Source organism: Methylobacillus arboreus, from assembly GCF_020532725.1.
In the GTDB taxonomy this organism is placed as follows: Bacteria; Pseudomonadota; Gammaproteobacteria; order Burkholderiales; family Methylophilaceae; genus Methylobacillus; species Methylobacillus arboreus.
In genome coordinates this window covers 55,871-286,556 of the sequence record NZ_JAJAVC010000006.1, presented here as the reverse complement: position 1 = coordinate 286,556, position 230,686 = coordinate 55,871, and the positions used below count along the sequence as shown (strand labels likewise).

General features: G+C 54.8%; 219 protein-coding genes, 1 tRNA gene and 1 other RNA gene (2 of these 221 cut by a window edge). 130 read left to right on the top strand and 91 right to left on the bottom strand.

The genetic code is table 11. The annotated features are described in order from the left end of the window. The 5 genes from LG198_RS07460 to ruvA all read left to right on the top strand — a co-directional run. Positions 1-365 carry the final stretch of a DMT family transporter gene (locus LG198_RS07460; protein WP_230342546.1) on the top strand. It extends 550 nt beyond the left edge of the window, so only the last 365 of its 915 coding nucleotides appear in the window; its start codon lies off the left edge, out of view; its stop codon occupies positions 363-365. A 211-nt stretch (positions 366-576) separates the two neighbouring features. Further along, positions 577-2,244 (top strand): sulfatase family protein, encoded by a 1,668-nt coding sequence (locus tag LG198_RS07455; RefSeq protein WP_230342545.1) that lies wholly within the window; start codon positions 577-579, stop codon positions 2,242-2,244. Positions 2,245-2,397: 153 nt separating this feature from the next. Continuing rightward, positions 2,398-3,123 (top strand): YebC/PmpR family DNA-binding transcriptional regulator, encoded by a 726-nt coding sequence (locus LG198_RS07450; protein ID WP_230342544.1) that lies wholly within the window; start codon positions 2,398-2,400, stop codon positions 3,121-3,123. Beyond that, positions 3,123-3,665 carry a crossover junction endodeoxyribonuclease RuvC gene (ruvC, locus tag LG198_RS07445; protein ID WP_230342543.1) on the top strand — a complete coding sequence of 181 codons (543 nt, stop codon included), beginning with the start codon at positions 3,123-3,125 and terminating at the stop codon, positions 3,663-3,665. The genes LG198_RS07450 and ruvC overlap by 1 nt, the downstream gene beginning before the upstream one ends. Next, positions 3,662-4,249 (top strand): Holliday junction branch migration protein RuvA, encoded by a 588-nt coding sequence (ruvA, locus tag LG198_RS07440; protein ID WP_230342542.1) that lies wholly within the window; start codon positions 3,662-3,664, stop codon positions 4,247-4,249. Before ruvC ends, ruvA begins: the two co-directional genes overlap by 4 nt. Before the next feature lie 14 nt (positions 4,250-4,263). Here the strand turns inward: ruvA and LG198_RS07435 are convergent, their stop codons facing one another. From LG198_RS07435 to LG198_RS07405, 7 genes are all read right to left on the bottom strand, one after another. Further along, on the bottom strand, positions 4,264-5,766 hold the full coding sequence (locus LG198_RS07435) for an alkaline phosphatase (RefSeq protein ID WP_230342541.1): 1,503 nt from the start codon (positions 5,764-5,766) through the stop codon (positions 4,264-4,266). Positions 5,767-5,843: 77 nt separating this feature from the next. Further along, positions 5,844-7,151, bottom strand: a complete 1,308-nt coding sequence (locus LG198_RS07430; protein WP_230342540.1) for an LLM class flavin-dependent oxidoreductase — start codon at positions 7,149-7,151, stop codon at positions 5,844-5,846. Positions 7,152-7,153: 2 nt separating this feature from the next. Then, a complete protein-coding gene (locus tag LG198_RS07425; protein WP_230342539.1) occupies positions 7,154-9,439 on the bottom strand; it encodes a TonB-dependent receptor in 2,286 nt (761 codons plus the stop codon). Between the two features lie 84 nt (positions 9,440-9,523). Beyond that, on the bottom strand, positions 9,524-10,342 hold the full coding sequence (locus LG198_RS07420; protein WP_230342538.1) for a carbohydrate ABC transporter permease: 819 nt from the start codon (positions 10,340-10,342) through the stop codon (positions 9,524-9,526). Then, on the bottom strand, positions 10,342-11,259 hold the full coding sequence (locus tag LG198_RS07415; protein ID WP_230343022.1) for a carbohydrate ABC transporter permease: 918 nt from the start codon (positions 11,257-11,259) through the stop codon (positions 10,342-10,344). The genes LG198_RS07420 and LG198_RS07415 overlap by 1 nt, the downstream gene beginning before the upstream one ends. A 2-nt stretch (positions 11,260-11,261) precedes the next feature. After that, on the bottom strand, positions 11,262-12,527 hold the full coding sequence (locus tag LG198_RS07410) for an ABC transporter substrate-binding protein (protein ID WP_230342537.1): 1,266 nt from the start codon (positions 12,525-12,527) through the stop codon (positions 11,262-11,264). After that, positions 12,527-13,666, bottom strand: a complete 1,140-nt coding sequence (locus LG198_RS07405; RefSeq protein WP_230342536.1) for an ABC transporter ATP-binding protein — start codon at positions 13,664-13,666, stop codon at positions 12,527-12,529. The genes LG198_RS07410 and LG198_RS07405 overlap by 1 nt, the downstream gene beginning before the upstream one ends. Positions 13,667-13,880: 214 nt before the next feature. On the opposite strand from LG198_RS07405, the gene LG198_RS07400 reads away from it, so the two are divergent. From LG198_RS07400 to rplS, 16 genes are all read left to right on the top strand, one after another. Beyond that, positions 13,881-14,906 carry a LacI family DNA-binding transcriptional regulator gene (locus tag LG198_RS07400; protein WP_230342535.1) on the top strand — a complete coding sequence of 342 codons (1,026 nt, stop codon included), beginning with the start codon at positions 13,881-13,883 and terminating at the stop codon, positions 14,904-14,906. A gap of 26 nt (positions 14,907-14,932) precedes the next feature. Next, the gene (gene mgrA / locus LG198_RS07395) at positions 14,933-15,973 is read left to right on the top strand and encodes an L-glyceraldehyde 3-phosphate reductase (RefSeq protein WP_230342534.1); all 1,041 of its coding nucleotides are present in this window, start codon (positions 14,933-14,935) and stop codon (positions 15,971-15,973) included. A 116-nt stretch (positions 15,974-16,089) separates the two neighbouring features. Beyond that, entirely contained in the window at positions 16,090-17,127 is a 1,038-nt protein-coding gene (ruvB, locus tag LG198_RS07390; protein ID WP_230342533.1) for a Holliday junction branch migration DNA helicase RuvB, read from the top strand. Continuing rightward, complete coding sequence (gene ybgC / locus LG198_RS07385) at positions 17,124-17,558, top strand: tol-pal system-associated acyl-CoA thioesterase (RefSeq protein WP_230342532.1); 435 nt, start codon at positions 17,124-17,126, stop codon at positions 17,556-17,558. The genes ruvB and ybgC overlap by 4 nt, the downstream gene beginning before the upstream one ends. Further along, positions 17,555-18,229, top strand: coding sequence for a protein TolQ (gene tolQ, locus LG198_RS07380; RefSeq protein WP_230342531.1), 675 nt, complete (start codon positions 17,555-17,557; stop codon positions 18,227-18,229). Before ybgC ends, tolQ begins: the two co-directional genes overlap by 4 nt. A gap of 10 nt (positions 18,230-18,239) precedes the next feature. Further along, complete coding sequence (locus tag LG198_RS07375; protein ID WP_230342530.1) at positions 18,240-18,626, top strand: biopolymer transporter ExbD; 387 nt, start codon at positions 18,240-18,242, stop codon at positions 18,624-18,626. 3 nt (positions 18,627-18,629) lie between these two features. Beyond that, positions 18,630-19,463 carry an energy transducer TonB gene (locus tag LG198_RS07370; RefSeq protein ID WP_230342529.1) on the top strand — a complete coding sequence of 278 codons (834 nt, stop codon included), beginning with the start codon at positions 18,630-18,632 and terminating at the stop codon, positions 19,461-19,463. A 120-nt stretch (positions 19,464-19,583) separates the two neighbouring features. After that, complete coding sequence (gene tolB, locus LG198_RS07365) at positions 19,584-20,873, top strand: Tol-Pal system beta propeller repeat protein TolB (protein ID WP_230342528.1); 1,290 nt, start codon at positions 19,584-19,586, stop codon at positions 20,871-20,873. A 139-nt stretch (positions 20,874-21,012) separates the two neighbouring features. Further along, positions 21,013-21,552 carry a peptidoglycan-associated lipoprotein Pal gene (pal, locus tag LG198_RS07360; protein ID WP_230342527.1) on the top strand — a complete coding sequence of 180 codons (540 nt, stop codon included), beginning with the start codon at positions 21,013-21,015 and terminating at the stop codon, positions 21,550-21,552. Positions 21,553-21,558: 6 nt separating this feature from the next. Beyond that, positions 21,559-22,374 carry a YbgF trimerization domain-containing protein gene (locus LG198_RS07355; protein WP_230342526.1) on the top strand — a complete coding sequence of 272 codons (816 nt, stop codon included), beginning with the start codon at positions 21,559-21,561 and terminating at the stop codon, positions 22,372-22,374. A 7-nt stretch (positions 22,375-22,381) separates the two neighbouring features. Next, positions 22,382-23,020, top strand: coding sequence for a 7-carboxy-7-deazaguanine synthase QueE (queE, locus tag LG198_RS07350; protein ID WP_328485085.1), 639 nt, complete (start codon positions 22,382-22,384; stop codon positions 23,018-23,020). Positions 23,021-23,111: 91 nt separating this feature from the next. Continuing rightward, positions 23,112-23,801, top strand: coding sequence for a 7-cyano-7-deazaguanine synthase QueC (gene queC, locus LG198_RS07345; RefSeq protein ID WP_230342524.1), 690 nt, complete (start codon positions 23,112-23,114; stop codon positions 23,799-23,801). A 71-nt stretch (positions 23,802-23,872) separates the two neighbouring features. Then, a complete protein-coding gene (rpsP, locus tag LG198_RS07340; RefSeq protein ID WP_226757799.1) occupies positions 23,873-24,121 on the top strand; it encodes a 30S ribosomal protein S16 in 249 nt (82 codons plus the stop codon). Positions 24,122-24,174: 53 nt separating this feature from the next. Further along, the gene (rimM, locus tag LG198_RS07335; RefSeq protein ID WP_230343021.1) at positions 24,175-24,669 is read left to right on the top strand and encodes a ribosome maturation factor RimM; all 495 of its coding nucleotides are present in this window, start codon (positions 24,175-24,177) and stop codon (positions 24,667-24,669) included. A gap of 47 nt (positions 24,670-24,716) precedes the next feature. Then, entirely contained in the window at positions 24,717-25,475 is a 759-nt protein-coding gene (trmD, locus tag LG198_RS07330) for a tRNA (guanosine(37)-N1)-methyltransferase TrmD (RefSeq protein ID WP_230343020.1), read from the top strand. 13 nt (positions 25,476-25,488) lie between these two features. Continuing rightward, positions 25,489-25,887: a 50S ribosomal protein L19 gene (gene rplS / locus LG198_RS07325; RefSeq protein ID WP_230342523.1), complete on the top strand. Its 399-nt coding sequence runs from the start codon at positions 25,489-25,491 to the stop codon at positions 25,885-25,887. Between the two features lie 111 nt (positions 25,888-25,998). Here rplS and LG198_RS07320 read toward each other — a convergent pair whose 3' ends face one another. Both LG198_RS07320 and LG198_RS07315 read right to left on the bottom strand, forming a co-directional pair. Next, complete coding sequence (locus LG198_RS07320) at positions 25,999-27,171, bottom strand: MFS transporter (protein WP_230342522.1); 1,173 nt, start codon at positions 27,169-27,171, stop codon at positions 25,999-26,001. Next, positions 27,168-27,335: an NADPH-dependent FMN reductase family protein gene (locus LG198_RS07315; protein WP_230342521.1), complete on the bottom strand. Its 168-nt coding sequence runs from the start codon at positions 27,333-27,335 to the stop codon at positions 27,168-27,170. The genes LG198_RS07320 and LG198_RS07315 overlap by 4 nt, the downstream gene beginning before the upstream one ends. Positions 27,336-27,468: 133 nt before the next feature. On the opposite strand from LG198_RS07315, the gene LG198_RS07310 reads away from it, so the two are divergent. The 4 genes from LG198_RS07310 (at position 27,469) to xerD (ending at position 32,042) form a co-directional block, all read left to right on the top strand. Further along, complete coding sequence (locus tag LG198_RS07310; protein WP_230342520.1) at positions 27,469-27,852, top strand: ArsR/SmtB family transcription factor; 384 nt, start codon at positions 27,469-27,471, stop codon at positions 27,850-27,852. Positions 27,853-28,079: 227 nt separating this feature from the next. Further along, the gene (gene pepN / locus LG198_RS07305; protein ID WP_230342519.1) at positions 28,080-30,683 is read left to right on the top strand and encodes an aminopeptidase N; all 2,604 of its coding nucleotides are present in this window, start codon (positions 28,080-28,082) and stop codon (positions 30,681-30,683) included. Beyond that, entirely contained in the window at positions 30,671-31,162 is a 492-nt protein-coding gene (locus tag LG198_RS07300; protein WP_230342518.1) for a methylated-DNA--[protein]-cysteine S-methyltransferase, read from the top strand. The genes pepN and LG198_RS07300 overlap by 13 nt, the downstream gene beginning before the upstream one ends. Next, positions 31,149-32,042, top strand: coding sequence for a site-specific tyrosine recombinase XerD (xerD, locus tag LG198_RS07295; protein WP_230342517.1), 894 nt, complete (start codon positions 31,149-31,151; stop codon positions 32,040-32,042). The genes LG198_RS07300 and xerD overlap by 14 nt, the downstream gene beginning before the upstream one ends. A gap of 10 nt (positions 32,043-32,052) precedes the next feature. Here xerD and LG198_RS07290 read toward each other — a convergent pair whose 3' ends face one another. Continuing rightward, the gene (locus tag LG198_RS07290) at positions 32,053-32,583 is read right to left on the bottom strand and encodes a helix-turn-helix domain-containing protein (protein ID WP_230342516.1); all 531 of its coding nucleotides are present in this window, start codon (positions 32,581-32,583) and stop codon (positions 32,053-32,055) included. A gap of 340 nt (positions 32,584-32,923) precedes the next feature. On the opposite strand from LG198_RS07290, the gene LG198_RS07285 reads away from it, so the two are divergent. Then, entirely contained in the window at positions 32,924-34,003 is a 1,080-nt protein-coding gene (locus LG198_RS07285) for a DUF3047 domain-containing protein (protein ID WP_230342515.1), read from the top strand. Between the two features lies 1 nt (position 34,004). Here LG198_RS07285 and LG198_RS07280 read toward each other — a convergent pair whose 3' ends face one another. Next, positions 34,005-34,358 (bottom strand): dihydroneopterin aldolase, encoded by a 354-nt coding sequence (locus LG198_RS07280; RefSeq protein WP_230342514.1) that lies wholly within the window; start codon positions 34,356-34,358, stop codon positions 34,005-34,007. Positions 34,359-34,427: 69 nt separating this feature from the next. Here LG198_RS07280 and plsY point away from each other — a divergent pair, with 69 nt between their 5' ends. Next, on the top strand, positions 34,428-35,018 hold the full coding sequence (gene plsY, locus LG198_RS07275) for a glycerol-3-phosphate 1-O-acyltransferase PlsY (RefSeq protein ID WP_230342513.1): 591 nt from the start codon (positions 34,428-34,430) through the stop codon (positions 35,016-35,018). A gap of 5 nt (positions 35,019-35,023) precedes the next feature. On the opposite strand, the gene tsaD is transcribed toward plsY, so the two are convergent. Continuing rightward, positions 35,024-36,043 (bottom strand): tRNA (adenosine(37)-N6)-threonylcarbamoyltransferase complex transferase subunit TsaD, encoded by a 1,020-nt coding sequence (gene tsaD / locus LG198_RS07270; protein WP_230342512.1) that lies wholly within the window; start codon positions 36,041-36,043, stop codon positions 35,024-35,026. An 86-nt stretch (positions 36,044-36,129) separates the two neighbouring features. Here tsaD and rpsU point away from each other — a divergent pair, with 86 nt between their 5' ends. The 5 genes from rpsU (at position 36,130) to LG198_RS07245 (ending at position 40,729) form a co-directional block, all read left to right on the top strand. Beyond that, entirely contained in the window at positions 36,130-36,342 is a 213-nt protein-coding gene (gene rpsU / locus LG198_RS07265) for a 30S ribosomal protein S21 (RefSeq protein ID WP_025870166.1), read from the top strand. A gap of 18 nt (positions 36,343-36,360) precedes the next feature. After that, positions 36,361-36,807 (top strand): GatB/YqeY domain-containing protein, encoded by a 447-nt coding sequence (locus LG198_RS07260; RefSeq protein ID WP_230342511.1) that lies wholly within the window; start codon positions 36,361-36,363, stop codon positions 36,805-36,807. Positions 36,808-36,882: 75 nt separating this feature from the next. Continuing rightward, positions 36,883-38,613 carry a DNA primase gene (dnaG, locus tag LG198_RS07255; RefSeq protein ID WP_230342510.1) on the top strand — a complete coding sequence of 577 codons (1,731 nt, stop codon included), beginning with the start codon at positions 36,883-36,885 and terminating at the stop codon, positions 38,611-38,613. Between the two features lie 100 nt (positions 38,614-38,713). Further along, complete coding sequence (gene rpoD / locus LG198_RS07250; protein WP_230342509.1) at positions 38,714-40,636, top strand: RNA polymerase sigma factor RpoD; 1,923 nt, start codon at positions 38,714-38,716, stop codon at positions 40,634-40,636. A gap of 14 nt (positions 40,637-40,650) precedes the next feature. Then, positions 40,651-40,729, top strand: a tRNA-Ile gene (locus tag LG198_RS07245). Positions 40,730-40,791: 62 nt separating this feature from the next. Here LG198_RS07245 and LG198_RS07240 read toward each other — a convergent pair. From LG198_RS07240 to nhaR, 3 genes are all read right to left on the bottom strand, one after another. Further along, positions 40,792-42,780, bottom strand: coding sequence for an alpha/beta hydrolase family protein (locus tag LG198_RS07240; RefSeq protein WP_230342508.1), 1,989 nt, complete (start codon positions 42,778-42,780; stop codon positions 40,792-40,794). A gap of 102 nt (positions 42,781-42,882) precedes the next feature. Then, complete coding sequence (locus tag LG198_RS07235; protein ID WP_230342507.1) at positions 42,883-43,368, bottom strand: GlcG/HbpS family heme-binding protein; 486 nt, start codon at positions 43,366-43,368, stop codon at positions 42,883-42,885. Positions 43,369-43,530: 162 nt separating this feature from the next. Beyond that, positions 43,531-44,466: a transcriptional activator NhaR gene (gene nhaR, locus LG198_RS07230; protein WP_230342506.1), complete on the bottom strand. Its 936-nt coding sequence runs from the start codon at positions 44,464-44,466 to the stop codon at positions 43,531-43,533. A 154-nt stretch (positions 44,467-44,620) separates the two neighbouring features. Here nhaR and LG198_RS07225 point away from each other — a divergent pair, with 154 nt between their 5' ends. After that, a complete protein-coding gene (locus tag LG198_RS07225; protein ID WP_230342489.1) occupies positions 44,621-44,968 on the top strand; it encodes a hypothetical protein in 348 nt (115 codons plus the stop codon). A gap of 65 nt (positions 44,969-45,033) precedes the next feature. On the opposite strand, the gene trhO is transcribed toward LG198_RS07225, so the two are convergent. Next, positions 45,034-46,005, bottom strand: coding sequence for an oxygen-dependent tRNA uridine(34) hydroxylase TrhO (gene trhO / locus LG198_RS07220; RefSeq protein WP_230342505.1), 972 nt, complete (start codon positions 46,003-46,005; stop codon positions 45,034-45,036). Between the two features lie 237 nt (positions 46,006-46,242). Between trhO and LG198_RS07215 the strand changes: the two genes are divergently transcribed. Both LG198_RS07215 and LG198_RS07210 read left to right on the top strand, forming a co-directional pair. After that, positions 46,243-48,408, top strand: a complete 2,166-nt coding sequence (locus tag LG198_RS07215; protein WP_230342504.1) for a TonB-dependent receptor — start codon at positions 46,243-46,245, stop codon at positions 48,406-48,408. Positions 48,409-48,499: 91 nt separating this feature from the next. Next, positions 48,500-49,183, top strand: a complete 684-nt coding sequence (locus LG198_RS07210) for a Fe2+-dependent dioxygenase (RefSeq protein WP_230342503.1) — start codon at positions 48,500-48,502, stop codon at positions 49,181-49,183. Position 49,184: 1 nt separating this feature from the next. On the opposite strand, the gene LG198_RS07205 is transcribed toward LG198_RS07210, so the two are convergent. Both LG198_RS07205 and pip read right to left on the bottom strand, forming a co-directional pair. Beyond that, positions 49,185-50,471: a YhjD/YihY/BrkB family envelope integrity protein gene (locus tag LG198_RS07205; RefSeq protein WP_230342502.1), complete on the bottom strand. Its 1,287-nt coding sequence runs from the start codon at positions 50,469-50,471 to the stop codon at positions 49,185-49,187. 28 nt (positions 50,472-50,499) lie between these two features. Then, positions 50,500-51,450 carry a prolyl aminopeptidase gene (gene pip, locus LG198_RS07200; RefSeq protein ID WP_230342501.1) on the bottom strand — a complete coding sequence of 317 codons (951 nt, stop codon included), beginning with the start codon at positions 51,448-51,450 and terminating at the stop codon, positions 50,500-50,502. A 272-nt stretch (positions 51,451-51,722) separates the two neighbouring features. Here pip and LG198_RS07195 point away from each other — a divergent pair, with 272 nt between their 5' ends. The 4 genes from LG198_RS07195 (at position 51,723) to LG198_RS07180 (ending at position 56,897) form a co-directional block, all read left to right on the top strand. Further along, a complete protein-coding gene (locus tag LG198_RS07195; RefSeq protein WP_328485072.1) occupies positions 51,723-53,600 on the top strand; it encodes a methanol/ethanol family PQQ-dependent dehydrogenase in 1,878 nt (625 codons plus the stop codon). A 136-nt stretch (positions 53,601-53,736) separates the two neighbouring features. Further along, on the top strand, positions 53,737-54,654 hold the full coding sequence (locus LG198_RS07190) for a substrate-binding domain-containing protein (RefSeq protein ID WP_230342500.1): 918 nt from the start codon (positions 53,737-53,739) through the stop codon (positions 54,652-54,654). 114 nt (positions 54,655-54,768) lie between these two features. Further along, entirely contained in the window at positions 54,769-55,302 is a 534-nt protein-coding gene (locus LG198_RS07185; protein ID WP_230342499.1) for a c-type cytochrome, read from the top strand. Between the two features lie 257 nt (positions 55,303-55,559). Further along, positions 55,560-56,897, top strand: coding sequence for an NAD(P)/FAD-dependent oxidoreductase (locus LG198_RS07180; RefSeq protein WP_230342498.1), 1,338 nt, complete (start codon positions 55,560-55,562; stop codon positions 56,895-56,897). 73 nt (positions 56,898-56,970) lie between these two features. On the opposite strand, the gene lplT is transcribed toward LG198_RS07180, so the two are convergent. From lplT to LG198_RS07150, 6 genes are all read right to left on the bottom strand, one after another. After that, entirely contained in the window at positions 56,971-58,155 is a 1,185-nt protein-coding gene (gene lplT, locus LG198_RS07175) for a lysophospholipid transporter LplT (RefSeq protein ID WP_230342497.1), read from the bottom strand. 91 nt (positions 58,156-58,246) lie between these two features. Further along, positions 58,247-59,644, bottom strand: a complete 1,398-nt coding sequence (locus tag LG198_RS07170) for a PhoH family protein (protein ID WP_230342496.1) — start codon at positions 59,642-59,644, stop codon at positions 58,247-58,249. 11 nt (positions 59,645-59,655) lie between these two features. Further along, positions 59,656-60,111: a peroxiredoxin gene (locus LG198_RS07165; protein WP_230342495.1), complete on the bottom strand. Its 456-nt coding sequence runs from the start codon at positions 60,109-60,111 to the stop codon at positions 59,656-59,658. 86 nt (positions 60,112-60,197) lie between these two features. Further along, on the bottom strand, positions 60,198-61,667 hold the full coding sequence (locus tag LG198_RS07160; RefSeq protein ID WP_230342494.1) for a sensor histidine kinase: 1,470 nt from the start codon (positions 61,665-61,667) through the stop codon (positions 60,198-60,200). Next, entirely contained in the window at positions 61,664-62,458 is a 795-nt protein-coding gene (locus LG198_RS07155; protein ID WP_230342493.1) for an energy transducer TonB family protein, read from the bottom strand. The genes LG198_RS07160 and LG198_RS07155 overlap by 4 nt, the downstream gene beginning before the upstream one ends. A 129-nt stretch (positions 62,459-62,587) precedes the next feature. Then, the gene (locus LG198_RS07150) at positions 62,588-63,514 is read right to left on the bottom strand and encodes a quinoprotein relay system zinc metallohydrolase 2 (protein ID WP_230342492.1); all 927 of its coding nucleotides are present in this window, start codon (positions 63,512-63,514) and stop codon (positions 62,588-62,590) included. A 160-nt stretch (positions 63,515-63,674) separates the two neighbouring features. Here LG198_RS07150 and LG198_RS07145 point away from each other — a divergent pair, with 160 nt between their 5' ends. Together LG198_RS07145 and LG198_RS07140 are read left to right on the top strand one after the other, a co-directional pair. Next, the gene (locus tag LG198_RS07145) at positions 63,675-64,628 is read left to right on the top strand and encodes a beta-propeller fold lactonase family protein (protein ID WP_230342491.1); all 954 of its coding nucleotides are present in this window, start codon (positions 63,675-63,677) and stop codon (positions 64,626-64,628) included. Between the two features lie 75 nt (positions 64,629-64,703). After that, a complete protein-coding gene (locus LG198_RS07140; RefSeq protein ID WP_230342490.1) occupies positions 64,704-65,300 on the top strand; it encodes a cytochrome b in 597 nt (198 codons plus the stop codon). Positions 65,301-65,411: 111 nt separating this feature from the next. Here LG198_RS07140 and LG198_RS07135 read toward each other — a convergent pair whose 3' ends face one another. The 4 genes from LG198_RS07135 to LG198_RS14375 form a co-directional block, all read right to left on the bottom strand. After that, a complete protein-coding gene (locus tag LG198_RS07135) occupies positions 65,412-65,759 on the bottom strand; it encodes a hypothetical protein (RefSeq protein WP_230342489.1) in 348 nt (115 codons plus the stop codon). 210 nt (positions 65,760-65,969) lie between these two features. Continuing rightward, on the bottom strand, positions 65,970-68,087 hold the full coding sequence (locus LG198_RS07130) for a TonB-dependent receptor family protein (protein ID WP_230342488.1): 2,118 nt from the start codon (positions 68,085-68,087) through the stop codon (positions 65,970-65,972). A gap of 84 nt (positions 68,088-68,171) precedes the next feature. Continuing rightward, the gene (locus LG198_RS07125; RefSeq protein WP_230342487.1) at positions 68,172-69,149 is read right to left on the bottom strand and encodes a PfkB family carbohydrate kinase; all 978 of its coding nucleotides are present in this window, start codon (positions 69,147-69,149) and stop codon (positions 68,172-68,174) included. Between the two features lie 7 nt (positions 69,150-69,156). After that, complete coding sequence (locus LG198_RS14375; RefSeq protein WP_230342486.1) at positions 69,157-69,933, bottom strand: GntR family transcriptional regulator; 777 nt, start codon at positions 69,931-69,933, stop codon at positions 69,157-69,159. A gap of 162 nt (positions 69,934-70,095) precedes the next feature. On the opposite strand from LG198_RS14375, the gene LG198_RS07115 reads away from it, so the two are divergent. Continuing rightward, a complete protein-coding gene (locus tag LG198_RS07115) occupies positions 70,096-70,989 on the top strand; it encodes a hypothetical protein (protein WP_230342485.1) in 894 nt (297 codons plus the stop codon). A gap of 44 nt (positions 70,990-71,033) precedes the next feature. Here the strand turns inward: LG198_RS07115 and moeA are convergent, their stop codons facing one another. The 4 genes from moeA to moaA form a co-directional block, all read right to left on the bottom strand. After that, a complete protein-coding gene (gene moeA, locus LG198_RS07110) occupies positions 71,034-72,296 on the bottom strand; it encodes a molybdopterin molybdotransferase MoeA (protein WP_230342484.1) in 1,263 nt (420 codons plus the stop codon). Continuing rightward, positions 72,293-72,838, bottom strand: a complete 546-nt coding sequence (gene mobB / locus LG198_RS07105; RefSeq protein ID WP_230342483.1) for a molybdopterin-guanine dinucleotide biosynthesis protein B — start codon at positions 72,836-72,838, stop codon at positions 72,293-72,295. The genes moeA and mobB overlap by 4 nt, the downstream gene beginning before the upstream one ends. Beyond that, on the bottom strand, positions 72,835-73,419 hold the full coding sequence (gene mobA / locus LG198_RS07100; protein WP_230342482.1) for a molybdenum cofactor guanylyltransferase MobA: 585 nt from the start codon (positions 73,417-73,419) through the stop codon (positions 72,835-72,837). The genes mobB and mobA overlap by 4 nt, the downstream gene beginning before the upstream one ends. A 130-nt stretch (positions 73,420-73,549) precedes the next feature. Beyond that, complete coding sequence (gene moaA / locus LG198_RS07095; RefSeq protein WP_230342481.1) at positions 73,550-74,557, bottom strand: GTP 3',8-cyclase MoaA; 1,008 nt, start codon at positions 74,555-74,557, stop codon at positions 73,550-73,552. Positions 74,558-74,680: 123 nt separating this feature from the next. Here moaA and LG198_RS07090 point away from each other — a divergent pair, with 123 nt between their 5' ends. Further along, positions 74,681-75,028 carry a winged helix-turn-helix domain-containing protein gene (locus LG198_RS07090; protein ID WP_230342480.1) on the top strand — a complete coding sequence of 116 codons (348 nt, stop codon included), beginning with the start codon at positions 74,681-74,683 and terminating at the stop codon, positions 75,026-75,028. Here the strand turns inward: LG198_RS07090 and LG198_RS07085 are convergent. The 4 genes from LG198_RS07085 to trxA form a co-directional block, all read right to left on the bottom strand. Next, a complete protein-coding gene (locus LG198_RS07085) occupies positions 75,014-76,711 on the bottom strand; it encodes an ArnT family glycosyltransferase (protein WP_230342479.1) in 1,698 nt (565 codons plus the stop codon). The genes LG198_RS07090 and LG198_RS07085 overlap by 15 nt on opposite strands. A gap of 117 nt (positions 76,712-76,828) precedes the next feature. Next, a complete protein-coding gene (locus LG198_RS07080; protein ID WP_230342478.1) occupies positions 76,829-77,071 on the bottom strand; it encodes a type B 50S ribosomal protein L31 in 243 nt (80 codons plus the stop codon). A gap of 125 nt (positions 77,072-77,196) precedes the next feature. Further along, positions 77,197-78,456 carry a transcription termination factor Rho gene (gene rho, locus LG198_RS07075; RefSeq protein ID WP_230342477.1) on the bottom strand — a complete coding sequence of 420 codons (1,260 nt, stop codon included), beginning with the start codon at positions 78,454-78,456 and terminating at the stop codon, positions 77,197-77,199. 126 nt (positions 78,457-78,582) lie between these two features. Then, positions 78,583-78,909, bottom strand: a complete 327-nt coding sequence (gene trxA / locus LG198_RS07070) for a thioredoxin TrxA (protein WP_226757751.1) — start codon at positions 78,907-78,909, stop codon at positions 78,583-78,585. A 212-nt stretch (positions 78,910-79,121) separates the two neighbouring features. Between trxA and LG198_RS07065 the strand changes: the two genes are divergently transcribed. Continuing rightward, positions 79,122-80,381 (top strand): sensor domain-containing phosphodiesterase, encoded by a 1,260-nt coding sequence (locus LG198_RS07065; RefSeq protein ID WP_230342476.1) that lies wholly within the window; start codon positions 79,122-79,124, stop codon positions 80,379-80,381. A 34-nt stretch (positions 80,382-80,415) separates the two neighbouring features. On the opposite strand, the gene LG198_RS07060 is transcribed toward LG198_RS07065, so the two are convergent. From LG198_RS07060 to LG198_RS07035, 6 genes are all read right to left on the bottom strand, one after another. Continuing rightward, complete coding sequence (locus LG198_RS07060) at positions 80,416-81,951, bottom strand: hypothetical protein (protein ID WP_230342475.1); 1,536 nt, start codon at positions 81,949-81,951, stop codon at positions 80,416-80,418. Between the two features lie 134 nt (positions 81,952-82,085). After that, a complete protein-coding gene (locus tag LG198_RS07055) occupies positions 82,086-82,397 on the bottom strand; it encodes a DUF3579 domain-containing protein (RefSeq protein ID WP_230342474.1) in 312 nt (103 codons plus the stop codon). A gap of 101 nt (positions 82,398-82,498) precedes the next feature. Next, the gene (locus LG198_RS07050) at positions 82,499-83,068 is read right to left on the bottom strand and encodes a BON domain-containing protein (RefSeq protein ID WP_230342473.1); all 570 of its coding nucleotides are present in this window, start codon (positions 83,066-83,068) and stop codon (positions 82,499-82,501) included. A 1-nt stretch (position 83,069) separates the two neighbouring features. Then, entirely contained in the window at positions 83,070-83,663 is a 594-nt protein-coding gene (locus LG198_RS07045; RefSeq protein WP_230342472.1) for an SIS domain-containing protein, read from the bottom strand. A gap of 30 nt (positions 83,664-83,693) precedes the next feature. Continuing rightward, the gene (locus tag LG198_RS07040) at positions 83,694-84,035 is read right to left on the bottom strand and encodes a YraN family protein (RefSeq protein WP_230342471.1); all 342 of its coding nucleotides are present in this window, start codon (positions 84,033-84,035) and stop codon (positions 83,694-83,696) included. Beyond that, entirely contained in the window at positions 84,032-85,615 is a 1,584-nt protein-coding gene (locus tag LG198_RS07035) for a penicillin-binding protein activator (protein WP_230342470.1), read from the bottom strand. Before LG198_RS07035 ends, LG198_RS07040 begins: the two co-directional genes overlap by 4 nt. 51 nt (positions 85,616-85,666) lie before the next feature. Between LG198_RS07035 and rsmI the strand changes: the two genes are divergently transcribed. The 24 genes from rsmI to LG198_RS06915 all read left to right on the top strand — a co-directional run bounded on the left by rsmI (position 85,667) and on the right by LG198_RS06915 (position 111,302). Beyond that, positions 85,667-86,515 carry a 16S rRNA (cytidine(1402)-2'-O)-methyltransferase gene (rsmI, locus tag LG198_RS07030; RefSeq protein WP_230342469.1) on the top strand — a complete coding sequence of 283 codons (849 nt, stop codon included), beginning with the start codon at positions 85,667-85,669 and terminating at the stop codon, positions 86,513-86,515. A 30-nt stretch (positions 86,516-86,545) separates the two neighbouring features. After that, the gene (gene pyrC, locus LG198_RS07025) at positions 86,546-87,580 is read left to right on the top strand and encodes a dihydroorotase (protein ID WP_230342468.1); all 1,035 of its coding nucleotides are present in this window, start codon (positions 86,546-86,548) and stop codon (positions 87,578-87,580) included. An 85-nt stretch (positions 87,581-87,665) separates the two neighbouring features. Beyond that, positions 87,666-87,970, top strand: an RNA gene (rnpB, locus tag LG198_RS07020) — RNase P RNA component class A. A 405-nt stretch (positions 87,971-88,375) separates the two neighbouring features. Continuing rightward, positions 88,376-88,822: a division/cell wall cluster transcriptional repressor MraZ gene (gene mraZ, locus LG198_RS07015; protein ID WP_230342467.1), complete on the top strand. Its 447-nt coding sequence runs from the start codon at positions 88,376-88,378 to the stop codon at positions 88,820-88,822. Further along, a complete protein-coding gene (gene rsmH, locus LG198_RS07010) occupies positions 88,819-89,784 on the top strand; it encodes a 16S rRNA (cytosine(1402)-N(4))-methyltransferase RsmH (RefSeq protein WP_230342466.1) in 966 nt (321 codons plus the stop codon). Before mraZ ends, rsmH begins: the two co-directional genes overlap by 4 nt. Next, a complete protein-coding gene (gene ftsL, locus LG198_RS07005) occupies positions 89,784-90,044 on the top strand; it encodes a cell division protein FtsL (protein WP_230343018.1) in 261 nt (86 codons plus the stop codon). The genes rsmH and ftsL overlap by 1 nt, the downstream gene beginning before the upstream one ends. Then, positions 90,041-91,792 carry a peptidoglycan D,D-transpeptidase FtsI family protein gene (locus tag LG198_RS07000; RefSeq protein WP_230342465.1) on the top strand — a complete coding sequence of 584 codons (1,752 nt, stop codon included), beginning with the start codon at positions 90,041-90,043 and terminating at the stop codon, positions 91,790-91,792. The genes ftsL and LG198_RS07000 overlap by 4 nt, the downstream gene beginning before the upstream one ends. Next, entirely contained in the window at positions 91,789-93,213 is a 1,425-nt protein-coding gene (locus LG198_RS06995; RefSeq protein ID WP_230342464.1) for a UDP-N-acetylmuramoyl-L-alanyl-D-glutamate--2,6-diaminopimelate ligase, read from the top strand. The genes LG198_RS07000 and LG198_RS06995 overlap by 4 nt, the downstream gene beginning before the upstream one ends. Beyond that, positions 93,210-94,574 carry a UDP-N-acetylmuramoyl-tripeptide--D-alanyl-D-alanine ligase gene (locus tag LG198_RS06990; RefSeq protein ID WP_230342463.1) on the top strand — a complete coding sequence of 455 codons (1,365 nt, stop codon included), beginning with the start codon at positions 93,210-93,212 and terminating at the stop codon, positions 94,572-94,574. The genes LG198_RS06995 and LG198_RS06990 overlap by 4 nt, the downstream gene beginning before the upstream one ends. Further along, positions 94,564-95,649: a phospho-N-acetylmuramoyl-pentapeptide-transferase gene (mraY, locus tag LG198_RS06985; RefSeq protein ID WP_230342462.1), complete on the top strand. Its 1,086-nt coding sequence runs from the start codon at positions 94,564-94,566 to the stop codon at positions 95,647-95,649. Before LG198_RS06990 ends, mraY begins: the two co-directional genes overlap by 11 nt. 23 nt (positions 95,650-95,672) lie before the next feature. Then, positions 95,673-97,034 (top strand): UDP-N-acetylmuramoyl-L-alanine--D-glutamate ligase, encoded by a 1,362-nt coding sequence (gene murD / locus LG198_RS06980; RefSeq protein WP_230342461.1) that lies wholly within the window; start codon positions 95,673-95,675, stop codon positions 97,032-97,034. Beyond that, positions 97,031-98,209 carry a putative lipid II flippase FtsW gene (gene ftsW, locus LG198_RS06975; RefSeq protein WP_407659165.1) on the top strand — a complete coding sequence of 393 codons (1,179 nt, stop codon included), beginning with the start codon at positions 97,031-97,033 and terminating at the stop codon, positions 98,207-98,209. The genes murD and ftsW overlap by 4 nt, the downstream gene beginning before the upstream one ends. After that, the gene (murG, locus tag LG198_RS06970; protein WP_230342460.1) at positions 98,206-99,312 is read left to right on the top strand and encodes an undecaprenyldiphospho-muramoylpentapeptide beta-N-acetylglucosaminyltransferase; all 1,107 of its coding nucleotides are present in this window, start codon (positions 98,206-98,208) and stop codon (positions 99,310-99,312) included. The genes ftsW and murG overlap by 4 nt, the downstream gene beginning before the upstream one ends. After that, positions 99,309-100,703, top strand: a complete 1,395-nt coding sequence (gene murC / locus LG198_RS06965; protein ID WP_230342459.1) for a UDP-N-acetylmuramate--L-alanine ligase — start codon at positions 99,309-99,311, stop codon at positions 100,701-100,703. The genes murG and murC overlap by 4 nt, the downstream gene beginning before the upstream one ends. Before the next feature lie 11 nt (positions 100,704-100,714). Next, positions 100,715-101,593 carry a UDP-N-acetylmuramate dehydrogenase gene (gene murB, locus LG198_RS06960; RefSeq protein ID WP_230343016.1) on the top strand — a complete coding sequence of 293 codons (879 nt, stop codon included), beginning with the start codon at positions 100,715-100,717 and terminating at the stop codon, positions 101,591-101,593. Beyond that, complete coding sequence (locus tag LG198_RS06955; RefSeq protein ID WP_230342458.1) at positions 101,586-102,494, top strand: D-alanine--D-alanine ligase; 909 nt, start codon at positions 101,586-101,588, stop codon at positions 102,492-102,494. The genes murB and LG198_RS06955 overlap by 8 nt, the downstream gene beginning before the upstream one ends. Beyond that, positions 102,484-103,215, top strand: coding sequence for a cell division protein FtsQ/DivIB (locus LG198_RS06950; protein WP_230342457.1), 732 nt, complete (start codon positions 102,484-102,486; stop codon positions 103,213-103,215). The genes LG198_RS06955 and LG198_RS06950 overlap by 11 nt, the downstream gene beginning before the upstream one ends. Positions 103,216-103,243: 28 nt before the next feature. Then, the gene (gene ftsA / locus LG198_RS06945) at positions 103,244-104,482 is read left to right on the top strand and encodes a cell division protein FtsA (protein WP_230342456.1); all 1,239 of its coding nucleotides are present in this window, start codon (positions 103,244-103,246) and stop codon (positions 104,480-104,482) included. 69 nt (positions 104,483-104,551) lie between these two features. Then, positions 104,552-105,715 carry a cell division protein FtsZ gene (gene ftsZ, locus LG198_RS06940; protein WP_230342455.1) on the top strand — a complete coding sequence of 388 codons (1,164 nt, stop codon included), beginning with the start codon at positions 104,552-104,554 and terminating at the stop codon, positions 105,713-105,715. A 131-nt stretch (positions 105,716-105,846) separates the two neighbouring features. Then, complete coding sequence (gene lpxC, locus LG198_RS06935; RefSeq protein ID WP_230342454.1) at positions 105,847-106,776, top strand: UDP-3-O-acyl-N-acetylglucosamine deacetylase; 930 nt, start codon at positions 105,847-105,849, stop codon at positions 106,774-106,776. A 2-nt stretch (positions 106,777-106,778) separates the two neighbouring features. Then, complete coding sequence (locus LG198_RS06930; RefSeq protein WP_230342453.1) at positions 106,779-106,961, top strand: hypothetical protein; 183 nt, start codon at positions 106,779-106,781, stop codon at positions 106,959-106,961. 77 nt (positions 106,962-107,038) lie between these two features. After that, the gene (locus tag LG198_RS06925) at positions 107,039-109,054 is read left to right on the top strand and encodes a lytic transglycosylase domain-containing protein (protein WP_230342452.1); all 2,016 of its coding nucleotides are present in this window, start codon (positions 107,039-107,041) and stop codon (positions 109,052-109,054) included. 38 nt (positions 109,055-109,092) lie between these two features. Beyond that, entirely contained in the window at positions 109,093-110,058 is a 966-nt protein-coding gene (locus LG198_RS06920; protein WP_230342451.1) for a complex I NDUFA9 subunit family protein, read from the top strand. Between the two features lie 5 nt (positions 110,059-110,063). Continuing rightward, on the top strand, positions 110,064-111,302 hold the full coding sequence (locus LG198_RS06915; RefSeq protein ID WP_230342450.1) for a multifunctional CCA addition/repair protein: 1,239 nt from the start codon (positions 110,064-110,066) through the stop codon (positions 111,300-111,302). Between the two features lie 85 nt (positions 111,303-111,387). Here the strand turns inward: LG198_RS06915 and slmA are convergent, their stop codons facing one another. The 3 genes from slmA to argB are packed head-to-tail and all read right to left on the bottom strand — an operon-like array spanning position 111,388 to position 113,593. Beyond that, on the bottom strand, positions 111,388-111,966 hold the full coding sequence (gene slmA / locus LG198_RS06910; RefSeq protein WP_230342449.1) for a nucleoid occlusion factor SlmA: 579 nt from the start codon (positions 111,964-111,966) through the stop codon (positions 111,388-111,390). Positions 111,967-111,981: 15 nt separating this feature from the next. Beyond that, positions 111,982-112,686: a pyrimidine 5'-nucleotidase gene (locus LG198_RS06905; RefSeq protein WP_230342448.1), complete on the bottom strand. Its 705-nt coding sequence runs from the start codon at positions 112,684-112,686 to the stop codon at positions 111,982-111,984. A 22-nt stretch (positions 112,687-112,708) separates the two neighbouring features. Then, positions 112,709-113,593: an acetylglutamate kinase gene (gene argB / locus LG198_RS06900; protein ID WP_230342447.1), complete on the bottom strand. Its 885-nt coding sequence runs from the start codon at positions 113,591-113,593 to the stop codon at positions 112,709-112,711. Between the two features lie 184 nt (positions 113,594-113,777). On the opposite strand from argB, the gene LG198_RS06895 reads away from it, so the two are divergent. Next, entirely contained in the window at positions 113,778-115,451 is a 1,674-nt protein-coding gene (locus tag LG198_RS06895) for a formate--tetrahydrofolate ligase (RefSeq protein ID WP_230342446.1), read from the top strand. A 103-nt stretch (positions 115,452-115,554) separates the two neighbouring features. Here the strand turns inward: LG198_RS06895 and LG198_RS06890 are convergent, their stop codons facing one another. The 3 genes from LG198_RS06890 to LG198_RS06880 form a co-directional block, all read right to left on the bottom strand. Next, a complete protein-coding gene (locus LG198_RS06890) occupies positions 115,555-116,259 on the bottom strand; it encodes a PEP-CTERM sorting domain-containing protein (RefSeq protein WP_230342445.1) in 705 nt (234 codons plus the stop codon). A 187-nt stretch (positions 116,260-116,446) separates the two neighbouring features. Then, on the bottom strand, positions 116,447-118,012 hold the full coding sequence (gene argA, locus LG198_RS06885; RefSeq protein WP_230342444.1) for an amino-acid N-acetyltransferase: 1,566 nt from the start codon (positions 118,010-118,012) through the stop codon (positions 116,447-116,449). Between the two features lie 73 nt (positions 118,013-118,085). Continuing rightward, complete coding sequence (locus LG198_RS06880; protein ID WP_230342443.1) at positions 118,086-118,823, bottom strand: 16S rRNA (uracil(1498)-N(3))-methyltransferase; 738 nt, start codon at positions 118,821-118,823, stop codon at positions 118,086-118,088. Between the two features lie 54 nt (positions 118,824-118,877). Here LG198_RS06880 and LG198_RS06875 point away from each other — a divergent pair, with 54 nt between their 5' ends. The 12 genes from LG198_RS06875 to LG198_RS06820 all read left to right on the top strand — a co-directional run bounded on the left by LG198_RS06875 (position 118,878) and on the right by LG198_RS06820 (position 130,888). Beyond that, a complete protein-coding gene (locus LG198_RS06875; RefSeq protein WP_230342442.1) occupies positions 118,878-119,444 on the top strand; it encodes a thioredoxin family protein in 567 nt (188 codons plus the stop codon). A gap of 234 nt (positions 119,445-119,678) precedes the next feature. Then, a complete protein-coding gene (gene tkt, locus LG198_RS06870; protein ID WP_230342441.1) occupies positions 119,679-121,670 on the top strand; it encodes a transketolase in 1,992 nt (663 codons plus the stop codon). 83 nt (positions 121,671-121,753) lie between these two features. After that, a complete protein-coding gene (gene gap / locus LG198_RS06865; protein WP_230342440.1) occupies positions 121,754-122,755 on the top strand; it encodes a type I glyceraldehyde-3-phosphate dehydrogenase in 1,002 nt (333 codons plus the stop codon). A 12-nt stretch (positions 122,756-122,767) separates the two neighbouring features. Further along, positions 122,768-123,949: a phosphoglycerate kinase gene (locus LG198_RS06860; RefSeq protein WP_230342439.1), complete on the top strand. Its 1,182-nt coding sequence runs from the start codon at positions 122,768-122,770 to the stop codon at positions 123,947-123,949. 185 nt (positions 123,950-124,134) lie between these two features. Further along, positions 124,135-124,770, top strand: coding sequence for a flavin reductase family protein (locus tag LG198_RS06855; protein WP_230342438.1), 636 nt, complete (start codon positions 124,135-124,137; stop codon positions 124,768-124,770). A gap of 110 nt (positions 124,771-124,880) precedes the next feature. After that, entirely contained in the window at positions 124,881-126,344 is a 1,464-nt protein-coding gene (gene pyk / locus LG198_RS06850) for a pyruvate kinase (protein WP_230342437.1), read from the top strand. Beyond that, positions 126,335-127,387, top strand: coding sequence for a class II fructose-bisphosphate aldolase (fba, locus tag LG198_RS06845; protein ID WP_230342436.1), 1,053 nt, complete (start codon positions 126,335-126,337; stop codon positions 127,385-127,387). The genes pyk and fba overlap by 10 nt, the downstream gene beginning before the upstream one ends. 68 nt (positions 127,388-127,455) lie before the next feature. Then, positions 127,456-127,875 carry a phosphate-starvation-inducible protein PsiE gene (locus LG198_RS06840; protein ID WP_230342435.1) on the top strand — a complete coding sequence of 140 codons (420 nt, stop codon included), beginning with the start codon at positions 127,456-127,458 and terminating at the stop codon, positions 127,873-127,875. Positions 127,876-127,897: 22 nt separating this feature from the next. After that, entirely contained in the window at positions 127,898-128,791 is an 894-nt protein-coding gene (locus tag LG198_RS06835; RefSeq protein ID WP_230342434.1) for a phosphoribosylaminoimidazolesuccinocarboxamide synthase, read from the top strand. Positions 128,792-128,866: 75 nt separating this feature from the next. After that, on the top strand, positions 128,867-129,109 hold the full coding sequence (locus tag LG198_RS06830; RefSeq protein ID WP_328485339.1) for a YkvA family protein: 243 nt from the start codon (positions 128,867-128,869) through the stop codon (positions 129,107-129,109). A 64-nt stretch (positions 129,110-129,173) separates the two neighbouring features. Beyond that, entirely contained in the window at positions 129,174-129,701 is a 528-nt protein-coding gene (gene ppa, locus LG198_RS06825) for an inorganic diphosphatase (protein ID WP_230342433.1), read from the top strand. A gap of 266 nt (positions 129,702-129,967) precedes the next feature. Continuing rightward, the gene (locus LG198_RS06820; RefSeq protein ID WP_230342432.1) at positions 129,968-130,888 is read left to right on the top strand and encodes a sensor domain-containing diguanylate cyclase; all 921 of its coding nucleotides are present in this window, start codon (positions 129,968-129,970) and stop codon (positions 130,886-130,888) included. Here LG198_RS06820 and LG198_RS06815 read toward each other — a convergent pair whose 3' ends face one another. The 4 genes from LG198_RS06815 to LG198_RS06800 are packed head-to-tail and all read right to left on the bottom strand — an operon-like array spanning position 130,889 to position 133,745. After that, positions 130,889-131,695 carry an ABC transporter permease gene (locus LG198_RS06815; protein ID WP_230342431.1) on the bottom strand — a complete coding sequence of 269 codons (807 nt, stop codon included), beginning with the start codon at positions 131,693-131,695 and terminating at the stop codon, positions 130,889-130,891. It lies immediately after the preceding gene. Further along, complete coding sequence (locus tag LG198_RS06810; protein WP_230342430.1) at positions 131,695-132,435, bottom strand: ABC transporter ATP-binding protein; 741 nt, start codon at positions 132,433-132,435, stop codon at positions 131,695-131,697. Before LG198_RS06810 ends, LG198_RS06815 begins: the two co-directional genes overlap by 1 nt. Then, positions 132,432-133,223: a sulfite exporter TauE/SafE family protein gene (locus tag LG198_RS06805; protein ID WP_230342429.1), complete on the bottom strand. Its 792-nt coding sequence runs from the start codon at positions 133,221-133,223 to the stop codon at positions 132,432-132,434. Before LG198_RS06805 ends, LG198_RS06810 begins: the two co-directional genes overlap by 4 nt. A gap of 51 nt (positions 133,224-133,274) precedes the next feature. Then, positions 133,275-133,745 (bottom strand): DciA family protein, encoded by a 471-nt coding sequence (locus LG198_RS06800; RefSeq protein WP_230342428.1) that lies wholly within the window; start codon positions 133,743-133,745, stop codon positions 133,275-133,277. On the opposite strand from LG198_RS06800, the gene LG198_RS06795 reads away from it, so the two are divergent. From LG198_RS06795 to LG198_RS06785, 3 genes are all read left to right on the top strand, one after another. Beyond that, entirely contained in the window at positions 133,744-134,595 is an 852-nt protein-coding gene (locus LG198_RS06795; RefSeq protein ID WP_328485041.1) for a M23 family metallopeptidase, read from the top strand. The genes LG198_RS06800 and LG198_RS06795 overlap by 2 nt on opposite strands. A 124-nt stretch (positions 134,596-134,719) precedes the next feature. Beyond that, the gene (gene secA / locus LG198_RS06790) at positions 134,720-137,446 is read left to right on the top strand and encodes a preprotein translocase subunit SecA (protein WP_230342426.1); all 2,727 of its coding nucleotides are present in this window, start codon (positions 134,720-134,722) and stop codon (positions 137,444-137,446) included. Beyond that, positions 137,425-137,631, top strand: a complete 207-nt coding sequence (locus tag LG198_RS06785; protein ID WP_230342425.1) for a DUF1289 domain-containing protein — start codon at positions 137,425-137,427, stop codon at positions 137,629-137,631. Before secA ends, LG198_RS06785 begins: the two co-directional genes overlap by 22 nt. Before the next feature lie 48 nt (positions 137,632-137,679). Here LG198_RS06785 and LG198_RS06780 read toward each other — a convergent pair whose 3' ends face one another. Together LG198_RS06780 and LG198_RS06775 are read right to left on the bottom strand one after the other, a co-directional pair. Next, positions 137,680-138,024, bottom strand: a complete 345-nt coding sequence (locus LG198_RS06780) for a DoxX family protein (RefSeq protein WP_230342424.1) — start codon at positions 138,022-138,024, stop codon at positions 137,680-137,682. Further along, positions 138,017-138,631 (bottom strand): TetR/AcrR family transcriptional regulator, encoded by a 615-nt coding sequence (locus LG198_RS06775; protein ID WP_230342423.1) that lies wholly within the window; start codon positions 138,629-138,631, stop codon positions 138,017-138,019. Before LG198_RS06775 ends, LG198_RS06780 begins: the two co-directional genes overlap by 8 nt. 367 nt (positions 138,632-138,998) lie before the next feature. Here LG198_RS06775 and argJ point away from each other — a divergent pair, with 367 nt between their 5' ends. Genes argJ through LG198_RS06755 form a run of 4 tightly spaced genes read left to right on the top strand, consistent with a single transcriptional unit; the run spans position 138,999 to position 142,465 of the window. Then, positions 138,999-140,231: a bifunctional glutamate N-acetyltransferase/amino-acid acetyltransferase ArgJ gene (gene argJ / locus LG198_RS06770; protein WP_230342422.1), complete on the top strand. Its 1,233-nt coding sequence runs from the start codon at positions 138,999-139,001 to the stop codon at positions 140,229-140,231. 7 nt (positions 140,232-140,238) lie between these two features. Further along, the gene (locus tag LG198_RS06765) at positions 140,239-141,114 is read left to right on the top strand and encodes an ATP-binding protein (protein ID WP_230342421.1); all 876 of its coding nucleotides are present in this window, start codon (positions 140,239-140,241) and stop codon (positions 141,112-141,114) included. Beyond that, positions 141,111-142,046 carry a Nudix family hydrolase gene (locus tag LG198_RS06760; protein ID WP_230342420.1) on the top strand — a complete coding sequence of 312 codons (936 nt, stop codon included), beginning with the start codon at positions 141,111-141,113 and terminating at the stop codon, positions 142,044-142,046. The genes LG198_RS06765 and LG198_RS06760 overlap by 4 nt, the downstream gene beginning before the upstream one ends. After that, positions 142,043-142,465, top strand: coding sequence for a hypothetical protein (locus LG198_RS06755; protein WP_230342419.1), 423 nt, complete (start codon positions 142,043-142,045; stop codon positions 142,463-142,465). Before LG198_RS06760 ends, LG198_RS06755 begins: the two co-directional genes overlap by 4 nt. A 27-nt stretch (positions 142,466-142,492) precedes the next feature. On the opposite strand, the gene LG198_RS06750 is transcribed toward LG198_RS06755, so the two are convergent. The 4 genes from LG198_RS06750 to LG198_RS06735 are packed head-to-tail and all read right to left on the bottom strand — an operon-like array spanning position 142,493 to position 144,963. Continuing rightward, the gene (locus LG198_RS06750; protein WP_230343014.1) at positions 142,493-142,654 is read right to left on the bottom strand and encodes a DNA gyrase inhibitor YacG; all 162 of its coding nucleotides are present in this window, start codon (positions 142,652-142,654) and stop codon (positions 142,493-142,495) included. Between the two features lie 8 nt (positions 142,655-142,662). Further along, on the bottom strand, positions 142,663-143,421 hold the full coding sequence (zapD, locus tag LG198_RS06745; RefSeq protein ID WP_230342418.1) for a cell division protein ZapD: 759 nt from the start codon (positions 143,419-143,421) through the stop codon (positions 142,663-142,665). 57 nt (positions 143,422-143,478) lie between these two features. Continuing rightward, entirely contained in the window at positions 143,479-144,087 is a 609-nt protein-coding gene (gene coaE, locus LG198_RS06740; protein ID WP_230342417.1) for a dephospho-CoA kinase, read from the bottom strand. A 3-nt stretch (positions 144,088-144,090) separates the two neighbouring features. Then, the gene (locus LG198_RS06735) at positions 144,091-144,963 is read right to left on the bottom strand and encodes a prepilin peptidase (RefSeq protein ID WP_230342416.1); all 873 of its coding nucleotides are present in this window, start codon (positions 144,961-144,963) and stop codon (positions 144,091-144,093) included. 158 nt (positions 144,964-145,121) lie between these two features. Here LG198_RS06735 and LG198_RS06730 point away from each other — a divergent pair, with 158 nt between their 5' ends. The 4 genes from LG198_RS06730 to LG198_RS06715 all read left to right on the top strand — a co-directional run bounded on the left by LG198_RS06730 (position 145,122) and on the right by LG198_RS06715 (position 150,282). Next, positions 145,122-145,442 (top strand): hypothetical protein, encoded by a 321-nt coding sequence (locus LG198_RS06730; protein WP_230342415.1) that lies wholly within the window; start codon positions 145,122-145,124, stop codon positions 145,440-145,442. A 103-nt stretch (positions 145,443-145,545) separates the two neighbouring features. After that, on the top strand, positions 145,546-147,204 hold the full coding sequence (locus tag LG198_RS06725; RefSeq protein WP_230342414.1) for an ATP-binding cassette domain-containing protein: 1,659 nt from the start codon (positions 145,546-145,548) through the stop codon (positions 147,202-147,204). After that, on the top strand, positions 147,194-148,501 hold the full coding sequence (locus LG198_RS06720; protein ID WP_230342413.1) for an HlyD family secretion protein: 1,308 nt from the start codon (positions 147,194-147,196) through the stop codon (positions 148,499-148,501). Before LG198_RS06725 ends, LG198_RS06720 begins: the two co-directional genes overlap by 11 nt. 11 nt (positions 148,502-148,512) lie before the next feature. Continuing rightward, a complete protein-coding gene (locus tag LG198_RS06715; RefSeq protein WP_230342412.1) occupies positions 148,513-150,282 on the top strand; it encodes a TolC family protein in 1,770 nt (589 codons plus the stop codon). A gap of 15 nt (positions 150,283-150,297) precedes the next feature. Here LG198_RS06715 and ispB read toward each other — a convergent pair whose 3' ends face one another. Next, on the bottom strand, positions 150,298-151,266 hold the full coding sequence (ispB, locus tag LG198_RS06710) for an octaprenyl diphosphate synthase (RefSeq protein ID WP_328485034.1): 969 nt from the start codon (positions 151,264-151,266) through the stop codon (positions 150,298-150,300). Positions 151,267-151,445: 179 nt separating this feature from the next. On the opposite strand from ispB, the gene rplU reads away from it, so the two are divergent. From rplU to LG198_RS06680, 6 genes are all read left to right on the top strand, one after another. After that, entirely contained in the window at positions 151,446-151,760 is a 315-nt protein-coding gene (gene rplU / locus LG198_RS06705) for a 50S ribosomal protein L21 (protein WP_230342410.1), read from the top strand. 12 nt (positions 151,761-151,772) lie between these two features. Then, the gene (rpmA, locus tag LG198_RS06700) at positions 151,773-152,030 is read left to right on the top strand and encodes a 50S ribosomal protein L27 (RefSeq protein WP_230342409.1); all 258 of its coding nucleotides are present in this window, start codon (positions 151,773-151,775) and stop codon (positions 152,028-152,030) included. A 104-nt stretch (positions 152,031-152,134) separates the two neighbouring features. Further along, positions 152,135-153,187 carry an Obg family GTPase CgtA gene (gene cgtA, locus LG198_RS06695; protein ID WP_230342408.1) on the top strand — a complete coding sequence of 351 codons (1,053 nt, stop codon included), beginning with the start codon at positions 152,135-152,137 and terminating at the stop codon, positions 153,185-153,187. Beyond that, a complete protein-coding gene (gene proB, locus LG198_RS06690; protein ID WP_230342407.1) occupies positions 153,184-154,302 on the top strand; it encodes a glutamate 5-kinase in 1,119 nt (372 codons plus the stop codon). The genes cgtA and proB overlap by 4 nt, the downstream gene beginning before the upstream one ends. 9 nt (positions 154,303-154,311) lie before the next feature. Next, positions 154,312-154,806: a 5-(carboxyamino)imidazole ribonucleotide mutase gene (purE, locus tag LG198_RS06685; RefSeq protein WP_230342406.1), complete on the top strand. Its 495-nt coding sequence runs from the start codon at positions 154,312-154,314 to the stop codon at positions 154,804-154,806. 149 nt (positions 154,807-154,955) lie between these two features. Beyond that, positions 154,956-156,098, top strand: a complete 1,143-nt coding sequence (locus LG198_RS06680; RefSeq protein ID WP_328485030.1) for a 5-(carboxyamino)imidazole ribonucleotide synthase — start codon at positions 154,956-154,958, stop codon at positions 156,096-156,098. 63 nt (positions 156,099-156,161) lie between these two features. On the opposite strand, the gene LG198_RS06675 is transcribed toward LG198_RS06680, so the two are convergent. Continuing rightward, a complete protein-coding gene (locus tag LG198_RS06675) occupies positions 156,162-156,686 on the bottom strand; it encodes a FlgO family outer membrane protein (RefSeq protein WP_230342405.1) in 525 nt (174 codons plus the stop codon). 40 nt (positions 156,687-156,726) lie between these two features. Beyond that, a complete protein-coding gene (locus tag LG198_RS06670; protein ID WP_230342404.1) occupies positions 156,727-157,227 on the bottom strand; it encodes a hypothetical protein in 501 nt (166 codons plus the stop codon). A gap of 313 nt (positions 157,228-157,540) precedes the next feature. Here LG198_RS06670 and LG198_RS06665 point away from each other — a divergent pair, with 313 nt between their 5' ends. Then, entirely contained in the window at positions 157,541-157,780 is a 240-nt protein-coding gene (locus LG198_RS06665; protein WP_268866816.1) for a helix-turn-helix domain-containing protein, read from the top strand. An 86-nt stretch (positions 157,781-157,866) separates the two neighbouring features. Here LG198_RS06665 and rpsT read toward each other — a convergent pair whose 3' ends face one another. Continuing rightward, positions 157,867-158,130, bottom strand: a complete 264-nt coding sequence (rpsT, locus tag LG198_RS06660; protein WP_230342402.1) for a 30S ribosomal protein S20 — start codon at positions 158,128-158,130, stop codon at positions 157,867-157,869. Positions 158,131-158,298: 168 nt separating this feature from the next. Here rpsT and murJ point away from each other — a divergent pair, with 168 nt between their 5' ends. From murJ to lspA, 4 genes are read left to right on the top strand one after another with little or no spacing between them, the layout of a single operon-like run. Then, entirely contained in the window at positions 158,299-159,840 is a 1,542-nt protein-coding gene (gene murJ, locus LG198_RS06655; RefSeq protein ID WP_230342401.1) for a murein biosynthesis integral membrane protein MurJ, read from the top strand. A 13-nt stretch (positions 159,841-159,853) separates the two neighbouring features. Then, a complete protein-coding gene (locus tag LG198_RS06650; protein ID WP_230342400.1) occupies positions 159,854-160,789 on the top strand; it encodes a bifunctional riboflavin kinase/FAD synthetase in 936 nt (311 codons plus the stop codon). A gap of 34 nt (positions 160,790-160,823) precedes the next feature. Beyond that, positions 160,824-163,628, top strand: coding sequence for an isoleucine--tRNA ligase (gene ileS / locus LG198_RS06645; RefSeq protein ID WP_230342399.1), 2,805 nt, complete (start codon positions 160,824-160,826; stop codon positions 163,626-163,628). Next, the gene (lspA, locus tag LG198_RS06640) at positions 163,621-164,079 is read left to right on the top strand and encodes a signal peptidase II (RefSeq protein ID WP_230342398.1); all 459 of its coding nucleotides are present in this window, start codon (positions 163,621-163,623) and stop codon (positions 164,077-164,079) included. Before ileS ends, lspA begins: the two co-directional genes overlap by 8 nt. An 88-nt stretch (positions 164,080-164,167) precedes the next feature. Here the strand turns inward: lspA and LG198_RS06635 are convergent, their stop codons facing one another. The 10 genes from LG198_RS06635 to LG198_RS06590 form a co-directional block, all read right to left on the bottom strand. Beyond that, entirely contained in the window at positions 164,168-165,226 is a 1,059-nt protein-coding gene (locus tag LG198_RS06635; RefSeq protein WP_230342397.1) for an NAD(P)-dependent alcohol dehydrogenase, read from the bottom strand. Positions 165,227-165,390: 164 nt separating this feature from the next. Beyond that, positions 165,391-165,765 (bottom strand): DoxX family protein, encoded by a 375-nt coding sequence (locus LG198_RS06630; protein ID WP_230342396.1) that lies wholly within the window; start codon positions 165,763-165,765, stop codon positions 165,391-165,393. 146 nt (positions 165,766-165,911) lie between these two features. Then, on the bottom strand, positions 165,912-167,381 hold the full coding sequence (locus LG198_RS06625) for a catalase (RefSeq protein WP_230342395.1): 1,470 nt from the start codon (positions 167,379-167,381) through the stop codon (positions 165,912-165,914). Positions 167,382-167,636: 255 nt separating this feature from the next. Beyond that, positions 167,637-168,449, bottom strand: coding sequence for a posphoenolpyruvate synthetase regulatory kinase/phosphorylase PpsR (gene ppsR, locus LG198_RS06620; protein ID WP_230342394.1), 813 nt, complete (start codon positions 168,447-168,449; stop codon positions 167,637-167,639). Positions 168,450-168,482: 33 nt separating this feature from the next. Then, complete coding sequence (gene ppsA / locus LG198_RS06615; protein WP_230342393.1) at positions 168,483-170,852, bottom strand: phosphoenolpyruvate synthase; 2,370 nt, start codon at positions 170,850-170,852, stop codon at positions 168,483-168,485. A gap of 304 nt (positions 170,853-171,156) precedes the next feature. Continuing rightward, positions 171,157-171,705, bottom strand: a complete 549-nt coding sequence (locus LG198_RS06610) for a response regulator transcription factor (RefSeq protein ID WP_230342392.1) — start codon at positions 171,703-171,705, stop codon at positions 171,157-171,159. Further along, positions 171,702-173,006, bottom strand: a complete 1,305-nt coding sequence (locus LG198_RS06605) for an ATP-binding protein (RefSeq protein WP_230342391.1) — start codon at positions 173,004-173,006, stop codon at positions 171,702-171,704. The genes LG198_RS06610 and LG198_RS06605 overlap by 4 nt, the downstream gene beginning before the upstream one ends. A 212-nt stretch (positions 173,007-173,218) precedes the next feature. Further along, positions 173,219-174,379, bottom strand: a complete 1,161-nt coding sequence (locus LG198_RS06600) for a PepSY-associated TM helix domain-containing protein (RefSeq protein ID WP_230342390.1) — start codon at positions 174,377-174,379, stop codon at positions 173,219-173,221. A 31-nt stretch (positions 174,380-174,410) separates the two neighbouring features. Continuing rightward, positions 174,411-176,462: a TonB-dependent receptor gene (locus tag LG198_RS06595; protein ID WP_230342389.1), complete on the bottom strand. Its 2,052-nt coding sequence runs from the start codon at positions 176,460-176,462 to the stop codon at positions 174,411-174,413. Between the two features lie 54 nt (positions 176,463-176,516). Next, positions 176,517-176,912 carry a DUF2946 domain-containing protein gene (locus LG198_RS06590; protein WP_268866815.1) on the bottom strand — a complete coding sequence of 132 codons (396 nt, stop codon included), beginning with the start codon at positions 176,910-176,912 and terminating at the stop codon, positions 176,517-176,519. A 92-nt stretch (positions 176,913-177,004) separates the two neighbouring features. Between LG198_RS06590 and LG198_RS06585 the strand changes: the two genes are divergently transcribed. From LG198_RS06585 to LG198_RS06575, 4 genes are all read left to right on the top strand, one after another. Continuing rightward, the gene (locus LG198_RS06585) at positions 177,005-177,577 is read left to right on the top strand and encodes a hypothetical protein (RefSeq protein WP_230342387.1); all 573 of its coding nucleotides are present in this window, start codon (positions 177,005-177,007) and stop codon (positions 177,575-177,577) included. Positions 177,578-177,645: 68 nt separating this feature from the next. Next, entirely contained in the window at positions 177,646-177,774 is a 129-nt protein-coding gene (locus LG198_RS14315) for a hypothetical protein (protein WP_268866814.1), read from the top strand. Between the two features lie 117 nt (positions 177,775-177,891). Further along, positions 177,892-180,477: an ATP-dependent chaperone ClpB gene (gene clpB / locus LG198_RS06580; RefSeq protein WP_230342386.1), complete on the top strand. Its 2,586-nt coding sequence runs from the start codon at positions 177,892-177,894 to the stop codon at positions 180,475-180,477. 159 nt (positions 180,478-180,636) lie between these two features. Then, positions 180,637-181,134 (top strand): hypothetical protein, encoded by a 498-nt coding sequence (locus tag LG198_RS06575; RefSeq protein WP_230342385.1) that lies wholly within the window; start codon positions 180,637-180,639, stop codon positions 181,132-181,134. 171 nt (positions 181,135-181,305) lie between these two features. On the opposite strand, the gene LG198_RS06570 is transcribed toward LG198_RS06575, so the two are convergent. Then, entirely contained in the window at positions 181,306-182,859 is a 1,554-nt protein-coding gene (locus LG198_RS06570) for an AI-2E family transporter (RefSeq protein WP_230342384.1), read from the bottom strand. Positions 182,860-183,102: 243 nt separating this feature from the next. Beyond that, positions 183,103-183,921, bottom strand: a complete 819-nt coding sequence (locus LG198_RS06565) for a PEP-CTERM sorting domain-containing protein (protein WP_230342383.1) — start codon at positions 183,919-183,921, stop codon at positions 183,103-183,105. 183 nt (positions 183,922-184,104) lie between these two features. Here LG198_RS06565 and LG198_RS06560 point away from each other — a divergent pair, with 183 nt between their 5' ends. Then, a complete protein-coding gene (locus LG198_RS06560) occupies positions 184,105-184,524 on the top strand; it encodes a secondary thiamine-phosphate synthase enzyme YjbQ (protein ID WP_230342382.1) in 420 nt (139 codons plus the stop codon). Between the two features lie 29 nt (positions 184,525-184,553). Here the strand turns inward: LG198_RS06560 and LG198_RS06555 are convergent, their stop codons facing one another. Next, the gene (locus LG198_RS06555; RefSeq protein ID WP_230342381.1) at positions 184,554-185,831 is read right to left on the bottom strand and encodes a murein hydrolase activator EnvC family protein; all 1,278 of its coding nucleotides are present in this window, start codon (positions 185,829-185,831) and stop codon (positions 184,554-184,556) included. A 3-nt stretch (positions 185,832-185,834) separates the two neighbouring features. Beyond that, on the bottom strand, positions 185,835-187,388 hold the full coding sequence (gene gpmI / locus LG198_RS06550) for a 2,3-bisphosphoglycerate-independent phosphoglycerate mutase (RefSeq protein WP_230342380.1): 1,554 nt from the start codon (positions 187,386-187,388) through the stop codon (positions 185,835-185,837). 229 nt (positions 187,389-187,617) lie between these two features. Here gpmI and LG198_RS06545 point away from each other — a divergent pair, with 229 nt between their 5' ends. The 5 genes from LG198_RS06545 to LG198_RS06525 all read left to right on the top strand — a co-directional run bounded on the left by LG198_RS06545 (position 187,618) and on the right by LG198_RS06525 (position 190,351). Then, positions 187,618-188,025 carry a rhodanese-like domain-containing protein gene (locus LG198_RS06545; protein WP_230342379.1) on the top strand — a complete coding sequence of 136 codons (408 nt, stop codon included), beginning with the start codon at positions 187,618-187,620 and terminating at the stop codon, positions 188,023-188,025. Between the two features lie 3 nt (positions 188,026-188,028). Continuing rightward, entirely contained in the window at positions 188,029-188,286 is a 258-nt protein-coding gene (grxC, locus tag LG198_RS06540; protein ID WP_230342378.1) for a glutaredoxin 3, read from the top strand. A gap of 128 nt (positions 188,287-188,414) precedes the next feature. Beyond that, positions 188,415-188,888 (top strand): protein-export chaperone SecB, encoded by a 474-nt coding sequence (gene secB / locus LG198_RS06535; protein WP_230342377.1) that lies wholly within the window; start codon positions 188,415-188,417, stop codon positions 188,886-188,888. Then, complete coding sequence (locus LG198_RS06530; RefSeq protein WP_230342376.1) at positions 188,869-189,321, top strand: SH3 domain-containing protein; 453 nt, start codon at positions 188,869-188,871, stop codon at positions 189,319-189,321. Before secB ends, LG198_RS06530 begins: the two co-directional genes overlap by 20 nt. A gap of 40 nt (positions 189,322-189,361) precedes the next feature. Next, positions 189,362-190,351, top strand: coding sequence for an NAD(P)H-dependent glycerol-3-phosphate dehydrogenase (locus tag LG198_RS06525; RefSeq protein ID WP_230342375.1), 990 nt, complete (start codon positions 189,362-189,364; stop codon positions 190,349-190,351). A 52-nt stretch (positions 190,352-190,403) separates the two neighbouring features. Here the strand turns inward: LG198_RS06525 and trmL are convergent, their stop codons facing one another. Further along, positions 190,404-190,868 carry a tRNA (uridine(34)/cytosine(34)/5-carboxymethylaminomethyluridine(34)-2'-O)-methyltransferase TrmL gene (gene trmL / locus LG198_RS06520; protein ID WP_230342374.1) on the bottom strand — a complete coding sequence of 155 codons (465 nt, stop codon included), beginning with the start codon at positions 190,866-190,868 and terminating at the stop codon, positions 190,404-190,406. 15 nt (positions 190,869-190,883) lie between these two features. Next, entirely contained in the window at positions 190,884-191,555 is a 672-nt protein-coding gene (locus LG198_RS06515; protein ID WP_230342373.1) for a ComF family protein, read from the bottom strand. A gap of 232 nt (positions 191,556-191,787) precedes the next feature. Between LG198_RS06515 and LG198_RS06510 the strand changes: the two genes are divergently transcribed. Together LG198_RS06510 and LG198_RS06505 are read left to right on the top strand one after the other, a co-directional pair. Continuing rightward, entirely contained in the window at positions 191,788-192,129 is a 342-nt protein-coding gene (locus LG198_RS06510; protein WP_230342372.1) for a hypothetical protein, read from the top strand. A gap of 193 nt (positions 192,130-192,322) precedes the next feature. Next, positions 192,323-200,854 carry a GH36-type glycosyl hydrolase domain-containing protein gene (locus LG198_RS06505; RefSeq protein WP_230342371.1) on the top strand — a complete coding sequence of 2,844 codons (8,532 nt, stop codon included), beginning with the start codon at positions 192,323-192,325 and terminating at the stop codon, positions 200,852-200,854. A 573-nt stretch (positions 200,855-201,427) separates the two neighbouring features. Here the strand turns inward: LG198_RS06505 and LG198_RS14310 are convergent. Continuing rightward, positions 201,428-201,553 carry a hypothetical protein gene (locus LG198_RS14310; RefSeq protein WP_268866812.1) on the bottom strand — a complete coding sequence of 42 codons (126 nt, stop codon included), beginning with the start codon at positions 201,551-201,553 and terminating at the stop codon, positions 201,428-201,430. 178 nt (positions 201,554-201,731) lie between these two features. Next, positions 201,732-202,457 (bottom strand): Crp/Fnr family transcriptional regulator, encoded by a 726-nt coding sequence (locus tag LG198_RS06500; RefSeq protein WP_230342370.1) that lies wholly within the window; start codon positions 202,455-202,457, stop codon positions 201,732-201,734. Positions 202,458-203,230: 773 nt separating this feature from the next. Between LG198_RS06500 and LG198_RS06495 the strand changes: the two genes are divergently transcribed. The 7 genes from LG198_RS06495 (at position 203,231) to bioD (ending at position 208,927) form a co-directional block, all read left to right on the top strand. Beyond that, complete coding sequence (locus LG198_RS06495) at positions 203,231-203,470, top strand: hypothetical protein (protein ID WP_230342369.1); 240 nt, start codon at positions 203,231-203,233, stop codon at positions 203,468-203,470. Between the two features lie 464 nt (positions 203,471-203,934). Continuing rightward, complete coding sequence (locus LG198_RS06490; RefSeq protein WP_230342368.1) at positions 203,935-204,321, top strand: hypothetical protein; 387 nt, start codon at positions 203,935-203,937, stop codon at positions 204,319-204,321. 14 nt (positions 204,322-204,335) lie between these two features. Continuing rightward, a complete protein-coding gene (gene bioB, locus LG198_RS06485) occupies positions 204,336-205,343 on the top strand; it encodes a biotin synthase BioB (protein ID WP_230342367.1) in 1,008 nt (335 codons plus the stop codon). Between the two features lie 8 nt (positions 205,344-205,351). Next, on the top strand, positions 205,352-206,551 hold the full coding sequence (gene bioF, locus LG198_RS06480) for an 8-amino-7-oxononanoate synthase (RefSeq protein ID WP_230342366.1): 1,200 nt from the start codon (positions 205,352-205,354) through the stop codon (positions 206,549-206,551). Then, a complete protein-coding gene (gene bioH, locus LG198_RS06475; protein ID WP_230342365.1) occupies positions 206,548-207,348 on the top strand; it encodes a pimeloyl-ACP methyl ester esterase BioH in 801 nt (266 codons plus the stop codon). The genes bioF and bioH overlap by 4 nt, the downstream gene beginning before the upstream one ends. Then, positions 207,345-208,211, top strand: a complete 867-nt coding sequence (gene bioC, locus LG198_RS06470; RefSeq protein ID WP_230342364.1) for a malonyl-ACP O-methyltransferase BioC — start codon at positions 207,345-207,347, stop codon at positions 208,209-208,211. Before bioH ends, bioC begins: the two co-directional genes overlap by 4 nt. Positions 208,212-208,213: 2 nt before the next feature. Further along, entirely contained in the window at positions 208,214-208,927 is a 714-nt protein-coding gene (gene bioD / locus LG198_RS06465) for a dethiobiotin synthase (protein ID WP_328485335.1), read from the top strand. Between the two features lie 119 nt (positions 208,928-209,046). Here bioD and cynS read toward each other — a convergent pair whose 3' ends face one another. From cynS to leuS, 6 genes are all read right to left on the bottom strand, one after another. Beyond that, positions 209,047-209,490, bottom strand: a complete 444-nt coding sequence (gene cynS, locus LG198_RS06460) for a cyanase (RefSeq protein ID WP_230342362.1) — start codon at positions 209,488-209,490, stop codon at positions 209,047-209,049. A gap of 158 nt (positions 209,491-209,648) precedes the next feature. Beyond that, the gene (nadD, locus tag LG198_RS06455; RefSeq protein WP_230342361.1) at positions 209,649-210,332 is read right to left on the bottom strand and encodes a nicotinate-nucleotide adenylyltransferase; all 684 of its coding nucleotides are present in this window, start codon (positions 210,330-210,332) and stop codon (positions 209,649-209,651) included. A gap of 21 nt (positions 210,333-210,353) precedes the next feature. Next, a complete protein-coding gene (locus LG198_RS06450) occupies positions 210,354-211,613 on the bottom strand; it encodes a glutamate-5-semialdehyde dehydrogenase (protein WP_230342360.1) in 1,260 nt (419 codons plus the stop codon). A 7-nt stretch (positions 211,614-211,620) separates the two neighbouring features. Next, positions 211,621-212,634, bottom strand: a complete 1,014-nt coding sequence (gene holA / locus LG198_RS06445) for a DNA polymerase III subunit delta (protein WP_230342359.1) — start codon at positions 212,632-212,634, stop codon at positions 211,621-211,623. Beyond that, positions 212,631-213,170, bottom strand: coding sequence for an LPS-assembly lipoprotein LptE (locus tag LG198_RS06440; protein WP_230342358.1), 540 nt, complete (start codon positions 213,168-213,170; stop codon positions 212,631-212,633). Before LG198_RS06440 ends, holA begins: the two co-directional genes overlap by 4 nt. A 3-nt stretch (positions 213,171-213,173) precedes the next feature. Then, a complete protein-coding gene (gene leuS / locus LG198_RS06435) occupies positions 213,174-215,627 on the bottom strand; it encodes a leucine--tRNA ligase (RefSeq protein ID WP_230342357.1) in 2,454 nt (817 codons plus the stop codon). 374 nt (positions 215,628-216,001) lie between these two features. Here leuS and LG198_RS06430 point away from each other — a divergent pair, with 374 nt between their 5' ends. Further along, positions 216,002-216,466, top strand: coding sequence for a chemotaxis protein CheW (locus LG198_RS06430; protein ID WP_230342356.1), 465 nt, complete (start codon positions 216,002-216,004; stop codon positions 216,464-216,466). Positions 216,467-216,506: 40 nt separating this feature from the next. Next, positions 216,507-218,225: a methyl-accepting chemotaxis protein gene (locus tag LG198_RS06425; RefSeq protein ID WP_230342355.1), complete on the top strand. Its 1,719-nt coding sequence runs from the start codon at positions 216,507-216,509 to the stop codon at positions 218,223-218,225. Between the two features lie 57 nt (positions 218,226-218,282). Here LG198_RS06425 and adk read toward each other — a convergent pair whose 3' ends face one another. The 5 genes from adk to LG198_RS06400 are packed head-to-tail and all read right to left on the bottom strand — an operon-like array spanning position 218,283 to position 224,478. Continuing rightward, positions 218,283-218,939, bottom strand: a complete 657-nt coding sequence (gene adk / locus LG198_RS06420; protein ID WP_230342354.1) for an adenylate kinase — start codon at positions 218,937-218,939, stop codon at positions 218,283-218,285. 41 nt (positions 218,940-218,980) lie between these two features. After that, positions 218,981-219,748 (bottom strand): 16S rRNA (adenine(1518)-N(6)/adenine(1519)-N(6))-dimethyltransferase RsmA, encoded by a 768-nt coding sequence (gene rsmA, locus LG198_RS06415; protein ID WP_230342353.1) that lies wholly within the window; start codon positions 219,746-219,748, stop codon positions 218,981-218,983. Further along, on the bottom strand, positions 219,745-220,743 hold the full coding sequence (gene pdxA / locus LG198_RS06410; RefSeq protein ID WP_230342352.1) for a 4-hydroxythreonine-4-phosphate dehydrogenase PdxA: 999 nt from the start codon (positions 220,741-220,743) through the stop codon (positions 219,745-219,747). The genes rsmA and pdxA overlap by 4 nt, the downstream gene beginning before the upstream one ends. An 8-nt stretch (positions 220,744-220,751) precedes the next feature. Continuing rightward, positions 220,752-222,065, bottom strand: a complete 1,314-nt coding sequence (locus LG198_RS06405; protein WP_230342351.1) for a peptidylprolyl isomerase — start codon at positions 222,063-222,065, stop codon at positions 220,752-220,754. Between the two features lie 7 nt (positions 222,066-222,072). After that, a complete protein-coding gene (locus tag LG198_RS06400; RefSeq protein ID WP_230342350.1) occupies positions 222,073-224,478 on the bottom strand; it encodes an LPS-assembly protein LptD in 2,406 nt (801 codons plus the stop codon). A 159-nt stretch (positions 224,479-224,637) separates the two neighbouring features. Here LG198_RS06400 and LG198_RS06395 point away from each other — a divergent pair, with 159 nt between their 5' ends. From LG198_RS06395 to LG198_RS06370, 6 genes are all read left to right on the top strand, one after another. Beyond that, a complete protein-coding gene (locus LG198_RS06395; RefSeq protein WP_230342349.1) occupies positions 224,638-225,633 on the top strand; it encodes an aminoglycoside phosphotransferase family protein in 996 nt (331 codons plus the stop codon). Further along, complete coding sequence (murU, locus tag LG198_RS06390; protein WP_230342348.1) at positions 225,633-226,313, top strand: N-acetylmuramate alpha-1-phosphate uridylyltransferase MurU; 681 nt, start codon at positions 225,633-225,635, stop codon at positions 226,311-226,313. Before LG198_RS06395 ends, murU begins: the two co-directional genes overlap by 1 nt. A 30-nt stretch (positions 226,314-226,343) precedes the next feature. Then, positions 226,344-227,651: an aminopeptidase P N-terminal domain-containing protein gene (locus LG198_RS06385; RefSeq protein WP_230343012.1), complete on the top strand. Its 1,308-nt coding sequence runs from the start codon at positions 226,344-226,346 to the stop codon at positions 227,649-227,651. Further along, complete coding sequence (locus tag LG198_RS06380; protein WP_230342347.1) at positions 227,648-228,826, top strand: FAD-dependent oxidoreductase; 1,179 nt, start codon at positions 227,648-227,650, stop codon at positions 228,824-228,826. Before LG198_RS06385 ends, LG198_RS06380 begins: the two co-directional genes overlap by 4 nt. Positions 228,827-229,100: 274 nt before the next feature. After that, on the top strand, positions 229,101-230,273 hold the full coding sequence (locus LG198_RS06375; RefSeq protein ID WP_230342346.1) for an FAD-dependent monooxygenase: 1,173 nt from the start codon (positions 229,101-229,103) through the stop codon (positions 230,271-230,273). 20 nt (positions 230,274-230,293) lie between these two features. After that, a protein-coding gene (locus LG198_RS06370) for a DsbC family protein (protein WP_230342345.1) crosses the window boundary here: on the top strand, positions 230,294-230,686 show its 5' portion. 333 nt of this gene lie beyond the right edge of the window; 393 of the gene's 726 nt are visible here — the first part of the coding sequence; the start codon lies at positions 230,294-230,296; its stop codon lies beyond the right edge, outside the window.

The following is a 230,686-nucleotide window of genomic DNA, read 5'->3' as shown; positions in this document are numbered from 1 at the left end:
TCACCGCCTGGCAGATGCTGTTCGGCTCGCTGCCGCTGGTGGTGGTGGCTTTCATCGTGCCGGCGCCGCCTATCGACTGGAGCATCAACTTCATCGGCGCCGTGCTGTTCAATGCGGTGCTGTGCAATGCGCTGGCCTGGCTGCTCTGGCTTTATGCATTGCAACACCTGCCCGCCGGGATTGCCAGCATGACATCCCTGCTGGCGCCGGTGATCGGGGTGCTGGCTGCCTGGCTGCAACTGGGAGAAGACCCAAGCCGCGGAGAGATCATCGGCATGCTGCTGATTGGCGTGGCCTTGCTGATCATTTCCCTGCACAGCATGCGGCGCAAGGAAGAAGTCGACCCAGCCATGGGGCAGGACTGAATCCGGGCAATGAATTGATTTATCATTGACACTGTTGTCCGTCCGCCAATACTCCCACCATGGAGCAGGCGCAGGAGAGCAGTTTTCAACCATGACCGGTTGACGCTTACGGATTTGCGAGCCCGGCACGCCTGCTTTTAGAGCAGTGAATACCGCCAGCGCCAGCCTCATCCAGTCCGCACGTTACGGTATAGAGTCATAAGGAATTACCGTGAAAAGGAAAAAATTCATCGCCGCGATAGCGTTGGCTTGGTCACAATCTGTCGTGCCGGCGGCCTCGTTTGCCGCCTTGCCTGCAACACCGGCCAACGGCAAGCAGCCCAATGTGGTGTACATCCTGCTGGATGACCAACGCTATGATGCATTCGGGTTTATGAATCCGTCGATTCGCACGCCGAACATGGACAGCATCGCCAAGGAGGGAACGCATTTCAAGAATGCGTTCGTCACCACCTCGTTATGCTCGCCGAGCCGCGCCAGCATCTTGACCGGCATGTACGCCCATAACCACCGCGTTTCGGATAACAACCCGATGGATATTTCCCATCTGAACTATTTCCCGGAACGGCTGCGTGACAAAGGGTATCAGACCGGTTTCTTTGGCAAATGGCACTTCGGCGGCGCCGACCAGACTGCCACCAAGGGCTTTGCCGGTTTTGACCGCTGGGTCGGGCTGCTAGGGCAGGGCAGCTATTACCCGATTGATAACTATGGCAAGCCGGTCATGCTCAATGTCGACGGAAAACTGGTGCCGCAAAAGGGCTACATTACTGACGAACTGACCGACTATGCGGTGAGTTGGCTGAACCAACTCGACAAGGACAAGCCCTTCATGATGTATCTGTCGCATAAAGGCGTGCATTCCGAGTTCCTGCCGGCCAAGCGTCACCGCGGCAGCATGCAGGATGTCAAGTTCCCGCTGCCCGATACCTATGCAGACACGCCGGAAAACTATGCCGGCAAACCGATGTGGGTGAAAAACCAGCGCAATAGCTGGCATGGCGTCGATTATCCCTACAACACGGATCTGGATATCCAGAAATACCAGCGCGACTATTATGAAACGCTGCGTGCCGTCGATGACAGCGTGGGGCGGGTGCGCGAGTGGCTGAAACAGCAAGGGTTGGACAAGAACACCATCATCATGGTGATGGGGGACAACGGCTTCATGTTCGGTGAGCATGGCCTGATCGACAAGCGCACAGCCTATGAAGAATCGATCCGCGTACCGCTGATTGCGTCAGGCCCCGGATTCGCCAAGGGAAAAGTGGTGGAGGAAATCGTCAGGAACATCGACATCGCCCCGACGATTCTCGATGCGGCAGGCGTGCAGGCGCCGCAGCACTATGACGGCCAGAGTTTCTGGAAGCTTGGCCTTGATGGCAGCGGTGCGCCGAAGCGGAAAGACTACTTCGTCTATGAGTACTTCTGGGAATACAGCTTCCCGCAAACGCCCACCACGTTTGCCATCCGCACGCCGGAATACAAATACATCCAGTATTACGGCGTGTGGGACAAGGAAGAGTTGTACGACATGAAGAATGACCCGCAGGAAAAGCACAACTTGATCGACTCCAATGATGAAAAAATCATCACGGCCAAGATCGCGCTGCGCAAGCAGCTTTATGAAGATCTGAGCGATCAGCAGGGGAAAAATGTCATTCCTTACAACCAGCGGCTAAACCAAGGCCAGGTCTATCGCTACGAAGGCACTGGCGAGCAGCTGGCGCCGTTCCCGCGCGAGTGGCTGAAAGGCTATAACCACGGAGAGATTTTCTCCGGCTTCATCCCCGACCAGCCTGACAAGGATGCCAAAGTGAAAGGCTCGGCTGAAGCGCTGAGGGAGGGCGAGAGAAAGTTGCAGGAATTGTTGAAATAAACAGCGCTTGGCTCATGGTGCCTTGCGGTTAACTACTGCCGACAATCCCAGATGGGCACCATGGATACTATCCCGGCGATGGTGAGCCGGCTAGCCCTCTATGGTAAAATCCGCAAGGTTTTTTGCACAATTCGCAATCAAAGGATTTTACAAATGGCAGGGCACTCAAAATGGGCCAATATTCAGCATCGCAAAGGCCGTCAGGATGCTAAACGTGGCAAGATTTTCACCAAGCTGATCAAGGAAATCACTGTCTCCGCACGTATCGGCGGCGGGGATATTAACTTCAATCCGCGCCTGCGCGCTGCCGTGGCTGAGGCCAAGGAACAGAATATGCCCGCGGACAACATCACCCGTGCGATCAAGCGTGGCACCGGCGAGCTTGAAGGCGTCAATTACGAGGAAATCCGCTATGAAGGTTACGGTATCGGCGGCGCAGCCATCATTATCGACTGCCTCACGGACAACAAACAGCGCGCGGTAGCGGATGTACGCCATGCGCTGAGCAAGAATGGCGGCAACCTGGGCACCGATGGCTCGGTGTCGTTCATGTTCAAGCACTGTGGCGTCTTGGTGTTCGAGCCGGGCACCAGTGAAGACCAGGTCATGGAAGCCGCGCTTGATGCGGGCGCGGAAGATGTTGTCACGGATGAGGATGGCAGCGTAGAGGTCATTACATCCCCTGGCGACTTCACAGCCGTCAAGGAAGCGCTGGAGGCGGCCGGCCTGAAAGCCGTGCTGGCTGAAGTCACCATGAGGGCGGAAAATGAAACCGTGTTCACCGGTGACGATGCGGCTAAGATGCAAAAACTGCTGGATGCGCTGGAAGATTTGGATGACGTGCAGGAAGTCTATACTAACGCCGTGATCGAGGAGTAATGACGCTGCGCATACTCGGCATCGATCCCGGCCTGAGGCTCACCGGCTTCGGTGTGATCGAGAAAACGGGTGAAAAAATCGCCTATGTGGCGAGCGGCACCATCAAGACCACCACTGGCAAGGGCAGCGAGATCGAAGACTTGCCGACACGGCTCAAAACTATTCTGGATGGATTGGCGGAAGTGATTGCTACCTACCAGCCCCAGCAATCGGCCATTGAAAAAGTATTCGTCAACGTCAATCCGCAATCCACCCTGCTTTTAGGCCAGGCGCGCGGGGCCGCGATCAGCGCTCTGGTGCTGAATAACCTGCCGGTCGCCGAGTATACGGCGCTACAGGTCAAGCAGTCCGTGGTCGGCAACGGGCATGCGGCCAAGGACCAGGTACAGGAGATGGTCAAGCGTCTGCTCAACCTGCCTGGCCTGCCCAGGCCGGATTCGGCAGATGCATTGGCCTGCGCGATTTGCCATGCGCACGGCGGACAGGGCTTGGGTAAACTGGCAACAGCGGGATTCAGGGTAAAGGGCGGCAGGTTGATATGATTGCAAGATTGAGCGGTATCCTCATCGAGAAAACACCGCCTCAGGTGGTGATCGACTGTAACGGCGTGGGCTATGAATGCGAAGTGCCGATGAGTACCTTCTACAATTTGCCAGCTACTGGTGAGAAAGTCGTCCTGCTTACCCAGTTTATCGTGCGCGAGGACGCGCAATTGCTTTATGGCTTCGGTAGTGAGCAGGAGCGTACAACGTTTCGTCAGCTCTTGAAAGTAAACGGAATAGGCGCGAAGTCAGCGCTTGCTATCCTGAGTGGTCTTTCCGTGGATGACCTTGCGCAGGCAGTTGCCCTGCAGGAGCCCGGCCTGCTGACCAAGGTGCCGGGCATAGGCAAGAAAACCGCTGAGCGGCTGTTGCTGGAACTCAAGGACAAATTCTCCATTGATGGAATAACAGCAGGTGCAGGTGTTGCCGGGCAGGCCAAGTCGGCCAGCGGTGATGTACTGAATGCACTGCTGGCGCTTGGTTATAACGAGCGCGAAGCGCTGGCCGCAGTCAAGCAATTGCCAGCCGATATTGCGGTTGCCGAGGGTATCAAGCTTTCCCTCAAGTCGCTTGCAAAAAACTAACAGCCTATAAAAACCTAAAAGCCGAATGCATCTTTCATCACATGGAAGATGTAGTGCTGCTCCTGAATACCCTGGAACAGGTGGGCATTCGGGCCGCCTGCAAAGATTTCCACTTCTTCCGCCCCGTGGGTTTCGCCGCCCAGCGGCACGGTGACCTCCTGGTGAAAGTCGGGATGCGCGGTGTCGATATTGCTCAGGTCCTCGATACGCCCGCCGCGGGGAGCATGGCCTTCTGACGTGGCCGCGTAACCTTTGCCGTTGGCGTAGGTGAGTGTGGTGTATGGGTTACCATCGGCCGCCTTGCTCAATTTACCATCTACCTTCACTTTGCCCAGGATAGGATTGCCGCGCTCCGGATAGCCCCCGATCGTCATGGTATGGCTGTGGTCGGCCGTCACGATCACTAGGGTGTCATCGAGATTGACCTTTTCCAGGGTTTTCTTCACGGCGTCCGATAACGCGATGGTCTCGGTCAGGGCACGGTAGGCATTGTTGGCATGGTGTCCATGGTCGATGCGGCCCGCCTCGACCAGGAGAAAATAACCTTCTGGGTTTTTCTTCAGGATGTCGATGGCCTTTTCCGTCATGGCGGCTAGCGATGGTTCCTTGCCGGGGTCGTTGGGCCTGTCATGCTCGTATTGCATATGGGAGCGCTCGAACAGGCCGAGCAGGCGCTTGGTGCTGGCGGGGTCGATCGCATCGAATTGCGCCTGGTTCCAGACGAAAGCCGCGCCAAACTTGTCCGCATATTCCTGCACCAGGTTGCGGCCATCGCGGCGCTCGCCTTTTTGTCCGGCATTTTCAGGATCATCAACAGTATCAGGCAGAAAACGGCTGCGCCCGCCACCCAGCACGACTTCGATACCGTCGCCGATGCCGCCGGGACCGAAGTTGTCGACCAGTTGCAAGGCGATATCCTTCACCCTGGAACCGGCAGGGATGTTGTTGTCGGACTCCCAGTCGCGTGCGGAAGTGTGGGCATAGGTAGCGGCCGGGGTGGCATGGGTGATGCGCGCGGTGGAAATGACGCCTGTGGAGCGGCCGTGTTGCTCGGCAAGCTCTAGAATGCTCTTGAGCCTGGCAGCGTCGACCTTGTTGCCATCCTTTTCTTCATGCCGCACCCGCTGGTCGACGGAGATCACGCCGCCGTTGGTTTTGACGCCGGTGACGATGGCGGTGATGGTGGAGGCGGAGTCAGAGGTTTGCTGGTTGGCAGAATAAGTCTTGGACAAAGCCAGGTATGGCAGTTTCTCGAAAGCCAGCTTGTTGCGCTCGCCATCACGGCCCTGCAGTTGGCCTTCGAGGATACGCGCGGCCGTCACGGTGGAAACCCCCATGCCGTCGCCCACGAACAGGATTACGTTCCTGGCCTTGCGCGTGTTGGGTTGCAGCTTCTTGGCTGCTGCCAGGGCTTCCTGGCCATCCTGGTACCAGGTGTTGGCGTCTTCTGCCGTTGCCTGCCCATGCAGCAGCATGATGACCGCAAACGCGGAAATCTTGAATAGTGTCTGTTTCATTTGTTCAATATGCTTTCCCATATAAAAATGCCTGGTGAATATTCACCAGGCATTGAGTGGCTAACTATCGGCAGATGTTACGCAGTCTTGCTGTACCGGTTGACCGGTTTTTGCAATCCCAGGTGTTCGCGCAGCGTGCTGCCCTGGTATTGCGTGCGGAAAATGCCGCGGCGCTGCAGTTCCGGTACTACCAGTTCGGTGAAGTCGCGCAGGCCTCCCGGCAGCCAGGGCGCCATGACGTTGAAGCCGTCGGCACCGCCTTGCTCGAACCATTCCTGTATTTTATCCGCAACGGTTGCCGCTGTGCCGATCACTGTGAGGTGGCCGCGCGCGCCGGCGATCCTGAGATACAGTTGGCGAATGGTCAGGTTTTCCCCCTGCGCCAGCTCGGTCAGCAATTTCTGCCGGCTTTGCTGGCCGTTGTCGGTCAGCGGCAGTTCCGGCAGCGGGCCATCCACCGGATAGGCGGAAAGGTCGAAGTTGCCTATCATGCGTCCCAGCAATGCCAGGCCGGATTCGGGGTCCACCAGCTCCTGCAGCTTGTTGAACTTGGCCTCAGCTTCTGCCTGTGTCTTGCCAATAATACTGAAGATGCCGGGCATGATCTTGAGGCTGTCCGGCTGCCTGCCGTATTTTGCCAGCCGTTCCTTGAGGTCGCGGTAGAAATCCTGCGCCGATGACAGCGTGGGGTGGGCAGTGAATACCACTTCCGCCGTTTCTGCGGCCAGCTCGCGCCCTGCCTGGGAACCGCCTGCCTGTACGATCACCGGCCGCCCTTGCGGGCTGCGCGCCACATTGAGCGGCCCGGCGACATTGAAGTGCTTGCCGTGGTGGTCAAGCGCATGCAGCTTGCTGCGGTCAAACCAGATGCCTTTCTCCTTGTCGTTGAGAAAGGCGCCTTCTTCCCAGCTATCCCACAAACCGGTCACCACGTCATAAAACTCCCGTGCCCTGGCATAGCGCTCGGCATGAGAAACATGCTGTGGCAGGCCGAAATTGGCTGATTCGGACGCATTGTCCGAGGTCACCAGGTTCCAGCCGCTACGCCCGCGCGAAATCTGGTCGAGAGAAGCGAATTTGCGCGCGATATGGTAAGGCTCGTTATAGGTGGTGGTCGCCGTGCCGATCAGGCCGATGCGCTTGGTCACCGCTGCCAGCGCGCTGAGCAACGTCAGCGGCTCCAGCCCCGCAGGGCCGGCAGCCGCGGTGAGCGCATCGGCAAAGAACACGGCGTCGAAGTTTGCCGCTTCAGCCAACTCCGCTGCTTCCTTGTAGACGGCAAACGGATCGTCATCCAGCACATTGTCCGGGTAGCGCCATCCGGCCACATGGTGGCCATTGCGGATGAGAAACGCGCCCAGGCTGAGTTGACGGGGTTGGCTCATGGCTAGAAGTCCTTCCTCACTTGGACGCCGAAGTAGCGGGCGTCGTCACGGGGGACGAAGCGCTGAATACCAAAGACGTTGCTAGACAAGTTGGTGGCATATGAACGGTCCAGCAGGTTGCGGCCGACTAGGGCAAAGCGCCAACCATCCTGGGTGGAGAGTGCAACACTGGCATTCCAGATGCCGTAGGCTTCCTGTATTGTGTTGTCTGTCTGTGGCATCAGCAGGAATTGTTGCTTGCTTTGCCAGATGTAGTCAGTGCCAAGGTCAACCACATAGCCGTTGTTGAGAGGAATGGCATAGTTGGCACGAACGACGGATTTCCACTTGGGTGCATACGGTAGAGGCTTGCCATTGACTAGGCAATCAGTAGCGCCTGGAGGGCAATTGATATTGTCTATCCGTGAATCAACATAGGCCAGCGATCCAGACAGGCTCAGCCGGGAAGTGACTTTGGCATTGGCATCCAACTCCACACCACGAGTGGAGACCTCACCCGCATTGATGAGCCGGTATACGAGGTTGGTACCTACATAGTCTGGGATATTGGCCTGGTAGTTTTTATACTTGGTATAAAAAGCCGCGGCATTGAAGATGAGGCGATTGTTTAGCCATGCAGATTTCAGGCCGACCTCGAAAGAGTTGGAGGTTTCGGGCGCCAATGCCTCGGTATCATTGTTGCCGTCGAACATATTGAAAAAGACGTTGTAGGCCGGACCTTTGTAGCCGCGGGAATACGTGGCGTAGGTCATCACATCCTCGCTCAAGTCATACTGCGCACCCAGCCGTCCAGAGTATTCGCTTGCGCTGGTGTCCCCTTTCCTGAGTGGCTGATTGGGTCTGACACCTCCTGTGAATGTGGGAAGAATGCTGTTACGTACATGATCGAAAGAAAGTTCGTCATGCGTATAACGCAGACCGGCAATGCCGCGGAACTCGGGAGTGAAGTTCAAAGTGCTCTCGCCAAATAGCGAGATACTGTCACTGTCCACGCTATAGTCGGAACGTCCGAAGAAGTTTGTGCCGGTATCGGTCGTACCGCTGCGCTGATAGACTTCATCGGTCTTGCTCTTGAGGTAATAGATACCTGCCACATATTCGAGGAAGCCTTCCTTGGGTGATGCAATGCGGACTTCCTGTGAGAACTGCTTGGAATCCACCGTGCCTCTATCGTATGTTGCTGGAAAATCGCTGGTGATTCTGCTGGGGTCGTAATTGTTGCCTATCTGCGATGTGGAAGTGTTCTGTGTGTTGTCCCAGGTGCGGAACGCAGTAATTGACGTCAGGGTGTAATCATTGATTCGCCAGTCAACTTGTGCGGAAATCCCCTGGTTAGTATCGGTGACTTCGTTCCTGCCATCGCTGCGGATTGTGCGGTTGCCCTTGCTTGGCACGACAGGGCTGATGGCCTGGATGAAGGCGCCGTTGCTGGATTGGTAAGGGACTGAACTAACACCATTCGTGCCATGGGTGTAGTCGGCAATCAGGGTGATGTCGAGGTCTTCGGTCGGTGTCAGCAGGAACTTGGCACGGGCGCCTTCACGTTCATAACCGTTGAGACGGCCGCCGAGCACGTTCTTCACATTGCCGTCATAGTCGGCCCAGAGACCGTTGATGGACGCGTAGAGCAGGTCAGGCACCAATGTGCCGGAAAGGCCGAAGCGGATACGTTTTTCCCCGCCTTCATAGTAGGAAGCGTCTACATAAGCGTGCGTGTCGGCGCTGGGCTCCTTGGAGACGATATTGATGACGCCAGCAGAAGCGTTTTTGCCGAATAGCGTGCCTTGCGGGCCGCGCAATACTTCAATGCGCTCCACGTCAAGCAGATCCAGTGTCGCTTGGCCTGGGCGGGCATACACGACGCCATCGATCACGGTCGAGACGGTAGGTTCGATGCCGGGTGAGGTGGAGATGGTGCCCACGCCGCGGATGAAGATGGAGGAATCCTTGTTGCCGCCCTGCTGGCGGAAGGTCAGGCTGGGTACTTCGTTGGCAATGGTCTGGATGCTGTTGAGGTTGGATTGCTCGAGTTTGCGTCCATCCAATACTGAGACCGCGACCGGAATGGATTGTAGGCTGGCTTCACGGCGGGTGGCGGTGACAGTGATGGTGCCAAGCGCAGGCTGGGCTTCCTGCTCGGCGGTAGCTGGCGTGTTTTCAGTTTGGGCTTCAGCATCGCCTTCGGCAGCGATTACGGCAGACATGCCACCGGAAAGCAGCGCAGATGCCAGCGCCAAGCCAATACCCCGGCGCCGGAACTGTTGCAGATGAGTGTGGTTTGGTTTCATACAAATTCCCCTAATCTATTTGTAAAGTTGGTGCAGTAAAGTTTGGTACCCGTTGCCGGGAAACCCTGAAGGTTGAGAAACAGTTCATCCCTTGATGCCTCCTGTCGTCAGTCCGCTGATGACCCGCTCCTGGAACACAATGATGAGGATGGCGAGCGGTACGATGGCGACCACCAGTGCGGCAGAAATGACCGGCCACGGAAAGGTGAATTCGCCCTGGTAGAGCATGATGCCCACGGGCAGGGTGCGGCTGCCAGGCGCGGCATTCAGCGTCAATGCCAGCAGGAACTCGTCCCAGGAATTGACGAAAGCGAGAATGCTGGCGGTAAACACGCCCGGAGCGGACAGTGGCAGGACGATGCGGTAGAGTGCCTGCAGCCTGGTGCAGCCATCGAGCATGGCGGCGTTTTCGATGTCCTTGGGTACTTGCTGGAAAAAGCTTGCCAGCACCAGTGTGCACACCGGCAGGCTTTGCACGGCATAAGGCAGGATCAGCGCGCCGTAGGTGTTGATCAGACCCAGGCCGCGCATGATCTCGAACAATGGCACCAGCAGGGTGGCGGGCGGGAACATCGCCACGGCGACGAGCAAGGTGAGAATCAGCCCGCGGTGGCGCAGGTGCAGCCGGGTCAATGCATAGGCGGCGCCGGTGGCGGCAAACAGCGTGAGCAGGGTGGAAAGCAGGGCGACAGCGAAGCTGTTGCCAAGGAACAGCAGCAAGGGCTGGTCGCTGAATGCATGGATGTAATTGCTCAGGCCGGGATTCTGCGGCAGCCAGGTGATCGGCGTCTGGGCAAGCTCAATATCGCTCTTGAACGAAGTCAGCAATATCCACAAGGCCGGGAAGAAGCCATTGATCAACAACACGGCAGCAGCAATCCAGCGCAAGGGCAGCTTCAGCATCACAGCGTCCCCTTGTATAGCTTGCGCAGGTAGATCGAGCTCACGGCCATGGAAAGAACGAATAGCAGCACTGCAAGGGCGGAACCATAACCGACATCCATGTATTCGATGGCGGTGGTGTTGATCAGGATGGAAAGCGTTTCCGTGTACCGCGCCGGGCCGCCTTGCGTCATGGCATACGGGATATCGAAGGATTGCAATGCGCTGATGGTGCGGAAGATCAGCGCAACCATCAGCGCGGGAACCAGCAATGGTAATGTGACGTGGTGGAAAATTTGCCAGCGGCTGGCACCTTCCAGTTCGGCTGCTTCGTACAGGCTGCGCGGGATGGTTTGCAGGCCTGCGAGCAGGATCAGCGCAACAAAGGAGGATGTCTTCCAGATGGTGGCAATGCAGATGGCGAGGAAACCCCATTGCGGGATCAGCAGGAAAGAGATGGGCGCAAACCCGGCACGGCGCAACAGGTCATTGACCACGCCGTATTCGGTATTGAAGAACCAGGCGAAGATCATGCCGGAGAATGCCAGCGGCAATGCCCAGGGCAGCAGGAGCGCCAGCCGCACCGGCCAGCGCCATTTCCACTGGCGGTCGGCGAGCAGCGCCAGCACCAGGCCGACCAGCAATGCACCGGGAACGGTGACGATGCACAAGGCCAGCGTGAAGCGGACGGCGCGCCAGACATCCGGGTCGCGTAGGGCATCGGCATAATTGGCCAGGCCGATGAAAACTGGGCCGCTCTCGCTGAACAGGCTGATGGAGTACAAGCTGTCATGGATGACCTTGGCGACTGGATAAACGACAATCAGTCCCAGCAGCAGAGTCGCGGGCAGCAATAGCCAGAACGCCAGCGATGCTTCACTGATATCCCCCAGCCTGTTGCGCAGGCCGTCCTGTTGCCGACTGAAAAGTGTGCGCACGCTCAACGCAATATCCTTTCCAGCCGGCGGCTGATGTCTTCCAGGCCTTCTTCGGCTGTCAGCGAGCCCGCCAGCACGGCGGAAGTCGATATGCGCAGCACGTCCGATACCTGGGCGTAGCGCGGGGTCAGCGGACGTGACTTGGCGCCCATCAGGGCAGGTTTGGCATTGTTGAGCCAGGGAATGATGGCCTGGACATCCGCGTCGTCATAAAGCGAAAGGTAAGGCGGCAGCAGCGCGCCTTGCAGGGTGATGTAGCGCACGCTTTCAGGCGATGCCAAGAAGCGCAGGAAGTCGGCTGTCTGCGCCTTGTTGCGCGAATAGTTGGAGAGCGCCCACTGCCAGCCGCCCAGGCAGGTGGCATGTTCCCCGTCTTGCATCGCTGGCATGCGGATGATGCCGACCTTGTCCTTGACGCGAGAGTCCGCGTCGTTCTGGAACACGCCCCAGGCGAACCCCCAGTTGATCGCGAAAATGGCATTGCCGGCCTTGAATGTATTGACGGTGTCGCCGGTCTTGACCTCGGCAACGTGGCGGCGGATCACGTTCTTCTCGATCAGGCCTTTCCACAGTTGCAGGCTGCGCAATGCCGCGGGTTTATCCAGCGCCAGCTTGCCGTTGGCATCCAGGATATCTTTGCCCTGGCTCCAGTAAGGCAGCAAAAAGCTGCACACCGTGCCTTCAATCGGCGCGCCCTGGATAGAAAGTCCTTGCAGGAGAGGCTTTTTCTCTTGCTTGAGGATGGTCTGCGCGGCAGTTTCCAGCTCCTGCCAGGTTTGCGGTGGGGCGATGCCGTATTGCGACAGCAGATCCTTGCGGTAGTACATGAACATGGCGTCGGTTACCGCAGGCAAGGTGTAGAGCTTGTCCTTGACCAGGTTGGTCTGGCGGTAGACCGGCAGGCCGTCGGCCAGCAATTTTTCCCTTTCTTCGCCGAAATAGGGGTCGAGAGGCGCAATCCAGCCCGCAGTGGCAAACTGGTATGGATGGACGATATCCAGCATCAAGGCATCAAAGCTCGGGTCGTGCGCATTGAGCAGTACGGAAAGGTATTTGCGTTGCAGCTCGGAAGTGGAGGCCCCGCTGCCGATTTCTATGCGGATGCCGGGATGGCTGGCCTCATAGCGGTCAGCCAATGTGCGGAATAAATCCGGGCGCTGCGCTGCGCCGCCGATGAAGACGCGCAGCACGGTTTCTGCCTGCGCCGGGATTGCCGTCAGCAGGAGCAGGCACAGGCCAATGATGCGCAATGGGGGGGTGATGCTCATCACGCTACCTGCTCCGCACTGCTGGCTTGGCTGGTGGTAAGGCGAATGCCGCTATTGCTGTCAAACCAGTGGAGGTTGGCATAGGCGACATGGACTTGCAGATTTTGCCCGTTCGATATGGACTGGTTGCCTGGAAAGCGGGCCTGCACGGTGTATTGCTCAAGATTCGCCGTAGGCTGTTCCAGGCGCAATGTGGCAATGGTCTCGGAACCCAGCGGTTCGACTAGCTCAACCGCAGCGTTCAGGAGCAGGCCTGGCTGGCCATTGAGGGTAGAGTCGTTGATGCGCAAGTGTTCCGGCCGGATGCCGAGCGTAATTTCCTTTTCCGAAGTGTTTTCCAGAGGATGGGTAGGCAATGCCTGCCCTGCGATGAACGCTGTGGCGTTTCCGGCTGACCACTGCAAAGGCAGTGTGAGCAGGTTCATTGGCGGCGCACCCATGAAGCCTGCGACAAATGTCGTGGCCGGGAATTGGTAGATTTCCGCAGGCGTGCCCAGCTGCTCTATACGGCCATGGTTGATGACGGCGATGCGGTCGGCCAGTGTCATCGCCTCCACCTGGTCATGCGTGACGTAGATCATGGTTTTGCCCAGGCGCTGGTGCAGGCGCTTGATCTCCATGCGCATCTCGGTGCGCAGCTTGGCATCCAGATTGGATAGTGGCTCGTCAAACAGGAAAAGTTGGGCTTCGCGTACGAGCGCACGGCCGATGGCGACGCGCTGGCGCTGGCCGCCGGAAAGGGCAGCAGGCTTGCGTTGCAACAAGCCTGTCAGCTGCAGCAGATCGGCGGCGGCATGTACCTTTTGCTGGATTTCATGCTTTTGGGTGCCGCGGATGCTGAGGCCGAAGGCCAGATTGTCATAAACGGTCTTGTGCGGATATAGTGCGTAGTCCTGGAACACAAGGGCCATGTTGCGTTCGCGCGGAGGCAGGCGGTTGATGCTGCGGCCGTCGAGGATTACTTGGCCTTCGTCGGCTTCTTCCAGGCCGGCCAGGATGCGCAGCAGCGTGGACTTGCCGCAACCCGAAGGACCGACCAGGACGATGAACTCGCCCGAAGCGATATCGAGGTCGATTTCCTTAAGGATGACCGTCTGGGCAAAGCGTTTGCCCAATCGCTGCAGGCTAAGCTTGGCCATATCTTCCCGACTGCGGCGTAAAGGTGTGCGCGGTGTTCAAGAAGAGCTTGCCTCTCCCCATAAACGAATGTTTTGAATTTTGAATAAACACTGATAATCTCGCTGATGTTACCGGTAACATTGAGAAAAGTTTGGGCAAGTCTTTGTATGCTGTCAAAGAATTAAATAAAAAATAAATAGTTAAAAATGTTATATAGAAAAGAGATAAACAAGCATGTCGGGTAAGCGCAAGGGCCTGGGAAGGGCAACGGTTCATGACGTTGCCAAGCTGGCGGGTGTGTCTTCAATTACGGTCTCGCGTTATTTCAAGCAGCCGGAAATCGTGTCCCAGGCATTGCGTGACCGCATTGCCGAGGCAGTCAAGGCCTTGGATTACCTCCCCAATCATGCCGCGGGTGGCCTGGCTTCTACCCGGGGGCGCATCGTGGCGATGGTGATCCCCAATATTTCCGGCCCCATTTTTGCCAATACCATCCAGAGTTTCAGCGATGAATTGAACCGGCATGGATACCAACTGCTGCTTGCTTCCAGCTATTTCTCCGTGGAAAAGGAAGAGGATGCCGTGCGCGCGTTCCTCGGCTGGTCTCCCGCAGCCCTGGTACTGACCAGCCAGTACCATTCCGAGGGCACGGAGCGGCTGATTGCAAAGGCCACCATGCCTGTGGTGGAAACCTGGGATTACGTGCCCGAACGCAAGCCTGTGCAGGTTGGTTTCTCTCATATTGATGTCGGGCGGCAATCGGTAGAGTATTTACATGGCAAGGGTTATAAACGGATCGCATTTGTGCAGAACAGCCTGATCGGCGACTTGAGCGCACTGGACCGGCGCGATGGTTATATCGCCCGCATGACCGAACATGGCCTGGAACCCTGGGTATTTGTGCCTACCCAGGCAGACCCGTTCGAGGCAGGCCGGCAGGCGGTCAATTCCTTGTTGTTGCGCAAGCAACCCGCCGAGGCGATCATCTTTGCCAACGACAACCTGGCAGCGGGCGGCATGCTCGCAGGGGCGCGTGCCGGTATGCGTTTTCCGGAGGATTGCGCCATCTTCGGTTTCGGCAATTATGCTTTTTCCGAGATGCTGCTGCCCAGCCTGACCACCATACGTCCGCCTGCCAGGGAGATCGGCGAGGTGGCGGCCTTGCGGATATTGCAGGCATTGGGAGAAGCGGCTGCTGAAGGTCCGCTTAAACACCTCAACCTGCTCGACTGTGAATTGATTGCGCGAGAGAGCGCTTGAATTTTGATGAATTGAAGGAGTGAGTAATGACTTACCAGGCCAATGCCAGCCGTTATGACCAGATGCAATACCGCCGCTGTGGCAACAGCGGGCTCAAGCTACCGCTGTTGTCGCTGGGCTTGTGGCATAACTTTGGCGACAACACCAATATTGCCGTGCAGCGCGATATGCTGTGCACCGCTTTCGACCTCGGCATTACCCATTTCGACCTCGCCAACAACTACGGCCCGCCGTATGGCAGCGCGGAAGCCAATTTTGGGCAGATATTCAAGCAGGACTTCCGGCCCTACCGCGACGAACTCATCATTTCCACCAAGGCGGGCTGGGACATGTGGCCTGGCCCTTATGGCCAGGGCGGCGGTTCGCGCAAATACTTGCTTGCTAGCCTCGACCAGAGTTTGCAGCGTATGGGTCTGGACTATGTGGATATTTTCTACTCCCACCGCTTCGATGCGGAAACGCCTCTCGAGGAAACCATGGGCGCCCTGGCCAGTGCAGTGCAGCAAGGCAAAGCGCTATATGTGGGCATATCGTCGTATTCTCCAGCCAAAACACTGGAAGCTTCCCGGCTGTTACGGGAATGGAAAGTGCCTTGCCTGATCCATCAGCCTTCCTACAATCTGTTGAACCGCTGGATAGAGAAAGACCTGCTTGCCACCCTGCAGCAGGAAGGCATGGGCTGTATCACTTTTACAGCCCTGGCGCAGGGGCTGCTTTCAGACAAGTACCTCAACGGTATCCCGCAGGATGCACGTATCAATCGCCCCGGTGGTAATTCCATCCAAGCTAGCCACCTGAGCGAGGAAAACCTCAACCACATCCGCGGACTCAACCAGATCGCCTTGCAGCGCGGCCAATCCCTCGCGCAGATGGCGCTGGCCTGGGTGTTGCGCGACGAACGGGTGACTTCCACCTTGATCGGTGCCAGCAATAGCCGGCAAATCCACGAGAATGTCGCCGCATTGCAGAATCTTGCATTTTCACAGGAAGAGCTTGCAGCCATAGACTCGCTTGCCCAGGAAGGCGGCATTGATTTATGGGCGGGTTCCTCCAGCGAATGGAAATAGTCATGATGTAATGTTTTAAGGCAAGGTGGAGAACAATCACTGGCTTTTCTGTATCATGCGCATATATCGCTGGCTGGTTGCAGCTGCGGAGTTAAGCAAAGCTAAAATTCCACCTGATGATAGAAACTGACCGTTTAATCGCCCCCTCTCCCCAAAGCCCGCAGGAAGAAGCGCTGGAGCGTGCCTTGCGTCCCAAGGTGCTGGATGAGTATGTGGGGCAGGAAAAGGCCCGCTCGCAGCTGGAGATTTTCATCAATGCTGCGCGCGGCCGCTCGGAGGCGCTCGACCATGTGTTGTTGTTCGGGCCGCCCGGCCTGGGCAAGACCACGCTTGCGCACATCATCGCCAAGGAAATGGGCGTCAATATGCGCCAGACCTCGGGGCCGGTGCTGGAACGTGCGGGCGACCTTGCCGCTCTGCTCACCAACCTCGAGCCCAACGATGTGCTGTTCATCGACGAGATTCACAGGCTGTCTCCCGTAGTCGAGGAAATCCTCTATCCGGCAATGGAAGACTACCGCCTCGACATCATGATAGGCGAAGGCCCGGCGGCACGCTCCGTGCGCCTGGACCTGCCGCCATTCACCCTGGTCGGGGCTACCACCCGCGCCGGTATGCTGACTAATCCATTGCGGGACCGTTTTGGCATAGTGTCGCGCCTGGAGTTTTACACTTCTGAAGAGCTGTCACGCATTGTTTATCGTTCAGCCGGCTTGCTTGAAGTTTCCATGCAACAGGAAGGCGCCCTGGAAATCGCGCGCCGCTCGCGTGGCACGCCGCGTATCGCCAACCGCTTGCTGCGCCGTGTAAGGGATTATGCGCAAGTGAAGTCGGATGGGGTGGTGACCCCTGAAATCGCGGACGCCGCCCTGAAGATGCTGGATGTGGACAAGCTGGGCTTCGACGTCATGGACCGCAAGCTGTTGCTGGCTGTGCTCGAGAAGTTCGACGGCGGTCCGGTCGGCCTGGATAACCTTGCAGCGGCGATCGGCGAGGAGCGCGACACCATCGAAGACGTGCTTGAGCCCTACCTGATCCAGCAGGGCTACCTCATGCGCACCCCGCGCGGACGTATCGCCACCCAGCAGGCTTACCAGCATTTCGGTCTGGCAGTGCCAGGAAAACTCGGTACAGGAGAGCTCTGGCAGCAATGAGTGCAAGCAGGGAGTTCCGTTGGCCGATACGTGTTTACTATGAGGATACAGACAGTGGCGGCGTGGTCTACCACGCCAACTACCTTAAGTTCATGGAGCGTGCGCGTACCGAATTCCTGCGCAGCCTGGGTTTCGGCCAGGCGGAACTAAGAGGTGATCTCGGAGTCTTGTTTGTCGTGCGCAGCCTTGCGTTACAATACCGCCGTCCCGCACGTTTTGACGATGCGCTTGAAGTCGTCACGCGTCTCAAGGAGTTCGGACGCAGTCTTATGAAATTCGAGCAGAAGATATATCGCGGCGATGAACTCCTGATCGACGCCACGGTGGATATTGTCTGTATCGATGCCGAGCAGTTCAGGCCGGTGACCATTCCGGCAGTTGTGCGAAATATGATCGATCCTGTGAGATCAAACCCTACGGAGCTTGAATGAACCCTACTGAAGACATGTCGTTTATATCGCTGATCAGCGGTGCCAGCGTGCCGGTACAGATCGTGATGGTCTTGCTGCTGCTCACTTCGCTGGTTTCATGGTGGTACATCTTCATTAAGTTTTTCTCCATTCGCAGCGCCGACCGTGAAGCCGAGGAGTTCGAGCGCGTGTTCTGGAAAGGAGGCGACCTCAACCAGCTCTACGAGAGCGTCACTTCCGGCCGCCGCAATGTGCAAGGGCTGGCCAGCATTTTCGAGGCTGGCTTCAAGGAATATGCGCGCCTCAAGCGCCAATCCAGCCTGGATGCCGGCGATGTTACCGAAGGCGCACGCCGCGCCATGCGCGCAGCCTATAACCGCGAGATGGACGAACTGGACTCTCATCTGCCTTTCCTTGCCTCGGTGGGTTCCGTGAGTCCTTACGTTGGTTTGTTCGGTACTGTGTGGGGCATCATGAATGCCTTCCGCGGGCTTGCCAACATGGCGCAGGCTACCCTTTCCCATGTGGCGCCTGGGATTGCCGAGGCGCTGGTGGCAACCGCTATCGGCCTGTTTGCTGCAATTCCTGCCGTGATTGCCTATAACCGTTTCACTGCCTCGGCAGATCGACTTGCCGTGCGCTACGAAAGCTTTATCGAAGAATTTACCAATATCCTGCAACGCAAGGCATAAGGAGGTCGTGATGAGCCGCCGCAAATCCCGCCGCCTGATGAACCAGATCAACGTCGTCCCCTATATTGACGTTACGCTGGTGTTATTAGTGATTTTCATGGTGACAGCGCCTATGACCAACCCCGGGGTTGTCGAGTTGCCCCAGGTCGGGCAGACGCTCAAGCAGGCAGCTGCGCCTATCGTGATTACGGTCAAGGCGGATGGCCGGGCTGAGCTCGAAAGCAAGGTCATGGAGCGCGACCAGTTGCTGTTCGAGGTTAAGAACCAGGTTGAAAAGACGCCCGACCGTGCCATCGTGATTGCTGCGGATAAAAACGTGCAATACGACAAGGTGGTGACCTTGATGGATAGCCTCAAGCAATACAAGGTCGGTCTTCTGCTCAAGCCAGCCAACTGATTAATGAAATCACGTAAAGCCAACCCTTATAAAGCGCGCGCCGCTGCACTTGCCCTGCTGGTGCATTTGCTGCTGGCGGTTGTGTTTCTGGTGTCATTCGACTGGAAAACCCAGCAGCCAGTCATGGTGGCACAGGTGGAGCTATGGGAAAATCTGCCTGCAGATAAGCCGGTGGCCAAGCCGCCACAGCCTGAACCTGTTCCGGAGCCGCCCAAACCCGAGTCAAAGCCGGAACCGCAACCCGAGCCCAAACCTGAACCCAAGCCAGAGCCCGCACCGGAACCGGAGCCCCAGGCTGAAATACAGGTAAAGAAAGAACCTGAAAAGCCCAAGCCGGAAAAGAAACCTGAACCGAAAAAACCCGAGAAAAAACCTGAACCCAAGAAGCCCGAACCTAAAAAGCCGGAGCCCAAGAAAGAGGACAAGGTCAAGCTGGATGAGTTGAAAAAGTTACAGCAGGAGCTGCTTGAAGAAAACTCGCAGCCTGCGCCTGCGCCTGCGCAAAAGCAGGGGCCAGCCCAGGCCGGTGCCAATGCAGCCGACCAGAGCGAGATTGATAAATATATCGGCCAGATTCAGGCCAAGATCAAGCGCAACGTCAACCGCCAGCTTTGTGGCACTGGCAAGCCGGAACTTGAGGTTGGCATCAGCTTGATGCCAACAGGCGAGGTCATTGGGGTGCCCCGCATATTGAAGAGCAGCGGGCTGCCTGCCTGCGATGAAGCAATTGAGCGGGCGATCTTGCAGGCCCAGCCGTTGCCTGTACCATCGCAGCCCGAGCTGTTTTCACGCTTCCGCGATCTCAGGCTCAAGTTCCGCCCTAACGAAGATAACTAAAGCTGATAGAGGTTAACTACCAATAAGCAGCAAGCGCCCATAGCAAGTGTATGGGCGAATTGATAGAATGTGCGCTTAACCGTCGGGGAACTTTGCATTATTTTACTGCCCTAAACAACGATGAACAAATTACGCTTATTACTCAGTCTCTTAGTTTTATTCCTGCCACTCGGTGCCCATGCTGCCCTGACCGTTGAAATTGTCGGCGGCGCTGCCCAGCAAATCCCGATTGCTGTCGTGCCTTTCGCCCAGCAGACGCCAGTCCCCGGCCAGCAGGACACCATTGCCAATGTGATCGGTGCCGATCTGCGGCGAAGCGGCTTGTTCCGTGTGCTGGAAACTCGCGGGGTTGCCAACCAGCCTGGTGGGGACATCAATCAGGTCAACTATGCTGATTGGGCCGCAATCCAGGCGCAGGCGCTGACCATCGGCAATGTGGAGGCCTTGCCTGACAACCGCCTCAAGGTCTCTTTCCGCTTGCTTGATGTTTATAAGCAAAACCAGCTGGTTGGCATGGAATACAACATTACGCCAGCGCAGTTACGCATGACAGCCCATAAAATTGCGGACGTGATATACCAGAAGCTCACTGGCGAGCAGGGCGTGTTTGCTACCCGCATCGCTTATGTCAGCAAGTCTGGCGGCCGTTATGCACTGCAAGTAGCGGATTCCGACGGTTACAACCCGCAGACCGTGGTTTCTTCTGCCGAACCCATCATTTCGCCAGTCTGGTCGCCGGACGGCACCAAGCTGGCGTATGTGTCGTTTGAAAAGAAAAAGCCGATTGTCTATGTGCAATCCCTGATATCCGGGCAGCGCACCGTATTGGCTAACTTCAAGGGCAATAACAGTGCGCCTTCCTGGTCGCCTGACGGCAAACGGCTTGCTATTGTGCTGACCTATGCAGCCAATTCGCAGATCTACGCTATTAATGCGGATGGCACTGGCTTGCAGCAATTGACCCGCACCAGTGCAATCGATACCGAGCCTACCTGGTCGCCCGATGGCCGCTATATCTATTTCACTTCCGATCGTGGCGGCAGTCCACAAATCTACCGCATGCCAACCACTGGCGGTGAAGCAAGTCGCATGACGTTTGAAGGGGGATATGTTGTAAGTCCGCGTATTTCTCCGGATGGCAAGTCTCTTGCTTATATCCGCCGTGACGAAGGCAAGTTCAAGGTCGCCTTGCAGGATTTACAGTCTGGCCAAGTGCAAATTCTCAGTGATGGTGCCAAGGATGAATCTCCCAGCTTTGCTCCGAATGGCCGCATGATATTGCATGCTACCCGTATTGGCGCGCGCGGAGCCTTGGCTGCGGTTTCTGCCGATGGCAAGGTGAAGCAACGCCTGAGCGAAAGCGGCGGCGATGTGCGCGAGCCTGCCTGGGGACCTATCGTCAATCAGTAAATGATTTTGGTAATAACAAGCAAGTTATTGTAAAAACGGCCGTTATGACTTATCGCCGGGCGTTTTTGTAACAACAGGCAAGTTTGTAGTGCTGTAACAGTTGATGGTGTGTCTTACATAATCTAAAGGAGAGAACAAAGTGAACAAAAATATAGTGATGAGCGTTCTGCTGGTTGCAATGTTGGCAGCCTGCTCCAGCAAAGCAGTCAAGGAAACCCCACAAGCGGCTGTTGAGGACAAGAGTCCGGTAACGACTCAAAGCACCACCAGCAGTGATTCAGCCACCAGTGGTGTTTCCGATTCTTCCCTGGCTAGCAATCCGCTGAAGGATCCCAACAACATCCTGTCCAAGCGTAATGTGTACTTCGACTTTGACAGCGATGCGATCAAGTCAGAATATCGTCCATTGATCGAAGCGCATGCGCAATACCTGTCCTCGCACAGCGATGCCAAGGTGTTCCTGCAAGGCAATACCGATGATCGTGGTACGCGCGAGTACAACCTGTCGCTGGGTCAACGCCGTGCTGTTGCCGTCAAAAAGGTGCTGAACCTCCTCGGCGTGCAGGATGCGCAGATTGAGACCGTGAGCTTCGGCAAGGAAAAGGCAAATGCTGCTTGTGCTGATGAGACTTGCTGGCAGCAGGATCGCCGTGTAGATATTCTGTACCAAGGCGAGTAATTCATCATGCAGCGTTCACTGGTTCTGGTTCTAGCAGGATTTCTCTCACTGCCTTATTTGGCGCAAGCTGCACTGTTCGGCGATGATGAAGCAAGAAAAAAGATCGCTGATCTGCAGCAGCAGGTGCAGAGCCAGAATCAGGAAACGCAAGCCGCATTGGATGAGTTGAAAAAAAGCCAGCAGGCCTTGGAAACCAGAAGCCAGGGCATGCTGGACTTAATGGGCCAGATTGACAGGCTCAATCAGGAAATAAGCCGCCTCAAGGGCGAGCTTGAAGTTGTTAATCACAATGTTGAAAATACCCAGCAACGTCAGCGTGATTTGTATGCTGACACTGATGGCCGCTTGCGCAAGCTGGAAGAAGGCGGCGTACCTGCATCAGCCAATGGCTCTGAGGGTGAAGGAGCAGCTGATGCTGCAGGCAATGGCGACAACCCTGAGGCGCGTGATTTGGAGGCTGCCAAGGCACTCGCCGCATCAGGCAAGTTCAAGGAAGCATTTGATGCTTATAGCAAGTTTCTGCAGGCGCACCCTGGCTCTCCGCTAGTGCCGGATGCCTTGCTAGGCCTGGGCAGTGCCCAGTTCTCGTTGAAGAACTATAAAGCCTCTATCAATACCCAGCAAAAACTGGTTTCGCAGTACGGCAATAGCGATAAGGTGCCGGATGCCTTGTTCAGCATTGCCAATAGCCAGATCCAGCTTTCCGAGGTGGACAATGCCAAGAAGACCTTGCACAGCCTGCTGGATAAATTCCCCAATCACGAGCTGGCCCCGAGTGCCAAACGGCGCCTGAACGTGCTGGACTCCATCAAGTCCAGATAGCTTTCCCGTGTTGCGCATCCACGAAATATTCCACTCCCTGCAAGGGGAGTCGTCACGTGTTGGCATGCCTACCGTTTTTGTGCGGCTGACCGGCTGCCCGATGCGCTGCGTCTATTGTGATACCGAATACGCCTTCAAGGGCGGCAGCAATATGTCCCTCGACGATATCATGGCGCAGGTTGAGAGCTATGGCGCCAAGTATGTCTGCGTCACAGGCGGCGAGCCGCTGGCGCAAAAGAAGGAATGCCTCAAGCTGCTCAAGCGCTTGTGCGACGAGGGTTACGAAGTTTCACTTGAAACTGGCGGCGCTATTGCCACCGATGGCGTGGATGAGCGCGTCGCCGTGATCCTGGATATCAAGACGCCTGGTTCGGGCGAGCTGGCCAAGAATAAATGGGAAAACCTGCAACGGCTCAAGCCCAATGACGAAATCAAGTTTGTGCTCTGCAGCCGCGAGGATTATGACTGGGCCAAGCAGTTGCTAGCCGAGCATGCCCTCAATGAGAAATGCCAGGTGATATTCTCTCCGGTGTTCAGCCAGGTCACGCCTACCGATCTTGCCGACTGGGTGCTTGCCGATAGGCTGCCTGTGCGCATGCAGGTGCAACTGCACAAGATTCTCTGGGGCGAGACCCCAGGCAAGTAAGAGCGCCTAGCCAAGACCGCTTCGCTGAGTTTTGTTAGCCGCTCTGAATTAGCCGCCCAGCGCTGGTGGAAAGTCCTTCTAGGAAAAAATCATGAGTAAGAAAGCCGTAGTGCTATTATCAGGCGGGCTGGATTCCGCCACCGTGCTCGCCATTGCGCGTAGCGAGGGCTATGAGTCCTATTGTCTGAGTTTGGATTATCACCAGCGCCATCGTGCCGAGTTGCACGCTGCCGAGAATGTCGCCAAGCTGCTTGGCGCTGCCGCGCACCGTACCGCGCAGCTCGATCTTTCCATGTTCGGCGGGTCGGCCCTCACGGACAACGCAATCGATGTCCCACAGGAGCCTACAGAGGGCATACCAGTCACTTATGTGCCTGCACGCAATACCATCATGCTTTCCCTGGCACTGGCCTGGGCAGAGGTGCTGGAGTCGCGGGATATCTTTATTGGCGTCAATGCGCTGGATTACTCGGGCTATCCTGATTGCCGCGGCGAATATGTGGAGGCTTTCCAGCGCATGGCCAACCTGGCGACCAAGAGCGCTGTTGAAGGCAAGACCATCACCGTCCATGCGCCCTTGATTGATATGACCAAAGCCGAGATTGTCACCCAGGGCACAGCGCTGGGCGTGGACTACGCCAGCACGGTTTCCTGCTACCAGGCTGACGACCACGGCCATGCCTGCGGCGTTTGCGATTCATGCCGTTTGCGCAGGCAGGGCTTTATTGCTGCAGGCCTCGCGGACCCGACACGTTATGCGGATTCGGCAAGAAATACATAATTGTCTTGCCAAGACCATAAAAAATAACGTAAAATCCGCGCCTTTCTGTCTAGTCTAAAGAGAACAAGATTATGGTGATTATTCGTCTCGCCCGCGGTGGCGCGAAGAAAGCTCCTTTTTACAGCGTTGTTGTGGCAGATTCCCGCAACCGCCGTGATGGCCGTTTCATTGAGCGTGTAGGTTTCTACAACCCTTTGGCTAAAGAAGGTCAAGAAGGCTTGCGCCTGAACGGCGAGCGTATCGCTCACTGGCGCAGCAATGGCGCGCAGCTGTCAGACAGCGTTGCCCGTCTGGTCAAGCAAGCTGCCAAAGCGGCTTAATGCCTTGCCGTTGTAAAACGGCGGGTAGCTGATTTGTGAGTGAATTAGTCATTATGGGGCGCGTTGTCGCCCCTTATGGCGTTTATGGCTGGCTGAAAATCCAGCCAGATACAGAGTACCTGGATAGCCTGTTCGATTACGACAGCTGGTGGCTGGGGCGGGGAGACCCGCAAGATGCCACGCAGTGGCGTGAACTTGAGGTTGAAAAGGCAAAAGTCCATAATGCGCTGCTTTTAGTCAAATTGGCGGGTGTGGATGACCGGGATGCGGCTTTTGCCTGCAAGGGCATGCAAGTGGCAGTGCCGCGTGATGCATTGCCTCCTGCCGGTGAAGATGAGTATTACTGGTCGGACCTGATCGGGCTGGAAGTGAAAAACCAGCAGGCAGTTGACCTGGGTAGGATTGTGGATGTGTTTGCCACCGGCGCCAACGACGTGATTGTGGTCAAAGGCGAGCGCGAGCGCTTGATTCCATTTATTGGCCAAGTGGTGCTGGAGGTTGATATGGCAGCCAAAACCATGCTGGTCGATTGGGATGCCGAGTTTTGAGCGAGGCCGAGATGGCGCTCGAAAAGGCAGCACAGGAAAAGCGCACCATGCAGTTTGATGTGGTGACCTTGTTCCCGGAAATGTTCGATGCGCTGACCCGGTTTGGCATTACTTCGCGAGCGCAGGAACGCGGGATTTACGAATTGGCTTTGTGGAATCCGCGGGATTTCACCAGCGATAATTATCGTACGGTAGACGACAGGCCCTATGGCGGCGGCCCAGGCATGGTGATGCTGGCAGAGCCGCTGGCAAGCGCAGTCCAGGCTGCCAAGGTAAGGCAGCAGCAGGCGGGTGTGGCAGGCAGCAAGGTGATTCACCTTTCGCCGCAAGGTGTGCCGCTCAAGCATGAGCATGTCATGCAGTTGAGCGAGGATCCGGGCCTGATATTGCTGGCAAGCCGTTATGAAGGCGTGGATGAGCGCTTGCTCAACAGTGTGGTGGATGAAGAATATTCGATAGGCGACTATGTGCTGTCCGGCGGTGAAATTCCCGCGATGGTATTGATAGACGCGATCGTCAGGCAATTGCCGGGCAGTCTCGGCGATGCAGGGTCGGCAGAGGAAGATTCATTTGTCGATGGCTTGCTCGATTGCCCGCATTACACACGCCCCGAGGAGTATGCGGGGCAGAAGGTGCCGGAAGTGTTGCTCTCCGGCAACCATGCAAAGATCAAGCGCTGGCGATTGAAACAATCGCTGGCGCGAACCCGGGCCAGGCGCCCGGATTTATTGGCCGCAAGGTCGTTGACGAAAGAGGAATCTCGGCTGCTCATGGAAATAGAGCAGGAACAAGATTCCCATAACTAAAAGGAAGCACAAAATGGCTGATATTATCAAGTTGTTAGAAGAGGAAGAGATTGCCCGTCTTGGCAAGACCATTCCTAGCTTTGCCCCTGGTGACACCGTAGTGGTTGGTGTGAACGTGGTTGAAGGTACACGTAAGCGTGTGCAGGCTTACGAAGGCGTTGTCATTGCCATCCGTAACCGTGGTTTGAACTCTTCTTTCATCGTGCGCAAGATTTCTTCCGGCGAAGGTGTGGAGCGTACATTCCAGACTTACTCCCCGCTGATTGCCAGCATCGAAGTCAAGCGCCGTGGTGACGTACGCCGCAGCAAGCTCTACTACCTGCGTGAGCGTTCCGGCAAGTCCGCACGTATCAAGGAAAAGCTGCAACTGCGCACCAAAGACACCAACAAGGCAGCAAGCAGCGCAGAATAAACTGCTTGCCTGTGATAGAAAAGCCCCGCATCGTCGGGGCTTTTTGTTATTTCACCATGTATAAAACAGCGCGAATGGCGGAGTTCCATATGTTTTTCCTCCATCGACGGTTCAATCGCCTGCTTGCTGCGCGGCCCAGATGCCTCCGACCAGCGCAGTGACCATCAACACCAGCGCGAACAATGTCGCGCCCGTCGCCAATCCCACGGCGTCCATCACATAGCCCGTCGCTACCGGCAGCAAGCCGGCCGGGATGTAGCCGCCGATGTTGAGGACTGCGTTGGCTTGCGCGCGATGGCTGTCGGGGACGTGCAGGCCGATCAGGGTCAAGCCGCCCAGTTGACCCAGCCCCTGGCCGGCGCCGGCGAGCAGTGCGGACGCGACCAACGCCGGCACCAGCGAGGCATGGATGGCCAACGCCAACCCGACCATCGACAGCACCGTCGCCGCAGTGCTGGCGGCGAAGATGCGCGGTATCGGCCACTGGCGCACCGCGAACTGCACACCGGTAGCGGTCAGGAACATCGCACATGCCATTCCACCGGCCAGCAGCGGGCTGCGTACGTCGAGCAAATGCGACAGCAGCGAAGGCCCCAGCGCCAGTACGAAAGACGTGGCGGTGATGCCGGGGCCGAAGGTGGCAATGCCGCAGCCGACCTGCCGACGATTGGCCTGCGGCACCGTGGGCAGGCGCAGCCGTGCGGGGCCGGACGCGACCGGACGGCGCAGCGGCAGCCACCACACGATGCCCAGCGCACTGAGCAGTACCAGCGCCTCGATGCCGAAGATCGGCAGCACCGGCTGCGCCAGGCCTTGTGCAAGCCCCCCGGCCAGCAAAGGCCCAAGCCCGGCACCCAGCACCATCGCCGCCGAAGCCAGGAGCGCCGCCCGTCGCTTGTGTTCCGAGCCGCCCACATCGACCACCGCCGCCATGCCCACCGAGACGATCACGCCCACCGCGATACCAGCCAAGAGCCGGCCTATCGCCAGCATCACGATCGAAGTGGCCGAGGCGAACAGCAAGCACGCCACCAAGGCAGCCAACAGCCCTGGGATGAGGACGAGCTTGCGTCCGTAGCGATCAGATAGCTGGCCGGCGATCAGCAGCGTCCCCAGTAAACCCGCGATGTAGAGCGCGAAGATGACTGTCAGCGTGCCCGATGAGAAGCCGAGCTGCTGCTGCCAATGCACATACAGCGGCGTCGGCGAGTTGGACAGCATGAACACGGCCGTCACCACCCAGGCGGCGGCCCAGAGGCCGGAGGGCGCAGGCGCGGCTTTCATCGGGAAACCCTCTCGGCATGCACGTCGATGGCTGTGTCAGGGTAGCGGCCATACAGGGCGTGTAGCGAGATGGCAGGTTCTTGCCGCAATGCGGCGATCCATGCGGCATTGATGTGGGATTGCGACAGGTCTGGATAAGCAACGATGACCAAAGAGTTTGGCATAACAGGCTCCTATACGAGTTTTATCGTACTATACTTCAGTTCGATAAAACTCGTATAGTGTCCCGGCCTGACTCTGGATAGGAGTATGGAAGAACCTATTCGATAAATTTCGGACAGTTGCTACAATCGGCCCATGAGTGCCGTCAGAAAAACCGAATCGACTGGGCTTGACGGTGAACCTGCCGACCTGCCCGAACCGCTACCAGAACCGGATATCGCAGACCTGCGCCTTGAAGCCATCTTGGGCGCGCTGGCCGATTCTCTGCGCCTGACTATCGTACGCAAGCTGATGCTGGAAGCGCAGGCCTACGATCATCCATGCGGCTGGTTCGGATTAGACCGGCCCAAGTCGTCCCTGACCCACCACTTCAAGGCGCTGCGCGAGGCGGGGATAATCCGCCAGCGGCAGTACGGCCTGGAGCGTCGAAGCCGGCTGCGGCGCGGGGACCTCGAGGCACGCTTCCCAGGCCTGCTTGCCCTGGTTGCCAGTTGGCAACCGCCGTCCGACAAGAAATAGCGGTAGCCATCCCTTCTTACAGGCGCAGGTAAACCAAACCTTGTTGGGCAAGCGTATCAGAGACTTGAGAACACTCATTTCATAGTTCGTGCCGGCTGAATGGTAAAGCCAACCCCGGGTTTGTTCCTCTGTATATTCGTATTGCCCGCTGCGAACGCAGCCTCAGGCTGCGCAATCTCTTTTATACTGTTGAGAACATCAACATCACAATAAAGAAACGCCAGCCCATGTTTCCAGATACTGCAGTTGCGCCACAAACGATTTATCTAAAGGATTACGCACCGGCTCCTTATCAGGCCGCCCGTGTCGATCTTGCTTTTGAGTTATTCGAGGACAGGACTATTGTCAGGTCAGAGGTTTTGTACATCAAAAACCCTGCCGGCATTTCAAATCGCCTCGTATTAAACGGACAAGACCAGACCGTACTTTTGGTCGAGTTGAACGGCGCGCCGTTCGATGGCTATAGCCTAGAAGACGGCAGGATGATCATAGACAACGCTGGTGATGAGTTCACTCTTGCCATCACATCCGAGATTCATCCCGAAGCCAATACCGCGCTGGAAGGCCTGTATAAATCCCAGGGCACATTCTGCACACAGTGCGAGGCCGAAGGCTTCCGGCGGATTACCTACTTCCAGGACCGTCCTGATGTGCTGAGCATCTTCTCCGTGCGCATCGAGGCGGATAAAAACCAATATCCTGTGCTGCTTTCCAATGGCAACTTGGTTGATTCAGGCGACCTGGAGCATGGCCGTCACTTCACCGCATGGCATGATCCATTCCCTAAGCCATGCTATCTCTTCGCGCTAGTTGCCGGTGATCTTGTCCAGATTGCGGACACGTTCCGAACCAAATCCGGCCGCAATGTAGACCTGCATATCTACGTCAGGAGCGGGGATGAGGGGCAGTGCACGCATGCCATGGAATCACTGAAGAAGGCCATGAAATGGGATGAGGACAAATACGGCCGCGAATATGAGCTCGACTTGTTCAATATCGTGGCGGTCAGCGATTTCAACATGGGGGCGATGGAAAATACATCGCTCAACATCTTCAATACTAAGCTGGTGCTCGCCCATCAGGAAACCGCCACCGATACCGACTTCATCAGCGTCGAGGCCGTGATTGCGCATGAATATTTCCACAACTGGACGGGCAACCGCGTGACCTGCCGCGACTGGTTCCAGCTATCGTTGAAAGAAGGCCTGACCGTGTTCCGCGACCAGGAATTCAGCGCGGACATGAACTCGCGCGCCGTGCAGCGCATCGATGACGTCGACCAGTTGCGCAGGCTGCAATTCCCCGAGGATGCCAGTCCGCTGGCCCATTCCGTGCAGCCCGACCACTTTATCGAGATCAGCAATTTCTACACCATGACCGTGTATGAAAAGGGTTCGGAGCTTATCCGCATGCAGCATACCCTGCTGGGGGCAGAGTCATACCGCAAGGCGACCGACCTCTACTTCGAGCGTTATGACGGGCATGCCGTTACCATCAACGACTTCGTGCAGTGCATGGCCGATGCTTCTGGGCGCGACATGTCCCAGTTCTTCCTCTGGTACAAGCAGGCGGGCACGCCGGTTTTGAAAGCAGCTGGCCGCTATGACCATGAGGCCCATCAGTACACGCTGACATTAACGCAATCCCAGCCGGACACGCCGGGCCAAACTGGTAAAAAGCCGTTGCATGTCCCTGTTGCCGTGGGTTTGCTGAATGAAGCGGGTGAGGAAACGCATGCGACCCGTATTCTTGAAATGACCGAGCGCGAGCAAAGCTTTACTTTCGATAATGTCCTTTCCCGTCCGGTGCCTTCCATCCTGCGCGGCTTCTCCGCGCCGGTGAAACTGACCACGGACTTGAGCGACGATGACCTGCGCCTGCTGCAACTCAGGGATACCGACGGATTCAACAAGTGGGAGGCGGGGCAAAACATTGCGCTGCGCACCATCCAGCGCGTGATGGCCGATCCCGGAGCTGATATTGTACAATTCATCGATGATTTCGGCATCCTGCTCGAGCAAGGCTTGGGCGAAGATGCCGACAAGGCCTTGGTGGCACGTGCCTTATCCCTGCCTTCCATTGCTGTCATTGCACAAGCACAGGACGTTGTTGACCCCGCCGCCATTGATCTCGCCCGTACTGCCATTCTCAAGGCCGTCAAGCGCACCCATAAGGATTTGCTGGCCCGGCTTTACGAACACAACCGCAGCACAGGCGAATTCTCCATCTCGCCTGCCGCCATGGGGCGCCGCGCGTTGCGAAATACGCTGCTGGAATTGCTGACGGTGACCAACGGCACCGGGTGTGCCGCCAGGGCCAAGGCGCATTATGACCATGCGGACAACATGACGGACCGCGTTGCCGCGCTATCCAGCTTGGCCGACAGCACCCAGCCGCAACGCGACGAAGTCTTTTCAGACTTCCATCACCGCTTCAAGGATTACCAGCTCGTCGTCGATAAATGGTTCTCGCTGCAGGCCATCGCCAACCGGGAAGGCATATTCGAGGACTTTGCCAAGCTGCGCCAGCATCCGGAATTCAATATCAAGAACCCCAACCGCGTGCGTGCACTTTACTCGGCATTCGTAGTGAATAACCCGGTGAAATTCCACGACCTAAGCGGGCAAGGTTACGCGATCGTCAGGGACGCCGTCATCGAACTAAACGCGATCAATCCGCAAATCGCCGCGCGCCAGGTCACCCCATTCCGTGAATGGAGGCGCTACACGCCCGCCCTCCAGGCGCAGATGAAGGCTGCACTGCAAACCATTATAGATAGCCCCAACCTTTCCAGCGATGTGTTCGAGGTCGTGAGCAAGTGCCTGAAATAAGCGACAAGGCAGGGTTTGATGCAGTTATCACCGCGCCGTTTGGCGCAGTGGGAATTACCGTGGCAAATGATTACGTCACCGGCATCAAGCTAATCCCTGGACCGGTGGCACCTTATTGTGCCGAGCAGCCGTTTGTCCAGCATGTCGTGCTCAAGGTGCGGCAATATCTTGAAGATGCCGCCAATCCGCTGGATATTCCCTACCTATTGCAGGGCACGCTATTCCAGAAGCGTGTCTGGCAGGCCATGGCGCAGATTCCGCTGGGGCAGGCCTGGACCTACGGCGAACTTGCTGAACATGTCGGTTCCGGCCCCAGGGCAGTCGCCAATGTCTGTGGCGCCAACAATTTGCCGCTGCTGATTCCCTGCCACCGCATCGTCGCCAAGGCTGGGATTGGTGGATTCATGCAGGGAGAAAAGCAGGGCCTGGAAATTAAGCGCTGGCTGTTGCGGCACGAGCAGGTTGATGGCTATCGCTGAAGCGCTGCTTGACGAATTTCTCGACCACTTGTGGCTGGAGGACGGGCTGGCGAAAAACACCTTGTCCAGCTACCGGCAGGATCTGGTTGCCTTTGCTGCTTGGCTGCAAGAAGACAGGAAAAAAGCCATGTTGGAGGCCGGGTCGGAAGATATCCAGGGATTCATTGCCCTGCGCTTTCCCCTGAGCAAGCCGCGCAGCATCAGCCGCCTCATTGCCAGTTTGCGCCGCTTCTACCGTTACGCCCTGCGCGAAGCAAAAATCAGTGTTGACCCCAGCCTGCATATCGAATCGCCCAAGCTGCCGCGCTCATTGCCGAAGAGCCTGAGCGAGGATGACGTGGAGCGCTTGATCGAAGCACCTGACATCAAGACCAGCCTTGGCCTGCGTGACCGCGCCATGCTGGAAACCCTTTATGCCACCGGTTTACGGGTCTCCGAACTCGTCGGCATGCAGGTCACGGAACTGAGCCTGAACGATGGCGTGGTGCGCATCACCGGCAAGGGCAGCAAGACGCGCCTGGTGCCTTTGGGCGAGCAGTCTGTGGACTGGCTGGCGCGTTATCTGCAGGAAGGGCGGCCCGCCATCCTGCAACAACGCCTGAGCGACCACCTGTTCGTCACCCAGCGCGGCCAGGGTATGACGCGCCAGGCATTCTGGTATCTCATCAAGCGCTATGCATTGCAGGCGGGCATTCAAACTTCGCTGTCACCGCATGTGCTGCGCCATGCCTTTGCCACCCACTTGTTGAACCATGGCGCTGACCTGCGCGTGGTGCAGATGCTGCTCGGTCATGCCGATATTTCCACCACGCAGATTTACACCCATGTCGCCCGCGAGCGCCTGAAGCAGCTGCACGGAGTACATCATCCGCGAGGCTGAGGCTTCGTACTTAGGTCATGACCTCAAATCGCTTGATTGCGCGAAATACAAAGCTTGGCTGGACGCCAAAGCTTTGATGGAAGCAGTTGCTGAAATGCGCCGAGTCGGTGAAGCCGTTATTGAGCGCAATATGGGTCATATTGTCGGCATGGTGAAACTCCCCGGCGGCTGTCATCAACCTCTTCCACCGCCTGAACCGCCTGTAAGGGTTCCCGGTCTCCGTTTTGAATAAATGCAGGAATCTCGAGGGCGATAGATCTACTGCGACAGCAAGATGCTCATTTGAAAAGTTGCGATCAGGTTCATTGCGCATTATGTCGATCGCGGCCCGTATCCGCGGGTCGATAGCGGGCGTGCCGGGCACTTCTCCCAATAACCGGCTCAACCGGGCATTGATTTCATCCTTGGTCGGGTCATCCTCGTAGATGCTGCGGAAGCAATTGACCAGGTTTGCATCGTGAAAAGTCGTGGCGGAGCGCATCCGGTAGGGAAAGCGTTGCCGCATCAACAGAAACTCGGGGCTGTCCATTTCTACAAACATTTTGCCGTGTATGCCTTGGCCAAAATCAATTTCATGGTTAACGCCGGGAGGGATGATGACACAGCTGCATTCAACGGCAGCTCCATTGTTGATTCTGATTTGGAATGGCTTGTATATGCCAACATGGATTGCCGCAGCACCGTATAAATGTTGGCCGAGTGGGGGCGAGGGGCCGAAATACAGCACTTTGCCTGGCCATAGAAACAACCTGAGATGGGTAGGGTAAGCAGTCAGCATAGCCGGTTCTTACAAGACTCGATAGCTCGGAATGCCTAGAATATCAACCTATTGAAAACCTGAATAGCTTCAATTGCTTGCATATTTTAAAGTGGAGACGGAAATGGGTACGGATGAATTCAAGGACGGGTTTGAGCTTATTTTGAAGCAGCTTCCTGCGGGCGTGCTGCAGGACTTTCATTTTTTTGATTTGTCATCCCGCGACGTGCCTTGGCTGGATAGCGGAATCGACATACAGGAAGGCGACCGGTTCAGCAGCTTTGCGATTGGCAGGACAACATTGAGCGGAACCCAGATATGGATTGGTCCGCATTACCAGCTGTGGTTTCGCGTCGGGGAGGACGGCGAGGTGTTCCGCGGTACGCGTGATACGCATTCTTGGCAGGCAACATGTTCTGGACGGCTGTATCTTGCGAGTTATTTCCCTGGTGAATGGGCGGACGTGCATGGCAGTCTGGCAACGCCGAATGAAGCGTATGGGCTTGTCGAAGGAGGCTTTAGCCTGTTGTTGATACGTTGGAACGTAGAGCCTCGACAAGGGCTGGAACACCTGAGGCAATTGGGTGATGTTGAGGGATTATTGCAAGGAGAGCTTGATCGGCTTGCGAATGGGGTCGAAGTGCCCGAAGGATGGAAATATTTATGGTTCATCGGCCCTGCGGAAATTTATCGCAAACACAAACATACCCATGGCGAAACGATGTGCTGCAATACGGAGAATGATGTCGGCTTGCTGCAACAGGATGTGGATGTGCCATTGGTTCCTGATGCTCAACTGAGATGGGCCTGGAAGGTCGACCTTTTACCATCCGAAGTAGCCGAGGACACATTGCTGACTCACGATTACATGAGCATTGCCGTGGAGTTTGATAATGGGCAGGATATTACTTATTACTGGAGCGCCGGCCTGCCGGTGGGTGCCGGTTATCGTTGTCCCATTCCGAGCTGGACGGCGCGGGAAACCCATGTCGTGATTCGGTCAGGTGGGCAGGAACTGGGTAAATGGCTGAATGAACAACGCAACCTTTACGAGGATTATGCCAAGTATATAGGCGGCGCCATGCCGGGGCGGATTGTGCGTGTATGGCTGATTGCCTTGAGCCTGTTCCAGCATCGTCCGGGAAAGTGTGAGTATCAGGATATTGAATTGTTGGCTGAAGGCCGCGTTGTTCCAATAAAGTAGGCTACTTGTGTCCCCGTTCAATCACTACCCCCAGCGCCTTCAGCCCCGGCAATATGCCGGGCTTTGCTACGCGCAATTTGACCCAGGGCGCGCCGAATTCCTGCATGATGAGCTGGCAGATGTGTTCCGCCAATGCCTCGACTAGCTTGAACGAGCGTTCTGCCAGCGTTTCGCGGATACGGGAAACCACTACGCCGTAGTCTATGGTGTCGCTGATGGCGTCGGTTTGGCAGGAGCTGTTGTCCGGCATGGCGATTTCAATATCGAGGATGATGGTTTGCGCTGTGAGGCGCTCCCAGTCTGGCACGCCGAGGTGGGTTTGAACCTTGACTTCGCTGAGAAAAATAATGTCCATAGGGGCTGGAATCCTGCGTTAAGCCTGTCGGGCTGGTAGAATACGGCATTCAATTTTAATCCAATCCACATGAATACCGCAGTTTTCGTCATTCTTGCCTATCTTCTCGGTTCTGTCTCGTTTGGCATTCTGGTCAGCAAGGCCTTCGATTTGCCTGACCCCCGCACTGTCGGCTCGGGTAATCCGGGCGCCACCAATGTGTTGCGTAGCGGCAAGAAGGCAGCGGCATTGCTGACCCTGCTGGGTGATGCGGCCAAGGGATGGCTGCCGGTGTGGCTTGCCAAGGCGTATGGCCTTGAGGTTGAGGCGGTGTGCTGGATTGCGCTTGCCGTGTTCCTCGGGCACTTGTATCCGGTGTTTTATAAATTCAAGGGTGGCAAGGGCGTAGCAACGGCTCTGGGCGTTTTGCTGGCGTTCTCTCCTCTGCTGGCAGGGCTAGCCTTGTTGAGCTGGATTGCCGTATTTGCCTTGACGCGTTTTTCTTCGCTTGCCGCATTGACGGCTGCTGCCCTGGCGCCTGGTTTTGCCTGGCTGCTGCTACCGCAAGTGGGCTACATCATTGTGGTGTTTGTGCTGTCGATGCTGCTGATCTGGCGTCACCGCAGCAATATCCGCAAATTGCTGGATGGAACTGAGGCAGGTTTCGGCAAGAAGCCTTGACCAATTCAAGGCCGGCTTAGTTCTGCCAAGTCCCAACGCGGTCTTACCGTAAAGCTGTGGTCGCTTTGCTTGGCATGTTGCATGCGCATGGCGCCGGCAAAGGCGATCATCGCGCCATTGTCGGTGCAGAATTCCAGCCTGGGGTAATGTACATTGTATTGCCTGCGTTTGGCTGCGGTATTGAGCCGTTCGCGCAGCCGGGCATTGGCGCCCACGCCGCCTGAGACAATCAATTGCGTTAAGCCGGTTTTGCGCAATGCTGCCATACATTTCTTGGTGAGTACTTCCGTCACGGCCTCCTGGAATTCATAGGCAATATTGGCACGTGCAGTGTCGTCCAGTTTGTCGCCATATTGGTTGACCAATGTGAGTACAGCGGTCTTGAGGCCGCTGAAGCTGAAATTGAGGTCTCCGCTGTTGAGCATGGGCCGCGGCAGCTGGCAGGCGCCGGGCTCTCCCTGGCTTGCAAGTTTTGAAACCGCCGGGCCGCCTGGATAGCTCAGGCCGAGCAACTTGGCGGTCTTGTCGAAAGCTTCGCCGGCTGCGTCATCCAGGGTGTCGCCTAACAATTCGTAGTCGCCGATGGCGGAGACCCGCATCAATTGGGTATGCCCTCCGGATACCAGCAGGGCGACAAAAGGGAATTCCGGCGGATCAGCCTCAAGCAATGGAGCCAGTAGGTGGCCTTCAAGATGGTGTACGCCTATGGTGGGCAGGTTGAGGCTGAATGCTAGGGATTCGGCAATGCTGGTGCCGACCAGCAAGGCGCCGGAAAGGCCAGGGCCCTGGGTATAGGCAATGCCGTCAATGTCGCTCAATGATTTGCCTGCCGCGTCCAGCACATGGCGGGTCAATGGCAATGTGCGGCGGATGTGGTCGCGCGAGGCGAGTTCTGGCACTACGCCGCCGTATTCGGCATGCATGTCGATCTGCGAATGCAGGGCATGGGCAAGCAGGCCTTGTTCTGTGTCGTACAAGGCCAGGCCAGTTTCATCGCAGGAAGATTCAATGCCGAGAATTAACATAAGTTTGCGGATAATGTTGATAAAACAATCATGAGGCGCTAGAATAGCAAACTTTTTCACCCTTTCTCAAAGGTAAAGTGATTTAAATGTCTAGCGTACGTGTAAAAGAAAATGAGCCGTTTGATGTGGCTCTGCGCCGTTTCAAGCGCATGATTGAAAAGACTGGCCTTCTGACCGACTTGCGCGCTCGCGAGTTCTATGAGAAGCCAACCTGGGAGCGCAAGCGTAAGGCTGCTGCTGCCGTTAAGCGTCACTATCGCCGTATTCGCAGCCAGACTCTGCCTACCAAGCTTTACTAAGCATCAGGTAATTCCGCTGTGACGATCAAGGCGCAACTTGCCGAAGATATGAAAGCCGCAATGCGTGCCAAGGATAGCGCGCGTCTTGGGGCTATTCGCCTTTTGCAGGCTGCCATCAAGCAACGCGAGGTGGATGAGCGCATTGAGCTGGACGATGGCCAGGTGATTGAGGCTATCGAGAAGATGCTCAAGCAGCGCCGTGATTCCATTTCTCAATATGAAGCGGCTAATCGCCAAGATCTTGCCGATGTGGAGAAGTTTGAAGTCACGGTATTGCAAACTTACCTGCCTGCTGCATTAACTGAAGATGAAGTAAGTGCCATCCTTGACAGCGTGATTGCCGAGACTGGGGCAGCCAGCATCAAGGATATGAGCAAGGTAATGGCGGCAGTCAAGCCGAAAGTGGTGGGGCGTGCCGACATGGGCAAGATTTCGGGATTGATCAAATCCAGGCTTGCCGCTTGAGGTGAATTGCTCGATTGATGTTGAAAAAGGAGCTTCAGGCTCCTTTTTTGCTTTTTTCAGCTATTATTTTCACTCATGATCCCTGATTCTTTCATTCAAGAGCTGCTTAACCGCGTCGACATCGTCGATGTGATTGACCGCAGCGTTCCCTTGAAGAAAGCAGGAGCCAATTATTCTGCCTGTTGCCCGTTCCATAACGAGAAATCACCCTCCTTTACCGTGAGCCCGACCAAGCAGTTCTACCATTGCTTTGGTTGTGGCGCGCATGGTTCTGCGTTGGGCTTTATCATGGAATATCAAGGCATCAGCTTTGTGGAAGCGGTACATGAGCTGGCCAAATCGGTTGGCATGATTGTGCCGCAGGAAACCCGGCCGGAAGATGCGGTCAGGGCCAAGGTGATTCCGGGCTTGCAGGAAGTCATGCAGCAGGCGGCAAATTACTATAAGGCAGAGTTGAAGAAGTCGCCGCGCGCGATTGATTATCTCAAGGGGCGTGGACTGAGCGGCCAGGTTGCTGCCCGCTTTCAGGTTGGCTATGCGCCGCCTGGCTGGCAGAACCTGGAGGCGGTGTTCGCGGATTATCGCCATGAAGTGCTGCAAACGGCGGGGTTGGTGATTGATAATGAGCAAGGGCGGCGTTATGACCGCTTCCGCGACCGCATTATGTTCCCGATTCATGACCAGAAGGGCCAGGTGATCGGCTTTGGTGGCCGGGTGCTGGAAAGTGCTGATGTTGGCGCCAAATACTTGAATTCGCCGGAAACGCCCTTATTTCAGAAAGGCCATGAGCTGTATGGCCTGTTCCTCGCGCGGCGGGCTATTCGCGAAGCGGGAAGGGCATTGGTAGTTGAAGGCTACATGGATGTGGTGGCGTTGGCGCAGTACGGCATTGAATATGCCGTGGCGGCGCTGGGTACTGCAACAACGCCTTCGCATATCACCAAGCTGATGCGCCAGACCGAGGATATTGTATTTTGCTTTGATGGGGATAATGCCGGGCGGGGCGCAGCCTGGCGTGCGGCAATGAACGCATTGCCCGCGCTTAAGGATGGCTTGCGGCTCAGCTTCTTGTTTCTGCCCACCGAGCACGACCCGGACAGTTATGTGCGTGAGTTTGGCAAGGAGGCTTTTGAGGGTTTGATGACGCAAGCCTTGCCTTTGTCGCAATACCTGGTGCAGGAGTTGAGTGCCAATAACCGCTTGCAGTCGCAGGAAGACAAGGTGCAGTTCCTGAATGAGGCGGAACCGATCCTGAAGCAGATTCAGGCGCCCAGGCTTGCATTGCTTTTGCGTAAACGTATTGCGGAGCTGGCGGATATTTCTGGCGATGAAATGCGCCGCATGATTAAGCTGCCGGAAACTAATCGCGCCAAGTCGCGGTCTGCTCCCAAGCAGGCACGCACTACGATGTCTTTGCAGCGCAGGTTTGCAATCATGGCGATCATGCAGCCGCATTTGGTGCAGGAGCAGGATCAATCATGGCTGACGGATAACAGTGCTGAAGATGAAATGGTGCGGCAAGTGGTGAGGCTGGCTTTATCCGGCCCAACTGCCAAGCCGGCGGCAATATTGCATACGCTTGAATCTTTGATTGATGTCCGATTGCTGCATGATTTGCAACGCGAATTGCACTTGCTGGATGAAAGCCTGGATCTTGCCCTGGAGTTTGAGGGCGTGCGCAAGCAATTGAAAGATGCCTATCTGCAAAAGCAGAAAACTTCTGCCGTGGACAGGCTCAAGGAGAAAAGTTTGAGTCAGCTTACAGAGGAAGAGCGGGAGCTACTGAAATCAATTGGTACTCGCTGAATTAACAGTGGCAGACTGAAAAAACTGCTAAAAATTGTAGATATTTTTAAGGTATAATCTAGGGTTTTCCGTAATCAACCGCGGGTCGATGAGGTCAAGCATGGCTAAAGAGCAACAGAACGAAAACGTAAACGACAAAGCTGATATTACGCTGAATGACGCGGATATACGTCGCACACGGTTGAAATCACTTATTGTGCTGGGTAAGGAGCGCGGCTACCTTACTTACGCCGAAATTAACGATCACTTGCCTGATGATGTCCAGGATTCCGAGCAGATAGACGGCATCATTGGCATGATCAACGACATGGGCATCCAGGTGTATGAAGAAGCGCCGGATGCTGAAGCTCTGCTGATGTCCGATGCGCCTGCGCCGGTTGCGGATGAAGATGCTGTGGAAGAGGCTGAGCAGGCACTGTCCACTGTCGATTCCGAATTTGGCCGTACCACCGATCCTGTCCGTATGTACATGCGTGAAATGGGCACTGTGGACCTGCTGACACGTGAAGGCGAAATTGAAATCGCCAAGCGTATCGAAGATGGACTCAAGCACATGGTACAGGCAATTGCAGCCTGTCCAAGCACCATTGCCGAACTATTGGCCATGGTGGATCTGGTTGAAAAGGATGAGTTGAGCGTTGACGACCTGGTAGATGGCCTCATTGATACTGATGATGGCCTGCAAGCGGAAATCGTAGCAGAAGAAGCCAGCGTTGCCGACGAAGAGGCTGATGAAGAGGCTGGCGAGGACGAGGAAGACGATGATGGCGCCAAGGCCGCTGCCATTTCAGCAGAGGCGCTTGCCAAGCTGCGTGAAGAAGTGCTCACTCGGTTTGCTGTCATTCGCAGTGCCCACGAGAAAATGTCTGTCATCCTGACCGGCAAAGGTTCCCAGGACAAGGAATACCTCAAGCTGCAGGCTATCATCATTGATGAATTGATGGCATTCCGCTTCTCCGCCAAACAGGTTGAGGCTCTCTGTGATCGCGTACGTAGCATGGTGGATGAAATTCGTCGCCATGAGCGCAAGATCATGGATTTTTGTGTCGAAAAAGCTGGTATGCCGAGGACACATTTCATCAAGAGCTTCCCAGGCAACGAAGGCAATCTGGAATGGCTGAGTGCCGAGCTTGCAGTCAACAAGCCTTATGTTGAGCGTCTGGAGCGCTTCAGGCATTCCATTGATGATCAGCAACAACAGTTGCTTGATATCCAAGAGCGGGTTGGTATTCCAATCAAGGAACTCAAGGAAATCAACAAGCAGATGTCCACTGGCGAAGCGCGTGCACGTCGCGCCAAGCGTGAAATGATTGAGGCCAACTTGCGTCTCGTGATTTCGATTGCCAAGAAATACACCAATCGCGGCCTGCAATTCCTGGACCTGATCCAAGAAGGCAATATCGGCTTGATGAAGGCCGTGGACAAATTCGAATACCGTCGCGGCTACAAGTTCTCAACTTATGCGACATGGTGGATTCGCCAGGCTATTACGCGTTCGATCGCGGACCAGGCACGTACTATCCGTATCCCTGTGCACATGATCGAGACCATCAACAAGATGAACCGTATCAGCCGTCAGATTCTGCAGGAAACCGGTCTGGAACCAGATCCAGCGACCCTTGCGGAAAAGATGGAAATGCCGGAAGACAAAATCCGCAAAATCCTCAAGATTTCCAAGGAGCCTATCTCCATGGAAACCCCGATTGGCGACGACGATGACTCCCATCTGGGCGACTTCATCGAAGATGTGGCGACTCTGGCGCCTGTGGATGCTGCTGTATACGCAAGCTTGCGTGATGCAACCAAAGAAGTGTTAGAATCGCTGACCGCAAGGGAAGCCAAGGTGCTACGTATGCGCTTCGGTATTGAAATGAATACTGACCATACGCTGGAAGAAGTAGGTAAGCAATTCGATGTAACGCGTGAGCGTATTCGTCAAATTGAGGCCAAGGCGTTGCGTAAACTGCGCCACCCAACTCGCTCTGAACGTCTGCGCAGTTTCCTGGAAACTGGCAACGACTAAGCGAAAAGCTTTAAGGGCCTCTAGCTCATGCATGGTTAGAGCAGCGGACTCATAATCCGTTGGTGCCCGGTTCGACTCCGGGGAGGCCCACCATAGAATCAAGGGGTTACGTTAATTCGTAACCCCTTTGTTATTCCTACGATAAAAAATGATATTTAGTTCAAATTTTCTTTTAAAAATTCTTCAATTTTTTTAAGAGTAGCAATTCTATCGTCACTTCTACTTAGGCAGTGATCAGCTTCTTTCAAAAACATGGTTTTGTGAGGTTTTTTGAGTTTACTTAATGCCTTTTTCATTCTTTCTGAATGTTCAATTGGTACGGTGTAATCTTTATGCCCATGAATAAGTAAGATTGGGGAGTTAATTTTATCGGCATTAAGAACTGGGGAGGTTTGATTAAAAATCTGAGGATTTGTGCCTATGCGAGGGCGATTAATGTCAGAGAATAAATAATGCCAGTTATCATCATTAAGTAAATGTAAGTCTGTAACTGGGGCAATAGCAACTGCACAACGGTAAAGGTTAGGTTCTTTCACAAGTCCCATCAGCGCAGAATATCCCCCATAACTTGCCCCAACCAGAGCAATTTGGTCCGGTGTGGTTAGATTTTTCTCAATGAGCCAATGGGTACCGTCTGTTACATCATTTTGCATTGCTAGTCCCCATTGTTGCAGGCCTGCGACTTCAAATGCTGCGCCAAATCCTGTTGAGCCACGAAATTGAGGTTGTAGTACACCATATCCGCGACTAGCAATGAACTGAACCATGTAGTCAAAGCCTTCTTCGTCGTGAGCGGTTGGGCCTCCATGGGGCAATACTACAAAAGGGATTGGGGTATTTTGGTTAGTATGGCCCGGGGGCAAGGTAAGTAGGGCGGGGATGGTCAATCCATCTCTAGCTTGATAAGTTATTCGCGTACTACTGGCGATTTGAGAAGGGTCTAGCTTAGAGTATGTTTCTGCGATTGGACTAATAATGATTTTTTCTGTATTTCTATCTAAGAGCCAGTAAGACAATGGCTCATTACCCTTCTCTACGGTGAATAGCACGCGTTTTCCATCATCACTAATATCTACGATTTCATTGATTGATCCAGGCATCGCTTGATTGATTAATTTGATTTCTTTTGCAAAAATATTATCAAAATAGATATTAGAGTTTTTATTTGTATAGCTTACTAGTCTCTCTTTATAAATAGCAAAAGAGAGGTCACTATTCTCAGAGTAAGCCAAGGTTTTAACATATTTGTTTTTTATGTAATCTAACTCATATAGACCAGTGCCTCCCATGTGATTGGAAGCTACATAAATTATATTCGGGTCAGTTTCGCTAAATGCTACAAGATCTAGGAATCTTCCTGAATTAACTTCATATGGTTGGATTTCGTTCCAATTATCATCAGGTAGGCGCTTGACTAAATACGAGTAAGTTTTCTCGTTTAGTGATCTACCTGCGCGAATGTTGCCTTTAGAGTCAGCTTTCCAGTCAATGATATTACTTCGAGCTTGATGAGTTGTAGTCAGACGACCGGTGTTAATATTTACTCTTACTACCTCGGGATATTTGAGTTGATTTTCTGTGATGCCTATATTTGCTCTGCTGCTAGTTACATTAATACGGTCCGCGTTTCGAGATCCGGAAGGGAGGGAGATCAAAATATTATCCGGATCATTGGGTAACAGGCTGACAATATTGTTCTGAATTTGTGGGATGTAATATTGAAATTTTTCTGGATTGATTAGATTGAGAGGGTTTTTTCCATCGGCATCGATTGCGAGCAATCTAGTATCGACTGAAGGGTGGAAGGGGTCGCGTAATGAAAAGAAACGTAAGGATGCAATTAGACGACTGTTGGATTTCCAGAAAAACCAGTCAGGTTCCATCTGGGAAGTGGGGAGGTAAATTGGCTTGGTTTTTCCATCAAGATACCATATTACTAGACTTCGTTTACCTTTAACGGAGAGTATTACTGCTAGTTTTTGTCCGTCAGGGGAAAGTCTGGCATTTGCGGTTTCAGGAATTGCACCGTAAATTTCTGCAGGAGCTGGAGTAGCAAGGAGAGAGTTATTTGCTGTTGAGATTGTTGCGTTAAGAGTTAATAAAAGACTGCTTGCTGCCAATAGGTAATGTTTGATAGATACCATATTGTTGTTGGCGTAATGCCTCTCCCCTTCAAAGATCGCAAGCAGGAGTAGGTGTGTAGATAGACTACTCCTGCAAGTGTTTTATGCTTATTTTTGGAATAATTATTTTGCGCCTATAGCTGCTAGGCCAGCTGCCGCTGCTTGTTCGTCTTGTTGGGAAGTGGCACCGCTTACGCCGATGGCGCCAACGATTTTTCCGTCAAGGATAATGGGCAAACCACCTTGCAATGGCAGAACATTGGGCAGGTTGAGTAGAGCTACGCGACCACCGGCTACTACATCCTCCAGTGCTTTGGTTGGACGTTTGAAATTGTTAGCGGTACGAGCTTTGCCGATGGCGGTTTCCACGCTGGAAATCTGAGTGCCGTCAATTTTCTCAAAATAGGATAGGCTGCCGCTACTATCTACTACTGCGACTACTACTGCCAAGTTATTTTTCTTTGCGTCTGCAATGGCAGCCGTGGCTGCTTTTTTAGCTTGCTCGCTGGTAATGGGGGCGCCATAGCCAATGATGTCGGCAGCCAGGCCAAAGCTGGAGTAAGAGGCAAAAATTGCAGCTGCGATAGCCGAGCGGAGAATATTGGTCATGGTTGGATCCTCTTTTATCAAAAGCCTTGAAGTTGCAATTGATATGCCAAATGGAAAAGAGAATCTAATTAAATGTTTTTATAGGTTTTTTATATGGCAGTGTTTGAGTTGGGTGTTCAATAAAAGCCACTTTTTAATGGAAATCCAACAGACTGTTGGCTTTTAAACATTATCTTGAGTGTCATTTTTGCCAAGCGTTTGGGACTGATTAAACAGGAAAAGTTTATCTGCAGATTCATTAACCGCAACGACAGCTGGGTGTTCTGCGCGCTTGGGAACGGAGATGGCGTAGAAGTGCTGGGTGAATTCATCAGTTTCGGCGATTTTGATGACGTCGTACTCTTGTTCAATCTCATGAGCGATAACGGATGATACAGTGAAGAAGCCTATGCCGGCCGTGCCAAAAGCCTTCATCAGGGCGCTATCGTCGAATTCACCTACTATATTAGGCGTAATGTGCTGTTCGTTGAGCCAGCGCATGATTTGTCCCTGAAGCAAGCTGTCTTCCCCCATGACCAACATGGGTGCGCGGTGGAGACGTTCAGGGAATTGGCCTGGATATTTCAGTGCCAGTTCAGTGGTAGCAAAAAAAGTAGTGCCGCTTTCACCAAGTTTGTGGCTGATGCCGGTGATGTTGATTTCACTCGGCATGGGGCGGTCTGCCAGTACAAGATCAAGTTTGTGGATGGAAAGTTGGGCTAGCAGGGCTTCAAAGTTATCTTCACGGCAGACAATCCGGATGGGATCCTCAAGTGCCAAGGCGGCGGAAAGCAGGTGATATGCAATGGATTTTGGCACAAATTCTGCAATACCCACATTGAACACTCTGGGGCGCTTTTTCGGCTGGTGATGCAGCGTTTCTTCCAGCATGCTGCCAGTTTCAAAAATGCGTTCAGCATAAGGTAGGGCTAGGCGGCCTGCGTCAGTAAGTTCCAAGCCACGCCCAGCCCGTTTAAATAGGGTGACATTCAGGTCTGCTTCCAACAGGGATATTTGGCCGCTCAGCGTTTGCGGTGTGACACCCAATTGCTCACTGGCTTTTACCAAACTCCCTGCCTTAGCCACAGCCCAGAAATAGCTAAGTTGCTTATAGTTCATAGAGCGCTCCTTGGCTTCCTACTTTAACAATTCTATTTTTCCGAAGTATTTATCAGTGAATATTATGTTTTTATTGTGGTGTTGGTCTAGTACGATGGGAACCATTGCAAGAGACAAAACAATTCATCAATAAATTAATTACTTGGAGATAATCATGAAAAAGACATTGTCCATCGTTACGATCGCACTGGTTGCTGCCTGGGCGCCTTTCGCACAGGCTGAGAGTAATCCTGCACTGTTTGAGCATCAGGTGCTGGCAGCGGCGACGATCAACCCAAGCCGTTTGGCCACCGATGCCCGTATTTCTGAAACAGAAGCGGTGATCAGTCACAAGGATGTGGTGCAGTCACGTAACAATCGTCCGCACTTTAGGCATCACTTCAATGTTAACCGGATTGATACTAGTGGTGTGAGCGCTGATCGCAATGCGGGTAAGAAGTTTGTCTATGTTGCCCATCCTAAGCATGGTTTCAAGGTGAAGCGCTACGTCGGGGTTCACTAATCCCGGTCTGAAAAGCCATGCACAGGCGGTTGCAGCTGCCTGTGGTGATTCGCCCCTGAGGATACTTATGCCTCGCGGGGCGTTTTTTTTATTTTGGCCTGTTTGTGGATAGTGGAATACTTACGTGCATTGTCACCAATATGTTCTTCTCCACGCAGGCGTGCAAGCTCAATTTGTTTTTGCCTTTCTTCAATGCTGGCGCGCTTTTCTGGGGAAAGTTTGTCATAGCACCGCGGGCAAGAGATGCCCTTAACATATTTGGGTGATGCCATATCTTCTGCCGATACAGGGTGACGGCAAGCGAAGCACTGGTCGTAATCTCCAATCTCCAGCCCATGTTTGACTGCAACACGCTGGTCAAAGACAAAGCATTCGCCTTCCCATAAGCTTTCTTCTTCAGGCACTGTTTCCAGATATTTCAGAATACCGCCTTGCAGGTGGTAAACCTCTTCAAAACCTTGTTCCAGCATATATGAGCTGGCTTTCTCGCAGCGGATGCCGCCAGTGCAGAACATGGCTACCTTCTTGTTTTTGGCCGGGTCCAGATTGTTGCGTACATAATCCGGGAATTGGCGGAAGGTCGTGGTTTCAGGGTCCATTGCCCCCTTGAATGTGCCAATGCCATACTCATAGTCGTTGCGGGTGTCGATCAAAATCACATCCGGGTCTGAAATCAGGGCGTTCCAATCTTCTGGCTTGACGTAGGTGCCTACTTTTTTATTCGGATCAATTCCTGGCACACCCAGTGTTACGATTTCCTTTTTCAGCCGTACCTTCATCCTGTAGAACGGCATTTCCTCCGAGAGCGATTCCTTATGCTCAATATCTGCCAGCCGGGCATCCTGGCGCAGATAGGCCAATAAGGCATCAATCGCCTTGCGGCTACCGGCTACTGTGCCATTAATGCCTTCTTCAGCCAGTAGCAACGTACCTTTGATGCCTTCGGCATTACATAAAGCAAGCAAGCTTGGCTGAAGCTCCTGATAATCAGGGAGGCTGGCAAATTTGTATAAAGCAGCAACGACAATATAGGACACGGCAAAACTCTCGCGATGGTGTGGTTGAATAAAACGTAAGCGATTTAATGGGTTAAATAAAACCTGTTGATGAGTATAACGTTATCAAGGGGCAACATTTTAATGAAATTTCCATAAATTTCATATGGTTATTGTGTTGTTTATTTGCAACGTATCACGAATTTTACTTGTAACGAGAACGTTTATTATTTATATTCCAGCCTCTTAATAACTGTAAATAGTTGTAAAGGGAAAATTGTGCAAAAAACGACTACACAAAAATACGATAGTGCATTGAAGCCTGCTGCTGCTGCGGTTGCGCTATTGTTTGCTGGATCAGCTTTCTCCGCTGAAGAGGCGGGAGTGTTACCTGAGCTCCAGGTTCAATCCAAAAAAGATAATCCTTATGCGGTTCAGAAGTCTGCTAATCAGAAATTTACTGCTCCTTTGAAAGATACGCCTAAATCGGTGACAGTAATTACTGAAGATTTGATCCGAGATACCGGCTCGAATACTTTCCAGGATGCCTTGCGTACTACGCCTGGGATCACATTTGGCTCTGGCGAAGGCGGTGGCTCTGCATTGACCGATCGCCCATTTATCCGTGGTTTCGACTCACAAAGCGCAATCTTTGTTGATGGTTTACGTGATATTGGCGCTCAGACACGCGAAGTGTTTGCAATAGAACAAATGGAAGTACTAAAGGGGCCAAGCGGTGCTTTTGATGGCCGTGGCTCTGCTGGCGGCAGCATCAATATTGTAACGAAGCGTGCTAAAGCGGATAACTTTACTTCCGGTTCTATTGGTCTAGGGACTGACCGCTATCGTCGTGCAACTTTTGACGGCAATTACATGATTGGTGAGGATGCAGCTATTCGCCTGGTAGGATTGGTGCATGACGCGGATGTTCCTGGACGTGATTCCGTGGACGTGAAGCGTTGGGGTTTCATGCCTTCTATCACGCTTGGACTTAATGGACCAACTTCCTTGTCGGCAAATTGGTATCACTTTGAAACTGATGACATGTCCGATCGTGGTCTGCCTTATACAGATAATTCTGGCACTCTTTATCATCGCCCGCTACATGTAAGTAAAGATACCTTCTATGGTTTCAAAGACAAAGACTACCAGAAGACCGGTAGTGATATTGGTACATTAGAATTTAAGCATGCTTTTTCTGATGATCTCGTATTGCGAAATACTGCTCGCTATGGTGTGACCAAGAATAAATATGTCACGACTCGTGCCTTAGTGCAGGCGCCTGGAGCTGCCTCTGGTTTGCTTAACCTTAATAACCAAGCCAGGTATACCAAGACCGAGACAATTAGCAATCTGACGGATTTATCTATTGCATTTGCTACTGGCGATATTAACCACAATGTGAATATCGGTTTTGAATGGTCGAAAGCTGAGACAGATCAATTTGCCGCTATAACATCGGGTACATTAAATAGTCCTGTAAATATGTATGATCCTGATCCAAATCGCTCTTCAGGTTTAGATGTTAGCTGGAGTGGGACCCCTTCCTCAACAACGACCAGTAGGAACAGATCTCTTTACGCGTTCGATAGTATCGAGTTGAATGATAAGTGGCTGTTAAATGCTGGATTGCGTTATGACAAGTTCTACGTAAAGAATAACGTAGCAGATGCTGAGCATACCTTCTGGAATTATCAATTGGGGGCAGTATATAAAATCAATTCCCAAGGTAATGTCTATGTTTCATATGCGACTTCCAGCACCCCGGTAGGCTTAAATAACGGCGATGGTAACCAGGAAAACGGTAATAATCTCGTAGCGAATACAGCAAATTTGAGGCCAGAGCGCACCAAGAGCTTTGAGGTTGGTACCAAATGGGAAGTGCTAGATGGATTGGCACTTACCGCTGCGGCTTTTTATACTCAAAAATATGATGCCCGTGTCTTAACTGAAGCGGATGTGTTTGCTAATGCTGGTGAAGTCGATGTCAAAGGTATTGAGCTTAGTGCGGCAGGCAAGATTACTGCTAAATGGAATGTATTCGCAGGATACACTTATTTGGATACTGAGCAATCCAAAACGGGTGATTTCTTAGGGGGCTCAACTAACCTTGGTAGCGCTGCTAATAAGGGCAAAGAATTGCCAGGAATTGCCAAAAACAGTGCTAGCGTTTGGACAACTTACAGCGTGCTACCAGATCTGACCTTAGGTGGTGGGGCATTTTATGTAGACAGGGTTCATGCAGATCCAGGTAACTCCCTGTATGTACCTTCCTATGTTCGTTGGGATGCTATGGCGAATTACAAGATTGACGATCGTATCAGCCTGCAGCTCAACCTACAAAATTTGACCGACAAACGTTACTTTAACCAGACCTATACACGTCACTTTGCCACCGTGGCTCCAGGCCGCTTGGCATTTGTTTCTCTGAACTTCAAGTTCTAAGTATCTAGTTTTAGTTCGATATATCTCATGTTCTAACCCTATGGAGGTGTTAACCTCTATAGGGTTTTTTGCTTATGGCAGGATGAAGAAAATGCTGATTGAAATTCCAGAAGTGCTAACCAAGGAGCAAGTTGCCCAGTGCAGGCAGTTGATGGATGCAGCGGAATGGGTAGATGGCAATGTAACCTCAGGCAGTCAATCTGCGCTGGCCAAAAACAATATGCAGTTGCCGGAAGGCTCACCAGTGGCGCGCCAAATAGGCGACTTGATCCAGGATGCGCTTGGGCAGAGTCCACTATTCATTTCCGCCGCTTTGCCGCTCAAGGTATTTCCACCATTATTCAACCGTTATGAAGGCGGGCAGGCATTCGGCATGCATGTGGATAATGCTATCCGCCAGTTGCGTGGTACCAGCTTCCGTATTCGTAGCGATTTGTCTGCTACCTTGTTTTTCTCCGAGCCGGAGGATTATGACGGTGGTGTGCTGACGATTGAGGATACGTTTGGCAAACAGGAGGTGAAGCTGCCTGCTGGGCATATGGTGCTTTACCCTTCCAGCAGTTTGCACCATGTCACCTCTGTCACGCGCGGGGCGCGGGTTTCATCGTTCTTTTGGATGCAGAGCATGGTGCGGGATGACGCGCAGCGCACGCTGCTGTTTCAGCTAGATAACAGTATCCAGGCCGTGGGCGCTGAGCGTGGCGGCAAGGATCCGGAGGTGATTCGTCTGACGGGCGTTTATCACAATCTATTGCGCATGTGGGCAGACAGTTAATCTAGGCTGCGCCTTGTATGTGATTGTGCTGTAGGCGGGTTGCCATTTGCCGCAGGAAACTCATGGTAATGTGCGGCTCGCCTAGCAGCAGTGTTTCAATACTCTCTGCGTTGACCACCACAACCCTGGCTTCGTTGGAGACCACGATGGCATCTGCCACCCTGGGGGTCTGGGTCAGGAATGCCATTTCCCCAAAATAATCCCCGCTGTTGAGCTCTCGCAGCACTCTTTCGCCCAGCATCAGTTTGATGCGGCCTGATACAAGGTAATACAGGTCGTGACAGCTGTCATCAATCTTGAAAATATAGTCTCCCTTGCGGAAGGTTTTGCCGTAACGCTCCATCAATTCTTCCAGGTAGGTGGTTTGGTCTTCCGGCATTTGGTCGAACAAGCCACGCAGCAGCAAGACGTCTTTTTTACGTAAAGTGGAAATCAATGTTGTTCCGAGCATGAACACCACAAAGGTGTAGTAAAGCCAGGCGATAGAGATGAACAGGTTTTTCATGCCGCCAAACACGGCCCCATAAGCGGGGTTCACAGACAGGAACAGGCTGAATGCGGGACGCATGGCAAGCCACAGCAAGGCAGTGACAGTAGCGCCAATCAATATATGCGCAAACCGGAGACGCACTGGGAAATAAACCCGGTAGAAAACCGCCATCAGCAAGGTGGTAAGGATGATAGAGGTAGCTGAGTTGAGGTGTCTGGAATAGCTGACATGGGGCTCAAGGACTTCAACGACTTTTTCTATACCCAGACCCAGGATGGTAAACAGGAAAAACATCAGCAATATACCGAGAACACCAAGAATATCCTTTACCTGCCGCCGCATGAAAGATGGCGCTTCCTTCACGCTGGCAATGGTGTAAAAGGCCGAGCGTAATGCGCCTGCTAAAGGGACAGCCAGCCAGAACATGGCGATGAAGCCAAAGACCCCCCAGGCAGCCTTGTGCTGCGATGCGTTATAGACTTCAACCATGATGCGGCTACTGAGATTGGGCACCAAGTTGCTGACCAGAATAGCCAGTTTGACTGTGGCGTAATTGGAGGAAACCACCAGGTGGCTCAGCAGGAAGAACATGAGCACGATGAGTGGAATCAGGGCAAACATGGCATAAAAGGACAGCGATGCCGAGATGCCAAAGCCATTGTGTACCTGGAAGCTGCTCAATGTTTCGCGCAGTACAAAGAACGGCGTGCTGTAGCGATGCCGGGCATAGGCGCGGCGCGACTTGTGCAACGCCGGATGGCTGCCCAAATGTTTGACCCTGGATAGGTTGAGTGCCAAATGTTGCTCCTGCGATTGATTAAGCTGATTATTGTAATGGCTGCTTGAATTTCTCCGTTGCGGCAATTAGGGCGCTCCTTGTGCCTGTCTCCATGCCAGAATGTCCCGCATCCGGAATCATGTGGAACTCGGCATGTGGTATTGCCTCATGGAGCTGATGCGCTGTCAATGGAGGGCACACCATATCGTAACGTCCCTGCACAATGACGGTGGGGATGTCTTTTAATTGGGCAGCTGCTTCTGCCAACAGGTCGTGGTGGCCGACAAAACACTGGTTCTGGATGTAATGAATTTGCACCCGTGCGCGGGCTAGTTCGATTTTGGCATTGATTGCCTGCTCATTGATCGGGGTTGGCAACAAGGTCATGATACTGGCCTCGAAGGCATTCCAATGGACGGCTGCGGGTTCGCTGATGGCTGGATCATTTGAAAAAACGCGCTCGGCAAAAGCGCTTAAGGGATTATGCTGCTCTTCTGGCGGCAGGTAGGAAAGCAGCTTCGCCCAGGTTTCGGGGAAGAAGTGCTGTACATCACGCAAGAACCAATCCAATTCACTTTGACGGCTAAGGAAAATGCCGCGCAAGATCAGGCCGCTGACATGTTGAGGATGGGCCAGGGCGTAGTTAAGCGCCAGGGTGCTGCCCCATGAGCCGCCGAACACCAGCCAGCGATCAATCCCCAAATGCTGGCGCAGGGCATCAAGGTCTGCGACCAGATGGCTGGTGGTGTTTTCCTGCGTCTCCCCTTGTGGTGTGCTGCGTCCGCAGCCGCGTTGATCCAGCAGAATGATGCGGTAATGGGCCGGGTCAAAATAGCGGCGCTGTCCCGGATTGCAACCGCTGCCAGGGCCGCCATGCAAAAAGACGACAGGCTGTCCGGCCGGGCTCCCCGACTGTTCATAGTAAATAGAATGAAGTGGCGAAACGCTGAGCCAGTCTTGTTGATAGGGCTGGATTTCCGGGAATAGTGAGTCACTCATGGGGGATTTTTCTCATTAATTTGGGAGGCAATTTTTATTTTTCAGGGAATTTGTCATACCAAGTTTAGGAATTATTTAATTGTAAGTAAAATGTAAACAGAGTATTGCAAAACATTTTTTCCTGCACTAAGATGCAGTCTACTCGCTTTGAAGTGAGTAAGAGACAAAGTCTCAACTATGCTGCAACAACCCATAATTATAAATGGGAGGTGGTATACGCGGGGCTGGGTCTTGTTAAACCCTTAGTAGTATCACTATGGAGATTTATAAAAATGGAGATGAGCAAAATCAAGCTGGCGCTTGGTGTGGCTTTCGGTATGGCTATGGCATTGCCCATGGTTGCATCCGCTGCTGCTGACCAAGAAGCTGCATTGAAGGACCCTAACAACTGGGTACATCCACGTGGGCAACATAACAATCAGGGTTATAGCACCCTGAATCAAATCAACAAGAGCAATGTCAAGAATGTGAAGGCTGCTTGGCAATTCGCTACCGGTGTAAACCGTGGACACGAAGGCTCTCCTGTTGTTGTAGGCAATGTGTTATATGTACATACCGCATTCCCTAACAATGTCTACGCGCTTGACCTGAATGATAACCAAAAGATCATCTGGGCATATTTCCCTAAACAAGACCCATCCGTACAAGCTGTGCTCTGCTGCGATAACGTCAGCCGCGGTTTAGGTTATGGCGATGGCAAAATCTTCTTGCAACAGAATGATGGCGTACTGGTTGCACTGGATGCCAAGACTGGTGCCAAGGTTTGGGATGTCAAGGTTAATGATCCCAAGGTTGGTGCCACCAACACCAATGCACCTCATGTGATCAAGGACAAGGTTCTGACCGGTTGTTCTGGTGCTGAATTCGGTGTGCGTTGCTTCCTGGCTGCTTACAGCCTGAAGGATGGTTCACTGGTATGGAAGGCATACAGCACAGGTCCTGACAGCGAAGTGCTGATCGGCAATGACTTCAACAAGGACAACCCGCACTACAGCGCTTTGTCCGTATATGAAGATGTCAACGGCGGTAACAAGGAAGGCGGCTCCTTCAAGGCATTGCCTAAGGAAAAGCTGAAGTTCCCTGAAAAAGACCTGGGTGTTAAGACCTGGTTGAAGCCACAAGCAGTTAAGGATGGTTGGCAGCACGGTGGTGGATCTACCTGGGGCTGGTGGCCATATGACCACAGAACCAATCTGGTTTACTACGGCACTGGTAACCCATCCGTTTGGAACCCGGACGTACGTCCGGGTGACAACAAGTGGTCCATGACTATCTTCGCGCGTGATGTCGACACTGGTATCGCCAAGTGGGGTTATCAAATGACACCTCACGATGAATGGGACTATGACGGTATTAACGAAGTGATCCTGTTCGATAAGGGCGGCAAGACATACGCATGGCACCATGACCGTAACGGTTTTGCTTACACCTTTGATGCACATACCGGCAGCATTATCGCCGCAGAAAAGGTACACCCGTTCGTCAACTGGGCAACTCATGTTGACAAAGCCAGCGGCGTTCCACACAAGGATGGCAAGTACTCTACTCACCAAGACTACAACGCCAAGGGTATCTGCCCTGCCGCGCTGGGTACCAAGGACCAACAGCCTGCTGCTTACTCCCCACGTACTGGCCTGGTGTACTCCCCACTCAACCACGTTTGTATGACCTATGAGCCGGTTGAGTCCAAGTACATCGCTGGTCAGCCATGGGTTGGTGCTACATTGACCATGTTCGCTGGTCCTGATGGCGTGATGGGTGGCTTCGCTGCTTATGACCCATTGACCAACAAGAGCAAGTGGTACAACAAGGAGAAGTTCTCTGCTTGGGGTGGTGTTCTGACCACAGCTTCTGACCTGGTGTTCTACGGTACTCTGGACCGTTGGTTCAAGGCTGTTGATGCACAAAGTGGTAAGGAACTCTGGAAATTCCAGGTAGGTTCCGGTGTGATTGGTAATGCTTTCACATACACCCACAAGGGTAAGCAATACGTTGGCGTGCTCTCCGGTATCGGTGGTTGGGCTGGCGTAGCGATGAACCTTGGCCTTGATAACGACACCGATGCGCTGGGCGCTGCTGGTGGTTACAAAGAACTGACCAAGTACAACGCTGCTCCTGGCGGCGGTGCACTGAACGTGTTCAGCCTGTAATCGTCTGATTTGATGCAGAAGATTCAAAGCTGACATTAGGTTAGTTGCTCCCAAGCACCCTGTCTTAGGACAGGGTGCTTTTTATCTTTGATAAGTAATTAGTTAGATGGCTTATCAACGCAGAAGGAAGTAGGCAATGCTGAAAACGCTGAAAAAGGTTTCATTTGTGCTGATGTTGGCAAGTGTCAGCCAGTTCGCCATGGCGGGAGGCGCCACCAATACACTGGAGGTTGATACCGAAGTAGGCCGTGGTGGTCTGCCGGTACGTGAGGATAACCCCAACGAATTTAAAGTCTGTGCAGACTATGACAATTTGCCTTATTCAAACGGCAAGCAAGAAGGTTTTGAGAACAAAATTGCCGAGCTGATTGCCAAGGATCTCGGCAAGACCCTGACCTACCAGTTTTGGTATGACCGTATGGGTTTTATCAGAAACACGTTAAATGCACGTCGTTGCGACGTGATTATCGGCACTGTCGCGGGCAACGACATGATGCTGACATCCAAGCCTTATTACCGTTCAGGTTACGTATTCGTCTACCGCAAGGATAGCGGTTATGACATCAAGGATTGGGACTCCCCTGACTTGCGCAAAGGCATTATCGGTGTGGTTGGCCAGACTCCGCCTTCCCGTCCTCTGAATGATAAAGGTCTGCTTGGCAATTCCCGCCCCTACCGTATTCAGCGCGATCTCAATTTACCGCCAAGTTTCGTGATTGATGATTTGGTCAAAGGTGAGATCGACGTGGCAATTCTTTGGGGCCCGATTGCCGGGTATTACGCCAAGAAAGCTTCGATTCCGCTGGTTGTCGTGCCTGCCCCGGAATATGAGCAGGAGAATATACATGGCAAGGAATACTGGAATATTTCACTGGCTGTACGCAAGCGTGACAAGGAAAGAATGGCCGTGCTGCAGGAAGTGCTTGATCGCCGCCATGACGACATCATCAAGATTCTCGATGAATATGGCATTCCTCATGTACCGGTAGTTGAGGGTGATGATATTGAGAAAAAATCTAAAGAGAAGGGTGATGTAATTCCCAAATTCGAATAGAAAAATTCATGAACTGGGTCAACTGTTACATGTCTGACTCGTTAAATGAAGTGCAGACTGATTCAGTTGATTAAAGCAGTCGAAGTTTAAATGTTTATAAAGCAAGGAGAAAGTATGTTGAATCATGGAGTGATCAAAGCAACCTTGGCAGCTTCTGTGCTGGCTCTGGCAGGATTGGCGATGCCTATGCAGGCAAGTGCTGCCTGCAATCTGGTATCTACCAAGGATAATAGCCCGTTAAAAATTACAGTGGCCGAAGATGATACCCCTGAAGCCAAGGAGTTCCTGGAAACCTGCGTGAATCCTTATACAAAGATCTACACAGCCGACCCGGAAAAAGCCAAGCTGGGCAAGAGGAAATTTGGTCTTTATTCCTGCACTACCTGCCATGGCCCTAATGGCGATGGCCAAGTGGCTGTTTCGATTACCGATGATCGCTGGCAATATTCCAAACACATCACAGACAAGGGTTTGTTTGAAACGATCGCGGGCGGTACCAATGGCGGCATGGCTACCTGGCACAAGCAGGTTGCTGGCAATCCGGACTTGGTTTCCACCGATGAAATCCTGAGAATTGTGGCATTCCTGCGTAGCCAATACAAAGGCGGTGGCGACAAGCCATGGCTGAATGAAGCGCCGCAGAAATAAATCCTAAAAATAGTGAGCGGTGCTAGCGCTGGTCTAGTTTAGTATCCCTCGGTATAGTAAAGACGGTCGTTGTTTGTACAATGGCCGTTTTTTTTATGCGCGAAGCCCCGGCTTTAGAGGTAAAATCAGCGTAATGCTTTTTGTGCAAGCCTGTCGCCAAAGTCATGATTACTGAAGAGTGACTGTCATCACGCAGTAAAGCTGTGCTTGCCGTTATGTATACTGATTTACATTGATTAGTCCTGGAAAGTGAAGTTATGCAATTGGAAACGCAAACAAATTCAGATTTGCATCGTGTGGTGATTGTTGGTGGCGGCGCAGGCGGGCTGGAACTGGCGACACGTCTAGGCAGGAGCTTGGGACGCAAGAAGAAAGCCCATATCACCCTGATTGACTGCACGCGAACCCATGTCTGGAAACCATTGCTGCATGAAATTGCAGCAGGGAGCATGAATCCGGACAAGCATGAACTTGAATACATCGCCCAGGCCCACTGGCATCATTTCTATTTCCGGTTAGGGCGCATGGATGGCCTGGATCGCGGCAAGAAAGAAGTGTATGTCGCGCCTTATTTTGACGAGGAAGGTGTAGAAGTTATTCCTCGTCGTACTTTCCAATATGACACCCTGATTATTGCCGTGGGCAGTACGACCAATGATTTTGGCATCTCCGGCGCGCGTGAGCATTCCATTGCGCTGGATACGCAAAACCAGGCTGAGCGTTTCCACAAGCAGCTGACCAATGCCCTGATCCGCGCCCAGACCCAGGCGGAGCCTGTGCAGGCAGGTCAATTGGAAGTGGTTATCGTCGGGGCTGGCGCTACTGGTGTTGAACTTGCAGCAGAGCTGCATAACACAACCCGTGAAGTCGCCTCTTATGGGCTGGACAGGATCGACCCTGACAGGGACATCAAGATTTCCATCATTGAGGCTAGCGACCGTGTATTGCCAGCCTTGCCTCCCAAGCTCTCAATGGCAGTGGATGTTGAGCTGCGCAAGCTGCGTGTGCATGTTTATGCTGGTGAACGTGTTACTGAAGTGACCGCCAAGGGTGTGTACACCCATAGTGGCCGCTTTATTCCATCTGCATTGGTCGTCTGGGCTGCAGGCATCAAGGCCCCTGATTTTCTTCGCGACTTGGATGGGTTGGAAGTTAACCGCATCAATCAACTGGTAGTGAAGCGCACCCTACAAACGACGCTGGATGAAAATGTATTTGCTTTTGGCGATTGCGCTGCCTGTCCATGGCCTGGTCATGATGAGAATGTGCCGCCACGTGCGCAATCGGCACACCAGCAGGCCTCCATGCTGGTCAAGACCGTCAAAGCCAGGGTTGCTGGCAAGGATAACCTGCCTGAATATACCTACCGTGACTATGGCTCACTGGTCAACTTAGGGCGCTACTCCACAGTGGGCAGCCTGATGGGTGCGATTGCTGGTGGCAGTATGTATATTGAAGGTCTGTTTGCCCGCCTGATGTATCAATCTTTATACCAGATGCACTTGATGGCGCTTCATGGCTTCTTTGCCGTTGTGCTGCAAATTCTTGCACGCCTGATTACGCGTAGGACCGAAGCCAGGGTTAAGTTGCATTAAGCCGCATTGGCCATCGGATGAAATAAAAACCCCGGAATTGCATCCGGGTTTTTTATTGTTTCTAGAATAAAGGCTAAGGTTTCTTGCTGAGTTGATTTGTATTTTTGGCCTGATATAACTTATATATCCCGCCCATGCTCAGGCTGACAAACAAACCAAAGGTGACAATGATGAAATTGATATGGATATCCGCCTTGATCATGAGTGTGTAGAGGGTAATCAGGGCGGCAATACCAAGATTTTCATTGAAGTTCTGCACAGCAATCGAATGGCCTGCGCCAATTAACAGGTGGCCGCGATGCTGCAACAATGCGTTGAGGGGTACGACCAGGTAGCCGCTCAAGGCGCCAATCAGCAGTAGCAGGATGCAGGCAATAATCCAGTTGGTGACAAAACTCATGCCGATGACCAATAACCCCACTGCAATCCCCACGGGTAATACGCGCGCAGAATGCTCCAGCTTGACCATGCGTGCGGCGGCTATCGAACCAAAGGCGATGCCGATGGCGACAACTACCATCAGGTAGGTGGATTGCTCCTGGGTGAAGTCGAGGGCAAAGCCGGCCCAGGCCAGCACGACAAAGCGCAATGTGGCTGCCACTCCCCAGAATAGGGTAGTGACTGCAAGCGAAACCTGCCCCTGCGCATCCTTCCACAATGCCTTGGTGGCATGCCAGAAGTCCTTGATGAGAAAGGTGGGCGTTTTCTTGGGAGGTTTGTGATCCACCGGTACTTTGGGGATATAGATATTGAAGATGGCTGCCGAGAGGTAAAGCACCGTAATCACAATCATGGCAATCTGGATATTGATACTGGGCAGGATGGCGCCGACGACGGTTCCCAGCACAATGGCCATGACGGTGGAGCCTTCCATCCAGCCATTGGCTTTCACCAGCATGGAAGGCGGCAGGTATTCCGTCAGAATGCCGTACTTGGCGGGCGAATAGGCGGCTGCGCCTATGCCGACAATACCGTAGGCATACAAGGGCGGCATGCCAAACACCATGGCCGTGCTGCCGACGAACTTGATGGCATTGGAGACAAACATCACCCTGCCCTTGGGGAAGGCGTCAGCAAAGGCCCCGACAAAAGGGGCCAGAATGATGTACGAAATGACAAAGAACCATTGAAGTAATGGGTCGTGCCAGCTTGGCGCTTCCATGTCCCTCAATAGAGCAATCGCGGTGAACAGCAATGCATTGTCAGCTAGCGCGGATACGAATTGCGCCAGCAGTATGATATAAAAACCCCAGTTCATCGCTGCTTTGTTACACCCCGGCAAGGGGGCGCATTTTCCTGTCATTATGACTGGCTATGCCAGATTGAATCATTTTAGTGATCAATTATTACTACAAAATTTCTGCTGCAAAATCTGCCAGCCTTGAGCGTTCGCCACGTACCAATGTGACGTGCCCATTATGGGTCCAGCCCTTGAAGCGATCCACCACATAGGTGAGACCGGAACTGCCTTCAGTCAGGTAGGGCGTATCAATTTGCGCAATATTACCTAAACAAACAACTTTAGTCCCAGGTCCTGCACGAGTAATGAGTGTTTTCATTTGTTTCGGGGTCAAATTCTGGGCTTCATCGATGATAAGGAACTTATGTAGGAAGGTACGTCCGCGCATGAAGTTCAATGATTTTACCTTGATGCGGGTGCGGATCAGGTCCTGCGTGGCGGCACGGCCCCATTCTCCCGCATCCTCATCTGATTTGTTGAGCACATCCAGGTTGTCTTCCAATGCTCCCATCCAGGGCGCCATTTTTTCCTCTTCTGTTCCCGGCAGGAAGCCGATATCCTCACCCACAGGCACAGTAACACGTGTCATGATGATTTCGCTGTAAATCTTTTTGTCCAGGGTCTGGGTCAGCGCGGAGGCAAGCGTGAGCAAGGTTTTTCCGGTGCCTGCCTGGCCCAGCAGCGTAACAAAGTCTACCTCGGGATCCATCAGCAGGTTGAGTGCAAAATTCTGCTCCCGGTTACGTGATGTGATGCCCCAGATGCTGTGCTTGGGCTGGGTATAGTCCTTGACGACTTCCAGCACGGCTGTATTGCCTTCTATTGAGCGCACGATCGCATGGAACGGTTTCTCATGTTCGTAATAGACAAATTCATTGACGAGAAAGCTCTTACAGAGCGGCCCGGTAATGCGGTAGAACATCCGTCCTGCATCCTGCCATGATTCTAGCGCCTTGCTGTGTTTTTCCCAGAAATCGGCGGACAGCTCTTTCATGCCGGTGTAGAGCAGGTCGGTGTCTTCCAATACCTTGTCATTGAAGTAGTCTTCAGCAGCAACGCCAATAGCACGCGCTTTGATGCGGATGTTGATGTCCTTGCTGACCAATACTACCTCACGGCTGGGTTGGGATTTTTGCAACCCAAGCACCACGCTCAGAATCTGGTTGTCTGCCTTGCTGCCAGCCAGCATGGGCAGCTCTGTCGTGACGGCCTCTGTCTGCAGAAACAGTTTGCCGCTGACATGCTTGTTGCCATTGATGGCAAGCGGGCAGCCTTTTTCCAGATCGGTGAGGTTGCTGCCGACGATTTCCTCCAGGTTGCGGCTCGCCTGGCGTGCATTGCGGGCGACTTCTGTCATGCCCTTCTTGTTGTTGTCGAGTTCTTCCAGCGTGACCATAGGCAGGTAAATGTCATGTTCCTCAAAGCGGAACAGGCTTGATGGATCGTGCATCAGCACATTGGTATCAAGTACAAACAGTTTGGTGCTTGCGGTGCGCTTTCTGAGCATCTGGCTGCCTTTTAAAGGGATTGAATGAATTCGAGCACTTGCTGGGCGTGGCCGTCCACTTTGACCTTACGCCACTCTCGGACCAGAACACCGTTTTCATCAATGACAAACGTGCTACGTTCTATGCCACGTACTTCTTTACCATACAACTTCTTCATCTTGATTACGTCGAATAACGTACAGGCTTTTTCTTCGGAATCGGATAGCAGTTCGAATGGGAAGCTGAATTTTGCTTTGAAATTCTCGTGGGACTTGAGACCGTCACGTGAAATCCCGACAATTTCCGTATTGCTGGCCTGGAAAGCCGGGTAGAGGTCACGCAGATCCTTACCCTGATTGGTACAGCCGGGGGTGTTGTCCTTGGGATAGAAGTAAATGATCAGTTTTTTGCCAGTGTAGTCGGAAAGCCTGAAAGTTTTTCCGCTGGTGGAGGGTAGTTCAAAATCAGGAATCGCTTGGTTCAACATGGCAGATAGTAAACTCTAGACGCTCTCATTGTTGATAAAAACCAGAGATAAGGCAAGCAGGTTCTGGCATGTTGCTCACACAAATTTCATTGGGGTTGATGATCACGAGGCAATGTGATTTCAGTGACAGTCCCACCCTTCACCCGATTATTGAAGTGGATGTGGCCTGACAGCGCCTCCATCACCTTGAATGCAAAGGGAATGCCCAGGCCGGTGCCAAAACGCTTGGTGGTTGGGCCGGGGCTGACTGCATGCGGATCCGGCGTAAAAGGCATGCCTGAGCCTTGGTCGCTGATTGTGATATGCAGGCTTTCATTGAAAGCATTGCAATGAATTGAAATTTCGCCTGTTTGCGGAGACGCCTCCACGGCATTCAGCAGTAGGTTATATAAGGCTTGTTCCAGCAGGTTCTCATCGGTGAACATGCGGTCATTGATATCCTGCCAGTCAGGTAATTGCACCGCGAGTTGTTTTTCCTGGATTTTCTGCTGCAATGGCATGAGTGCGCCTTGCAATACCTGGCGTAAGGTAGTGGCGCTGGCGTGCGGTTTCAATGGATGCAAATATGCCAGCAGTGCGCGGGTCCAGCGATCCAGGCGGTCTACTGTGCTGATGATCGCAGTAAGCGAGTCGCGAGTTTCCTGATCCAGGTGCTCGCTGTCGGCAACTTGGGCTGTGGCGCGGATGCTGGCTAATGGGTTGCGGATATTGTGGGCCAGCATAGGCACCAGCAGGCCGAGTGCAGCCTGTTTTTCAGAGCGCACCAGTGCTTCCTGGCTGCGGGTCAGCTCGTGTGCCATGGTATTGATGGCAGAAGACAAGGCGGCCAGTTCGGCCACCCCTTCCTCAGGGGCCTTGTGGTCCAGGTTGCCGGCACTGATTTCGCTGGTTGCGTGGAGCACATTGCGAATTGGACGCACGATGGCCCGCTTCAGGAAAATATGCGAAAACACCAGCAGCAGCAAGGCCAACCCAATCGGAATGATCAGCAGCGTAAATGCAGTATGTTTTACATCTTCAAGCCGGGCGGAAAGCTCCCGATGCTTTAACAGCAGGAGCCGTTCGGCACGGGCTGAAATGATTTCGTAATGGTGGAAAATGCTGGACTCCAGATGGGTGTTCAGCACCTTTTCCAATTCTGCGTTGTTGTAATTATCTACCAGCGCAAAGATCTGCTGGGTTTCCTGAATCAGTTCCTGATAGCTAGCATTCAACTCCATGATGGCAGTTTTTTCCTGGCTATCTGCCGTCAACTCCAGGAGCTTGCGGAAATGGGCGTCGATAGAAAGGGTGTAGACGTTGTATTCCTCTTGCGCATGCGGGTCTTTCAGAAAATGCAGGTCAAACAACTCTTTCATTTGCCGATACAAATCGCCGCGGGTCTGCTGGATTTCCTGCACCATGAGGTGGATACGTTGTGACTCCTGGGATGATTGATCCCAGATACGCATGCCAATAACACCGGCCGTGCCCGCAAGAATCACTAGCAGAAAAAACGTCAACTCATGGATCAGCAAAACATCCTTGAGTGATTTTGCTTGCGGGTGATCGCTCATGACGCTTCCAGCGTAAAGGGTACTGGTACCAGAATGACCAGATTTTTGTTGTTACGCAATATTTCAGGCGGTTGGGGTAGCGGCGACGCTTTTTTGACCATGGTCATGGCTTGTTCATCCAATACATTGTGGCCGCTGGATTTTTTCACCTGGGTTGAGAGCACCTGGCCTTTATCATCACAATGCACCTCCAGCAACACTTCACCTTCCCATCCACGCATCTGGGCAATTTTCGGATACTGTTTGTATTTGGCAATCGCTCGGGAGAGCATGCTGCCATACAAGCTACGCGCTGCGTCTAGATCCTGCTGGCTGGGGCCAGGTGGTGGCGGGGCTGGCGTGGTTTCAGGCATTGGCGCAGGAGCGGGAGCAACAGGAGCAGGCGTTGGGTTTTCCCGAGGTGGCGCTGTCATGACATTGGGGACAACTGCCGGGGCTGGTGCATATGGTATCTCGGCTGCCGCAGGTTTTTCTGCCGGTTGGGAAGGTACTGGCGGCTCAGGGGGCTTAGGCGTTGGCTTAGGTGGCTGCGGCACGGGTTTGGGTGCAGGCTTGGGTACTGGCGCCGGTTCAGGATCAGGTTGTTTAACGGGTTCTGCTGGCTTGATTGTTTCTGGCTTAGGCAATGCAGGCTCTATCGCTGCACTATCCATCGTTGCATTAGGGGATGGCGCCAGTTCGACTTGCAGGACTTGCGGCTCCGTTTTTTCAGGAACGGTGAAATCCAGCATGGGTAGCTGCATCATCAGCATGATATGCAATGCCAACGATGCCAGAATAGCCCAGCCCAAGCTGTGATTCTTTGTTGGCAATAATCCGGGGAGGGCAATAGCGGCCAAGATGTATAATGAACTATGGTGCGTCGTTGAAGGAAAGATTCATGGGATTATAGACTGGGCATTGCCATCATGCTTCATGATTTATTCCCACTCCAATGCAGGATAAATTAAATTGACGTTGCGCCGGTTGACGGAATTGAACAGCTGCCAATGAGATGCCTCGCTTGCAGCAGCGCTATCCATTGCCTGTTCCATGGTTTTGCCCTGTTTGATTGCATTGCGTACATCGCTTAATAGCAGATTGAGGTAACGGGCCTGGTTGTTCAACGCTCCCTGCAAGTCCTGTGTTGCCGGGCCATGCCCGGGAATGGCATGCCGGATCCCCTTGAGCTGTTGAAGCTGCGCAATGGCAGATAACCAGCCTTTGATATCGCCGTCGATGGAAGGTGTACGCTCAATGAATAGCAAGTCACCGGTCCATAAGGTGCCCGTTTTTTCATCCAGCACGGTAAGGTCGGTATTGGTATGTGCATTGGGATAGGCTGTCAGTAGCAGTTTTCTCTCGCCAATATCTAGTTCCTGACTGGATTCCACCATCAGGGTAGGCTTGATGACCTCGCTACCGGAAAATTGCTCTCCCAGGAGGTCGTGTCCCTGCCTGAGATAGGCATCCTTGCGTAACTCCATGGCATTGGCAAGTTTTGCATGGCCGATAAAAATTGCTTGTTCCTGCTTAAACGCGGCGTTGCCAAAAATATGATCAGGATGGATATGAGTATTGATGACATACAGAACCGGCAAGTTTGTAAGTTTGCGGATGGAAGCCAAGAGCGCTTGCCCTACTTGCTGGCTACCGCCAGTATCGATAACAGCGACTCCTTCGGTACCGATGATAAAACCGATATTGCTGATATCGCCCTGATAGCCATCATCCAGATCCTCGTGTGCACCCTGGTGCATATAAACCCCTGGCGCTACTTCTCGGATCCCCAGCTCCTGGGCCAGGCTGTATGCGGGCAGTAGCCAAAACAGGCTGGCAAGGAAGAACAGGGGAATCGTGCGACTCATCAATTGGCGTATCATGGGGATGGAACTTTAAAGACTGCATGTTAAATGCCTATATACAACTCTGTAAACACCATAATTGAACTTGAGAAGTATCGTGGCGTCTGAAACAATGCGTTATAAACGACAAAAACAAAATTTTAAACACTATTGGAGAATGTCTATGCAATGCAAACTTGAGCTAAAGCTCATTACGGCTGCGGCTGCGCTGGCGTTTTCGGGCTCTTTGCTCGCAGCGCCTTTTGCCTATTCCACGAATGAGAAATCGGGGACGATTTCAGTGATTGATACCCAGACCGATAAGGTCGTGGATACCTTCAAGGCAGGCCAGAAGCCTCGTGGCGCTGCTATCACCAAGGATGGAAAATACATTTTTGTCAGTGACCAGAAGCAGAATGCTTTATTGGTGATTGATCTCAAAAAGAAGAGTGTCACCGATACCATCAAGCTGGATGAATCTCCAGAAGGTGTTGGTATTTCCCACGATGGTAAATGGATTGCAGCTGCCAACGAGGAAGACAACACGGTGGCTGTCATTGATACCGATACTCACAAGGTGAGCTACATCGTGAAGGTGCAGGGCAAAAATCCAGAGCATGCCGAGTTCAGCCCGGATGGCAAATGGATGTATGTGAGTGCCGAGGAAGCCAAGTATGTAGATATTGTTGATGTCGCCAAGCGTACTTCGGTCAAGTTGGTCGAGGTCGGCGAGCGTCCGCGCGGCATTGGCTTCCTGCCTGACAGCTCGCGTGCTTATGTTGCCAATGAAGCGGCTGGCACGGTTTCTGTCTTTGATACCAGCAAACACGAGGTGATCGCCACGATTCCGGTGGGGCAGCGTTCCAATGGCGTCAAGGTGTTGCCTAACGGCAAGAAGGTCTATATTTCCAACGGTGGCGATGGCAGTTTGTCCGTGATTGATACCGCCACCAACAAGGTGACTGCAACCATTCCCGTCGGCAAGCGCCCGTGGAATATGGCCATCACGCCGGATGGCAAGAAACTGTATGTCGCCAATGGCAAGTCCAATTCAGTGACGGTGATTGATACCGTGCATGACAAGGCACTGAAGGAAATTCCTGTTGGCGATACACCATGGGGTGTTTTTGCACACTAGTCACTGCTAGTGACATTGGTGCCGTGCATTCGCAGTGCAGCGCGTTTGCACGGTGCTGTTTGAGTTGGAAACATCATGAATAACCCTGTCAGGTATACCAAAGTCGCAATAGCGCTGCACTGGCTGGTTGGCATAGGCATCCTCTTTTTGCTTGCTCTTGGCTGGTACATGAACGAACTTCCAAAAGGCGGGGACAAGGTGGCAAGCTTTGATCTCTTTGATCTTGGTTTGTATACCGTGCATCTTGCAGAGGCAGCCTCTCCGCGCACTTTTTATTTTAATTTACATAAATCAATCGGTTTCACTGTATTTCTTCTCGTCGGGCTAAGGCTGTATTGGCGGCTGATGCATCAACCGCCCGCTTTGTCACAATCCTTGAAGCGCTGGGAGAAAGTACTGGCACACGGCACACATCATCTGCTGTACCTCATGATGGTGCTCATGCCAGCAACAGGATTATTGACGACGCTTTATAGCAAGTATGGGTTACATTGGTTTGCTGTGCCGGTGTTACCTGGGCTGGATGAACCCGGCCTGCGCGATTTCTTTGTGGCCGCTCACGAGATATCCGCCATCGTGCTGACCGTGTTGATAGGGCTGCATGTTGCTGCAGCATTGAAACATCAGTTCATTGATAAGGACGGCATCATGAAGCGCATGTCATTTTTTTGATCGAGCGTAGGTTAATGTGGTCCAAAAAAGTAACCCCTGAATGCTTAAGCATTCAGGGGCGAATCACCACAGGCAGCTGCAACCGCCTGTGCATGGCTTTTCAGACCGGGATTAGTGAACCCCGACGTAGCGCTTCACCTTGAAACCATGCTTAGGATGGGCAACATAGACAAACTTCTTACCCGCATTGCGATCAGCGCTCACACCACTAGTATCAATCCGGTTAACATTGAAGTGATGCCTAAAGTGCGGACGATTGTTACGTGACTGCACCACATCCTTGTGACTGATCACCGCTTCTGTTTCAGAAATACGGGCATCGGTGGCCAAACGGCTTGGGTTGATCGTCGCCGCTGCCAGCACCTGATGCTCAAACAGTGCAGGATTACTCTCAGCCTGTGCGAAAGGCGCCCAGGCAGCAACCAGTGCGATCGTAACGATGGACAATGTCTTTTTCATGATTATCTCCAAGTAATTAATTTATTGATGAATTGTTTTGTCTCTTGCAATGGTTCCCATCGTACTAGACCAACACCACAATAAAAACATAATATTCACTGATAAATACTTCGGAAAAATCGAATGGTTGGGAGAGGCGACAAAGAAAAGGGCTCCCAATATCAACCGGCAGCCCTTATGTTATTGAAGAGTCAGGTTGCGTTGCTGTCACTAGAATATATACGTTGCGTTGAGGCCAAGCAGCCAGTTACGGCCAGCAGCCGGTTCGAAAAAGCGTGCATTGCCATCATTGACGCGAATGGAGCCAATGTAATCTTTGTCAAAGATGTTTTCTACGCGCACATATTCACTAAAGCGCCAGTTTTCCAGTTTTTGTTGGAAGCCAGCACGAATATTAAAGATGGTGTAAGAGCCAGCTGTATCTGTGTTGGTATCATTTACATACACTTTACTGTTATAGCGTGTTTCAAAAGCAGTGTTGAATCCACTAGGCTGATGTTTCCAGGCAACTTCGCCATAAATCTGGGTTTTGTAAGTGCCAGGGAGACGATTGCCTGACTCAATGGTGGTATTCAACGCATTGGTATAAGTAGAGTCAAATTTTGCGCTAAGTAGAGTATAAGAGCCAAACACCGAGATATTGTTTGCAAACTTGGAGGAGATTGAAAGCTCTGCACCATCCCGTTTGGTTTTGTTTGCATTTGTGTAAGTGACGCGCCCTGCGGCATTATCTTGAGTAATGATTTCGTCATCGGTTAAAACCTTGAACAAAGTCAGGTTGGCAATAGTATTGTCGCCAATAAATGCTTTGGTGCCGATCTCAAAATTACGGCTCTCGCTGGGTTTTAGGCCGAGATTGGGGCCGCTGGCAAGTGCTGTTGTGGCATAAGCTGCTTCAACGAAAGTGGGAGTTTCAAAGCCTTTGCCGTAGTTGGTGTAAATATTCCAGGTTGGGGTGATTTTCCATACTGCCCCAATGACAGGGGTGGTTTTTTCATAGGTGACACTGCCACTATTGTCACCATTTGAGTTTGTTCCTGTAATAAAGTTATCGTCAATCTCTAGCTTGACCTTGGTGCGTCGAGCACCTAGGTGCAAATCCAGATTATCAAACACTGACCATTGGGCTTGGATATATTTGTCGGAGTTGGTAGCAATATTTTCTTCATCCCGATTCAGGGCATTGGTTTTAATACCATTATTGGCACCAATATCCAAACGGTCATCACTCATCTTGCCGTAAGTAATTCCCAAGCTGATGTTATATGGCCGGCTAAACAGGTTGCCTTTGTTGCTCCAACGTAGGTCGGTGCCCCAGAACTCACGGTCAATGAGACTGGCACGGCCAAGTCCGGTAGTTGGATTGATTGAAAGATATTGCTCGTTTTTACGATTGCCTACATAGGAAATCAGATTGATCGAGTTATTCTCGTTGATCTTGTGTTCAAGGTTGAATCCAACCTGAGTCTGGCTACGTGAAACGCGCGTATCGGCAAGTAGTGCGTTAGGCGGTGCTTGTTTGCGGTCTGCACGAACTTCATCTCTTCTCAGCCCAATTGGATCATCCGCTTCCTGATCGAACCAATTGATCAGTGTAGTAAGTTTGGTGTCTTCGTTGAGGTTAAAACGGAACTTGGCGGTGCCCTGTTCCTTCTTGTTGCGGCTATGGTCGCGGTAGCCGTCGGATGAGTAGTTGCTGTAATTGACCAGATATTCCAGACCGTCAGCAGTCCCTGCGGCGCGTACATTTTCGCGGCGGGTGTCGTAACTGCCGAACAATACGCCTGCGGAGAGTTCATGTCCTGCAGGCGCATTTTCTGTCAGTAATTGGACAACGCCACCGGACGAGTTGCCATAGAGTGCGGAGAAGGGGCCGCGCATGACTTCAATGCCTTGCATCACGTTGAGATCCACGCTGCCGGGTTGCCCGCTACCATCGGGAAAGCTCAAGGGGATGCCGTCAACATAAACGCGAATGCCGCGAACGCCAAAGGCCGAGCGGGCGCCAAAGCCGCGGGTGGAAATTTGCGGATCCTGTGCCATTTGAGAGCGGTTTTGAGCGGTGATGCCGGGCACGCGGATAAGGCTTTCGGACAGGGTCATTTGCGGCAAGCCATCCTGGATGTTTTCCTTGCTGACCACGTCGATGGCGACAGGCAGGTCGAAGCTTTTTTGTGCTGCCCGGGTTGCGGTGACGACAATTGGGGAGACAACGTGCACGCCTTCCTGGGTTTCTACGCTGGCTTCTTCTGCTAGTGCAGCACTGCTGCCCCATATGCTGAATACTGCGAGCGGGATAAGTTTGAGATGAAACCTGGATTTATGCATGTTGACTCCCCAATAATGCTTTTTAACTAATTTAGAGGAGCCGAGCATAGGCCAAACCTGGGAGGTTGACCATCAAGATAATCATTAATTTGTGCTGGAAGCTTGCCCGGAGAGGAAGTATTGCAGCGTTTGCGACGTGGGCAGGTTGGATAGCAGGCCTCGTGCTCGGACTAACAGGCTGGCACTGGCACAGCCATGTAGCAATGCGGTATCAATACAATGGCCTTGCAGCAGGCTGGCCAGCATTGCGCTGGCAAAGGCATCGCCCGCACCGATGCTGTCTATCACTTCAGTATCAAATCCTGCCTGCTGGCGGGTACTTCCATCTTCCAGTATGGCAATAGCTCCCTGGCAGCCTAATGTCATGATGAGTGATTTTCCTGGAAAGCGTTGGTTAAACTGCATGCTATACAGCCATGCCAGTGCTGATTCACGAGTACTGAGTTTATCTTGAGGGATATGCAGCCACGCTTGTGCCTCGGTCTGGTTCATGATCAATACATCGGTGAGTGCGAGCAGGTCTGGGCTGATTTCTCGGTAAGGCGATGGGTTCAGCACTGTGATGCGGCCTGCGACGCGTGCGATGGAGAAAGCAGCCATAATTGCGGCATCTGGCAATTCAAAGGGGGCATAGACCAGGTCGGCCTGCGCAATCGCTGATGCCTCTTGCTGAATATGAGTTGCGTCAAGCAAGGCATTGGCGCCAGAGTGGACGATGATTTGGTTCTGCCCTTGCGCATCAATTAATGCGACGCCGTTGCCATTGTATTCAGCTGTCGCTGCCCGGGAGATATGGTTGAGCTGCCATTGCGCGATTATGTCCGCACACTGCTGCTCAGAGATGTGGTTGCGGCCACAAGGAATGATGCCGCGGACAGGCACGCCCAGCTTGTGCAGCCCAACCAGGACATTCAATCCCTTGCCGCCGGTTTCGCAATAAAAATCATCTGCCTGCAATGATTCGCCTGCAACTGGGAAGCGCCGTACGAAATAGATTTGCGCGATCATGAGGCTGGCAAGCACATAAGCAGATGAAGCGGTGGGTTTGAAGCTTGCCAGCATAAGGTTTTTAGCCCTTCATCTTGACCCGGTAGGCATATGCGTCGCCGCGGAAAGTACCTTCCACATATTCAAGCAGGATACCGTCGTGCGAGTAGCTGCGGCGCTTGATCAGCAGGCAGGGTTGCGGGGACGTAAATCCAAAGGCCTGGTTTTCCACTTCATTCGAGAGTACCGCTTCCACGGTTTGCTCGCACCAGTCCAGATGATGCTGGCATTGCTGGTTGATGACCTGGTAGACAGAGCCTTGCAAATCCGCGGATGCGAGTTCGGGCAAGTGGTGCAGATTGTACCAGGCGACTTCATGGGAAAGCGGCTTGTCGTCGCCGCAGCGGATGCGCTCCAGCTTGAGCAACGATGCATTGGAATTAAGGCCGAACATTGAGGCCATGCCGCGATCACTGATGATGGATTTTTCCAGGATGCGCGTGGAAGGGGTCATGCCCAGCTCCTGCATTTCCTGTGTGAAGCCGCGCAGCTTGAACATGTGTGTATCCAGGCGGCCCGGTGTGAGCACCGTGGTGCCGCCCTTGCGGTTGCTGGTGATGAGTTTGCGGTTGCGCAGTTCCATGTAGCTGCGCTTGATGGTGATCTTGCTGACTTCCAGTGCTTCTGCAAAAGTCGTTTCAGTGGGCAGCTGCGTTCCGGGCTTCAGTTCCTGTCGCAGAATCAATGTTTCAAGCTGCTTGTAAAGCTGTGCGTAAAGTGGCTCGGCTGCATCTTTGTCTAGTTTTACTAGGCTGGTGATAGACGCTACGTTCGCTTTGGTGTTTTTTAATGGGGGCACACATAGGTCCTACAAAAAATCCATTCGCATATTAACGCCCTCTCTTGTCGACATTCAACAGGAATATACATACACAGGTTTTAATATATAAACATACCTATAAAAATAAAAATATAATAATATTGATCCTCCTTTAACCCTCAATCCCCCGGGAGGTATGTCATGGCAAAAATAACATTAGATTTAAATGAACTTGGACGCAGGTTGGGCGGCTGGCGTTACAAGAACCGCACGGCAGCGGAATATAAAGCGGCAGGCAGCAATTACCGCACTTACAAACCGACGGTTTCGACCCCGCCGGGTGGTGGTTTGCAGTTATTTACCAAGCTTGACCATATTAGAGGCAGTGCAAAGGACGACCATTGCCAGCTTGATATGTTTTTTGATAATCAGGGTACGCTGGTCAATTGGCGAACGCAGGTGCAAATCCAGGGCAACCCCCAGTTTGACTCGGGTTTGGTAACAGAGGCTGCCAGTATATTCGGGCAAGAGTACGGCGCGATCGCCAATGTGGCGAGCAAGATATTGAACAGCGTGTCGAATTTTATCGGCGGACTCGGCGAGCATGGTGGTCGGGCAGCATTCCCCTCCGTTATCCAGATGAATTTCAACCATATCGTTGAATGCGTCCGCCGCGAGTTCATTGTCTCAGGCGCGATTGGGGCCAAATATGCCGCGCTGGGAGGCGCAGGCGGATTTCTTGGCCGGCCACTGACCGATGAGCTAGGTGCTCCAGACGGCATCGGACGCTACAACCATTTTGAAGGCGGATCAATCTACTGGACCTCTAAGACAGGCGCGTGGTCGGTACAAGGGCCGATTCGCAATCAATGGGCAACTTTGGGATGGGAGCGCAGTTGGCTGGGCTATCCTATTTCAGACCAAGGGCCGCGCACAGGTGGTGGCTACCAGAGCAGGTTCCAGGGCGGTTATATCTATTGGACCAAGGCCAAAGGCGCATGGACCCAGCGCAATTTAATAGTCAGCGCTGAGACAATAAAACTTTCAAAAGGAGTCAAGGTTGATTTCACCAAATACCTGGAAACACTGAAGTAAATGCAATGATGATGCGTAAGCGGCTGCTTTTGAAAAGTGGCCGCTTACAGAATGCCTTCCATGACTTGAACGTCAACTTCTGTTCCCGCAGGCAAGTTACCTGTCTCGTCATCCAGCACGATAAAGCAATTGGCCTCCGACATCGAGCGGAGTATGCCTGAGCCCTGATTGCCGGTTGGACGTACTTTCCATTGTTGATCTGCGTCAACGAATAAAATACCGCGCTGGAATTCCGTACGGCCTGCCAGTTTGCGGATAGGTTCAGTGCAGACTGCCTTGAGCACAGGCAAGGCAGGCACTGGGTTTTGTCCCATCAGGTGCAGCAATGCATCACGCACAAACTGGTAGAACGTCACCATGACGGCTACCGGATTACCGGGCAATCCGAAATAATGCGCCTGGCCGACTTTGCCATAAGCGAGTGGTCGGCCGGGCTTCATGGCAATTTTCCAGAATACGACCTGGCCCAGCTTTTCCAGTAGTTGCTTCATGAAGTCGGCTTCACCGACGGAAACGCCGCCGCTGGTCAGCACCACGTCAGCCTGGCTTGATGCCTGGATTAAGGCATGCTCCAGTGCGGCCGGATCGTCATGCACAACCCCCATGTCCAAGATTTCCACGCCCAGGTGTTCCAGCATGCCATGCAAGGTATATCGGTTGCTGTCGTAAAGCTGTCCGGTAGCCAGCGGCTGGCCTATGCTGACCAGTTCATCGCCGGTAGAAAAGAATGCTACCTTGAGTTTTCGGTAAACCGTCGCTTCGCCGATGCCTAGCGAGGCGATCAGTCCAAGGTCGGCAGGGCGTAGCTTGCGGCCGGCTTCCAGGACGGCATGCCCGGCCTTGAGGTCTTCACCTGCGTAGCGCACGTTGGTCTGGGGCCTGGGCGGCTCAGTCATGGCCATAAGATCGCCCGTTACCTGCGTGCGCTCTTGCATGATGACGGTATCTGCGCCTTCTGGGATCACGGCACCGGTCATGATGCGGATGCATTCGCCGGTTTTCAGTGCACCGGTGAATGGTTTGCCCGCAAAAGCGGTACCTATGATCTCGAGTGGTTCTGTGCCAATGTCCTGGCTGTGGAAAGCAAAACCGTCCATCGCGGAATTGTTATGGCTGGGAACATCCAGGGGCGAGATGACGCTGACGGCAAGCACGCGCCCGAGAGCAGCCTTGAGCGGCAGGGTTTCGATTGCCGTGACAGGATTCAGGAAGTTGCGGATAAATTTCCTGGCTTGGTTGACCGGCATGGAGTTGGGGTCATAGTCATCCTGGCAACTGGCAAGTTGCTGCAGCGATGTCTTGGTCATGGTGCGAGGTCTTTCATCCAGTGCATGATGAAGTCGGCAATCGACTCTGGATTGTTCAGGTCCAGTACCGGCACTGTGTGTTGGTTGAGGGCTGCATCGGTGGCAACGGCGATAATGCTGTCATCTGCCGGTGACAACAGCGGGTAGCCCAGGCTGGGGCGGTGAATTTCTATTTTGCCGATATCAGCTTGCTTGAAGCCCTCTATCAGCACCAGGTCGATGGCATTGGAATCAAGCTGGGGCAAAAGCTCGGCCAGTGCTACCGGCTCTTGCCCGTATGGCATGCGTTCGCGCTCTGTCATCAATGCCCAGCGGATATCAGAAGCCACCAGGGTTTGCACCGCGCCTGCCTCGCGCAAACGATAACTATCCTTGCCTGGCTTGTCGACATCAAATTTGTGGTGGGCATGTTTGATAACGGATAGGCGCAGACCGCGTGCTGTCAGAACCGGGATTAGTTTTGTCAGCAGCGTGGTTTTGCCTGATCCACTGCCATACGCGCAAAACCCGAGTATGGGGCGCGGAAATAAAAGTGTGGTCACGCTGCTTGTTCCAGCTTAAGCCTCAGCAGCTCTTCGGGAGTATTGATGTTGGTGAAGGCGTGGGCCTGGTCGGTGAACGAGACTTCAGCGCTGTCCAGTTTTGCAATCCAGTCTGCCATCTTGCGTTCACCCTGATCAAGAAACTGTTCAAGGCTGGGCAGCAGTGAGCGACGGCACAGGCAAAATACCGGGTGAGCCTGTTTGCCGGTTTTGGCGACGGCGATATCGGCATCACGCTCGATCAGGGCGTTCATCAGGCGTTTGGCAAGGCTGGTGGGTAACAAGGGCGAGTCGCAGGGGACTGTGAGGATATAGGGGTGCTGCGCTTGCTGCATGCCGATGTGCAAGCCGGCGAGAGGGCCGGCAAAGCCGCTGATTTCATCTTCGATGACGCGATAGCCAAATTGGGCATAGCGTTCTATTTCGCGATTGGCATTGATCAGCACTTCGTCCACCTGGGGAGCAAGGCGCTGCAATACATGCGCAACCATAGGCTGGCCATTGAATTCAACCAGCCCTTTGTCTGTACCACCCATGCGCTTGCCTTTGCCGCCGGCGAGCACGATACCTGTAATACTCATAATATTCTTACCGAATATAGGTTTGCTGTGGTGTGACCCCAGCAAACATGATTGATTTGGAATGTAAAATTTTACTTTATTTTTCAGTATAGCTATAGCGCGGCAATGACTGAAAGTGGTTATATCTTGGCTAACCGCCGGTTTGAGACATGAAGCGAATCACCGCAGGCGCGTTGCGCCGCAGGTCGAAATCATGCCCTCTGGGCTTGATTTGCATGGAAGCAAGAATGGCCTCTTTGAGCGGAGTATCGTCATGTGGGTATTCACGTAGCAAGGGCATGAGATCCACTTTGTTTTCCTGTCCCAGGCAGAGGTAGAGCTCACCTTTGCAGGTGATGCGCACACGGTTGCAGGCTTCGCAGAAATTGTGGCTGTGTGGCGAGATCAAGCCCACCCGGGTATGGGTATGTGCTACGCGCCAGTAGCGCGCGGGTCCGCCAGTGGTCTCTGCACTGCTGATCAGCGGGAAATGCGCTTGCAAGAGCTTGAGGGTGGCCTTGTTGCTGATATAAGTGGATTCCCGGCTGTGATCCACTTCTCCCAATGGCATTTCCTCGATAAAGGCAACATCAAGTTGCTGCCGGATCGCAAATTCGAGGAGCGGTATCGCTTCGTCGTCATTGAAACCGCGCATGAGTACAGTGTTGAGCTTGATGTTGGCAAAGCCCGCCTGTTTGGCAGCTTCGATACCGCGTAATACTTTGTTAAGGTCGCCTACACGGGTAATTTTGCGGAAGCGTTCGGGATTCAGGCTGTCCACGCTGATGTTGATGCGGTTGAGGCCGGCTTTTTTCAGGTCATGGGCATAGTGTTCAAGCTGGGAGCCGTTGGTGGTCATGGTCAGCTCTCTTAGCCCTGGCAGGTGGCCGACCTCCTCAAACAGCGATAGTGCATTCTTCCGCACCAGAGGCTCTCCGCCAGTGATGCGGACTTTGCTTACTCCCAGGCTGACAAATGCCTTGACCAAGCGCGCGCATTCTTCAAGTGACAATACTTCGTTGCGCGGCAGGAAGGTCATGTCCTCGCCCATGCAATAAACACAGCGGAAGTCGCAGCGGTCGGTAATCGACAGGCGAATATAATCCACACGCCGACCAAATTGGTCGATCAATTGAGGAGTGTGGGCGATGGTAGGCATTGGTTAGCTATTCAGGCCTGGGAAGGATGCGATAAGATGCGTGGATTGTAAGTCCTTAAGTCAATACAAACAATATATGCTTGAAGGCTTTGATATGACAGCAGTAAGAGGTGAAAATTCCGCATGAGTGCAATCAGTATCAAGATTCGCTTGCCATATCAGCATATGGTCGCGATTGGGCCAGGCAAGGCAGACCTGCTGGAGGCCATAGGCCGTAGCGGCTCGATTTCAGCCGGCGCACGCGCCATGGGCATGTCCTATAAGCGAGCCTGGGATTTGGTGGATGCGATGAACAAAAGTTTTCGCGAGCCTCTGGTCACGACAGCGACTGGCGGCAGTCATGGCGGTGGAGCCAAGGTTACGCCTTTTGGTCAAGATGTGCTGACGCGCTATCGCGCTATGGAGGTCAAGGCCAACGAAAGCATTGCCCAGGATGCAGCAGCATTGGCCTTGCTTTTACAGCCTCTTTGAGGCCTCATCCTCACCGGAGGCTTCGCCGGCATTGCGCAGAAACAGGTGGAAGCTTTCGCGCCTATCCAGTGCGCGGTTGCCTGTCCATAATAATTGCCAGTTGCTTCCAGGGGTTTTGCTGGGGCGATTGCTATCCTCCTGAACCAGGTAAAGGTCACAGCTCGGGTTGCTGTTATGCACCGCGCCCTGCGGCTTGATGGCAAGGCCGGTGTAGTAGTCGAGCAATGCCGTTTGCGCTGCGCCAACGCCAAAACTATTGATGCAGGAGTAGTGTGCTGGCATTGCTTCATTGAGCTGCAGCATGACATGCTTGTAGCTGCGCGCATTGTCTATCCAGGGCAGCCAGAGCGTCATCAGCAGCCCCCATGCCATTGTGATGCCGACAGCCCAGTTGGTGAGTGCACCGCGGTTAGAGCGTTTGCTATTGGCGACGACAAACAGCCAGATGATGGTGACAGTGAGCGCAGCAGCCAATGTCAGGAGGTTGAGATGTGCTTCCTGAGTGGCGGCGAGGAACTGCATGCGTTCTGCAATCTTGCCAGGCTTGCCGGTCAGCATGGCAAACCATCCAAGCCAGATGAGTGAACCCAGTATGCCGAACAATAGCAGGCCAAACCAGTCGAGCGCGCCGGCTGCCCCACGTTTCAATGTTTCTATGCTGCCGCCTGCCAGTGCGGCCAATGGCAGCAATAGCGGCAAGGCGTGGATTTCGCGGCGTTCGAATGCAAAGCCGATAATAATGAAGCTGACAGCAAAAAATACCAACAACAGCTGCATCTTGGGTTTGTTGAGGAATACGGCACGGTAACGCCATGCACCCCAGGCAGCAATGGGCAGGGCCGGCCAGGAGAACCAGAGTACCGTGCGCAAAGTGTACAGGTGATTGATGGTGGCTGAGCCGTGAATGACCTTCTGCCACCAGGCGCTAAATTGTGCAGGCTCGTTATTGATGAGTAACCATGGCCAGATAGCGAGCCATGGGCTGGCGGCCAGCAGGCTCAGAATACAGACGATGACAAAGCTCTTGCTGCGCCATTGGCCGAACAGGATAGGCAGGAACAGCATGGTGGCAAATACGATGAGCGCGCTTGCCGGACCTGTGGCCAGGAAACTGATCCCTATCCCCGTGCCCAACAGTGCTGATGCACGCAAAGGGCGGCGCTTGGCGAGCGCCAGGGCATAGAGGGCCATGGATAGTCCAGCCAGCGAGGCAACTTGCGGCATCAGGAGATGAGAGGATGCGATCAAGCCAATCGATGCAATAAAAATAAAGGTGATCTGGCGTCCGATGCCCACCCCCCACAGCTCTCGCCCCAGCATACCGACCATGAGCAGGGTAATGGTCATCCACAGGCTGTTGACCACTCGCGCCGCATCATGCAGAGGTAGGATGGCAGAAAGCAGATTGGCGCTACCAGTAGCGCTCCAGTAATACAGTGGCGGGTATTCTATGGTTTGCTGGCCGGCTGCGATCGGCGTCAGCAAACTTTCACCCTCACTCATGTTCTTGATGATGCTGATGGTTTGCGCTTCGTCGGGTTTCCACGGCTCATGACCGACAAGGCCAAGGAATATCCATGCAATACAGAGCAGTATCAGCAGGTGAGTCTTGGCACGCTCGCCCACGCGTGCGCGTGGTGTTGCCAAGTGTGCCTGCCAGTCATGCTCAAGCTCGAATGCCATGGATGTCCTTTTGTCTTATTCGTATATACCTACCCATTTTAATCATCGGGCAGGATAATGGAAAACAAAAAAGGCAGCCCTGGCTGCCTTTTTGCCGCACATATAACCCTACTTGGATTACATGCCGTATTTTTGACGGAACTTTTCAACACGACCAGCAGTGTCAAGAATCTTCTGCTTGCCAGTATAGAAGGGATGGGATTGTGAAGAAACTTCAATCTTGACCAGTGGATATTCCTTACCGTCAGTCCACTTGATGGTTTCTTTGGCGGTAATGGTAGAGCGTGTTACGAAGCTGAAGTCAGCACCGATGTCCTGAAATACAACTTCGCGATATTCTGGGTGAATGCCGGGTTTCATATATTGTTACCTCTGTGGTGCCGGTTTGTGCGGCGGATCAATTAGGCTTCCTGCCGGGGCAGGAAAAACGAGAATTATATTAAGCCTGCCAAAAAATTGCAAGAAAATGCAGTGCTGGTAGGCGCTTAGCCTCTGCGCATGGAGTCGAAGAAGTCCGCATTGTTCTTGGTGGCCTTGAGCTTGTCCAGCAGGAATTCTATGGCTTCGAGGTCATCCATTGGGTAAAGCAGTTTGCGCAATACCCAGATTTTCTGCAGCACATCTTTTTCAATCAGTAATTCTTCACGACGGGTGCCGGATTTATTGACATTGATGGCAGGGTAAATGCGTTTTTCAGCCATGCGGCGATCAAGGTGCAGTTCGGAGTTGCCGGTGCCCTTGAATTCCTCATAGATCACATCATCCATGCGCGAGCCGGTGTCGACCAGCGCAGTGCCGATTATGGTGAGTGAGCCGCCTTCCTCAATATTGCGGGCAGCGCCAAAGAAGCGTTTCGGGCGTTGTAGCGCATTGGCATCGACACCGCCGGTCAATACCTTGCCGGAAGCAGGAACAACTGTATTGTAGGCGCGTGCAAGGCGAGTAATGGAGTCGAGCAGGATGACGACGTCTTTCTTGTGTTCAACCAGGCGTTTGGCTTTTTCCAGCACCATTTCGGCTACCTGTACGTGGCGGGTAGCCGGTTCGTCGAAGGTGGAGGCAACAACTTCGCCCTTCACGGAGCGGGTCATTTCGGTGACTTCTTCCGGACGCTCATCGATCATCAGCACAATCAATACCACGTCCGGGTGGTTGGCGGTGATGGCGTGGGCGATATGTTGCATCATCACGGTCTTGCCGGACTTGGGCGGCGCGACAAGCAATGCGCGCTGGCCTTTGCCGATTGGCGCGATCATGTCGATCACGCGGCCAGTAATGTTTTCTTCGCTACGGATGTCACGCTCCAGCACCAGCGGCTTGGTAGGGAACAGCGGGGTCAGGTTTTCAAACAGAATCTTGTGTTTGCTGTTCTCCGGCGCTTCGCCATTGACGCTGTCGACCTTGACCAATGCAAAGTAACGCTCGCCATCCTTGGGGGTGCGAATCTCGCCCTGGATGGTGTCGCCGGTGTGCAGGTTGAAACGGCGGATTTGTGAAGGCGATACGTAGATATCGTCAGGCCCCGCGAGATAAGAGGTATCAGGCGAGCGCAAAAAGCCAAAACCATCTTGCAGTACTTCCAGTGTCCCATCACCAAAGATGCTGTCACCTTTTTTGGCCTTGTTCTTCAATATGGCGAAGATTAAGTCCTGTTTGCGCATACGGCTCGCGCCTTCAATCTCATTGGCAATGGCCATTTCGACTAATTCAGTGACAGGGAGGTGCTTCAGGTCTGATAAATGCATATTGGGAGGACTCGTTGAAAATCAGAAGTACTGCAAAAAAACGGGGATTGTTTGAAGGATGAGCGCCAGGTTCCTTAGGCGGTAACGCTTTGAATTTGGATGGAACCTGACGCTAGAGTAGCGCTATTAAATATTGCTGTCAATAAATGCGGTCAGTTGAGATTTTGAAAGGGCGCCAACCTTGGTGGCTTCAACGTTGCCATTCTTGAACAGCATCAGGGTAGGAATGCCGCGAATACCGTATTTGGGTGGTGTATTCTGGTTTTCATCAATGTTGAGTTTGGCGATCTTCAGGCGATCAGCGTACTCTTTTGAAATCTCGTCCAGGATGGGAGCGATCATCTTGCAGGGGCCACACCATTCTGCCCAGTAATCGACCAGAACCGGAACCTGGGATTGCAGGACTTCCTGATCGAAAGTATCGTCGCTGATATGGGTAATATGTTCGCTCATTTGAACCTCTAGTGATGAGTTGGTTACGCTGGGTTGTTTGTGTCTGTATCGACTTGATAGTGGCAAGACTGCCAAGCAATTCCGCTATCCTAGCGAAAAAAATCCTGCAAGTGAAGTATTGAATGCAGGCATGGATATTGCTGCGCTGCATGGATTTTTCAATATATGCAGCCGCACATGATGCCTCACTACACTATGACAGGCTTTGGGATATGACAGACAACACTGCTGGGAAGTTTCGATTCCTGGATGAGCCTGGGGAGCGTGGCAAGGTATTCGCCACGTATGAAGGCATCAATCTGCATAGCGCATTCCAGCCGATTTACAGCTTGTCGCATTGTCGTGTCGTTGGGTATGAGGGGTTGTTGCGTGCCATTGAGGGGCGGCGGCAGATTTCGCCTTACCAGATATTTTCCCTGGCGCGGGATGAAGCCAGCATTGTGTATCTTGACCGTCTATCCCGGGCGCTGCATATGCGCAATTACTGCAGCATGGGACGCGAAGGCGTGGAGTGGCTGTTCCTGAATGTCGATCCGCGCGTGATTGTACAGGGCAAACAGTATGGCGCCTTTTTCAGGCAGTTGCTTGAAGAAAACGAAATGCCACCGGAGCGAGTAGTCGTCGAGATCATGGAGGGCGCCATTGATGATGAACTACAGTTGTCCGAGTCTGTTGGTTTTTACAAGGATTTGGGCTGCTTGGTGGCCATTGACGACTTCGGTGCTGGACAATCCAATTTTGAGCGCATCTGGCGCCTGTCCCCAGATATCGTCAAGCTGGATCGTTCCATGATTGTGCAGGCCATGCAAAAGCCGATGGCGCGTCGTTTGTTGCCGGGTATTGTGTCTTTAATCCATGAGGCGGGCAGCCTGGTGCTGATAGAGGGGATAGAAACGCTGGAGGAGGCCATGGTGGCGATGGAGACGGATGTTGATCTGGTGCAGGGGCATTATTTCGGTATGCCGGCATACACGCTCAATGAAGCGCAACACCAGGACAAGATATTCTCATTGTTCGCGAAGTACCAGGAGTCCTCAGCCTTGGACTCAAGCCAGAAATGCCTGGCATATTACCGGGGCGCTTTTATGCATGCTGTGGCTCAGTTGCAGGCAGGCGCTGCCCCTGAGCATGCTTTTCAGCAGTTGTTGCTTTTAAAAGGTGCAGATCGTTGCTATATGCTGGATCAGCAAGGTGTGCAAGTGGGAGCCAGTTGCCTGGCGGAGAGCACGAAAATAGTCAGTGATCGGCGCTATCAGCCCTTGACTGATGGGAGAGGCGCCGTCTGGTCGCGGCGGCCCTATTTGCGCCGAGCTTTGCAGAATCCTGGCTCATTGCAGATGACCCGGCCTTATCTTTCCATTGCCACTGGCAAACTCTGTGTGACGTTGTCCGTGGCGATTGTGTTGCATGGGCAGATCAGTGTGCTGTGTTTTGATTTTAACTGGATTGATGAGGTGTTTTGCACGAAATAGTGCATCAGTATGCTGTGATGCACTCTTGTAGTGCTTATAGGGCACTGAACTGGAAGTGGTCAAACTGATTGGTGCGCTCGATCAGCCGGGTAATCATGATGCGCTTGCTTGTACCATCTTCTTGTACCAAATCCATGATTTTAGCTGGGCTATAACTGCCGGGACCGCCGATTAATGAGGGCGTTTGCTTGAGCGTGGGAATTTCAGGCAATAGCAGCAGTGGTGTAGTTTGATCATTCGTGATGGGCGTGCTGGCTGAGTGTGCTTCCGGCGCCAGCATTTGGATGCCGATGTCCAGATGGCGATTTTCTGTATGGCTGGCCCAGCGTAGTACGCCAATTGCCCAATGGGTAGCGTGGCTGATTCTGACGCCGACGAGATCACCGATATGTAGATGAACTTCTGTGGCGGGCAGCTTGCGCAGTGCCAGGCCTCCAGCGCTGATATTGAGTGCCTGCCAGCGTGAGCTGCGTGGTGGCTTGCCTGGTGTGGCGTCCGTTTCCGGCAATGTTTTACCGTAAAGTATTGCGTGCAATGCGGGCAGGCCGATAACCAGTTCTATGCCGTCATTCTTGGGTGTGCGGTTGTAAATCCGCTTTGGAGAGGCTCCCCATTGGCGCAACAGGTACGTGAGCAGGTCATGGTAGCGAGGCTGGTTTGCACTTTCCGGCAGGCCTGCTTCTGGTGGGAATGGTCCCAGTTGAGATTGTTTGATGTGCTGGTGAATCTGGCGCGCCAAGTCCATGGTAAGCAGGAAAAGGTCATTTTCCTCATCTATTTTGCGCAGGCGCTTGCCCAGTGGGAGTGGTGGTTTATCCCCGTTGGCTGAAATCAGGAAAATAGCAGCTGGGTTTTCAACGGTTTCGGGGCGTTGTAGTTGAGCCAGGCCAGCAAAGCGTGCGATGTAGTCGCACGTAAGTTTGATATCCCGTTGTGAGAGGTGTTGCGGATCAGCCAGGCTGATCAGCAATGCCTGTTTGTAGACGTGGCTGATGGCGAGCTTGTGCTTGCGTGCCGGGTCGTCTACTTCCAATTCTGCCAGCCCGCGGGTAGTGGCCAGGGCATAGAGTTGGTGCAGTTCGTTCCAGAGAGAGGACGGTTGTGCCCGGTAGGTTTCATAATGAATTTCAATCTGCATGCGTAGGGCATCCAGCCCACGATGCAGGCACAAGGCCAGAGGTTTTGCGCCGCCAAATTTGAATAGTTTTGCTTCAAGGTCAAGCAGGGCGATTTTGTAACCATATGCCAATTCCGTCCACAGCGTGTTGGCTAGCGTGGCGTAGTGTTTGTCTTGCTCAGGCAATGGCAAGGGGGCGCTACAGTAATGTGCTGCCAGGGACTCTGTGACAGAAATGATGGCAGGACGGTATGTCTCCAGCGCCTTGATGCGGGTATCTGGCGTTACTTTCTGCCGATTCAGGATTTCCAGTTCTTCTTGTAGGGCCTGGGATGTTTCTGGAAGATTGGTAACGGGGAGGGCATTCAGAAACTTGGTAATTTTTGATGGCCTGGTTTCTGCAACGATCAGTGGATGATCCACCAGCGCTGGCACGTTCAAATTCAAGAGCATCCCCGAGTTCCCCTTTTTAAAGTAAGGATGGTAATTAGTCTTGATTGTTTTGTCACTGCCTCGATTTAAGGCAGTTGTGCTTTACAGGCGTTTTGTCAGTTGGCAGGTGCAGGATAGCAGGAGCCATCCTGTGCTTATGCGGGAGTGGGAATGCTGTTGCCAGCAGCGTCGAGGATATTAAGCTGGTTTTCTTCAGCAAAGTGCATCAGCTGGTTGAAACCTTCAGGATTGGTATCCCTGAGCTTGAGGTCTACTGCGAGGCAACGCACGCCTTCGATCACGCGTGGCTTGAGGTAAGGAGAATAGCGTAGCTTGCGGTCAGCGCCGAAACTTGCGTAGGTGCTGCACATTCTGTCTACCCAGTCGCTTGGACGGAAAGGTTTGCCTGCCCGGGTCAAGCCCTGGATGATGATTTCATTGATGCCGGATTTTTCAGTGGTACTCATGCCAATAACCATTAAGCTTTCACACAACGGCACATTCTAGCACTCAATCAGCTTGTATAACCTGATTGAGTGCCAGTGCTGCGGTTTATTTACAGTAGCTCTTAGTCTATGTATTCAAACACTTTAACCACTTTCCCCACGCCGCTGGTGCTGCGGGCAATATCCACAGCATCTTCGGCTTCCTGGCGAGTGACAAGACCCAGCAGAAACACCGTGGTTGCCTCAGTGACTACCTTGACGTAGTTGGCAGGGAAACGGTTTTCTTTCACCAAGCGCGCTTTTACCTTGGAAGTGATGTAAGTGTCGTTGTTACGTTCGCTAAAGGTGCTTTTGGTGTCAATGACAATTTCATTGGTGATGTTGCGCACGCTGTCGACGTTGCGAACAACTTTCTCAGCGGCTGCCTTGCTGGCCTCGTCCACGGCTTCGCCAGTGAGCAATACATTGCGGTTATAGCTGGTGACACTGATATGGTTTTTTTCGCCCAGTTCCTGCGCAACGGCGTGTCTTGCCTTGAGTTCTATGTTCTGGTCTTCAATGTAGATGCCGGATGTTCTGCGGTCGGCTGCCATGGCGCCACCTGCCGCGGCACCGCCAATCACTGCAGGTACGCAGGCCGCAAGTTGGCTTGATAACACCAGGGCCAGAAGCAAGGGGGTAAGTGCGCGCATATTAATTCACTCCTAACAAAAGACAATCGATAGCATCGCAAATGCAATGCAGGGTTAAAATATAAACTTCCTGAATTCTGGCAGGGTGCTCGTGCGGCACTCCGATATGGATGTCTTCTTCGGTCAGAAGTTCCACAAGCTCCCCACCGTCACCGCCACTGAAGGCAATGATATGCATGCCGGCATCCTTGGCCGCTGAGATGGCGCGCAGGATATTGCTGGAGTTGCCGCTGGTGCTGAGTGCAAGCAATACATCGCCTTGATGGCCGAGTGCCGTAATCTGGCGTGCAAATACCTGCTCAAAATGGTTGTCGTTGGCAATCGATGTCAGCGTGGAAATATCTGCGGGCAGGGCAATGGCGGCCAGGCCCGGGCGTTCCATGACATAGCGGCTGAGCATGCGCGATGCGAAATATTGTGCGCTTGAAGCAGAGCCGCCATTGCCGCAGGTCAGGACTTTCTTTTCATTGAGCAGGGCTTGCACAATGACTTCGGCTGAGCGGACAATCGGAGCGGCCAGCAGTTCTGCCAGTTCCAGTTTGAGGCGTCCGCTTTCTTCGAAGTGTGCGGTGATGCGGGTGTTGAGGTCTGTCATGATTTAATGCATTGGGTTGTTGAGCGGATATCAGGCGCTAAAAGCGTTCTTGATCCACTCAATTTGGTTTGTATCCAGCTTGGTCATCAATATTGCATCAAAGCGGCATGCGGTGTTGCCATGTTGTTGCAGGAAATGCTCGGCTGTGCGGATAAGCTTTTGTTGTTTGCTGGCGGTGATGCTGGCTGCTGCACCGCCGAATGCCGAGTGGCTGCGCATGCGTACCTCAACAAATACAATGGTGTCGCCTTGCCTCATGATCAGGTCTATCTCACCCGAGCGGCATCGATAGTTGCGGTTGATCAGTGTCAGGCCCTGAGTTTCCAGGTAACTCGCCGCGATGGCTTCGGCATCATCCCCGCGCTGCTTCAAGGGGTGGTTTCCAGCACTACGCCTTCTACGCTGAAACGACCGCTGGCGAGTTCACGGCTGATTTCGCCCTCAGGGGAGATACTGATTTGCCCGGTGAGTCCCTGCAATATATAGGTTTGCGTTACCTCTTTGCTGAGGCGGTCCAGGATGCGGTAGGCATCGACACCCAGGGCAAACCAGCGTTGCATTTCACCCGGAGGAAGGTCGGAAGCGATGGCGCGCAGGCTTGCAAACTCCGCGGCATCCGGCTGGAGCAGCCAGGGCATGTCAAGGAAGCGTACTGCATTAAGAGGCTCATTGCCTGGGTCTTGCGGGATGCCAGAGTAGATATGGGATGTGGCGAATGTCGGGGTCGCGGTGTCTAGATAAGGACGGATTTCCCGGGCTTCCTCATTATTGGCTGCCAGGAATATCAGGTCCGCGGGGTTGGCATTAATCTGGGTCTGCAGGTCGGTAGGGTTGCTGTCTTCAGTGAATGTCAGTTGCAGTATGATGCGCCCTCCCGCTGTGGTCCATTCCGTGTTGAATGCCTGTGCCATACGTTCAGCCAGGTGGTTGCTGCCAGCAACCACCGTGGCAGTTTGCATGCCTTGGCGCTGGGCGATTCTGACGATCTGGGCAATTTCCACTTCCAGGGGTAGGCCGAAGATATATAGGTTGGCTGCCTTGCCGACGGCGGTATCTGTCTGGTTGAGCGCCAGTGTCGGGATGTTGAGGTCGGCTTGCTGGCTGAGGCGTGTCACTTCATCACGGGTGAGTGGCCCCAATATCGCTTGTACGCCATCGTCGGCGGCTTGCCGGTATATCCCGGCAATGTTGGCAGGGTTGCCGTCGGTGGCATATAGCTTGATCTCGCGTTGATCATTCGCCTGGGCCTGAGCGGCAGCAAACCCTTGTTCTATCGCATCGGCTGCAGGATAGTAAGCCTCGATGGCAAATGGCAGGATGACGCCGATTTTCCCATCATGCCCGGCAGGGGCGGCAGCGGTAGCCGTAGATGGGGTTTCCGGGCGTTGCGACAGCAGTTCCTGGCTAAAGCCATGAGTCGCCGGATGCCCCGGGTAGAAATCAGGCCAACTCTTAAGGGCATCGTCACCTTGTTCCTGTGCTGCAAGTGCCAGGTCGATCCAGCCCTGAATGTTGGTGTTCAGGCTTTCGCCGCGCATACTGACAAGGTCTTCCCGGCTTAATGTACTCAGGCTGTTCCAGATTTTCTTGTGGTTCTCGCTACGCTGTTCATCACTGTCCAGAAAACGTTCCGTGGTCGTGCGGTGTTCCAGTGCGCGCAAAGGGTCGGCTTGCTGGTCATAGGCGATGGCGAGGCTTGCGTGTAAACTTGCGGCTGCTTCGTCGGTAAGCGATGTGTTGGCTTTTAACGGCAACAGCAGCCGGAATACAGCATCAAAATCCTGTTCGACGGCAGCAATGCTGCCGGCCAGGATCTTGGCATAGACGGATTGGTTGGGAATGCGGTTGAGTGCCAGTGTGGCGCAATCAGTATTCTGCTGTTGCAGGCACGCCAAGCCTTCATGAAGCCGCGTCTCTGGCGGTACGGTATTCGCGTTTGCTGTCGCTGCCATTGCGTGAACCGGCAGTAACAACCATGTTAGATACAGAAGGGCTGGCAGTCGTTGAATCATAGTGGGACATTATATGTGGTAGCCACGCCAATTGGAAACCTGCAGGATATTACCCTGCGGGCGTTGGATGTGCTGAAGTCTGTGGATGTGGTGGCTGCAGAAGATACCCGTCACACTTCAGGCCTGCTCTCGCATTTTGCCATACAGAAAAAATTGCTTGCGGTGCATGAGCACAATGAGCGCAAGGCGGGTGAGCAGCTGCTCCTGAGGCTGCAGGCCGGAGAGTCGGTTGCGCTGGTAAGTGATGCGGGTACGCCCGGCGTGAGCGATCCGGGTGCTGTCGTGGTGGCAATGGCGCAAGCGGCTGGTATCAAGGTTGTCCCTGTGCCCGGTCCTTCTGCCGTGATTGCTGCGCTGTCTGCAGCAGGCATCGCGACACCGGGTTTCCGCTTTCACGGTTTTTTACCGGCTGGCGGCAGTCAGCGGCGTGCCGCATTGCAAGCGCTGGCAGAGTCTGTTGTGACGCTGGTGTTTTACGAGGCACCGCATCGTGTGCTTGATAGTGTGGAAGATATGGCCGCCACGCTGGGAGGCGAACGTGTGTTGACGATTGCGCGTGAGCTGACCAAGACATTTGAAACCATACATCGCTTGCCATTGGCAGAGGCCCGGGCTTGGCTGGAGGAAGATGCCAACCGCCAGCGCGGCGAGTTTGTGCTGCTGGTGGAGCCTGCCGCACCCAAGGAAACCGGTCCCGTCGATGCCGAGGCCGAGCGGGTGCTGAAGCTGTTGCTTGCCGAGTTGCCGTTGAAGCAAGCGGTCACGCTGGCAACCGATATTACTGGTGCGAAGAAAAATGCGCTTTATGATCTGGCATTGAGTCTTAAGCAAGCAGAATAGTATCAATGATTATTTAGTTTAGAGAATTACATGACCACGACGATTACGATTACACGTCCCGACGATTGGCACCTGCATTTGCGTGACGGTGCCGCCTTGTCGGCAGTCCTGCCGGATGCCGTGCGGCGTTTTGGGCGCGCCATTGTCATGCCCAACCTGCGTCCGCCAGTGACTACCATTGAGTTGGCCCTGGCCTACCGCGAACGCATCTTGCAAGCATTGCCCGATGGTGCGCGCTTCGAGCCGTTGATGACCTTGTACTTGACCGACAATACCAGTGCGGAAGATATCATCCGTGCCAAGGCAAGCGGTGTGGTGCATGGCGTCAAGCTTTATCCGGCAGGTGCCACGACCAATTCGGACTCGGGGGTCACCAATCTGGGACATTGTGTCAAGGCGCTTGAGGCGATGGAAAAGCATGCTATCCCCTTGCTGGTGCATGCAGAGGTGACAGATGTGAATATTGACGTGTTTGATCGCGAGAAGGTATTCATCGAGCGCAATATGGTACCGCTGCTGGAGCGCTTTCAGGGCTTGCGCGTGGTGTTCGAGCACATCACGACCTGGGATGCGGCTGACTTTGTGACCCAGGCGCCGGATCGCGTGGCGGCCACGATCACTGCACACCACTTGCTCATGAACCGCAATGCCATGTTTGCTGGCGGCATTCGCCCGCATCATTATTGCCTGCCTGTGCTCAAGCGCGAGGAGCATCGTCTGGCGCTGGTGGCTGCGGCGACTTCAGGCAGTCCGAAGTTCTTCCTGGGGACCGATAGTGCGCCACATGCAAAATCAGCGAAGGAAACAGCTTGTGGATGTGCGGGGATGTATACCGCGCATGCCGGGATTGAGCTTTATGCGGAGGCGTTTGACTCAGTGGATGCGCTGGACAGGCTGGAGGGGTTTGCCAGCGTCCATGGGCCGGACTTTTACCGTCTGCCGCGGAATACGGATACGATCACCCTCGAAAAGACAGCATGGGAAGTGCCTGCAAGCCTGCCATTTGCGGATGACGAGCTGGTGCCGTTGCGAGCTGGGGAAACGATTGCCTGGCGATTGAGATAGTCACAAGTCCGCGTATGCGGGCTTTTTGTTATTCGCTGGGTTGGTCTTCCAAAATGCTTGGTGCTGCATGTGATACACTGGCGCCGAAGCTGGCCAGGCAGCCGCCGCTCGCGCAAGCGAGGGGAGGAAAGTCCGGGCTCCATAGAGCAGGATGACGGCTAACGGCCGTACGCCGTGAGGCGAGGAACAGGGCCACAGAGACGAGTAAGCCGCAAGGTGGACGTGAAACGCGGTAACCTCCATCCGGAGCAAGACCAAATAGGGTAGCGATAGCGTGACTCGCGCTGCTACCGGGTAGGTTGCTTGAGCCCCGAGGCAACTCCGGGCCTAGATGAATGGCTGCCACCCGCATTGCGGGAACAGAACCCGGCTTATCGGCCAGCTTCAATTCCTTAAAGTTCTAAGAGCATGAACAGGCTCCACGCGTCAATTTTCAGGCAGTTTATTCCCAGCTAGAAACTCCCTCACCAAGATTCAGTCACCTCTTAACTGTTTCTAACAAAACACTTTCAAGAAGTTTGCTATCCCCTTATTTATTAAGGATAAAAATTTTCTTATGAAAATCTCCTAAGTCATTGTCCTGTAAAGGAAAAATCCTCAAAAAGCCCTTGCACTGATGTTTTTTTTTATCTATAGTGGGTGGTAGTGGAGAAAAGTGGAGTTTTGTGGGTAATCGTCAGCTGAAAGTTGATTGCTCATCTCCGGATGGCTGGCGACCCCTTATCTCCTGATCTCGGCAAAATGTTCATGCCGGCACCTATGCGAAATGGTGTCGGTGTCCAGTAAAGGGGCCTCATGTTTCGCGGTGCGACATCTTTGAATATGGATGCCAAAGGCAGGCTGGCTGTGCCAGCCAAGCACCGTGACGCCCTGCACGCGCAAAGCGAGGGGCACCTCGTCCTGACGGCCCATCCTCATCGTTGCTTGCTCTTGTATCCCCAGCCTGCCTGGGAGCCTATCCAGTCCAAGGTGATGGCGCTTTCCAGTTTTGATCGTCAATCCAGTGCGCTACAGCGCTTGCTGGTGGGTTTTGCGGAGGATGTCGATCTGGATAGTGCGGGGCGTTTGCTGGTTTCGCCCGTGCTCCGGGAGTTCGCCGGGCTGGAGAAGCAGGTCATGCTGGTGGGGCAGGGAAGCCACTTTGAGCTTTGGGGCATGGAGGCCTGGCGCAGCCAATTGCAACAGGTCATGGCGGCCGAGAATATGGAGCTGCCTGCCGAATTGGAGGGTTTTTCGCTGTGAGTGCAGGCATCCGCCATGTACCCGCCCCCCAGGTTTCTCAGCATGTAACGGTTTTGTTGGACGAGGCAGTGGAAGCGCTGGCGATCAAGCCTGACGGCATTTATGTGGATGGCACCTTTGGTCGCGGCGGGCACAGCCGCAAGATACTGGAAAAGCTGGGAGCACGGGGCCGCTTGATTGCACTGGATCGTGATCTCGCCGCAATTGATGCTGCACGGGATATCCAGGATGTGCGCTTCACGATGGTCCATAGTCATTTTGCTGCCATGGCGGAAGTCCTGGCAGGTCTGCAAATTCAACAGGTAGATGGTGTACTGCTCGATCTGGGGATTTCATCTCCACAGATCGACGAGGGCGAGCGTGGCTTCAGCTTCAGGTTTGACGGTCCGCTCGATATGCGCATGGATCAAAGCCGCGGCCAGACTGCGGCGGAGTTCATTGCTGGCGCAACGGAACAGGAACTTACGGGGGTAATAAAGGAATATGGTGAAGAACGGTTTGCTAAACAGATTGCAAGGGCGATTGTTGCGCAGCGCACAGGAGGGGTGGTCATCACCACTACCGGACAACTTGCCAAGATCGTGGCAGGGGCGATATCCAAAGTCGAGCCTGGGCAAGACCCGGCGACGCGCACCTTTCAGGCTTTACGGATTTTCATCAATCAGGAGCTTGAGGAATTGTCGCTGATCCTGCCTCAGTGCATGTCGGTGTTGGCGCCGCAAGGCCGCCTAGCCGTGATCAGCTTCCACTCGCTGGAAGACCGGATTGTGAAGCGCTTCATCCGTGCCGAGCAGGACAGGGACGATTTGCCTGCCAATTTTCCGGTGCGCGCCAAGGACCTGCCGCAGCCCCGCTTGTTGGCGGTGGGTCGTGCCATTCGCCCGAGCGATGCCGAGATAAAGCGCAATCCGCGCTCGCGTAGCGCTGTATTACGCATAGCGGAGCGAACATCGGTGCAATGATGACCAAGCTTAACCTCATCCTGTTTCTGGTATTGATAGTGGCCTCGCTAGGTGTGATTACGTCTCAGCACAAGGCGCGCAAGCTGTATATAGAGTTGCAGCAGCAAGAGGATGCGGCTAAGCAATATGAAATCGAGTGGGGTCAGTTGCAGTTAGAGCAAAGTACCTGGGCCATGCATTCCCGCATTGAGCAGATCGCTGAAAAGCGGCTGAATATGCAAGTGCCTGACAACAAGCGCATACAGGTGGTGGCACCATGATGCTCGCGGCACGCATGCGAATGGGGTCCAAGCCTCGTGTGGTTGTCAGGCTGCCGGTTTGGCGGCGACGTTTGTTGTTGGTGCTGGTGTTGTGCGGCTTCGCTGTTTTACTGGGCCGTAGCGTCTATCTGCAAAGCGTGCATAAATCCTTTTTGCAGCAAAAGGGCGATGCGCGATATAGCCGAGTGCTGAGCCTGCCGGCGCACAGGGGCAAGATTACTGACCGCTATGGTGAACCGCTGGCGATCAGTACCCCGGTGGAATCCATATGGGCGAGCCCGCCTGATGTGAAGGTAATGCCTGAGCAGCTGGCAAAGCTGGCAGGCCTCCTCAAAATCAAGCCAGAAGCTGTGAAAGCCAAGCTGGACAATACCCAGCGCGAGTTTGTCTATCTCAAGCGCCGTTTGCCGCCGGAGCTGGCTGCTCAGGTGATGAGTGTCGGTATTCCAGGTGTGTTTATGCAGCGTGAATACCGTCGTTACTATCCTGCCGGGGAAGTGACTGCTCACTTAGTGGGCTTTACGGGGATCGATGACAACGGGCAGGAAGGATTTGAGCTGCATTCCCAGTCCTGGCTTTCCGGCAAGGCGGGAAGTCGGCGCGTGATCAAGGACAGGCAGGGGCGTATTGTCGAAGACCTTGAAGCGGTCAAGGTGCCGCAGGATGGGCGCGATCTCGCGCTTTCCATCGACCGCAAGCTGCAATATCTGGCTTATCGTGAACTTGCAGCTGCTGTTGACGAGCATAAGGCCAAGGCCGGGTCTGTCGTCGTGCTAGATGCGAAAAGCGGCGAGGTGTTGGCAATGGCGAATATGCCGAGCTATAACCCGAACAACCCGGTCAATCTCATCGGCGGACGTTCGCGCAACCGGGCGATAGTGGATACTTTTGAGCCAGGCTCTACCTTGAAGCCATTTACTGCGGCGGCGGCGCTGGACGGCGGCTATTACAAGCCAGACACCCTGATTGAAACTTCGTCCGGTGCCATGCGCATCGGGCGTGCGACGATTCGGGATGCGCACCCGCAGGGCTTGTTGACCGTGGCCCAGGTCATACAGAAATCCTCCAACATCGGCTCTGCCAAAATGGCGCTGAGCCTTGAGCCGCATTATCTCTGGAGTGTATTCAACCAGCTGGGATTCGGCAGCCCGACCCGCATAGGTTTCCCTGGCGAGGCCTCGGGCAAGCTGCGCAACTACAAGACATGGCGTCCCATTGAGCAGGCAACCATGGCTTATGGTCACGGCCTTAGCCTGACTTTGCTGCAGTTGGCGCGTGCCTACACGGTTTTCACCAATGATGGCGTATTGCTACCGGTTTCCCTGCTCAAACTCAAGGAGCCGCCAGTGGGGCATAAAGTGTACACCCCGGCAACTGCGCACCATCTCAAGGATATGATGGAAACCGTGATCCAGCCCGGAGGCACTGCGCCCAGGGCGCAGGTGCTGGGCTACCGGGTTGCCGGCAAGACCGGGACTGCGCACAAGCCCGGTGTCGGCGGCTATCAGGCCAATCATTATGTCTCTTCGTTTGTCGGCTTTGCGCCGGCCTCGAATCCGCGCTTGATTATTGCCGTGATGATCGATGACCCTAGTGCGGGCAAGTATTACGGCGGCACAGTGGCAGCACCGGTGTTCAGCAAGGTCATGGCGGGCGCGTTGCGCATGCTGGCGATACCGCAGGATGCGCCGAACAACAATATCGTGATTCCCGTGGATGATCTGCCTGAAATCAAGGAGGTGGTATGAGCCTGCCCACCCTTGACCGCGCCCACTTTGCTAACCTGACGGCCGACAGCCGTCAGGTCTCTACCGGCAGTCTGTTTTTCGCCTATCCGGGAGAGCATGCCGATGGGCGCCGTTTTATCGAGCAGGCAATCACCCAGGGTGCGGCAGGCGTGCTCTGGGAACAGGAGGGGTTCGACTGGAATCCTGCGTGGAATATCTCCAATCAGCCTGTTGCAGGTTTGCGTAAACAAGCGAGTGCGATAGCCGGAGAGTTTTACGGCCATCCTTCCCGCAAGCTCTGGATGGTAGGGGTGACGGGAACCAATGGCAAAACTTCATGCAGCCATTGGCTGGCGCAGGCATTCAATGCATTGAAACGTAAGGCAGTTGTAGTCGGCACTCTGGGCAATGGTTTTCCAGGCAGTTTGTCTGCTGCCGTCAATACCACGCCGGACCCTATCCGGCTGCAGTCCATGCTGGGTGAGTATCTGCAGGCGGGTGCCGAGGTAGCGGCGATGGAGGTTTCCTCGCATGGGCTGGAGCAAGGCAGGGTGAGTGGCCTCGACTTTAATATCGCCGTGCTGACCAACCTGACGCGCGACCATCTGGATTATCACGGCGATATGGCGGCCTATGCAGCCGCCAAGCGCAAGTTGTTCGAGTTTGAGAGCTTGCAGGCCGCCATCCTCAACCATGACGATGCTTTTGGGCAGGAATTGTTGAGTGAGCTCAAGGCCAAAGGCAGGCGGGTGTTGAGCTATGGGCTGAGCGGTGGCGATGTGCGCGGCCATGAATTGCGGTTTGATGCCGAGGGATTGCACATGCAAGTGCATACGCCGCAAGGCGAGGCAACCGTACATGCCAAGCTGGTTGGCAGGTTCAATGCCAGCAACCTCCTGGCCGTGCTTGCCACGCTGCTGGCCTCCGATGTTGTGTTGCAAGATGCCGTGCGCGTGCTTGCTGCGATCAAGCCTGCACCTGGGCGCATGCAGCAATTGGGCGGTGACAGCCAGCCGCTGGTGGTGGTCGATTACGCCCATAGCCCGGATGCCTTGGAAAAAGTGCTGCTGGCCTTGCGCGAGCAGGCAAAAGGCCGCTTGGTCTGCGTGTTTGGTTGTGGTGGCGACCGCGACAAAGGTAAGCGGCCACTCATGGCAGAAGTAGCATCGAGACTGGCTGACAAGGTCGTTGTCACATCCGACAATCCACGCAGCGAGGACCCGGCCGTGATCATCGCCGAAGTGGTGGCAGGCTTGCATGGTCCTTCCCAGGTGGAGCCTGACCGGGAAAAGGCAATCGTTCATGCCATCAAGGTGGCGCAAGCTGGCGATGTAGTGTTAATCGCAGGCAAGGGACACGAGGATTATCAGGAAGTCGCGGGTGTGCGCTATCCATTCAATGATGTTGCAGTCGCAGCGAATGCATTGGGAGCTGCAGCATGATGTATTTGTCCGAAATCGCCAAGGCCACAGGCGGCACCCTGATTGGTGAGGATGTATTGATCCTGTCAGTAGGTACGGATAGCCGCAAGCTCGAGGCGGGTCAATTGTTCGTGGCGCTCAGGGGCGAGAGGTTTGACGGCCACGATTATGCCAAGAATGTCTTAACGCAAGGCGCTGCTGCGGTCCTGGTATCCCGCGCTATCGATGCCGGTCCTGCAGTCCTTGTGGACGATACCCGACTTGCCTTGGGACGTTTGGCAGCCTACTGGCGTGGCAAATTCCATATTCCTGTTGCTGCGATTACCGGCAGCAATGGCAAAACCAGCGTCAAGGAGATGCTGGCTTCCATCCTGCGTGCCGCCGCGGGATCCGAGCAAGCGGTGCTTGCCACGCAAGGCAATTTCAATAATGACATTGGCCTGCCCCTTACCCTGTTGCGCCTGCGCGAGCAGCATCGCTACGCCGTGGTGGAAATGGGCATGAATCATTTCGGCGAGATCAGTTATCTCACGCAGATCGGCCGCCCTGATGTGGCACTGATCAACAATGCCACATCGGCCCATCTGGGCGGCCTCGGTTCCGTCGAGGGCGTTGCGCGGGCCAAGGGCGAGATTTTTGCGGGCCTTGTTGACGATGGCACTGCCGTGATCAATGCCGATGATGCATTCGCTGGCTTGTGGCAACGCCTGGCGGCCAAGCACCGTATTGTTCGTTTTGGGCTCAATGCCGGTACAGATGTGACGGCGCAATATGTATTGCATGCCGATGGCAGCGATTTGCAATTGAACACCCCGGTGGGTGAAAAAACACTGAGCTTGCCAGTGTCGGGTCTGCACAACGTCAAGAATGCCCTGGCCGCAAGTGCAGCGGCCCTGTCCATGGGCGTGGCGCTGGATGCAATCGCCGACGGCCTCGCCAGCTTCGCTGGCGTCAAGGGGCGGTTGCAGCGCAAGCCTGGGAAGCAGGGCGCATTGCTGATTGACGATACTTATAACGCCAACCCAGCTTCCATGCGCGCGGCGATTGACGTGCTGGCAAGCCAGCCCGGCAAGCGCCTGCTGGCTATGGGGGATATGGGCGAGCTCGGAGAAAACGAAGTCGCGCTACATGCTGAATTGGGCACTTATGCCAAGGCTGCAGGCTTGGATGGATTGTATGCACTCGGCACTTTGACAGGCAAGGCCGTAGAGGCATATGGCGATGGCGCAAGCCATTACGACACAGTGGAGGAGCTGGCGGCTGCATTGTTGCCGGAGTTAGGAGCCGGGACCAGCGTGCTGGTGAAAGGCTCGCGCTTCATGCGCATGGAGCGGGTCGTGGACTTGCTGCAAGAACAAAAGGAGAACCATCATGTTGCTTGAACTCGCTCGCTGGCTTGCCCAGGATATCCGCGGCTTCAACGTGTTCAATTACATCACCTTGCGTGCGGTACTGGCGACGCTGACGGCGTTGACCATTTCTTTCCTGGTGGGGCCTGGGCTGATCCGCAAGCTGACCGAGTACAAGGTCGGCCAGTCGGTGCGCGACGATGGCCCGCAAAGCCACCTGGTCAAGGCAGGCACCCCGACCATGGGCGGAGCGCTGATCCTGATTGCGATTGCGATTGCGACATTGCTCTGGGCCGATCTCACCAACCGTTTTGTCTGGGTGGTGCTCATCACGACATTGGGTTTTGGCGTAATTGGCTGGGTTGATGACTGGCGCAAGGTGGTCTACCGCAATCCCAAGGGGCTTTCAGCCAAGGCCAAGTACTTCTGGCAGTCCTTAATTGGTGCTGGGGTTGCCGTATACCTGTTTTATACCGCCAGCGTGCCTGCTGAAACCGAGTTGATCGTGCCTTTCTTCAAGCAATTGATATTGCCGCTGGGCGTCGTCAGTTTCGTGGTGCTGACCTATTTCGTCATCGTCGGCACGAGCAACGCGGTCAACCTGACAGATGGCCTTGATGGGTTGGCCATCATGCCGACCGTGATGGTGGCCAGCGCCCTGGCGGTGTTCGCCTATGTAGCCGGCCATCTGTATTTCTCCAAGTATCTTGGCGTGCCTTATGTGCCCGGTGCCGGGGAGCTTGCCGTGTTCTGTGCCGCGATCGGCGGCGCCGGCCTGGGCTTCCTTTGGTTCAATGCCTATCCGGCAGAAGTGTTCATGGGCGATGTCGGCGCACTGGCGCTGGGTGCGGCGCTGGGTACGGTCGCCGTGATTGTGCGTCAGGAAATCGTGCTTTTCATCATGGGCGGCGTGTTCGTGATGGAAACCATTTCCGTGATGCTGCAGGTGGGGTCGTTCAAGTTGACGGGAAAACGAATTTTCCGCATGGCGCCCTTGCATCATCACTACGAATTGAAAGGCTGGAAGGAAACGCAGGTGGTGGTGCGATTCTGGATCATCACCATGATGCTGGTGCTAGTAGGGCTTTCCACATTGAAACTGCGATAAGCGTAATTTAGATAAACGGACATATGCTGCAACTCAAAGATAAAAACGTGCTGGTGCTGGGGCTGGGAGATACCGGCCTTTCAGCATTGCGCTGGCTTAATCGCCAGGGTGCGCGCCTGTCTGTTGCAGATACCCGTACCTCGCCTCCAGGGCTGGATGCGGTCAAGCAAGAGTTGCCTGAGTTGGTCGTGTATCTCGGCCCGTTCACCGAGCCTGCCTTCCAGGAGGCTGAGCTCATTGTTGCCAGCCCGGGGGTGCCGGTTGCCGAGTCTCAGGTGCAGGCAGCGATTCAGCGTGGCGTGCCGGTGGTGGGTGACGTGGAGTTGTTCGCGCAGGCCCGTCCACAGAATGCCAAGTTGATTGCCATTACCGGCGCCAACGGCAAGAGCACCGTGACCGCCATGGTCGGTGAAATCTGCAAGGCAGCGGGTCTCAAGACGGTGGTGGCAGGCAATATCGGATTGCCGGTGCTGGATGCGCTTGATGATGTGGCAGATGTCTATGTGCTGGAGCTTTCCAGCTTCCAGCTTGAAACCACCTACAGCCTGGTGGCGGATGCCGCTACCGTGCTCAATATCAGCGAAGACCACATGGACCGCTATGCCGGCATGCAGGCGTATGCCGATGCCAAGGCGCGTATCTTTGCCCATGCCAGGTTACAAGTGCTGAATGCCGATGATGCCTGGAGCCGTGGAATGGCTGCCGCAGGCATTGACCAATTGACGTTTGGCCTTGGCACTCCTGCCAGCGACATGGATTTTGGCCTGTTGCAAGAAGCAGGGGCCAACTGGCTTGCGAGAGGCCGGCACAAGTTGCTGCCCGTGTCCGAACTCAAGATTGCAGGCCTGCATAATGCGGCCAATGCATTGGCTGCCCTGGCCTTGTGCAGTGCCCTCGATATCGATGAGGCAGTGATGGTGCAGGCTTTGCGTGATTTCAGCGGCCTGCCGCATCGCGTGCAATGGGTTGCCGATGTCCAGGGCGTGTCGTTCTACGATGATTCCAAGGGCACCAATGTCGGCGCAACCTGCGCGGCGCTCAACGGGCTCTCGCGCAAAGTGGTGTTGATCGCCGGCGGGGATGGCAAGGGGCAAGATTTCACGCCTTTGCAGGCACCTGTGGCCGAGCATGCCAGGGCCGTGGTGTTGATCGGGCGTGACGCAGGATTGATTGCCAATGTATTGCAAACCACAGGCGTGCAACTGGAACATGCCGCCAGCCTGGAAGAGGCAGTAGTACAAGCATTCAACCTGGCCGAAAGCGGTGATGCGGTGCTGCTCTCCCCTGCATGCGCCAGCCTGGATATGTTCCGTAATTACGTGCATAGGGCGGAAGTGTTTGTCGAAGCCACCCGCCATCTGCAGGCGCAGGAGGTGCAGGCATGAGCAGCGTGATGTACAACATGCTGGGCGGCCGCGAACGCCTGACGTCTTCCTCCACCTACGACCAGGCACTGGTCTGGGTGACATTGATCCTGCTGGGCATCGGCCTGGTCATGGTGTATTCCGCCTCGATAGCGCTGGCGGAGGCTGACAAGATGACGGGGCATCAGCCTACCTATTTTCTCATCCGTCATGCCATTTTCCTAGTGATCAGCCTGAGCGCCGCTTTCGTGATCTTCCAGGTGCCCACGCGCATGTGGCAGAAGATGGCGCCCTACCTGTTCCTGCTTGGACTGTTCCTGCTTGTGCTGGTATTGATTCCTGGCGTGGGCCGCAATGTGAATGGCAGCCAGCGCTGGCTCTCGTTGTTTGTGATCAACCTGCAGCCATCGGAATTCATGAAGTTGTTTGCCGCGATTTATGTGGCTGACTACACCATCCGCAAATCTGAAGTCATGGACAGCATCAAACGTGGTTTCCTGCCCATGGTGGCAGTGATGGTGGTGGTGGGGTGGCTGCTGCTGCGCGAGCCTGATTTCGGCGCATTCAGCGTGATTGCTGCCATTTCCATGGCCATCCTCTGGCTGGGCGGCATTAATGCACGCATCTTTGGCGGGCTGCTGGCCTTGTTGCCAGTAGCCATCGTCGGCTTGATCTGGAGTTCGCCATACCGCATGCAGCGTGTGATCGGCTTCATGGACCCTTGGGCGGATCCGTATGGCAAGGGCTATCAGCTTTCCCACGCGCTGATAGCCTTCGGGCGCGGCGAGTGGCTGGGAGTTGGCCTGGGCGCCAGTGTGGAAAAGCTGCTTTATCTTCCGGAAGCCCATACCGATTTCCTCATGGCCGTAATCGCCGAGGAACTGGGCTTTATCGGTGTGATGGTTGTTGTCGGCCTGTTTGCCTGGCTGGTGATTCGTGCCTTCCGTATCGGCAAGGAGGCAGTGGCCAATGAGCGTTATTTCTCTGCCTTGCTGGCCCAGGGCATCGGTGTCTGGATCGGCGTGCAAAGCATTATCAATATTGGCGTGAACATGGGCGTGCTGCCGACCAAGGGGCTTACGCTGCCACTGCTCTCATTCGGCGGCAGCGGCATCCTGGCCAATTGCATTGCGCTGGTGATTCTTCTCAGGATTGATTGGGAAAATCGTCGGCTTCAAAAGGGGTTGCCAGCATGAGTAAAACCTTACTCATCATGGCGGCAGGCACCGGCGGGCATGTGATGCCCGGGCTGGCAATTGCCGAAACCATGCAGGCACGGGGGTGGAATGTGCATTGGCTGGGCACATCGCATGGCATGGAAAACCGGCTGGTGCCGCCACGGGGTCTGGCCATGACCCAGCTCAAGTTTTCCGGCTTGCGCGGCAAGGGCTGGAAACACACCATCACCGGCGTCTTCCGCCTGGTGGGTTCGACCTTCGCGGCCTGGCGGTTGATAGGAACGTTGAAGCCGCAGGTGGTGCTGGGCATGGGCGGATATGTCACCGTGCCAGGAGGCTGGGCGGCCAGGGCAAAAGGGGTTCCCCTGGCTTTGGTCAATGCCGATGCCGCGCTGCTGATGTCCAATCGCGCCCTGGTCAAGCATGCCAAGCGTGTGTTGTTCGGGTTCGAGGGAGGCGAGGCCTCATTGGGTGAGATGGCATTCAAGGCACGTGTGACGGGCAACCCCGTGCGTACCGAGATTGTGGAGATTGCATCGCCGGAGCAGCGCTTTGTCAACCGCACAGGTCCGCTGAATGTATTGGTAGTCGGTGGCAGCCTGGGTGCCCAGGTATTGAATGCGACCTTGCCCAAGGCACTGGCTTTGTTGCCAGCCGGTCAGCGCCCCGTCGTCACACACCAATCCGGTGCCCAGCATATCGAGTCCTTGCGCAAGGCATATGCCGAAGCCGGTGTGGAAGCTGATGTCGTGCCATTCATTGACGATATGGCCAGTGCCTATGCCAGGGCCGATGTGCTGGTTTGCCGCGCGGGTGCCATCACGGTGAGCGAGCTTGCCGTGGCTGGGGTCGCCAGCATCCTGGTGCCTTTGGTGGTATCGACCACGTCGCACCAGCGCGATAACGCACGTTGGATGGCTGAACACAATGCTGCGATCCATTTGCCGCAGCAGGAGATGACGCCGCAGAAGCTGGCTGGGTTGCTGCAAGGATTGACGCGCACCCGCCTGCTGGCAATCGCCCAGGCTGCGCGGGAGCTGGGCAGGCCCAAGGCGACCGATGCGATTGCACATGAACTGGAAAGTATTGCCCTGCCGGTGCAGGGAGGGAATCACCCATGAAACACAAGGTAAAACACGTACATTTTGTCGGCATCGGCGGTTCAGGAATGAGCGGCATCGCCGAGGTATTGCTCAACCTTGGGTTCAGCGTTAGCGGTTCCGATCTTGCCGACAATGCGACGACGCGCAGGCTGGCTGGCTTTGGTGCCAGGCTGTATCAAGGCCATGCCGCTGAGAATCTTGGCCCTGCGGATGTCGTGGTCATCTCCAGCGCGGTGAAGGACAACAACCCGGAAGTCCTGGCTGCGCGTGAACGTAGCGTGCCTATCGTGCCGCGTGCCCTGATGCTGGCCGAATTGATGCGCTTCCGCCAGGGCATTGCGATTGCCGGAACGCATGGCAAGACCACCACAACCAGCCTGATTGCGAGCATTCTTGCCGAGGCGGGCATGGACCCGACCTTCGTGATTGGCGGCCGCCTGGAAGCATCCGGCAGCAATGCACGCCTGGGAACCGGTGAATACATCGTCGCGGAAGCCGATGAGTCCGACGCTTCCTTCCTGCACCTCACGCCCATCATCTCGGTCGTGACCAATATCGATGCAGACCATATGGACACCTATGGGCATGACTTCGAGCGGCTCAAGGGCGCATTTGTCGAATTCCTGCAACGCTTGCCATTCTATGGCATGGCCGTGGTGTGTATTGATGACCCGAATATTCGAACCATTCTGCCGCAGATTTCCAAGCAGGTCATGCCCTACGGATTTTCCGACGACGCGCGCATTCGTGCCAGCAATGTGCGTGCCGAGAATGGGCGCATGCATTTCACCGTGAGCCGTATCAATGGCGAAACCACGACATTCGACGTCACGCTCAACCTGCCTGGCAGGCATTATGTGCTCAACGCCCTGGCGGCAATTGCAGTCGCGAGCGAGCTGAATGTGCCTGACAGCGCCATCATCAAGGCATTAGCCGAGTTCAAGGGTGTCGGACGCCGGTTTGAGCGGTACGGCGAGGTGCCTACCAAGAATGGAGGACACTTCACCCTGATTGATGACTATGGCCATCATCCTGTTGAGATGAATGCCGTGATTGCCGCCGCCCGCGATGCTTTTCCCGGCCGTCGGCTGGTGCTCGCCTTCCAGCCGCACCGCTACACCCGCACCCGGGATTGCTTCGAGGATTTCGTCAAAGTGCTGTCTGGCGCCGATGTGGTGTTGCTGACAGAGGTGTATTCGGCAGGCGAAGCGCCAATTATTGCGGCCGATGGACGCTCGCTGGTGCGGGCGATCCGTGTGGCTGGCAAGGTGGAGCCCTTGTTCGTGGAAACGCCAAATGAGTTGCCGCAGGCGATTATCGACATGGTCCAGGCCGATGATGTGGTGATCGTGATGGGCGCAGGGTCGATAGGGCAGGTCGCGGCCAGGACCAAGGAGTTGGCGCAGTGACGGCGGCCGTCATGACAGGCAGCTTGCTGCATAACGAGCCATTGGCCCGTTATACGAGCTGGCGCGCAGGCGGGGCGGCTGACCGGCTGTATATCCCTGCCAGCCTGGATGACTTGCAGCAATTCCTTGCGGGTTTGCCAGAGAGAGAGCCGCTGCATTTCATCGGCCTGGGTTCCAACCTGCTGGTGCGGGATGGCGGTGTAAGAGGCACGGTGATCCTGATGCATGGCGCATTGACTGCATTGCAGACGGATAAAGAGTTTATCTATGCCGAGGCAGGCGTGACATGCGCCAAGCTGGCCAGGTTTGCAGCGCGCCAGCATCAGCACGGCGCGGAATTCATGGCGGGTATCCCGGGCACTGTGGGCGGGGCGTTGGCCATGAATGCAGGCTGCCACGGCGGCGAAACCTGGGAAATTGTGGAGCGGGTATTGACCGTGGACCGCCAGGGCAGGGTGCATGAGCGCAACCACCAGGCATTTGCGACCGCCTATCGCCATGTCGAGATGCCTGTCGCCGATGAGTGGTTTGTTGCCGCCTGGTTCCGGCTGGCGGCTGGCGATGCCAGCGAAGCCGAAGCCAAGATCAAGCAGTTGCTGGCCAGGCGCCTGGCGACGCAACCGCTGAATCTGCCGAATGCCGGGTCGGTGTTCCGTAACCCGCCGGGCGACCATGCGGCGCGGCTGATTGAGACCAGCGGCTTGAAGGGATTCAGCATTGGCGGTGCGCAGGTATCGGAGAAACATGCCAACTTCATCGTCAACCAAGGCGGTGCGACGGCAGCGGATATAGAACAGTTGATCCTGCATGTGCAGGCAGTAGTGAAGGAAAAGCAGGGCGTGGCCTTGCAAGCGGAAGTCAGAATAATTGGAGAACATGGGCATGAATAGGAATTTTGGCAAGGTGGCCGTCTTGTTGGGCGGTCAGTCAGCAGAGCGTGAGGTGTCGCTGAAAAGCGGCGCCGCCGTGCTGGCTGCCTTGCTGAGGAGCGGCGTGGATGCCCATGCCTTTGACCCGGCAGCGCGCGCGTTGAGCGAGCTTGCCGCGTTCGACCGGGTGTTTATCGCGCTGCATGGCCGTTATGGCGAGGACGGCACGATACAAGGAGTGCTGGAACTGATGGGCATTCCCTATACCGGCAGCGGCGTAATGGCCTCCAGCGTGGGGATGGACAAATGGCGCACCAAGCTGCTGTGGCGTGCTGCAGGCGTGGTCACGCCGGACTTCGAGCTGGTGAGTGCCGAGAGTGATTTTGCCGCGATTGAGCAACGGCTTGGCCTGCCTTTGTTCGTCAAGCCGGCCAACGAAGGGTCCAGTATCGGCATCAGCAAGGTCAAGGCTGCGGGTGAATTGAAAGCCGCCTATGAGCTGGCTGCCAAGTCTGACCCGCTGGTGATTGCCGAGAAGTTTATCGGCGGCGGCGAGTACACCGTAGGCATTCTCGGCGGCCAGGCATTGCCGGTGATCCGCATCGTGCCTGCCAATGAGTTTTATGACTATGAGGCCAAATACCTGCGTGATGACACGCAATATGTCTGCCCGTGCGGACTGGATGCTGCGCTTGAGGACAGGATCAAGGAAGAGGCCTTGCAGGCCTTCCGTGTGGTGGGCGGGCAGGGCTGGGGGCGTGTGGATTTCCTGATGGATGACGCCGGACGGCATTATTTTCTCGAGGTGAACACTTCTCCCGGCATGACGGATCATAGCCTGGTGCCGATGGGAGCCAAGGCCATCGGGCGCAGTTTTGATGAGTTGGTGTTGAATATATTGGAGCTCGCGCATGTGGGATAAGCCGCGCGTCCTCAACTGGATTGCGAACTTTCTCAACGCGTTGGCGGCGGTGATGTTTTTGTATGGACTGGGGTACGTGGTCGTGCATTTGCCGATCTTCCCATTGAAGGAAGTGCGCGTGGAAGGACAGCTGGAGCATGTCACACGCGAGCAGATCAAGCTGATTGTGGATCGGCACCTGCAAGGCAATTTCTTCACGGTGGACGTGGTCAAGGCGCGGGATGCCTTCCAGAAGCTGCCTTGGGCGCGCAAGGTCAGCGTGCGCAAGCGCTGGCCCGATAGATTGGAAGTGGTAGTTGAGGAGCAGCATGAGCTGGCACGCTGGGGCAATATCGCGCTGGTGAATAGTTATGGCGAGTTGTTCCATGCTGCCTCGGACAGCGACCTGCCAGTATTTTACGGGCCGGGAGACGGTGTGGCGGAAGTGGCGAAGCATTATGGCGTTTACAGCCAGATACTTGCCGGTGGTACGGGCATGCGCATTACGCAATTGGCGCTGACGCCGCGCCGAGCATGGCAGATCAGGACGGACAAGGGCCTGGTAATCGAACTGGGCAGGGAACAGATGGAGGAGCGCTTGCAGAAGTTCGCAAGTGTATACAACCAGACATTGGGCGGGCTGAAGGTGGCGATCACCTATGCCGACTTGCGCTACCCGAACGGCTTTGCGGTTCGCAAGCCTGAGGCGGCGGCGCCCAAGCGTAAAACAGGGGCAGCCTGAGAAACATGGAAAATTTGGAGAAATGTAAATGAGCAGGGTCCGGGAAGATAAAAATCTCATTGTCGGGCTGGATATTGGCACATCCAAGATTGTGGCAATTGTCGCGGAATTGCAGCCTGAGGGGACGCTCAAGGTCATTGGCCTCGGGCAGAACACCTCGCGCGGGCTGAAGAAGGGCGTGGTGGTCAATATCGACTCCACGGTGCAGGCAATCCAGCGTGCGCTGGAAGAGGCCGAACTGATGGCGGACTGCAAGATCAGCACCGTTTTCACCGGCATTGCGGGCAGCCATATCAAGAGCCTCAACTCGCACGGCATGGTCAAGATCAAGGATGCCGAGGTGACGCAGATGGATGTGGATCGTGTGATCGAGACCGCGCGTGCGATAGCGTTGCCGTCCGACCAGCAGATACTGCATATCCTCACGCAGGAATTCATCATCGACGGCCAGGAGGATGTGCGCGAACCCCTGGGCATGAGCGGCATGAAGCTGGAGGTCAAGGTGCATATTGTCACCGGGGCTGTATCTGCTGCGCAGAATATCGTCAAGTGCATCAAGCGCTGCGGACTGGATGTCAGCGACCTCATCCTGCAGCCGCTGGCTTCCAGCATGGCGGTATTGACGGAAGATGAAAAAGAACTGGGCGTGTGCCTGGTGGATATCGGCGGCGGCACGACCGACATCGCCGTGTTCAAGCAGGGCGCCATCCGCCATACCGCCGTCGTGCCTATCGCCGGCGACCAAATCACCAATGACGTTGCCGTGGCGTTCCGCACGCCGACGCAGTCGGCTGAGGAAATCAAGATCAAGCACGGCTGCGCACTGCGCCAATTGGCTGATCCGCGTGAAGTGGTGGAAGTGCCAGGGGTCGACGGGCGCGATCCGCGCCAGCTATCGGTACAGACCTTGGCCGAAGTGATAGAGCCGCGTGTGGTCGAGCTGTATGAATTTGTGCTTGGCGAGCTGCGCCGCAGCGGCATGGAGGAGATGATTGCCTCCGGCATCGTGATTACAGGCGGCTCTTCTATGATGAAAGGCATGGTGGAGCTGGGTGAAGAAATATTCCATATGCCGGTGCGCCTAGGCATGCCGCGCTATGTGGGAGGGTTGTCCGAGGTGGTGGGAAATCCGCGTTACGCCACCGGAGTGGGTCTGGTCCTGATGGGCAAGCAACAGGTGGAACGTCAGTTCCAGGGCCAGATGGAATCCAATTCTTTCAGTCAGGTGTTCAGCCGGATGAAGAGCTGGTTCCAGGGGAATTTTTAGCAGTAAGCGTATTGAGTAGTCATTCGTTTTTTTCGAGTTTAGGCAGACGTAACTTAGGAGGGATTTAACATGTTTGAGATTATGGACAGGGACTCACAAGAGGCCGTGATCAAGGTGATAGGCGTGGGTGGTTGCGGCGGTAACGCTGTCGCCCACATGATTGCCAAGGAAGTCGGCGGCGTGGAATTCATTTGCGCCAACACCGACATGCAGGCATTGAAGAAGAGCCAGGCCAAGACAGTGCTGCAGATCGGCACTGACATCACCAAGGGCCTGGGCGCTGGTGCACGTCCTGAAATTGGTCGTGAAGCGGCGCTGGAAGACCGTGACCGCATTGCCGAGATTATCGATGGTGCGGACATGCTGTTTATCACCGCGGGTATGGGCGGAGGCACCGGTACCGGTGCCGCGCCTATCATCGCCGAGGTTGCCAAGGAAATGGGCATCCTGACCGTGGCTGTGGTGACCAAGCCATTTGCGTTTGAGGGCAAGCGTACCAAGGTGGCGCAGGAGGGCCTGGAAGAACTTTCCAAGCACGTGGACTCTCTTATCATTATCCCGAACGAAAAGCTCATGCAGGTGCTGGGCGAGGATGTGCCATTCCTGGAAGCATTCCAGGCTGCCAACGATGTGTTGCACAACGCGGTTTCCGGTATTGCCGAAATCATCAATTGCCCAGGCATGGTGAACGTTGACTTTGCCGATGTGCGTACCGTGATGTCCGAAATGGGCATGGCGATGATGGGTTCTGCGACTGCAACCGGCAGCGAGCGTGCCCGTATCGCGGCTGAGCAGGCGGTTGCCAGTCCATTGCTGGAAGACGTGAACCTGGCGAATGCCCGTGGCGTGCTGGTGAACATTACAGCGAGTACTTCCTTCAAGATGAAGGAGTACTATGATGTGATGAACACCATCAAGGAGTTCACTGCCGATGATGCCACCGTGATTGTAGGCAATGTGTTTGACGAGTCCATCGGTGACGGTTTGCGCGTGACCATGGTAGCCACCGGCCTCAACGGTGTTGCCAGCCGTCGCCAGCAAAAGCCGGAATTGCGTGTCATGACACAGGTGCGCGATGGTACAACCAACCAGCCCATGTATGTAGGTGGTGTGGATGAAGAAGGCCCTGCCGTATTCAGCTCCAACGGCCGTCGTGCACAGGTGGAAGCCATGAAGATGTCAGGTGTGGAGGAATACGACATTCCTGCATTCCTGCGCAAACAGGCTGATTAAGTAGCAAGCAGTAAGCTGGATAGGCTGACCGTAAGGGGCTTATGGATGATGGCGCCTGCCATGGCAGGTGCAGCCAGCGTGTTATAATCAGGCAATTAAACGAGTGAGGGCTCTCGAGAGAGGGGGCGACAGTGCTTAAACAGCGAACACTGAAAACGACTATTAGTGCCACCGGTGTGGGATTGCATTCGGGCGACAAGGTTACCCTGACCTTGCGACCGGCTGTGCCTGATACCGGAATCGTATTCCGTCGGGTCGATCTGCCCGATACCGCGGAATTCAGGGTGCAACCTCATCTCGTTACCGATACCAAGCTCTGCTCCGCACTTGAGTGCGGCGGCGCCAGGATTGCCACGATTGAACATCTGATGTCTGCACTTGCCGGGCTTGGCATAGACAACATCCATATTGATCTCAATGCGGGCGAAGTGCCTATCATGGACGGCAGTGCCGGGCCTTTTGTCTTCCTTCTGCAACAGGCCGGCATTGTCGAACAGCCAGCGATGAAGAAGTTTATTCTCATCAAGAAAACCGTGGAATACCATGAAGGCGATAAATGGGTGCGTTTCGACCCTTACTTCGGCTTCAAGCTCGACTTTACCATTGATTTTGACCATCCTGCCGTGGAACATACCGGGCAGAAAATCAGCATAGACTTTGCCGACAACTCCTATATCAAGGAAATCAGCCGCGCGCGTACCTTCGGCTTCATGCATGAAGTCGAAGCCTTGCGCTCAATGGGCCTTGCCCGTGGTGGTAGCCTGGATAATGCCATCGTGTTGGATGAGTACCGTGTGCTGAACAGCGACGGCTTGCGTTACGACGATGAGTTCGTCAAGCACAAGATGCTGGATGCCATCGGCGATCTGTATGTACTCGGCCATCCCCTGATCGGTGCTTTCAGCGCCTACAAGGCTGGGCACTATATGAATAATCAACTGCTGCGGACGCTGCTCGCTGACAGAGATGCGTGGGAATACGCCACCTTCGACAAGTTCGAGGAAGCGCCAGGCGCCTTCCAGAACCCGATTGGCCTGCCCCCCGCATTACAGTACGCCTAAATATGCTGGTATTGCGCATCCTGCTGGTGCTGACCCTGATCTCGGTCGTGGTGTCGTTCGGCATTTATCTGATTTCCGGCGATAAGCGCTACCTTAAATTCACCTGGCAATTGATCAAGTTCACACTGGTCATGCTCGTGGTAGTGGCCCTGGTAATTGCCATGGGCCGCATCATTCTCTACTAGATTGCTCAGTCGTAGCGTTCATCCATAAGTGGCTATGCTATGCTTGGTCAAGCGTCATGGTTTTTGGATATAACACAATGCAGTTAAGTAAGGTCGGCATCATCCTGGCAACCAGGCTTGGTGGTAAAAGCAGGATCAATATGATGGACAAGGGCAGAACCATGCTGGCCTTGCTCTTGATCTCTGCTGGCTTTCTCACCGGAAGCCAGGCTGTTCATGCAGCCAGTCCCGATGATGTATTCCTGAGCGCACGTAATGCCTATAACGCACGCAATGCCAATGCGTTGGCCACTGCCTCACAGAGCCTGCAGGCCCAGCACTATATTCTTGCGCCGTACACGGACTACTGGCGCCTGTTACTCACCTTGAACCAGGCGGACAAGCAATCCGTCCAGGGCTTTCTTGAGCGTTATAGCGACCTGCCGTTTGCAGATCGTGCGCGCGGCGAATGGTTAAAGGTCCTGGCACGCAGGCAGGACTGGACAACTTTCTTCGAAGAGTATCCCAAGTTCAATCGCGACGATGCCGCTGTCAGTTGTTATGCCGCGGATGGCGGCATTCAGCAGGGCCTGGAGTCTGCCGTGCTTGATGGCAAGGCGCTCTGGATGACCGGCAGTGACCTGCCTGCCAATTGCAACGCGGTGTTTGACCGTTTGCAGAAGGGCGGCGTCTTGCGTGAGGAAGATATCTGGGCGCGTACCCGTTTGTTGTTGCAAGGTTCCAAGATCACCGTAGCCAAAACCGTATTGCAACGCCTGCCTGATATTGATAAAGCCAATCTCAAGTTGCTGGACCGTGTTTACCAAAACCCGCAGCAAGTGCTGGAGAAAGGGCAGATCAGCTTCAAGAGCAAGCTTGGCCGTGAGCTCAACCTGTATGCGCTGGAGCGTTTGAGCCGGAGCCAGCCGGCGTTGGCGTTGGATTTGTGGGAAAAACTGCATAGCAATTTCGAGCCGGCCGATCGTGATTATTTCTGGAGCCGGTTTGCCCTGCATGCCGCACGCAAGCATGACCCCGCTGCGCTGACCTACTTCCAAAGAGCAGGCAATGCCGAGTTGGACAAGGATCAGCGGGAGTGGAAGGCCAGGGCTGCCATGCGCGCAGGTGACTGGAAGGCATTGCAATCCACTATTACCGAAATGCCCGAGTCCCAGCAGGAAGAGCAGGTATGGCAATACTGGAAGGCCAGGGCGCTCAAGGAGCAGAAGCAGATCGTTGCGGCCAATCTGATATTGGTGAGGTTATCCAAGGAAAACACTTATTATGGCCTGTTGTCGGAAGAGGAAATGGGCGATGTGCTCACCGAGACGCCCGCGCCCTACAAAGTCAGTGCGGAAGAAGTACGCACCGTGCTTGATATTCCGGGCATTCAGCGTGCCCTGGCTTTGCGCCGCCTGGAAATGCGTTCGGAATCGCGGGAAGAATGGCGGTTTGCCAGCGGTGATTTTGATGACAAGCAACTGATTGCCGCGGCTGAGGTGGCTTTTCGCGAAGGCTGGTACGACATTGCCATCAGTACGGCGGATCGTACCAAATTGTTGCACGATTTTGCCTTGCGCTATCCCACGCCTTATCGCGATATGATGCAAGGCTATGCGGCGGATAATTCGCTGGATGAGGCCTGGGTTTATGGCCTGATCCGGCAGGAAAGCCGTTTTGTCAGTTGGGCAAAGTCCGTGGCTGGCGCCTCTGGCCTGATGCAGGTGATGCCGGCTACTGCCAAGTGGATTGCCAAGCGTATGGGCATGGGGGATTACAAGCCTGCCATGATCAACCAGCTGGATACCAACCTGAAGTTTGGTACGCATTACCTGCGCTATACCATGGACAAAATGGACCAGCAACCACTGATGGCAACTGCGGCTTATAACGCAGGGCCGGGAAGGCCCAAGCGCTGGGCTTCGGATAAACCATTGGAAGGGGCCATCTATGCAGAGACTATTCCTTTCAGTGAAACGCGTGATTATGTAAAGAAGGTGTTGGGGAATTCGTTCTACTATTCCCAGCAGTTGGGTACCAAGCAACAGACTTTGAAGCAGCGCCTGGGTGTGGTTCCTGGTGTGGGGGCACCCGTGAATCCAGAACAAGATTAAAGCCAGCAACCTAGCTAAGTGGTAAAGGAAGAGTAGTAATGCAACGTATCAGACAAATATGTGTCATCGGTGGCTCCGGCTTTGTTGGCAGCGCTATCGTGCAAAAATTGAGCACGGCAGGTTATGACGTCAAGGTGATCACGCGCAGGCGTGAAAGCAGCAAGCACCTGATCCTGTTGCCGAATGTGCAAGTGGTCGAATGCGACATTTTCAACGATACTGCTCTGGCAGGGCATCTCCATGGCCAGGACGCCGTGATCAACCTGGTCGGCATATTGCACGAAAGCGGAGATGCAAGCTTTGAAGCCTTGCATGTCGAGTTGCCGCGCCGGGTGGCGGATATCTGCTGTAAGCAGGGCGTATCCCGTTTGCTGCACATGGGCGCGCTCAAGGCAGATGCCAATGCCAGGAGTGCTTACCTGCGTTCCAAAGCCGCTGGCGAGGAGGCAGTGCTCAAGCGGGCCAATGAGCTGCAAGTGACGGTCTTCCGTCCTTCAGTGATTTTTGGCCGTGGCGACCATTTCCTAAGTTTGTTTGCCAGCGTGGTCAAGGTATTGCCTGTGATCGGCGTTGCCAAGCCCAATGCACGCTTCCAGCCGATCTGGGTGGAAGACGTGGCGCAAGTGTTCGTCAGTGCACTGGAAAATGTCAGCACCTATGGCCGCAGCATTGACCTGGGCGGCCCGCAGGTTTATACCCTCAAGCAACTGATCGAGTTCGTGGCTTTCATTCTTGGCAAGAAGCGCCGCATTGTCGGCCTCAATGACAAGTTATCCTACTACCAGGCCTATGCGCTTGAGTTGATGCCGTTCAAGCTCATGACGCGCGATAACCTCTTTAGCATGGAGGTGGATAGCGTATGCAACTGCCCGATTGCAGAATTCTTCGGCCATCCCCTGACAACGCTGGAAGCAGTAGCGCCAGAATACCTGGCAGGCGATACGCCCCGCAGTGCCTATGACAGGTTCCGTAGTCTGGCCGGGCGTAGCTTCAGCAAGCGGTAACCGCCATGCGGATATACTCGGTAGGCGGCGCAGTCAGGGACCAGCTACTGGGTTTGCCGGTCAAGGACCGGGACCATGTGGTGGTAGGCAGCACGCCCGAGGCCATGGTGTCACTGGGTTACCGCCCGGTAGGCAAGGATTTTCCGGTATTCCTGCATCCCGAGACGCACGAGGAATATGCGCTTGCGCGCACCGAGCGCAAGACCGGCAAAGGATATAAGGGTTTCCAGGTCTATGCCGACCCGGATGTGACGCTGGAACAGGATCTTGCCCGGCGCGACCTGACGATCAATGCCATTGCCGAGGATGAACATGGCGAGTTGATCGACCCATATCATGGCATCGCCGATCTCAAGGCCAGGGTGCTGCGCCATGTCAGCTTCGCTTTCAGTGAAGACCCGGTACGTATCCTGCGCGCAGCACGGTTTGCTGCACGTTTTAAGGAGTTTCACGTCGCTGACGAGACCATGGTCTTGATGCGGCAGATGGTAGAGGACGGCGAGGTGGATGCGCTGGTACCTGAACGCGTTTGGCAGGAACTGGCAAAAGGCCTGATGGAGCAGAAGCCCAGCCGCATGTTTGAGGTACTGCGCGCCTGCGGCGCGCTCAAGCGCATAGTGCCAGAGCTCGACCGTTTGTTCGGTGTGCCACAGACCGCGAAGTACCATCCCGAGGTGGATACTGGCGTCCATGTCATGATGGTGATCGACTATGCAGCCGCTGCTGGATTCAGCCTGCCAGTGCGTTTTGCCGCTCTCACGCACGACCTTGGCAAGGGTACGACGCCTGCGGAAATATTGCCGCGCCATATTGGCCACGAAGAGCGCAGCGTCGCGCTGTTGAAGCCACTCATACAACGCTTGCGCGTGCCAAACGATTGCAAGGAGCTTGCATTACTCACTGCCCGCTTCCATGGCAAGGTTCACCAGGTAGAAGCCATGCGCGCAGCAACCTTGCTGCGTTTTCTTCAGGAAACCGATGCTTTGCGCCAACCTGGGCGTTTTCGCAATTTCCTGCATGCATGCGAGGCAGACGCGCGTGGACGTACAGGATTCGAGCAGCAACCTTTGCCGCATTTTCAATCGCTGCTGGATATCCTGGAGGTGGTCATGCGAGTCGATGCCGGAGTGATTGCCAGCACGCAATCCAATCCAGAGGCGATCAAGGATGCGGTGTTCGCGGCACGAGTTGCTGCCATGGAGCAGGTATTCAAATTTCCGTTGGGCAATAAACCTGTGGAATAAGGCCGTTATGGTTGTGATAAACAAAAAGCCCCAAATCATATGGGGCTTTTTGTTTGCTGAAAGACGAAAAGGACGTCAAAAGGAATTATTCTTCCAGCCCGTATAACAAAGTAAGTTGCTGTTGCACATATTCCATCGGTTTGCGCTTGAAGCCGCTCTTGGCAAACTGGTGCCAGCGGCCAATCACGAAACACAGCAGCAGGTTGGCCTGGGATTCGGGGTCGAATTTGCGGCCGGTCTGGGTTTCGGCAATGCGCAGGCTTTGCTTGAGCGTGGACTCGATACGGTCGAACAATTGATTGATGCGGGTTTGCAGGGCGGGGTCTTCATTGACCAGGGCGTCGCCGATTAGCACGCGGGTCATGCCGTGGTTCTTTTCCGCGAACAGCAGCAAAATGGTGACGACGCGGCGTGCCTGGCGCAAGCCTTCGGTTTCTTCAGAAGTGATTTTGTTGATGAGGCCGAACAGGGTCTGCTCGATGAACTCAATCAAGCCGTCGAACATGCGGGCCTTGCTCGGGAAGTGGCGATACAATGCGGCTTCGCTGACTTCCAGCTTGGAAGCAAGGGAGGCCGTGGTGATTTTCTCGCGTTTGGGCGACTCCAGCATCTTTGCCAGGGTTTCCAGGATTTGCTGTTTGCGTTCTCCGGGTTTCAGTGCCATTTCTTTACCTCTTGATCAGGCAGAAAGCCAGAGGCGGGAAGACTCACCCCCAACGCCCTGGTGACATTCTGCATTGTTATACATTCTATAAAGCCAGGTACCCGGCAATTCCAGGACGCTGGAAATACGGGCATCCACATAACTGGGCCGCCTTGGCCTGGAGGACACATGGATGGTTTTCATTCCCAGGCGTTTGGCGGTCATCAATGCCGGCAGGCTGTCCTCAAGCAGGATGCAGTTGCCGGCATTGACCTTGAGCGTTTGCAACAGATGTTGGAAACCTCGCATCGCAGGTTTCGGGTGGAAGCCAGAGGATTCCACGCTGAATACCTGATCGAACAAGTCGTCGATAGCAAGTAATTTTAACACTCTTTTTGCATAACTCATCGGTGCGTTAGTGAATACTACCTTACGGCCTGAGAGCTGTTGCAACGTATGCCGCAGTCTTTTGACGGTTCTCACCATTTGCGGGAGATCGTCAAGCTGATGGGTTTGCTGCAGAAAATGGTGGGGATGAACGCGATGGTGGCGCATCAAGCCCTTCAGGGTGGCTCCGTAGATGCGCCAGTAATATTGGCGCAGCAGGCAGGCCGCTTCTTCTTCCAGCCTGAGTTCGCTCATGATATAGCGCGTCATCTCGATATGCAGATGCGGAAAGATTTCCGCATCTGCATCATGCAGGGTGTTGTCGAGGTCAAAAATCCAGACCTTGCGTTGCATGGGCATGAACAGCAGTGTGTGCTTACTTTGCAGTGATCAGCGTGCCCACACCTGCATCAGTCAGCACTTCCAGCAACAATGCATGCTCGACGCGGCCATCGATGATGTGCACCGATTTTACGCCGCTGCGGGCAGCATCCAGCGCCGAGCTGATCTTGGGCAGCATGCCTCCCGAGAGGGTGCCGTCTGCCACGAGGTCGTCAATCTGTTTGGGAGTCAGGCCGGTAAGAAGATTGCCTGCCTTGTCGAGTACGCCAGGGGTGTTGGTAAGCAGAATCAGCTTCTCTGCGCCGAGGATTTCCGCAAGTTTGCCCGCCACCACGTCGGCGTTGATGTTATAGGTTTCGCCATCTACTCCGACGCCGATAGGCGCGATCACAGGAATGAAGTCGCCACTATCGAGGAACTGGATCAGGCTGGGATCTATGCCGCTGATGTCGCCGACCTGGCCGATATCGATGAACTGGTCGGGCTTGTCCTTGTCCTGAACCAGCAGTTTCTTTGCGTGGATAAAGTTGCCGTCCTGCCCGGTGAGGCCCACTGCCTTGCCGCCGTTGCGGTTGATCAGGTTGACGATTTCCTTGTTGACCTGGCCGCCCAGCACCATTTCGACAATATCCATGGTTTCTTCGTCAGTGACGCGCATGCCCTGGATGAATTCACCCTTCTTGCCTAGCCTGTCGAGCAGTTCATTGATTTGTGGCCCGCCACCGTGCACCACGACTGGGTTCATACCCACGAGCTTGAGCAATACGACATCACTCGCAAAGCATTCCTTCAAGTGGGGATCGGTCATGGCGTTGCCGCCGTACTTGATGACAATGGTTTTGTCGAAGAAGCGCTTGATGTAGGGCAAGGCTTCGGCGAGGGTTTTGGCTTTCTTTGCGGCAGTGGTTTCGTTGAGCATTGACTCTCTCTGAATGCGAGTGAATGGATGTGCGCCTATTTTAACCGGTTTACCATGAAAATCACGCGACATGGCGTTAAAACTCACTGTGACAGCACCTGTTAAAGTATCAGTGGCGCAGGTACACTAACTTGGATGCAATTGCATTCTTTGGTATATGTCGACAACCAAAACAGGAACAGGCATGCCCAGCGACATTGAAATAGCCCAGCAGGCAAAACTCAGGAAAATCAGCGAGATTGCCATGCAGCTTGGTTTGAATGAAGACTCCATCGAGCTTTACGGGCCATACAAGGCCAAAATCGACCTCAATGCCAACCCTCATTTGCAGGACCGGCCGGATGGCAAGCTGATTCTGGTGACGGCCATCAGTCCCAGTCCCGCAGGCGAGGGCAAGACAACGACAACGGTAGGCCTGGGCGATGCCTTGCAGCGCATCGGCAAGCGGGCGGTTATTTGCCTGCGCGAACCTTCCATGGGGCCGGTATTCGGCATGAAGGGAGGCGCTGCCGGCGGCGGCTATGCCCAGGTGGTGCCGATGGAGGATATCAACCTGCATTTCACCGGTGACTTTGCTGCAATTGCGCTTGCCCATAACCTGCTTGCGGCGATGATCGATAACCATATCCATCATGGCAATGCCTTGCAGATCGACCCGCGCCAGGTGACCTGGAAGCGCGTGGTAGACATGAATGACCGAGCCTTGCGCCAAGTCGTGGTTGGCCTGGGCGGCAAGGTCAATGGTCAGCCGCGCGAGGATGGCTTCGATATCGTCGTCGCTTCCGAAGTGATGGCGGTGTTATGCCTGGCGGATTCGCTCAAGGATTTGCGGAACCGCCTGGGTAACATCGTGGCGGGCTACAACTTCTCGGGCGAGCCGGTAACCGCGTGCGACCTCAAGGCGCACGGCGCGATGGCTGTAATGCTCAAGGAGGCGATCAAGCCCAACCTGGTACAGACGCTGGAGCATACTCCGGCTTTACTGCATGGAGGACCGTTCGCCAATATTGCCCATGGCTGTAATTCGCTGATCGCTACACGCACTGCGCTTAAGCTTGGGGATTATGTTGTTACTGAGGCAGGTTTCGGCGCGGACCTGGGAGCGGAGAAATTCATCAATATCAAGTGCCGGAAGTCCGGCCTCAAGCCGGATGCCTGTGTGGTCGTGGCAACTGTACGTGCCTTGAAGTATCACGGCGGCATAGAAGTGCCGGACCTGGCAAAAGAGAACTTGGATGCCCTGGAGCGCGGCATTGCCAACCTTGAAAAACATGTGCAAAACGTGACCAGTCATTACCGCTTGCCTTGTGTGGTCGCGTTGAACCGGTTTGACCATGATACCGTCGCCGAACTGGCACTTATCGCCAAGCGGATGGAGGTTCTAGGGATCAGGGTGATATTGGCCGAACATTGGGCAAAAGGCGGTGCTGGCGCAACAGCCCTGGCAGAGACGGTTGTGGAGCTGGCTGAAACAGGGCAAGCCTGTATGCGCTATGTTTATGACGATGAGGATATGCTTTGGGAAAAGCTCGGCAAGGTGGCGCGCCGGATTTACGGCGCAAGCGATGTCCATGCGCTACGCCGGGTACGCGCAATTATCGATAAATTGCAGGAGGAGGGATATGGGCATTATCCAATCTGTATTGCCAAGACCCAGTATTCCTTTTCCACTGATGCCTCGCAACGCGGCTTGCCGCATCCCCATATATTGACAGTCAGGGCCGTGAGATTATGTGCCGGCGCTGAGTTTATCGTCATGATTTGCGATGACATCATGACCATGCCTGGCCTGCCAAAGGAACCTTGCGCAACTCGCATCGATATCGATGATGACGGGCGCGTGATCGGACTTTACTAGTCTGTATGACGATATATAAGTTTAGAGGACAAAGAAAAACGGCAACCTCCCTATACAACTAGGGAGATTGCCGCACCGGGGTAGAGGTGACTTTACCTAACGATTAGGCTTTCTTGCGGCGGGCTGCGAAGCCAACCAGTGCCAGGCCGCCAAGCATCAGTGCGTAAGCAGAAGGCTCAGGTACAGCAGCGATCTGGTCGACCTGGAATGCCTGGATGCTGCTATGGGCATGGGTGCCGAAAGAGATGGTGTAGGAGGTGATTGGGTCGGTAACGCCGCTCAGATCCCAGGTGAAGTAGCCATAGGCGTAGTCAACTGGGTCAGGACCATTGGCGCCAATTGCAGCAGTCAGGCTATAGGAAGTCGCTGCCAGCAGTTGGCTGCCACCGTTGAAGCTCAGGAAAACATCGCTGATAATGGCATCAATGCCACCTGCGCCGCCGAGGGAATAGTTGCCGCCTGGCTCAACATGGCTTTGGAACACGATGGAGCCAAGGTTGGAAATCACATTGGAGTCAGAAATCGTGAATGTGGAGTAAGGACCACCCCACTCGTAGAGACCGCTGCCAGCCGGGTAAGCCGTGCCGGAAGTGCGAGTCAGTACTGCATCACCTGCTGGTGCATTGCTGGCCAATCCAGCAACCAATTGAGCCGCATTGATGCGAGAAGCAACGAGTTGGTTGAAACCATTGGTGGACTCAGAGCCAGCAACGTCTACGAATACAACGTCAGTAACGCTCGCGTGTGCGAAGGATGTGGCTGCAAGCAGACCTAAAGCAAAGATGCTTTGGGTGTAAGCGATTTTCATTTTGTTTCCCCTTAAAACTGATTAAGAACCTGAACACTATGAGCATGTCCAGGTAGCGAGAATAATCGATTAATAGAAATTAATATCATTCCCAGAATCGACTTATTAATGGTAATTATTCTCATTAAAAAGGTCAACTGTTTATTTTAATTTTATTTCTGGGCCATGCTTCGGAATGCGGCAATGCCTAGATGTGTTTGGTGAATACCTTGGACCGGCGTTGCAGGTTATACAGTTTTTGCTTTTCTCCGGGCAGCCGTTCTATGCTGCTTTCTGCGAAGCCCCGCTCAAGAAACCAGTGTTCCGTGCGCGTGGTCAGGACAAATACGGATCGCAGGCCCAGCTCGCGAGCCTGTTCTTCGCAGTAGCTGAGCAGGCGGTCTCCACGTCCGCCGCGGCGGAATGAGGAGTGGATGGCCATGCAGGCGAGCTCTGCGGTTTTTGTCTCGGGAAACGGGTAGAGCGCGGCACAGCCGATAACCTTGCCGTCATGTTCCATAACATGGAAATGGTTGATTTCCATTTCCAGGCGCTCACGGCCGCGGCGAACCAATATTCCCTCGTTCTCCAATGGTTCGATCAGTTGCAGTATGCCGCCCACGTCCCCAATGTCCGCCGGGCGCATGGCTTCCAGCGGGTCTTCGGTGATCATGGTGCCAATGCCATCGTGCGTGAACAGCTCTTGCAGGATGGCGCCATCGACATGGCGGCTGATCAAGTGGGTGCGCGCCACCCCTTGCCCGCAGGCGCGTACGGCGGCCGGAAGGTAGTAGAGCTCATCTTCGGTAATCTGCTGCGCACCGTTGTTGCCGATATGGCGCAAGAGGTTCTTGGCCTTGTCGGTGGTCATTTCCCTGAGCAATTCTCCGCGGATGTTATGTACGCCGCTGGAATCCATCAGGAAAATCAGCTTGTCGGCATCCAGTGCAATGGCAGCGCTGGTGGCAACGTCCTCAAGCGTCAGGTTGAAAACTTCTCCTGTAGGTGAGTAGCCCAGGGGTGAAAGCAACACCAGTTCACCATCGTCCAGACGTTTCTGGATGCCGACTGCATCCACCTTGCGCACTTCGCCGGTATGTTGCAGGTCTACACCCTCACGTACGCCAAGCGGCTTGGCGGTGACGAAGTTGCCGCTGGCCACGCGGATGTCGGCGCCTGCCATCGGGGAGTTGATCAATCCCATGGAAAGCAGTGACTCGATTTCCACCCGCACGGCGCCATTGGCTTCTTTCACGGCTTCCATCGCCTCATCGTCAGTGACGCGCAAACCGTTGACCAGGTGGGTTTGCAACCGGGCGCGCTTGAGGCGGCTTTCGATTTGCGGCCTTGCGCCATGCACCAGTACCAGGCGTACCTCGAGGCTGGCGAGCAGGTTGAGGTCGTGGGAGAGGGCGACAAACTGGCCGTCGTCAACGACTTCCCCGCCAAAGGCAATGACGAATGTGCGCCCGCCAAATGCATGGATATAGGGGGCGGCGGCACGGAACCAGCGCACGAATTCCTGTGGCTGTTGTAATGTCAGGCGGGAAGTGTTGGTGCTGCTGCCGCTTGCGGCCTCGCTTTGGGCATAAAGGTGAGCGGCACTGCAGTCGAGCGCAGCACAGAGTTTGCGCAGCATGGTTTCAGAAACGCCTTGCGCGCCTCGCTCAATCCGCGACAGGTTGCCGCTGTTGGCGTTGACCTTGCGGGCAAGTTCTTGCAGCGTCATGTTGAGCGCCTTGCGGCGTTTGCGGATTGCTGTGCCTAGAGCCATGAGCAGGGTTTCTAATTTGCGTTTAAAACATATTTTTATAATAAATAGACATAAAAAGCAATTTCGGTGGATATTAACTGACGAAATCACCCCATAGAGCCTGCAGGCTGGCAATGGCGGCAAGCGCTGCGGTTTCAGTGCGCAAAATGCGCGGGCCCATGCGCACGAGGGTGAAGCCATGATGCGCGGCGAGCTGGATTTCGCCATCCGTCAGTCCTCCCTCGGGGCCGATTAGGAGGCAAATGTCATTGCCGGGGATTTTTACTTGTGGTAATGCCTTTTCAGCGACTGGGCTCAGCGTGATCAAGATGTCTGCTTGCGGTTTTTGTGCAAGCCATTCGGTGAGGTTGATTGGTGAGGCGACAGGAGGCACAACGGCACGCCCGGATTGCTCACAGGCGGAAATGGCAACATTTTGCCAATGTTCGCGGCGTTTCTCTGCACGCTCACCCGCGAGCTTGACGACACTGCGCTGGCTTGCAACCGGCTGTATCGCGGATACTCCCATTTCTACGGCCTTCTGGATGGTGAAGTCCATACGGTCGCCAGAAGAGATTGCCTGTGCCAGTGTGATGCGTAGGGGGGATTCGGTTAGGCAGGACTGTGCTTCCAGTATGCTGACAATCACTTCCTGCTTACGTATCGCGGTTAGCTTGGCGAGGTAGTTCTGGCCGTCTCCATTGAACAGGATGGCGTGATCGCCAGCCTGCATGCGCAAAGCCCTGCTTGCGTGAGTGGCTGCGTTTTCGGGCAATGCTGTCTCGCTGCCTGGGGAAAGTGCTCCGGGGTGGTAAAAGCGAGGAGTGGTCATGGCTGGTGTACTATTGAAGGTTGATAAAGGATTTTAATTGAAGGAGTGTGCATTATGGCAAGTCTGAACCCGCCAGTTTGTGATTTTGGCTGGAAAGCGCCGGATTTTAACCTGCCTGGCGTAGATGGCCGCAACTGGTCGCTGGCCGAAATCAAGGGGGTCAACGGGACGCTGGTCATGTTTATTTGCAATCATTGTCCTTATGTGCAGGCGATCCGTGAGCGATTGGTGGCCGATGTGCGTGCATTGCGCGAACTGGGCATCAATACCGTGGCAATTTCTTCCAACGATGCGGTGGCTTATCCTGAGGATGCTTTTGAGAAGATGGCAGAAGTGGCGCGCGAGTTTCATTTTCCTTTCCCTTATCTTTTTGATGAAAGCCAGGAAGTGGCAAAGGCTTATGGGGCAGTGTGCACGCCGGATTTCTTTGGTTTTAATGCGCACCTTGAATTGCAGTACCGCGGCCGCTTTGACAACCAGGGGCGCGTGATGGAGCCTGTGGAAAATCCCTCGCGGGATCTTTTCAATGCCATGCGGCATGTGGCAGAAACAGGGCGTGGCCCGGCTGAGCAGGTGGCCTCCATCGGCTGCTCAATCAAGTGGCGCGAGGTCGCGCAATAAGCCGGTTTGATTGGAAGAGTGGCGTGGTAGTAGAAACATTAATCTCCATGTTGGTATTGCTGAATCCTCTCATCTAAGGAATAATTATGGGCTAAATACCTCTTCGGAACTGTGGCTTGCAACAGTTTCCGCATTCCGTCAATTCAAAGGGGTTTTCAAGAATTTGAGTGAGGCTTCCTCCAGCCTTGTATGCGCTGGTGGAGCCTTTTTCTCTTCAACCGTAGGGAGATATGTATGGCAGCAACTCGTCAAGATTTAGCAAATGCCATCCGTGCGCTATCCATGGACGCAGTTCAGAAGGCAAATTCTGGACACCCTGGTGCACCGATGGGGATGGCAGACATCGCAGAGGTTCTCTGGAACCATCATCTGCGCCACAACCCAAAGAACCCTAACTGGGCTGACCGTGACCGTTTCATCCTGTCCAACGGCCATGGCTCCATGTTGATCTACTCCCTGTTGCACCTGACAGGCTACGATCTGGGCATCGAAGACATCAAGACTTTCCGTCAACTGCATTCCCGTTGCGCTGGCCACCCTGAATATGGCTACGCTCCTGGCATTGAGACCACCACTGGCCCTCTGGGCCAAGGCATTACCAATGCAGTTGGCTTCGCGCTGGCTGAAAAGTTGCTGGCTGACCAGTTCAACAAGCCAGGTCACGACATCGTTGACCACTACACCTATGTATTCCTCGGCGATGGCTGTCTGATGGAAGGTGTTTCCCACGAAGCTGCTGCGCTGGCTGGCACTTGGGGCCTGGGCAAGCTGATCGCGATCTGGGATGACAATGGCATCTCCATCGACGGTCACATCGAAGGCTGGTACACAGACGATACCGCCAAGCGTTTTGAAGCCTACGGCTGGCACGTTATCCCTAACGTGGATGGCCACGACCCTGACGCGGTTGATGCTGCGATCCAGGAAGCCAAGAAGGTTACTGACAAGCCAACCTTTATCGCTGCCAAGACCATCATCGGCAAGGGTTCCCCGAACAAGTCCGGTTCCCATGATTGCCACGGTTCCGCACTGGGCCTGGAAGAAGTGGCTGCAACCCGTGAAGCCATCGGTTGGCCGCATGAGCCTTTTGTTGTCCCGCAAGAAGTCTATGACGGCTGGGATGCCAAGGCCAAGGGCGACAAGCTGGAAAGCGACTGGAATGCCAAGTTCGAAGCTTATGCCAAGATTTACCCAGCAGAAGCTGCCGAATTCAAGCGCCGTTTTGCTGGCGAACTGCCATCCAACTGGAAGGAAGTGACCGACGCATTCATCAAGGCAACCAACGAGAAGGCAGAAAGCATTGCAACCCGCAAGGCTTCCCAGAACGCTATCGCTGCACTGGCGCCAGCTCTGCCGGAATTCCTCGGCGGTTCCGCTGACCTGACCGGTTCCAACCTGACCAGCTACTCCGGCTTCAAGCATGTGAGCGGCAAGGAGCCAGGTAACTACATTTCCTACGGTGTGCGTGAATTCGGTATGTTCGCTATCATGAACGGCGTGGCACTGCACGGTGGCTTGTTGCCATTCGGCGGTACTTTCCACATGTTCTCTGACTACGCCAAAAACGCATTGCGTATGGCTGCGCTGATGAAGCAACGCACTATCGCAGTTCTCACCCACGACTCCATCGGTCAAGGTGAGGACGGTCCTACCCACCAGCCGATTGAAAACACTGCCGGCCTGCGTTACATCCCACGCATGGATGTATGGCGTCCTGCGGATTCCGTTGAAACCGCAATTGCCTGGGTTGCCGCTGTTGAGCGAACCGATGGCCCAACCAGCCTGGTGCTGAGCCGTCAGAATGTGCCTGGCATCAAGCACGACGAGAAAGATTTCGATCTGATCCGCAAGGGTGGTTATGTATTATCCGACGTGGAAGGCAAGCCAGACGTAATCCTGATTGGTACAGGTTCCGAGCTGGATCTGGCGATCAAGGCTGCTGCTGAACTGAATGCTGCCGGCACCAAGGTGCGTGTGGTTTCCTTCCCATCGACCAACGTGTTCGACCGCCAAGACCAGGCCTACAAGGACAGCGTGCTGATCCCAGGCGTGAAGCGTGTTGCTGTTGAAGCTGGCGTGACCGACTTCTGGCGCAAGTATGTCGGTTTGGAAGGTGCTGTGGTTGGTATCGATACCTTCGGCGAATCCGCTCCAGGCGGCGTGCTATTCAAGCACTTCGGTTTCACTGTTGAAAATGTAGTGAACACCGTCAAGTCCGTGCTCTAATGGCATGTAGCAAATAAAAAAGGGGGCCAGTCATGCTGGCTCCCTTTTTGTTTTTGAAGAAACAACCAGGACAGGAAAAACTCATGACAATCAAGGTTGGCATCAACGGCTTTGGCCGTATTGGTCGCATGGCGTTCCGTGCGGCGATCAAGGATTTTACTGATATTGAAATAGTGGCGATTAACGACCTGCTGGAGCCGGATTATCTTGCCTACATGCTCAAGCATGACTCTGTGCATGGCCGTTTTGATGGCGATGTGTCAGTCAGCGGCAATCACCTGGTCGTGAATGGCAAAACCATACGCCTGACGGCAGAGCGCGACCCTGCCAACCTGAAATGGGGCGAGGTCGGTGTGGATGTGGTCGTCGAGTGCACCGGCTTTTTCCTGACTGAAGAAACCTGCCAGAAGCATATTGATGCGGGCGCCAAGAAAGTGGTGCAGTCTGCGCCCTCCAAGGATGACACCCCAATGTTCGTCTATGGCGTCAACCATGATACCTACAAGGGGCAGGCAATCGTTTCTGCAGCTTCCTGCACCACCAACGGCCTGGCGCCGGTCGCCAAGGTATTGAACGACAGCTTCGGCATCAAGCGCGGCCTGATGACCACCGTGCATGCTGCCACTGCAACGCAAAAAACCGTTGACGGCCCGTCCAACAAGGACTGGCGCGGCGGCCGCGGTATCCTGGAAAACATCATTCCTTCCTCTACTGGCGCAGCCAAGGCGGTTGGCAAGGTGATTCCCGAACTGAACAAGAAGCTCACAGGCATGGCGTTCCGCATCCCGACTAGCGATGTATCTGTGGTGGACCTGACAGTTGAGTTGGAAAAGGAAGCCACTTACGAGCAAATCGTGGCTGCAATGAAGACAGCCTCCGAAAGCGGCCCGCTCAAGGGCGTGCTGGGGTTCACCGATGAAAAAGTGGTATCCACCGATTTCCGTGGCAATGCCTATCCCTCGATTTTTGACGCCGATGCCGGCATCCAGCTGGATCCTACCTTCGTCAAGATCGTGGCCTGGTACGACAACGAATACGGCTATACCTGCAACATGATGCGGCTGGTGCAGCACGTCGCATCCTGAGTCGGAGAGCATATGACCGTAATCAACATGATCGACCTGGACCTTAAGGGCAAGCGCGTCTTCATCCGCGCCGACCTGAACGTGCCAGTCAATGACGGCAAAGTGACCTCCGATGCCCGCATCACCGCGTCCATCCCCACCATACGCCATGCCCTGGATGCCAAGGCCCGCGTATTGGTGACCTCCCACCTCGGCCGTCCGGAAGAAGGCGTGTATTCTGAGGAAAACTCCCTGCAGCCAGTGGCTGACGTGCTGGCCGAAAAGCTCGGCCAGCCGGTACGCCTGATCAAGGACTGGGTGGATGGCGGCTTTGAAGTCGCCGAGGGCGAAGTGGTGTTGCTGGAAAACTGCCGCTTTAACAAGGGCGAGAAAAAAAATGTTGAAGAAACCGCACGCAAATATGCCGCCTTGTGCGATGTATTCGTGATGGATGCATTCGGCACCGCACACCGTGCAGAAGCCTCCACCTATGGCGTGGCGCAATATGCCCCGGTCGCAGCAGCAGGTTTGCTACTGGTCGGCGAGCTGGATGCGCTGGGCAAGGCATTGCATGAACCCGCCCGCCCCATGGTGGCGATTGTCGGCGGCTCCAAGGTCTCGACCAAGCTCACCGTGCTCGAAAGCCTGGCAGAAAAAGTCGACCAGTTGGTCGTCGGTGGCGGCATCGCTAACACCTTCCTCAAGGCCGCTGGCAAGCCGATTGGCCGGTCATTGAGCGAGGATGACCTGGTGCCTACCGCACAAGCCTTGATGAAAAACCTGGCCGATCGCGGTGCGGCAGTGCCGATTGCGGTTGACGTGGTTTGCGGCAAGCAGTTCGACCCTGACGAACCAGCCGTACTCAAGTCTGCGGATGACGTGGCGGATGACGATATGATCTTTGACATTGGCCCCGAGTCCGCCAAACAACTCGCCGTGATCATCCTCAACGCAGGCACCGTGGTCTGGAACGGCCCGGTCGGCGTATTCGAGTTCGACCAGTTCGGCGAGGGCACCAAGATCATCGCCGACGCCATTGCCAAGACCAAGGCCTTCACCCTGGCCGGCGGCGGCGACACCATTGCCGCGATCCAGAAATATGACATCTATGACAAGGTGTCGTATATCTCGACAGCAGGAGGTGCCTTCCTGGAATTCCTCGAAGGCAAGAAATTGCCAGCCGTGGAAATTCTGGAGCAGCGAGCCAAAGGTTAATTGCTGGAATATGTCTCATAATAAAGGAGCCTGCGGGCTCCTTTATTTTTGGTATTGGCCATATTAAGCGCGAGCGCAGCAATGCCAAGCGTTTGCTTTATGACGTTATTAAATAAATGTTTTGATGTATTTATTTTTAGAATTTAGGCAGTATTAAAAATACTAAATTAGTATTCTTCATAACAATGCGCCCCACACTATTCGCTTCGCTCGCGACACCTGCAAAAGCTGTATTTTTGCTTGAGCGTTGGGCGCCTAATGACATCGAGTACACGAGCATGCGCCAGTTGAAATTGAGCAAGGCCTTCACCTTGTTGGAGCCAGGGCCTGTGGTTCTTGTGACGACCTATGATGGGCAGCAGGACAACATTATGACCATCTCCTGGACCATGGTGATGGATTTCACGCCGGTGTTTGCAATCACCACAGGCGAATGGAATCACTCTTTCGCGGCGTTGCGAAAGAGCAGGGAGTGCGTCATTGCCATTCCCACGGTCGACATGCTCGACAAAGTGGTCGGTATAGGAACATGTTCCGGCACAGACACAGACAAGTTTGCCAAGTTCAAGCTCACACCCGTGCGAGGTAAAGTCGTCAGGGCGCCCTTGATCAAGGAGTGCCTTGCCAACATCGAGTGCAAGGTCAGCGACATCGTTGAAAAGCACAACATTGTCGTGCTGGAGGCCGTTGCCGCATATCTCGACAATGCGCGCAAAGAGAAGCGCATGGTTCATGCCGTTGGTGACGGAACGTTCATTGTTGATGGGCGCAAGATCGACCGGCGCAAGATGATGGCCTCCAAGATTCCACAGGGTGTTTAGCGTTTATTGACGTGGGCTTGTCATCTCCATGGCATAAAATGTGCACGATTCCTGCTTGATGTTGTCAGGCTTATGATGAGTAGCTGAGGAATCACAAGGAAAGGCAAGCCATGGCATTACGTAAAACCAAGATTGTGGCGACGCTGGGGCCGGCCTCCAGCGAGGAGGCGGTGATCGAGCGTCTGGTGGATGCCGGCGTGGATGTGGTGCGGCTCAATTTTTCGCATGGGTCTGCCGCAGACCATATCGCGCGCGCCGAACTGGTGCGTGATATTTGCCGGCGCAGCGGGCGCCCGGTGGGCATTCTCTGTGATCTGCAAGGGCCGAAGATACGCATTGGCAAGTTTGAGAATGAGCGCATCTTGCTCAAGGTGGGCGACAAATTCACCCTGGATGCTGCTTGCAAGCTTGGCAACCAAGAGCGGGTGGGCCTCGATTACAAGACCTTGCCATCCGAGGTGGAGCCCGGGGCGGTCTTGTTGCTGGATGATGGCCGCATCGTGCTCAACGTCGAGGCGGTGCATGGCAGCGAGGTGCTTTGTACAGTGGCGGCAGGTGGTGTGCTGTCGAATAACAAGGGTATCAATCGCCAGGGTGGCGGATTATCCGCGCCAGCATTGACCTTGAAAGACCAGGAGGATATTGCGACAGCGGTTGAGCTGGAGGCTGATTATATTGCGGTGTCTTTCCCTCGCAGTGGCGCGGATATTGAACTGGCGCGCCAATTGGTGGAGGATGCGGGCGGGCATGCGGCCATTGTCGCCAAGATTGAGCGTGCCGAGGCTATTCCTGCGCTGGAGGAAATCATCGATGCTGCGGATGTGATCATGGTGGCGCGCGGCGATCTCGGTGTTGAGGTCGGCGATGCAGCGGTGCCGGGGCTACAGAAACGCATGATCCGCATGGCGCGCATGCGCAACAAGTTGGTGATTACGGCTACTCAGATGCTGGAATCCATGATCAGCAGCCCGATCCCGACGCGGGCAGAGGTATCCGACGTGGCGAATGCGGTGCTCGATGGCACGGATGCCGTCATGTTATCTGGCGAAACGGCGGTCGGGCATTATCCGGTTGAGGCGATACAGGCGATGCACCGTGTTTGCCTGGAGGCGGAAAAGGAATATGACAGCCATCATTTACAGGCACCGATCAATGATGAATTCGAGTTCATTGATGAGGCAATTGCGATGGCATCAATCTATGCGGCCGAGCATTTGAACGTGAAGGCGATTGCGGCACTGACCCGGTCGGGCTCTTCTGTCACCTGGCTGTCACGTTCCAATACCAATGTGCCGATCTATGCATTGACGACGGAGCGCAATACGCGGCGCAAGCTGACTTTGTATCGCGGGGTCTATCCTTACCATATCGAGTTGCCTAGCCAGGAACTGAGCAAGATACTTTACGATGCGGAGGAGACGTTGCTGCGGCTGGGTGCGGTGCAGCGGGATGATTTGATGATGCTGACCTTTGGCGAGCCGATAGGCAAGGCAGGCGGTACTAATACCCTGCAGATTGTCAAAGTTGGCGAACACCGGCGTGAGCATGCTAAATCGGAGCTGCCATGGCACTGATCAGTTTGCGTCAATTGCTGGATCATGCGGCTGAACATAGCTATGGTGTGCCTGCCTTCAATATCAACAACCTGGAGCAGGTGCAGGCCATCATGCAAGCTGCTGATGCCTGTGATAGTCCAGTGATCTTGCAGGCTTCTGCCGGTGCACGAAAATATGCTGGCGAGCATTTCCTGCTCAAGCTGGTAGAAGCGGCGATTGCGAGTTATCCGCATATTCCTGTGGTATTGCACCAGGATCATGGCTCTGGCCCTGCAGTGTGCCTGCATGCGATAGCGACAGGCTTCAGCAGCGTGATGATGGATGGTTCCCTGCTGGATGATGCCAAGACGCCTGCCAGCTATGAATACAACGTGCAGGTGACCAGTGAAGTCGTGCGGGCGGCGCATGCCGTTGGCGTCTCGGTTGAGGGGGAACTCGGGGTGTTGGGGTCCCTGGAAACCGGCTTCGCGGGTGAGGAGGATGGCGTTGGCGCAGCGGGCCATCTTGACCATAGCCAATTGCTGACCAGCCCGGAAGAGGCGGTGGATTTCGTTGCCAAGACCAGGGTCGATGCCCTGGCAATTGCGATTGGCACTTCCCATGGGGCATACAAGTTCACGCGGCCGCCCACGGGGGAAACATTATCCATTAGCCGGATACGTGAAATCCATGAGAAATTGCCTAATACCCATCTGGTGATGCACGGTTCCTCCTCCGTTCCGCAGGAATGGCTGCTGGTGATTAATGAGTACGGCGGCGAGATTCCCGAGACCTACGGCGTGCCGGTGGAGGAAATCGTCAAGGGCATCCAAAGCGGGGTGCGCAAGGTAAATATCGATACCGACCTGCGGCTGGCTTTTACCGGGGCATTGCGCCGCTTCCTCGGACAACCGGAACACAAGGCGGAATTCGATCCGCGCAAGATACTGGCGGCCGCAACCGGTGCCATGCAGACATTGTGCCGCGAGCGCTTCGAGGCATTTGGCTCCGCAGGCCATGCCGCGCATATTCAAGCGATTCCCCTTGATAAAATGGTGCAGCGATACGCGATTTTTGCATAGTGCCGCTTCACGGCGGTGGATATTTACAGCGTATAATGCCGTGATCTTTTGCCCGGACCAGAGCCGCTATGCAACCCAATAAATACAGTAAATTAGGCCAGCGAGGTATTGGTTTTGTCGAGCAGGCGCTGCTGGTATTCATTGCCCTGGCGACAATAGTGGCGGCCGGGCAGGCCGCTTTGCACATCTGGGATGCAAGGGCCGTGACGGTGGCGGATTTGCTGCTGCTGTTTCTGTATCTCGAAATCCTTACCATGCTCAATCATTACTTGAGCTCGGGCACATTACCGGTGCGATATCCCTTGTATATCGGCATCATTGCGCTGGCACGATACCTAGTGCTGGATATCAAGGAACTGGAAGCCTGGCGTATATTCGCGGTAGCGGCCTCCATCCTGCTGATTGCCGTGGCAATTCTGGTGGTGCGCTACGGACACGTGAAATTTCCTTATTCCGATGGCCCAGAGCAAGACCATCACTCGAAATAGTTTTTGATAAAAGGGACGCGTTTTGACTACACCTCTCATTCAATCGAGCATCAAGAGCCTGAAGCTCATCAATCAGGGCAAGGTGCGTGATATTTATGATATTGATGATAAGCACATGCTGTTGGTGGCGAGCGACCGCCTTTCCGCATTCGATGTGATCCTGCCGACCCCGATCAAGGACAAGGGCGCCGTGCTGACCCAGATTGCCAATTTCTGGTTCGAGAAATTAAAGCATGTCGTCCCCAATCATCTGACCGGGATTGATCCCAATAGCGTGGTCAGCGATTCTGCCGAGCAGGCGCAACTCGGGCCGCGTGCCCTGGTGGTGAAAAAGCTCAAGCCATTGCCGATCGAGGCGATTGTGCGCGGCTACCTTGCCGGTTCCGGCTGGAAGGAATACAAGGCCAGCCAGAGCGTGAGCGGCATTCCGCTGCCGGCTGGCCTGCAGGAAGCCTCCCAGCTTCCTGAACCGTTGTTTACGCCGTCGAGCAAGGCTGAGGTGGGCGATCACGACGAAAACATCACGCTGGAAAAATGTGCGCAGTTATTGGGCAAGGAGCTGGCAGACAAGGTCGCACGGATCAGCGTGCAGCTGTACAAGGAAGCTGCTGCCTATGCCTTGGGCCGCGGCATTATCATTGCCGATACCAAGTTCGAGTTCGGGCTGGACGAGGCGGGCGAGCTTTACCTGATCGATGAAGTGCTGACGCCAGACTCATCCCGCTTCTGGCCCCAGGACCAGTACCAGGTCGGCAGCAATCCGCCGAGTTTCGACAAGCAATACGTGCGCGACTGGCTGGAGTCCACTGGCTGGAACAAGACGCCGCCGGGCCCGGCATTGCCGGACGACGTGGCGGCCAGGACGGCGGACAAATACCGCGAGGCGTTCGAGTGCCTGACCGGGAAGCCTTTCTAGCCAGGACATGACCTGAAAGAAAAGCTGAAAAAGCTGGCGCGGCAGCTCAAGACCGAACTGGAAGTCTATCAGTTGGTGCTGCGCCATCCGCAAACGCCCTGGCTGGCCAGGGTGCTGCTGGGTTTGGCAGTGGGATATTTGCTGCTGCCATTTGACCTGATCCCGGATTTCATTCCCATCCTCGGGCAGCTGGATGACCTAGTCATCGTGCCGGGCCTGTTCTACCTGGGCATCAAGTGCGTGCCTGCAGCGGTGGTTGCCGAATGCAGGCAGCAGGTGACTGAACGCACGACTCCCAAAGATGATTTTTGTCCCTGATTTACGCTAAAATCTCGCGTTATCTCCATATTATTCAAACCAAAACCTATTTAAGGATCAATCAATGTCCCTCTGTAATGTGCCGGCAGGCAAAGACATCCCTAACGACTTCAATGTCATTATCGAAATCTCCATGCGTGGCGAGCCCATCAAGTTCGAAGTGGACAAGGACTCCGGCGCCGTATTCGTGGACCGTTTCATGGGCACCTCCATGCACTATCCATGCAACTACGGCTACATTCCGCAGACGCTGTCTGAAGACGGCGACCCTGTTGACGTGCTAGTGATCACCCCGATTCCATTGCAACCAGGCGTGGTGATCCGCTGCCGTGCCATTGGCGTATTGACCATGGAAGATGATGGCGGCGTGGATGCCAAGGTGTTGGCCGTGCCGGTGGACAAGATTTGTCCACAATACAAGGATATCAAGAGCTACCAGGACCTCCCCGAGTTCCAGCTAGCGCCGATTGCCCATTTCTTTGAACACTACAAGGATCTTGAGAAAGGCAAATGGGTCAAGGTAGGCGAGTGGAAGGATGCCGAGGATGCCAAGGCGGAGATCGTCGCCGGCGTGGAAAGATTCGGCAAGTAATCAGGCCTGAGCATATCAAGTCGACAAGCAAAGAGGAGCGATGCTCCTCTTTTTTTATGCAAGCAGCTGGTGTAGCCAGGCAAAGCATTTGAATGCGTTGCCGATTCTGGCAAGTGAATGAGCGATTGTCTTACTTGAGTGAAATATTCGTGTCATTATGATGACAGGCGTTGCCGCCGGATGCACTCGTGCCGGAGTCTGACTATGCGAGGTTTTCTTTAATGCCAGAGATATTCTTGAGGTTGATGACAATTGCGGCGAAATAAATGATCAGTCAACTGAAACTTGAAAGCTACCAGCTTGAAGCCTTGCTGGAATCCCTCCCCATTCCCATTTCCTGTGCCAGCCTTCAAGGCGGGAAGATCCTGTTCATGAACGGGAAATTCCGCGATACCTATGGCTATCGCGTTAGTGATTTTGCGTCTGTGGAAGAATGGATCAAGCGTGCTTATCCTTTGGATGGTCAGCGGATAGCGGCGCGGGAGAGATGGTCGGCATATTTTGCTGGCAGCAGCAGGCAGGTATATGAAGTCCCGCCGATAGAAGTGAATATCAAGTGTGCCGATGGTAGTATCAAAACAGCGCTTCACGGCGGTGTCATCCTGCCTGATGCCGGGCTGGGGCTGGCGACCTTCATTGATATCACCGAGCACAAGCGGGATGAGGCCACCCTCAAAGCCTTGGCAGAAAAGGATGCGCTTACCGGTTTGCTCAATCGCCGGGCCTTTGACTTCTACCTTGAGCATTTGACGCAGAAGGCTGCCGAAGAAAACCAGATGCTGCTGCTGATCCTGCTTGATCTTGACCGCTTCAAGGCGATTAACGACACCTATGGCCATCAAACTGGCGACCTTGTCTTGAAGCATGTGGGAGTGGTGTTGTCGGCCTGCGTCCGCTCCAGTGATTACCTTGCGAGGTTCGGCGGGGACGAGTTCGGCATCATAGCGCCCAACATCACCACCAAGAAAACCGCGGAACGGCTGTGCAGCAAGATCATTGACATGCTGGACCAGCCCTTCGACATTGGCCCTGATCATGCATATCGGATCAATACCAGCATAGGCTTTGCCATTTATCCGCTGGCTGCAACCTCCTGTCAGCAACTCTTCAAAAAAGCCGACGAGGCGCTCTATCTATCCAAGAGCAGCGGCAGGGGGATGTGGACAGCAGCCAAAGAGCAAGGCTGATTATTCGCCTACCTGTAGCAACAGCCCCTTGCGTCTTGCCGCTTGGAAATAACCAAGGAATACGGCAATCCCGATGCCCAGGTAGAGGATATTGAGCAATACCGCCCAAACCATGTGGCCGGTATTGAAGCTGTGCTGCAACAGCAGTTCGCGCATGCCCTCGAACACGTGGCTTGCCGGTAATGCCAGGGCAACAGGCTGTAGCCAGTCGGGCAGGGTGGCGACCGGGTAATAGATGGCACAGAGCGGCTGGATGGCAAACACGCTGACCCAGGCAATGCTCTCGGCGCCCATGCCGTAGCGCAGCACGATGCCGGATACGATCAGGCCGATGGCCCAGCCCATGATGATGAGATTGAGGAAAAAGGCGATCAGCGGCAGGCCCATATCGTAGATGTTGTATTGGAACAGCGGGATGGCGATGAGTGTTGCGCCGCCAATGCCGATCAGGGTGCGGATCAGGCTCATGAACAGTAGTGAGGCGACCATTTCGTAAGGGCGCAACGGGCTGACAAATAAATGGCCGAGATTGCGCGACCACATTTCCTCCATGAATACCAAAGCGATCCCGAGCTGGCCGCGGAACAGCACATCCCATAACAGCACTCCGGAAAGCAGCACGCCGCTGGCCTGCGCGATGTAGCTGCTGTTGTCTTGCAGGAATAGGGTAATGAAGCCCCACAAGATCATCTGCACTGTTGGCCAATAGACCATTTCCAGCACGCGCGGCCAGGATGAGCGCATGAGGTAAAGGTGGCGCAATGTCACTGCGCCGATGCGGCGCGGCGAGAAGTGGATGTCCTGCATCAGGCCGGCTCCTTGCTGCGGGCAATCTCGATGAAGACTTCTTCCAGGTTGTTGCGGCCATACCTGGTAATCAGGGCAGCGGGCGTGCCGGTATCCACGACCTGTCCCTTGCGCATCATGATGACCTCTGCTGCCATGCGCTCCACCTCGGTCATATTGTGTGATGCGAGCAGGATGCTTGCCCCTGTGCGTTGCTGGTATTGCTCCAGATAACTGCGGATCGAGTCGGCGGTGTCGGGATCAAGCGATGCAGTCGGCTCATCCATCAGCAATAACTCAGGCTCGTTGAGCAAGGACTTGGCGAGCGAGACACGGGTTTTCTGGCCTGCGGAAAGCTGTCCGTAGCGCTTGTCCAGCAGCGTATCAAGATTGAGCGCCATGGCCAGTTCCTCGATGCGTGCCTTCAGTTTCGGCAAGCGGTATAGGTGTCCATACACTGTGAGGTTCTGGCGAATCGTGAGCCGCTGCGGCAGGTCAACGTAAGGGGAAGAAAAATTCATGCGATGCAGCAAGCGGTAGCGGTGGTGCAGCATGTCCTCGCCAAGAATGCGGATTTGGCCCTGGCTGGGTGTCAACAATCCCAGTAACATGGCAATGGTGGTGGTCTTGCCTGCCCCATTGCCGCCAAGCAGGGCGGTAGTGACGCCGCGCTTTGCCTGGAAGTTCAGGTTGTTCACTGCGCAGAACTGGTCAAAATATTTGTACAGTCCGCTGACTTCGATCGCATTCCCCTGGCTCATATCAGGCTCCAGAGCATCCTGAGGCCGACAATGTAGAGCAGGAGCGCAAATAGTTTCTTCAGCACCGGGACGGGCAGCCTATGGGCCAGGTAAACCCCGAACGGGGCGGTCAATATGCTGGCGACTGCGATGCCGATAAATGCGGGCAGGTAGATATAGCCGAGGCTGTATTCGGGTAAATTACCCTCTGCCAGGCCGGTTACGATGAAGCCCATGGTGCCGGCTACCGCAATCGGCAGGCCGATGGCCGAGGATGTGCCGATGGCATAGCGGGCGTTGAAGTTGCAATAGATCAGGAACGGCACAGAGAGCGAACCACCGCCAATCCCGACTAGGCTGGAAACCACCCCGATGATGCCGCCCATTGTCAATGTGCCCAGTTTGCCAGGGAGTTGGCGATGTGAGGCAGGCGTGAAGCTAAGCACCATCTGCGTAGCGATCACCAGCACGAATACCGCGAAAATACATTTTAGGACGATGGTGTTCAGCTGGCCCGCAAGCAATGCGCCCAGCAACGTCCCAAGCACGATACCAGGTGTGATGAGCTTGACGACTGACCAATGCACATTCTGTTTTTTGTGGTGTGCCCGCGCCGACGATATCGAAGTGAGGATGATGGTCGCCAGGGAGGTGCCCAGCGCGATGTGCATGATGTGCTCGGATGGAAAGGCGAGCGCAGTAAAAATGAACACCAGAATCGGCACGATTACAGTGCCACCGCCTACGCCAAGCAGCCCGGACAGAATGCCGGCACCGGCGCCTGCAATAAAATAAAGTAAAAACTCCATATTGAATCTGACTCAAGTCCTTGTTTGTTGCCAGGGAAAAGTTGATCGGTCCTAACGGCGGCTGGAAAGCCGGGCGACGGCGTCGCCAAGAGGCGAGCCCTGTAGTTCGGCAGCCAGTTTTTCAAGGCTTGCCGCTGCGATGGGGCTTAGTGTGCGTAGCTTCTTGGCTGGTTTTGCCGGGGAAGATTTGACTTGCACTTCCACCCGAATTGAAGTAACTTCAAGCCCTTGTTTTTGCAGCCCAACTATCAAACTGGGCAATAATAATTTGATTTTGGCAGCGACTGCGCCGTTGTTCGCATAGACCGTGAGGCGTTTGTGATTGACGCTTCCGGCCTGCGTGTATGGCTTGAGAGCGGCAGGTACCACAGCACTCCATTTCTGCTGCGACAGCGTCAGCTTTTCTGCCTGTTCCGATAGGGCTGCCAGTTCGGCATTTCCAGTAAATAGTGCACTAACACGCAGCATGCCGGCAATCTCCCGAGGGGAAGCAATGAACATCATTTTTGTATCTAACAGCATGGCAAGAACCAGAAGCATATCCTTGCGTTGGGCGATACTGCTTTTAGGGTTTGTGAGCCTGTTGCCCGTGGCGCTGGCCTTGGCTTTTATTGTGCCACATGCTTCACAAGAGCACCAAGTGGCAAAAAGCTTGCTGCCTGTGACATTTAACATGGTCTCTGCCAATGAGCTTGCGCATATCGACGCACTGGCCCAGCATCTGGGCGAGGTCGAAGCCAAGCTGATACGCCTGGATGCCTTGGGCACCAGGCTGTCGACAATGGCGGGGGTCAAGGATGGCGCTGCGGATATGCTGCCGCCGGGCCGTGGCGGCCCTGCCGTGAATGCGCATCGCATGTCGGAGCAGGAGTTGACGCAAAAGCTGGCTGAGCTTGACCGCGCTATTGATTTGAGCAGCGACAAGCTGAGCTTGCTGGAAGCCATGATGCTGCAGCAGCGCCTGCAGGCGAGCACCTTGCCCAGCACCATGCCTACCGAGGTAGCCTACAACTCTTCCAGTTATGGCTGGCGCGTCGACCCGTTCTCAGGCCATATGGCTTTTCATGAAGGGCTAGATTTTGTGGCTGAGAGCGGCACGCCTGTGTATGCTTCTGCCGGCGGGATTGTAACGGCTGCGGAGCAGACTCATGACTATGGTAAAATCGTCAAGATTGACCATGGCGCAGGCCTTGAAACCCGTTATGCGCATGCTTCTGACTTGCTGGTAAAGGCTGGCGAGCGTGTGGAGCGGGGCCAGTTGATCGCACGTGTTGGCAGTACCGGGCGTTCGACAGGGGCGCATTTGCATTTTGAAGTCCGGCTGAATGGGGCAGCGCTTGATCCGCGCAAGTACCTGCAAGCTATGAAGTAAGTATTTAAAACAGCAGTCAGTATTTAAAAAGATTTTGTTAAGAGTTTGTTGTAACTATCCTTAATTTTTAATTATCAAAGCTAAGCAAAAGGTTTCCGCTTGGTCGGAAAATTGGTGCCACTTCATGTTATCCGCGTTGTTCAAAAAATTCTTCGGTAGCCGCAATGAACGGCTGGTAAAACAATACGCACAGAATGTCAAAGCCATCAATGCCCTGGAAAGCGCCATGCAGGCGTTGACCGATGAGCAGTTGAAAGCCAAGACTGAGGAATTCAAGCAGCGTTACCAGCAAGGTGAAACGCTGGAGAAGTTGCTGCCGGAGGCTTTTGCCGTGGTGCGCGAAGGAGGCCGCCGCGTGCTCAATATGCGCCATTTCGACGTGCAGTTGATCGGCGGCATGGTACTTAATGCGGGCAAGATCGCTGAAATGCGCACCGGCGAGGGCAAGACCCTGGTGGCTACGTTACCTGCATATCTCAATGCCCTGGCCGGCAAGGGTGTGCATGTTGTGACGGTCAATGACTACCTCGCGCGCCGCGATGCCGAGTGGATGTCGCGCCTCTACAATTTCCTCGGCCTGACCGTGGGCATCAACCTTTCGCAAATGCCGCACGATGAAAAGCAGAAAGCCTATGCTGCGGACATTACCTACGGTACCAACAATGAATTCGGCTTTGACTACCTACGCGACAATATGGTGTTCACGGCAGAAGAGCGTGTGCAGCGCAGCCTGAATTATGCGCTGGTGGATGAGGTGGACTCCATCCTGATCGATGAAGCGCGTACCCCGCTGATTATTTCCGGCCAGGCCGATGACAGCGTGGACCTCTACCTGCAAATGAACAGCATCGCTGCCAAGCTGGTGCGCCAGGAGAAGGAAGAAGGCGAAGGCGATTTCTGGGTGGATGAAAAGTCGCACCAGGTATTGCTCTCCGAACAAGGGCACGAGCATGCCGAAGCCTTGCTTGCGGAGGCAGGCCTGCTGGCCGAGGGCACCAGCCTTTACGACGCAGCCAATATCAGCCTGGTCCACCATATGTATGCCGCCCTGCGCGCGCAATCGCTTTACCACCGCGACCAGCATTACGTCGTGCGGGATGGCGAGATCGTGATTGTGGATGAGTTTACCGGCCGCATGATGGCTGGCCGCCGCTGGTCCGACGGTTTGCACCAGGCGGTGGAAGCCAAGGAAGGCGTGACCATCCAGAAAGAAAACCAGACGCTGGCGTCGATTACCTTCCAGAATTATTTCCGCATGTATGGCAAGCTGTCCGGCATGACCGGTACCGCGGATACCGAGGCCTATGAATTCAACCAGATCTACGGCCTGGAAACTGTCGTTATCCCCACCCATCGCCCCTTGCAGCGCAAGGACCAGATGGACAAGGTATATCGCACGGGAAAAGAGAAGTACCAGGCAGTCGTGGACGATATCAAGGAATGCCAAAAGCGCGGGCAGCCCGTGCTGGTGGGCACGACCTCGATTGAGAACTCTGAAGTGATTTCCAATTTCCTCACGCAGGCCAAGCTGGAGCATCAAGTGTTGAATGCCAAGCAGCACGAGCGCGAGGCGCACATCATTGTCCAGGCCGGGCGTCCCGGTATGATTACCATTGCGACCAATATGGCCGGTCGTGGTACCGATATCGTGCTTGGCGGTAACCCGGAGCCCGAGATTGCCGTGATCGAGGCGGATGATAGCTTGTCTGAAGCAGACAAGGCTGAGCAGATTGCCAAGCTCAAGGCCGACTGGCAGGTGCAGCACGATGCGGTGCTGGCAGCCGGTGGCTTGCATATCATCGGTACCGAGCGCCATGAATCCCGCCGTGTGGATAACCAGTTGCGCGGTCGTGCCGGCCGTCAGGGTGATCCTGGCTCCAGCCGTTTCTACCTGTCGTTGGAAGATCAACTGCTGCGCATTTTTGCCTCTGACCGCGTTGCGGCAATCATGGAGCGCCTGAAGATGCCTGAAGGCGAAGCCATCGAGCATCCATGGGTCACGCGTGCGATCGAGAACGCACAGCGCAAGGTCGAGGGGCGCAACTTCGATATCCGCAAGCAGTTGCTCGAATACGACGATGTATCGAATGACCAGCGCAAGGTGATCTACCAGCAGCGTAATGAATTGCTGGAAGCCGCTGATGTGGGCGAAACCATTGCGGCCATGCGCGTGGATGTGATCCATAACCTGATTGCCACCTATATCCCGCCTGAGAGCCTGGAAGAGCAGTGGGATATCCCGGGCTTGGAAAAAGCCCTGCAGGCTGACCTTGGCCTGGAAATTCCATTGCAGAAGATGCTGGAAGACAACCCCAACCTGCACGAAGAAACTCTGCGCGAGCATATCGTCGATACCGCGAATGCCGCCTACGCTGCCAAGGAGGCGCAAGCTTCCACCAGCGTCATACGCCAGTTCGAGCGTGCCGTGATGTTGCAAAGCCTGGATAACCACTGGCGTGAGCATCTGGCTGCATTGGATCATCTGCGCCAAGGCATTCATCTGCGTTCCTACGCGCAGAAGAACCCCAAGCAGGAGTATAAGCGCGAAGCATTCGCGTTGTTCTCCAGCCTGCTTGATACCGTCAAGCGCGAAGTGACCCAGGTGACCATGCTGGTCAAAGTGCAAAGCGAGGCCGATGTTGAGGCGGTGGAGAAGCCGGCAGAACTAGAGAATGTGCAATATCAGCATGCCGACTATGACGAAGCGCTGGGTCACGAGGGTGATGAAGCTGACGCTGGTGAACGACCAGTGGCGACATTTGAGCGTGCTGGCGATAAGGTTGGCCGTAACGATCCTTGCCCCTGTGGTTCCGGCAAGAAATACAAGCAATGCCATGGCAAGCTGAGCTGATGCAGGCTGAGGATCAGGTTGCTTCTCCCTGTATCGGCATGTGTACACTGGATCAGGAGCGCAAGTACTGTGAAGGTTGCCTGCGTACTATCGATGAAATCCGCGCTTGGCGCACCATGCAGAATCACGAGCGCCGTGAGGTGCTGGAAAAAATAGCGGGGCGTGAAGCTGCATTGATACAGTGAAATAAAAAAGCCGGGAGATTCCCGGTTTTTTTATTTCATCAGGCGAAGTCATAGCTTAGGCTTGTTAAACCAGCCAACGAGAACTGAAAGCGCCAGGATGACCAGAGGCGCAACCGCATGCGCATACTCGCCATGCAACAGCACCGTGGCCGCTGCCCCACCCATGATTGCGGTGCCGAGTGCAGCACCCCAGAAACGCAGTGGTTTGAGTGCCAGCAAAATCGCTGTGATCAGTTCAAGCGAACCGGTCACATAGTGGAACCAGTCTGGGTAGCCCCAGCGGGCATAGTCGGCGGCGATTTGTTCGGAAGCGAAGATGTTACCGATCGCGCCAATCAGGAAAAATGCGGAGAGGAGAAAGGCCTGGGCGGTCCGCCAGGAGAATTTAGTCATATTCGTGAGAATTCCTTTGAGTTGATGCGCCATGGAGAAACATGGCGACAGCGTTGTTGACGATGCGATCCACATCGGCAGGCGGCAGAGGGTAAGGATCAAGGCCGACAAGCGCTCGCAATTGCGCTTCCGCCACGACCATATTGACAAACTGCCGGGCCAGCGTGGCCGCCGGTAAGTGGGTTTCCAGGCCATGTGGATATTTGCCGCGGCGAGATTCGATCCATGAAGTAAGGATGGCAATAGCGTTGAGGTGACCTGCGTTCATGATGGCTTGAGCGAGTTCTGGAAAGCGTTTGCCTTCGGCCACCATCAACCGGTGCAACGCCAGCGTTCGCGGCTGCAAGACTGTTTGCAGCAGTTGGCTGCCAAACGAGAATAGCGCGTTGCTGACATCTAGTTCCGCAATGTTCAATTGTTCCAAGGGCGCTGCAAGCTCGGTGCAGAGTTTGGTCACGACTTCGACAAACAGTCCTTCCTTTCCGCCGAAGTGACTGTAAATATTGCGCCGCGAACCGCCGACGCGCGCGATCAAGTCATCGATAGCCACTGACTCGAAGCCACGCTCCAAGAACAATTCTGCAGCGGTCTCCGTGAGATCCTGCATCCGTTGTATTCCTTTGGCGGTTCGATACCTTGGCGCAGACGGCTGTTCAATCATGAAGCAGTCCTTTTTTGAGTTTTAATGTATGGTACTGTACCGTACCTTTTTGGATCTGTGAACAACTTCCGTAAGATTAGTAAAGGTTTTTAGGGTTGGTGGTGTTCTGCCGGCCTGGCTGAAGGAGCAGTATTCCGGCTGGTCAAGCATGACGATGACCATGAAGCACATCCGTTGGCCGTGATGGATGATGCCTGCTTATGTCCAGGGCCATGATCCATACCGGACTGATCAATATGATAGGTCTGGCTGCTGCGCCAAGGCCGACTGAATACGGTAGAATCAGCGTTTTGCCATTTCAGTTGAGCTATCAATGCCAGTTAATCTAGTCGCGCCTGAGGCGCAATCTCTGCTGGCGGTGCCGGGTGTAGAACTCGGGATTGCCAAAGCCAATATCCGCAAACCGGACCGCAAGGACATGCTGGTCATCAAGCTTGCTGAAGGCAGCCGCGTGGCTGGGGTCTTCACCAAGAACCGCTTCTGCGCAGCACCAGTCATTGTCTGCAAAGAACACCTGTTTAAGACCAATGGCGACATTCGTGCGTTGGTGGTGAATACAGGAAACGCCAATGCTGGAACGGGTGAAGCCGGTCTGGAAAAGGCGCGTACAACGTGCAATGCGCTGGCTGAGTTGCTGCAGGTCGCACCGGAACAGGTGTTGCCGTTCTCCACTGGCGTGATCCTGGAACCCTTGCCTATGGATCGCCTCCTGGCAGGTTTGCCGCAATGTGTTGCCAACCTTGGTGGGCAACACTGGTTTGATGCCGCCGAGGCCATTATGACAACGGATATCGTCTCCAAGGGCACTTCGCGCCAGATTACCGTGGATGGCAAGACCGTGACCATTACCGGTATCTCCAAGGGCTCTGGCATGATCCACCCCAATATGGCGACCATGCTCGGCTATGTCGCAACCGATGCCGCCATCAGTCAGTCTACGCTTGCAGCCTTGATTGACCATGCCGTGAACCGCTCCTTCAACTGTATTACCGTGGATGGCGATACCTCGACCAATGATTCCTTTATCGTTGCGGCTACGGGCAAGGCTGGCAATGCGGAAATCAATGACATCGGCAGTGTTGAATACCTGGCATTGCGTGATGCGATCACTGACGTTGCGGTCGAGTTGGCCCAGGCGATTGTGCGCGATGGCGAAGGTGCCACCAAGTTCATGACGATCAAGGTCGAGGCAGGCCAGGATGTTGAGGAATGCCGCAAGGTGGCCTATGCGATTGCGCATTCTCCCTTGATCAAGACTGCCTTCTTTGCCTCTGACCCCAATCTGGGCCGTATCCTGGCGGCGATTGGCTATGCCGGTGTCGACGACCTCGATGTGAATGCCTTGCAGCTCTATCTTGGCGATGTGCTGGTGGCTGAGAACGGCGGCCGCGCAACCAGCTATGTCGAAGAGCAGGGCGCAGCCGTGATGCAGGAGTCTGAAATTACGGTGCGCGTAGTGCTGAATCGCGGCAGTGCCGAGGCGACGGTCTGGACCTGTGATTTTTCCTATGATTATGTCCGCATCAATGCGGATTACCGCAGTTAAATACTATATGGCAGATATCGAACAACTAATTACGCGTGCCGAGGCAGTGCTGGCACGGCTGGAGAGTTTTCTACCGCCACCTGCCAGTGCACCGGACTGGAATGCTGTCGCCTGGCGCTGGCAAACCGTGAACGGGCGAGGCCATCTGGTGGCCGTCGACCATCCGCACCATATCAGTCTGGATGACATCCGCAACGTGGATGAACAAAAGGCCGAGATCGTGCGGAATACGGAGCAGTTTGTGCATGGTTACCCGGCCAATAATGTGCTGTTGACCGGTGCGCGTGGCACGGGAAAGTCATCTCTCGTGAAGGCTGTGCTGAGTGCATTTGCCGATCAGGGGTTGCGCCTGGTCGAGGTCGACAAGCAGGATCTTGTGGCATTGCCGGAAATTGCGGCCTTGTTGCGTGAGCGCAAGGAGCGTTTTATCGTCTTTTGTGACGATCTTTCCTTTGAAGCGAGCGATCCGGGTTACAAGGCGCTCAAAGTGGTGCTTGACGGTTCGATTGCCGCTACGTCCGACAATGTGCTGGTCTATGCCACTTCCAACCGCCGTCACCTGATGCCGGAATATATGTCGGAGAACCTTGAGGTGCAGCGCCACGGCGATGAGATCCGCCCGGGCGATACCACCGAGGAAAAGGTGTCCTTGTCCGAGCGTTTCGGCCTGTGGCTGTCGTTCTACTCATTTAGCCAGGATGAATACCTTGCCGTTGCCGCACAGTGGCTCAAGCATTATGGCGTTGCAGAGATGAACGATGAAATAGGCAGTGCGGCCTTGCTGTTCTCGCATACCCGAGGCGCGCGCAGTGGCCGTGTGGCTTACCAGTTCGCCCGCGATTATGTCGGGCGCTTGGCGCTCACGGAAAGCAAACAGCCATGAGCGTGGTGCGAGCTGCGGTGGCAATATTGCAGCGCCCTGATGGCCAGGTATTGCTGGCCGAGCGTCCTGCCGGCAAACCCTGGGATGGCTGGTGGGAGTTTCCCGGCGGCAAGATAGAGGCCGGCGAAAGCCCACATCATGCCTTGGTGCGTGAGCTGCATGAGGAACTCGGGATTGAAGTGGTGACGGCGCATCCTTGGTTATTGCGCCGTTTTGAATATCCTGACCGCAAGGTGGAGCTGCATTTTTTCATTGTGCGCAAGTGGAAGCACGAGCCCCAAGGGTGTGAAGGCCAGCGCTTGAGCTGGCAAAATCCATCTGCGCTTAGCGTGGGGCCGATGCTGCCTGCCAACGAGCCTATCCTGGCTGCATTAAACCTGCCTTCTGTGTATGCCATCAGTAATGTTGCGGAAATGGGAGAACAGCGTTTTCTTGCGAGTTTGCAGCTTGCCATGGATCAGGGCTTGCGCTTGTTGCAATTGCGGGAAAAGGATTTGCCTGCAGATGCGTTGAAGCGACTGGCGCAACAAGTTCTGGCGATCGCCCAGCCTTATCAAGCCAGGATGTTGTTGAATGGCGAGATTGAGACTGCGCAGTCGCTAGGTTTTGCAGGCGTGCATTTGTCCTCCGAGCGCCTGATGGCACTGTCTGAACGCCCGCAAGAGATATTGTGTGCCGCCTCCTGCCATGATGCAGAGCAATTGGCGCATGCGCAATTGCTGGGCCTGGATTTTGCCGTAGTATCGCCGGTATTGCCTACATTGAGTCATCCTGGAGCTCAGGTGCTGGGATGGGAGGGCTTTGCTGCGCTTGTAAAGGACTGCAGCTTGCCGGTATATGCATTGGGCGGCATGCAGCAGGCGGATATCGAACAGGCCTGGGAACATGGCGCTCACGGCATTGCCATGATGCGTGGAGCATGGCTTTCATGATACAGCGGCGTAAGCTGATATTGGCAGTAGTTTTGCTGATACTGGGCGGATTGACCTATGCCTGGTTCAAGCAAGGGGCTGCCGCAATCAAGTCGTTGCCGTGCGAGGATATTCTGCATGGTTGCAGCAATGCTGATGTGAGGGTGCAGGCCATTGCATCGCCCAAGGTCATGCGCGCATTCGAGATGCGCATCGAGTCAGCGGATGCGGAGTCTATCCATGCCAGCTTCGACATGCATGATATGCAGATGGGGCTCAACCGCTACCGTTTTCAGCAGCAGCCGGATGGCAGCTGGCGCGCCATGGTGACTTTGCCGGTATGCGTGAGCGGGCGCAGCGACTGGCTCATGACCATCGACATCAAGCGCGAGGCTCAGCCGCTCAAGCAATACCAGTTGGAGTTCATCGCCCAGCCCTAGCGCGTTAATAGAGACCTGGCGAGCTTGCTATTCTTCGCTGTCAGGCTTTGGGGCGGTGTCTGGAATGCGATAGCTTTCACTCGCCCATTGACCTAGGTCGATCAGGCGGCAGCGTTTCGAGCAAAACGGGCGGTACGGGTTAGCGCTGCTGTATTCCGCCAGCTCCCCGCATTGCGGGCAGGTGACCATTTTCTTCTTTACAGGTTGCACAGCGTCAGTGAGAAGTCGATGTCGGCGTCGCAAGGGCGTGGCCGTTGCGCATTGTCCAGGCTGTTGAAGCGGATATTGATGGCATACTTGTTGGCGCTCACCTCGGGAAAACAGGGAGTGTCATCGCTGATTTCCACACGCAGCATCTGTGCCGGCTTTGCGCCTCCCAACATTTGCTGGTAGGCACCGTTGACTGCCGTCATGTTGGAGGTTGCGCCGCTGCCGCGCAGGATATGCAGGATGATGCGGATGGCGTCGTACAAAGGCATCAAGGGGCTCATCCAGATGCTGAGGTCATGTTTGCGGCGCTCGCTGCTCAGGCCTAGCCAGTAGTGGTAGGAGGGCAGGTCAAACTCACAGACGCCACCTGGAATCACTGAACGTTGCTTGATGCTCATGAGCCATTCATTGTCGCGCAATGTCTGGCCAAGCTTGCCTGGCGTGTTGCGCAGGGGGCGCGCAGCATTTTCGATATCGGTGACCAGGTCGTTCAAGACTTGCTCTTCAATCGAGGGGTTGCCGCGCAGGTTGTTCATGACCATTTTCTGCCGGTCCAGCTCTTGCAGCAAATCCATCTTGAGCTCGGCGCGCTCTATGATGTCGAGGATCTGGAAAAGGGACAGCAGGACGTTGTGGTGGATAAACTCGTGCTCATACTCAATGTTATGCAAGACCTTGGTAAAAAGGTCTTCAAGACGCAACAGGGTACGGATGCGTTCATTAAAAGGGTAATCGTAACTAGGCACGGCTTCTCAAGACTGATCCGGTAGGATAGTAAATAAAGTTGTGGTGGATTATCAGATTTATTCGCTAACTATGCAAGTATTAATGAATTTTTCATGCATTTGGCGAATTTTCTGTTCCAGTTCCTCAATGCTGCCATTGTTATCGATAATGTCATTGGCAAGCGCACGGCGAAAACTGCGCGAAGCCTGGGCGGCAATGATGGAGCGTACCATTTTTTCAGTGAAGCCGTTACGGTTGACCACGCGGCTGATCTGCTTGTCTTCGTCGCAATCAATCAGCAGGGTGCGATTAACGATGCCTTCATAACGGTTGGACTCAAAAAACAAGGGAATGGCCAGTACTTGGTACTGTGCCTGGTTATAGCTTTCAAGCTCGCGCAGCGCCTCGCTATGAATAGCAGGGTGCAGGATGGATTCGAGTAATCTGCGGTCAGTATCGTTGGCAAAAATGCGGTCACGAATCTTGGCGCGATCCATTGCGCCATCAGACGTGACGTAGTCCGGGCCGAATGCCTCGGCAATCTTGGCAACCAGGGGCTGGCCGGCGCTGGTCAGGCGTCGTGAAATAACATCTACGTCCACCACAGGTACGCCCAGCTCGCTAAAAATGCGTGCGGCTTCGCTTTTGCCAGCGCCTATACCGCCGGTGAGTCCAATTACATACATTGATCAGCCTCCTAGGTATAGTTGTGAGAGTTGTTTGCCAAAGAACAGGGCAGCAATACCGCCTAACGCCAGATATGGACCAAATGGGATAGGGGTTTCGCGGCCATGCTTGGTAAACACGATCAGGCTAATGCCGATTATAGAACCAGCTACCGATGATAATAAAATGACGGCAGGTAGCAATTGCCAGCCGAACCATGCACCCAGTGCCGCCAGCAGCTTGAAATCTCCGTAACCCATGCCTTCTTTGCCGGTCACAAGCTTGAACAGCCAATAAACGGACCACAGGATGAGATAGCCAAGCGCGGCGCCAATGACTGACGATGAGAGGTCGGTGAATCCGCCATCCAGGTTGAACAACAATCCCAGCCATAGCAACGGCAACGTGATGTCGTCGGGCAGGAGCTGGGTATCGAGGTCAATAAACGTCAGTGCGACGAGCGCGAAGATGATAATCCAGGCGGCCACGGCCAGGCTGGAGTAGCCGAAGTGCCAGCTGGCGAGTCCGGCGAGTAGTCCGGTGAGCGCCTCTACCAATGGATAGCGTGGGCTGATGCGGGTTTTGCATCCGCGGCATTTTCTGCCGAGGGCGAGGTAGCTTAGCACCGGAATATTTTCCAGCGCGCTGATCGCATGTTGGCAATGTGGACAGCGTGAACGCGGGGTAATGATGTTGTAGCGCGGCTGTTGCGCGAGCTCCTGGCCTTCCGCTGCCAGGCGTTCCTGCTGCCAGGCTAGCTCCATCATGCGGGGCAGCCGGTGGATGACCACATTCAGAAAGCTGCCGACGATCAATCCCAGCACAACTGAAAAAGCGATAAAGAGGGAGGGGGAATCTCTTAAGACAGTCAGGAGCACGAAAACAAAATCAGGCATAAATTGGGCATGTCGGTAAACTTTCCGCATCATCGCACCGTTATATAAGTATGGCAACCTGGAACAGGCTCTTACGGACGGGGTGGACTTGAAATGTGGAAAACTGCCGCCAACTAATGGTTGAAAGGCTTCTCGTAACTAACCTGAAAGGAACGCAAATGATGAATACTGGAGCTGAGGCAGCATGGGACGCCCCTGTTGTTTGCCGCGTTGAGGTGGATTTGTCGGGTTGGTTGGAGCAATTGACGGGTAATTCCAACTGGGAAGTGTATGACGAGTCCGAAGATGAAAACTACTTGAGTTTCGCCATGCGTCACGGGCGGCAGCAAGCCGAGGTCACGCTTTACCATAACGGATATGCCACCGTCGATGTGGATGGAGAGTCTTTGTTTGACGGCTCGTTGACGACCAGGACCAGTGATTGCGCTCACTTGAGCTATTACCACGCAGAGAACGGTGAGCTGATTACACTAAACTAAGGAAATGCCACTGAAGTTTTCGTAGCAAGTATTGTTCATTTTTTCAGGAACTTAAGTATGGTCGTTCCTGTCGGTGTTGAGGGTTTAATCTGATACAACAATAATGAACAATACAGCGCGGCATAAATTGCTGCCCAGGCAGAGGTTGCTCGACCTTCTCCACCTGGAGCGCAAAGACATATTTCTTATCATCATCTTGATGGGCGGGGTTGGTTTCATCAACCTCGCCATTCCTGTTGCCGTCCAGGCATTGATCAATACCGTCACCATGGGCAGTTTGATCAAGCCGCTCCTCATTATTTCCTTCATGTTGTTTGTATTTCTGTTTCTCGCCGGATTGTTCTATGTGCTGGAGATTTTCATTGCCGAGCTCATCCAGCGCCGGATTTTTCTGCGGATTGCGACAGAAGCGGCAGTCAAGACCCAGGGGGCTGTTTACGATGCGGCGAATGAGGATGACCTGCAGGAGCTGGTGAACCGGTTTTTTGAAGTCACCGCGGTACAGAAGTCGGTGGCGATGCTGCTGACGATCGGCGTGGCGACTGTTTTGCAGGCGGTGGTCGGCAGCATTATCCTGATTTTCTATAGCGTGTATTTCACGATCGTCGTGGCCGTGCTCATCGCGATCATTCTGGTGATTGTCTATGTGGTCGGCCGCAATGCGCCCCTGACCGCCATCGAGGAGTCACATGCCAAGTTTGAGATAGCCGCCTGGCTGGAGACCATTGCCCGCAACCTGCACACCTTCAAGTTTTCTTCCGGCGTCACCCTGGCGCAGGAGCGCACCAGCCAATTGGCTTCTGAGTATCTGAAAAAACGCAGTGCGCATTTTCGTACCCTGATTAAGCAATATTTCGGCGGTGTGCTGATCTATGCCGCAGGGGGGACGGCAATGCTGGCAATTGGCGGCGCACTTGTGATCCAGGGGCAGATCAACCTCGGGCAGTTTGTCGCAGCCGAGTTGATTATCTTTGCGGTACTGGCTTCATTCCTCAGGTTCATCGGCCAGCTTGAATACTATTACGATTTGCTGGCCAGCCTCGACAAGATTGGCTACATCCAGGATCTGCCCCAGGAGAAAATACTTGAGCGCCAGATGGAGATTGAGAGGCCCATCAGGTTGAGTGCGGTCAATCTTGGCTACGATTATCTGCAGCATACGGCATCGCAGTCCGGCATCAGTTTTACATTGCAGCCGGGAGGCAGCCTAGCTGTGCTCGGCGCAACAGGGAGCGGCAAGTCCTCGCTAGCGGCTTTGCTCACGGGACTGAAGCAGCCCGAGAGGGGACATGTCGAGTTCAATGGCATTACGATTGAGCAATTCAACCTCAATTCGCTGCGCAAGCATATTGGTTACGTGAACAAGCTGGAAATCATCGAAGGCAGCATCCTTGAGAATGTGCTGGTGGGGCGGGACGATATCCCGCTTGGAGAACTGACCCGGCTTTTGGATGATCTGGGCCTGATGTTCAGCATCAATCGGCTCAAGGAAGGCCTGAATACCCGACTGTCTGTGACTGGCGTGCCGCTTTCCACTACGCAGGTGGTTCTGCTGATGCTGGCGCGCGGCATCGTTGGCCATCCGGGCTTGCTCATTGTGGACGGCCTGCTGGATTATCTTGACGAGCAGGAGCTCAACCGTGTGCTGCCCCTGCTGCTGGAGTCGCCTGGCTACAGCGTTGTCATCATGACGCGCCATTCCTTGGTTGCGCAGCGTTGCAGTCAAGTGCTTGCCCTGGAGTTGTTTGATCATGGCGCATGATATCATTAAAGCCAAGCCCGAAACCCTGAAGTACATCACCACGCCCAAGCTGGTGAAAACGCTGATGCTGTGGATTGTAGTGCTGTGTTTTGTCGTCCCCGTCCTGATGCTGTTCCTGCCCTGGCAGCAAAATGTGCAGGCCATGGGAGCGGTCACTGCTTTTGCGGCGCTTGAAAGACGCCAAAGCGTGGATGCGCCTGTCGGCGGCGTGATCAAGCAATGGTTTGTGCGCGAAGGGTCACGCGTCAATGCGGGCGACCCCTTGCTCGAAATCAGCGATGTCGATCCCGGTTTCAAGGACAGGCTAGTCGCACAGCGCCAAACCATTGAGACCAAGCTCAAGGCCAAGCGGGATGAGCTGCAGGCTTACGAGGTGCAGTTGCAGAATCTGCTGGCCGTCCGCCAGGCCAGGATATCCGCAGTGGCGTATGGACTTGATGTGGCGCGGCAGAAAGTGATTGCCGCGGCAGAAAATGTGGAATCTGCCCAGGCGACGCTGGATGCTGCGGATTTCCAGGTATCGAGAATGAAGCGCCTGGTGGATGAAGGGCTGGTCTCCCGGCGCGATGTGGAAGTAGCGGACCGTGACCGTACGGTGGCGCTAAGGAGCTTCAACAGTACCAGGGCCGCGCTGGACTCTGCGCGGGCCGAGGAAAAGACGGCAGAAGCCAGCCTGCTTCAGGTCAAGGCCGAAACACAGGCCAATATCGATGCCAGCCGTGCGCTGATCAGCAAGATCAGCTCGGAAGTCGCGGATACGCAAAATGAATTGACCAACCTGGAAATCAGCCTGTCGCGCCAGGAATCGCAACTGGTGAAGGCGCCGCGCGCCGGGACGGTGTTCAGGGTGCCGGTGAATTCCCAGTCGCAGGTCATCAGCCAAGGCCAGCCATTATTGGTGATTATTCCCGAGACTCAGCAGCAGGCGGTGGAGCTGATCGTGGATGGGCTTGATGCTGCGCTGATCCTGCCGGGCAGCAAGGTCCGGCTGGAGTTTGAGGGCTGGCCTGCCTTGCAGGTTTCCGGCTGGCCGAATGTGGCGATCGGCACGTTTGCAGGCCAGGTGGCGTTTGTCGATGCCAGCGATGACGGCACCGGCCGCTTCCGCGTGATGGTGGTGCCGGATGAAAGCGTGCAGCAATGGCCTTCCGAGCGCTTCCTGAGACAGGGAGGTTCCGCCAGGGGATGGATTCTGCTGGAGGAAGTCTCGATTGGCTACGAAATCTGGCGGATATTGAATGGTTTCCCGCCACGTGTCCCGCAGGCAACGGGCAGTAATCATTCCCAAGGCGTTTGACGGTGAGCCGCATGATGTCGAATTCGGTATACAAGCCCTGCTGGCGATGGGTTGCCTGTCTGCTACTGCAGGCTATCTATGCCAGCCAAGTTTCTGCAGAAACCGGCAGCGCCCGGCTTGATCATCCTGCGGCAGTAGGATTGCCTGGTGACGGTATTGACTTGGGCACCATGGGCCGGGGTAACGCGACGACGCTAGACGAAGGATTTGCCGCGTCCCAGCAGAAATACAAATTGTCTTCTCCCAGGAAGTTGCAAATCAACCTGAATAAAGCAGCATTAGCGGAGAATGGCTCAGGCGATGATGTGCTGCCTGCAGGCGAGCAGCATGGGCTCACTATTGCAGATGTCCGGGCCAGGGCATTGCAGAACAATCTATCGCTTAAGGTGGTGCAATTCGATCCGGCGATTGCAGAGAGTGCATTGCGGGCGGAGCGTGCCAAGTTTGACAATATTATTTATGCCAGCTTGCGCCGCAGCCGTGAGAATCTTCCATTGACCAGTGGCGATATCGTGGAACTCAAGTCCGAGGATGCGCAGCTGGACGGGCAGTTGGTCAAGCTGAACAAGGCCGAGCAACAGATCGATTACCTGGATGGCGAGGCCGGCGTGGCCATTCCGCTCAGGACAGGTGGCGTGGTGAGATTGAGCACGCCGTTCGAGCGCAAGCTGACCACGGGCGCGCTGGGTACCGACGAGTACAGGCGCGCCACGCGGTTTTCGATCAGCCAGCCTTTGTTGCGTGATGCCGGTGTCAGGGTGAACGAGGCCAGCATTCGGATTGCAGAGCTGGACCAGCGTGCGGTGGATGCCCAAACCCGCTTGCAATCCATCCGCGTTGTTTCCCTGATAGACAAGGCGTATTGGGATTTGTATGCCGCCTGGGCGGAGCTGGAGGTCCGGCGCCAGCAATATGATCTGGCTGCGCGCAACCTCAACATGGTACGCCGCATGGTGGAGGAAGGCCTGGTGGCCAGCATTGAGGCCAGCCGTGCAGAAATCGGAGTATCGGACCGCGTTGAGGCGCTGATCGTCGCCAAGACCAGGTTGCAACTCAGCCAGCGCCAGTTGCAGTTCCTGCTCAATGACCCGCAATATGCCATGGAAGGCGATGCGTTGATCCGCCCGCAGTCCGAGCCCGTCCTGCTGCATTACGAATTCGATAAGGACAGGCTGGTCGAGTCGGCCATGCAAGGGCGGCTGGAGTTGCTCGAACTGGAATTGAAGCTGGCTGCGGATATCAACAAGATCGAGTACTTGCAGAACCAGACCTTGCCGTTATTCACGCTGGATTATAGTTATGGTGCGTTGTCTGCCGGCAGCAGCAGCCTTTCCAGGGCTTATGACAGCCCGTTCGATAATCGTTTCAATGAGTGGTCTGTCGGCCTGCGTTTCGAGTTGCCGATGACGAACGAGGCGCGCCGCAACCAATTGCAGCAGGCGGTGCAGCAGCGCATGCAGAGGCTGGCGACCAAGGAGCTGCAAACCTTGACGGTTAAGCGCGAGATCCATGATGTCGTTGACCAGGCAGAGCAGCATTGGCAGCGCATCATCGCAGCGCGTCAGCAGGTGATGCTGGCTAGCGTCAATTATGACGCCGAACTCAAGCAGTTCAACGAGGGTCTGCGCAATATGACGGAAGTGCTGGAGATGTTGAGCCGGCTTGGGGAGTCGCAGGTGAAGGAGATACGGGCGATTGTGGATTATCAGGCCGCATTGATCGATATTGCCTACACGACTGGCACGTTGCTGGGCTACGGCCAGGTTGAACTGGGTTCCTAACCCGGTGGAACGGGTTTAGAAACTTCTGGTAACGGCAAACTCGGCCAGTTGCAGCAAGGCCTGCTTGTAGATTGATTCAGGCAGGTGTGCAATCGCGGCGCAACCTATCTCGGCCTCGGCCTTGGCGACTGCACGCACATGTTCCAACGCGCCAGTCGCCTTCACCGCTTCAATCACGGCGGGCAGTTCATCCAGGCCGCCTTGCTCGATTGCATTGCGGATCACCGTGCGCTGCGCCTCTGTGCCATGGCGCATGGCATGCAGCAGCGGCAGTGTGGGCTTGCCTTCGGCAAGGTCGTCGCCCAGGTTCTTGCCAATTTCAGTACTGTCGCCACTCAAGTCGAGCACATCATCAATCAGTTGGAAGGCGGTGCCCAGGCGCATGCCGTATTCAGCCATGGCGATCTCGTCCTTGGTGCCGGCTTGGCATATGATGGCCCCAAGCCGGGTAGCCGCCTCGAACAGCTTGGCAGTCTTGTAGTGGATGACCTTTAGGTAGGCTTCATCCGTGATGTCGGCATCATGCACGTTGAGCAATTGCAGCACTTCGCCTTCGGCAATGGTGTTGGTGGCTTCTGCGAGCACTTCCATGACACGCATGTTCTGCACGTTGACCATCATCTGGAAGGTGCGGGAGTAGACGAAATCGCCGACCAGCACGCTGGCGGCATTGCCGAATAATGTATTGGCTGTGGCCTTGCCGCGGCGCATGGAGGATTCATCCACCACGTCGTCGTGCAGCAGGGTGGAGGTATGGATCAACTCAACCACGGCGGCCAGTTCGTGATGGTGCGGTTCTATGTGTCCAAAAGCGCCGGCCGATAGCAGTACCAGTGCAGGGCGCAATCGCTTGCCGCCGCTGTTAACGATATAATCAGCCACCTGGTTGATCAGGACTACATCGGAATGCAATGATTTCCGGATGACCGCATCGACTTTCTGCATGTCTTCCGCGATACACGATTGGATAAAAGCTAGGGACACGTCTGGCTGCCAAAAATAAGTCTGCCGATTCTAACATAGGCGCCGCTTAATACGGTGTCCTGCGCATGTAAGCGCGTGATGTCGGCATGGATGCATATCTTGCGAATAGCATTTGCTTTCCGGATGATTTTCCGTATAATGCCCGATTCATTTGAATGCGTAGCAAACGAGGCATAACCATGTATGCAGTTATCAAAACTGGTGGCAAACAATATCGCGTAGCCGCTGGTGATAAGCTTAAGGTAGAAAAGTTGGCAGGTGATGTCGGTAGTGAGATCATTATCGATAAGGTATTGTTGGTTTCCGATGGCGAAAATACGACTATCGGTTCTCCGCTGGTGAATGGTGCGAGCGTACAGGCCAAGGTGGTTTCTCACGGCCGTGCTGACAAGGTGCTGATCTTCAAGATGCGTCGCCGTAAGCACTATCGTAAGACTCAAGGCCATCGCCAGAGTTTTACTGAAATCCAGATCGAAAAGATTGCTGCTAAGTAAGGGGTAATATAAATGGCACACAAAAAAGCAGGCGGTAGTTCCCGTAACGGTCGCGACTCACAGGCGCAGCGACTCGGTGTAAAGGCCTTTGGCGATCAGTTTGTTTCCGCTGGCAGCATCATTGTCCGTCAACGCGGCACCAAGATGCACCCGGGTGAAAATGTCGGTATCGGCAAGGATCACACCTTGTTTGCCAAGGTTGATGGCAAGGTGGCTTTCTCGGTAAAAGGCGCATTGCGCCGCAAGCTGGTCAGCATCGTTCCAGCTTAAGTCTGGCATGATTCAGCAAAAGCCCTATCGATGCGATAGGGCTTTTTTATTTCAAGCGGTATTATGGACAGGCGTCCAGCTTATATACAACACAGGCTAATATCATGAAGTTTATCGACGAAGCCACAATCAAGGTCTATGCAGGCGATGGCGGCAATGGTGTTGCCACCTTCCGCCGCGAGAAGTATGAAGCCATGGGTGGCCCCAATGGTGGCGATGGCGGCCGCGGCGGTTCCATCTTCATGATCGCTGACCGTAATATCAATACCTTGGTAGATTATCGCTATACACGCGTATTCCGTGCCAAGCGTGGTGAAAATGGCCGTGGCTCTGACCAGTATGGCGCAGGCGGCGATGACATGGTGCTGCGTGTGCCGGTCGGCACCGTCGTGAGCGACAAGGCAACTGGCCAGGTCTTGGTGGACCTGGCCGAGCATGACCAGAAGGTCATGGTGGCCAAGGGCGGTAATGGCGGCCTTGGCAACATCCATTTCAAGTCCAGTGTCAACCGTGCGCCGCGCCAATGTACCAAGGGTGATGCGGGCGAGGAGTTCGAGCTTTATCTTGAATTGAAGGTGCTGGCCGATGTTGGCCTGCTCGGCATGCCCAACGCTGGCAAGTCCACCTTTATCCGTTCAGTCTCGGCCGCCAAGCCAAAGGTGGCGGATTATCCCTTTACCACCCTGCATCCCAACCTTGGCGTGGTGCGTGTGGATACCAATCGCAGTTTTGTCATTGCCGATGTGCCGGGCCTGATTGAGGGGGCTGCAGAAGGTGCCGGTCTCGGCCATCAGTTCCTGCGCCACCTTGCCCGTACCCGGCTCTTGCTGCATCTTGTGGATATTGCGCCTTTTGATGAGGCGGTGGACCCGGTGCAGGAGGCGCGTGCGATTGTCGCCGAGCTGCAGAAATACGATGAAGCGCTTTATCAGAAGCCGCGCTGGCTGGTGCTCAACAAGGTGGATATGTTGCCGGACAGTGCAGAGAAAGTGGCCGAATTTGTGCGGGCGCTGGGCTGGGAAGGCCGTTATTTTGCCATTTCCGCATTGAGTGGCACAGGTTGCCGCGAGTTGACCTATGCCATCATGGAGCATGTGGAGGCTGTGCATGCCGAAGAAAACCTGGCGCATGACCATCAGGCCGTATCCGGAATATGACCTCCCTGTTGTTGAATGCGAAATGCCTGGTGGTCAAGGTCGGTTCCAGCCTGGTAACCAATGACGGTGCTGGCCTGGACAAAGCCGCCATTGCAGCCTGGGCAGACCAGATTGCCCGCTTGGTTGAAAGCGGCAGGCAAGTGGTGCTGGTGTCCAGCGGCGCGGTCGCGGAAGGCATGCAGCGGCTGGGCTGGAAAAAGCGCCCGGTAGCGATTAATGAATTGCAGGCGGCAGCGGCGGTCGGGCAAATGGGGCTGGTGCAAATGTACGAAACCTGCTTTGCGTCGCACGGCCTGCATACTGCCCAAATCCTGCTGACGCATGCAGACCTGGCTGACAGGAAGCGCTATCTCAATGCGCGCACTACCTTGCGCAGCTTGCTTGATCTTGGGGTCATTCCCGTGATCAATGAAAACGATACCGTAGTGACGGACGAAATCCGCTTCGGTGACAATGACACTTTGGGCTCGTTGGTGGCCAACCTGATCGAAGCGGACGCGCTCGTGATCCTGACCGACCAGCCAGGCTTGTATTCTGCTGACCCGCGCAAGCATCCTGATGCCGTGTTCGTCCAGCATGAAACTGCTGGAAATCCTGCGCTGGAAAAGATGGCAGGGGGTGCAGGTTCCTTGATCGGTAGCGGCGGCATGCTGACCAAGGTGTTGGCGGCCAAACGCGCAGCGCGTAGTGGCGCCCATACCATTATTGCCTCGGGACGGGAGCCGGATGTGTTGGTCAGGCTGGCGCAGGGCGAGCCGATTGGCACGCACCTGAAGGCGGGCCAGGTCAAAACGCTGGCACGCAAGCAATGGCTTGCGGATCATTTGCGCCTGGCAGGCAAGGTGGTGCTGGACGATGGCGCGAGCAAGGCCTTGCTTGAAGGCGGAAGAAGCCTGTTGCCGATTGGTGTTGTTGCGGTAGAGGGCAGTTTCGAGCGCGGTGAGCTTGTCGCGTGCGTGAATGCCGCGGGCAAGGAGGTTGCACGTGGGCTGGTGAACTATAGCGCCCTGGAAACCGCCCGCATCCTGCGCAGGCCAAGTAACGAAATTGAACGTATTCTGGGTTATGTTGATGAGCTTGAGCTGATTCATCGCGATAACCTGATTCTGGTGTAAGGGGAAATCATGTCCAAACCGTTAGTTGGCATCATCATGGGCTCGGATAGCGACTGGCCTGTCATGCGTGCAGCGGCCCAGATACTGGCCGACCTGGGTGTTGCCTATGAGGCGCGTGTGGTATCGGCGCACCGCACGCCAGACCTGATGTTCGAGTTTGCCGAGCAAGCTGCCGAACGTGGCGTGCGCGTTATTATTGCTGGTGCCGGCGGTGCCGCGCACCTGCCGGGGATGGTGGCCGCCAAGACAACATTGCCGGTGCTGGGCGTGCCTGTGCCATCCCGCCACTTGCAGGGGCAGGATTCATTGCTGTCGATTGTGCAAATGCCCAAGGGCATCCCGGTGGCGACATTTGCGATTGGCGAGGCTGGTGCCGCCAATGCGGGTTTGTTTGCTGCTGCAATCCTGGCAGGCACGGATGCGGCGCTGGCGCAAAAGCTGGCGGATTTCCGGGCTGCGCAGGCCGTACGCGTCCTGGACATGTCGCTGCCTGACCAGCCTTAGAACTGTTAACAAAATCCTTCTGTCGTTGTTGCTCTGCCTTGTCGTACTAGTTGTACTGCCTGCGGCAGAGCGCCTAGACAGAATCGTTTCGCTGAATTTTGTTAGCAGCTCTTAATCCAATGCTGAATATCAAGTTTTAAGGAGTCTGCGTGAGTAGTACAAAAACCATATTGCCTCCAGCCATGCTGGGGATGCTGGGCGGCGGTCAACTGGGCCGTTTTTTCGTCATTGCCGCCCATGAAATGGGCTACAAGGTTGCGGTGCTTGATCCTGACCGCAACAGCCCTGCGGGCAAGATTGCGGATGTTCATCTGTGCGCGGCCTATGATGATGAGTCGGCATTGCAATCGCTGGCTGAGCAATGCGCGGCAATTACCACTGAATTTGAAAATGTGCCGGCCTCTACATTGGAGTTCCTGGCGCAGCACCGCAGGGTGCGTCCTGCTGCGTCCTCGGTGGCGATTGCGCAGAACCGTGTGGCAGAAAAGAATTTTTTCCGTGATTCCGGCCTGCCGGTGGCGCCTTATGCGGTCATTGAACAAGCGGCGGATATTCCTGGTGAAGAAAGCGGGTTATATCCTGCTATCCTCAAGGTTGCGCGTTTTGGCTATGATGGCAAAGGCCAGGCGCGTGTAGCAACGCCGGAGGAAGCGCGTGCCGCATTTGAAAAGTTCGGGGCGGAAATCTGCGTGCTTGAGCGCAGGCTCAAGCTGGATTATGAAGTCTCCGTGGTGCTGGCGCGCGATGCCGATGGCAATGTAGCTGCGTTCCCGGTAGCGGAGAACAGCCACTTGAATGGCATCCTGGATGTCAGCATCGTGCCGGCCCGGAGTGATCAGGCGATTCGTGACCAGGCACGCCAACTGGCGATTGAGGTGGCCACCAAGCTTGATTACAACGGTGTGCTGGGCGTGGAGTTCTTCGTCAGCGACGGGCAGTTGCTGGTCAATGAAATGGCGCCTCGTCCGCATAATTCCGGCCATTACACGATAGATGCCTGCGTGACGGACCAGTTTGAGCAGCAAGTGCGTGTTCTTGCCGGGTTGCCGCTGGGAGATGCGCGGCTGCACAGCAATGCCGTGATGGTGAATATTCTCGGCGATATCTGGAAGGGTGGCGACCCGGCATGGGATAGGGCGTTTGCCAGTCCGGGATTGAAGATGCACCTGTATGGCAAGCATGAAGCCAGGGCAGGCCGCAAGATGGGGCATTTCACAGTGATTGACGAAGATTTAGAGCAGGCGCTTGAAGAGGCCTTGAAGGTGAGCCAGGAATTAGGCATTGGCGAGTGATGGGATAGGGATGAACCAGAAAGCCAGGTAGTTGCCTGGCTTTTTACTCTCTGGAGAACTGCGTTATTTGCGGATGGTTCTGGTCATGCTTCTCAAGTTGCTGTCCATCGGAAAAGCATAATCATGGACGGCCAGTACAACATTGGTGCTGGGCTGTATGACCTTGAGGTTGACGAATACGGCATCACTGCTCAATGCATAGGTGCCGGCAATCACGGCCTGGGCATTATGGTTCTTCGCCACATCCTTGATTTCTCGGGTAAGCAGCAGTTCGCCTTGGTCTTGCTTCATATACACGTAATCGCGAAACTTCATTTCAATCATGCTGTAGCCAGCCTGGGAAAAGCGTGATGAAATCTGCTCGGATGCCAGCCTGCCGAAGGTGGATGAACTGGAAAGCTCATCAATGTTGACCAGAGTGGCAATGATCATTGGCTGTGCGGGATTGATCTTGCCATTGAGCTGTTGTGCAAGGGCATCGGCAGCTTTGTAATTGTTCTCAATGAACGGATTGTTGGCGGCTGTGGCATAGTTGATCTTGGCATTGATGCTGGATTCTGTTGGAACACTTGCGCATGCTGCCAGCATGAGTACTGTCGCTATTACGCATGAGTATCTCGTTATCATTTTAGTTGCTTCCCCGCACGTTGAAACTTGCATTTCTTATGGCTTGATACAGCCATTGATCGGAGTCGGCGACATAGTAGGTGGCGCGTGAAACAGCCAGGTAGCGGCTATTGTCACTTACGGCAGCATTGATGATGATCTCTGTTTGTGGAGTGGCGCCTGATGCCTTGTCCGAGTTGATGTATGTCAGTGCCTCGGTCCCGCTGATCAGGCCAGTGGCGACACCTGCAGCGGAAATCGAACTGTTGAGTTCACTCAGTGTCCATACGCCTGCAGCCAGGGCTGTTGGGATGCCTACAGTGCGTGCTTGCAAACGCTTGGCGGAGAATTGCAACACTTGCGTATCGACTTCAACATTGATGGCAGCTTCCCGGGTCTTGATGACGGTATAACCGTTATTCACCAGAGAAGCGATCAATTCAGCAATCACGGCTTGGTTGAACGGGGAGTCTTCGCTTGCCGAAACATACAATGCCTGCTCCTTGCTGACCTTGTTACCCATTTGTGTTTGCAATCTTTGTGACAAGTCCTGGGTGACTAACCCCCAGTGTGCCGCAGCTTGAAGCTTTTCTTGCGAAGATGTTGGAAAGTTTTTGGCAATGGGTGCTTCGCCGTGTGGCGTAATGCAACCGGCAAGTGTCATGGTGAAAAGAAGAATTATTGCCTTGGTTCTTGGCATATCAATTGATCCCCCGGAAATAAAATTAGGTGAATGATTTATATAGAGAAATGATTGATTTTTATTAAGCGGTTTTGTATTTTTTGTAGAGTATACTCCGTGGACTGTCAGTCTGCAATGCAGGAGCCTAGCGCTCATGCAGAGCCAGTTCAACCAAACTTGTCGCCGTTTAGGAAGCCGCTTGGTGCAGTTACGCAAACGCATGGGAATATCCCAGGAGGAGTTGGCTTACCGGGCGGAGGTGGATCGGACGTATATTTCCCAGATGGAGCGCGGAGTGTGTAATCCATCCCTGTTGGTGCTGGTCAAGGTTGCTGCTGTGCTAGGGGTGACGCTGGTGGATTGTTTTCAGGGAGTGGACAAGCAGGGGGAGTGATGTTTCGTGTCTCGCCTGACGATGAATTGGCAATAAAAAAGCCGGGATATCCCGGCTCTTTATTTCACACAAGAAGGCGTACTCGATTAGGCCAGTGCCTTGATTGCTGCGCTGAGGCGGCTCTTGTGGCGAGCAGCCTTGTTCTTGTGAATGATTTTCTTGTCTGTAATGCGGTCGATCACGCTTACGTTCTCGTTAAACACGCTTTGAGCTGCAGTCTTGTCACCGGCTTCTACCGCTTTAATGATCTTCTTGATCGCGGTACGCAGAGCCGAGCGCAAACTTGCATTGTGGGCGCGTTGCTTGACTGCCTGACGTGCACGCTTTCTCGCCTGTGCGCTATTAGCCATAGATATTTCCTAAATAAGTTAACAAAATACGAAGCCAAGCATAATAACCAAATTCAAAACCAAAAGCAAGAAGCAAGTCAATTGTTCCATGAGCTGTTGTCATGGCATGATAAAATCGCTTTCTGATCAGTCCCTGATATCTTTATACCCCATGATGATGCGTGTGCAATGAATCTGTTGAAAGCGTTAGCTGCTGTCGGGAGCATGACTTTTATTTCCCGGGTCCTGGGGTTTGTGAGGGACACATTGATCGCTCGGGTGTTTGGCGCCGGTATTTATACCGATGCTTTCTTTGTTGCCTTCAAGATCCCCAACCTGTTGCGGCGCCTGTTTGCCGAAGGGGCCTTTTCGCAGGCATTCGTGCCGGTGCTGGCCGAATACAAGAACCGGCGCGGGCCTGAGGCAACGCAGGATCTTATTAGCAATGTAGCGACTTTTCTTGGGGTGGTGCTGATGGCTGTTACCATCATCGGCATGCTGGCAGCCCCGGTGATTGCCTATGTCAGTGCACCGGGCTGGGCGCATAGCGAGCCTGAGACCTTTGCGCTGACGGTCGACATGCTGCGCATCATCTTCCCTTATATCCTGCTTATTTCACTGGTGTCGCTGGCCGGCGGGGTGCTCAACACCTATAGCAAATTCTCCGTGCCTGCATTTACCCCGGTTTGGCTGAATATTGCCTTCATCATCGCGGCGTTGTGCTTCGCGCCATATTTTGATCCCCCGATCATGGTGCTGGCCTGGGCAGTGTTTGCCGGTGGTTTGCTGCAACTGGGCTTTCAACTGCCATTCCTGCGCAGGATCGGCATGCTGCCGAAGTTGCGCTTTGATTTCCATGATGAAGGCGTCTGGCGTATTTTGCGCCTGATGGGGCCGGCGGTTTTCGGCGTCTCGATTGCCCAGCTTTCATTGCTCATCAACACGATTTTCGCCTCTTTCCTTGAAAGCGGCAGTGTTTCCTGGCTTTACTATGCAGACCGCTTGATGGAGTTCCCCACGGGGTTGCTCGGTGTGGCCTTGGGGACCATCTTGTTGCCCAGCCTGGCTAAGAGCGTGGCGGACAAGGCTGAGCATGAATATTCTGCCCTGCTGGACTGGGGCCTGCGCCTGACGTTGATCCTCGCATTGCCTGCGGCAGTGGCGCTGGCCGTGTTATCGGTGCCGTTGGTGACTTCGCTGTTCCACTACGGCGCTTTCACTGAGCACGATGTCTGGATGACGCGCCAGGCATTGGTGGCTTATAGCCTTGGCTTGCTTGGCCTGATTCTGGTCAAGGTGTTGGCGCCTGCGTTTTATGCACGGCAAAATATCAAGACGCCGGTCAAGATCGCTGTGGCAACGCTGATCGCGACGCAATTCATGAACCTGGCATTTGTCGGCATTTTCCAGCACGCGGGCCTGGCGTTGGCGATAGGCCTGGGGGCCTGTATCAATGCCAGCTTGCTCTATTACCATTTACGCAAGAACGGCACTTATCAGCCGCAGCCCGGTTGGCTGGGTTTTATTGCGCGCGTCGTTGTGGCCTTGCTGGCGATGGCTGCGGCACTTTGGTTCGGGGCGGGTGATAGCGCCGATTGGCTGCAGGCGACGTTGTGGAGCAAGCTGTTACATCTGCTTGGACTTGTAGTCTTGGGCATTGCAGTATATTTTGCCGGCTTGTGGCTCATGGGGGTACGCATTCGGGATTTCATCAAGCGCAGTGCGAGCTGAGGGACGGAGCGTTATGCAGATATTTCGCCATTTTCACCAGGCCGCCAATCACCCGCTTGCGGTAGCCATCGGTAATTTCGACGGCGTGCATCTGGGGCACCAGGCGTTGTTGCAGCGCCTGATCGAAGTCGCGGCTACACAAGGCCTGAAATCTGCCGTGATGACGTTTGAGCCGCATCCTCGGGAGTTTTTTGCGCCTGAGCGGGCGCCGACCCGCCTGACTTCCTTGCGCGAGAAACTGGAATTGTTTGCAGAGGCCGGCGTGGATTATGTCTATGTCTGTCATTTCAATCGCCGTTTTGCAGCCATCACGGTAGAAGCGTTTATGCAGGATATCCTGCGCAATGCCCTGGATGCGCGCGCCATCCTCGTCGGCGAGGATTTCCGCTTCGGGGCTGGGCGCCAGGGCGGGATGGAGGATTTCGTCACGGCCGGTTTTAATCTACAAAGCCAGCCCCAGGTAAACCTTGATGGCGAGCGTGTCTCCAGTACGGCGATCCGCGAAGCGCTGGCACAGGGGCGATTGGTCGAGGCGGCGAGGTTGCTGGGCCGCCCATACAGCATCAGCGGCAAGGTGGTGCATGGGGATAAGCTGGCGCGTGAGCTGGGCTATCCTACGGCCAATATCCATATGCTGCATGACAGGCCGCCGCTTTTTGGCATCTATGCGGTAAAATTGGAAGGTTTGGCCGAGAGTGCCGATGGCGCTGATTGGCCCGGCGTTGCCAGCCTTGGTGTGCGTCCCACCGTCAAGCATAATGGCAAGCCGACGCTGGAAGTGCACTTGTTTGATTTCAATGGCGATATCTATGGTCGGCATGTGCGTGTGAAGTTCATGCACAAGATTCGCGATGAAATGAAATTCGACAGCCTGGATACCTTGAAATACTGGATAGCCAGGGATGCAGACATGGCGCGGGATTATTTTCGCGCGGATTCTGATTTTTGAAGCCTGATTTTGAAGATTGATTGAAACTAGACTGATGAGCGAAAACACCAAATACAAGTTGAACCTGCCAGAAACCAGTTTCCCGATGCGCGGAGACCTGGCGAAGCGTGAGCCTGCCTGGTTAAAAAGCTGGCAGGAAAAACAGGTGTACCAGCGCATACGCAATGCGCGCAAGGGCGCGAAGAAATTCATCCTGCATGATGGCCCTCCGTATGCCAACGGCGCCATTCACCTGGGGCATGCCGTCAACAAGATATTGAAGGACATCATCGTCAAGTCCAAGACCCTGTCCGGTTTTGATGCGCCTTACGTGCCGGGCTGGGACTGCCACGGCCTGCCGATCGAGCTGGCGGTCGAGAAGCAGCATGGCAAGGATATCCCGCCAGCCAAGTTCCGCGAGCTGTGCCGCGCCTACGCCGCCGAGCAGGTTGCCAGGCAGAAACAGGACTTCATCCGCCTGGGAGTGCTGGGCGACTGGGACCATCCTTACCTCACCATGGATTTCCAGACCGAGGCCGACATCATTCGCGCCCTGGGCGAGATCTACAACAATGGCTATCTCTATCAGGGTTCAAAGCCGGTCCATTGGTGTGTGGATTGCGGCTCTGCATTGGCTGAAGCCGAGGTGGAGTATGAGGATGTCAACTCGCCTGCAATCGATGTCGGTTTCAAGTTTGCGGATAACGCGGCATTGGGAGCGGCATTCAATACCACCGTCAACGGCGATGCCTATGCCGTGATCTGGACCACAACGCCCTGGACCTTGCCCGCCAACCAGGCGGTCAGCGTGCATCCTGAATTCGATTACGACCTGATCCAGACCTCGCGCGGCCTTTTGGTCCTGGCGCATGAACTGGCCGATGCCACGCTCAAGCGCTATGGCGAAGAAAATACACAAGTCCTGGGTTCGGCAAAGGGGGCAGCACTCAAGGGCCTGTTGCTGCTGCATCCGTTCGATCAACGCACCGTGCCGGTCATCACAGGTGAGCACGTCACCACTGATGCCGGTACCGGCCTGGTACATACTGCCGCTGCCCATGGTAATGATGACTGGCTGGTGATGCGGGCCAACTATCCGCAAGAAAAGCCCCGGGTGCTGATTGGTGGCGATGGCAGGTTCTTCAATAGCGAACTGGTCGAGCTGGCCGCCATTCGCGGGCTGAACCGGCAGGAAGCCAACAAAGTCATCCTGACGGTGCTGCAGGACAAGCATGCGCTGTTCGCCAGCGCGCGGTTGAACCATAGCTTCCCGCACTGCTGGCGTCATAAGACGCCATTGATGCAACTGGCGACCCACCAGTGGTTTATCGGCATGAACCAAGCCGGTAGCAATGGCAAATCGTTGCGCGAGCTGGCGAACAAGGCCGTGGATGACACGGCGTTCTATCCTGCCTGGGGCCGCGCGCGCCTTGAGGCGATGATCAAGAACCGTCCCGACTGGTGCGTCTCGCGCCAGCGTAACTGGGGCGTGCCAATGCCGTTCTTCGTGCACCAGGAAACGGGCGAGCCGCATCCACAAACCCCGGCGCTGCTGGAAAAGGTAGCTCTTCAGGTCGAGCAACAAGGGATTGAAGCCTGGTTCTCGCTTGATGGCGCGGCATTCCTCGCCGAGCATGCCCCTGACTATGCCGATCAATACAAAAAGGTGACCGATACGCTGGATGTCTGGTTTGATTCAGGTGCTACCCATGCGGCGGTGTTGAAGCGCCGTCCTGAGTTGCAAAGTCCTGCAGACTTATACCTGGAAGGCTCGGACCAGCATCGCGGCTGGTTCCAGTCCTCCCTGCTCACCGGTTGCGCAATTGATGGCCGTGCGCCTTACGATGCCTTGCTCACCCATGGATTCACCGTGGATGAGAAAGGCTACAAAATGTCGAAATCCCGCGGCAACGGCATCGAGCCGCAGGATATCTGCAATCGCCTGGGCGCGGACATGTTGCGCTTGTGGATTGCATCCACGGATTATTCCGGCGAAATGTCCCTGTCCGAGGAAATCCTCAAGCGCGTGACCGACAGCTACCGCCGTATCCGCAATACCCTGCGCTTCCTGCTGGCCAACCTGGCTGACTTTAATGCTGAGCAGGACTTGTTGCCGGTGGATGAGTGGCTGGAGCTGGACCGGTTTGGCCTTGCATTGACCCAGAAGTTGCAGGATCAGGTGATTGCCGATTTTGACCGCTATGAATTCCACCTCGCGGTACAGAAGCTGGTGGGTTTCTGCTCCGAGGAGCTGGGCGGCTTCTACCTGGATATTCTCAAGGACAGGCTCTATACCTCTGGCGACAAATCGCACGCACGCCGTTCGGCCCAGAGCGCATTGCATCACATTACCCATGCATTGATGCGCCTGATGGCGCCTATCCTGAGCTTCACGGCTGACGAGATATGGGCCACGCTGGGACTGGATGCCAAGGCGACGGTGTTCGAGGAAGTCTGGTACGTATTGCCGCAACATGGCCTGGATGCTGCTGCCTTGCAATCCTGGGCAACCGTGCTTGAAGTGCGCAATGTCTCCAACAAGGCGATCGAGAACGAGCGTTCCCAGGGCAAGATAGGCGCTTCATTGCAGGCTGAGCTGGATATTTATGCCAGCGGTGCAGTGCATGCCGCATTGGCCAGGCTGCATGAAGACCTGCATTATGTGTTGATGGCATCGCGTGCTACCTTGCACGCCCGCGAAGGCGAGCTGGCAGTAGTAGTGAGTGCCAGCACCCATGCCAAGTGCGACCGCTGCTGGCATTATCGTGCCGACGTAGGCAGCGATACAGCGCATCCGGCGATCTGTGGCCGCTGCGTCAGCAACCTTTTTGGCCAGGGCGAGTCGCGACACTATGCGTAAATGGCTGGGCCTGAGTGCCGTCGTGATTGCGTTGGATATCTACACCAAGCACCTCATCGTCAAGGCGTTTGAATATGGCGAGCATTTGCCGCTTACCTCATTCTTTGACCTGGTGCGCTACCACAACGAGGGGGCTGCCTTCAGCTTTCTCGCCGGGGCAGGCGGCTGGCAGCGCATATTCTTCAGTACGATTGCCATCGTGGCGTCGGTGATCATCATCCGCCTGTTACGCAAACATCCGCAACAGCACTTGTTCTGCTTCGGGCTTGCCCTGATATTAGGTGGAGCGCTCGGTAATCTCTATGACCGCGTGACCCTGGGTTATGTCGTGGATTTTCTCTTTTTCCATTACCAGGAATATTACTGGCCAGCCTTCAACGTGGCTGACTCGGCAATCTGTGTTGGCGTGGCGTTATTGATTTGGGATAGCTTCAAGAAAAAGCCGGCTTAGTATTAGCAGGTTTTGCCAATTAATTCTGTGGCGTTATAAAACAAAAAGCACACCGATCGGTGTGCTTTTTGTTTGCGCGGTTTGCGGATTAAGCCGCTTGCTTGAGGCTGGCGATATCAATCACGAAGCGGTATTTCACATCGCTCTTCAACATGCGTTCAAACGCATTGTTGATCTCCTGGATCGGGATCAATTCAATATCGGAGATGATATTGTGTTCGGCGCAGAAATCCAGCATTTCCTGAGTTTCCTTGATGCCGCCGATCAAGGAGCCAGCCAGGCTGCGGCGCTTGAAGATCAGGTTGGCGACGCTGGGTGATGGGTGAGGGCTGTCGGGCACGCCGACTAGGCACATGGAGCCATCTCGCTTGAGCAGGGCCATGAACTGGTCAAGGTCATGCGGCGCGGCGACGGTATTGAGGATGAAGTCGAAGCTGAGTAAATGTTGCTGCATCTGTTCCGGGTCTTTTGAAATGACCACTTCGTCGGCACCCAGGCGCTTGGCATCTTCCGCCTTGCCCGGGGAGGTGGTGAACAGGACGGTATGGGCGCCAAAGGCCTTGGCAAACTTTACTCCCATATGGCCGAGACCGCCTAGGCCGACGATGCCGACCTTCTGGCCCGGTCCCACCTTCCAGTGGCGCAGCGGGGAATAAGTGGTGATGCCGGCGCAAAGCAGCGGGGCAGTTGCTGCCAGGTCGAGCTTTTCGGAAATCTTCAATGTAAAGCGTTCATCTACTACGATCAGGTTTGAATAACCGCCGTAGGTGGCTTGTCCGGGCATTTTGTTGTCCGGGCTGTTGTAAGTGAAAACCGAGTGGTTGCAGAATTGTTCCAAGCCTTCCGCACAGTCAGGACAGGTGCCGCAGGAGTCAACCAGGCAGCCGACGCCGGCGAGGTCGCCTACTTTGAATTTCTTTACGTTAGCGCCAACCTGGGTGACGCGGCCGACGATTTCATGGCCCGGCACGATGGGGAAAATGGAGTTGCCCCATTCATCGCGTGCCTGGTGGAGGTCTGAGTGGCAGACACCGCAAAACAGGATTTCAATCTGTACGTCATCGGCACCGACATTACGGCGCTCGAATGAAAAAGGGGACAGTGAGGATTTGGGATCATGCGCTGCATAACTGATAGCTTTGGTCATTGTGGCACTCCTGATGAATGAAAGGACGGGCTCTTAAAGATGCAGACATTATGCCGCGCTTGATTGATCCAATAAATGGAAATAACTCAATTTCACAATTCCTTAATTTTGAATTGTGATAAGTCCTGCAGGTCTGTCATCAACCTGCAGGACTGCATTGCGGTTTATCTACGGCGATTATCGAGAGATAGCCAAAGTGTACTTGTGCTTGCCAGTATCAGGAATCCGCCCGCAATGGCCAAATCCTTGAGGAACAGGATGGTTTGCAGCGAGTCATTGAGATCGAAGTGGAACAACAAGGCCGCTGCGATACAGAAGATGGCGAGCAGCCAGGATACCAGGCGAGTCTGGTATCCGACGACGATGGCAATCCCGCCCAGGAGCTCAAGGGCGATGGTAGGCCAGAGCAGGATGCCGGGAACGCCGGCAGATTCCATGTAACCTATTGTCCCAGCTGGGTCGGCAATCTTGCCCGCCCCTGCCACAATGAAGATGATGGCAATCAGGATACGTCCAACCAGATGTGCATATTGGTTCATTTATTATCTCCTCGGCATTGATATTGGAATGGTCTGACGGCAAGTGATGACCACTTGCCGTCAAGCTCCACCATAAAGCAATTTTGCCGAGCTTGCCATGCCAGGCTGCGACTCCTGTCAAACGTATCCCTTGGTTGCCTGAAGGCTCAAGCCTGGCTTGCGGTTTCCAGGGCGGCCTTCACGCCTGCGGCATAATCCGGGTTTGCCTTGGCGAACTGGGCCAGCATGCGTTCCTGGACGGATGCGTTGGCTTGCGACAGTCCGCCTGCGATGTTGCTGAACAATTGCTGCTTCTGGTCAGGGTTCATGAGGCGGAACAATGCGCCTGCCTGGCTGTAGTAGTCCTCGTTGGACTGATCGTGATAACCGACCCATGCGTCTTCAAGCACAGGCAATGGCGGCTGCGCATATTGCGGCGCAGGTGCCGGTGAAGCGCCGGTTCTGTCGTTCGGGTAGAAATTGGGCACCTGGTTCAGGCTGCTGGCTGCTGCGCCATGCCCGGTTACCGGACAACCTGCCGCCATGGCGCCATCACGCTGGTAGTGATGTACCGGGCAACGGGCGGCATTGACTGGCAACTGGTTGGCATTGACGCCTACGCGATAGCGGTGTGCATCCTGATAGGCCAGCAGGCGGGCTTGCAACATCTTATCTGGCGAGGCGCCAATGCCGGGTACGAGGTTGCTTGGGGCAAATGCGGACTGCTCGGTCTCGGCAAAATAGTTGTCTACATTGCGGTTCAACCCAAGCTGGCCGATCTCGACCAAGGGGTAATCGCTATGCGGCCAGATCTTGGTCAGGTCGAACGGGTTGATCTTGTAGGTTCTGGCCTCGGCTTCGGTCATGATTTGCACCTTGACCGTCCAGGAAGGAAACTCGCCTCTGGCAATCGCATCGACCAAGTCTTGCTGCGCGCCATGGGCAGGAAGCTTGGCAGCTTCTTCAGCAGTGACGGTCTTGATACCCTGATTGCTTTTGAAGTGCCACTTTATCCATACACGTTCGCCTTTTTCATTCCATAAACTCAAGGTATGCGAGCTGAAGCCATGCATATGGCGATACGAGGCTGGAATGCCGCGATCCGACATGAGGATGGTCATCTGGTGCAGCGATTGTGGATGGTTGGCCCAGAACTCGTAGGCATTGGCCGGATTGGGTAAATTGGTTTGTGGATTTTTTTTCTGCGAATGAATGAAGTCGGGAAACTTGATCGGATCATTGAGGAAGAAGACCGGCGTATTGTTGCCCACTAGGTCGAAGTTGCCCTCGCGGGTATAGAACTTGACGGCAAAGCCGCGCGGATCGCGTGCAAAGTCGCTGGAATCCTGGCCGCCGCCGACAGTGGAGAAACGCACGAAGACTTCGGTCTTTTCTCCTGCCTGCTGCAGGAAGCTGGCGATCGTATGCTGGCTTAAGCTCCTGGTCAAGGTAAATGTGCCATAGGCGCCTGTTCCCCGTGCATGCACGACGCGTTCTGGAATGCGCTCGCGGTTGAAATGCGCAAGTTTCTCGAACAAATAGTGATTGTCAAAGGTAAGCGGGCCGCGCGGGCCGACGCTGATGCTGTTGTTATCGTCTGGAACCGGTGCTCCTGCCGAGGTGGTCAATGTACTCATTACTTTCTCCTTGATCAGTGATGGTGGCGGGTTTGTGCCAGTGAAAACACTTCCTGTTATTCATATCAAGCGCTTTTAAAACCGCTGCTTTTTTATAAAACAGTGCTGGCTGGATGACAACCATCTTAGTAGGGTTATTTTTATAATTAAAGTTGATTGTTTTTATTTTATTGATAAATAAAATAAATTGATTATGTGCGGACGGGTAAGAAAAAAGGGGCCTAGGCCCCTTTGCTGTAGATTGCGTCTCTATGCTCAGTGATTGGAGTTGACGCGGATTTTTTGCAGGATGATGGTGGAAAGCTCTTCGATTGAACGGCTGGTTGAGTCAATCCAGCTAATGCCTTCGCGATGCATGAGGTCTTCTGCCAGGCGGATTTCATGACGGCAATTGTCAAGCGAGGCATAGTGGCTGTCAGGCCGGCGTTCGCTACGCACGCTGTGCAGGCGTTCCGGGTTGATCGACAGGCCGTAGAGTTTTTCCGGATATTTCTTCAACGCTTCCGGCAGGGTACCACGCTCCAGGTCTTCAGGAATCAGCGGGTAGTTGGCTGCCTTGATGCCGAACTGCATGGCCAGGTACAGGCTGGTGGGAGTCTTGCCGCAACGCGACACGCCAACCAGGATCACCTGGGCCTCGCTGAGGCCGAAGTCGGTCATGCCGTCATCGTGGTTCAGGGTAAAGTTAATGGCATCAATCCGCTCATAGTAGCTGTTGCCCAGCACGCTATGCGCAATACCCGAGGTACGCGAGGGCTGCTCCTGCAACTCTTCCGCCAATGGATCGACAAACGAACCGAATACATCTAGGTGCACGGCGTTGCTCTGCTTGAGCTTGTCACGCAGGTCGGTATTAACCAGGGTCATGACGACAATAGGCCTTACCCCGTCTGCCTTTTCCGTTTCAGCAATCTTGACCAGCGCTTCTTCAACCTTCTGTTCGGAGTCGGTGAATGGCAGGCGGATATGCTTGAAGCTCACTGTGGGGAAGTGCGCCAGCAGGTGGCCGACGGATTCGGCGGTAATTCCGGTACCGTCGGAGATAAAAAATACACTGCGGTGCTGCATGGCGCACTTGCTCCCTTGGCCTTGATTGATTGCTTACTTGCTCTTGCTGATACGTTGCCAGGTGTTGATGACAGTGTCAGGGTTGAGGGATACGGACTGGATGCCCTTTTCAACCAGCCACTCTGCAAAGTCAGGATGGTCTGAAGGGCCCTGGCCGCAGATGCCCACGTACTTGTTCAGGCGGTTGGCAGCGCTGATGGCCATTTCCAGCAATACCTTGACTGCAGGGTCGCGCTCGTCAAAGCCGTGCGCCACCAGGCCGGAGTCGCGGTCCATGCCCAGGGAGAGCTGGGTCAGGTCGTTGGAGCCAATGGAGAAGCCATCGAAGTATTCCAGGAATTGCTCAGCCAGCAGGGCATTGGATGGAATCTCGCACATCATGATCAGGCGCAGACCGTTTTCGCCGCGCTTGAGGCCGTTCTTGGCGAGTATCTCCACTACCTGGCGCGCTTCATCCAGGGTACGGACGAAAGGAATCATCAACTCGACGTTGGTAAGACCGAATTGCTCGCGTACCTTGCGCATGGCAATACACTCGAGCTCGAAGCAATCCTGGAAGTCAGGGGAAATATAGCGGGCAGCGCCGCGGAAGCCCAGCATCGGGTTTTCTTCCTCGGGTTCGTATATCTCGCCGCCGATCAGCTTGCGGTATTCATTGGACTTGAAGTCGGACATACGCGCAATGACCGGTTTCGGCCAGAATGCGGAACCAATGGTGGCAACGCCTTCAGCCAGCTTGTCGATATAGAACTGGCGGGGGTTTTCATAGCCACGGGCACGGCGCTTGATTTCCTCTTGCAGGTCGGCAGGCACGCTGTCGATGTTGAGGATGGCCTTGGGATGGATGCCTATCATGTTGTTGATGACAAACTCCAGGCGGGCCAGGCCCACGCCTTCATTGGGAATCTGTGAGAAGCTGAACGCCATGTCAGGGTTGCCCACGTTCATCATGATCTTGACTGGGGACGGCGGCAGCTTCTTTTCTTCTTCCTGGGTGACGGTGAAAGGCACAGCGCCGGCGTAGACGTAACCGGTTTCACCTTCTGCACAGGATACGGTGACGACTTGGCCATCCTGCAGCAGGTCAGTTGCATTCACGCTGCCTACGATGGCAGGAATGCCCAGTTCGCGTGCAATGATAGCGGCGTGGCAGGTACGGCCGCCACGGTTGGTAATCAGTGCGGAAGCGCGCTTCATGACGGGTTCCCAGTTAGGGTCAGTCATGTCGGCAACCAGCACGTCACCCGGTTGTACGGTATTCATTTCGGAAGCATGTTTGACCACGCGCACCGGGCCCGAGCCTACCTTCTGGGTCACGGCACGGCCGGTGACCACTGCAGTGTTGCCTGCGCTATTGATCTGGAACTTCTCGACCACGGTGCCGCTTTGCGACTTCACGGTCTCGGGACGCGCCTGCAGGATATACAGCTTGCCGTCCACGCCATCACGGCCCCATTCCACATCCATTGGACATTTGTAGTGCTCTTCGATCTGCACCGCGAAGCGGGCAAGCTCGAGAATTTCCTCATCGGTGATGGAGTAGCGTGCGCTTTCTTCCTTGCTGTTTTCTACCGTGTGGGTGCTCTTGCCTGCGACATTGCTGTCGCTGAATATCATTTTGATCAGCTTGGAGCCCAGGTTGCGGCGCACGATGGCAGGGAATCCCTTGGCCAGCAGCGGCTTGTGTACATAGAACTCGTCAGGGTTTACTGCGCCTTGCACCACGGTTTCACCGAGGCCATAGGAAGAGGTGATGAAGACGACATCGCGGAAGCCGGATTCGGTATCCATGGTGAACATCACGCCCGAGCTGCCCAGGTTGCTGCGCACCATGCGCTGGATGCCGGCGGAAAGCGCGACATCGGCGTGGATGAAACCCTTGTGGACACGATAGGAGATGGCGCGGTCATTGTAGAGCGACGCGAATACTTCCTTGATGGCGTGCAGGATGTTGTCCAGGCCATGGATGTTGAGGAAGCTTTCCTGCTGGCCGGCAAATGAGGCATCAGGCAAATCTTCAGCCGTTGCGGAGGAGCGTACGGCAAATGTCACGTCATCGCCGGAGTCGGCTGTCAATGTCTTGTAATGCTCAGCAATCGCGTCTTGCAGCTCTTGGGGGAAAGGCGTGTCGACAATCCATTGGCGGATTTTCTCGCCTGTGGCAGCCAATGCATCGACATCGTCCACGTCGAGCTTGTCGAGTTCTGCATTGATGCGCGTGTCCAGGCCGTCCTTCGCCAGGAACAGGCGATAGGCATGGGCTGTGGTGGCAAAGCCACCTGGTACTCGTACGCCCTTTGCGGTCAGCTGGCTGATCATTTCGCCCAAAGAGGCATTCTTGCCGCCAACGGCAGGCACATCCGAGATGCGCAGCTTGTCAAAGGCGATTACGTAATCCGACATGTTTACTCTCCATCAATTACATGGCGCTTTGCGCATGTAAGTTTTTGTTTTAGTAATGATTCTTTTAAGAAAGCATGCGCTATCGGCAGAACAATACTAAAAAGCTCAAAGATTTTAAGGGGATTGGTAGATAAGAAAACCAATATTTTGCCTTATTCTAGCCTTTCGTGTCACCTGTCGCTGTGTTATGACAGCAAAAAAAGCACTTGAAAAGGTCATGAACAGGCTCTTAGTCCGGGATTGTAAACACGGAGCAGGCTGTTTGTGGATAGGACTAGTCCGAATGGGCTAGGGCATTGATTGCTTATTTCCTCGCTGGGTGCTTATTCAGTTTGCGCTGCAGGGTACGCCTGTGCATATTCAGGCTACGGGCGGTGGCCGAGATATTGCCGTCGTTTTCCTGCAGTACCCGTTGTATATGTTCCCATTCCATGCGGTTTACCGACAAGGCATTGTCCGGCACAGGCGCATCAGGATCGCCTTCGATGCGTTCGAAAGCGGCCAGTATCTGGTCGGCATCGGCTGGTTTCGCCAGGTAATGGGTAGCACCGAGTTTTACCGCTTCTACTGCGGTGGCAATGCTGGCATAACCGGTGAGCACCACAATGCGGGTCTGGCCGTCTATCTGCTTCAGGTGCTTGACCAGGGTCAGGCCGGAGTCGCCCGGCATTTTGAGGTCGACGACGGCGTATTCAGGCGCTTCTTGTATTGTCATGGCAGTTGCATCATGGACATTATGCGCCACTTGAACCTGAAAGCCGCGCTTTTCCATTGCCCGGGCCAGAACCTGGGTAAATATTTCATCATCATCCACCAGCAGCATGGTGGGGAGATCAGCGCTGTTATCCATCATGCCTGCGTTTCCAGGATGATGCCAGCCAGCGGAATGCGGATGCGGGTGACCGTGCCCTGAGGTTCCAGGCGCTCGAACATGATGTCGCCATCAAACTTTTCCAGCACCGATTTGGCGAGGAAGATGCCCAGTCCCAATCCCCCGCTGGCTTGTTTCGAGGTGTTGAAGGGCAAGCCCATTGTGGCCAGTGTATGCTCATCGGGAAAGCATCCGCGGTCATGGATTTCCAGCAACAGGTTGTCCTGAGCGATGCTGGCAATGAGCTGGATGCCTTCTGGAGAGGCGTCTGCCGCATTGTTGACGAGGTTGGTAATGGCTTGTCCCAGTGCAAGGTCGGCCGCCATGTTGGGACAAGGGGTCGGCAAATGCAATTCCAGCTTGAGCGGGGTCGCCGGGCGGGTATCGGACCAGCGCTGTGCCAGTTGGCGGATAAAGGCTTCTATGCTCATCGGGCTCGCGGCTTCCGAGCGCATCATGCCCGTGGCGGCAGTTAAGGAGGAAAGAATTTCCTTGCAGCGGTCTACCTGTGTGCGTAACAGGGTTAGCGATGCAGCCAGCTCCGGTTGGTTTCGGTTTTCCTCCAGCAGGTCCTTGGTCAGCACGGCCATGGTGGATAGAGGGGTGCCCAGTTCATGGGCGGCACCGGTGGCCAGTGTGCCAAGGGCCAGCATGCGCTCGCTCGCGAGCACTTTTTCCCGCGATTCGGCAAGCAACCGGTCATACTCGCGCAGGTTGCGGCCCATACGTTCCACAAAAAATGCAATGACAATGGCGCTGACAACAAACCCGCCCCACATGCCCAGCAGGTGCAGGTTGAAGCTGTCGTCGTGCAGTGAGTGGGAGGCTGATGCAGCGGTATGCAGGTGGTCGTGCGCCATGGTTGCCAGCGGGCGATACCAGAACATCAGCAGGCTATAGGCGGCAATGACCAATCCTGCGATCAGCCAGGTAAAACGCCACGGCAATGCTACCGCTGCGACAGCCAATGGCAGCAGGTACATCCAGACAAAGGGGTTGCTGTAGCCGCCAGTGGCATAAAACAGCCAGGTCAGAATGGCGATATCCAGCAGTAGTTGCGCCAGAAGTTCGGTTTCATGAATGCGCGCTTTGCGCCACAGGCGCAGCCAGCTGACAAGGTTAATTGCCAGCATAAGCCCGAGTGCAGCGGCGACTTCGGTAACAGGCAGTGCAATATGGTAGAGATGGGTGGCTACCAGGCTTGCCAGCAGCAGTGCTGCCATCATGACGACACGCAGCCAGAGCAGGCGGCGCAGGTTGGTGGCAAAGGCAAGGGAGGACATGCCGGCATTTTACTGCAAGTGCCCGCTTGCCGGGCATGCGGCAAAATGTCGCGCTGCTACGGGATGGATTGTAAACAGTCTCCAAGCGCCTGCGACAACATGTCGCATTCCACTTCAGTAAGCGGGGATTTAAGATGGATGCATCCTGTTTCTGGGATACCTCATCTACAGTCTGGTTGATGGACTGCCTGGGGCTGGGCGCTTGCTGGTGCTCAGCCTTTTTTATTGCGCGGATAATCTCTCCGTTGTTGCATCCGGGCGGCACGCCGCTTGTGGCGCCAGCGCATCCAGCCGGTAACAAACAGCACCAGTGGCATGAAGCCGCTGGCAAATACCAGCCAGCGTCCCGCAAGCCCGAATGCCTCGCCATTATGTAAAGGATGCAGCCAGTGCATGACCTTGCTGCCGCTGTTATCGGCAAAGTAGTCACGTTTGACGGCGACCTTGCCGTCATGTGTAATGAACACGATGGTCTTGGGAAAACGCTTCCCCGGTTCGCCAGGCTGGTAAAGCCGGAACTGGTAATCCCCGTCTGCGCTGTCCGGGGTATATATCCAGCGTAATTCACTGCCGGGGAATTGCTGCATGGCAATGTGTGCCATCGTGTCCATGCTGATGCCTGGCGGTGGCGCTGGTTGTGCACCGGACTTTGGAGTTGGTGCGCTGCCCATATGCAGCATGCTTGGTTTTGCACCCAGCCAGCCTTCAAACCAGTCTGGCTGTTCCAGCATGATGCCGGTGATGGTGAGCATGGCAAGCAACACCAGACCATAGACACCGCACAGTTTGTGCCAGTCGTAGACACGGCGATAGAAATGGGCCTGGCGGCGATAGGTCAGCGCCAGGCGGAAATTGCCATTCTGCGGCCACCAGAGGTAAATGCCGGAAGCCAGGGAAACCAGGATGAAGATGCTGGCAATCGCAATGATGTTTTTGCCATTGACATCTAGCAGCAGGGTGTAATGCAAGTCGTAGAGCCAAGTCATCGCGGTATCGCCCCAGAAGCGGCTAGAACTGGCTTGCAGGGTTTGCGGATCCAGCGTCACCATGAGCGGTGCAAAATGCCTGTCACGGGTTTCGATTGGCTTGAGGTAGCGCGCCAGCACGGGACTATCGCCATGCAAGGGCATTTCAATGCGCCAGCCTGCGGTGCGTTCTGGATAGGCTTTGTGCAACTGTTCCAAGATTGCCTGGGGTGAGGGGGAACTGACTGGGCCAGTGACCTGGATTTGCGGATTCAACGCGCTGTCGAGCTTGGTATAGAACACCAGCAGGCTGCCGGTGAGCCCCATGAGCACGAACAGCGCGCCTAGAGAAAGGCCGAGGTAAAGATGCAGTCTGAGCCAAAGAATGCGCTGTCTATTATTTGCCATGGCTGCTCACAGGATAGGTGACGCGGGGATGTTACATATCCAGGCGCACCGAGGCATAAATGCCGCGTCCTTCGCCGGGTGAGTGCATGCTTTGCAGGTATTCGGTATCCCAGTACACATATTCATAATAACGGTCGGCAAGGTTGCGAACTTGCAGCTCCAGGCTGAGATTTTTCTGCACTTGCCATACAGCGCCCAAGTTCATCAGCAAATAGCCACCAAATTTGCCTTGTCGATTGGCGCGTTCCAGATAGTAGTCTCCTTGCCCATTCGCCCAGGCGGAAAGCTTGAGCGCAGGCAGGATGCGGTAGTCGGCCCCCACGCCGTAAACCTGCCGCGGCACATGGTCGATTTCGTTGCCCTTGTTGCCTGGTTCGGTGTTGCCCGGCTTGGTGATCTCGGAGCGCTGCACCGACAGGTTGGCCCAGATGTCCAGCCTGTCGGTCGGCCGCAGGTTGGCCTGGAAGTCGATACCGTGCCGCAGGGTTTGCCCGATGTTCTCGGAATCGTTGCTGGCGCTGCCGAGGATGCGTCTTGCTTCATTGCTCGCCTTTTGCTCCCACAGGGCGATACGTCCGTCTAGCCAGTCGGTGGACTGGAATTTCAGGCCTAGTTCCCAGCCGTCGTTGATCGAGGGCCTGAGATCGGGCGCGAGCGGGTTGGTCTTGTAGGTGGCTGCGCCAATGCCGACCTGGAAGCTGCGTCCCCAGTTGCCATAGACGCTGTAATGCTCTGAAAGGCTGTAGACTGCGCTGATCTTGGGCTGGCGGATTGCGCCATAGTCCTGTACGTCGGCACTGGTGCTGCTGAGCAGGTCCTTGAAGTCGCCGTAGACGCGGTCCACGCGATAAGCCGGCACAATCTTGAGTCGGGCAGTGGGGCGGATCACGGCTTGCAGGTAAACGCCGTAGATATCGAATTCATAATGCTGGTCGCGTGTAGTGCCCAGGCGGTTGCGTGAGGCTGTGGTGTAGCGGTAGTTTTCGTTGTCCTGCCATTCGGCGCTGAATCCAGTTTCCACGGCCAGGCTATGCAGGCCGAGGTTTTCCACATGCGGGCGCCAGGTCAGGCTGGAAAGCACGCCAGTATGGTTTTCTTTCAGCAGGCGTTCCTGCTGGTTTGCGTTCATGACGGAGAACCTGACCCAGCGCTGATCGTCCATGGTGTTGAGGTAGGCCTTGTTGGACCAGAACCAGTGGTCGTCGATGGCCCAGTCAAAGTGCAGGCTGAGCTGGTTGAGCTCGCGCTCGCCGCCATCGGTGTTGTTGTGCGGCATGGACTGGCGGGGATGCGTGCGGGATTGGGCATAGGTCAGGTAGCCAGCCTCCTGCGCATCCTGCCGGTAATGGCGTGCGATCAGCCCGGTACGGAAGCGGCCATCTGCCGAATCGTAGAACCACTTGCCGGCGACTGAGTGCTTGCGGGAATCCGAATGGTCGCGGTAACCATGGTATTCCTGCACCGCGGCAAAATAGTTCTGGCTGAAACCGTCTTTTTCGATACCCAGCGCGGTTTGCAGTTCGCGCGTGTTGAAGCTGCCGTAGCTCGCGCGTGCCGTGGCATAGTTACCACCTATTTTTGTCACTACGTTGGCATTGCCGGCAATGTTGTGCAGGCCGTAGCGTGGGTCGTTGGTGCCGCGTACCACCTCAATCGCTTCGATGTCCAGCGGCATGATCATGTCGAGGTAGGGCATGTTGCCGTCATTGCTGTTGCTGGGGATACCGTCGATCAGCAGCTTCACGGCATTGACTTCGCCTTCGCCATTGAAGGCACGGAACGAGAATTTCCCAGTGGTGGTGCCCATGCGGTATTCGGTGAGCTGCACGCCTGGTGCGCGGGAAAACAGTTGCCAGCTGTTCTGCACGGACTGGGTTTCAACCGCTTCCCTGCCGATCACGTCAACGGAGGAAAGAATACTGCGTGCGGGCAAGGAGGATGCGCGATTGCCAGTCACGACAATGCCGCCTACCGTAATAGTGGAGTCATTGTCGGTTGGCTGGGTCGTGACATGGTCTGCGTGTGCCTGCGTGTTGCAGGCAGCCATGACGGCAAGCGCCACAAGGCTGTAACAGTACTGCATGAAAATACTCCTGGATCGGGATGCCACAATGTGGAAAGCGCATTGGAACGATAATTAGGCGTTAGCAGGCGGACCACGCGGCCGGATGGCCGCCCAGGCGAACAGGGGCTTGGGGGCGTGGGGGTAGAGCGCAGGCAGCATGTGACCCAGATGGCCGCCGTATGGTGGCAGTGGCTCATTTGCAGCAAATACCGGGCTATGATGGAGCAGGTTGCAATAGGGACAGTACTTCATATCCAGCCCATGTTCATGTTGCGGCTGGGCTGGGTCTGCCGTTTTTGCTGACAAAGGCATATACTTGCTGCCCGGGGCAGAGCAGACCACCTCTGATGTGTTGTGGGTGCCATGGACTGTGAAAGCATGGGACAGCGTCGGCGCCAGCGCGCTGAACATGAGGAGAATACAGATCCACCAGGCGATCAGCCCACGCTTTTGCCTAAAAAGAATCATGCACGGATAATAACAACAAAAGCCATTCTTGCAGTGCGACAGATTGTCGCATTCGTACAATTCGCATCATGCTCTCCATGAGTCAAGGAAACATGAAACAGCAGATTATTGGAATTATCGGGGTTTTGATCAGTTGGTCGACGATGGCGGCAGAGATCGGCCTGGATGTCGTTAACCAGGAAGAAGATATCCAGCTACGTCAGTTGGCTGAGCGTATTCCGAGCAATTGCCGTGTGGCGGGGACCCGGGACGCCAATGGACAGCCGGTCTTTTTCTGGCAGCATACCTTTAATGACGGCACACGTGACCTGGTCATGGCCACCTCGCTGGAGGGCCGTCTGCAAGGTATCCGCCGAGTGACTTATGGCGGCAGCCAGAGCCTGGGCTGCCATTTCCCATTGCTGGTGATTGTGCGAGGCGGCAACTGGGGCTGGCACCTGGTGTGGATGCGCATGAACAAGGGCGTATTCTATGCCCGCATGGATGGATCGGCATGGGTGTCTTCCCCTCCCAAGCGCATGTCGGCCGCGGATGTCAGCCATATTGAAGTAAGCTCGGTCAATAGCCATGTCAACCTGAATTGGCTGGAAATTCGTGGTGACGGCTCTTCTTCTCTCCACGAGATGGTTTCCGATGATGATGGCCGTACCTGGAACCGGCGCTAGGAGCCTGTTCAATATCATTTCATGCGGTACGTTGCCCAGCGAGGGCTTGTAACGCCGTAGCGGCTGCCATGGTAGGGCAACCCGGAGGGCATGGTCCCACGCGCCTGCTCCGCGTTGCAGTCCTTGGCGAGGCAATGAGCATCACCTGCGGCCTGCGCCTTGACCAGACGCGTTTTGAAACCATGCTTACCGCATGAAATGATATTGAACAAGCTCTAACAATTGTAGGATTTTGTTAATGCCTGGTGCTTGAATTTATCCACAATGATCACAATTTAGTAGTCAACCACATATTACATTGAAGGAAGGCAAGCATGCGTTTCGACAAACTGACTACCAAATTCCAGCAAGCCCTGGCAGACGCGCAAAGTATTGCGGTCGGCAATGACAATCCCAACATAGAAACACCGCATCTGTTGCTCGCACTGCTGAACCAGGACGATGGCGGTACTTCGTCATTGCTGGCGCGCGCAGGCGCCAACCTTGCACCGCTCAAGGCCGCCTTGCAGGCAACCGTCAATAACCTGCCGCAAGTCCAGAGCAATACCGGCGAAGTTTCCATTTCCCGCGAACTCAACAACCTCTTGAACGTGACTGACAGGAACGCCCAAAAGCGCAATGACGCTTATATTGCAAGCGAGATGTTCCTGCTCGCGTTGGCAGACGACAAGGGCGAGACCGGCAAATTGCTGAAAGCCCATGGCCTCACCAAGCAGGCGCTGGAGCAGGCGGTGAATGCCGTGCGCGGCAGTGACGGCGTCAACAGCCAGGAGGCCGAAGGCAATCGTGAAGCCTTGAAGAAATTTACTGTGGACCTGACTGAGCGTGCGCGTTCAGGCAAGCTCGATCCGGTGATTGGCCGCGATGACGAAATCCGCCGTGCCATCCAGGTATTGCAGCGCCGTACCAAGAACAATCCTGTGTTGATAGGGGAGCCAGGCGTGGGCAAGACGGCGATTGTAGAGGGCTTGGCGCAGCGTATCGTCAATGGTGAAGTGCCGGAAACCCTCAAGAACAAGCGCGTGCTGGTGCTGGACATGGCCGGCCTACTCGCGGGTGCCAAGTATCGCGGCGAGTTCGAAGAGCGTTTGCAAGCCGTGCTGAAGGAGCTCGCGCAGGATGAAGGCCAGAACATTGTCTTCATCGATGAAATCCATACCATGGTGGGTGCAGGCAAGGCAGAAGGCGCTATGGATGCCGGCAATATGCTCAAGCCAGCCCTGGCACGTGGTGAGCTGCATTGTGTGGGCGCCACTACGCTGGATGAGTACCGCAAATATATCGAGAAGGATGCGGCACTTGAACGCCGCTTCCAGAAAGTGCTAGTGGACGAGCCTAGCGTGGAGGCAACCATTGCCATCTTGCGCGGCTTACAGGAAAAGTACGAGCTGCATCACGGCGTGGAAATTACCGACCCTGCCATTGTAGCTGCGGCGGAACTCAGTCATCGCTACATTACCGACCGTTTCCTGCCGGACAAGGCCATCGACCTGATTGACGAGGCCGCATCGCGTATCAAGATGGAGATCGACTCCAAGCCGGAAGCGCTGGACAAGCTTGAGCGTAGGCTGATCCAGCTCAAGATCGAGCGTGAGGCGGTGCGCCGCGAGAAGGACGAGGCATCGCAAAAGCGTTTTGGCTTGATCGAAGATGAAATTGCGCGCCTGGAGAAGGACTATGCTGACCTTGAGGAAATCTGGAAGGCGGAAAAGGCCCAGGTACAAGGCAGCAAGCATCTCAAGGAAGAAATCGAGAAGGTCAAGCTGCAGATAGAGGAAGCTACCCGCAAAGGCGAATGGCAGAAGGTTTCCGAGCTGCAATACGGCAATCTGCCGCAGCTGGAAACCCAGCTCAAGCAGGCAGCAAGCGCCGAGGAAAATGGTGAGCAGAAACAGAACCGCTTGCTGCGCACCCAGGTTGGTGCCGAGGAAATCGCCGAGGTAGTGTCGCGCGCGACTGGCATCCCGGTTTCCAAGATGCTGCAGGGCGAGCGCGACAAGTTGCTGCATATGGAAGACAAACTGCATGAGCGCGTTGTCGGCCAGGATGAGGCTGTGCGTCTGGTCAGCGATGCCATCCGCCGTTCACGGTCCGGTTTGTCCGACCCCAACAAGCCTTATGGTTCCTTCTTGTTCCTCGGGCCGACTGGTGTCGGTAAGACCGAGCTGACCAAGGCATTGGCGGGCTTCTTGTTCGACTCAGAAGATCACCTGATTCGCATCGACATGAGCGAGTTCATGGAAAAGCATTCCGTCGCGCGCCTGATTGGCGCGCCTCCAGGATATGTGGGATATGAAGAGGGCGGCTACCTTACCGAGGCGGTGCGTCGCAAACCATATTCGGTGATCCTGCTCGACGAGGTGGAAAAGGCCCATCCGGACGTATTCAACGTCTTGCTGCAAGTGCTGGATGATGGACGGCTCACCGATGGGCAGGGTCGTACCGTTGACTTCAAGAACACGGTGATCATCATGACCTCCAACCTGGGGTCGCAGATGATCCAGAACATGGCGGGCGACGATTACCAGGTGATCAAGCTGGCGGTGATGGGCGAGGTGAAAGCCAATTTCAGGCCGGAGTTTGTCAACCGTATTGATGAAGTGGTGGTATTCCACGCACTAGGCGAATCGCACGTGAAATCGATTGCCAGCATCCAGTTGCAAAGCCTGGCCAAACGTCTGGTAGCAATGGAGATGCAGTTTGAGGTGAGCGATGAGGCGCTGGCTGAGATTGCCAATGCTGGTTTTGACCCGGTCTATGGCGCGCGTCCGCTCAAGCGTGCGATCCAGTCCGAGATCGAGAACCCGCTTGCCAAGGAAATCCTCAATGGTACCTTTGCCGCCAAGGATACCGTGCATGTCGATTTCAAGAGCGGGCGCATGGTGTTCAGTAAACAATAACGTAGTGTGGCTAGGGGCAAGGTGATCTTGCCCCAGCTGCTGCGAGTGCAATCTCGTATTATTGTGCCAAGCCTAGGGAATTTATGTTTGAGGCATATGTCATACTGCTGACCGGGCTGAACCGGAATATAGATGCTGGTCAATGACCAGGAGGATGAGATGAAACTTGCAAGTGCTGCCTTGATCGGCAGTTTAGTGCTGCTGGCAGGATGCGCCACCACCGAGCAGAAAAAAGAGCCGCAAATCCAGCGTATTTCTGCGGAGGAGCTGGAAAAACTGCTGCCGCAGCCTACCCCGTTCATCACCTATGATGAATTGGTGCGGTTATCCAAAGCTGGTACCAGTCCGGACGAGGTGATTGCCAAAATCAAGGAAAGCAATTCGCGTTATGACCTGACACCTTCTAAGGCGCTGGAGCTCAGCAAGCAAGGGGTGGATGCCAAGGTGCTGGATTACATTTATAGCAGCCGGGAGCAAGCCTTGCGAGATGGCTTTGCCGAGGAGCTCAACAAGCGGGAAAAGGACAAGGTGATCGAGCAGGAAAGACTGCGCCGTGAATACCAATGGCGATATCGTAACTATGACCCGTTCTGGGGTCCAGGTTTCGGCCCGTATTGGGGGCGTGGCTATTACGGCCCCCGCTGGGGCTGGTGGTAAGCAGCAAGAGCAAGCTTGGGGCTGGATTTCCAGCCCTTTTTTATTGGATTACTGCCCTTTGTAGTATTTCATTTTCCCCTGATATTGGCCTTGAGCCGGGGTGCCCACGTAAGTTGCAAGTATGGCAAGGGGAGGGATGACCGAAGAGCCGTATTGTGTGAATATTTGCCCTCAACGGTCCATATCTCTTGTGGCAGCGCGCCAGCGCAATTTCTCTGAGTGGCGATGCCTGGCCTGCAGGCGCGTATCTTTCAGGATGATTTCCAGGGTTTCGCCGAGAATACGCACGATGCCCAAAATCGGAATGACCAGCATCAGCCCGGCGACGCCAGCAATGGCTTCGCCAATCAGGAACATCATGATCGTGAGCAGGGGATGGATGCGTAAGCTGCGCCCGACAATGGCTGGCAGGAAGAAGAAGTCATCCAGCATGCGGATCAGGATAAATAGTGCCGCCAGGCTATAGATGACGCTGATGTTGCCGGGCATATCGGTGGAGGCAACCAGCGCGACAATCGCAAACCCAAGCAGCGGGCCAAGGTAGGGAATCCAGCATAGGACTGCCACGATCAGGCCCAGCATCAAGGGCGAGGATATCCCCAGCGCCCACAGGCCCAGAGACGTCAGCAGGGTGTCGATTACCGTGATTTTCATGAGGCCGACAAAATACAGCCGTGCGGTCTGGTCGACTGCATGAATCAGGTATAGGGTTTTCTCAAAGAAGGCATTGGGGACGGCGGCACCAAGCATTTTGCGTAAATTGGTGCCGTCCTTGAGCATGAAAAAGGTGATGATGGGCGTGAGCAGCAGCGATGGCAGCCAGGTGGCAAGCCCGCTTAGAATTTTGCCGAGATATTTGTCGGAGAAGTGTTCGGAAAAATCAGTTAATTGCTGCGATATATTGTGATTGAAGTGTGCTTTTTGCAGAAAGCCGAATTGCGATTGCAGGTTGCTCAACATTTGTTCCGCCAGCTTGGCGCCGCCTGCCGAATAATGGGCAAAACCGGCCTGCCATGATGCGGCATTGGCGACAACCATGGGGTAGACCAATAGCAGGGCGACTACCGTCACAACCAGGAAGGCGCCACTGAGCGCTATAGCGGCAAGCGCCCGGCTGCTGCCTGCGGCCACCATTTTCTTTTCCAGTGGGGCCAGCAGGTAATACAGGATCAAGGCGAGCAGGAAAGGCACGACCAGCCAGAGGATCTTCTTGAAGATCAGCAACAGCAGGCAGGTCGTTGCAATGATGCCAGCCCAGGCAATAGGTCCGGGGCCGTGTTGAACATTGGTGAGCAGCGGTTGGTTGACCGTCTCGCTATCAAGCGAAGGGTATTGGTTGCGACGCAGGCTGCAATGCTCGGAAATGGTTTCGGCGATTTGCGGGTGAGTATGTAACAGGTGTAGAAAATCGTCACGGAACAATACTGCAATCACGCAATCCTCGAGGGCACGGATCTGGGCGTGGCGAGGCACGTTCTCCAGCAAGGCGCGTTCTCCGAAAAACTGTCCGGTCTCCAGGGCAGTGATGGTCTGCCCCTCCATGGAAACGCTCACTTTGCCCGACAGGATGAAATAGACCGCCTGTCCTTCCTCGTGCGGGTCGAAGACAATCTCGTCGCGCACGTAAGTGCGCTGGTGCAACAGGTGATTGAGCGTGTCCAGCTCATGGTTGCTCAGGCCGGAAAACAAGGGGATTTCGCGTAACACAATTTGGTGCTGGGGCACGTTGGGGCGGCGAAAGCGGCTAAGGAGCATGATAGGCGGTGCTGAGTCTGTTTTAGCCCATTCTATCCCGAGTCTGGGCGGTCGCAAGTTTCTTTTTGCGCATTTTTTGTTCTGGCCAGCGCTCCGCGCGCATTCAGCGGATTTAATTCGCGGGCTTGTTTATGGTGATTGGGTGGAAAGAAGCAGGCAGGTAGGCGGCCTGCCTGCCATCATCAGGCCGGGGTGGCCTGATGATATTACTTGTCAAGCTTTGGTTGTGCTGCGGCGCCTTGCTATCATCCCCAGGATTCCCAGGCCGGCCAGCAGCATCGCGTAGGTATCGGCTTCAGGGACAGCGGCGATATTGGCGACGATCTGGATGGACTGCAGGTTGATCGACGCAGTACCTATCACGCCTTGATCCATATACACATCTTCCCAATAGCCCTCTTCTATCCACTGATCAGGTTCACAGATCCCGTATTCGTCGCAAGGTCCTGGCTCATAATAACCACCGGTGACTACCCATTCTTGACCTATATAAACAGAAGTCCACGTGTAATCTGCCCAAGCTTCGAAAGAGCCAGCGATCGTGGGGAGAATTGCACCGGGAATTATGCCTGTTGCGCTGAAACTGGAGCCATACCCATCATTACCGTAAAATGATGCTCCTGAACCACCAACGCTCACACCAGCGGCACCCAGGCTACCATTTGACGCGTCATAAGTGCCGGAATAGGTAATGGAGTAACTTTCGATAAGCTGGCCGGAGTGCGCGGTAAAGGACAATGGGAGGGAAAAGTTGCCGTTATAGATTTCGTAACCCCAGTTGCGGCTACCGTCCGCACTGGCATACAAATAACCATTGAAGCTGATCTCGACGCCATTGGCAATGCCGGATACCGAAGCAATACTGTTATCCAATGTTTCCCAGCCGAAATATGGCGACTCGACCTCAAGCAGGAAGGCGTCGCGGTCATAGGTGATATCGACTTGGTTTGAAATAATAGTGGTGGAAGCCGCCATGGCAGGCCCTGTCGATAACAGCATGGCGACAATGAAGCTTAAGCTACTGATTTTCATTTGAAATCTCCCCGGGGGTTGTAGGTTCGAGGATTATGGCATGCAATATCAATATAATGATATAGGCCGGCATTAGTCCGTTTGGGCTAATTTCAAGCATGTATCTTCCATGCAGGTTTTTTAAGTCGGGTGCGGTTTTATGATTGAATTCTGCCCTGACTAATCGTGATGAGGAGTAATCGCATGCAGCAGCAACATCACCAGATTGTTCAACAGACGAATGACAGGCGCTTGTATGACATTACTCCTGCTGTGACGGGCTGGGTAAGAGCGTCTGGAGTGAGAGAAGGATTGTTGACGCTTTATATCCAGCATACTTCCGCCAGTATTCTCATCAACGAAAACTATGATTCAGACGTGCTGGTGGATATGGAAAGTTTTTTCTCGCGCCTAGTGCCCGATGGGGATCCCCTGTTCATCCATACAGCAGAAGGGCCGGATGACATGCCTGCCCATGTGCGCTCCGCGCTGACGCAGACCAGCATTTCCATCCCGGTGCTGGACGGCAAGGTGGCTTTGGGCACCTGGCAAGGCATATTTCTTTATGAGCACCGGCGTATGTCGCATACGCGCAAGGTGCTGCTGCACTTGATCGGGGAGTGACGAGTTTTATTCCCGATATTGATTCGCTGTTATTTTACGACGCTCCAACTCAGCGGATCGAAAGGTTTGCTCTGGTGGCGTAGTTCAAAGTAAACGCCATGCTGTTCATTGCCGCCGCTGTTGCCGACAGCAGCGACGGTATCCCCGCCCTTGACGTTGTCCCCGACCTGTTTCAATACGGCCTGGTTGTTGCCGTACAGGCTCATATAGCCGGCGCCGTGGTCGATGATGATGAGGTTGCCGAAGCCGCGCAGCCAGTCTGCGAATACCACCTGGCCGCTGGCCACGGCCTTGACTTCGCTGCCTTCGCTGGCGCGGATGAAGAGGCCTTTCCATGAGATGCCGGTATCCGCACGGCTGCTGCCGAAGCGGTTGGTGACTTCGCCGCGCACCGGCAGGTTGAGCTTGCCTTTGAGCGAGGCAAAGTTGCTGCCGTCAAATGCATTGCTGGGCAATGTTTCATTGCGCCCGACGATCTTGCCGCTTGGGCTTTTCTGGCTCGGTGTTGCTTGCTTGGTCTTGTCGCGGGCCGCTTCGCGTTGTGCCTTTTCCCGGGCTGCCTTGTCGCGCGCCGCTTGTTCACGCGCGGCCTTGGCGAGCTTTTCCATTAGCTGGGTCAGCCGTTGCTCATCGCGTTTCAGTTTGTCGATCTCATTGCGCTGGGCGCTGATTTTGCTGGAAAGCTGCTTGACCAGCTTATCGCGCTGGCTTTTCTGCTGCTGTAGTTCGGCCCGCTCTTTTTCCTGCTGATCCTTGAGGGCATCCAGCTGTTCCAGGGTCTTGCTGGTTTCGGCATCCAGGGCCTCGACCTTGGCGATATTGGCGGATGCGGCGTCCATCAGCTCCTTGCGGGCCTGTGAAACATAACCGAAGTAGTGCAGCTGCCGGGTGGCGGCGTTGGGGTCCTGCTGCTGCAACAGCACTTGCGCCTGGTTCGGCTTGCCGTGCAGGTATTGCTGGTAAAACTGTTGCTTCAGTAGGGATTGCTGTTGTTTGAGTTCGGCTTCATGGGTTGCTTTCTGCTGCTGCAGGGATTGCAGTGTGCTGTTGCTTTCCTGCTGTTGCTGCTTGAGCTCGTAAAGCTTGCGGTTGGCTTCGCTGATGGCCTTTTCGCTTTTTTTCAGTGCATCGGCGGCCTCCGCATGGGCCTCCCTGGAGCTATCAAGCTCTTTTTTCAGCGATTCCAGGCGCTGGTGGATTTCATCCAATGCGGCCTTGGGTTTTTCCGTGTCGTTCTTGGCGGCCCATGCCGCTGGCACGGCGCTGAGACTGCTTGCAAGCAGCATGCTGAGCCAGCGTATATGCATGCCCTATTCCGCTTGGAATGTGACCAGGGATTTGCCGGTCATTTCAGGTGGCTGCTTCAGTCCCATCATGGCAAGCAGGGATGGTGCAAGGTCGCAGAGCGAGCCAGTGCCAGGCGCTGCGAGTGTGGCAGGCTTGCCGATAAAGAACAGCGGCACCTGGTTGGTGGTGTGCTGCGTATGCGGCTGGTTGTTTGCATAATCGCGCATCATTTCCACGTTGCCATGGTCTGCGGTCACGATCATTTGTCCGTCTATGCTTTCCATGGCCTTGACGATGCGGGCAATGCAGGTGTCTATGGTTTCCACCGCCTTGATCGAGGCATTGAGATCGCCGGAGTGGCCGACCATGTCGCAATTGGCGTAGTTGCAAATGATGGCATCGTACTTCTTGCTCAAGATGGCGGCTTCGAGCTTGTCCGTGAGCTCGAATGCGCTCATTTCCGGCTGCAGGTCGTAAGTGGCGACCTTGGGTGAAGGAACCAGGATACGGTCTTCACCAGTAAACACCTGTTCTTCGCCACCGTTGAAGAAGAAGGTGACGTGCGGATATTTTTCCGTCTCGGCGATGCGCAACTGGTTGAGTCCGTGCTGGGCAACATATTCGCCAAACGTGTTGCGGATTTCCACTGGCGCGAAAATCGGCTTGGCACGTGTTTCCGCCTTGTCATACAGGGTAAGGGTATAAAAGCCTGCCAGCTTGGGCTGGCGGCGGCGGTTGAAGCCTTCAAAATCGGGATCAAGTAGCGCGTGAGTGAGCTGGCGCGCCCGGTCGGAGCGGAAATTGACGAAGATGACCACATCGCCATCTTCCATTTTTATAGGCGTGCTGCCAGGCGCCACGATAGCCGTCGCCTTGACGAACTCGTCCTTTTCCTCGCGCGCATAGGCAGCTTCCAGGCCTGCCAACGCACTGCTGGCCGTGAATTCGCCTTCGCCATCGGTAATGAGGTTATAGGCAGCCTCCACGCGGGGCCAGCGTTTGTCTCTATCCATGGCGTAGAAGCGGCCGCAGATGGAGGCGATCTTGCCGCCCCTGGCACGGACACACGCGTCTTCGAGTTTTTCCAGGTAAGGCTTGGCGCTGATGGGCGGCGTGTCGCGCCCGTCCAGGAAAGCGTGGACGTAAACCTTCTCCACGCCGGCTTTCACTGCCATTTCGATCGTCGCATGGATGTGGTACTGATGACTGTGCACGCCGCCATCAGAGACCAGCCCGAGAATGTGAACCGCCTTGCCGTGAGCCTTGGCTTTGTTGACAGCCTCAACCAGGACGGGATTGGTGAAGAACTCGCCGGAGGTGATGGAGCGGTTGATGCGCTCGAAATCCTGGAACACTACCCGCCCGGCACCGATATTCAGGTGGCCGACTTCGGAGTTACCCATCTGGCCGGTGGGCAGCCCGACAAAGGTTTCGGATGCATTGATCAGGGTGTGCGGATATTGCTGCCACATGCGATCAAGGTTGGGCGTGTTGGCTAGGGCAATGGCATTGTCGCGGCTATCTTCGCGGTAACCGAAGCCATCAAGAATAACGAGCAGGGCAGGTGTTGCATTCATTGCGGTTGGGATTCCGATAGATTCAAGAAATAGCCCTGTATTTTAGAGAGTTTTTGTCAATAGCGCATGCCCAATCGTGGTTCAATCAAGGCGAAAATGGTTTTTGTTCAGTTTTTTGCATTCTGGTCTTGAATTTTGCCAGATTGGCTTCATCTAGCGTGAAATGGCTCGCAGCCGGATTGTGGAATTTGAGTACAATAATGTTTTTGGACGTTATCTTGGGGTGAGTGTGGATTTTTTTGTAAAGAATGCATTGTGGATCGGGCTGGCGATTGGTTCCGGCATCATGCTGTTGTTGCCGGCGATCAAGCGTGGTGCAGGGACTAGTGTGAATGCCAGTGACGCCGTGTTGCTGATCAACCGGTCACATGCCGTCGTACTTGATGTGCGGGATGATGCCGAGTTTGCGGCCGGGCATATTGCCGATGCCAAGCATATTCCACTGGCACAGTTGCCAGACCGCCTCAAGGAACTGACCCGGTTCAAGGACAAGCCCATGCTGGTTTACTGCGAAAGCGGTGCGCGTGCAGGCAAGGCCGTTTCCTTGCTTGCCAAGCATGAATTCAAGCAGGTGCAGCAGCTGCAGGGCGGCGTGAAGGCCTGGCAGGATGCCAAGCTGCCCCTGGTGAAAGGCTAGACCATGGCGAGCATCCTGATGTATACCACCGGCACTTGTCCTTACTGCATCAATGCCGAGCGCCTGCTGTTGAGCAAGGGCGTGCAGCAGATCAGCAAGGTGCGTGTTGACCTTGAGCCTGAGCTCAGGGTGAAAATGATGGAACAGACCGGCAGGCGTACTGTTCCGCAAATTTATATCGACGATCTGCACGTGGGCGGGTTTGACGAACTGCGTGCGCTCGATAGGGCTGGCAAGCTTGACCCCTTGCTAGCCAAGTAGTGTCATGGTTTTGTAGTACAAAACCTAGGCTGAAGCGGATAGAATAGCAAGCTTGAATTTGAAACGCTTTTTATTATTTTTATTAATGAGGGACGCGCACTGCGCAACCCGGAGTCAAGGGAAGAGAAATGGCAGAAGAACAGGCAGCAGCACAAGAGCAGCAACCGGCATTTGGTATCGAGAAGGTTTACGTAAAAGACCTCTCGCTGGAAATTCCGAATGCGCCACAGATTTTCACTCAGCGTGAAACACCTCAGGTTTCCATTGAGTTAAGTAATGCAACCGCGCAACTGGAAGACGGTATTTATGAAGTCGTGGTGACGGTTACCGTCACTTCCAAGTTCGGTGAAAAAACCGTGTTCCTGGTGGAAGTGGCCCAGGCTGGTATTTTCCAGATCCGCAACGTGCCGCAGGAAAATATCGAAATCATCCTCGGTGTGACTTGCCCCAACATCATTTTCCCGTACGCGCGCGAAACCATCTCTGATGTCGTGACGCGTGCAGGCTTCCCGCCCGTATTGCTCAACCCTGTCAATTTCGAAGCGCTTTATGCACAGCAGAAACAAGAACAGGCCAAGACGAATGGTGCAACAACCCACTAAGCGCCTTTTTGTCGCTGTACTGACATTGCTGATGCCTATGATGGCATCGGCAGTGGAGTTCCGTTCCATCTCCGTGCCCAAGGCGGTGTTATATGACGCGCCTTCTGCACAGGGGAAGAAGACGTTCATTCTCGGCCAGGGTTACCCGGTCGAGGTGATCGTCGATCTGGGGCAATGGCTCAAGGTGCGGGATGCACAGGGTGGTCTTAACTGGGTTGAAGCCAAGCAGCTTGCGACCAAGCGCACCGTGCTGATCAAGGGTGGACAGGCTGATTTGCGGCAGGGTGCCGATGCAGCTTCAGCCTTGTTAGGCAGGCTGGACAAGGACGTTGTGCTTGATATGCTTGAGCCACCAGCCAATGGCTGGGTCAAGGTCAAGCATCGTGACGGCCTGGTCGGTTATGTGCTGGCTTCATCTCTTTGGGGATTTTGATGCCTTGGGGCTTTCGATGCGGCTTGTTAAGTAGTTCTTTATGAAAATCTCTATTTTAGGTGCCGGGGCCTGGGGTACGGCGCTAGCCCTGCAAATCAGCCGTCAGCACCAAGTGTCTCTCTGGACGCGTAATCAGGCGCATATCATGGATATGCAGGTGACGCGCGCCAACCTGCAATATCTCGGCGACTTTGCCTTCGGCGACCAGCTTACCGTAGAGGGCGACCTGGCCCGTGCGCTGGACGGCACAGACCTTATTGTCTCCGTCGTGCCGACCAATGGCTTCCGCAATGCGCTCAAGGAAATCAAGCGCCTGGGCTGCGATGCTCCGGTGATTTGGGCCTCCAAGGGGCTTGAAGCTGCCACTGCCAAACTGCCGCATGAAGTTGCGCAGGATGAACTGGGCGACAGCCGCCACTGGGGCGTATTGTCTGGCCCGAGCTTTGCCGCGGAGCTGGTGCGGGGCTTGCCTACAGCAGTGACACTGGCTGCCAATGATGCAGACTTTGCAGCCCGCGCAGGTGCTATCCTGCATGGCGGCAATTTCCGCGTTTATACCAGCACGGATGTGACTGGTGTCTCTGTCGGCGGGGCGCTCAAGAATGTGCTGGCAATTGCAGCAGGCATCAGCGATGGCATGCAGTGCGGCAACAATGCGCGTGCAGCGCTCATTACGCGCGGTATTGCCGAAATGACGCGCCTGGGCGTGGCGCTTGGCGGTGCCAAGGAAACCTTCATGGGATTGACCGGCGCGGGCGATCTCATCCTGACCTGTACCGGGCAGTATTCCCGCAACCGTGAAGTGGGCCTGCGGCTGGCCAATGGCCAGACCTTGCAGGAAATCCTCAAGACCTTAGGGCACGTGGCGGAAGGCGTGCATACTGCGCGCGAGGTGGTCAAGCGGGCCAGCCTGCTCGGCGTTGACATGCCGATTACACAGGAAGTCGATCAGGTGCTATCGCACGGACGCTCTCCGCGGCAGGCGATGGAAAACCTGCTCAATCGCGAGCAGAAGTCGGAGTCTGTGTAAGTACCCGGCGATCTTCAGAAAAAAGCACCGTTTTGCGGTGCTTTTTTATTGCCTAGGCTGCGCCGGAGAAGTCATGCTGGCGCCAGGCTTCGTAGAGCAGAATGGCCGCCGAATTTGAGAGGTTAAGGCTGCGGCTTTCCGGCATCATCGGAAGCCTGACTCTATGTTCCGGGCTGAACTCGGCGCGGATTTCCTCCGGTAGGCCACGTGTTTCCGGACCAAACACGAATACATCTCCCGGCAAGAACCGGATGCTGCTGTGACGGGTGCTGCCTTTGGTCGTGAGTGCAAACATCCTGCGGCCAGCCAATGCCTGTTTGCAGGCTTCCCAATCCTCATGCACGAGCAGGCTGGCATATTCATGGTAATCCAGCCCTGCGCGTTTGAGCTGCTTGTCCTCCAGGCTGAACCCCAGCGGTTTGACGAGGTGCAGGCGGGTGCCGCTGTTGGCGCAAAGGCGGATGATGTTGCCGGTGTTCGGTGGAATCTCTGGCTGGTATAAAACGATTTCAAACATGGGATGCTAAATAAGTTACTGGGAAAGGGTGCGGGCAATCACCCAGCATTCTACATGGCTGGCGCCGGCAGCCTTCACTGTTTTTGCCAGCGCGTTGAGGCTGGCTCCCGTGGTCATGACGTCATCCAGCAGCACAACTTTCATACCTTGCAGCGAAGTGTTGCAATCAAACGCGCCATGCATGTTCTTGATGCGTTGCTTGTAGGGCAGGCTGGCTTGCGGTGGCGTGGGCTTGATGCGTGCGCAGGCTTGCAGGTTCAGCGGGATATGCAGCTGTTTGCTGACGACCTTGGCAATTTCCACGGACTGATTGAAACCGCGTTGCTGCAAGCGCTGTTTGTGCAATGGCATGGGAATGATGCAGTCTGCAAATGACTGTTGTCGTACATGTTCGGCAAGCAGATTCCCCAGGGAGTGGGCAAGCGTAAGCAACTGTCTGTATTTATATTGCTGCAAGAGCGCAGATAGCGGGAATTGGTATTGAAACAGGCTGCGAGTGGTGTCAAAAGCCGGTGGTGCCTGGATGCAATGGCCGCATAGATGGCCGCCTGGACTGGGCAGCGCGCATTGGGGGCAGGTATTGGAAAGGTGCCAGGGCATGTCATGCAGGCAGTTGCCGCAAATGCCAAGAGAACCTGCCTGCCAGCTTGAACAAAGCAGGCATGACTGTGGAAACAGTAACTCCATAAACCTGGTCACACGCATATTGGGTTCGCAACAGCTAAAGCGGATAACGCATTGTAACGCCTTGTTTATATGGATTACCCAATGGTTGTTCTTGTCCATGCGCTAAATCAACAAATATCGATTTGGAATCCTCATGATTTCAAGCCTATTTCTGCAACATCATTGAAACCATTTCCTACAATAATCGCAGCGTGTACTGACAGCGAGATCAATATCTAGCCTACATGGCACCATGAAAAAATCCTCTAGCATGAAGTTTCTTACTAATAATGAGCTCATGCTCACAAAGGAGAACGTGATGATGAAACTATATGGTGCGATCCTGTCAGCCCTTTTGATAGCGGCAACTTCCAGTGTTTATGCTGCGCCAGCCGTTGATGAGCCTCCGGCCCATAAGCAGAAAAAAGCCGTGCCTGATACGACTTCAAGTGGTGATTACCTGGAAACCCAGGATCAAGGCGCAACTGACAAAAAGGGTAAGCATGAAGGAACCACGCCACGCAATGCACAGCCTAAAGGCGAGCGTTTCGAAGCTGACCCTGAAAAAGGCGGCACTGAAGTCAAACAAAAATAAGATATAAGTAGTGCCTCAGGGAGGGGGTGTGCTTATGACGAGCATTTCCTGAGGTATTTGCGTAAATACGTGGCAGTAAGCATAGAATAAGCCTAGACTGAATTTCCGGCTTGGTCGTTTGATCATGGTGATCAACTCTACATCGCTCAAGCGTCAAGCCTCAATTCAAGCTGTTTCAGCCTATAAAGGCGTTATGAATTCCATACTCCGTTATGTCATGGAGAGTCGTTGCAAAGCGTCTCCCTGGAGTGACCACACCCCGATTCGAGAAGAACTTTTCGGTATCGAACGGCTGGAGCAACATGCTGAAAGTTTAGCGGTTGCCCAGGCTGTCACTGCTACACCTGTCACTGTAGTGTCCTTGCAAAAGCGCTTGAATAGCAATGCTGAAGTGTTGCTTGACGCCTATCATACAATTGCGGCCGAGCTGGAGAGTGGCCATAACGTGGTGCATGCGGCCGAATGGCTGCTGGATAATTACCACATCGTCGAAACCCAGATCCGCGAAATTCGCGATGATTTGCCTCCTGGGTACTACCGTCAATTGCCTAAGCTTTCCGGCGGCCCGTTCGCGGGCTATCCCAGGGTGCTGGGGCTGGCATGGGCTTTCGTTGCGCATACTGACAGTCATTTTGATCCTGAGATTTTGCGCCGATTCATTCATGCCTATCAACGCATACAGCCGCTCACGATTGGCGAGCTATGGGCAGTGGCGATTACCTTGCGCATTGTGCTGGTTGAAAACCTACGCCGGCTTGCAGACCAGATAGATGCGGGACGAACCGCGCGCGCTGACGCCGAAGACCTGGCAGAGACCTTGCTGCAGCCCGGCCGGACGCGAATAGAACTGGACAGGGATATTGCCTCGCGTTCTGCGGAGCCCTTATCTGATACGTTCATTGTCCACTTGTCCAAGCGCTTGCGCGACCAGGATCCTCGCACCATGCCTGCTATGGCCTGGTTGGAAGAGTTGGCCATGAGGCAGGGGCTTTCGGTCGATGACCTGGTGCAAAAAACTCAGCAGCGCGAAGGTGCTTCCAATGTCAGCGTGCGCAATGTGATCACCAGCATGCGGCTGATTTCCGATATCGACTGGGCAGCATTATTTGAAAGCGTGAGCCTGGTGGATGCCCGCTTGAACCATGGAAGCGGTTTTTCCGTCATGGATTTCCCCACCCGCAATCTGTACAGAAGTGCGATTGAGCAATTGGCACGTGGCTCATCCTGTTCAGAACTCGAGATTGCAGAGACGACGCTGCAGTTATGCGAGCAGGCGCGATTGGACGGGGAAGCAGCCGATGCGGCGCGGACTGGCGAGCCTGGCTATTACCTGATTGCGGAAGGCAGGGGCACGCTTGAAAAAGCCATTCGCTTCCGTCCATCCACCAGGTTGCGGATTAGCCGGTTTAATCTGCGCATGGGGATTGGCGGTTATATCAGCGCGATTGCATTGGCCACCATTGCATTATTGCTGCTGGCATTGCATTGGCTCGATCTGGAGCCTGAGATATTCCTGGCCATTGCATTGGTCGGGTTTATCCCTGCAAGTGAAGCCGCGACCAGCCTGGTCAACCGCTTTGTTGTGTGGAGTGTCTCCGCCATGTCTTTACCGGGGCTGGAATTGAAGTTGGGGATTCCCTCCTCGCTGCGCACTGTAGTTGCGGTTCCCATCCTGCTCACCGATGAAGCCGAGCTGTTCAAGCATATAGAGCGGCTGGAAGTGCATTACCTATCCGGGCTTGGCGGCGATATTTATTTTGCCTTGCTGTCTGACGGTATCGATGCGGATCAGGAGGATTTGATCTCGGATAGCGCCTTACTGGCACAGGCCAGGATATCCATCGAAAAGCTGAACCAGAAGTATGAAGGGGATGGCGGGATCATCCAGGATACGCCGCGTTTTTTATTCCTGCATCGCCGCAGGGTATTCAATGGCGCCGAAGGCAAATGGATGGGCTGGGAGCGTAAGCGGGGCAAGCTGCATGAGTTGAACCGCTTGTTGCGCGGCGCTACTGATACAACATTCGTCACGACGGATGGCGATTGGCCCCAGGTGCCTCAAGGCGCGCGCTATGTCATCACGCTGGATGCTGACACCCGGTTGCCGCGCGACACGGTAGGCAAGCTGGTGGGCAAGATGGCGCATCCGCTTAACCAGGCCATCTTCAGCGAGATGGAGCAACGCGTTGTCAGGGGCTACGCCATCCTCCAGCCGCGCGTCACGCCATCATTGCCGTTGGATCATGAAGGCTCGTTTTACCAGCGCGTATTTTCAGCGCCTGGCGGCATGGACCCTTATGCGGCCGCCAGTTCCGATATCTATCAGGATATGTTCGGCGAAGGCTCTTATACCGGCAAGGGCATTTACGATATCGATGCGTTCGAGGCGGCTTTGGCCGGTCGCGTGCCGGAGAACGCCATGCTGAGCCATGACCTGTTCGAGGGAATATTTGCCCGTGCCGGCCTGGCCTCGGATATCGAGGTTGTCGAGGAATCGCCCAGCCGCTATGACGTGGCCTCAAAGCGCCAGCACCGCTGGACCAGGGGGGACTGGCAATTATTGCCGTGGATATCAGGTTTGGCGCATGCGGGCGCGGTGCCGATCATCGGCCGCTGGAAAATGCTGGACAACCTGCGGCGCTCATTGGTGGCCCCGAGTTTCCTGGCTGTCTTGGTTTTATGCTGGTGGCTGCCTTTCGCCCTGGGTATAAAGGCGATTGCCATTGTCTTGATGCTATATGTGCTGCCGAGTTACCTGCCTATCCTGTTATCCGTGTTGCCGCGCCGCCGGGACATTCACCTGCGCAAGCATGTCAGCAACCTGGGTAATGACCTGGGGCAAGCGGCGTCCTATCATTTTCTGTCCATTGCATTGCTGGTGGACCAAGCCTGGAGGATGGGCGACGCTATTATCCGAACGCTGGGGAGGTTGTTCATTACCCGCAAGTATTTGCTGGAGTGGACCACCGCAGCCCAGTCCAAAAGCAACCCCCGCTTAACCCTGGGTGGCTTTTACCGTGAAATGGCGGGCAGTACGGCATTTGCGATAATACTCTGCGCCGGCACGCTGGCATTCTCACCCGCTTCATGGCCGTTGGTATTGCCATTTGCCATGCTGTGGGCCATGGCGCCATTGCTGGCTTTTTGCGCGAGCTATCCCCCGTCTCCTGAGAATACCGAGGATATCCCCGAGGCAACCGCGGAGGCGTTAAGGCTGACGGCACGCCGTACCTGGCGTTTCTTCGAGCGGTTTGTCACGCCGTTGGACAATATGCTGCCTCCTGACAATTTTCAGGAAGAGCCTGCCCCGGCGATTGCACACAGGACTTCGCCCACCAATATCGGCCTTTATCTTCTCTCCACCGTTGCGGCAAGGGATTTCGGCTGGTCCGGCACCATGGAAGCGATAGAGCGCCTGGAAGCGACGCTGGCCGTGATGCGCCAATTGCCGAAGCACAGGGGCCATTTGTTCAATTGGTACGGCACGCTCGACCTCAGGGTGCTTGAGCCGCCTTATGTCTCGTCTGTCGATAGCGGCAACCTCGCCGGCCACCTGATTGCGCTGGCCAATGCCTGCGAGGAGTGGACAGATACATCCAAAGTCGCCCATGCCAGGTCCGGCATGCTGGACCATTTGACGCTGGCACGGGAAGCACTCATTGTCTCTCCGATTGCCAATGATGAAACGGGAAAGCTGCTTTTGTCCCGGCTTGAGGAAATCGCTGTCCATTTGGACGATGCTCAACTGATGAGCATGCTGCCGGCATTGAAGCGTTTGACTGACAAGGTGGCGGTGGTCATTCGCGGGGTGATTCCTGTCGGTGATTATGATAATCCGCCCGATGTGATCTTCTGGGTCGATGCCCTGGCGCAGTCAGTGGCAGCGCACTACCATGATCAGCTGCTGATTCAAGAATCCCCCGGCGCTATCAATGACAGGCTGCGGGCCATTGCCACCGCTGCGCGTGAAATGGCAGTGGCGATGGATTTTGCCTTCCTGATCGAACCGGAGCGCAAGCTGTTGTCCATAGGGTATAGCCTGGTCGATAACAGCCTGGACCAGAGTTGCTATGACCTGCTGGCGTCCGAGGCCCGCCTGGCAAGCCTGTTCGCCATTGCCAAGGGAGATGTCTCCACCAAGCACTGGTTCCGTCTTGGCCGCACCGCGACGCCTCTCGGCAATGGATCGGCGCTGATCTCGTGGTCGGGCTCCATGTTCGAGTACCTGATGCCATCATTGGTCATGCGGGCACCGGTAGGCAGTTTGCTGGAACAGACCAACAAGCTGATTGTCGCCAGGCAACAGGATTATGGCCGGTCGCTGGGGATCCCTTGGGGAGTCTCCGAATCCGCGTATAACGCCCGTGACATCGAGTTCACTTACCAATATTCCAACTTTGGCGTGCCCGGCCTGGGCCTGAAGCGCGGGCTGTCTGAAAACCTGGTGATTGCCCCTTATGCTACCGGTCTGGCCGCCATGGTGGATCCCAAGGGTGCGCAGGCAAACTTTGCTTACCTTGCCAGCATAGGCGCGGCGGGGCGCTATGGTTTTTACGAGGCGCTGGATTTCACCCGGTCCAGGCTGCGCGAGGATCAAAAGGTTGCCATCGTGCACAACTATATGGCGCACCATCAGGGCATGACCATCGTTGCGATTGCCAATAGCCTGCATGATGGCGAGATGCGGAACCGGTTTCATCGTGAACCGATGATTCAGGGTTGCGAGCTTTTGCTGCAGGAGCGCATGCCCAGGGATATTGCGATTTCCCGTCCGCGCGCAGAGGAGGTGAATGCTGCGGCTGCGGAGGCCAGGGACAGCATCCCCATTGTGCGCCGGTTGACTGCCAAGCCCTCGGAACATCCGATTACCCACCTGCTTTCCAATGGCGCCTACTCCGTCATGCTCACCGCCACAGGCGCGGGCTATAGCCGTTGGCACGATATCGCTGTAACGCGATGGAATGAAGATGCGACGCGTGAAAATGACGGCTATTTCATCTTTATCAAAGATATCGGCAGCGGGGATATATGGACAGCGGCTGGGCAGGATATCCATACAACCGCGCATCAGCGACCGAAAACCAGCGACATCGTTTTCAGCGAGGATCACGCGGAATTCATCCAGCATGGCAACAATCTGATCACGCATATGGATGTGGTCGTGTCCGGAGAGGATGATGCGGAGGTGCGCCGGGTTTCACTCACCAATAACAGCCGTCGTCCGTATGAGCTGGAACTGACTTCGTATGCGGAGTTGGTGTTGACCACGCCGGCGAGCGACAAGGCCCACCCCGCGTTTGCCAAGATGTTTGTCGTCACCGAGTACCTGGCCGAATTTGGCGCGCTGCTGGCCACGCGCCGTTTGCGTTCAGCCAACGAACCCCAGGTATGGGCTGGGCACTTTGCCGTGGTTGAGGGCGAAACGACAGCGCAACCGCAATATGAGTCAGACAGGTCGCGCTTCATCGGGCGTGAAAACACGCTGAAATCAGCGGCTGTGATCGTCGATGGAGAAAACCTCTCCAATACCGTGGGTACGGTGCTGGACCCCATATTCTCGCTGCGAAGCCGCCTGATGCTCGCCCCGGGGAAAGTGGCGCGGGTGGCCTACTGGACCGTGGTCGCCTCCTCGCGGGAAGCGCTGCTCGACATCATAGACAAGCACCATGACCGCAGCGCATTTGATCGTGCGCGGACGCTGGCCTGGACCCAGGCGCAGGTGCAACTGAGGTATCTTGACGTGGCACCGGAAGAGGCTGCGGATTTCCAGCGGCTGGCAGCTCCTGTTCTGTATGCGGACCAGCGTTTCAGGTCGCATGCCGACGCGATTGTTCGCGGCGCAGGCTCCCAGTCGGGGTTGTGGTCGCAATCCATTTCCGGCGATCTGCCTATCGTCGTGTTGCGTATCGATGAAGTCGAAGATATGCCCCAGGTGCACGAGTTGCTGCGTGCCCACCAGTATTGGCGTATGAAGCAGTTGTTTGTCGACCTGGTGATCATCAATGAGCGCGCATCCTCCTACGTTCAGGATCTGCAAATCGCCATAGAAACCGCCGTGCGTACTTGCCAGGCAAGGCGGCGGGCGGGCGAGGACCTGGCAAAGGGCATTGTGTATACATTGCGGGCCGATTTGATGAGCACCGAATCCCGGGCCTTGCTGCATGCGGTGGCGCGGGTTGCCTTCCTCGCCCGGCATGGCTTGATTGCCGAGCAGTTGGCGCGCCTGGCGCAATTAGCAGTCACAACACCGGTGGCCAGAGCGGGCAATACTGGAAAAATATCGCCGCCACACTTGGCCGCCGCTCCCGATCTTGAGTTTTTCAATGGCCTGGGCGGCTTCGCCAAGGACGGCAGGGAATATGTCACTGTTTTAAACGCCGGTGTGGCAACCCCGGCTCCCTGGATCAACGTCGTTGCAAACCCCTATTTCGGTTTCCAGGTGTCGGCTTCAGGCAGCGGCTATACCTGGGCCGACAACAGCCGGGAGAACCAGCTCACCTCATGGTCGAATGATGCCGTCATGGATCCTGCCGGGGAAGTGTTCTATGTGCGCGATGACGCCACCGGCGAGCTATGCAGCCCAACCGCGCAGCCCCTGCGCGACGAGGGCACCTATATTGCGCGGCACGGCTATGGCTACAGCCAGTTTGAACATAGCGCGAATGAGCTTGAACTGACATTGCTGCAATATGTGCCGCTGGATGACCCGGTCAAGATTTCGCGCCTGGTGATCCGCAATCTTTCCGGGCGCGCTCGCAGCTTGTCGGTGACCGCGTACACGGAATGGGTGCTAGGCACCTCCCGCGGCGCCTCTGCTCCCTTTGTCATGACCGAGCTTGATGCCGTCACGGGGGCCATGCTGGCGAAAAATCCCTGGAGCCTTTCTTACGCCAACCGTATTGCGTTTGCCGACCTTGCCGGCAAGCAAACGCTTTGGACGGCTGACCGCACGGAGTTTATCGGACGCTGTGGCGACCTTTCCGCGCCTGAAGCCCTGATTGGCAGCCTGTCGTTGTCCGGCAAGGCCGGCGCAGGGATGGATCCTTGTGCAGCACTGCAACGCACGGTGCATCTGGAGGCGGGCGAATCAATTGAGATCGTGTCCCTGATCGGCCAATGCGCTTCTCTAGAAGGCAGCAGGGCCCTCATAAAGCGATATCGTGAACTGGACCTGGATACCGTATTCAACCAGGTCAGCGATTACTGGCAGGGATTGCTGGGCAGCATCCAGGTGAAAACACCAGATCGTGCGATGGACATCATGCTCAATGGCTGGCTGCTCTATCAAACCATGGCTTGCCGTATCCGGGCGAGATCGGCGTTTTATCAAGCCAGCGGCGCTTATGGCTTCCGCGATCAACTGCAGGACTGCATGGCGTTGGTATTTGCCTCGCCGGAAACCAGCCGTACGCATTTGTTACGCGCTGCCGGACGGCAATTTGCCAAGGGTGATATGCAGCACTGGTGGCAGCCTCAATCCGGGCAAGGGGTGCGCACCCGTATCTCCGACGACTGTGTCTGGCTTGCCTATGCCGCCGCGCACTATGTTACCTGTGCCGGGGATACCGCCGTGCTGGACGAAAATGTGCCCTTCCTCGAAGGCCCTGCCTTGCATGAGGGCGAGCACGACAGCTTTTTCCAGCCGATGCTCGCGGATGAGAGCGCCTCTCTCTATGAGCACTGCGTGAGAGGCCTGGAGCACAGCATGCTGCTGACAGGGGAGCATGGCTTGCCGCTGATGGGCACCGGCGACTGGAACGACGGCATGAACCGGGTGGGCGAAGCCGGTCGCGGGGAGAGCGTCTGGCTTGGCTGGTTATTGATACGCACCATCGCGTTATTTGCGCCCATTGCATTGGCACGTCAAACACCGCTTGATAAGGAACGCGCCAAACGCTGGCAGGCGCATGCCGAATCCGTCAGGCAGGCGATTGAACGGAAAGCCTGGGATGGCAAGTGGTATCGCCGCGCCACGTTTGATGATGGGGCATGGCTGGGGTCGAGCGAGAGCAGGGAGTGCCAGATTGACTCGATTGCGCAATCATGGGCGGTGCTGTCAGGCGCGGCTGATCCCGGACGTGCCGCAGTGGCCATGGCATCGCTGGAGCAACACCTGATCCGGAAGAGCGACGGGCTGGCCTTGTTGTTTGCACCGCCTTTTGACCAGACGCATCATGATCCAGGCTACATCAAGGGCTATCCCCCCGGCTTGCGGGAAAATGGCGGCCAGTACAGCCATGCCGCGATGTGGACGATTCTTGCCTTCGCCAAACTGGGTGAGGGCACTAAAGCGGCCGAGCTCTTCGCGTTGCTCAACCCGATCAACCATGCGCGCAGCCTGGCAGAAGTCGAGCGCTACAAGGTGGAACCCTACGTAATCGCGGCTGACGTATATTCAGTGGCACCCCATGTTGGACGCGGCGGCTGGACCTGGTACACAGGCTCTGCGGGATGGATGTACAGGGCCGGGATAGAAGGGATTTTAGGCATAAGACGAGCAGGCAGCATGTTGCTGGTGACGCCCTGCATCCCTGCCGAATGGGGAATGTTTGAAGCCGAGGTAAATGTGCAGGGCACGCAATACAGTATCCGTGTCGAAAACCGGTCCGGCACTGGCGCCGGTATCCCTGGTGCAACATTGAATGGTTCCAGCCTGGCGTTGACCGATGGCGTGATACAAGTGCCGCTTAGTGGAGGGGTTCATGCACTCACTATTGTCTATTGAGAAATATATGTGTCGGCAACCAACCCTGAAAGTCTCCAACCCTTGTTAATCAATTTCTATGTGTGTTATCGCATAGACACCCTCATTGACCGGGTGTAAAACTGATGAGTACTAGTTAAGGGTTAAGAATGATAAATTCTACGAATAGCCAGCATAGCGTGGGAAATTTTCTGATCATCGCCATATCGAATCCAAGGCTTGAACCTTATTTTGTCGATCAGCTCACTTCAAAACTAAGATATGAAGCCAACGACGGGATATCGATGATTATCGATATGAAAAACAGAGAGTTTTGTATGTTGTGCCATTGGAAGAAAATCCCTTCAAGAGATTCCTGCCGGCTAAAAGCCTGAAGGAGTAGCCGTGCAGGATATGCTTGATGTCACTTGGAGCCCTTGGGCGTAACAGCAACAGCTTTTAAGCCATGGTTTTTCAACGGGGAAAAAGTATATTCTGCGGGAGTTTCTCTGCCGAATATTTTGTGGTGTGGAGTATTCTATTTTTGTGAAATTGGCAGAGTATATCTAGCCATCAGATGCTGAAGCGTCTGAGTGAAGAATTTTAGATATTGAATTATGAAGTACTGTCAATTTTGAAAGGTTTTGGCGCGTCTTTAGCTTTTTTATCCGCCTTTTTTTCTTTAGCAGTTTTAAGCGGTTGCTTTTTAGTCATTTTATTGCTTTTCTGATCTTTACCCATGATAATCTCCGTCAATTTAAAAGTTCAGCATACTCCTTATCCTGAAGATAATCTGGAATATCGGAAATATATATTTTTGACCGTATCCGCTGGGTTTTATGAAAATCCATATAGGAGACTGCCTGCAATGAATGCCTAATTAGGAATGGCTTGTGGTTGTGAAGTTATTCTGGTTTTCCTAGAATTGTGGCCGGGCCGGGAGTAAACGATCAAATTCCAGTTTCACTACCTTATAACATTCACATACGCGCTTTTCCAAACCCGGTCGGTCCAGCACTTTAATATGCCCTCGGCTGTATTCAATCAGCCCGGCTCGTTGAAGTTTTCCGGCGGCCTCGGTGACTCCCTCCCGTCGTACTCCAAGCATATTGGCAATCAGCTCCTGGGTCATTCTCAAGTCGTTATCAGGCAACCTATCCAGGCTCAACAGTAACCAGCGGCACAATTGCTGCTCTACGGAGTGATGACGATTACATACTGCCGTCTGGGTCATTTGCGTGATCAGTGCTTGTGTGTAGCGCAACAGCAAATGCATCATTGGGCCTATGCGGTTAAATTCTTTTTTCAAAATTTGTGCCTTGAGGCGATAACTATATCCCGCACTCTGGACAACGGCTCGGCTAGGGGTTGTTTCACCTCCCATGAATAAAGAAATGCCGACAATTCCTTCATTGCCTACTACTGCTATTTCTGCAGAAGACCCATCCTCCAATTGATACAAGAGCGAGACGATGCTTTCCGTGGGGAAATACACATAATTAAGCAACTCGCCTGATTCACAAAGCACTTCGCCTAATGCCATGGAGAATAATTCGAAATGAGGGGCTAGGCGTTCAAAATCTATACTAGGCAAAGCTGAGAGCAATTGATTCTGCAGAGGTGACGGAATAGTTGACTTGTTCATGGATAATATCTCAGGGCAGGTAAATATTTATTATTATTAGAATTTCAATAAATTAATAATCAGAGTATAGCTTGAAAAATTGTCTTGTATGTGCGCTACCGAACAGACTTTTTCTTCAAAACTGTGATTGATTAAATGGTGGTTGGCACGCGTAGCTGCATCAATGTATGTTGATGTAGTCTAGTGCCTCACTACGAAGGCACATGGCAAGAGAGGCAAGTGTGTGTCAGCGTACAGATATCAATATGCTATGAGAGTAAAATAAATAATAAGCTTGAATCAAGATGTTTTGGGAGGACTTCAATAAAACCCCTTTCATTAATGCTGCTCAGCCTAGGATAGCGATTCAGGATATGCGCTAGCAAGTGTTTACATCGTTGGCAAAGGATAGTTGGATGGATGCGGTTAACATTCAAAGAAGGCTGGTTCAACTTTCAAGACGGAGTGACTTTGAATCAGAGGAATCAGTGCTAGGGAACGCATTGGCTCAAATGTGCTATTTGGCGTTAGAGGCGGCGAAAGGTCAGGAGTGGGCGACATTGCAAATTCTGGAGTATGCGACAAGCCGGTGAGGGTGTTGGCTGCTGTAATGATATGTAAGTGTGACTGTTACAGCCTTTAGAATAGTTTTTTATCTTTGTTGTATGTGTAGCAGCAGACAGTAGAGCAACTAGTTTATTTAGTGCGGAATAAGTTGGTATATATATATCTGCATTGATATCTTAGTTTAATTTCGTACCATAGTGATCATCATTATGGAAAAGGAGACCCAGATGAAATGGAGTAGAGTTGAAAAAGGCTTGAAGGATTTTTTGGGTGGAGTGCATGATAAATTTGGAAAGGTCACTTCGAGCCAGTTAGGCGTTGAAGAAGATAATGAAACTTATCTGACTAAGAAAATGCGGACCTTCTGCGGACCCCATCTAGGGCAGGAAGAAAGAAAATACCTCAATAAAAAACAGTATGACGCCAATAACGATAATGAAATTAACTTAAGCAGGAGGAAGCATTGAAGTTGATGGTTATTTTAACTTTAATGCCGTCAATCTGGGCTATGAAACAACAGGATTGTGCATTCGGCTAAGTTGACTACCAGTAGTTAAATACCGCTATTAGCAATTTCATCACTATCGCCTAGTACTGCTCATGCTCATGGGGTTGATGAAATGGCCTGAGAAAAACCTCGAACTTCGAGGTTTTTTATTGGGGGGAAGATTCGCAAAGTGACCTCCTTGCAAGACAACGACAATAGAAGGCTGCCCTGAGATGCGGCGTGGACGACGATCACCATGCATAGAAGACTGGTCCTAGTCTGATTTACGAGACGAGCCAAACGTTTTACCCCGCACCAAAACAAGCGGATGCCGGTCCGAATAAATTGAAGCCAAAAGCTGATCAATTTTTAATCAGATGTAAATGGATTGTTGTCTTGAAGGTTGACAAGATATAATCCACTTTTAAATTCCATTTTTATATCATGGCTACCAAAATCATCACAGCCAAGCAACAGATGCGGACAGCACAAAGCTTCCCCTTCTTTTCCAGCCTTGCCGTGATTGTGCCGGTATTGATTCCCTTCTGGATTGCGGGGTCCATTTTTGCCTATGCATCCATTGCCAACCATCCCTGCACTCGGGTGTGCGAATACCTTGTACCTGCCGGATACCGTTTTTATGGTTTGCTTGGCACCTGGGTTGTGTTGCTTAACTTCAGTTCCCATATGGCAGGCTGGGTAGGGGGGGGCTTGAATCTTGCGCTGATTGTCTGGGGAATCAGCATACTGATTGTTGTGCCCTTTGGAATACGGGATATCCTGCGCGCAAAAAAAGAGCCATGGCAGGAATTAACCATTGAAACAGAATAAGTAGAGAGGAACCCATGCGAGACTCAGTGATTGACATACGTGGCTTGGATCGTGATGAGCGTGCAAAGGTCCAGGCTCGTGTAGAAGCGCCTAAGCGCTGGAGTGTGGATGAGATCGTGTCGCTGTTCGAGCTGCCATTTTCGGACCTGATGCATCGCGCGCAGTCGGTACATCGTGAGAATTTCGACCCGAATGGCGTACAAGTCAGTACCCTGCTTTCCATTAAGACCGGAGGCTGTTCCGAGGATTGCGGCTATTGTCCGCAAGCCGCGCGTTACCATACCGACGTAGAAAAGCAGGATCTGATGCAGCTTGAAGAAGTGCTGGCTGCTGCGCGTGCCGCCAAGGAAAATGGGGCCAGCCGTTTCTGCATGGGCGCTGCCTGGCGCAGCCCCAAGCAGCGTGACTTGGACCCGGTGCTGAAAATGATCCAGGAAGTAAAGGCCATGGGTCTGGAAACCTGCGCCACGCTGGGCATGCTCAAGGAGGGCCAGGCGGAGCAATTGAAAGATGCAGGACTAGATTACTACAACCATAACCTCGATACGGCTCCCGAATATTACGGCGACGTGATTACCACCCGCACCTACCAGGACCGTCTCGATACGCTGGAGCGCGTGCGTGAGCAGGATATCAACGTCTGTTGCGGCGGCATTATCGGCATGGGCGAGTCGCGTGCGCAGCGTGCTGGCTTGCTGGCCCAGCTTGCCAATATGGAACGCCCGCCTGAAAGTGTGCCGATCAACCTGCTGACCCAGGTGGAAGGCACTCCTATGTATGGCATGGACGAGTTGGATCCTTTTGAGTTTGTGCGCACGATTGCAGCGGCACGGATTACCATGCCGCAGAGCTTTGTCCGCCTTTCCGCAGGCCGCCAGAGCATGCATGAAGGTATCCAAGCATTGTGCTTCATCGCGGGTGCCAATTCGATCTTCTACGGCGAGAAGCTCCTCACCACTGGTAACCCCGAAGCTGAAACCGACCGCAAGCTGTTCGACAAGCTCGGCATCCATCCGCTCTAACTGACGTGATGTCTTCCAGGCTGGAATCTGACCCGGCGAAGGCAACTACACCATTGCTGGACGCATTACAAGCCGAGCTTGCCGAGCGTGCGAGCCTGGGCCTGTTGCGCCAGCGCCGTGTGCTGCATGGCATGCAAGGCGTGCATGTCGAGGTTGATGGTCAGCGCTTGCTTTCGTTTTGCAGTAACGATTACCTGGGATTGGCTGCGCATCCTGCATTGATTTCCGCCATGCAGGATTGTGCCGCCGCGGCAGGGGCAGGAACAGGTGCCTCCCATCTCGTGACAGGCCATCAGGCTGCCCATGAGGAACTGGAACATACCCTGCAAACGTTTATGGGCATGCCCGGCATCTTGCTGTTCACGACTGGCTATATGGCGAATCTTGGCATCATCACGGCACTGTGTGGGCGTGAGGATGCTATTTTCGCCGACAAGCTGAACCATGCGTCCCTCAATGATGCAGCGCTGTTGTCACGGGCTGAATTCAAGCGTTATCCCCATAACGATCTGGCAAGCCTTGAGCATATGCTGGCGCAGAGTCAGGCGCGGCGCAAGCTGGTTGTTGCGGATGCGGTGTTCAGCATGGATGGCGATCTGGCGCCAGTGCCTGAATTGCTGGCACTATGCGATCGTTATGATGCCTATCTGCTGCTGGACGATGCGCACGGCTTTGGCGTGCTGGGCGCCAATGGGCGGGGCGTGCTGGAGCATTTTGCACTCGATTCCCCGCGCATCATCTACATGGCGACGCTGGGCAAGGCGGCAGGCGCGGCAGGTGCATTTGTTGCCGGCCCCAGGATATTGACGGATTACCTGATGCAGGCTGCACGTCCTTATATCTACACCACAGCCAGTCCAGCCCCGGTGGCTGCGGCAGCAATGGCAGGAGTGAAATTTATTCAGCAAGACTATGACAGGCGTGCCCACCTGCACGGCTTGATCGATCGCTTCAGGCAGGCTTGCCAGTTGCAGCGATGGCAGCTCATGCCGTCGCAGACGGCGATTCAGCCTGTCGTTATTGGCAGTAACGACGAGGCTCTACAGGTGAGCAAGCGCTTGCTTGAGAAAGGCATTCTCGTACCGGCCATTCGTCCTCCGACTGTGCCCAAGGGGTCGGCAAGACTGCGGATATCGCTTTCCGCAACGCATAGCCACGACGATATTCAACAATTGATTTCGCATTTACAAATGCTGGAGGCTGCATGAGCGGTCTTCACAAGGAGGTAATAGGCAAGGGCCATCCCCTGGTGCTGATTCATGGCTGGGGGATGCATGGCGGTGTCTGGCAGCCGCTGGTGAAGAAGCTTTCCCAGTCATTCGAGCTGCATATCGTTGACCTGCCCGGCATGGGCCTGAGCCAGGCAGTTATTGCGAGCAATCTTCATGAAATTGTCCAGTCATTGTTGTCTGTCCTGCCCGCGCGTGCCGATATCCTTGGCTGGTCGCTTGGCGGCCTGGTTGCCATGCGGCTGGCATTGAGCCACCCCGAGAGAGTACGGCGTGTGGTGCTGGTGGGTAGTACGCCACGTTTCATCAACACGGAGCCAGGCCATCCCCAGCCCTGGGAATATGGCATGGCGGCAAGTGTGTTCCAGAAGTTTGCACGCCAGGTCGGCGAGGATTACGCCGCCACCCTGATCAAGTTCCTGACCTTGCAGTGCATGGGCGCGCAAGATGCGCGTGCCACCATCAAGGAATTGCGCCGTGCATTGGCTGAGCGTCCCGTGCCATCGCCACTGGCACTGGAGTCGGCGCTGGATGTGTTGCTGGAAAACGACCTGCGTCCTGAATTGCCAGGCTTGCAACAACCTGTGCTGCTGATTCACGGCGACCGTGATACCTTGGCACCCGTACAAGCCGCGCACTGGCTGGCCCGGCATTTGCCGCATGCCAGCTTGCGGGTGATTGCCGGTGCAGGCCATGCGCCTTTCCTTTCACATGCTGCACAGTTCATCGAAAGCGTGCGTGATTTTCTTGAATCCACGGCAGAAGCTCCGCAATGAGTGACGAGTATTTGATTGACAAGACCAGGGTGCGTGCGTCATTTGATCGTGCCGCTAGCGGCTACGATGCGGCAGCTATCTTGCAGCGCGAAGTGCGCGAACGCATGTTGCAGCGTCTGGAGCTGGTCAAGATTAGTCCCAGCGTGATCCTCGATGCCGGATGCGGCACCGGGCATGCCAGCGTGGCGCTGGGCAAGCGCTATAGTGATAGCACGGTGATTTCGCTGGATATTGCCATGGGCATGCTGCACAAGACCTTGGAACACTATCCATGGATCAAGCGTGTCTTGGGCCAGAAGCGGCCTGCTGCATTGTGTGCTGATATCGAGCAGCTCCCCTTGAAGGATGTAAGCGTCGACCTGATCTGGTCGAATGTTGCGATTCAATGGTGCAACGATCTTGACCGTGCATTCACCGGCATGGCACGCGTGTTGCGTCCCGAGGGCCTGTTCATGTTCAGCACCTTCGGCCCGGATACGCTCAAGGAATTGCGTGCCGCTTCAGGCGGTGGTCATGTCCATGTCAGCCGCTTCATTGATATGCATGATATTGGCGATGCCCTGGTGCGTGCTGGGTTTTCCGATCCAGTGCTCGACGTTGAGCGTTTTGTGCTGACATATGATGATGTGATTGCCGTCATGCGTGACCTGAAAGCCATCGGTGCGCACAATGCAGCAATCGGGCGTGCGCGTGGCTTGCTGGGACGCGGCTTCTTGAATCGACTGACCGATGCCTACGAGCAGTTCCGCCATGAAGGCAAACTGCCAGCGACCTATGAAGTCGTCTATGGACATGCCTGGAAAGCGCAACCCAGACCAGCGGGACTTTCCACTGTGACCATACATCCAAGGAAGCCGCGTTGAGCGTGAACCAGAAGCAGGCATACTTTGTCACCGGCACCGATACCGGCGTTGGCAAGACCATGGTCAGCAGTATGCTAATACGCCAGTTTGCCCAGCGTGGCCTGCGCAGTGTCGGGATGAAACCTGTCGCCTCCGGCTGCGAGCGCCAAAATGGGCAATTGATCTCTGAGGATGTCACACAACTGCTGGCCGCAAGCAATGTGCAATTACCTTTGTCGGACATCAATCCTTACGCGTTCGAGCCTGCGATTGCTCCACATATAGCAGCTAGGCAGGCCGGTTCGCAGATCGATCTTAACCATATCCAGGCTGCATTCAAACGCCTACAAGCTCATGCAGATGTAGTGATTGTTGAAGGGGCTGGCGGTTTCTATGTACCGTTGGGTGACCAACACAATATTGCCGACCTTGCTGTGCAATTAGGTCTGCCCGTTATCCTCGTCGTGGGCATGCGGCTGGGGTGTATCAATCATGCCTTACTTACAGCCGAGGCGATTACCCGACGTGGCTTGACCTTCGCTGGTTGGGTAGCGAATCAGGTTGATCCTGACATGGCGATGCTGGAGGAGAATTTGCAGACTTTGCACCAGAGGATGCCAGCTGCTTGCTTGGGCATTGTGCCTTGGCTAAAAAAAACTAGCTCAGACCAGCCAAACGTTGATCTTGCTCTTGAAGTGTTTGCTGAAGATACTGGCAGACTTGTCAGCAATATCTAACACTGAATCTATTACCACAGAAGCCACTATGTCTTCCTGAACGATACAACTCACCATGAAAGTCGCGTAGCGCTTGATCAGCAATTGCTACGCGATACATTCATTGTGAGCCTGGCTGCTTAAAATTGCTTGTAAGGAAGGAATTTGCCGTTCAATACAATGTTGACTCGATCCCCCAGAGGGTCAGCCACACGCTGGAGATCCATCTTGAAGTCGATTGCACTCATGATGCCGTCGCCAAACTCTTCGTGGATTAGCTGCTTGATAGTAGTTCCATAGACATTGATCATTTCGTAAAAGCGATAGATCAGGGGATCGGTCGGTACCGTGGTTGGCAGGGAACCCTTATATGGGGTCACCATCAACCATTTCTGGTCTTCATCATTCAAGTCAAAAATCTCGGCGATAATCCTGGCCTGTTCCGCATTCAGTGTCATCTGCCCCAAACAGGCAGCAGTCACCCACTCCTTGCTGAGATTAAGCTTGGCTGCTACGTCAGCCCATTTCAGGCCCTTCAATACTTTGGCAGTGATGATTTTTTCAGTGATATCTAAGCGGCTCATAATGAACTCCTATTGATAAAAAATGAAGTTGGCAATTCAGTTCAGAGTAAATAGAAATACATGTTCCGGGGCGTGATCAATGGATAAATCCTTTGTGCTTGATACCACCAAATCACCAGGAAAATTGTGCTGCCATACACTTGAATAGCAATGGCGATTCATTGTTCCCTCAGAAAGTACAACTGCTGTTGCCGGATATACTCCAGCACCCTGTCAGGCAGCAGATAACGCGGCGCTTGGCCTTGCGCCAGCCTGGTGCGGATGTGCGTGGCTGAAATATCCAGCGCGGTAATTTCCTGCATCAAGATTCCATTTTCTACTTTTTCATGTAGCTGTTGCACATTCGTGAGCGCATACGCTTGCAGGAATCCATGCAACATAGCATTTTCCGTTGGCAATGCTGTTCCTGGTCTTGTCGCTACCACGATATGCGCAAACTGCAATAAATCCTGCCAACGATGCCAACTGGTGATGCCGACAAAAGCATCCAATCCCATGAGCAGGCAGAGTCTTCCGTTGCCTTGTAATTCTTCATGCAGGGATTGCAGGGTCTCGATTGTGTAGGAGTAGCCATTGCGGGATAGTTCACGCGTGTCCAGCTTGAACAGGGGATTGTCGGCAATTGCGAGCGATACCATTTCGCTGCGATGTGCTGCGGAGGTCATGGGTTGTTCGCGGTGGGGTGGGTTGGCAGAGGGGGTGAAGCGGACTTCGGCCAGGTTCAGGGCATCGGCTAGTTCCTGCGCCATGCGCAGGTGGCCGAAGTGGATGGGGTCGAAGGTGCCGCCCATCACGCCGATGAGCGGCACTGGTTTGGCTGGCGGCGTTGCGCTAAGCGTCATGCCTGTAAACGCTGGAGTGCATCAGGCTCTTACCTGGCCATCACCCAGCACAACATACTTGAGGCTGGTGAGGCCGTCGAGCCCGACCGGGCCGCGTGCGTGCAGCTTGTCGGTGGAGATGCCGATTTCGGCGCCCAGTCCATACTCGAAGCCGTCGGCAAAGCGGGTGGAGGCATTGACGATGACGCTGCTGGAATCCACCTCGCGCAGGAATTGGCGGGCACGGGTGTAGTTCTCCGTCACGATGGCCTCAGTGTGCTGTGATGAGTATTGATTGATATGGGCAATGGCCTCATCGACATCCGCGACGACTTTCACCGAGATGATCGCATCCAGGTATTCGGTGTAATAGTCTTCTTCCGTGGCTGGCTTGGCTTGCGGCACCAATGCCCTGGTTTCGTTGCAGCCACGGATTTCGACGCCATTGCCGAGCAGCATGGCGGCCAGTGGTGGCAAAGCCTGTTGCGCAATGCTGCGTGCCACCAGCAGGGACTCTGCGGTGTTGCAGGTGCCCAGGCGCTGGGTCTTTGAGTTTTCAAGAATGCGCAGCGCCTTGTCGAGGTCGGCGCTTTCATCCACGTAGATGTGGCAGTTGCCATCGAGATGCTTGATGACGGGGATGAGCGCCTCGTTGGAAATACGTTCGATCAGGCCCTTGCCGCCGCGCGGCACGATGACATCGATATAATCCTTCATGGTGATCAGTTCGCCGACGGCTGCGCGGTCAGTGGTTGCCACCACTTGCACGGCACTCGCAGGCAAGCCTGCCGCAGCCAGGCCCTCATGCACGATGGCGGCAAGGGCGCGGTTGCACTGGATGGCCTCGGAGCCGCCGCGCAGGATGGCGGCATTGCCGGACTTGATGCACAAGCCGGCGGCATCCACGGTGACATTGGGACGCGCTTCATAGATGATGCCGATCACGCCCAGGGGCACGCGCATCTTGCCGATCTGGATGCCGGAAGGACGGTATTTGAAGTCGGACATTTCACCGATGGGATCTGGCAGGCTGGCAATCTGTTCCAGGCCTTCTGCCATGGTGGCAATGCCTTTCTCGCTGAGCACCAGACGGTCCAGCATGGCGGGTTCCAGCCCGTTACGGCGCGCTGCTTCCAGATCGGCTGCATTGGCAGCCAGCAAGGTGTCGCGTTCGCGGTGGATAGCGCCTGCAATGGCACGCAATGCCCGGTTCTTGGTTTCGGTGTCGGCGCGGGCCATGGCGCGGGAGGCATGACGGGCCTCGACGCCCAATTGCTGCATATAGTGTTTGATGTCTTCCATTTTGCCTTTATTTCCTACCTATCCGCGCCAGGCCGAAGCACAAGCGCGAAATTTCCAGCCAAGGATCCTGGTTCAACAGCCCCTTGGCGGCCTTGTCGATTTCTGCCAGTTTCTGTAGCGCTGCTTCCAAGTGGCGCATACTCAAGCGAGACACTGCCCGTTTTACCAAGTTCTGCCGGTCGCCGTAAATTCTGGCTTGCTGCATGGCGCTGCTGACATTGCTGCCGCGGGTTTCCGCGTATTTTACCTTGATCAGCCCGCGCAACACCCAGCCAAGCGCGCTCATAATGGCGACTGGCTGTGCGCCTTCGTCACGCAGCCCATGCACGATACGCACGGCATGCTCGCTATCGCCGCTCAGCACGGCATCACCAAGCTGGAAGGCATCATAGCGCGAAACGTTCAATACAGCCTCGCGTACGCTGACGGCATTCAATGCACCAGCGGGATAAAGCAGGCCGAGTTTCTGGATTTCCTGATGCGCTGCCAGCAAGTTGCCTTCAACCTGGTGGGCGAGGAACTCCAGCGTTTCCTGGTCGGTACTCTGGTCCTGCCTGGCAAGGCGGGCTGCAATCCATTGCGGCAGGGCTGACGGGGCGACTTCGTGCAGTGCAAGCGATACGCCATGGTTTTCCAACGCCGCAAACCAGGCGCTGTTCTTCGCGTCGCGTTCCAGCTTGGGCAGGATGACGATGGTAACCGTATCGGCAACCGGCTGCTCGGCAAGCGCAATCAGGGCCTTGCCGCCATCCACGCCGGGTTTGCCGGATGGAATGGCAATTTCCAGGATGCGGCGGCTGGCAAACAGGGAAATGGATTGTCCGAAAGCCGCAACCTGCTGCCAGTTGAAATTACGCTCTACGGTGAGCCGGGTGCGTTCGTCATAGCCTGCGGCGCGGGCCGCTGCGCGGATGGCATCCAGGCTTTCGCGCTGGGCGAGTGGCTCATCGCCGATGAGCACATAAAGCGGCGCCAGGCCCTGGGCCAGGTGCCGCTCCAGCTCCTGCGGCTTAAGCCTCATTCCACCATTTCATCCAGCGAGCGCAAATCAGCCGCGCGTGGCTTACCCTTGACTGGCCTGACCACCATGAGGCGACGCAGTAATTCCCGTACGGCATCGTCCTTCATGTCGTTGTAGAGCCGCTCCTGCTCAAGCTGTTTCGCCAGCAATTGCGAGTCATCATAAGTGATTTCGCGTCTGCCCTGGATAGTTTGCACTTCCTCCCAGGTGTCGCTGGATGGGTCGCGCATACGGAAGTTCACGGTGTAGAACAGCTCGAATTCCCGCACCAGACCACGGCCGCTCAAGGACAGAATGCGTTGCTCTTGTGCCTCGCTCATGATCTCGAGCAGCAAATCTGCCTGGTCTGCCGAGCTTACAACCTTGACGCCGTTGATGGCGAGCGAGCGCTTGAATGGCTTGGAGATCGAGATGGTCGGGCCCTGGATGAACAGTGTGTTGAACTTGAGATCTGCCACGCCGCGCATCTTGAAGCCGCAGGCAGTCAAGGCCAGCAGCATGGCAAGCAGAATCCAGCGGGTGGCGCGCATATACATTTTTTATCCTACAACGATGTTGACGAGTTTGTTGGGCACGACGATGATCTTGCGCACGCTGCCTTCAGCCAGGTATTTCTGGATGCTTTCCTGCTGCACGGCCAAAGCCTCGATGGCAGCCTTGTCCAACGTACGTGCCACGGTCATGCTACCACGCAGCTTGCCGTTGACCTGCAGCATCAGCTCGATCTCATCCTGCACCATGGCGGCCTTGTTGGCAACCGGCCAGCGGGTTTCCAGCAACCGGGTGCCCGGGCGCAATGCCTGCCAGAGGGCATGGCTGATATGCGGCACGATGGGCGATAGCAACAGGACGATGTTTTCCAGCGCTTCCTGACGGATGGCACGGGTGGTGGCATCGTCGCCCTCAAGCTTGGCGTAGGCGTTCAAGAGCTCCATGACTGCAGCAATCGCCGTGTTGAACGCGTGGCGGCGGCCATAGTCGTCGCTGACTTTGTCTATGGTCTGGTGCAACTGGCGGCGGAATGCCTTGAGTTCTGCAGACAGCTCCCCGGTCGTGTAGGCGCTGACGATGCCGGATTCCACATGGTTGGCCACGGCAGTCCAAACGCGCTTGAGGAAGCGGTGTGCGCCTTCCACGCCGGCGTCGGACCATTCCAGGCTTTGCTCGGGCGGCGCCGCGAACATCATAAACAGGCGGGCGGTATCCGCACCGTAATTGTCGATCAGTTCCTGCGGATCCACGGTATTGCCCTTGGACTTGGACATCTTGCTGCCGTCCTTGAGCACCATGCCCTGCGTCAGCAGCTTGGTGAATGGTTCGTCATGCGCGATCAGCCCTGCATCGCGCATGAGCTTGTTGAAGAAGCGCGCATAAAGCAAGTGCAGGATGGCATGCTCGATGCCGCCAATGTATTGGTCTACCGGCAGCCAATAGTTGGCGCGTTCATCCACCATGCCGTTGCTTGTATCGAAGCTGGCATAGCGCGCAAAGTACCAGGACGACTCGACGAAAGTATCCATGGTGTCGGTCTCGCGCGTGGCCTTTTCACCGCAGTTTGGGCAGGTGGTTTCATAAAAAGCCGGGTCTTTCTTGATCGGCGAGCCGACGCCATCCATGACGATATCTTCCGGCAGCACCACGGGCAACTGGTCGGCAGGCACGGGTACTTCGCCACAGCTCGGGCAATGCACGATAGGGATTGGGCAGCCCCAATAGCGCTGACGCGAGATGCCCCAGTCGCGCAGACGGTACTGCGTGCGTTTCTTGCCCAGGTTCTTGGCGGAGAGCGCATTGGCGATGGCATCGCTTGCGCGGTTGAAGTCCAGGCCATTAAATTCACCTGAATTGAACAGGATGCCGTGGTCGGTGTAGGCGGCCTGCAGAGATAGTTCCAGTTCTGCATGGGCGGGCTTGATCACTGCCTTGATTGGCAAGTTGTATTTGCCGGCAAACTCGAAATCACGTTCGTCGTGCGCAGGCACCGCCATCACGGCGCCTTCGCCGTAGCTGATTAAGACGTAATTGGCGATCCATACCGGCAGTTTTTCGCCCGTGATCGGGTGCAGCACGAACAGGCCGGATGCCATGCCTTGTTTTTCTGCAGTGGCGAGATCAGCTTCGGCCACGCTGCCGCGCTTGCATTCGTCAATGAAAGCCTGCAGGACGGGATTGTCCTTGGCTGCTGCGGTGGCAAGCGCATGCTCCGCCGCGACGGCGACATAGGTCGCTCCCATCAAGGTATCCGGACGGGTGGTGTAGACCTTGAGCGTGCCTTCGCCTTCTGCAAGCGGGAACTCTACTTCACAGCCATAGCTCTTGCCGATCCAGTTGCGCTGCATGGTCTTGACCTGCTCGGGCCAGCCATCGAGCTTGTCGAGGTCTTGCAACAGTTCCTCGGCGTAGGCAGTGATCTTCATGAAATATTGCGGGATGTCGCGCTTCTCGACCAAGGCACCGGAGCGCCAGCCACGGCCGTCAATCACTTGCTCGTTGGCGAGCACGGTCTGATCGACAGGGTCCCAGTTTACCGTGGCGGTTTTCTTGTAGATCAGGCCCTTCTTGTAGAGCTCGGTGAACAGCCATTGTTCCCAGCGGTAGTAATCGGGCTTGCAGGTGGCAATCTCGCGCTGCCAGTCGACGGCCAGGCCCAGGCTCTTGAGCTGGCCTTTCATGTGCTCGATGTTGCTGTAGGTCCAGCCTGCGGGTGCCACATTGTTCTTGATGGCGGCATTTTCGGCAGGCAGACCGAAAGCGTCCCAGCCCATCGGCTGCATGACGTTGAAGCCGCGCATGCGGTGGAAACGGCTTAATACGTCGCCAATCGTGTAGTTGCGCACATGGCCCATATGCAGGCGCCCGGAGGGATAGGGAAACATCGACAGGCAGTAGTACTTGGGTTTGTCGGACTGTTCTGTGGCTGCAAAGGTAGCGTTGGATTCCCAATACTGTTGCGCTTCTTGCTCGATTTCACGAAATGGATACTGCTGCTGCATATGGATGGGCGTCTGGATAAAAATCTGAAAGGAAAATTATACCTGAAGCCTGCTATTGCAATCTATCAATCGCCATAGGATGCAGGTGCCACGGCATTTGATCGCGAGGCTGGTTTGGCTGTGATGGCTCAAATCCAGAAAGAGCCGGGATTTTTGCTTATTTATCCCAAGTTTGAAACAAGGCGGTCGGCAGGATAATGGTATGCAGGCAATGCTGAATATGATTTTGTTTCAATCTTTTAGAAACATATGGCTTAGGTAGTTGAATTGCTTAAGTATTGCAAAATTTTGCATTTGTTTTTGAAAATAAGGTTAAAGAATATTTTCCTCATGGTCGTTGAAAGTGAATGTGCGGCGATTAATGAGGGGAAGGTATGTTGGATCAGGAATCAATAGAGGTATTGGCATTTACTTTGGGTCAGGAGCATTACGGAATCAATATCCTCAGCGTCCAGGAGATTCGTGGATATGAAAATGTGACCAAGATTGCTAATACGCCTGATTTTATCAAGGGTGTGGTCAATCTTCGCGGGATTATTGTCCCGATTGTCGATATGCGCATCCGCTTTGGCCAGCCAGATCCTGATTATGATCACACTACGGTAGTCATTGTCCTGAATATCAATGGCCGAGTGATTGGGATGGTGGTGGATAGCGTATCTGACGTAATTGCGCTGGGCCCAGGCCAGATCAAGGAACCGCCAAAAATGGGGTCTGCGCTGGATCTGGCATTCTTGTTCGGTATTGCCAGTGTGGATGAGCTGACATTGATGTTGCTGAATATTGAGGCGCTGATGGCGTCGGTGTCATTGGGTGCAATAGATAAAGTCGCGGCATAAAGAGTAGAGAGTCAATTTTGTATTGTGCGGGGTGTTTGGTATGCAGTTTTCAAATCTGAAAATAGGCGTTCGCTTAGGTGCGGGGTTCGCTGCGGTTTTGTTATTGATCCTGATCATGGTGGGAATGGGTATCGGTCAGCTCTTTGTTGTGGGAAATACTGCAAGTCAACTGGTAGAGGTAGAGTTGGCCAAGGAGAGGCTGGCGACTGAATGGGTAACAAATATGAAGCAGAACAGCATTCGTGCCTTGGGAGCGATCAAGGCGCCAGATGCTGCCATGTTTGAAATGTACAAAAAGCAAATTGCGGAAACCAGCGCTATCAATACCGGGTTACGGAAAAAGCTTGAGGAAGCGCTTGTTTCTCCAGAAGAAAAAGCATTGTTTGCCAATACGGAAGAAAAAATAAAAGCTTTCCAGGCGGTGCGCAATTCGTTGCTGGAGATGCGTGCCAATGGCGAAAGCATGGATACACTGGACCAGAAAATCCAGGCGGAATTTTTGCCGGCGCGGGAAGAATATCTGGCCAGCGTGAATAAGCTCCTGGAGTTCGAACAAGGGTTGATTAATACGGCGGGCGCCGACATCCAGCGCGTAAAGAATTCGAGCAGCTTGTGGCTTCTTGTATTGGGTGTGATTTCCCTGGGGCTGGGTGCATTCCTGGCATGGCGTCTTTCCCATGGCATTACATCTCCATTGGCAAAAGCTGTTGATGTGGCTGAGGCAGTGGCTGGCGGCGACCTGACAACCAAGATCACTGTCGATTCAACCGATGAAATCGGCCAATTGTTGTCAGCATTGAAAAAGATGAACGATAACCTGGGCAATATTGTCGGTGAGGTCAGGAATGGGACTGACACCATGGCCACGGCCTCCAGTGAAATTGCTACAGGCAACCTTGACTTGTCATCCCGCACTGAAGAGCAGGCAAGCTCGCTGGAAGAAACGGCTTCGGCAATCGAGGAGCTGACCTCGACAGTGAAGCAGAATGCGGATAATGCCCGCCAGGCCAACCAGCTGGCAGTGTCAGCCTCCAGTGTGGCTGTGCAGGGAGGCGAGGTGGTGGAGCAGGTGATTGCTACGATGGGTTCCATCAACGAATCTTCCAAACGTATTGCCGATATTATTGGCGTGATTGACGGCATTGCATTTCAAACCAATATCCTGGCCTTGAACGCTGCAGTGGAAGCTGCGCGTGCGGGTGAACAAGGGCGCGGCTTTGCCGTGGTAGCGACAGAGGTGCGTAGCCTGGCCCAACGCTCTGCCAATGCCGCCAAGGAAATCAAGACCTTGATTGGGGATTCCGTTGCCAGCGTGGGTGCTGGCAGCAAGCTGGTGGAGCAGGCTGGTACTACCATGAGTGAGGTGGTAAACAGCGTGAAGCGTGTGACGGATATTGTCAGTGAGATTGCGGCTGCCAGCCAGGAGCAAAGCATAGGCATTGAACAGGTCAACCAGGCCATCATGCAGATGGACGAAGTCACCCAGCAGAATGCCGCGCTGGTGGAAGAGGCTGCGGCTGCGTCACAGTCCTTGCAGGATCAGGCCGTCAAGCTGGCCCAGTCTGTCAGTGTGTTCAAGATCAGTGGCTGGCAAGCCAAGCCAACCACTGCGGCACCGCGCACGGTAAAAGCCAAGCCTGCCGTTGCAGCCAAGCCGAAGGCGCTGAAGACCGAGCCGACGATTAAACCGGTTGCAGCCATCGGTGCTGCCTCAACGCCTGCGCTGGCAGTGTCGGGCGATGAGTGGACTGAATTTTGATCAGTTGATGCAATAAAAAAAGCCGGGGACAACCCCGGCTTTTTTATCGGCCATTGCTTACTTACCGAGCGATGCCAGAATGCTTTCGCGAATTTTGCTCACTTCGCCCAGTCCGGAAATCCGGACATATTTGGGCGCATTTTCGCCGCCGTTACTGGCCCAGCTGGAATAATAGTTGACCAAAGGCTTGGTTTGGCTATGGTAGACCTCCAGGCGCTTGGCGACGGTTTCTTCCTTGTCGTCGTCGCGCTGCACCAGGTCTTCGCCGGTAATGTCGTCCTTGCCCGTCACCTTGGGCGGGTTGAAGACTACATGGTAGGTACGGCCCGAGGCCAGGTGAGCGCGGCGGCCGCTCATGCGCTTGATGATTTCCTCGTCCGGCACGTCAATTTCAACCACATAGTCGATATCGACGCCGGCCTGCTTCATGGCTTCCGCCTGTGGGATGGTGCGGGGAAAGCCGTCAAAGAGAAAGCCTTGCTGGCAGTCGGCATCCTTGATGCGTTCCTTGACCAGGCCGATGATTACGTCATCAGGCACCAGGCCGCCGGAATCCATGTAGCGTTTGGCTTCCAGGCCAAGCTGGGTGCCGGCTTTCACTGCGGCGCGCAGCATGTCGCCGGTGGAAATCTGCGGAATGTTGAATTGTTCCTTGATAAAGGTGGCCTGGGTGCCTTTGCCTGCGCCGGGCGCGCCTAATAGTATGACTCTCATGTGGTCTCCTCTTTTCAATCTGTAATTATATCAGCCGCCCTTTATCCCGCCAGGTAATTGGCGATGGCGACAAACTGGGCTGGGGAAATGTTTTCTGCGCGCAATTGCGGGTCAATCGCCAGCGCTGCGAAGCCTGCATCATCCAGCAGGCCCTTGAGTGTATTGCGCAGCGTTTTACGCCGCTGGGAAAATGCCGCGGTGACCACTTTTGCAAACAGGGCTTCATCCTTGGCTGGATGTGGCAAGGCGGCATAGGGGATGGCGCGCACGAATGCGGATTCCACCTTGGGCGCCGGGTCGAAGGATTCTGGCGGCACCGTGAGCAGGTATTCCATGTGCAGGCGGTATTGCAGCATGACGGAGAGCCTGCCGTAGGCGGCGCTGGAGGGCGCGGCCACCATGCGTTCCACCACCTCTTTTTGCAGCATGAAGTGCATGTCGATGATATGCGGGACGTTGTCGAGCAGGTGGAACAAAATGGGGGTGGAAATGTTGTAGGGCAGGTTGCCGACTACGCGCAGGCGCTGGCTGATGCTGCCGAAATCAAATTTCAGCGCATCACTGGCATGAATGGTGAGCTTATCTTGCGGATAATGGCCCTGCATCCACTCGATAATGTCTCGGTCTATTTCCACCACATGCAGATGTTGCAGGCGCTCCAGCAGAGGCTTGGTCATGGCGCCCAGGCCAGGGCCGATCTCTGCCATGATGTCCTGTGGCTGCGGGGCGATTGCTTCAATCAGGCTGTTGATGATGGCGCGGTCGGTAAGAAAATTCTGGCCAAAGCGCTTTTTTGCGACATGTTTCATAATGGTTGCTTGCGGTTTCCTGCAAGGGTGATTGCCAGCTCGATGGCGCTGAGCAGGCTGCCAATCTCGATATTGCCTTTCCCTGCCAGGTCCAGTGCCGTGCCATGGTCGACAGAGGTGCGTATCATGGGCAGGCCCAGCGTGACGTTGACCCCGCTGCCAAAGCTGGCGTGCTTGAGCACGGGCAGGCCCTGGTCGTGGTACATGGCCAGCACGCAGTCGCCTTGCGCCAGATTGTGCTGAGTGAACAGGGTATCTGCAGGGAGTGGCCCTGCTAGCTGCATGCCTTCTTGCCGCAGCTTTTCCAGTACCGGGATGATGGTGGTGATTTCTTCCGTCCCCAAATGGCCGCCTTCACCCGCATGCGGATTTAGGCCGGTCACCAGTATGCGCGGGTTGCCAATGCCGAATGTGTGGAGCAGGTCATGCTGGAGAATACGGATGGTCGTTTCCAGACTGTTGCGCGTAATCGCCTGGCTGACCTCGACAAGCGGCAGGTGGGTGGTGGCAAGCGCTACGCGCAAGTTGCCGCCCACCAGCATCATGACCACTTGCTGTGTGCCGGTGCGTTCTGCCAGGAACTCGGTGTGGCCAGTGAAGGCAATGCCGGCATCGTTAATGACGCCTTTATGCACGGGCGCCGTGACCATGGCATCAAATTCGTCCTGCATGCAGCCATCAATGGCGCGTTCCAGCGTATGCAACACATAGGTGCTGTTGCGCGCATCCAACCGACCTGCGATAACAGGTGCAGCGCAGGGTTGGTGCAGGATGGTGAGTTGGTGTTGTCCCGTGTGTGGCGTCCAGTCGGCTGCATCATAAGCATGCATTTGCAGTGGCAAATTCAATGCATGGGCGCGGGATGCAAGCACTTGCCGGTCGGCAATGACGACCAGGCGGCATGGCAGAGGCTGGCTCGCCAGCATGACACACAAATCAATCCCGATGCCGGCAGGTTCACCGGCGGTAATTGCAATGCGGGGCAGCCTATCCAAGATGCGGCCTAGTATTTGTCTTCCAGGCGATATTCCACGTAGGCGCGGTCACGCAACTCACCCACCCAGTCCTGGAAAGCGTCATCGGCCTTGCGGGCACGGATTTCCTGTCGAGCCTTGAGGCGTGCGGACTCTTGCGTCATGTCCTGCTTGCGGCGTTCGAGCACTTGCAGAATATGCCAGCCGAATGGCGTACGTACCGGCTCGCTAATCTGGTTGATTTCCAGTGCATTCATGGCCTGCTCGAACGGGGGTACGGTGTCGCCAGGATTGGTCCAGCCGAGATCGCCGCCATTGTTGGCCGAGGCATCTTCAGAGTATTGGCGCGCCAGTTCGGCAAAGTCGGCGCCATGATCCAGGCGCTCCTTGATGGAGGCGATTTTTTGCTCGGCTTCCAGTTCCGAGACAACTTCGCTCAGCTTGATAAGGATATGACGCACATGGGTCTGGTCTACGACCAGCGGTGAGCTGCCGCCGCGGCGGTCAAGCAGTTTGAGGATGTGGTAGCCATTGGGGCTGCGCAATACGGCAGAAAGCTGGCCTGGTTGTAATGGCTGTAAAGCATCCGCAAACAGCGCAGGCAGCTGGGCAGAGGTTCTCCAGCCAAGTATGCCGCCTTCCAGAGCATTGGGGGCATCGGAATATCCTGCCGATACCTGGGCAAAGTCTGCGCCGTCCTGCAGTTCCTTCAATGCCGTTTCTGCCTTGGCCTTGAGTTTTTGCAATTCTTCGGGACTGCCTTCTTCCGGTGCGCGCACCAGAATGTGCGCTACCTCAAATTCATCCTGGATGTCGTTACGTGAGGACTGGGTGGTGAGGAAATTGTCGATTTCCGATTCCGTCACGTTCACACGGTTATCCACCTCGCGCTCACGCAGGCGTGCGAGAATGATTTCATTGCGGATGTCTTCACGGAACTTGCGGTAGGTGATGCCTTCCGCTTCCAGTGCCTTGCGAAACTCGCCGGTGCTGAGCTTGTTCTGCTCTGCAATGCGCTCTATGGTCTTGTCGAGCTGGGCATCGTCAACACGCAGCCCGGTTTGTGCGGCATATTGCAGTTGCAGCCTGTCATTGATGAGACGCTCGAGAATCTGCTTTTCCAGCACGTCTCGTGGTGGTAGCTGCGTACCTTGTTTTTCCAGTTGGGTCGTGACGGTCTGGATACGGTCTGCCAGTTCTTTTTCCGTGATGATGCCCTGGTCCACGATGGCGACAATACGATCCATCTTGGTGATTTCTGCTGCCAATATCGGGCTGCTGAGAAGGAACAGGAAAACAATAAGGCCATGCTTGGCTAGGGTGTTGAAAACGTGATTGCGCATAAGATAATTACTGGTAGGAATCCGGGATCAGGCTTGAGCTAGTATAGCCGGGAATGGCACGGTTAAGAAGTTTAAGCGGGTTTTGGCCGATGGATGCCAGGCCCCCCAGCTCCAGCTGGAAATAGAGCGCATAGTTGGCATCCGCGGTAGCGGTGGAAACGCGCTGCATCACTGCCCTGGCTTGCCAGCAGTCAGCATCGTATTCAACGCCTGCAATGCCCTCAATCGGCTGGTTTTCACGCAGGGAGTAATTCCAGCGGCCCAGGCCATACCAACCCTTGGCCAGTGGCCACTGGCCCGAGATGTTGATCTGCTCAAGGCGATCCTCAGTGTAGCGGTAGCCGATATTGAGGGTCTTGCCGGGTTCGGGATTGTAGCGGGCGCTGATGTTGTTACGCACATAAACGCTGCGGTCAGTGTTGTATTGGCCGAATATGTCGATATTCCAGTTGTTCAGCAGGCGGGCGGTAATTTCGCCAATAATGTCCGAGGTGTCACCCGAGCGTGGGTTGACGCCGGGCAGGTATACCTTTTCATCGGCGAAGTAATAGCGCTGGCCTACCGTCACAGCCAGGCGTTGCTCGCCGGTTTTCTTGCTGATCATGCGGCTGGTGAACGCCAGGGTCAACTGGTTGGCATTGTTGATACGGTCGTTACCTGTGAACTGGTTCTCCAGGAACAGCGAACCCATGTTCAAGTCCGAAATACTGGAATCGTAGACCGGGATCAGCGACTGGTCGCGATATGGCACGTAGACGTAGTACAGGCGCGGTTCCAGGGTCTGCGTATAACGGTTCTTGACGATGCGCACGTCGCGGTCGAAATAGAGGCCGCTATCTATGCTGAAGATCGGCAGGGTGCGGCTTTGTGATTGATATTCACCTACGGAGGTGTTGCCATCACGGTCAGTCAGCGTGAAATCGCCATTATCGACCTGATACTGTGTGTAGTGCAGCCCTAGCTTGGGGGTGATGTAGCCATAAGGACGTGCCATTGGCAGGCTGATACTTGGATAGGCGACCAGACGTTTGCCAGTGACCAGCGTGTCCAGGGTGCCGCCGCTCAAAGTCGCCTGGGTGCTGATAGCATCATTGTTGCGGTCAAAATTGGCCCATTGCGTGAACAGCTTGACATCGAATGGCCCCCATTCATTGTCGCCGGTCAAGGTAAGTTGCGGCAGGCGCTGCAAAGGATAGTTAATGCCATCCAATGTCTGGTATTTCTGCACCAGGGCATTGAATGTCCAGTTTTCGTCGGCATAGTTGACATAAGCCTGTTGCGGCAGGTTCACCCGGCTGGTGGTCACGATACGGGTGGACATTTCAGAGAAATACCGGTCATCCGATACTTTTTCCAGGTTGTAGGCCGCCGTCCAGCCATTGTGGAAGTCCTGCAGGTGGGCAAACCTGGCATAGTAGCGGTTTTCGCCGGTGCTGCTGTCGCTGGGCAAGTACTCAAGGTTTGCCGTGCCTTGGTAGTCCTCGTTCAAATAGCGGAATTCGCCCTGGTATTGCATGCCGCGTTTACTGAGGAAGCGGGTGCCGATGGTGGCATCCATGTCAGGGGCGATATTCCAGTAAAACGGTACCAGGAATTCAAAGCCGCTGCGGCTGGTGGTGCCCCATGTAGGCGCCAGGAAGCCGGATTTGCGCTGGTTGAGGAATGAGAAATTGACCCATGGCGTCCAAAGGATTGGTACACCCTGAAACTCCACCCTGGCATTACGCGCTGTGCCGGTTTTTGTGTAGTCATCAAGCTCAAGTTCCTTGGCCCGGATGTACCAGTCATCCACGCCCACTTCACAGGTGGTATAGCGCGCATCCTTGAGTCGTTTGCGATCCGGGCCTTCAAAAACCACGCCGGAAGCATCGCCACGGGATACACCCTGCCTGCGGCTCAGGCCGGGTGCATAGCCACTGTCTTCGATATTCTGTCGGGTGAGCGGTGTGCTTTCGGCGTTATAAACGAGATTATCGTTATCCTGGCGGTTGGCGCCACTCGTGCCGAATTGCGGCATATTTGCAAATTGCGAGTCCAGCTCGAAGGCCGGGTTTTTCATTTCCCCTATGCTTTCGGCTGGGTTCAGGCGTAATTCAGGGCCGGTGATGCGTCCGCCCTTGGTTTCCAGCCGCACATTGCCGATGACGTGTAATTCCTCGTTTTGCACGTCATATTCTATGGTGTCGCCATGTACTTCTTGCTCGCCTGTGACTAGCGATGCATTGCCGATGGATTTTAGCTTGCGATCCAGGTAAACCTGTACCTTGTCGCCTTCAATAATAATGGCGTCAGGGTCTGGCAGGTTTTCGGGTGATGTGTTGCTGGCATCTGTATCCGGGGCTTCTTCGGCATAGGCGTGGCCCAGTCCCAGGCAAACAAGCGCAACAAGAAAGGTGATCGGGCGAATTTTCACAATGACTCAGTGGTGACGACTTAAGTAGGCGCGTGTTTGTTTTATGGATGATAAAATCGCATAATTTGCTATTTTAAGCAATCCATAAATCGCGGGCGGCATTGCTTTGTGGCTGAATTAAAAGGAAGTTTAATTTTTTATTGTTAGGATTTATCGCTCGTGTCGCGTCTTGACCAATTAAATGACTGGCTCGGCCAGGTACTGCAGGGGAAATCCCATTCCCTGACGGTTGCTTCTGCTGACGCCAGTTTCCGGCGTTATTTCCGTGTCCATCTTGAAGATGGCGCGACCCTGATCGCGATGGATGCGCCACCGCCACAGGAAGACTGCAGGCCGTTCGTCACGGTGGCGGACCTGTTGCACGGCGCCGGTCTCAATGCTCCAAAGGTGTTGGCATCTGATCTTGAGCGTGGATTCCTGCTGTTGACTGACCTTGGGTCGCAGACTTTCCTTGATGTACTCAATGAGCAGAATGCCGATGCGCTGTTCCGCGATGCTATCGATGCTTTGTTGCAGTGGCAGCTCGCAAGTAGACCCGGTGTGCTGCCGGACTATGATGAGGGCTTGTTGCGACGTGAGTTGGCGCTTTTCCCCGAGTGGTATGTAGGGCACCATCTCAATGTGGAACTGGACGACGCCCAGCGCGGAGCGCTGGAATCAGTATTCGGCGCCATCGTGCGCAACAACCTGGCGCAGCCATCTGTCTATGTACACCGCGACTATATGCCGCGCAACCTTATGGTGAGTACGCCGTCGCCAGGCATCCTGGATTTCCAGGATGCCGTCTATGGTCCCATCAGCTATGATGTAGTTTCCCTCTTCAAGGATGCCTTTATTAGCTGGGAAGAGGAACGTGTTCTGGATGGTGCGATCAGGTATTGGGAAAAAGCCCGGCGAGCCGGTTTGCCGGTCAGGCCTGATTTTGGCGAGTTCTACCGCGACTTTGAATGGATGGGCTTGCAACGCCATCTCAAGGTGCTTGGCATCTTTGCACGCATCAATTACCGCGATGGAAAGCCCAAGTACCTGGCTGATACGCCTCGGTTTATCAACTATGTGCGCAGCGTGTGCGTGCGCTATCGTGAATTGAAGCCTTTGCGGCGCCTGCTGGATGAGCTTGAGGACGTCAAGCCACAAGAGGGGCTGACGTTCTGATGAAGGCCATGATCCTTGCCGCCGGACGTGGTGAACGCATGCGGCCGCTCACTGACACTACGCCCAAGCCCTTGTTGCAGGTCGGGGGTAAGTCACTGATCGTTTGGCACCTGGAGCGGCTGGCAGCGGCGGGTTTCAAGGACATCGTGATCAACCATGCCCATTTGGGCCAGCAATTAGAAGATGCGCTCGGGAACGGAGGCCAGTGGGGCCTGTCCATCCACTACTCGTCAGAGCAGGAAGCGCTGGAAACAGCGGGCGGTATTGCCAATGCCTTGCCATTGCTTGGTGATGAACCGTTTCTGGTTATCAATGGCGATGTGTTTTGCGATATAGACTTCAGCCTCCTGCGCCATTCCCTGCAACCCGATCAACTGGCTTATCTGGTGCTGGTGGATAATCCGCCACAACATGCGAATGGCGACTTTGCGCTGGATGACGGCCAATTGCTTTTGGATGGCAGGCAGCGGCTCACATTCTCCGGGGTTGCGGTTTATACGCCTGCCTTGTTCCGGGGGGTGGTGCGCGGTGAGGTGGCCAAGTTGGCACCGTTGCTGAAAGAGGCCATCATGCGCGGGCAGGCAGCGGCCTGTCATCATCAGGGTGTCTGGCATGACATCGGTACGCCGGAGCGCCTGCAAAGCCTGAATCAGCAATTGCAGTCTGGCATACAGCGATAACAACGATGCAGAAAAGAACGGAGCGCACCTATAGTGCAAGTTGAAGAATTCAAGGCGCGCAGGCAGGCGCTGATGCAGAAAATGGGCCATGGCGTGGCCCTGATTCCCACCGCGGCCGAGGCCGTGCGTAATCGTGATAGCCATTATCCGTACCGATTTGACAGTTATTTCTACTATCTGACCGGCTTTGACGAGCCGGAGGCTGTTGTGTTGCTGGTGGCGGGTGAAGCGCCTAAAACCATTTTGTTCTGCCGCGACAAGGATATCGAGCGTGAAATATGGGATGGTTTCCGCCACGGCCCGGAAGGCGCGCGCGACACTTTCGGCTTTGACGAGGCATACAGCATTACCGAACTTGACCAGCGTATAGGCGAGTATCTGGCCAACCAGCTGCAACTGTTCTTCAGCCTGGGGGCTGATTCAGATTGGGACCAGCGCCTGGGCGGATGGCTCAAGCAGTTGGCCAGCCAAGCGCGTAGCGGCGTGGCCACGCCTGCGGCGATTGTCGATGTGCGGCGCCTGCTGGATGAAATGCGCTTGGTAAAGACTCCCTATGAACTGGAGATCATGCGCAAGGCCGCAGAAATTACTGTGGATGCCCATAAGCGTGCGATGCGGACGACCAGGCCGGGTCTGATGGAGTATGAAGTCGAGGCGGAGATTCTGCATGAGTTCTGCCGTCGCGGCAGCCGTGCGCCTGCCTATACCTCGATCGTTGCTGGCGGTGGTAATGCCTGCGTGCTGCACTACATTACCAATCAGGATCTGCTCAATGATGGTGATTTGCTGCTGATAGACGCAGGGTGCGAACTTGAAGGCTATGCTGCCGACATTACCCGCACTTTCCCTGTGAGCGGTAAATTCAGCCCGGTGCAGAAAGATGTCTACGAACTGGTGCTGGCCATGCAGCAAGCGGCGATTGCGCAGGTCAGGCCTGGCCAGCACTGGAATTCGCCGCATGAGGCCGCATTGAACGTGTTGGCGCAGGGGCTGATTGATTTTGGCCTGTGCCAGGGTTCACTGGATGGCGTGCTGGAGTCCGGTGATTACCGCCGCTTCTACATGCACCGCACCGGCCACTGGCTGGGGCTGGACGTGCATGATGCAGGTGAATACAAGCAGGCTGACGGCGCATGGCGCCTGTTGGAGCCTGGCATGGTGCTGACAGTCGAGCCCGGTTGCTATATCCGTCCCGCGGAGAATGTGCCCGAGCATTTCTGGAATATTGGCATCCGCATTGAGGACAATGCGGTGGTGAGTGCCGATGGTTGTGAAATCATAACAGCGGCCGCACCCAAGACCGTACAGGAAATCGAGGACTGGATGAGGCAGGCATGAGCACAACGACCAAGCATGACATCTTGATCGTAGGCGGTGGGCCGGTAGGTACGACCCTGGCCTTGGCACTGCAGCACAAGGGCATCAGTGCCACTTTGCTGGAGGCGCGTGAACAGGGCGCATCCCACCATGATCAGCGTGCATTGGCGCTCTCCTACGGCAGCATTCTGATTCTGGAGCGCCTGGGGCTATGGCGTGAGCTTGAACCCAAGGCCACCGCGATCAAGACCATCCATGTCTCACAGCGTGGCAGTCTGGGTCGCAGCCTGCTCAAGGCAGAAGAGCATGGCCAGCCTGCGCTGGGCTATGTGCTTTCATATGGGGATCTTTCTGCCGCACTGGATGGGGCGATTCAGCAGTTTCCGGGTATTCAGGTCAGCTATGGGTCCGAAGCGCTCTCCATCAGGCCAAGCAATGAAATAGCGCAGGTTGAATACCAGTATCAAGCGCACACTTATTCCGGCCAAAGCTGCATGGTGGTGCTGGCCGATGGCGGGCGCAGCCTGGCCGATATTCCTGGTTTGCAACGCGAGACCAAGCATTATGGGCATGATGCGCTTGTGAGCAAGGTGGAGTGCGAGCTGCCCCATGACAATATTGCCTATGAGCGCTTTACTCCGGCCGGGCCGGTGGCTTTGCTGCCGAATGGCGCGCGGGATTTCTCTCTGGTCTGGACCGGCAAGGCGGAAGACGTGCAAGCCTTGCTTGCACTGGATGACGCAGCATTTCTTGCCGCATTACATACGCATTTTGGCGACCGGCTGGGACGCTTCCTCAAGGTGGGCAAGCGCCTGAGCTTTCCTCTCAAGCTGTCTTATCTCAAGCCTGTGACGGCACCGCACCTTGCAGTGATCGGCAATGCTGCGCAAACCATGCATCCGGTAGCAGGCCAGGGGTTCAACGTCGGTATGCGCGATGCCTGGGAGTTGGCGCAATTGCTGGCTTCCACGCCAAGTGAAGCCTGGGGTGACGATAAGATGCTCAAGGCCTACCAGGCAAGCCGCAAGGCCGATACCCGTGGCGGGCTGCTGTTCACTGATTTTCTCGTCAATGTGTTCTCTAATGATATTGTCGGTTTGCGCAAGATTCGTGCCCTGGGGCTGGGGCTGCTGGATATTGCGCCGTTTGCCAAGCAACACCTGGTGGGCAAGATGAGTTTTGGACCTAAGGGCTAGGGTAGGGTATGTTCCCATTTTTTTCGAGTCCGCGCCGGAGCCGGTTTTGTGCGGGGCAAGGCATAAGGAGAGAAGTTTGGTTATTCCAAATGAACGACGAGTAACGCAGCACCGCGCAAAACCGGCCCGGCCCTTCGGGTTGCTGCGGCAAATGGCGCTATGCTGCGTTGCGGTCCTTGGCAAGGGAATCACCATTACCTGCGTCCCGCGTCTTGCCTGGCACCGTTTGCCACAGCAACGCGGGCACGAACAAAATGGGAACATACCCTAGGCCATGGCAAATTTGAAACATGAATTTGACATCATTGTGCTGGGTGCAGGCTTGGTGGGAGTCGCCGCGGCGATTGCGCTCAGGCTACAAGGCTATCGTGTCGCATTGCTTGAGCATGGAAAAATAGGCGTGGTGCTGGATTCCGGTTGGGATAGCCGTATCTATGCCATCAGTCCTGGCAATGCTGCATGGCTGGAGAAACTGGGTATCTGGGATGAACTGGATGCCAGCCGTATCTGTGCGGTCGAAGGTATGCGGATCTGGGGTGACCAGGGCGCTGTGCTGGAACTTGATGCTTATGCGGCGAACCTTGCCAGCCTGAGCCTGATTGTCGAGGGCAACCGTTTGCAACACGCTTTGCTGGCTAGGCTTGAGACCCTGGATATATCGGTGGTTGGTGAGTTGACCATTGAGCAAGTGGTCAAGTATGCGGATGGATATGCATTGCAGACTGCAGATGGCGAGTATTATTCCGCATCCTTGCTGGTCGGTGCAGATGGTGCGTCTTCCTGGCTGCGGACGCAGACGGATATTACGGTAAAGCGCCATGATTACGCCCAGATGGGAGTGGTCGCTAACTTTGCTTGTGAGCATTCGCACTTGTCTCAGGCTTGCCAATGGTTTCATGGCGATGATGTGCTGGCCTGGCTGCCATTGCCACAGCAGCATATTTCCATGGTCTGGTCAGTGGATAATGCCAGGGCACAGGCATTATTGGCGCTTGATGCAGAGACGCTTGCGCAACAGGTGGCGGCTGCCGGGCAGAGTCGCCTGGGACGTTTGAAATTGGTGACGCCGGCCCAGGCATTCCCGTTGGCGATGCAGGTGCCGGATAGCTTGATTCAACCAGGCTTGGCGCTGGTTGGGGATGCCGCCCACCAGGTGCATCCGTTGGCCGGGCAGGGCGTGAACCTGGGTTTTCGCGATGTGCAGGCGCTGGTGGAGGCTATTGGCGAGCCGCAATCCAGGCGCAAGCCGGGAGAGTTGCTTGTGTTGCGCCGTTATGAGCGTGCCCGCAAAGCGGATATGATGTCCATGTGTTTGTTGACACATGGACTCAGCAGTTTGTATGCGCATCCTGCACCTTGGTCCAGGATGTTGCGCAATCAAGGCATGCAGCAGTTGAACCGCATGTCGGCGTTGAAGAAAAAATTGATACAGCAAGCCATTATTTGAATCTGGAAAGAAGCATACTTATGTCTAAGAAGTGGATTGCAATATTCGCGGCCTCCCTGCTGGTGGCAAACGCCTGGGCTGATGAGGTTGCGGTGAAGAAAGCGATTGAAGCGACCTATCCCAAGGTCAAGATCGATAGCGTCGTCAAGACCCCTTATGCCGGATTGTACGAGGTGTTCCTGGATGGGCAGATTATTTATACCGATGAAAAGTTCAGCTTCCTGATCGCTGAAGGTCGGTTAGTGGAGCCCAAGACCAAGCGCGACATTACTGGTGAGCGCATGGATGAACTGACCAAGGTAGATTTTGCGTCATTGCCCCTGGATCAGGCCATCAAGGTGGTCAAGGGAAACGGCAGCCGCAAGCTCGTGGTGTTTTCCGATCCGGATTGCCCTTATTGCAAGCGCCTGGAG

Bases quoted from the DNA above. Each gene is read 5' to 3' on its own strand.
- LG198_RS07450 (WP_230342544.1), top strand. From the start codon at position 2,398: ATGGCAGGGCACTCAAAATGGGCCAATATTCAGCATCGCAAAGGCCGT.
- ruvC (WP_230342543.1), top strand. From the start codon at position 3,123: ATGACGCTGCGCATACTCGGCATCGATCCCGGCCTGAGGCTCACCGGC.
- ruvA (WP_230342542.1), top strand. From the start codon at position 3,662: ATGATTGCAAGATTGAGCGGTATCCTCATCGAGAAAACACCGCCTCAG.
- LG198_RS07435 (WP_230342541.1), bottom strand. From the start codon at position 5,766: ATGAAACAGACACTATTCAAGATTTCCGCGTTTGCGGTCATCATGCTG.
- LG198_RS07430 (WP_230342540.1), bottom strand. From the start codon at position 7,151: ATGAGCCAACCCCGTCAACTCAGCCTGGGCGCGTTTCTCATCCGCAAT.
- LG198_RS07425 (WP_230342539.1), bottom strand. From the start codon at position 9,439: ATGAAACCAAACCACACTCATCTGCAACAGTTCCGGCGCCGGGGTATT.
- LG198_RS07420 (WP_230342538.1), bottom strand. From the start codon at position 10,342: ATGCTGAAGCTGCCCTTGCGCTGGATTGCTGCTGCCGTGTTGTTGATC.
- LG198_RS07410 (WP_230342537.1), bottom strand. From the start codon at position 12,527: ATGAGCATCACCCCCCCATTGCGCATCATTGGCCTGTGCCTGCTCCTG.
- LG198_RS07405 (WP_230342536.1), bottom strand. From the start codon at position 13,666: ATGGCCAAGCTTAGCCTGCAGCGATTGGGCAAACGCTTTGCCCAGACG.
- LG198_RS07400 (WP_230342535.1), top strand. From the start codon at position 13,881: ATGTCGGGTAAGCGCAAGGGCCTGGGAAGGGCAACGGTTCATGACGTT.
- mgrA (WP_230342534.1), top strand. From the start codon at position 14,933: ATGACTTACCAGGCCAATGCCAGCCGTTATGACCAGATGCAATACCGC.
- ruvB (WP_230342533.1), top strand. From the start codon at position 16,090: ATGATAGAAACTGACCGTTTAATCGCCCCCTCTCCCCAAAGCCCGCAG.
- ybgC (WP_230342532.1), top strand. From the start codon at position 17,124: ATGAGTGCAAGCAGGGAGTTCCGTTGGCCGATACGTGTTTACTATGAG.
- tolQ (WP_230342531.1), top strand. From the start codon at position 17,555: ATGAACCCTACTGAAGACATGTCGTTTATATCGCTGATCAGCGGTGCC.
- LG198_RS07375 (WP_230342530.1), top strand. From the start codon at position 18,240: ATGAGCCGCCGCAAATCCCGCCGCCTGATGAACCAGATCAACGTCGTC.
- LG198_RS07370 (WP_230342529.1), top strand. From the start codon at position 18,630: ATGAAATCACGTAAAGCCAACCCTTATAAAGCGCGCGCCGCTGCACTT.
- tolB (WP_230342528.1), top strand. From the start codon at position 19,584: ATGAACAAATTACGCTTATTACTCAGTCTCTTAGTTTTATTCCTGCCA.
- LG198_RS07355 (WP_230342526.1), top strand. From the start codon at position 21,559: ATGCAGCGTTCACTGGTTCTGGTTCTAGCAGGATTTCTCTCACTGCCT.
- queC (WP_230342524.1), top strand. From the start codon at position 23,112: ATGAGTAAGAAAGCCGTAGTGCTATTATCAGGCGGGCTGGATTCCGCC.
- rpsP (WP_226757799.1), top strand. From the start codon at position 23,873: ATGGTGATTATTCGTCTCGCCCGCGGTGGCGCGAAGAAAGCTCCTTTT.
- rimM (WP_230343021.1), top strand. From the start codon at position 24,175: ATGGGGCGCGTTGTCGCCCCTTATGGCGTTTATGGCTGGCTGAAAATC.
- trmD (WP_230343020.1), top strand. From the start codon at position 24,717: ATGCAGTTTGATGTGGTGACCTTGTTCCCGGAAATGTTCGATGCGCTG.
- rplS (WP_230342523.1), top strand. From the start codon at position 25,489: ATGGCTGATATTATCAAGTTGTTAGAAGAGGAAGAGATTGCCCGTCTT.
- LG198_RS07320 (WP_230342522.1), bottom strand. From the start codon at position 27,171: ATGAAAGCCGCGCCTGCGCCCTCCGGCCTCTGGGCCGCCGCCTGGGTG.
- LG198_RS07315 (WP_230342521.1), bottom strand. From the start codon at position 27,335: ATGCCAAACTCTTTGGTCATCGTTGCTTATCCAGACCTGTCGCAATCC.
- LG198_RS07310 (WP_230342520.1), top strand. From the start codon at position 27,469: ATGAGTGCCGTCAGAAAAACCGAATCGACTGGGCTTGACGGTGAACCT.
- pepN (WP_230342519.1), top strand. From the start codon at position 28,080: ATGTTTCCAGATACTGCAGTTGCGCCACAAACGATTTATCTAAAGGAT.
- xerD (WP_230342517.1), top strand. From the start codon at position 31,149: ATGGCTATCGCTGAAGCGCTGCTTGACGAATTTCTCGACCACTTGTGG.
- LG198_RS07290 (WP_230342516.1), bottom strand. From the start codon at position 32,583: ATGTTTGTAGAAATGGACAGCCCCGAGTTTCTGTTGATGCGGCAACGC.
- LG198_RS07285 (WP_230342515.1), top strand. From the start codon at position 32,924: ATGGGTACGGATGAATTCAAGGACGGGTTTGAGCTTATTTTGAAGCAG.
- LG198_RS07280 (WP_230342514.1), bottom strand. From the start codon at position 34,358: ATGGACATTATTTTTCTCAGCGAAGTCAAGGTTCAAACCCACCTCGGC.
- plsY (WP_230342513.1), top strand. From the start codon at position 34,428: ATGAATACCGCAGTTTTCGTCATTCTTGCCTATCTTCTCGGTTCTGTC.
- tsaD (WP_230342512.1), bottom strand. From the start codon at position 36,043: ATGTTAATTCTCGGCATTGAATCTTCCTGCGATGAAACTGGCCTGGCC.
- rpsU (WP_025870166.1), top strand. From the start codon at position 36,130: ATGTCTAGCGTACGTGTAAAAGAAAATGAGCCGTTTGATGTGGCTCTG.
- dnaG (WP_230342510.1), top strand. From the start codon at position 36,883: ATGATCCCTGATTCTTTCATTCAAGAGCTGCTTAACCGCGTCGACATC.
- rpoD (WP_230342509.1), top strand. From the start codon at position 38,714: ATGGCTAAAGAGCAACAGAACGAAAACGTAAACGACAAAGCTGATATT.
- LG198_RS07240 (WP_230342508.1), bottom strand. From the start codon at position 42,780: ATGGTATCTATCAAACATTACCTATTGGCAGCAAGCAGTCTTTTATTA.
- LG198_RS07235 (WP_230342507.1), bottom strand. From the start codon at position 43,368: ATGACCAATATTCTCCGCTCGGCTATCGCAGCTGCAATTTTTGCCTCT.
- nhaR (WP_230342506.1), bottom strand. From the start codon at position 44,466: ATGAACTATAAGCAACTTAGCTATTTCTGGGCTGTGGCTAAGGCAGGG.
- LG198_RS07225 (WP_230342489.1), top strand. From the start codon at position 44,621: ATGAAAAAGACATTGTCCATCGTTACGATCGCACTGGTTGCTGCCTGG.
- LG198_RS07210 (WP_230342503.1), top strand. From the start codon at position 48,500: ATGCTGATTGAAATTCCAGAAGTGCTAACCAAGGAGCAAGTTGCCCAG.
- pip (WP_230342501.1), bottom strand. From the start codon at position 51,450: ATGAGTGACTCACTATTCCCGGAAATCCAGCCCTATCAACAAGACTGG.
- LG198_RS07195 (WP_328485072.1), top strand. From the start codon at position 51,723: ATGGAGATGAGCAAAATCAAGCTGGCGCTTGGTGTGGCTTTCGGTATG.
- LG198_RS07190 (WP_230342500.1), top strand. From the start codon at position 53,737: ATGCTGAAAACGCTGAAAAAGGTTTCATTTGTGCTGATGTTGGCAAGT.
- LG198_RS07185 (WP_230342499.1), top strand. From the start codon at position 54,769: ATGTTGAATCATGGAGTGATCAAAGCAACCTTGGCAGCTTCTGTGCTG.
- LG198_RS07180 (WP_230342498.1), top strand. From the start codon at position 55,560: ATGCAATTGGAAACGCAAACAAATTCAGATTTGCATCGTGTGGTGATT.
- lplT (WP_230342497.1), bottom strand. From the start codon at position 58,155: ATGAACTGGGGTTTTTATATCATACTGCTGGCGCAATTCGTATCCGCG.
- LG198_RS07170 (WP_230342496.1), bottom strand. From the start codon at position 59,644: ATGCTCAGAAAGCGCACCGCAAGCACCAAACTGTTTGTACTTGATACC.
- LG198_RS07165 (WP_230342495.1), bottom strand. From the start codon at position 60,111: ATGTTGAACCAAGCGATTCCTGATTTTGAACTACCCTCCACCAGCGGA.
- LG198_RS07160 (WP_230342494.1), bottom strand. From the start codon at position 61,667: ATGAGCGATCACCCGCAAGCAAAATCACTCAAGGATGTTTTGCTGATC.
- LG198_RS07150 (WP_230342492.1), bottom strand. From the start codon at position 63,514: ATGAGTCGCACGATTCCCCTGTTCTTCCTTGCCAGCCTGTTTTGGCTA.
- LG198_RS07145 (WP_230342491.1), top strand. From the start codon at position 63,675: ATGCAATGCAAACTTGAGCTAAAGCTCATTACGGCTGCGGCTGCGCTG.
- LG198_RS07140 (WP_230342490.1), top strand. From the start codon at position 64,704: ATGAATAACCCTGTCAGGTATACCAAAGTCGCAATAGCGCTGCACTGG.
- LG198_RS07135 (WP_230342489.1), bottom strand. From the start codon at position 65,759: ATGAAAAAGACATTGTCCATCGTTACGATCGCACTGGTTGCTGCCTGG.
- LG198_RS07130 (WP_230342488.1), bottom strand. From the start codon at position 68,087: ATGCATAAATCCAGGTTTCATCTCAAACTTATCCCGCTCGCAGTATTC.
- LG198_RS07125 (WP_230342487.1), bottom strand. From the start codon at position 69,149: ATGCTGGCAAGCTTCAAACCCACCGCTTCATCTGCTTATGTGCTTGCC.
- LG198_RS07115 (WP_230342485.1), top strand. From the start codon at position 70,096: ATGGCAAAAATAACATTAGATTTAAATGAACTTGGACGCAGGTTGGGC.
- moeA (WP_230342484.1), bottom strand. From the start codon at position 72,296: ATGACCAAGACATCGCTGCAGCAACTTGCCAGTTGCCAGGATGACTAT.
- mobA (WP_230342482.1), bottom strand. From the start codon at position 73,419: ATGAGTATTACAGGTATCGTGCTCGCCGGCGGCAAAGGCAAGCGCATG.
- moaA (WP_230342481.1), bottom strand. From the start codon at position 74,557: ATGCCTACCATCGCCCACACTCCTCAATTGATCGACCAATTTGGTCGG.
- LG198_RS07090 (WP_230342480.1), top strand. From the start codon at position 74,681: ATGAGTGCAATCAGTATCAAGATTCGCTTGCCATATCAGCATATGGTC.
- LG198_RS07085 (WP_230342479.1), bottom strand. From the start codon at position 76,711: ATGGCATTCGAGCTTGAGCATGACTGGCAGGCACACTTGGCAACACCA.
- LG198_RS07080 (WP_230342478.1), bottom strand. From the start codon at position 77,071: ATGAAACCCGGCATTCACCCAGAATATCGCGAAGTTGTATTTCAGGAC.
- rho (WP_230342477.1), bottom strand. From the start codon at position 78,456: ATGCATTTATCAGACCTGAAGCACCTCCCTGTCACTGAATTAGTCGAA.
- trxA (WP_226757751.1), bottom strand. From the start codon at position 78,909: ATGAGCGAACATATTACCCATATCAGCGACGATACTTTCGATCAGGAA.
- LG198_RS07065 (WP_230342476.1), top strand. From the start codon at position 79,122: ATGACAGACAACACTGCTGGGAAGTTTCGATTCCTGGATGAGCCTGGG.
- LG198_RS07060 (WP_230342475.1), bottom strand. From the start codon at position 81,951: ATGCTCTTGAATTTGAACGTGCCAGCGCTGGTGGATCATCCACTGATC.
- LG198_RS07055 (WP_230342474.1), bottom strand. From the start codon at position 82,397: ATGAGTACCACTGAAAAATCCGGCATCAATGAAATCATCATCCAGGGC.
- LG198_RS07050 (WP_230342473.1), bottom strand. From the start codon at position 83,068: ATGCGCGCACTTACCCCCTTGCTTCTGGCCCTGGTGTTATCAAGCCAA.
- LG198_RS07045 (WP_230342472.1), bottom strand. From the start codon at position 83,663: ATGACAGACCTCAACACCCGCATCACCGCACACTTCGAAGAAAGCGGA.
- LG198_RS07035 (WP_230342470.1), bottom strand. From the start codon at position 85,615: ATGGCAGCGACAGCAAACGCGAATACCGTACCGCCAGAGACGCGGCTT.
- pyrC (WP_230342468.1), top strand. From the start codon at position 86,546: ATGACCACGACGATTACGATTACACGTCCCGACGATTGGCACCTGCAT.
- mraZ (WP_230342467.1), top strand. From the start codon at position 88,376: ATGTTTCGCGGTGCGACATCTTTGAATATGGATGCCAAAGGCAGGCTG.
- ftsL (WP_230343018.1), top strand. From the start codon at position 89,784: ATGACCAAGCTTAACCTCATCCTGTTTCTGGTATTGATAGTGGCCTCG.
- LG198_RS07000 (WP_230342465.1), top strand. From the start codon at position 90,041: ATGATGCTCGCGGCACGCATGCGAATGGGGTCCAAGCCTCGTGTGGTT.
- LG198_RS06995 (WP_230342464.1), top strand. From the start codon at position 91,789: ATGAGCCTGCCCACCCTTGACCGCGCCCACTTTGCTAACCTGACGGCC.
- LG198_RS06990 (WP_230342463.1), top strand. From the start codon at position 93,210: ATGATGTATTTGTCCGAAATCGCCAAGGCCACAGGCGGCACCCTGATT.
- mraY (WP_230342462.1), top strand. From the start codon at position 94,564: ATGTTGCTTGAACTCGCTCGCTGGCTTGCCCAGGATATCCGCGGCTTC.
- murD (WP_230342461.1), top strand. From the start codon at position 95,673: ATGCTGCAACTCAAAGATAAAAACGTGCTGGTGCTGGGGCTGGGAGAT.
- ftsW (WP_407659165.1), top strand. From the start codon at position 97,031: ATGAGCAGCGTGATGTACAACATGCTGGGCGGCCGCGAACGCCTGACG.
- murG (WP_230342460.1), top strand. From the start codon at position 98,206: ATGAGTAAAACCTTACTCATCATGGCGGCAGGCACCGGCGGGCATGTG.
- murC (WP_230342459.1), top strand. From the start codon at position 99,309: ATGAAACACAAGGTAAAACACGTACATTTTGTCGGCATCGGCGGTTCA.
- murB (WP_230343016.1), top strand. From the start codon at position 100,715: ATGACAGGCAGCTTGCTGCATAACGAGCCATTGGCCCGTTATACGAGC.
- LG198_RS06955 (WP_230342458.1), top strand. From the start codon at position 101,586: ATGAATAGGAATTTTGGCAAGGTGGCCGTCTTGTTGGGCGGTCAGTCA.
- LG198_RS06950 (WP_230342457.1), top strand. From the start codon at position 102,484: ATGTGGGATAAGCCGCGCGTCCTCAACTGGATTGCGAACTTTCTCAAC.
- ftsA (WP_230342456.1), top strand. From the start codon at position 103,244: ATGAGCAGGGTCCGGGAAGATAAAAATCTCATTGTCGGGCTGGATATT.
- ftsZ (WP_230342455.1), top strand. From the start codon at position 104,552: ATGTTTGAGATTATGGACAGGGACTCACAAGAGGCCGTGATCAAGGTG.
- LG198_RS06930 (WP_230342453.1), top strand. From the start codon at position 106,779: ATGCTGGTATTGCGCATCCTGCTGGTGCTGACCCTGATCTCGGTCGTG.
- LG198_RS06925 (WP_230342452.1), top strand. From the start codon at position 107,039: ATGCAGTTAAGTAAGGTCGGCATCATCCTGGCAACCAGGCTTGGTGGT.
- LG198_RS06920 (WP_230342451.1), top strand. From the start codon at position 109,093: ATGCAACGTATCAGACAAATATGTGTCATCGGTGGCTCCGGCTTTGTT.
- LG198_RS06915 (WP_230342450.1), top strand. From the start codon at position 110,064: ATGCGGATATACTCGGTAGGCGGCGCAGTCAGGGACCAGCTACTGGGT.
- slmA (WP_230342449.1), bottom strand. From the start codon at position 111,966: ATGGCACTGAAACCCGGAGAACGCAAACAGCAAATCCTGGAAACCCTG.
- LG198_RS06905 (WP_230342448.1), bottom strand. From the start codon at position 112,686: ATGCAACGCAAGGTCTGGATTTTTGACCTCGACAACACCCTGCATGAT.
- argB (WP_230342447.1), bottom strand. From the start codon at position 113,593: ATGCTCAACGAAACCACTGCCGCAAAGAAAGCCAAAACCCTCGCCGAA.
- LG198_RS06895 (WP_230342446.1), top strand. From the start codon at position 113,778: ATGCCCAGCGACATTGAAATAGCCCAGCAGGCAAAACTCAGGAAAATC.
- LG198_RS06890 (WP_230342445.1), bottom strand. From the start codon at position 116,259: ATGAAAATCGCTTACACCCAAAGCATCTTTGCTTTAGGTCTGCTTGCA.
- argA (WP_230342444.1), bottom strand. From the start codon at position 118,012: ATGGCTCTAGGCACAGCAATCCGCAAACGCCGCAAGGCGCTCAACATG.
- LG198_RS06880 (WP_230342443.1), bottom strand. From the start codon at position 118,823: ATGACCACTCCTCGCTTTTACCACCCCGGAGCACTTTCCCCAGGCAGC.
- LG198_RS06875 (WP_230342442.1), top strand. From the start codon at position 118,878: ATGGCAAGTCTGAACCCGCCAGTTTGTGATTTTGGCTGGAAAGCGCCG.
- tkt (WP_230342441.1), top strand. From the start codon at position 119,679: ATGGCAGCAACTCGTCAAGATTTAGCAAATGCCATCCGTGCGCTATCC.
- gap (WP_230342440.1), top strand. From the start codon at position 121,754: ATGACAATCAAGGTTGGCATCAACGGCTTTGGCCGTATTGGTCGCATG.
- LG198_RS06860 (WP_230342439.1), top strand. From the start codon at position 122,768: ATGACCGTAATCAACATGATCGACCTGGACCTTAAGGGCAAGCGCGTC.
- LG198_RS06855 (WP_230342438.1), top strand. From the start codon at position 124,135: ATGCGCCCCACACTATTCGCTTCGCTCGCGACACCTGCAAAAGCTGTA.
- pyk (WP_230342437.1), top strand. From the start codon at position 124,881: ATGGCATTACGTAAAACCAAGATTGTGGCGACGCTGGGGCCGGCCTCC.
- fba (WP_230342436.1), top strand. From the start codon at position 126,335: ATGGCACTGATCAGTTTGCGTCAATTGCTGGATCATGCGGCTGAACAT.
- LG198_RS06840 (WP_230342435.1), top strand. From the start codon at position 127,456: ATGCAACCCAATAAATACAGTAAATTAGGCCAGCGAGGTATTGGTTTT.
- ppa (WP_230342433.1), top strand. From the start codon at position 129,174: ATGTCCCTCTGTAATGTGCCGGCAGGCAAAGACATCCCTAACGACTTC.
- LG198_RS06820 (WP_230342432.1), top strand. From the start codon at position 129,968: ATGATCAGTCAACTGAAACTTGAAAGCTACCAGCTTGAAGCCTTGCTG.
- LG198_RS06815 (WP_230342431.1), bottom strand. From the start codon at position 131,695: ATGCAGGACATCCACTTCTCGCCGCGCCGCATCGGCGCAGTGACATTG.
- LG198_RS06810 (WP_230342430.1), bottom strand. From the start codon at position 132,435: ATGAGCCAGGGGAATGCGATCGAAGTCAGCGGACTGTACAAATATTTT.
- LG198_RS06805 (WP_230342429.1), bottom strand. From the start codon at position 133,223: ATGGAGTTTTTACTTTATTTTATTGCAGGCGCCGGTGCCGGCATTCTG.
- LG198_RS06795 (WP_328485041.1), top strand. From the start codon at position 133,744: ATGGCAAGAACCAGAAGCATATCCTTGCGTTGGGCGATACTGCTTTTA.
- LG198_RS06800 (WP_230342428.1), bottom strand. From the start codon at position 133,745: ATGCTGTTAGATACAAAAATGATGTTCATTGCTTCCCCTCGGGAGATT.
- secA (WP_230342426.1), top strand. From the start codon at position 134,720: ATGTTATCCGCGTTGTTCAAAAAATTCTTCGGTAGCCGCAATGAACGG.
- LG198_RS06785 (WP_230342425.1), top strand. From the start codon at position 137,425: ATGCCATGGCAAGCTGAGCTGATGCAGGCTGAGGATCAGGTTGCTTCT.
- LG198_RS06780 (WP_230342424.1), bottom strand. From the start codon at position 138,024: ATGACTAAATTCTCCTGGCGGACCGCCCAGGCCTTTCTCCTCTCCGCA.
- LG198_RS06775 (WP_230342423.1), bottom strand. From the start codon at position 138,631: ATGCAGGATCTCACGGAGACCGCTGCAGAATTGTTCTTGGAGCGTGGC.
- argJ (WP_230342422.1), top strand. From the start codon at position 138,999: ATGCCAGTTAATCTAGTCGCGCCTGAGGCGCAATCTCTGCTGGCGGTG.
- LG198_RS06765 (WP_230342421.1), top strand. From the start codon at position 140,239: ATGGCAGATATCGAACAACTAATTACGCGTGCCGAGGCAGTGCTGGCA.
- LG198_RS06760 (WP_230342420.1), top strand. From the start codon at position 141,111: ATGAGCGTGGTGCGAGCTGCGGTGGCAATATTGCAGCGCCCTGATGGC.
- LG198_RS06755 (WP_230342419.1), top strand. From the start codon at position 142,043: ATGATACAGCGGCGTAAGCTGATATTGGCAGTAGTTTTGCTGATACTG.
- LG198_RS06750 (WP_230343014.1), bottom strand. From the start codon at position 142,654: ATGGTCACCTGCCCGCAATGCGGGGAGCTGGCGGAATACAGCAGCGCT.
- coaE (WP_230342417.1), bottom strand. From the start codon at position 144,087: ATGTATGTAATTGGACTCACCGGCGGTATAGGCGCTGGCAAAAGCGAA.
- LG198_RS06735 (WP_230342416.1), bottom strand. From the start codon at position 144,963: ATGCCTGATTTTGTTTTCGTGCTCCTGACTGTCTTAAGAGATTCCCCC.
- LG198_RS06730 (WP_230342415.1), top strand. From the start codon at position 145,122: ATGATGAATACTGGAGCTGAGGCAGCATGGGACGCCCCTGTTGTTTGC.
- LG198_RS06725 (WP_230342414.1), top strand. From the start codon at position 145,546: ATGAACAATACAGCGCGGCATAAATTGCTGCCCAGGCAGAGGTTGCTC.
- LG198_RS06720 (WP_230342413.1), top strand. From the start codon at position 147,194: ATGGCGCATGATATCATTAAAGCCAAGCCCGAAACCCTGAAGTACATC.
- LG198_RS06715 (WP_230342412.1), top strand. From the start codon at position 148,513: ATGATGTCGAATTCGGTATACAAGCCCTGCTGGCGATGGGTTGCCTGT.
- rplU (WP_230342410.1), top strand. From the start codon at position 151,446: ATGTATGCAGTTATCAAAACTGGTGGCAAACAATATCGCGTAGCCGCT.
- rpmA (WP_230342409.1), top strand. From the start codon at position 151,773: ATGGCACACAAAAAAGCAGGCGGTAGTTCCCGTAACGGTCGCGACTCA.
- cgtA (WP_230342408.1), top strand. From the start codon at position 152,135: ATGAAGTTTATCGACGAAGCCACAATCAAGGTCTATGCAGGCGATGGC.
- proB (WP_230342407.1), top strand. From the start codon at position 153,184: ATGACCTCCCTGTTGTTGAATGCGAAATGCCTGGTGGTCAAGGTCGGT.
- purE (WP_230342406.1), top strand. From the start codon at position 154,312: ATGTCCAAACCGTTAGTTGGCATCATCATGGGCTCGGATAGCGACTGG.
- LG198_RS06675 (WP_230342405.1), bottom strand. From the start codon at position 156,686: ATGCTGGCAGCATGCGCAAGTGTTCCAACAGAATCCAGCATCAATGCC.
- LG198_RS06670 (WP_230342404.1), bottom strand. From the start codon at position 157,227: ATGGGTAACAAGGTCAGCAAGGAGCAGGCATTGTATGTTTCGGCAAGC.
- LG198_RS06665 (WP_268866816.1), top strand. From the start codon at position 157,541: ATGCAGAGCCAGTTCAACCAAACTTGTCGCCGTTTAGGAAGCCGCTTG.
- rpsT (WP_230342402.1), bottom strand. From the start codon at position 158,130: ATGGCTAATAGCGCACAGGCGAGAAAGCGTGCACGTCAGGCAGTCAAG.
- murJ (WP_230342401.1), top strand. From the start codon at position 158,299: ATGAATCTGTTGAAAGCGTTAGCTGCTGTCGGGAGCATGACTTTTATT.
- LG198_RS06650 (WP_230342400.1), top strand. From the start codon at position 159,854: ATGCAGATATTTCGCCATTTTCACCAGGCCGCCAATCACCCGCTTGCG.
- ileS (WP_230342399.1), top strand. From the start codon at position 160,824: ATGAGCGAAAACACCAAATACAAGTTGAACCTGCCAGAAACCAGTTTC.
- lspA (WP_230342398.1), top strand. From the start codon at position 163,621: ATGCGTAAATGGCTGGGCCTGAGTGCCGTCGTGATTGCGTTGGATATC.
- LG198_RS06635 (WP_230342397.1), bottom strand. From the start codon at position 165,226: ATGACCAAAGCTATCAGTTATGCAGCGCATGATCCCAAATCCTCACTG.
- LG198_RS06630 (WP_230342396.1), bottom strand. From the start codon at position 165,765: ATGAACCAATATGCACATCTGGTTGGACGTATCCTGATTGCCATCATC.
- LG198_RS06625 (WP_230342395.1), bottom strand. From the start codon at position 167,381: ATGAGTACATTGACCACCTCGGCAGGAGCACCGGTTCCAGACGATAAC.
- ppsR (WP_230342394.1), bottom strand. From the start codon at position 168,449: ATGCAGCACCGCAGTGTATTTTTTATCTCCGACGGTACCGGAATTACC.
- ppsA (WP_230342393.1), bottom strand. From the start codon at position 170,852: ATGTCGGATTACGTAATCGCCTTTGACAAGCTGCGCATCTCGGATGTG.
- LG198_RS06610 (WP_230342392.1), bottom strand. From the start codon at position 171,705: ATGATGGATAACAGCGCTGATCTCCCCACCATGCTGCTGGTGGATGAT.
- LG198_RS06605 (WP_230342391.1), bottom strand. From the start codon at position 173,006: ATGTCCTCCCTTGCCTTTGCCACCAACCTGCGCCGCCTGCTCTGGCTG.
- LG198_RS06600 (WP_230342390.1), bottom strand. From the start codon at position 174,379: ATGGCAAATAATAGACAGCGCATTCTTTGGCTCAGACTGCATCTTTAC.
- LG198_RS06595 (WP_230342389.1), bottom strand. From the start codon at position 176,462: ATGCAGTACTGTTACAGCCTTGTGGCGCTTGCCGTCATGGCTGCCTGC.
- LG198_RS06590 (WP_268866815.1), bottom strand. From the start codon at position 176,912: ATGATTCTTTTTAGGCAAAAGCGTGGGCTGATCGCCTGGTGGATCTGT.
- LG198_RS06585 (WP_230342387.1), top strand. From the start codon at position 177,005: ATGAAACAGCAGATTATTGGAATTATCGGGGTTTTGATCAGTTGGTCG.
- LG198_RS14315 (WP_268866814.1), top strand. From the start codon at position 177,646: ATGGTAGGGCAACCCGGAGGGCATGGTCCCACGCGCCTGCTCCGCGTT.
- clpB (WP_230342386.1), top strand. From the start codon at position 177,892: ATGCGTTTCGACAAACTGACTACCAAATTCCAGCAAGCCCTGGCAGAC.
- LG198_RS06575 (WP_230342385.1), top strand. From the start codon at position 180,637: ATGAAACTTGCAAGTGCTGCCTTGATCGGCAGTTTAGTGCTGCTGGCA.
- LG198_RS06565 (WP_230342383.1), bottom strand. From the start codon at position 183,921: ATGAAAATCAGTAGCTTAAGCTTCATTGTCGCCATGCTGTTATCGACA.
- LG198_RS06560 (WP_230342382.1), top strand. From the start codon at position 184,105: ATGCAGCAGCAACATCACCAGATTGTTCAACAGACGAATGACAGGCGC.
- LG198_RS06555 (WP_230342381.1), bottom strand. From the start codon at position 185,831: ATGCATATACGCTGGCTCAGCATGCTGCTTGCAAGCAGTCTCAGCGCC.
- gpmI (WP_230342380.1), bottom strand. From the start codon at position 187,388: ATGAATGCAACACCTGCCCTGCTCGTTATTCTTGATGGCTTCGGTTAC.
- grxC (WP_230342378.1), top strand. From the start codon at position 188,029: ATGGCGAGCATCCTGATGTATACCACCGGCACTTGTCCTTACTGCATC.
- secB (WP_230342377.1), top strand. From the start codon at position 188,415: ATGGCAGAAGAACAGGCAGCAGCACAAGAGCAGCAACCGGCATTTGGT.
- LG198_RS06530 (WP_230342376.1), top strand. From the start codon at position 188,869: ATGGTGCAACAACCCACTAAGCGCCTTTTTGTCGCTGTACTGACATTG.
- LG198_RS06525 (WP_230342375.1), top strand. From the start codon at position 189,362: ATGAAAATCTCTATTTTAGGTGCCGGGGCCTGGGGTACGGCGCTAGCC.
- trmL (WP_230342374.1), bottom strand. From the start codon at position 190,868: ATGTTTGAAATCGTTTTATACCAGCCAGAGATTCCACCGAACACCGGC.
- LG198_RS06515 (WP_230342373.1), bottom strand. From the start codon at position 191,555: ATGGAGTTACTGTTTCCACAGTCATGCCTGCTTTGTTCAAGCTGGCAG.
- LG198_RS06510 (WP_230342372.1), top strand. From the start codon at position 191,788: ATGAAAAAATCCTCTAGCATGAAGTTTCTTACTAATAATGAGCTCATG.
- LG198_RS06505 (WP_230342371.1), top strand. From the start codon at position 192,323: ATGAATTCCATACTCCGTTATGTCATGGAGAGTCGTTGCAAAGCGTCT.
- LG198_RS14310 (WP_268866812.1), bottom strand. From the start codon at position 201,553: ATGGGTAAAGATCAGAAAAGCAATAAAATGACTAAAAAGCAACCGCTT.
- LG198_RS06500 (WP_230342370.1), bottom strand. From the start codon at position 202,457: ATGAACAAGTCAACTATTCCGTCACCTCTGCAGAATCAATTGCTCTCA.
- LG198_RS06495 (WP_230342369.1), top strand. From the start codon at position 203,231: ATGAAATGGAGTAGAGTTGAAAAAGGCTTGAAGGATTTTTTGGGTGGA.
- LG198_RS06490 (WP_230342368.1), top strand. From the start codon at position 203,935: ATGGCTACCAAAATCATCACAGCCAAGCAACAGATGCGGACAGCACAA.
- bioB (WP_230342367.1), top strand. From the start codon at position 204,336: ATGCGAGACTCAGTGATTGACATACGTGGCTTGGATCGTGATGAGCGT.
- bioF (WP_230342366.1), top strand. From the start codon at position 205,352: ATGTCTTCCAGGCTGGAATCTGACCCGGCGAAGGCAACTACACCATTG.
- bioH (WP_230342365.1), top strand. From the start codon at position 206,548: ATGAGCGGTCTTCACAAGGAGGTAATAGGCAAGGGCCATCCCCTGGTG.
- bioC (WP_230342364.1), top strand. From the start codon at position 207,345: ATGAGTGACGAGTATTTGATTGACAAGACCAGGGTGCGTGCGTCATTT.
- cynS (WP_230342362.1), bottom strand. From the start codon at position 209,490: ATGAGCCGCTTAGATATCACTGAAAAAATCATCACTGCCAAAGTATTG.
- nadD (WP_230342361.1), bottom strand. From the start codon at position 210,332: ATGACGCTTAGCGCAACGCCGCCAGCCAAACCAGTGCCGCTCATCGGC.
- LG198_RS06450 (WP_230342360.1), bottom strand. From the start codon at position 211,613: ATGGAAGACATCAAACACTATATGCAGCAATTGGGCGTCGAGGCCCGT.
- holA (WP_230342359.1), bottom strand. From the start codon at position 212,634: ATGAGGCTTAAGCCGCAGGAGCTGGAGCGGCACCTGGCCCAGGGCCTG.
- LG198_RS06440 (WP_230342358.1), bottom strand. From the start codon at position 213,170: ATGTATATGCGCGCCACCCGCTGGATTCTGCTTGCCATGCTGCTGGCC.
- leuS (WP_230342357.1), bottom strand. From the start codon at position 215,627: ATGCAGCAGCAGTATCCATTTCGTGAAATCGAGCAAGAAGCGCAACAG.
- LG198_RS06430 (WP_230342356.1), top strand. From the start codon at position 216,002: ATGTTGGATCAGGAATCAATAGAGGTATTGGCATTTACTTTGGGTCAG.
- LG198_RS06425 (WP_230342355.1), top strand. From the start codon at position 216,507: ATGCAGTTTTCAAATCTGAAAATAGGCGTTCGCTTAGGTGCGGGGTTC.
- adk (WP_230342354.1), bottom strand. From the start codon at position 218,939: ATGAGAGTCATACTATTAGGCGCGCCCGGCGCAGGCAAAGGCACCCAG.
- rsmA (WP_230342353.1), bottom strand. From the start codon at position 219,748: ATGAAACATGTCGCAAAAAAGCGCTTTGGCCAGAATTTTCTTACCGAC.
- LG198_RS06405 (WP_230342351.1), bottom strand. From the start codon at position 222,065: ATGCGCAATCACGTTTTCAACACCCTAGCCAAGCATGGCCTTATTGTT.
- murU (WP_230342348.1), top strand. From the start codon at position 225,633: ATGAAGGCCATGATCCTTGCCGCCGGACGTGGTGAACGCATGCGGCCG.
- LG198_RS06380 (WP_230342347.1), top strand. From the start codon at position 227,648: ATGAGCACAACGACCAAGCATGACATCTTGATCGTAGGCGGTGGGCCG.
- LG198_RS06375 (WP_230342346.1), top strand. From the start codon at position 229,101: ATGGCAAATTTGAAACATGAATTTGACATCATTGTGCTGGGTGCAGGC.